237 protein-coding genes, 2 pseudogenes, 1 riboswitch and 1 other annotated feature (1 of these 241 only partly in view) are annotated in these 230686 nt (G+C 40.0%); of the genes and pseudogenes, 177 read left to right on the forward strand and 62 right to left on the reverse strand.

Translation table 11 applies throughout. The features are described 5' to 3' along the window. From ACCB35_RS10350 to ACCB35_RS10375, 6 genes are all read left to right on the forward strand, one after another. Positions 1-1078: the 3' portion of an arsenic transporter gene (locus ACCB35_RS10350; RefSeq protein WP_374056781.1), read on the forward strand. It extends 221 nt beyond the left edge of the window; the window shows 1078 of its 1299 coding nt (coding positions 222-1299); its start codon lies off the left edge, out of view; its stop codon occupies positions 1076-1078. A gap of 28 nt (positions 1079-1106) precedes the next feature. Beyond that, positions 1107-1526, forward strand: coding sequence for an arsenate reductase (thioredoxin) (gene arsC, locus ACCB35_RS10355; RefSeq protein ID WP_374056782.1), 420 nt, complete (start codon positions 1107-1109; stop codon positions 1524-1526). Between the two features lie 128 nt (positions 1527-1654). Next, the gene (arsD, locus tag ACCB35_RS10360) at positions 1655-2017 is read left to right on the forward strand and encodes an arsenite efflux transporter metallochaperone ArsD (protein ID WP_374056783.1); all 363 of its coding nucleotides are present in this window, start codon (positions 1655-1657) and stop codon (positions 2015-2017) included. A 15-nt stretch (positions 2018-2032) separates the two neighbouring features. After that, positions 2033-3805, forward strand: coding sequence for an arsenical pump-driving ATPase (gene arsA / locus ACCB35_RS10365; RefSeq protein WP_374056784.1), 1773 nt, complete (start codon positions 2033-2035; stop codon positions 3803-3805). 12 nt (positions 3806-3817) lie between these two features. Beyond that, positions 3818-4234 (forward strand): dual specificity protein phosphatase family protein, encoded by a 417-nt coding sequence (locus ACCB35_RS10370; RefSeq protein WP_374056785.1) that lies wholly within the window; start codon positions 3818-3820, stop codon positions 4232-4234. Then, positions 4231-4545, forward strand: a complete 315-nt coding sequence (locus tag ACCB35_RS10375) for an adhesin (protein ID WP_374056786.1) — start codon at positions 4231-4233, stop codon at positions 4543-4545. The genes ACCB35_RS10370 and ACCB35_RS10375 overlap by 4 nt, the downstream gene beginning before the upstream one ends. A 128-nt stretch (positions 4546-4673) precedes the next feature. On the opposite strand, the gene ACCB35_RS10380 is transcribed toward ACCB35_RS10375, so the two are convergent. Continuing rightward, positions 4674-6281, reverse strand: coding sequence for a M4 family metallopeptidase (locus tag ACCB35_RS10380; protein ID WP_374056992.1), 1608 nt, complete (start codon positions 6279-6281; stop codon positions 4674-4676). Between the two features lie 390 nt (positions 6282-6671). Further along, positions 6672-7886, reverse strand: coding sequence for a S8 family peptidase (locus ACCB35_RS10385; protein WP_374056787.1), 1215 nt, complete (start codon positions 7884-7886; stop codon positions 6672-6674). Between the two features lie 708 nt (positions 7887-8594). Between ACCB35_RS10385 and ACCB35_RS10390 the strand changes: the two genes are divergently transcribed. Beyond that, positions 8595-9986, forward strand: a complete 1392-nt coding sequence (locus ACCB35_RS10390) for a PepSY-associated TM helix domain-containing protein (RefSeq protein ID WP_374056788.1) — start codon at positions 8595-8597, stop codon at positions 9984-9986. A gap of 19 nt (positions 9987-10005) precedes the next feature. Continuing rightward, positions 10006-10482: a FixH family protein gene (locus ACCB35_RS10395; protein ID WP_374056789.1), complete on the forward strand. Its 477-nt coding sequence runs from the start codon at positions 10006-10008 to the stop codon at positions 10480-10482. A 50-nt stretch (positions 10483-10532) separates the two neighbouring features. Here ACCB35_RS10395 and ACCB35_RS10400 read toward each other — a convergent pair whose 3' ends face one another. Further along, positions 10533-11348, reverse strand: coding sequence for an STAS domain-containing protein (locus ACCB35_RS10400; RefSeq protein WP_374056790.1), 816 nt, complete (start codon positions 11346-11348; stop codon positions 10533-10535). A gap of 442 nt (positions 11349-11790) precedes the next feature. On the opposite strand from ACCB35_RS10400, the gene ACCB35_RS10405 reads away from it, so the two are divergent. Beyond that, positions 11791-12369: a GNAT family N-acetyltransferase gene (locus ACCB35_RS10405; protein WP_374056791.1), complete on the forward strand. Its 579-nt coding sequence runs from the start codon at positions 11791-11793 to the stop codon at positions 12367-12369. Positions 12370-12453: 84 nt separating this feature from the next. Here the strand turns inward: ACCB35_RS10405 and ACCB35_RS10410 are convergent, their stop codons facing one another. After that, positions 12454-14022 (reverse strand): cation acetate symporter, encoded by a 1569-nt coding sequence (locus ACCB35_RS10410; protein ID WP_044337215.1) that lies wholly within the window; start codon positions 14020-14022, stop codon positions 12454-12456. Next, positions 14019-14387, reverse strand: coding sequence for a hypothetical protein (locus ACCB35_RS10415; RefSeq protein WP_374056792.1), 369 nt, complete (start codon positions 14385-14387; stop codon positions 14019-14021). Before ACCB35_RS10415 ends, ACCB35_RS10410 begins: the two co-directional genes overlap by 4 nt. 204 nt (positions 14388-14591) lie before the next feature. Here ACCB35_RS10415 and ACCB35_RS10420 point away from each other — a divergent pair, with 204 nt between their 5' ends. Next, positions 14592-15851, forward strand: a complete 1260-nt coding sequence (locus tag ACCB35_RS10420; RefSeq protein WP_374056793.1) for a helix-turn-helix domain-containing protein — start codon at positions 14592-14594, stop codon at positions 15849-15851. Positions 15852-15980: 129 nt separating this feature from the next. Here the strand turns inward: ACCB35_RS10420 and ACCB35_RS10425 are convergent, their stop codons facing one another. Further along, a complete protein-coding gene (locus ACCB35_RS10425) occupies positions 15981-16526 on the reverse strand; it encodes a GNAT family N-acetyltransferase (protein ID WP_374056794.1) in 546 nt (181 codons plus the stop codon). A gap of 327 nt (positions 16527-16853) precedes the next feature. Between ACCB35_RS10425 and ACCB35_RS10430 the strand changes: the two genes are divergently transcribed. The 8 genes from ACCB35_RS10430 to ACCB35_RS10465 all read left to right on the forward strand — a co-directional run bounded on the left by ACCB35_RS10430 (position 16854) and on the right by ACCB35_RS10465 (position 24141). Beyond that, the gene (locus ACCB35_RS10430) at positions 16854-17120 is read left to right on the forward strand and encodes a CD3324 family protein (RefSeq protein WP_374056795.1); all 267 of its coding nucleotides are present in this window, start codon (positions 16854-16856) and stop codon (positions 17118-17120) included. Between the two features lie 182 nt (positions 17121-17302). Continuing rightward, the gene (locus ACCB35_RS10435; protein ID WP_374056796.1) at positions 17303-17941 is read left to right on the forward strand and encodes a FusB/FusC family EF-G-binding protein; all 639 of its coding nucleotides are present in this window, start codon (positions 17303-17305) and stop codon (positions 17939-17941) included. Between the two features lie 160 nt (positions 17942-18101). Beyond that, on the forward strand, positions 18102-19172 hold the full coding sequence (rlmN, locus tag ACCB35_RS10440) for a 23S rRNA (adenine(2503)-C(2))-methyltransferase RlmN (RefSeq protein ID WP_374056797.1): 1071 nt from the start codon (positions 18102-18104) through the stop codon (positions 19170-19172). A 141-nt stretch (positions 19173-19313) separates the two neighbouring features. Beyond that, positions 19314-20360, forward strand: a complete 1047-nt coding sequence (locus tag ACCB35_RS10445; protein WP_374056798.1) for an ArsR/SmtB family transcription factor — start codon at positions 19314-19316, stop codon at positions 20358-20360. 13 nt (positions 20361-20373) lie between these two features. Continuing rightward, positions 20374-21600: an MFS transporter gene (locus tag ACCB35_RS10450; protein ID WP_374056799.1), complete on the forward strand. Its 1227-nt coding sequence runs from the start codon at positions 20374-20376 to the stop codon at positions 21598-21600. Positions 21601-21757: 157 nt separating this feature from the next. Beyond that, complete coding sequence (locus tag ACCB35_RS10455) at positions 21758-23122, forward strand: NAD(FAD)-utilizing dehydrogenase (protein WP_374056800.1); 1365 nt, start codon at positions 21758-21760, stop codon at positions 23120-23122. Positions 23123-23151: 29 nt separating this feature from the next. Beyond that, positions 23152-23886 carry a hypothetical protein gene (locus ACCB35_RS10460; protein ID WP_374056801.1) on the forward strand — a complete coding sequence of 245 codons (735 nt, stop codon included), beginning with the start codon at positions 23152-23154 and terminating at the stop codon, positions 23884-23886. Between the two features lie 63 nt (positions 23887-23949). Further along, the gene (locus ACCB35_RS10465) at positions 23950-24141 is read left to right on the forward strand and encodes a hypothetical protein (protein WP_374056802.1); all 192 of its coding nucleotides are present in this window, start codon (positions 23950-23952) and stop codon (positions 24139-24141) included. Positions 24142-24273: 132 nt separating this feature from the next. On the opposite strand, the gene ACCB35_RS10470 is transcribed toward ACCB35_RS10465, so the two are convergent. Then, on the reverse strand, positions 24274-25329 hold the full coding sequence (locus ACCB35_RS10470; protein ID WP_374056803.1) for an iron-containing alcohol dehydrogenase family protein: 1056 nt from the start codon (positions 25327-25329) through the stop codon (positions 24274-24276). Positions 25330-25508: 179 nt separating this feature from the next. Between ACCB35_RS10470 and ACCB35_RS10475 the strand changes: the two genes are divergently transcribed. Genes ACCB35_RS10475 through ACCB35_RS10485 form a run of 3 tightly spaced genes read left to right on the forward strand, consistent with a single transcriptional unit; the run spans position 25509 to position 26926 of the window. Continuing rightward, on the forward strand, positions 25509-25943 hold the full coding sequence (locus ACCB35_RS10475) for a MarR family winged helix-turn-helix transcriptional regulator (protein ID WP_374056804.1): 435 nt from the start codon (positions 25509-25511) through the stop codon (positions 25941-25943). A 26-nt stretch (positions 25944-25969) separates the two neighbouring features. Next, positions 25970-26605 (forward strand): nitroreductase family protein, encoded by a 636-nt coding sequence (locus tag ACCB35_RS10480; protein ID WP_374056805.1) that lies wholly within the window; start codon positions 25970-25972, stop codon positions 26603-26605. 24 nt (positions 26606-26629) lie between these two features. Beyond that, positions 26630-26926 carry a putative quinol monooxygenase gene (locus ACCB35_RS10485; protein ID WP_374056806.1) on the forward strand — a complete coding sequence of 99 codons (297 nt, stop codon included), beginning with the start codon at positions 26630-26632 and terminating at the stop codon, positions 26924-26926. 80 nt (positions 26927-27006) lie between these two features. Here the strand turns inward: ACCB35_RS10485 and ACCB35_RS10490 are convergent, their stop codons facing one another. Continuing rightward, positions 27007-28614, reverse strand: a complete 1608-nt coding sequence (locus ACCB35_RS10490) for a ribonuclease J (RefSeq protein ID WP_374056993.1) — start codon at positions 28612-28614, stop codon at positions 27007-27009. Positions 28615-28843: 229 nt separating this feature from the next. Between ACCB35_RS10490 and ACCB35_RS10495 the strand changes: the two genes are divergently transcribed. The 7 genes from ACCB35_RS10495 (at position 28844) to ACCB35_RS10525 (ending at position 35241) form a co-directional block, all read left to right on the forward strand. Next, positions 28844-29503 (forward strand): O-methyltransferase, encoded by a 660-nt coding sequence (locus ACCB35_RS10495; protein ID WP_374056994.1) that lies wholly within the window; start codon positions 28844-28846, stop codon positions 29501-29503. A gap of 56 nt (positions 29504-29559) precedes the next feature. Continuing rightward, positions 29560-29768: a binding site (T-box leader), on the forward strand. Between the two features lie 268 nt (positions 29769-30036). Continuing rightward, positions 30037-31284: a tyrosine--tRNA ligase gene (tyrS, locus tag ACCB35_RS10500; protein WP_374056807.1), complete on the forward strand. Its 1248-nt coding sequence runs from the start codon at positions 30037-30039 to the stop codon at positions 31282-31284. A gap of 151 nt (positions 31285-31435) precedes the next feature. After that, complete coding sequence (locus ACCB35_RS10505; RefSeq protein ID WP_374056808.1) at positions 31436-31756, forward strand: ArsR/SmtB family transcription factor; 321 nt, start codon at positions 31436-31438, stop codon at positions 31754-31756. A gap of 113 nt (positions 31757-31869) precedes the next feature. Continuing rightward, positions 31870-32730: a permease gene (locus tag ACCB35_RS10510; RefSeq protein ID WP_374056809.1), complete on the forward strand. Its 861-nt coding sequence runs from the start codon at positions 31870-31872 to the stop codon at positions 32728-32730. A 345-nt stretch (positions 32731-33075) separates the two neighbouring features. Beyond that, positions 33076-34038 carry a GNAT family N-acetyltransferase gene (locus tag ACCB35_RS10515; protein ID WP_374056810.1) on the forward strand — a complete coding sequence of 321 codons (963 nt, stop codon included), beginning with the start codon at positions 33076-33078 and terminating at the stop codon, positions 34036-34038. 79 nt (positions 34039-34117) lie between these two features. Beyond that, a complete protein-coding gene (locus tag ACCB35_RS10520; protein WP_374056811.1) occupies positions 34118-35032 on the forward strand; it encodes a ferritin family protein in 915 nt (304 codons plus the stop codon). A gap of 68 nt (positions 35033-35100) precedes the next feature. Then, the gene (locus ACCB35_RS10525) at positions 35101-35241 is read left to right on the forward strand and encodes a hypothetical protein (protein WP_374056812.1); all 141 of its coding nucleotides are present in this window, start codon (positions 35101-35103) and stop codon (positions 35239-35241) included. A gap of 116 nt (positions 35242-35357) precedes the next feature. Here the strand turns inward: ACCB35_RS10525 and ACCB35_RS10530 are convergent, their stop codons facing one another. After that, positions 35358-35975 (reverse strand): acetate uptake transporter, encoded by a 618-nt coding sequence (locus ACCB35_RS10530; protein WP_374056813.1) that lies wholly within the window; start codon positions 35973-35975, stop codon positions 35358-35360. 809 nt (positions 35976-36784) lie between these two features. Here ACCB35_RS10530 and ACCB35_RS10535 point away from each other — a divergent pair. The 14 genes from ACCB35_RS10535 (at position 36785) to ACCB35_RS10600 (ending at position 52644) form a co-directional block, all read left to right on the forward strand. Beyond that, positions 36785-39949 carry an SNF2 helicase associated domain-containing protein gene (locus ACCB35_RS10535; RefSeq protein WP_374056814.1) on the forward strand — a complete coding sequence of 1055 codons (3165 nt, stop codon included), beginning with the start codon at positions 36785-36787 and terminating at the stop codon, positions 39947-39949. Between the two features lie 231 nt (positions 39950-40180). After that, complete coding sequence (locus tag ACCB35_RS10540; protein WP_374056815.1) at positions 40181-41761, forward strand: spore germination protein; 1581 nt, start codon at positions 40181-40183, stop codon at positions 41759-41761. A 21-nt stretch (positions 41762-41782) separates the two neighbouring features. Then, positions 41783-42985: a Ger(x)C family spore germination protein gene (locus tag ACCB35_RS10545; protein WP_374056816.1), complete on the forward strand. Its 1203-nt coding sequence runs from the start codon at positions 41783-41785 to the stop codon at positions 42983-42985. A gap of 5 nt (positions 42986-42990) precedes the next feature. After that, entirely contained in the window at positions 42991-43227 is a 237-nt protein-coding gene (locus ACCB35_RS10550; protein WP_044337190.1) for a hypothetical protein, read from the forward strand. A gap of 20 nt (positions 43228-43247) precedes the next feature. After that, positions 43248-44348, forward strand: coding sequence for an endospore germination permease (locus tag ACCB35_RS10555; protein WP_374056817.1), 1101 nt, complete (start codon positions 43248-43250; stop codon positions 44346-44348). 103 nt (positions 44349-44451) lie between these two features. Next, entirely contained in the window at positions 44452-45570 is a 1119-nt protein-coding gene (locus ACCB35_RS10560) for an endospore germination permease (protein WP_374056818.1), read from the forward strand. Positions 45571-45690: 120 nt separating this feature from the next. Beyond that, positions 45691-47049, forward strand: coding sequence for a magnesium transporter (gene mgtE / locus ACCB35_RS10565; protein ID WP_374056819.1), 1359 nt, complete (start codon positions 45691-45693; stop codon positions 47047-47049). A 234-nt stretch (positions 47050-47283) separates the two neighbouring features. After that, on the forward strand, positions 47284-47904 hold the full coding sequence (locus tag ACCB35_RS10570) for a TetR/AcrR family transcriptional regulator (RefSeq protein ID WP_253275461.1): 621 nt from the start codon (positions 47284-47286) through the stop codon (positions 47902-47904). Between the two features lie 20 nt (positions 47905-47924). Beyond that, on the forward strand, positions 47925-48809 hold the full coding sequence (locus tag ACCB35_RS10575) for an ABC transporter ATP-binding protein (RefSeq protein WP_374056820.1): 885 nt from the start codon (positions 47925-47927) through the stop codon (positions 48807-48809). A gap of 6 nt (positions 48810-48815) precedes the next feature. Beyond that, a complete protein-coding gene (locus ACCB35_RS10580; protein WP_374056821.1) occupies positions 48816-49607 on the forward strand; it encodes an ABC transporter permease subunit in 792 nt (263 codons plus the stop codon). A 15-nt stretch (positions 49608-49622) separates the two neighbouring features. After that, a complete protein-coding gene (locus tag ACCB35_RS10585) occupies positions 49623-50417 on the forward strand; it encodes an ABC transporter permease subunit (protein WP_374056822.1) in 795 nt (264 codons plus the stop codon). Between the two features lie 219 nt (positions 50418-50636). Beyond that, positions 50637-51299 (forward strand): type 1 glutamine amidotransferase domain-containing protein, encoded by a 663-nt coding sequence (locus ACCB35_RS10590; RefSeq protein WP_374056823.1) that lies wholly within the window; start codon positions 50637-50639, stop codon positions 51297-51299. Between the two features lie 65 nt (positions 51300-51364). Further along, the gene (locus tag ACCB35_RS10595) at positions 51365-51658 is read left to right on the forward strand and encodes a putative quinol monooxygenase (protein WP_374056824.1); all 294 of its coding nucleotides are present in this window, start codon (positions 51365-51367) and stop codon (positions 51656-51658) included. 110 nt (positions 51659-51768) lie between these two features. Beyond that, entirely contained in the window at positions 51769-52644 is an 876-nt protein-coding gene (locus ACCB35_RS10600; RefSeq protein ID WP_374056825.1) for a LysR family transcriptional regulator, read from the forward strand. 48 nt (positions 52645-52692) lie between these two features. On the opposite strand, the gene ACCB35_RS10605 is transcribed toward ACCB35_RS10600, so the two are convergent. The 3 genes from ACCB35_RS10605 to ACCB35_RS10615 form a co-directional block, all read right to left on the reverse strand. Next, positions 52693-53187 carry a DinB family protein gene (locus ACCB35_RS10605; RefSeq protein WP_374056826.1) on the reverse strand — a complete coding sequence of 165 codons (495 nt, stop codon included), beginning with the start codon at positions 53185-53187 and terminating at the stop codon, positions 52693-52695. Positions 53188-53321: 134 nt separating this feature from the next. Beyond that, positions 53322-54773: an MDR family MFS transporter gene (locus tag ACCB35_RS10610; protein WP_374056827.1), complete on the reverse strand. Its 1452-nt coding sequence runs from the start codon at positions 54771-54773 to the stop codon at positions 53322-53324. Between the two features lie 129 nt (positions 54774-54902). Beyond that, complete coding sequence (locus tag ACCB35_RS10615) at positions 54903-57962, reverse strand: efflux RND transporter permease subunit (RefSeq protein ID WP_374056828.1); 3060 nt, start codon at positions 57960-57962, stop codon at positions 54903-54905. A gap of 214 nt (positions 57963-58176) precedes the next feature. On the opposite strand from ACCB35_RS10615, the gene ACCB35_RS10620 reads away from it, so the two are divergent. Next, a complete protein-coding gene (locus tag ACCB35_RS10620; protein WP_374056829.1) occupies positions 58177-59061 on the forward strand; it encodes a TetR/AcrR family transcriptional regulator in 885 nt (294 codons plus the stop codon). 289 nt (positions 59062-59350) lie between these two features. After that, positions 59351-60553 (forward strand): M14 family zinc carboxypeptidase, encoded by a 1203-nt coding sequence (locus ACCB35_RS10625; protein WP_374056830.1) that lies wholly within the window; start codon positions 59351-59353, stop codon positions 60551-60553. A 44-nt stretch (positions 60554-60597) separates the two neighbouring features. On the opposite strand, the gene ACCB35_RS10630 is transcribed toward ACCB35_RS10625, so the two are convergent. Further along, positions 60598-61020, reverse strand: a complete 423-nt coding sequence (locus ACCB35_RS10630) for a VOC family protein (protein ID WP_374056831.1) — start codon at positions 61018-61020, stop codon at positions 60598-60600. 87 nt (positions 61021-61107) lie between these two features. Between ACCB35_RS10630 and ACCB35_RS10635 the strand changes: the two genes are divergently transcribed. The 4 genes from ACCB35_RS10635 to ACCB35_RS10650 all read left to right on the forward strand — a co-directional run bounded on the left by ACCB35_RS10635 (position 61108) and on the right by ACCB35_RS10650 (position 63806). After that, the gene (locus ACCB35_RS10635) at positions 61108-61740 is read left to right on the forward strand and encodes an RNA polymerase sigma factor (protein WP_374056832.1); all 633 of its coding nucleotides are present in this window, start codon (positions 61108-61110) and stop codon (positions 61738-61740) included. Between the two features lie 14 nt (positions 61741-61754). Further along, entirely contained in the window at positions 61755-62228 is a 474-nt protein-coding gene (locus tag ACCB35_RS10640; protein WP_374056833.1) for a GyrI-like domain-containing protein, read from the forward strand. A gap of 536 nt (positions 62229-62764) precedes the next feature. After that, a complete protein-coding gene (locus ACCB35_RS10645) occupies positions 62765-63064 on the forward strand; it encodes a VOC family protein (protein WP_374056834.1) in 300 nt (99 codons plus the stop codon). A gap of 181 nt (positions 63065-63245) precedes the next feature. Then, positions 63246-63806: a sugar O-acetyltransferase gene (locus ACCB35_RS10650; RefSeq protein ID WP_374056835.1), complete on the forward strand. Its 561-nt coding sequence runs from the start codon at positions 63246-63248 to the stop codon at positions 63804-63806. 51 nt (positions 63807-63857) lie between these two features. Here the strand turns inward: ACCB35_RS10650 and ACCB35_RS10655 are convergent, their stop codons facing one another. Continuing rightward, entirely contained in the window at positions 63858-64508 is a 651-nt protein-coding gene (locus tag ACCB35_RS10655) for a glycosyltransferase (protein ID WP_374056836.1), read from the reverse strand. Between the two features lie 761 nt (positions 64509-65269). Here ACCB35_RS10655 and ACCB35_RS10660 point away from each other — a divergent pair. Together ACCB35_RS10660 and ACCB35_RS10665 are read left to right on the forward strand one after the other, a co-directional pair. Beyond that, a complete protein-coding gene (locus ACCB35_RS10660; RefSeq protein ID WP_374056837.1) occupies positions 65270-66106 on the forward strand; it encodes an N-acetylmuramoyl-L-alanine amidase in 837 nt (278 codons plus the stop codon). 116 nt (positions 66107-66222) lie between these two features. Further along, entirely contained in the window at positions 66223-66537 is a 315-nt protein-coding gene (locus tag ACCB35_RS10665; RefSeq protein ID WP_374056838.1) for a DUF3892 domain-containing protein, read from the forward strand. A gap of 204 nt (positions 66538-66741) precedes the next feature. On the opposite strand, the gene ACCB35_RS10670 is transcribed toward ACCB35_RS10665, so the two are convergent. Continuing rightward, positions 66742-66978 (reverse strand): hypothetical protein, encoded by a 237-nt coding sequence (locus ACCB35_RS10670; protein ID WP_374056839.1) that lies wholly within the window; start codon positions 66976-66978, stop codon positions 66742-66744. Positions 66979-67184: 206 nt separating this feature from the next. Here ACCB35_RS10670 and ACCB35_RS10675 point away from each other — a divergent pair, with 206 nt between their 5' ends. The 3 genes from ACCB35_RS10675 (at position 67185) to spoIIP (ending at position 70537) form a co-directional block, all read left to right on the forward strand. Beyond that, a complete protein-coding gene (locus ACCB35_RS10675; RefSeq protein ID WP_374056840.1) occupies positions 67185-68660 on the forward strand; it encodes a flavin monoamine oxidase family protein in 1476 nt (491 codons plus the stop codon). 139 nt (positions 68661-68799) lie between these two features. Then, positions 68800-69273 (forward strand): DUF2975 domain-containing protein, encoded by a 474-nt coding sequence (locus tag ACCB35_RS10680; RefSeq protein ID WP_374056841.1) that lies wholly within the window; start codon positions 68800-68802, stop codon positions 69271-69273. Between the two features lie 97 nt (positions 69274-69370). Continuing rightward, positions 69371-70537, forward strand: coding sequence for a stage II sporulation protein P (gene spoIIP / locus ACCB35_RS10685; RefSeq protein WP_374056842.1), 1167 nt, complete (start codon positions 69371-69373; stop codon positions 70535-70537). 84 nt (positions 70538-70621) lie between these two features. On the opposite strand, the gene ACCB35_RS10690 is transcribed toward spoIIP, so the two are convergent. Next, a complete protein-coding gene (locus tag ACCB35_RS10690) occupies positions 70622-71188 on the reverse strand; it encodes a TVP38/TMEM64 family protein (RefSeq protein ID WP_374056843.1) in 567 nt (188 codons plus the stop codon). A gap of 195 nt (positions 71189-71383) precedes the next feature. Further along, positions 71384-71599 carry a Fur-regulated basic protein FbpA gene (locus ACCB35_RS10695; RefSeq protein WP_374056844.1) on the reverse strand — a complete coding sequence of 72 codons (216 nt, stop codon included), beginning with the start codon at positions 71597-71599 and terminating at the stop codon, positions 71384-71386. Positions 71600-71699: 100 nt separating this feature from the next. Further along, positions 71700-71807, reverse strand: a riboswitch (SAM riboswitch). A 288-nt stretch (positions 71808-72095) separates the two neighbouring features. Between ACCB35_RS10695 and ACCB35_RS10700 the strand changes: the two genes are divergently transcribed. Beyond that, entirely contained in the window at positions 72096-73493 is a 1398-nt protein-coding gene (locus ACCB35_RS10700) for a protoporphyrinogen oxidase (RefSeq protein ID WP_374056845.1), read from the forward strand. Between the two features lie 86 nt (positions 73494-73579). On the opposite strand, the gene ACCB35_RS10705 is transcribed toward ACCB35_RS10700, so the two are convergent. From ACCB35_RS10705 to ACCB35_RS10735, 7 genes are all read right to left on the reverse strand, one after another. Continuing rightward, on the reverse strand, positions 73580-74503 hold the full coding sequence (locus ACCB35_RS10705; RefSeq protein WP_374056846.1) for an NAD-dependent epimerase/dehydratase family protein: 924 nt from the start codon (positions 74501-74503) through the stop codon (positions 73580-73582). A gap of 48 nt (positions 74504-74551) precedes the next feature. Continuing rightward, the gene (locus tag ACCB35_RS10710) at positions 74552-75820 is read right to left on the reverse strand and encodes a glycosyltransferase family 4 protein (RefSeq protein ID WP_374056995.1); all 1269 of its coding nucleotides are present in this window, start codon (positions 75818-75820) and stop codon (positions 74552-74554) included. 29 nt (positions 75821-75849) lie between these two features. Beyond that, positions 75850-76911, reverse strand: coding sequence for a hypothetical protein (locus ACCB35_RS10715; protein WP_374056847.1), 1062 nt, complete (start codon positions 76909-76911; stop codon positions 75850-75852). A 7-nt stretch (positions 76912-76918) separates the two neighbouring features. Continuing rightward, positions 76919-78094, reverse strand: a complete 1176-nt coding sequence (locus ACCB35_RS10720) for a carbamoyl-phosphate synthase (RefSeq protein WP_374056848.1) — start codon at positions 78092-78094, stop codon at positions 76919-76921. Then, entirely contained in the window at positions 78094-79431 is a 1338-nt protein-coding gene (locus ACCB35_RS10725; protein ID WP_374056849.1) for a glycosyltransferase family 4 protein, read from the reverse strand. The genes ACCB35_RS10720 and ACCB35_RS10725 overlap by 1 nt, the downstream gene beginning before the upstream one ends. Further along, positions 79428-80084, reverse strand: coding sequence for a PIG-L deacetylase family protein (locus ACCB35_RS10730; RefSeq protein ID WP_374056850.1), 657 nt, complete (start codon positions 80082-80084; stop codon positions 79428-79430). The genes ACCB35_RS10725 and ACCB35_RS10730 overlap by 4 nt, the downstream gene beginning before the upstream one ends. Before the next feature lie 92 nt (positions 80085-80176). Continuing rightward, on the reverse strand, positions 80177-82489 hold the full coding sequence (locus tag ACCB35_RS10735) for a hypothetical protein (RefSeq protein ID WP_374056851.1): 2313 nt from the start codon (positions 82487-82489) through the stop codon (positions 80177-80179). Between the two features lie 268 nt (positions 82490-82757). Between ACCB35_RS10735 and ACCB35_RS10740 the strand changes: the two genes are divergently transcribed. The 3 genes from ACCB35_RS10740 (at position 82758) to ACCB35_RS10750 (ending at position 84598) form a co-directional block, all read left to right on the forward strand. Beyond that, positions 82758-83930, forward strand: a complete 1173-nt coding sequence (locus ACCB35_RS10740) for a hypothetical protein (protein ID WP_374056852.1) — start codon at positions 82758-82760, stop codon at positions 83928-83930. A 117-nt stretch (positions 83931-84047) separates the two neighbouring features. Then, positions 84048-84254: a hypothetical protein gene (locus ACCB35_RS10745; RefSeq protein WP_044337159.1), complete on the forward strand. Its 207-nt coding sequence runs from the start codon at positions 84048-84050 to the stop codon at positions 84252-84254. 155 nt (positions 84255-84409) lie between these two features. Beyond that, complete coding sequence (locus ACCB35_RS10750; protein ID WP_044337158.1) at positions 84410-84598, forward strand: hypothetical protein; 189 nt, start codon at positions 84410-84412, stop codon at positions 84596-84598. A 185-nt stretch (positions 84599-84783) separates the two neighbouring features. Here ACCB35_RS10750 and ACCB35_RS10755 read toward each other — a convergent pair whose 3' ends face one another. Next, positions 84784-85338: a kinase gene (locus tag ACCB35_RS10755; protein WP_374056853.1), complete on the reverse strand. Its 555-nt coding sequence runs from the start codon at positions 85336-85338 to the stop codon at positions 84784-84786. Between the two features lie 652 nt (positions 85339-85990). Between ACCB35_RS10755 and ACCB35_RS10760 the strand changes: the two genes are divergently transcribed. The 5 genes from ACCB35_RS10760 (at position 85991) to ACCB35_RS10780 (ending at position 89266) form a co-directional block, all read left to right on the forward strand. Beyond that, entirely contained in the window at positions 85991-86986 is a 996-nt protein-coding gene (locus ACCB35_RS10760; RefSeq protein WP_374056854.1) for a hypothetical protein, read from the forward strand. A 119-nt stretch (positions 86987-87105) separates the two neighbouring features. After that, positions 87106-87393 (forward strand): hypothetical protein, encoded by a 288-nt coding sequence (locus tag ACCB35_RS10765; RefSeq protein WP_374056855.1) that lies wholly within the window; start codon positions 87106-87108, stop codon positions 87391-87393. 192 nt (positions 87394-87585) lie between these two features. Beyond that, a complete protein-coding gene (locus tag ACCB35_RS10770; protein WP_374056856.1) occupies positions 87586-88485 on the forward strand; it encodes a diacylglycerol kinase family protein in 900 nt (299 codons plus the stop codon). Further along, positions 88486-88797: an iron-sulfur cluster biosynthesis family protein gene (locus tag ACCB35_RS10775; protein ID WP_374056857.1), complete on the forward strand. Its 312-nt coding sequence runs from the start codon at positions 88486-88488 to the stop codon at positions 88795-88797. It abuts the gene before it with no gap. A 94-nt stretch (positions 88798-88891) separates the two neighbouring features. Continuing rightward, on the forward strand, positions 88892-89266 hold the full coding sequence (locus tag ACCB35_RS10780; RefSeq protein WP_374056858.1) for a nucleotide excision repair endonuclease: 375 nt from the start codon (positions 88892-88894) through the stop codon (positions 89264-89266). Positions 89267-89337: 71 nt separating this feature from the next. Here ACCB35_RS10780 and ACCB35_RS10785 read toward each other — a convergent pair whose 3' ends face one another. Then, positions 89338-89772: a hypothetical protein gene (locus ACCB35_RS10785; protein WP_374056859.1), complete on the reverse strand. Its 435-nt coding sequence runs from the start codon at positions 89770-89772 to the stop codon at positions 89338-89340. Between the two features lie 351 nt (positions 89773-90123). Here ACCB35_RS10785 and ACCB35_RS10790 point away from each other — a divergent pair, with 351 nt between their 5' ends. Further along, entirely contained in the window at positions 90124-90663 is a 540-nt protein-coding gene (locus ACCB35_RS10790; protein WP_374056860.1) for a hypothetical protein, read from the forward strand. Between the two features lie 196 nt (positions 90664-90859). Here the strand turns inward: ACCB35_RS10790 and ACCB35_RS10795 are convergent, their stop codons facing one another. After that, entirely contained in the window at positions 90860-91213 is a 354-nt protein-coding gene (locus ACCB35_RS10795) for a hypothetical protein (protein ID WP_374056861.1), read from the reverse strand. A 214-nt stretch (positions 91214-91427) separates the two neighbouring features. On the opposite strand from ACCB35_RS10795, the gene ACCB35_RS10800 reads away from it, so the two are divergent. The 3 genes from ACCB35_RS10800 (at position 91428) to ACCB35_RS10810 (ending at position 95177) form a co-directional block, all read left to right on the forward strand. Then, a complete protein-coding gene (locus ACCB35_RS10800; RefSeq protein WP_374056862.1) occupies positions 91428-92162 on the forward strand; it encodes a YheC/YheD family protein in 735 nt (244 codons plus the stop codon). Positions 92163-92352: 190 nt separating this feature from the next. After that, the gene (locus tag ACCB35_RS10805; protein WP_374056863.1) at positions 92353-94593 is read left to right on the forward strand and encodes a YheC/YheD family protein; all 2241 of its coding nucleotides are present in this window, start codon (positions 92353-92355) and stop codon (positions 94591-94593) included. A 167-nt stretch (positions 94594-94760) separates the two neighbouring features. Then, on the forward strand, positions 94761-95177 hold the full coding sequence (locus tag ACCB35_RS10810) for a hypothetical protein (protein ID WP_374056864.1): 417 nt from the start codon (positions 94761-94763) through the stop codon (positions 95175-95177). A 185-nt stretch (positions 95178-95362) separates the two neighbouring features. Here the strand turns inward: ACCB35_RS10810 and ACCB35_RS10815 are convergent, their stop codons facing one another. Further along, entirely contained in the window at positions 95363-96460 is a 1098-nt protein-coding gene (locus tag ACCB35_RS10815; protein ID WP_374056865.1) for a polysaccharide pyruvyl transferase family protein, read from the reverse strand. A gap of 276 nt (positions 96461-96736) precedes the next feature. Here ACCB35_RS10815 and ACCB35_RS10820 point away from each other — a divergent pair, with 276 nt between their 5' ends. The 7 genes from ACCB35_RS10820 to ACCB35_RS10850 all read left to right on the forward strand — a co-directional run bounded on the left by ACCB35_RS10820 (position 96737) and on the right by ACCB35_RS10850 (position 103335). Next, a complete protein-coding gene (locus ACCB35_RS10820) occupies positions 96737-97492 on the forward strand; it encodes a glycosyltransferase family 2 protein (protein ID WP_374056866.1) in 756 nt (251 codons plus the stop codon). A 1-nt stretch (position 97493) separates the two neighbouring features. After that, entirely contained in the window at positions 97494-98363 is an 870-nt protein-coding gene (rfbA, locus tag ACCB35_RS10825; protein WP_374056867.1) for a glucose-1-phosphate thymidylyltransferase RfbA, read from the forward strand. A gap of 80 nt (positions 98364-98443) precedes the next feature. Then, positions 98444-99163 carry a glycosyltransferase family 2 protein gene (locus ACCB35_RS10830; RefSeq protein ID WP_374056868.1) on the forward strand — a complete coding sequence of 240 codons (720 nt, stop codon included), beginning with the start codon at positions 98444-98446 and terminating at the stop codon, positions 99161-99163. Between the two features lie 198 nt (positions 99164-99361). Continuing rightward, positions 99362-100444 (forward strand): YheC/YheD family protein, encoded by a 1083-nt coding sequence (locus ACCB35_RS10835; RefSeq protein ID WP_374056869.1) that lies wholly within the window; start codon positions 99362-99364, stop codon positions 100442-100444. A 115-nt stretch (positions 100445-100559) separates the two neighbouring features. Continuing rightward, complete coding sequence (locus tag ACCB35_RS10840; RefSeq protein ID WP_374056870.1) at positions 100560-101777, forward strand: ATP-grasp domain-containing protein; 1218 nt, start codon at positions 100560-100562, stop codon at positions 101775-101777. Between the two features lie 11 nt (positions 101778-101788). Then, positions 101789-102805, forward strand: a complete 1017-nt coding sequence (locus ACCB35_RS10845) for a YheC/YheD family protein (RefSeq protein ID WP_374056871.1) — start codon at positions 101789-101791, stop codon at positions 102803-102805. Between the two features lie 80 nt (positions 102806-102885). Continuing rightward, a complete protein-coding gene (locus ACCB35_RS10850; RefSeq protein ID WP_374056872.1) occupies positions 102886-103335 on the forward strand; it encodes a CotY/CotZ family spore coat protein in 450 nt (149 codons plus the stop codon). Positions 103336-103601: 266 nt separating this feature from the next. Here ACCB35_RS10850 and ACCB35_RS10855 read toward each other — a convergent pair whose 3' ends face one another. Further along, positions 103602-104159 (reverse strand): MEDS domain-containing protein, encoded by a 558-nt coding sequence (locus tag ACCB35_RS10855; RefSeq protein ID WP_374056873.1) that lies wholly within the window; start codon positions 104157-104159, stop codon positions 103602-103604. A 166-nt stretch (positions 104160-104325) separates the two neighbouring features. On the opposite strand from ACCB35_RS10855, the gene ACCB35_RS10860 reads away from it, so the two are divergent. Beyond that, entirely contained in the window at positions 104326-104856 is a 531-nt protein-coding gene (locus ACCB35_RS10860; protein ID WP_374056874.1) for a GNAT family N-acetyltransferase, read from the forward strand. 637 nt (positions 104857-105493) lie between these two features. Here the strand turns inward: ACCB35_RS10860 and ACCB35_RS10865 are convergent. Further along, the gene (locus ACCB35_RS10865; protein ID WP_374056875.1) at positions 105494-106372 is read right to left on the reverse strand and encodes a LysR family transcriptional regulator; all 879 of its coding nucleotides are present in this window, start codon (positions 106370-106372) and stop codon (positions 105494-105496) included. Positions 106373-106482: 110 nt separating this feature from the next. Here ACCB35_RS10865 and ACCB35_RS10870 point away from each other — a divergent pair, with 110 nt between their 5' ends. Then, positions 106483-107568 carry a citrate synthase/methylcitrate synthase gene (locus tag ACCB35_RS10870; RefSeq protein ID WP_374056876.1) on the forward strand — a complete coding sequence of 362 codons (1086 nt, stop codon included), beginning with the start codon at positions 106483-106485 and terminating at the stop codon, positions 107566-107568. A gap of 101 nt (positions 107569-107669) precedes the next feature. Further along, on the forward strand, positions 107670-108053 hold the full coding sequence (locus tag ACCB35_RS10875; protein WP_374056877.1) for a VOC family protein: 384 nt from the start codon (positions 107670-107672) through the stop codon (positions 108051-108053). A gap of 207 nt (positions 108054-108260) precedes the next feature. Here ACCB35_RS10875 and ACCB35_RS10880 read toward each other — a convergent pair whose 3' ends face one another. Further along, positions 108261-108767 carry a GNAT family N-acetyltransferase gene (locus ACCB35_RS10880; protein ID WP_374056878.1) on the reverse strand — a complete coding sequence of 169 codons (507 nt, stop codon included), beginning with the start codon at positions 108765-108767 and terminating at the stop codon, positions 108261-108263. Positions 108768-109080: 313 nt separating this feature from the next. On the opposite strand from ACCB35_RS10880, the gene ACCB35_RS10885 reads away from it, so the two are divergent. Both ACCB35_RS10885 and ACCB35_RS10890 read left to right on the forward strand, forming a co-directional pair. Continuing rightward, positions 109081-109728, forward strand: coding sequence for a pentapeptide repeat-containing protein (locus tag ACCB35_RS10885; protein ID WP_374056879.1), 648 nt, complete (start codon positions 109081-109083; stop codon positions 109726-109728). A 232-nt stretch (positions 109729-109960) separates the two neighbouring features. Further along, positions 109961-110416, forward strand: coding sequence for a GNAT family N-acetyltransferase (locus tag ACCB35_RS10890; RefSeq protein WP_374056880.1), 456 nt, complete (start codon positions 109961-109963; stop codon positions 110414-110416). A 77-nt stretch (positions 110417-110493) separates the two neighbouring features. Here the strand turns inward: ACCB35_RS10890 and ACCB35_RS10895 are convergent, their stop codons facing one another. After that, complete coding sequence (locus ACCB35_RS10895) at positions 110494-110985, reverse strand: sigma-70 family RNA polymerase sigma factor (protein ID WP_374056881.1); 492 nt, start codon at positions 110983-110985, stop codon at positions 110494-110496. A 375-nt stretch (positions 110986-111360) separates the two neighbouring features. Here ACCB35_RS10895 and ACCB35_RS10900 point away from each other — a divergent pair, with 375 nt between their 5' ends. After that, positions 111361-111660 carry a hypothetical protein gene (locus tag ACCB35_RS10900; protein ID WP_374056882.1) on the forward strand — a complete coding sequence of 100 codons (300 nt, stop codon included), beginning with the start codon at positions 111361-111363 and terminating at the stop codon, positions 111658-111660. A 74-nt stretch (positions 111661-111734) separates the two neighbouring features. Here the strand turns inward: ACCB35_RS10900 and ACCB35_RS10905 are convergent, their stop codons facing one another. Then, complete coding sequence (locus ACCB35_RS10905) at positions 111735-112790, reverse strand: serine hydrolase domain-containing protein (protein WP_374056883.1); 1056 nt, start codon at positions 112788-112790, stop codon at positions 111735-111737. Between the two features lie 177 nt (positions 112791-112967). Here ACCB35_RS10905 and ACCB35_RS10910 point away from each other — a divergent pair, with 177 nt between their 5' ends. Then, the gene (locus ACCB35_RS10910) at positions 112968-113333 is read left to right on the forward strand and encodes a VOC family protein (RefSeq protein ID WP_374056884.1); all 366 of its coding nucleotides are present in this window, start codon (positions 112968-112970) and stop codon (positions 113331-113333) included. A gap of 129 nt (positions 113334-113462) precedes the next feature. Beyond that, the gene (locus tag ACCB35_RS10915) at positions 113463-113918 is read left to right on the forward strand and encodes an NUDIX domain-containing protein (RefSeq protein WP_374056885.1); all 456 of its coding nucleotides are present in this window, start codon (positions 113463-113465) and stop codon (positions 113916-113918) included. A 37-nt stretch (positions 113919-113955) separates the two neighbouring features. Here the strand turns inward: ACCB35_RS10915 and ACCB35_RS10920 are convergent, their stop codons facing one another. Then, positions 113956-114477 (reverse strand): cysteine hydrolase family protein, encoded by a 522-nt coding sequence (locus ACCB35_RS10920; RefSeq protein WP_374056886.1) that lies wholly within the window; start codon positions 114475-114477, stop codon positions 113956-113958. 12 nt (positions 114478-114489) lie between these two features. Beyond that, entirely contained in the window at positions 114490-114672 is a 183-nt protein-coding gene (locus ACCB35_RS10925) for a DUF1272 domain-containing protein (RefSeq protein WP_374056887.1), read from the reverse strand. 304 nt (positions 114673-114976) lie between these two features. Between ACCB35_RS10925 and ACCB35_RS10930 the strand changes: the two genes are divergently transcribed. The 7 genes from ACCB35_RS10930 to ACCB35_RS10960 all read left to right on the forward strand — a co-directional run bounded on the left by ACCB35_RS10930 (position 114977) and on the right by ACCB35_RS10960 (position 121094). Continuing rightward, complete coding sequence (locus ACCB35_RS10930; protein WP_374056888.1) at positions 114977-115663, forward strand: HAD family hydrolase; 687 nt, start codon at positions 114977-114979, stop codon at positions 115661-115663. Then, positions 115660-116187 (forward strand): GrpB family protein, encoded by a 528-nt coding sequence (locus tag ACCB35_RS10935; RefSeq protein ID WP_374056889.1) that lies wholly within the window; start codon positions 115660-115662, stop codon positions 116185-116187. The genes ACCB35_RS10930 and ACCB35_RS10935 overlap by 4 nt, the downstream gene beginning before the upstream one ends. A 403-nt stretch (positions 116188-116590) precedes the next feature. After that, a complete protein-coding gene (locus ACCB35_RS10940) occupies positions 116591-116866 on the forward strand; it encodes a helix-turn-helix transcriptional regulator (protein ID WP_374056890.1) in 276 nt (91 codons plus the stop codon). Positions 116867-116904: 38 nt separating this feature from the next. After that, positions 116905-118176 (forward strand): MDR family MFS transporter, encoded by a 1272-nt coding sequence (locus tag ACCB35_RS10945; RefSeq protein WP_374056891.1) that lies wholly within the window; start codon positions 116905-116907, stop codon positions 118174-118176. A gap of 196 nt (positions 118177-118372) precedes the next feature. Beyond that, positions 118373-119053: a serine/threonine protein kinase gene (locus ACCB35_RS10950; RefSeq protein ID WP_374056892.1), complete on the forward strand. Its 681-nt coding sequence runs from the start codon at positions 118373-118375 to the stop codon at positions 119051-119053. A 108-nt stretch (positions 119054-119161) separates the two neighbouring features. Then, complete coding sequence (locus ACCB35_RS10955; RefSeq protein ID WP_374056893.1) at positions 119162-120235, forward strand: NAD(P)H-dependent flavin oxidoreductase; 1074 nt, start codon at positions 119162-119164, stop codon at positions 120233-120235. Positions 120236-120404: 169 nt separating this feature from the next. Next, positions 120405-121094, forward strand: a complete 690-nt coding sequence (locus ACCB35_RS10960) for a hypothetical protein (protein ID WP_044337113.1) — start codon at positions 120405-120407, stop codon at positions 121092-121094. Between the two features lie 34 nt (positions 121095-121128). Here the strand turns inward: ACCB35_RS10960 and ACCB35_RS10965 are convergent, their stop codons facing one another. Next, the gene (locus tag ACCB35_RS10965) at positions 121129-121608 is read right to left on the reverse strand and encodes a hypothetical protein (protein WP_044337111.1); all 480 of its coding nucleotides are present in this window, start codon (positions 121606-121608) and stop codon (positions 121129-121131) included. A 95-nt stretch (positions 121609-121703) separates the two neighbouring features. Between ACCB35_RS10965 and ACCB35_RS10970 the strand changes: the two genes are divergently transcribed. The 15 genes from ACCB35_RS10970 (at position 121704) to ACCB35_RS11040 (ending at position 136425) form a co-directional block, all read left to right on the forward strand. Further along, a complete protein-coding gene (locus tag ACCB35_RS10970; RefSeq protein WP_374056894.1) occupies positions 121704-122291 on the forward strand; it encodes a VWA domain-containing protein in 588 nt (195 codons plus the stop codon). A 277-nt stretch (positions 122292-122568) separates the two neighbouring features. Next, a complete protein-coding gene (locus ACCB35_RS10975; protein WP_374056895.1) occupies positions 122569-123744 on the forward strand; it encodes a TraB/GumN family protein in 1176 nt (391 codons plus the stop codon). A 102-nt stretch (positions 123745-123846) separates the two neighbouring features. Continuing rightward, a complete protein-coding gene (locus ACCB35_RS10980) occupies positions 123847-124041 on the forward strand; it encodes a hypothetical protein (RefSeq protein WP_374056896.1) in 195 nt (64 codons plus the stop codon). An 83-nt stretch (positions 124042-124124) separates the two neighbouring features. Next, entirely contained in the window at positions 124125-124661 is a 537-nt protein-coding gene (locus ACCB35_RS10985) for a histidine phosphatase family protein (RefSeq protein ID WP_374056996.1), read from the forward strand. 248 nt (positions 124662-124909) lie between these two features. After that, positions 124910-125047, forward strand: a complete 138-nt coding sequence (locus tag ACCB35_RS10990; protein WP_374056897.1) for a hypothetical protein — start codon at positions 124910-124912, stop codon at positions 125045-125047. A 1091-nt stretch (positions 125048-126138) separates the two neighbouring features. Then, complete coding sequence (locus ACCB35_RS10995; protein ID WP_374056898.1) at positions 126139-126963, forward strand: M55 family metallopeptidase; 825 nt, start codon at positions 126139-126141, stop codon at positions 126961-126963. A gap of 14 nt (positions 126964-126977) precedes the next feature. Further along, a complete protein-coding gene (locus ACCB35_RS11000) occupies positions 126978-127910 on the forward strand; it encodes an ABC transporter permease (RefSeq protein ID WP_044337092.1) in 933 nt (310 codons plus the stop codon). Continuing rightward, positions 127910-128863, forward strand: a complete 954-nt coding sequence (locus ACCB35_RS11005; RefSeq protein ID WP_374056899.1) for an ABC transporter permease — start codon at positions 127910-127912, stop codon at positions 128861-128863. Before ACCB35_RS11000 ends, ACCB35_RS11005 begins: the two co-directional genes overlap by 1 nt. Positions 128864-128872: 9 nt before the next feature. Continuing rightward, positions 128873-129886: an ABC transporter ATP-binding protein gene (locus ACCB35_RS11010; RefSeq protein ID WP_374056900.1), complete on the forward strand. Its 1014-nt coding sequence runs from the start codon at positions 128873-128875 to the stop codon at positions 129884-129886. Positions 129887-129928: 42 nt separating this feature from the next. Beyond that, complete coding sequence (locus tag ACCB35_RS11015; protein WP_374056901.1) at positions 129929-131554, forward strand: peptide ABC transporter substrate-binding protein; 1626 nt, start codon at positions 129929-129931, stop codon at positions 131552-131554. A 91-nt stretch (positions 131555-131645) separates the two neighbouring features. Then, entirely contained in the window at positions 131646-132584 is a 939-nt protein-coding gene (locus ACCB35_RS11020) for an LD-carboxypeptidase (protein ID WP_374056902.1), read from the forward strand. Then, the gene (locus tag ACCB35_RS11025; protein ID WP_374056903.1) at positions 132581-133660 is read left to right on the forward strand and encodes a mandelate racemase/muconate lactonizing enzyme family protein; all 1080 of its coding nucleotides are present in this window, start codon (positions 132581-132583) and stop codon (positions 133658-133660) included. Before ACCB35_RS11020 ends, ACCB35_RS11025 begins: the two co-directional genes overlap by 4 nt. A gap of 22 nt (positions 133661-133682) precedes the next feature. Further along, positions 133683-134606 (forward strand): NlpC/P60 family protein, encoded by a 924-nt coding sequence (locus ACCB35_RS11030; RefSeq protein ID WP_374056904.1) that lies wholly within the window; start codon positions 133683-133685, stop codon positions 134604-134606. Further along, complete coding sequence (locus tag ACCB35_RS11035; protein ID WP_374056905.1) at positions 134603-135607, forward strand: ABC transporter ATP-binding protein; 1005 nt, start codon at positions 134603-134605, stop codon at positions 135605-135607. Before ACCB35_RS11030 ends, ACCB35_RS11035 begins: the two co-directional genes overlap by 4 nt. Positions 135608-135624: 17 nt before the next feature. After that, positions 135625-136425 carry a serine hydrolase gene (locus ACCB35_RS11040; RefSeq protein WP_374056906.1) on the forward strand — a complete coding sequence of 267 codons (801 nt, stop codon included), beginning with the start codon at positions 135625-135627 and terminating at the stop codon, positions 136423-136425. A gap of 19 nt (positions 136426-136444) precedes the next feature. Here ACCB35_RS11040 and ACCB35_RS11045 read toward each other — a convergent pair whose 3' ends face one another. Beyond that, entirely contained in the window at positions 136445-137278 is an 834-nt protein-coding gene (locus tag ACCB35_RS11045; protein WP_374056907.1) for an STAS domain-containing protein, read from the reverse strand. A 320-nt stretch (positions 137279-137598) separates the two neighbouring features. Between ACCB35_RS11045 and ACCB35_RS11050 the strand changes: the two genes are divergently transcribed. Further along, the gene (locus tag ACCB35_RS11050; RefSeq protein ID WP_374056908.1) at positions 137599-138126 is read left to right on the forward strand and encodes a helix-turn-helix domain-containing protein; all 528 of its coding nucleotides are present in this window, start codon (positions 137599-137601) and stop codon (positions 138124-138126) included. A 157-nt stretch (positions 138127-138283) separates the two neighbouring features. On the opposite strand, the gene ACCB35_RS11055 is transcribed toward ACCB35_RS11050, so the two are convergent. Next, the gene (locus ACCB35_RS11055; protein WP_374056997.1) at positions 138284-138586 is read right to left on the reverse strand and encodes a DUF3889 domain-containing protein; all 303 of its coding nucleotides are present in this window, start codon (positions 138584-138586) and stop codon (positions 138284-138286) included. A gap of 310 nt (positions 138587-138896) precedes the next feature. On the opposite strand from ACCB35_RS11055, the gene ACCB35_RS11060 reads away from it, so the two are divergent. Further along, positions 138897-141974: a GNAT family N-acetyltransferase gene (locus tag ACCB35_RS11060; RefSeq protein WP_374056909.1), complete on the forward strand. Its 3078-nt coding sequence runs from the start codon at positions 138897-138899 to the stop codon at positions 141972-141974. Positions 141975-142120: 146 nt separating this feature from the next. Here the strand turns inward: ACCB35_RS11060 and ACCB35_RS11065 are convergent, their stop codons facing one another. The 3 genes from ACCB35_RS11065 to guaC form a co-directional block, all read right to left on the reverse strand. Beyond that, complete coding sequence (locus ACCB35_RS11065; RefSeq protein ID WP_374056910.1) at positions 142121-142309, reverse strand: twin-arginine translocase TatA/TatE family subunit; 189 nt, start codon at positions 142307-142309, stop codon at positions 142121-142123. Between the two features lie 375 nt (positions 142310-142684). Further along, complete coding sequence (locus ACCB35_RS11070; RefSeq protein WP_374056911.1) at positions 142685-143011, reverse strand: hypothetical protein; 327 nt, start codon at positions 143009-143011, stop codon at positions 142685-142687. Positions 143012-143208: 197 nt separating this feature from the next. Beyond that, complete coding sequence (gene guaC, locus ACCB35_RS11075) at positions 143209-144192, reverse strand: GMP reductase (RefSeq protein ID WP_374056912.1); 984 nt, start codon at positions 144190-144192, stop codon at positions 143209-143211. Positions 144193-144458: 266 nt separating this feature from the next. On the opposite strand from guaC, the gene ACCB35_RS11080 reads away from it, so the two are divergent. Continuing rightward, entirely contained in the window at positions 144459-145010 is a 552-nt protein-coding gene (locus ACCB35_RS11080) for a 2'-5' RNA ligase family protein (protein WP_044337061.1), read from the forward strand. Between the two features lie 161 nt (positions 145011-145171). Here ACCB35_RS11080 and ACCB35_RS11085 read toward each other — a convergent pair whose 3' ends face one another. Next, entirely contained in the window at positions 145172-146416 is a 1245-nt protein-coding gene (locus ACCB35_RS11085; protein ID WP_374056913.1) for a helix-turn-helix domain-containing protein, read from the reverse strand. A gap of 256 nt (positions 146417-146672) precedes the next feature. Here ACCB35_RS11085 and ACCB35_RS11090 point away from each other — a divergent pair, with 256 nt between their 5' ends. After that, positions 146673-150740: a S8 family serine peptidase gene (locus ACCB35_RS11090; protein WP_374056914.1), complete on the forward strand. Its 4068-nt coding sequence runs from the start codon at positions 146673-146675 to the stop codon at positions 150738-150740. A 116-nt stretch (positions 150741-150856) separates the two neighbouring features. On the opposite strand, the gene ACCB35_RS11095 is transcribed toward ACCB35_RS11090, so the two are convergent. Next, a complete protein-coding gene (locus tag ACCB35_RS11095; RefSeq protein ID WP_374056998.1) occupies positions 150857-151816 on the reverse strand; it encodes a nucleoside hydrolase in 960 nt (319 codons plus the stop codon). A gap of 172 nt (positions 151817-151988) precedes the next feature. Between ACCB35_RS11095 and ACCB35_RS11100 the strand changes: the two genes are divergently transcribed. The 10 genes from ACCB35_RS11100 to ACCB35_RS11145 all read left to right on the forward strand — a co-directional run bounded on the left by ACCB35_RS11100 (position 151989) and on the right by ACCB35_RS11145 (position 160450). Further along, a complete protein-coding gene (locus ACCB35_RS11100; protein WP_374056915.1) occupies positions 151989-152375 on the forward strand; it encodes a MerR family DNA-binding transcriptional regulator in 387 nt (128 codons plus the stop codon). Further along, positions 152372-152566: a hypothetical protein gene (locus tag ACCB35_RS11105; protein WP_374056916.1), complete on the forward strand. Its 195-nt coding sequence runs from the start codon at positions 152372-152374 to the stop codon at positions 152564-152566. The genes ACCB35_RS11100 and ACCB35_RS11105 overlap by 4 nt, the downstream gene beginning before the upstream one ends. After that, positions 152553-154235 carry an acyl-CoA dehydrogenase family protein gene (locus ACCB35_RS11110; protein WP_374056917.1) on the forward strand — a complete coding sequence of 561 codons (1683 nt, stop codon included), beginning with the start codon at positions 152553-152555 and terminating at the stop codon, positions 154233-154235. Before ACCB35_RS11105 ends, ACCB35_RS11110 begins: the two co-directional genes overlap by 14 nt. A 773-nt stretch (positions 154236-155008) precedes the next feature. After that, entirely contained in the window at positions 155009-155563 is a 555-nt protein-coding gene (locus ACCB35_RS11115) for a hypothetical protein (RefSeq protein ID WP_374053787.1), read from the forward strand. Between the two features lie 206 nt (positions 155564-155769). Then, entirely contained in the window at positions 155770-156639 is an 870-nt protein-coding gene (locus tag ACCB35_RS11120) for a cation diffusion facilitator family transporter (RefSeq protein ID WP_374056999.1), read from the forward strand. 327 nt (positions 156640-156966) lie between these two features. Next, complete coding sequence (locus tag ACCB35_RS11125) at positions 156967-157590, forward strand: ArsR family transcriptional regulator (protein ID WP_374053788.1); 624 nt, start codon at positions 156967-156969, stop codon at positions 157588-157590. Positions 157591-157690: 100 nt separating this feature from the next. Beyond that, entirely contained in the window at positions 157691-158959 is a 1269-nt protein-coding gene (locus ACCB35_RS11130) for an MFS transporter (RefSeq protein ID WP_374053789.1), read from the forward strand. A 261-nt stretch (positions 158960-159220) separates the two neighbouring features. Then, positions 159221-159685: a GNAT family N-acetyltransferase gene (locus ACCB35_RS11135; RefSeq protein WP_374053790.1), complete on the forward strand. Its 465-nt coding sequence runs from the start codon at positions 159221-159223 to the stop codon at positions 159683-159685. Positions 159686-159884: 199 nt separating this feature from the next. After that, positions 159885-160307: a GNAT family N-acetyltransferase gene (locus ACCB35_RS11140; RefSeq protein WP_374053791.1), complete on the forward strand. Its 423-nt coding sequence runs from the start codon at positions 159885-159887 to the stop codon at positions 160305-160307. An 11-nt stretch (positions 160308-160318) separates the two neighbouring features. Beyond that, on the forward strand, positions 160319-160450 hold the full coding sequence (locus ACCB35_RS11145; protein ID WP_374053792.1) for a hypothetical protein: 132 nt from the start codon (positions 160319-160321) through the stop codon (positions 160448-160450). A gap of 37 nt (positions 160451-160487) precedes the next feature. Here the strand turns inward: ACCB35_RS11145 and ACCB35_RS11150 are convergent, their stop codons facing one another. From ACCB35_RS11150 to ACCB35_RS11160, 3 genes are all read right to left on the reverse strand, one after another. After that, the gene (locus ACCB35_RS11150) at positions 160488-160880 is read right to left on the reverse strand and encodes a sporulation protein (protein ID WP_044337048.1); all 393 of its coding nucleotides are present in this window, start codon (positions 160878-160880) and stop codon (positions 160488-160490) included. Further along, the gene (locus tag ACCB35_RS11155; protein WP_374053793.1) at positions 160880-161017 is read right to left on the reverse strand and encodes an FbpB family small basic protein; all 138 of its coding nucleotides are present in this window, start codon (positions 161015-161017) and stop codon (positions 160880-160882) included. The genes ACCB35_RS11150 and ACCB35_RS11155 overlap by 1 nt, the downstream gene beginning before the upstream one ends. A 288-nt stretch (positions 161018-161305) precedes the next feature. Beyond that, entirely contained in the window at positions 161306-162025 is a 720-nt protein-coding gene (locus tag ACCB35_RS11160) for a DUF3784 domain-containing protein (RefSeq protein ID WP_374053794.1), read from the reverse strand. Between the two features lie 236 nt (positions 162026-162261). Here ACCB35_RS11160 and ACCB35_RS11165 point away from each other — a divergent pair, with 236 nt between their 5' ends. From ACCB35_RS11165 to ACCB35_RS11175, 3 genes are all read left to right on the forward strand, one after another. Then, on the forward strand, positions 162262-162693 hold the full coding sequence (locus ACCB35_RS11165; protein ID WP_374053795.1) for a DUF1801 domain-containing protein: 432 nt from the start codon (positions 162262-162264) through the stop codon (positions 162691-162693). 187 nt (positions 162694-162880) lie between these two features. Then, a complete protein-coding gene (locus ACCB35_RS11170) occupies positions 162881-163516 on the forward strand; it encodes an FMN-dependent NADH-azoreductase (protein WP_374053796.1) in 636 nt (211 codons plus the stop codon). Positions 163517-163631: 115 nt separating this feature from the next. Beyond that, a complete protein-coding gene (locus ACCB35_RS11175) occupies positions 163632-163811 on the forward strand; it encodes a hypothetical protein (RefSeq protein WP_374053797.1) in 180 nt (59 codons plus the stop codon). A 79-nt stretch (positions 163812-163890) separates the two neighbouring features. Here the strand turns inward: ACCB35_RS11175 and safA are convergent, their stop codons facing one another. Next, entirely contained in the window at positions 163891-164520 is a 630-nt protein-coding gene (safA, locus tag ACCB35_RS11180) for a SafA/ExsA family spore coat assembly protein (RefSeq protein WP_374053798.1), read from the reverse strand. A gap of 262 nt (positions 164521-164782) precedes the next feature. Here safA and ACCB35_RS11185 point away from each other — a divergent pair, with 262 nt between their 5' ends. The 4 genes from ACCB35_RS11185 to ACCB35_RS11200 all read left to right on the forward strand — a co-directional run bounded on the left by ACCB35_RS11185 (position 164783) and on the right by ACCB35_RS11200 (position 166695). Next, positions 164783-165409 carry a hypothetical protein gene (locus ACCB35_RS11185; RefSeq protein ID WP_374053799.1) on the forward strand — a complete coding sequence of 209 codons (627 nt, stop codon included), beginning with the start codon at positions 164783-164785 and terminating at the stop codon, positions 165407-165409. Positions 165410-165561: 152 nt separating this feature from the next. Then, positions 165562-165765: a hypothetical protein gene (locus tag ACCB35_RS11190; RefSeq protein ID WP_374053800.1), complete on the forward strand. Its 204-nt coding sequence runs from the start codon at positions 165562-165564 to the stop codon at positions 165763-165765. A gap of 18 nt (positions 165766-165783) precedes the next feature. Beyond that, positions 165784-165954 carry a tRNA U-34 5-methylaminomethyl-2-thiouridine biosynthesis protein gene (locus tag ACCB35_RS11195; RefSeq protein ID WP_374053801.1) on the forward strand — a complete coding sequence of 57 codons (171 nt, stop codon included), beginning with the start codon at positions 165784-165786 and terminating at the stop codon, positions 165952-165954. A gap of 15 nt (positions 165955-165969) precedes the next feature. After that, a complete protein-coding gene (locus ACCB35_RS11200; protein WP_374053802.1) occupies positions 165970-166695 on the forward strand; it encodes an HAD family hydrolase in 726 nt (241 codons plus the stop codon). Between the two features lie 39 nt (positions 166696-166734). Here ACCB35_RS11200 and ACCB35_RS11205 read toward each other — a convergent pair whose 3' ends face one another. Next, on the reverse strand, positions 166735-167205 hold the full coding sequence (locus ACCB35_RS11205) for a hypothetical protein (protein WP_374053803.1): 471 nt from the start codon (positions 167203-167205) through the stop codon (positions 166735-166737). Between the two features lie 139 nt (positions 167206-167344). Here ACCB35_RS11205 and ACCB35_RS11210 point away from each other — a divergent pair, with 139 nt between their 5' ends. After that, on the forward strand, positions 167345-168073 hold the full coding sequence (locus ACCB35_RS11210) for a nucleotidyltransferase domain-containing protein (RefSeq protein ID WP_374053804.1): 729 nt from the start codon (positions 167345-167347) through the stop codon (positions 168071-168073). 61 nt (positions 168074-168134) lie between these two features. On the opposite strand, the gene ACCB35_RS11215 is transcribed toward ACCB35_RS11210, so the two are convergent. Continuing rightward, positions 168135-168521: a sporulation protein gene (locus tag ACCB35_RS11215; RefSeq protein ID WP_374053805.1), complete on the reverse strand. Its 387-nt coding sequence runs from the start codon at positions 168519-168521 to the stop codon at positions 168135-168137. Positions 168522-168911: 390 nt separating this feature from the next. On the opposite strand from ACCB35_RS11215, the gene ACCB35_RS11220 reads away from it, so the two are divergent. The 12 genes and pseudogenes from ACCB35_RS11220 (at position 168912) to ACCB35_RS11275 (ending at position 183071) form a co-directional block, all read left to right on the forward strand. Next, complete coding sequence (locus ACCB35_RS11220) at positions 168912-171035, forward strand: peptidoglycan D,D-transpeptidase FtsI family protein (RefSeq protein WP_374057000.1); 2124 nt, start codon at positions 168912-168914, stop codon at positions 171033-171035. A gap of 239 nt (positions 171036-171274) precedes the next feature. Beyond that, complete coding sequence (locus tag ACCB35_RS11225) at positions 171275-173170, forward strand: IucA/IucC family siderophore biosynthesis protein (RefSeq protein WP_374053806.1); 1896 nt, start codon at positions 171275-171277, stop codon at positions 173168-173170. Continuing rightward, complete coding sequence (locus ACCB35_RS11230) at positions 173157-175139, forward strand: IucA/IucC family siderophore biosynthesis protein (RefSeq protein ID WP_374053807.1); 1983 nt, start codon at positions 173157-173159, stop codon at positions 175137-175139. Before ACCB35_RS11225 ends, ACCB35_RS11230 begins: the two co-directional genes overlap by 14 nt. Before the next feature lie 2 nt (positions 175140-175141). Then, entirely contained in the window at positions 175142-176353 is a 1212-nt protein-coding gene (locus ACCB35_RS11235; RefSeq protein ID WP_374053808.1) for an MFS transporter, read from the forward strand. 3 nt (positions 176354-176356) lie between these two features. After that, complete coding sequence (locus ACCB35_RS11240) at positions 176357-177556, forward strand: type III PLP-dependent enzyme (protein WP_374053809.1); 1200 nt, start codon at positions 176357-176359, stop codon at positions 177554-177556. A gap of 91 nt (positions 177557-177647) precedes the next feature. Beyond that, positions 177648-177812, forward strand: coding sequence for a hypothetical protein (locus tag ACCB35_RS11245; protein WP_374053810.1), 165 nt, complete (start codon positions 177648-177650; stop codon positions 177810-177812). 255 nt (positions 177813-178067) lie between these two features. Next, positions 178068-178635 (forward strand): annotated as a pseudogene (locus tag ACCB35_RS11250) (nucleotidyltransferase family protein). Between the two features lie 220 nt (positions 178636-178855). After that, positions 178856-179338 carry a YjdJ family protein gene (locus tag ACCB35_RS11255; RefSeq protein ID WP_374053811.1) on the forward strand — a complete coding sequence of 161 codons (483 nt, stop codon included), beginning with the start codon at positions 178856-178858 and terminating at the stop codon, positions 179336-179338. 164 nt (positions 179339-179502) lie between these two features. After that, a complete protein-coding gene (locus tag ACCB35_RS11260; protein WP_374053812.1) occupies positions 179503-179913 on the forward strand; it encodes a MerR family transcriptional regulator in 411 nt (136 codons plus the stop codon). Between the two features lie 42 nt (positions 179914-179955). Then, positions 179956-181227, forward strand: a complete 1272-nt coding sequence (locus ACCB35_RS11265) for a hemolysin family protein (RefSeq protein ID WP_374053813.1) — start codon at positions 179956-179958, stop codon at positions 181225-181227. Between the two features lie 72 nt (positions 181228-181299). Next, positions 181300-182133 (forward strand): EcsC family protein, encoded by an 834-nt coding sequence (locus tag ACCB35_RS11270; protein WP_374053814.1) that lies wholly within the window; start codon positions 181300-181302, stop codon positions 182131-182133. A 224-nt stretch (positions 182134-182357) separates the two neighbouring features. Further along, complete coding sequence (locus ACCB35_RS11275; RefSeq protein ID WP_374053815.1) at positions 182358-183071, forward strand: hypothetical protein; 714 nt, start codon at positions 182358-182360, stop codon at positions 183069-183071. 35 nt (positions 183072-183106) lie between these two features. On the opposite strand, the gene ACCB35_RS11280 is transcribed toward ACCB35_RS11275, so the two are convergent. Together ACCB35_RS11280 and ACCB35_RS11285 are read right to left on the reverse strand one after the other, a co-directional pair. Beyond that, entirely contained in the window at positions 183107-183499 is a 393-nt protein-coding gene (locus tag ACCB35_RS11280; RefSeq protein WP_044337031.1) for an SET domain-containing protein, read from the reverse strand. Between the two features lie 92 nt (positions 183500-183591). Further along, positions 183592-184905, reverse strand: coding sequence for a D-alanyl-D-alanine carboxypeptidase family protein (locus ACCB35_RS11285; RefSeq protein ID WP_374053816.1), 1314 nt, complete (start codon positions 184903-184905; stop codon positions 183592-183594). Between the two features lie 260 nt (positions 184906-185165). Here ACCB35_RS11285 and ACCB35_RS11290 point away from each other — a divergent pair, with 260 nt between their 5' ends. Continuing rightward, on the forward strand, positions 185166-186179 hold the full coding sequence (locus ACCB35_RS11290) for a S66 peptidase family protein (protein ID WP_374053817.1): 1014 nt from the start codon (positions 185166-185168) through the stop codon (positions 186177-186179). A 38-nt stretch (positions 186180-186217) separates the two neighbouring features. On the opposite strand, the gene ACCB35_RS11295 is transcribed toward ACCB35_RS11290, so the two are convergent. Then, on the reverse strand, positions 186218-186610 hold the full coding sequence (locus tag ACCB35_RS11295) for a hypothetical protein (RefSeq protein ID WP_374053818.1): 393 nt from the start codon (positions 186608-186610) through the stop codon (positions 186218-186220). Positions 186611-186745: 135 nt separating this feature from the next. Between ACCB35_RS11295 and ACCB35_RS11300 the strand changes: the two genes are divergently transcribed. The 5 genes from ACCB35_RS11300 (at position 186746) to ACCB35_RS11320 (ending at position 190305) form a co-directional block, all read left to right on the forward strand. Beyond that, positions 186746-187663 (forward strand): alpha/beta hydrolase, encoded by a 918-nt coding sequence (locus ACCB35_RS11300; protein ID WP_374053819.1) that lies wholly within the window; start codon positions 186746-186748, stop codon positions 187661-187663. Further along, positions 187660-188142 (forward strand): DNA topology modulation protein FlaR, encoded by a 483-nt coding sequence (locus tag ACCB35_RS11305; RefSeq protein ID WP_374053820.1) that lies wholly within the window; start codon positions 187660-187662, stop codon positions 188140-188142. Before ACCB35_RS11300 ends, ACCB35_RS11305 begins: the two co-directional genes overlap by 4 nt. Positions 188143-188155: 13 nt before the next feature. Continuing rightward, on the forward strand, positions 188156-188701 hold the full coding sequence (locus ACCB35_RS11310; RefSeq protein ID WP_374053821.1) for a GNAT family N-acetyltransferase: 546 nt from the start codon (positions 188156-188158) through the stop codon (positions 188699-188701). Beyond that, a complete protein-coding gene (locus tag ACCB35_RS11315; protein ID WP_374053822.1) occupies positions 188698-189714 on the forward strand; it encodes a serine hydrolase domain-containing protein in 1017 nt (338 codons plus the stop codon). Before ACCB35_RS11310 ends, ACCB35_RS11315 begins: the two co-directional genes overlap by 4 nt. A 90-nt stretch (positions 189715-189804) precedes the next feature. Continuing rightward, positions 189805-190305 (forward strand): CBO0543 family protein, encoded by a 501-nt coding sequence (locus ACCB35_RS11320; RefSeq protein WP_374053823.1) that lies wholly within the window; start codon positions 189805-189807, stop codon positions 190303-190305. Positions 190306-190345: 40 nt separating this feature from the next. Here ACCB35_RS11320 and ACCB35_RS11325 read toward each other — a convergent pair whose 3' ends face one another. Continuing rightward, positions 190346-190849, reverse strand: a complete 504-nt coding sequence (locus tag ACCB35_RS11325) for a GNAT family N-acetyltransferase (RefSeq protein ID WP_374053824.1) — start codon at positions 190847-190849, stop codon at positions 190346-190348. A 112-nt stretch (positions 190850-190961) separates the two neighbouring features. Between ACCB35_RS11325 and ACCB35_RS11330 the strand changes: the two genes are divergently transcribed. The 3 genes from ACCB35_RS11330 (at position 190962) to ACCB35_RS11340 (ending at position 193145) form a co-directional block, all read left to right on the forward strand. Next, positions 190962-191408 carry an HIT family protein gene (locus ACCB35_RS11330; RefSeq protein WP_374053825.1) on the forward strand — a complete coding sequence of 149 codons (447 nt, stop codon included), beginning with the start codon at positions 190962-190964 and terminating at the stop codon, positions 191406-191408. Then, complete coding sequence (locus tag ACCB35_RS11335) at positions 191405-192646, forward strand: aminopeptidase (RefSeq protein ID WP_374053826.1); 1242 nt, start codon at positions 191405-191407, stop codon at positions 192644-192646. The genes ACCB35_RS11330 and ACCB35_RS11335 overlap by 4 nt, the downstream gene beginning before the upstream one ends. A 103-nt stretch (positions 192647-192749) precedes the next feature. Further along, positions 192750-193145 carry a VOC family protein gene (locus ACCB35_RS11340; RefSeq protein ID WP_374053827.1) on the forward strand — a complete coding sequence of 132 codons (396 nt, stop codon included), beginning with the start codon at positions 192750-192752 and terminating at the stop codon, positions 193143-193145. 127 nt (positions 193146-193272) lie between these two features. On the opposite strand, the gene ACCB35_RS11345 is transcribed toward ACCB35_RS11340, so the two are convergent. Beyond that, the gene (locus ACCB35_RS11345) at positions 193273-194388 is read right to left on the reverse strand and encodes an NADH:flavin oxidoreductase (protein ID WP_374053828.1); all 1116 of its coding nucleotides are present in this window, start codon (positions 194386-194388) and stop codon (positions 193273-193275) included. Positions 194389-194598: 210 nt separating this feature from the next. Here ACCB35_RS11345 and ACCB35_RS11350 point away from each other — a divergent pair, with 210 nt between their 5' ends. The 7 genes from ACCB35_RS11350 (at position 194599) to ACCB35_RS11380 (ending at position 201976) form a co-directional block, all read left to right on the forward strand. Further along, positions 194599-195156, forward strand: a complete 558-nt coding sequence (locus tag ACCB35_RS11350) for a glycerol-3-phosphate responsive antiterminator (protein WP_044337019.1) — start codon at positions 194599-194601, stop codon at positions 195154-195156. Positions 195157-195499: 343 nt separating this feature from the next. After that, a complete protein-coding gene (locus ACCB35_RS11355; protein WP_374053829.1) occupies positions 195500-196330 on the forward strand; it encodes an MIP/aquaporin family protein in 831 nt (276 codons plus the stop codon). 18 nt (positions 196331-196348) lie between these two features. After that, positions 196349-197839, forward strand: a complete 1491-nt coding sequence (gene glpK, locus ACCB35_RS11360; protein WP_374053830.1) for a glycerol kinase GlpK — start codon at positions 196349-196351, stop codon at positions 197837-197839. 172 nt (positions 197840-198011) lie between these two features. Further along, on the forward strand, positions 198012-199676 hold the full coding sequence (locus tag ACCB35_RS11365) for a glycerol-3-phosphate dehydrogenase/oxidase (RefSeq protein ID WP_374053831.1): 1665 nt from the start codon (positions 198012-198014) through the stop codon (positions 199674-199676). A gap of 360 nt (positions 199677-200036) precedes the next feature. Then, a complete protein-coding gene (locus tag ACCB35_RS11370; RefSeq protein ID WP_374053832.1) occupies positions 200037-200918 on the forward strand; it encodes an SDR family oxidoreductase in 882 nt (293 codons plus the stop codon). A 132-nt stretch (positions 200919-201050) separates the two neighbouring features. After that, the gene (locus ACCB35_RS11375; RefSeq protein WP_374053833.1) at positions 201051-201476 is read left to right on the forward strand and encodes an NUDIX hydrolase; all 426 of its coding nucleotides are present in this window, start codon (positions 201051-201053) and stop codon (positions 201474-201476) included. 56 nt (positions 201477-201532) lie between these two features. Next, the gene (locus ACCB35_RS11380; protein ID WP_082051114.1) at positions 201533-201976 is read left to right on the forward strand and encodes a DUF4064 domain-containing protein; all 444 of its coding nucleotides are present in this window, start codon (positions 201533-201535) and stop codon (positions 201974-201976) included. A 316-nt stretch (positions 201977-202292) separates the two neighbouring features. Here the strand turns inward: ACCB35_RS11380 and ACCB35_RS11385 are convergent, their stop codons facing one another. Next, positions 202293-202388 carry a putative holin-like toxin gene (locus ACCB35_RS11385; protein ID WP_253275457.1) on the reverse strand — a complete coding sequence of 32 codons (96 nt, stop codon included), beginning with the start codon at positions 202386-202388 and terminating at the stop codon, positions 202293-202295. Between the two features lie 260 nt (positions 202389-202648). Here ACCB35_RS11385 and ACCB35_RS11390 point away from each other — a divergent pair, with 260 nt between their 5' ends. The 8 genes from ACCB35_RS11390 (at position 202649) to ACCB35_RS11425 (ending at position 212088) form a co-directional block, all read left to right on the forward strand. Next, positions 202649-203746 (forward strand): M24 family metallopeptidase, encoded by a 1098-nt coding sequence (locus ACCB35_RS11390; RefSeq protein ID WP_374053834.1) that lies wholly within the window; start codon positions 202649-202651, stop codon positions 203744-203746. Between the two features lie 766 nt (positions 203747-204512). Then, complete coding sequence (locus tag ACCB35_RS11395) at positions 204513-204950, forward strand: DUF6376 family protein (protein WP_374053835.1); 438 nt, start codon at positions 204513-204515, stop codon at positions 204948-204950. 249 nt (positions 204951-205199) lie between these two features. Further along, on the forward strand, positions 205200-207359 hold the full coding sequence (locus ACCB35_RS11400; RefSeq protein WP_374053836.1) for a DNA topoisomerase III: 2160 nt from the start codon (positions 205200-205202) through the stop codon (positions 207357-207359). A 305-nt stretch (positions 207360-207664) separates the two neighbouring features. Beyond that, a complete protein-coding gene (locus ACCB35_RS11405) occupies positions 207665-208318 on the forward strand; it encodes a type 1 glutamine amidotransferase domain-containing protein (RefSeq protein ID WP_374053837.1) in 654 nt (217 codons plus the stop codon). A 178-nt stretch (positions 208319-208496) separates the two neighbouring features. Beyond that, positions 208497-208877, forward strand: coding sequence for a CidA/LrgA family protein (locus ACCB35_RS11410; protein ID WP_374053838.1), 381 nt, complete (start codon positions 208497-208499; stop codon positions 208875-208877). Beyond that, the gene (locus tag ACCB35_RS11415; protein WP_374053839.1) at positions 208861-209547 is read left to right on the forward strand and encodes an LrgB family protein; all 687 of its coding nucleotides are present in this window, start codon (positions 208861-208863) and stop codon (positions 209545-209547) included. The genes ACCB35_RS11410 and ACCB35_RS11415 overlap by 17 nt, the downstream gene beginning before the upstream one ends. Before the next feature lie 222 nt (positions 209548-209769). Beyond that, the gene (gene map / locus ACCB35_RS11420; RefSeq protein ID WP_374053840.1) at positions 209770-210513 is read left to right on the forward strand and encodes a type I methionyl aminopeptidase; all 744 of its coding nucleotides are present in this window, start codon (positions 209770-209772) and stop codon (positions 210511-210513) included. A gap of 288 nt (positions 210514-210801) precedes the next feature. Continuing rightward, positions 210802-212088 carry a protoglobin domain-containing protein gene (locus ACCB35_RS11425; protein ID WP_374053841.1) on the forward strand — a complete coding sequence of 429 codons (1287 nt, stop codon included), beginning with the start codon at positions 210802-210804 and terminating at the stop codon, positions 212086-212088. Positions 212089-212126: 38 nt separating this feature from the next. Here ACCB35_RS11425 and ACCB35_RS11430 read toward each other — a convergent pair whose 3' ends face one another. Continuing rightward, positions 212127-212282 (reverse strand): hypothetical protein, encoded by a 156-nt coding sequence (locus ACCB35_RS11430; RefSeq protein ID WP_172655591.1) that lies wholly within the window; start codon positions 212280-212282, stop codon positions 212127-212129. A 416-nt stretch (positions 212283-212698) separates the two neighbouring features. Between ACCB35_RS11430 and ACCB35_RS11435 the strand changes: the two genes are divergently transcribed. Continuing rightward, positions 212699-213529, forward strand: a complete 831-nt coding sequence (locus ACCB35_RS11435; RefSeq protein WP_374053842.1) for a LysM peptidoglycan-binding domain-containing protein — start codon at positions 212699-212701, stop codon at positions 213527-213529. 323 nt (positions 213530-213852) lie between these two features. Further along, complete coding sequence (locus ACCB35_RS11440; protein WP_374053843.1) at positions 213853-214437, forward strand: 3D domain-containing protein; 585 nt, start codon at positions 213853-213855, stop codon at positions 214435-214437. 46 nt (positions 214438-214483) lie between these two features. On the opposite strand, the gene ACCB35_RS11445 is transcribed toward ACCB35_RS11440, so the two are convergent. Beyond that, positions 214484-214615: a hypothetical protein gene (locus ACCB35_RS11445; RefSeq protein ID WP_301280408.1), complete on the reverse strand. Its 132-nt coding sequence runs from the start codon at positions 214613-214615 to the stop codon at positions 214484-214486. Between the two features lie 585 nt (positions 214616-215200). Between ACCB35_RS11445 and ACCB35_RS11450 the strand changes: the two genes are divergently transcribed. The 4 genes from ACCB35_RS11450 to ACCB35_RS11465 all read left to right on the forward strand — a co-directional run bounded on the left by ACCB35_RS11450 (position 215201) and on the right by ACCB35_RS11465 (position 220306). Then, complete coding sequence (locus ACCB35_RS11450; RefSeq protein WP_374053844.1) at positions 215201-216730, forward strand: BCCT family transporter; 1530 nt, start codon at positions 215201-215203, stop codon at positions 216728-216730. 231 nt (positions 216731-216961) lie between these two features. Then, positions 216962-217084 (forward strand): YjcZ family sporulation protein, encoded by a 123-nt coding sequence (locus tag ACCB35_RS11455; protein ID WP_172655644.1) that lies wholly within the window; start codon positions 216962-216964, stop codon positions 217082-217084. A gap of 178 nt (positions 217085-217262) precedes the next feature. After that, positions 217263-217904: a lytic transglycosylase domain-containing protein gene (locus ACCB35_RS11460; protein ID WP_374053845.1), complete on the forward strand. Its 642-nt coding sequence runs from the start codon at positions 217263-217265 to the stop codon at positions 217902-217904. A 176-nt stretch (positions 217905-218080) separates the two neighbouring features. Then, complete coding sequence (locus ACCB35_RS11465; protein ID WP_374053846.1) at positions 218081-220306, forward strand: AAA domain-containing protein; 2226 nt, start codon at positions 218081-218083, stop codon at positions 220304-220306. A 63-nt stretch (positions 220307-220369) separates the two neighbouring features. On the opposite strand, the gene selD is transcribed toward ACCB35_RS11465, so the two are convergent. Then, complete coding sequence (selD, locus tag ACCB35_RS11470; RefSeq protein ID WP_374053847.1) at positions 220370-221422, reverse strand: selenide, water dikinase SelD; 1053 nt, start codon at positions 221420-221422, stop codon at positions 220370-220372. Between the two features lie 225 nt (positions 221423-221647). Between selD and ACCB35_RS11475 the strand changes: the two are divergent. Beyond that, a pseudogene (locus ACCB35_RS11475) lies at positions 221648-221833 on the forward strand (Rdx family protein); the annotation flags it as partial. Positions 221834-221891: 58 nt separating this feature from the next. Here ACCB35_RS11475 and ACCB35_RS11480 read toward each other — a convergent pair. Further along, complete coding sequence (locus ACCB35_RS11480; protein ID WP_374053848.1) at positions 221892-222284, reverse strand: Hsp20/alpha crystallin family protein; 393 nt, start codon at positions 222282-222284, stop codon at positions 221892-221894. A gap of 100 nt (positions 222285-222384) precedes the next feature. Here ACCB35_RS11480 and selA point away from each other — a divergent pair, with 100 nt between their 5' ends. Further along, a complete protein-coding gene (selA, locus tag ACCB35_RS11485) occupies positions 222385-223788 on the forward strand; it encodes an L-seryl-tRNA(Sec) selenium transferase (RefSeq protein ID WP_374053849.1) in 1404 nt (467 codons plus the stop codon). 57 nt (positions 223789-223845) lie between these two features. On the opposite strand, the gene ACCB35_RS11490 is transcribed toward selA, so the two are convergent. After that, positions 223846-223983 carry a small acid-soluble spore protein P gene (locus tag ACCB35_RS11490; protein WP_044337002.1) on the reverse strand — a complete coding sequence of 46 codons (138 nt, stop codon included), beginning with the start codon at positions 223981-223983 and terminating at the stop codon, positions 223846-223848. Positions 223984-224100: 117 nt separating this feature from the next. Between ACCB35_RS11490 and ACCB35_RS11495 the strand changes: the two genes are divergently transcribed. Beyond that, the gene (locus ACCB35_RS11495) at positions 224101-224358 is read left to right on the forward strand and encodes a hypothetical protein (protein ID WP_044337001.1); all 258 of its coding nucleotides are present in this window, start codon (positions 224101-224103) and stop codon (positions 224356-224358) included. Positions 224359-224526: 168 nt separating this feature from the next. On the opposite strand, the gene sspO is transcribed toward ACCB35_RS11495, so the two are convergent. Then, the gene (gene sspO / locus ACCB35_RS11500; RefSeq protein WP_044337000.1) at positions 224527-224676 is read right to left on the reverse strand and encodes a small acid-soluble spore protein O; all 150 of its coding nucleotides are present in this window, start codon (positions 224674-224676) and stop codon (positions 224527-224529) included. Positions 224677-225000: 324 nt separating this feature from the next. On the opposite strand from sspO, the gene acnA reads away from it, so the two are divergent. The 7 genes from acnA to ACCB35_RS11535 all read left to right on the forward strand — a co-directional run bounded on the left by acnA (position 225001) and on the right by ACCB35_RS11535 (position 230252). After that, on the forward strand, positions 225001-227712 hold the full coding sequence (gene acnA / locus ACCB35_RS11505; RefSeq protein ID WP_044336999.1) for an aconitate hydratase AcnA: 2712 nt from the start codon (positions 225001-225003) through the stop codon (positions 227710-227712). Positions 227713-227863: 151 nt separating this feature from the next. Beyond that, complete coding sequence (locus tag ACCB35_RS11510) at positions 227864-228451, forward strand: peroxiredoxin (protein WP_052504393.1); 588 nt, start codon at positions 227864-227866, stop codon at positions 228449-228451. 115 nt (positions 228452-228566) lie between these two features. Then, complete coding sequence (locus ACCB35_RS11515; RefSeq protein WP_374053850.1) at positions 228567-228734, forward strand: FbpB family small basic protein; 168 nt, start codon at positions 228567-228569, stop codon at positions 228732-228734. A 105-nt stretch (positions 228735-228839) separates the two neighbouring features. Further along, a complete protein-coding gene (locus ACCB35_RS11520) occupies positions 228840-228983 on the forward strand; it encodes an acid-soluble spore protein N (protein ID WP_044336998.1) in 144 nt (47 codons plus the stop codon). An 80-nt stretch (positions 228984-229063) separates the two neighbouring features. Continuing rightward, complete coding sequence (gene tlp / locus ACCB35_RS11525; RefSeq protein WP_044336997.1) at positions 229064-229291, forward strand: small acid-soluble spore protein Tlp; 228 nt, start codon at positions 229064-229066, stop codon at positions 229289-229291. 168 nt (positions 229292-229459) lie between these two features. Beyond that, positions 229460-229876, forward strand: a complete 417-nt coding sequence (locus ACCB35_RS11530) for a thioesterase family protein (RefSeq protein WP_299737121.1) — start codon at positions 229460-229462, stop codon at positions 229874-229876. A gap of 67 nt (positions 229877-229943) precedes the next feature. After that, the gene (locus tag ACCB35_RS11535) at positions 229944-230252 is read left to right on the forward strand and encodes a hypothetical protein (RefSeq protein ID WP_374053851.1); all 309 of its coding nucleotides are present in this window, start codon (positions 229944-229946) and stop codon (positions 230250-230252) included. Positions 230253-230285: 33 nt separating this feature from the next. On the opposite strand, the gene ACCB35_RS11540 is transcribed toward ACCB35_RS11535, so the two are convergent. Further along, complete coding sequence (locus ACCB35_RS11540; protein WP_044336994.1) at positions 230286-230576, reverse strand: HesB/YadR/YfhF family protein; 291 nt, start codon at positions 230574-230576, stop codon at positions 230286-230288. Positions 230577-230686: the final 110 nt, after the last annotated feature.

Raw genomic sequence — 230686 nt, forward strand, 5'->3', positions numbered from 1 at the left:
TGAAATTGGATTTTTTGAATGGTCTGCTCTACATATGGCGAGGGCAGCAAAAGGGAATGGCGTCAAAATGTTTGTATACGTTTCCCTATTAGGAGCGGTTGTCGCAGCATTTTTTGCGAATGATGGAGCTGCATTGATATTGACTCCGATTGTTTTGGCAATGGTGAGAAACTTGAATTTTGAAGAAAAAATGGTTTTTCCATTTATCATGGCAAGTGGATTCATTGCCGACACGACTTCATTGCCGCTTGTCGTCAGTAACCTTGTGAACATCGTGTCAGCCGATTTCTTTGATATCGGGTTTGTGGAATATGCTTCACGTATGATTATTCCAAACTTCTTCTCATTGTTTGCAAGCATCCTCGTACTGTATCTGTTCTTTAGAAAAAGCATTCCAAAGAATTATGATGCCAGCCAGCTAAAAAAACCCGTTGAAGCGATTAAAGATCAGCGTATGTTTAAGCTATCCTGGATTGTACTTGGTATCTTGCTTGTTGGTTACTTTATCAGTGAATCACTGCACATTCCTGTATCGATCATCGCAGGCATTGTGTCGATTTTCTTCTTATTAATGGCTAGGAGAAGCTCGGCTGTCAACACGAAAACGGTCATTAAGGGTGCCCCATGGGCGATTGTATTCTTCTCGATCGGAATGTACGTGGTGGTGTATGGTTTGCGTAACGTAGGACTGACGAATGTGTTAACGGATGTTATCCAAGTGGCTGCAGATCAAGGACTGTTCGTTGCTACAATTTCCATGGGGTTCATTGCAGCCATACTGTCATCGGTCATGAACAATATGCCGACCGTTATGATCGATGCGATTGCGATTATGGATACGAACACTACAGGGGTTATTCGGGAGTCCCTTATTTATTCCAATGTCATCGGTTCTGATCTTGGTCCGAAGATCACCCCGATCGGTTCACTGGCAACCCTCTTATGGTTACACGTTTTATCATTAAAGGGCGTGAAAATCTCATGGGGTCAATATTTTAAAACGGGAATTGTTTTAACCGTTCCAACGCTACTCATTACCCTTATTGGTTTATATATTTGGTTAATGTTCATATCTTAAAACTTACAACAAAAGGAGCTCGATTACTATGTCTAAAAAAACACTATACTTCTTATGTACAGGTAACTCTTGCCGCAGCCAAATGGCAGAAGGTTGGGCGAAGCATCATTTAGGAGAAGAGTGGGATGTGAAAAGTGCAGGTATTGAAGCGCATGGATTAAATCCTAACGCAGTAAAAGCAATGAAAGAAGCGGGGATTGATATTTCAAACCAAACTTCTGATATCATCGATCCTGACATTTTGAATAATGCAGATTTAGTTGTTACGCTTTGCGGTGATGCAGCTGATAAATGTCCAATGACCCCTCCACATGTCAAGCGTGAGCACTGGGGCTTTGATGACCCGGCAAAAGCCGAAGGGACGGATGAAGAGAAATGGGCATTCTTCCAACGCGTACGTGATGAAATAAGCGATCGCATCAAAACATTCGCTGACACCGGAAAGTAAAAAAATAGAGGGACGGACCTCTCGCAATATTAAAATTCCTGCACAATAGGTCCGTCCCTCTTTTATAAAGCCGAGAAAAGCTTCTCGGCTATTTTTTATATAAATATAAGAATGGGAGTGGGATTTCGATGGCAAAGGTTGAAATTTTTGATCCGGCAATGTGTTGTTCGACAGGGGTTTGTGGTCCGAGTATCGATCCTGAGCTTACTCGTGTCGCAAATGCAGTTTATTCACTTGAAAAACAAGGGTTTGATATTAGCCGATACAATTTAGCGAATGATCCAGGGGCATTTGCCGACCATGTGGTGATCAATCGTATTTTACATGATGAAGGTCCGGATGCTTTACCTGTCACGCTTGTTGATGGGAAACAAGCCGCTATTGGAAAATATCCTTCTAATGAAGAGTTTTCACAATGGTTTGAAGTACCGGCTGAAGAATTGAATGAGAAAAGAAAAGTACGACTGACATTGGATATTAATAAGAAATAAGAAAGTTGGGGTACAATGTTCACATCGTTCCAATTAGAGGCTGTCCATCATACACCATTCCTCTTTTTTACAGGTAAAGGCGGAGTGGGGAAGACGTCTACGGCGAGTGCAACAGCCATTGCCCTTGCTGATGAAGGAAAAAGGGTGCTGATCGTCAGTACAGATCCAGCTTCCAATTTACAAGATGTATTGGAAATCGAACTTACCAATCATCCTAAACAAGTTCCGGGTTTACCGACATTGTTTGCTTGTAACCTTGACCCGGAAGAAGCGGCCGCTTCATACCGTGAAAAAGTCATTGGACCATATAGAGGGAAGCTCCCAGAATCTGTAGTAAGTAATATGGAGGAGCAACTGTCTGGTGCTTGTACAGTTGAAATTGCCGCTTTTGATGAGTTTACAAGCTTGCTTTCGGACCCTGTCATAGTGGATCAGTTCGATCATATTGTGTTTGATACGGCACCGACAGGACATACACTCCGTTTACTGCAACTTCCAACAGCTTGGACGGGATTCTTGGAGGAGAGTACACATGGAGCTTCTTGCTTAGGACCTCTTTCAGGACTTGGAGACAAGAAGGATTTGTATTCTTCAACAGTTAACGTTTTATCCGATAAGGAAAAAACTGCCCTTGTACTTGTTGCACGGCCGGATTCTTCAACGTTAATGGAAGCCAACCGGGCATCAACAGAACTCGAGGACATTGGAATGAAAAATCAAATGTTAATTGTAAATGGATTGATGGGCAAGCATCAATGGGATGATCCGGTTGCCTCGGCCTTTTACAGCCGTCAGCAAGAAGCACTACGTTCAATGCCGACTGCTCTTAAGGAAATTCAAACTTATTCGCTACCTTATGTAGCGTATTCCTTAACGGGAACGAAATCCTTGAGGCAATTACTTTCTCATTTAGAGGTTAACCCGAATGCCAAAAATGTTGTTGACGATGAATCAATTGAAATTCCCGGATTAAGAGAAGTGATAGATGATTTCTCCCAAAACAACACCCGTGTCATTTTCACGATGGGAAAAGGGGGAGTGGGGAAAACCACCATTGCTTCTGCCATTGCTGTTGGATTGGTTGAAAGGGGACATAAGGTACATTTAACCACAACAGATCCCGCAGCCCACTTAACTCATATGTTTCAAGAAGAACCAGGGAAGAACGACTTAAGGATCAGCCAGATCGACCCGAAGGAGACGGTTGAGTCCTATAAAAAATCTGTTCTATCAAGAGCTGCAGAGGGTCTCGATGAAGAAGGAATGGCGTATCTGGAGGAAGATTTAAACTCCCCTTGTACCGAAGAGATCGCCATCTTCCAATCTTTTGCAGAAATAGTAGGGAAAGCGGATGAAGAAATAGTCGTGATCGATACTGCTCCCACTGGCCATACCCTGCTTTTACTTGATGCAACTGAATCTTATACGAAAGAAGTGTCGCGTTCAAAAGGAGAGGTGGAAGACCATGTGAAAAATTTACTGCCTCGTCTTCGTAATCCAAACGAAACGAGCGTAGTGATAGTGACATTACCTGAAGCTACCCCTGTTTTCGAAGCGAAACGACTTCAGGAAGATTTGCAACGAGCGGAGATTCACCCAAAATGGTGGGTCATCAATCAAAGCTTATCTGTAACGAACACAACAGATCCCGTGTTAAGAGGCAGATCTGTCTCAGAGAGGGAATGGATACAAAAAGTGCATAACGGCTATGCAAACAAGACCGCTCTCATTCCGTGGATGAGTGAAGAAAAGATAGGCTACAAAAAACTGATGGACTACTCTAAGTAAAGGTGGATAACAATGAATTACAATGAATTAGTAAAAGATCGGATTTATATCGGGGGTTTCGATGATGCAGACTCAGTTCGTGATAAGGTGGATGTAATCGTCGACTTACGAGCGGAAGCACCAGGAGTGGAATTTGATGAAGTGTCCCGCAAACATCGCCCGATTGTAGAGAATGCCGATCAACAGGAAGCGTCTGTAAGACGCGCAATCGATGAGGTGGTAACAGCCTATCAAAATGGCAAAAACGTCTACTTCCACTGTAACGGAGGAAGTAACCGAACAGGTACGGTAGCAGCAGGAACACTCCTGTCCCTGGGAGAAGCCTCCACACTCGAAGAAGCCGAAACAAAAGCCAAAAGCGTCCGACCCAAGATCAATATAAAACCAGAACTGAAAAATGTATTAAAAGAGCTATATTCAAAGAATTGAGGGACGGACCTCAGAAGAAATGGGGATTGAATACAATGAATATTACGAATGAAGCTAAAGAAGTACTGTTGAATGCAATGGCAGAGAACAATTCGGAAGGTATCAGGTTTTTCCTTAATCAAGGTGGATGCTGTGGGCCACAAATTGGAGTTTCTTTAGATTCAGCCCAAGCAACAGATAAAGTGGAAGAAATTAATGGAGTTTCGGTTGCCTTTGATACGAATGTGATTTCTATGACTGATGACATCACCTTAGATGTCCAAGATGGGGGATTAGTATTAGTGGGTGTGCCGGATAGCGGATGCTGTTAAGGTATCCTGAATAGAAGAAGTCTGTTTTGGGTACTTATTGTACTTAGAAACAGGCTTTTTTTTATGAAGAATGAAGAAATTTCAATGAAGAAACCAGCAGAGAAATCCCTGCCGGTCTCGCAAACTCTTTAATTTATTCCAACTGCATCAAATGATAGTTTTACAGCATTGACTTCCGCTGAAGTGCTGCCATACAAATCGGTTGCAGACTGTACAGCTGCAGCTCTTGCCTGACTGAAGGATGAGGAAGCTGTCAGATACACTGTATTCATACGGTAATAAATATCCCCAAGCTTTTCACGGCCTATTCCGGGAACGGTTATTCCATAATGATTACCACCTTCACTTAATAGGTAAGCCTGCTTGTTGATGATTCCACTGTTTGTATGAACACCGCCATTATCTCCTGTACCGGTATAACGTTTAGAGTAGTGGTCAGGGTCACCGTATTTAGCAGGGTTGCTCATGGAGCGGAGGGCATCACCGGATGTGCCAGGTGTATAAATATCTTCTCCGATTTCGAAATCTGGATTCGCTCCATTCTCATACTCTACCAATGTTCCAAAAATATCTGAAATCGCTTCGTTCAATGCTCCTGATTCATTTTGATAAACAAGGTCAGAAGTGAAATCTGTCACCGCGTGAGTCAATTCATGAGCGACAACATCAATTCCTCCAGAAAGTGGGGCAAACGTGGTACCATCTCCGTCACCATACACCATCTGGGATCCGTTCCAGAAGGCGTTATTATACCCGCTGCTGTAGTGAACTGAAGACACCAGGCGTGCGCCTTGATTATCATAAGAATTACGATTGTAGTTATCCTTGTAGAAGTCATACGTGACACCTGCGAAATGATGAGCATCAACTGCTGGGGCATCATATGCAGCATTCAGTACATTATCGCTGTCCGACCACAAGGTGCCGGGTAAGAAGAATTGTGGGAAGAAGGTACGATTGTTCATGTTGTATGTATACACACCATTTCCACGTGTATTATCCTGCAAATAGTACTTTCCACTTGAAAGGGTTGTGTTCAACGGTTTAGAGTCACCTAATACACCTTTACCGGTTCCTACTTGATTCGTTCCTGTGACTTCATGCATGTCATTGTATTTATTTAATATCTTTCCTGTTTTAGCATCTATAAAATAGTTCCAGTTACCAGGAGACGGTTCTAAATAATTCAGGTTTACAAAATATGCAAAGGAAGTAGAATCACCATCTGTGTAGATGACCAATTCCGGTTTAGCCTCTTTTTCTAACTTAGGATCAATTCCAAGATCTTTCTTAGCGATCGTTAAGGCTTTTTTCGCGTTCACTTTCTTTTTTGATGAGGTGATTTTTTGATCCAAGTCAGCTACGACAGTACCGGAAAAAGCTTGAAGTGTTCCATCTTCCTTTACAACTGCTGACTGTGTGGAACCCCAAACAGGTACCCCATGGTAGGTTTGCTGAATGCGAACGACTCTATTTCCAAGTTCATCATTTTCAACAGACAACACCTTGAACTGCTCGTCCGATTTCTCATCAGAAAGCTTGAATTTAGCCTTGTTTTTCTCTAAAAAGGAAAGAACGATAGTCTCTGCCTTTTTTCCGGATGGAGCAGATAATAGTCCCGAAACAAATTCCGGTGTTCCTTCTTTTTTATTCATTTGAAAGAGAGCATTGTCCGATGGTGCAGCTAAACTCCCAGTTGCCATCATTCCAGACAGTAGACCGACGGATAACCCCATGCTAATGATTTTATTCTTTCTCAAACAGATTCCTCCTCTTTTTTCTAAAAATTCTGTCAAAAATAGATTATCATAGGTAAGAAGAAGACGGTATTGAGAAAATGCAGGACTTTTTGAGGGTATAGAGTAGACAAATAATGGTCCTATTCAGGAAAATTTTCATATAAACGGACTTTTTTATTGGATAAAAACTTTTATTTAAATTAGGGTGATTTTTAATTTTCAACTAAGCGGCAAAAGGTGAGGGTGCCTGGCCAGCCAGGTGAGTACATATCTAGTACACTATCAGTACTTGAAGCATTTGAACTTTTTCTATTATGTTGGAAAAGAAGCTTCAATAAAGTGGAACCCCCCCTCAACCAAATGGGTTAAGGGGGGGTTCACTACATATTAGTATCTTACAGCATCGTAAGAGTTTATTCTTCCATGCTGGAAGTAAGAACCTGTACCGCTGATAGGATCAGCCGTTTGTTCAATTGCTTGACGGATTTGAACATTGTTTCGTCCTTGCCCTGCAAGTAATCCAGCTAAACCTGCTACGTGAGGGGAAGCCATCGATGTACCTGACATGTATGAGTATCCATTGTTAGGCATGGTAGAAGCGATGTCAACTCCAGGCGCTGTTACATCCACCCATGTCCCATAGTTTGAGAAAGAAGCTTTACGGTCTCTGGAATCAACTGCTCCTACGGCAATTGCGTTTGGATAAGAAGCTGGCTCGAACGTTGTTGATACTCCGTCATTTCCAGCAGCGGCAATGACGACAGACCCTTTGTTCCACGCATAATCAACTGCACTTTTTAAAGTTGTTGTATTACAGTCACAACCCAGGGAAAGGTTCAGAACTTCAGCGCCTTGATCTGCAGCGTATCGAATACCTGCCGCGATATCATCAAGTGATCCACTTCCGTTGGCATCTAATACACGAACGGCAAGTATCTTTGTATTTGGAGCCATACCGGCAATCCCGGTTCCGTTATTCGTTTCAGCAGCAGCCGTACCCGCTACATGTGTACCATGTCCGTTTAAATCCATTGGATAATAATCATTGTCGACGAAATCATAACCACGAATCGTCTTACCATCTAAGTCAGGGTGGTTGTAATCTACACCTGTATCAAGAACGGCAATTTCCTGTCCGCTGCTCCCGCGTGCAAGATCCCATGCACTAGGTGTGTACGTGTTTTGGGGTCCATATTGATAGCCTTGGTAGTAATAATCATTAGGGGTCCAGGTTGCTGAGAAGGTATAGTTAGGTTCAGCGTATTCCACATTCGGGTTTTTGCTTAATGCTTTTACAGTTGCTTCAACATTTCCTACTTTTAATACCTCGAATGGCTTTTTCGTAGAATCTTTTTCTTTTACCGCAGCTGCATTCGCCTTTTTGAGGGTATTTCCTTTTTCTGACTCGGTCACGCCATCTTTGAATTTAACAATGACCTCACCTTTTACATAACTGCCTTTTTCAAAGCTTTTATTGACAGTTGTCTTTTGAGAGGCTTTCTCTAGAGGGTTTTGATCTTGAGCAAAGGCACTTCCTCCGAAGCTTGGGACTAGAGCAAGTGATGCAGCTAATGATAGAGCAGCAATTTTTTTAAACTTCATTATAGCATTCCTCCGTTTTTCTTTTTTTGAATGGCGTGGTTCAACGACAAATGGATTGAGCATCAAAGCGCTTGCTTATGAAATACCTCCTTTAATCAATTTCACAAGAATAAGAGAATGTGTGAAAGAAAACTATGTATGATTCTTGCTAACTAGGATTCTAGCAAACCCTTCAAAAAAAGAGAATAGGGCGAGAACTCAGCATTTGTAAATATAAGGGAAATGAATCAAACCAAATTAAAAAAACACCTGGAATCAAGAAAACTTTCCTTCAAACTCCCTCAAAATCAAAAATGACCATAGGAAAACAGTCACGTATTTTCCCAACATCAATTTTAAATTTTTGAGGGACGGACCTCCTTTTCTGATGAAGATAGTAGGTGAACCACCATAATAATAATGTTATCATTAGCATATTTTTTAGGAAGGGTGGGTGAAGGTCCGTCCCTCATTCGATCCTTTCATGGAAACCTCAATGACCAACCATGACATACAGAAAAGATCCCAGTGGATGTGTTTTCCAATGGGATCTTTTCTATTGCTTTAAGCAAAAATATAACGGTTTCATTTTTATTTCACAACTCCATAGTACATTTAATACTGGCTAAAAAGTCAGTTCACACTAGATGGAAAATTAAAGTTGATTGATCTGAAGTTATTTTTATTACGTTATCCCTTTTACAAGGAAATCACTAAAGGAGATTAAAGATGGAAGCCGAAAAGAAATTAGAATCTGCCCCAAAGCAATCAAAGAAACAAGAAAGAGCTGTGCTATACCAAACTGTATGGAGATGGCATTTCTATGCAGGAATCATTTTTGCCCCGTTTTTAGTTATTTTAGCATTAAGTGGGGCCGTGTATTTATTTAAGCCACAAATTGAATCCATAATGTATAATGATGTCTATTTTGTAAAGGAAAAAGGCTCTTCCATAATCAGTCCTTCTGCACAAATGGCAAAGGTCAGGGAGGAAGCACCTGACCAGATCGTCACATCAATGAAGGTGTATGATGATCCCTCTCGAACAACGGAATTCAGTGTAATGAATAATGGAGAGATGTTTTCAGTGTATGTCAATCCCTATACAGGAAATGTTGCGGGATCAATAAAAAATGATGTGAAATTTACAGAAATCTTTAAAAAGCTACATAGTGAATTGATTGTTGGAGGCACGGTAGCCAATCGATTAGTAGAGCTTGCTGCGTGTTGGGCTGTCATTTTACTAATAACGGGTCTATATATATGGTGGCCTAGAAACAAAGCCTCGATTTGGGGTACCATCTTACCAAGGTTCAGACAAAAAGGCAGGACGTTTTGGAGAGATATGCATGCAGTGCCAGCGTTTTGGTTATCAGTATCCATTTTGATCCTAATCCTGACAGGCCTGCCGTGGTCGGGTGTGATGGGGGAGCAAATCAATCGACTCGCGACTTCCACCAATACTGGATATCCGGCATTTGCTACCAGCTTTGGAGAAAAGCCTCAATCAGTGGTAAAAGCGAAAGATTTGGCAGAAGATGTACCTTGGGCATCGGAAAACATGTCAGTACCATCTTCTACTACAGATGGATATGTTCCATTATCAATAGAAGATGCTACATATATCGCGAGGAATGAAAAGATAAAAAAACCGTATACGATTTCTATGCCTCAAGGGGATAAGGTTGTATACACCATCGCTACTTCTCACTCAAAACCCGGGGATAACGCGACTCTCCACGTGGATCAATACTCAGGTTCCATCTTAAGCGATGTACGCTTCAGTGATTATGGCATTATGGCAAAAGCCATCACAATGGGGATTGCCTTGCATGAAGGCCGCTTATTTGGACTCACTAATCAAATCATCGGTCTCATCATTTGTATTGGCTTGATTGGAATGGTAGTAAGCTCACTCATCCTTTGGAGAAAACGCAAACCGGAAGGTAAATCGGGAGCGCCGACTAAGCCTAAAGATAAAAAAATGACAAGAGCCGTCCTTATCATCATGCTTGTGATGGGTGTCATCATGCCACTCGTTGGAATATCCATCATAATTGTGTTTTTACTGGACCGTTTAGTTTTTCCACATATTAAACCATTAAAGACCTGGCTAAATTAAAGTATAAAGGAGTAATAATATGAACAAACTCATAACAGCTTTAGGAATCGGGTTATCAATGGCAGTGTTAGCAGCATGTACTGCCAGTTCTTCTGCAAGTGAATCAGAGATAGCTCAGCTAGTGGAAGTGAACATCTCTCTTCCAGAAAAAATTTCACCTAATGAGGAAAGTAACATAAAGGTTAAAGTGACCCAAGCCGGTGAAAGTGTAGAAGATGCTGAAAATATACAGTTTGAAGTGTGGAAAATGAACGACAAAGCGGAAAGTGAATTGATTGAGGCAACCCATGAAAAAGATGGTGTATATAGTATTAGAAAAACATTCAAAGAAACCGGCGTTTATTATGTACAAACCCATGTAACGGCACGTGATATGCATGTGATGCCCAAGAAACAATTCATTGTTGGACAAGTATCTAAAGAAGAGATGGAGAAAATGAAACAGATGGAAGAAGATAGTCAACAAGAAGGAGAGGGTGGGGGACAACATCATTGATATGAAAGGACTTCAGTGAATGAAGTCCTTTCTTTCATGCATGATCATTTTTAATGAGCTTCTACCGCTTTATTTAATGATTGATAGATTTTCATACTTGAAATATTTATACCCATCTGTACAAATTCAATACTCATTTCTGGACGCATCCCTGATAAAATCGGCTCAATCCCAAGTAATTTAAGACTATCAATCAACTTCATGATACCTTGTTGAAACAAAGGATTCACTTCATACACACCGGATAAATCGATGATAAGTTTATGGATGGAAAGCTTTTTGCACTCAAGAAGGACATGCTCTGCCATCATTTCTCCACGTACTTCATCCACTTGACCAATGAGAGGCAATACAGCCAAGTCGGAGAATATTGGGACGACAGGGGTGGATAAGGATAAATACTTCTCTTCAGATATTTTCAGCTGTTCTTCTGCATACTCACTATATGCTTCACAGAAAGCAGAAATCATTGTGGTGAATGTGCGATCGATATCATGTGTGATTTGCAGTAAGGTTTCTTTAGACATTGCTGCTTCATTTTGCAAAACGATATCTTCTAAAATAACTTTTTTATATAAAGAGGATTTACTTATGGACATCTGCAAAGGGACGCCTTGGCCTGAAGCAAGTCTTCCTACTTCTTTTCCCCACTGACTTGATTTGTCCAAGTTATTTTCTCCCCTTAACAAGCCTTCACCTATAAGTTCGATAAGCTGCTCAAAATAGGGGAGGCTTTCAGTTCTTTTTTCTTCCACGTAAAGTGTTGGATAAGAAGCTATAAGATTTGAGAAAATGGTATTGGCGAGATCCTGTTTTCTCTCAATCAATTGATCCCCAATAGATGTAGTAATTGTGTGGTGAGTCATTTTTCTCCTCCAGATGTATGATTTTCCTTTATTATAAAGTATTATTAATTTTTAGTATAGGCTGGAAAGACTAGAGTAATAGTATACCAGGTATATTGACAAGATGATGTCATTACCTTATAATTTCATTAATTTAAAATTTTTCCAATCAGACGATGAAGAGAAGAACATAATGAAGAAATTGATGTACAGAGAGCTCTACTAGCTGAAAAAGGGCCATCATGATCATTATGGTAAAAGACTTGGAGTTATGTATGAAGCTATTTCTGCAGGAATACATCGGCGTCTCCCGTTATAGAGATAGGATATTCGTTTTATCCGAAAAGGTTGGTATGGTGACATGCCAATAAACTGAGGTGGTACCGCGAAAGATATACTCTCGTCCTCAAGAAGTATTTCTTGAGAATGAGAGTTTTTTATTTTGATAAAAGGAGTGTTTTGTATGAATCCTGTATTACTTGAAGTTCGACCAGTGTTAGAAACGGAAAGATTAGAACTACGAATGCCTCAGCCAGGTGATGGCAGGGCAGTGAATGCAGCCATTAAAGCTTCTCTATCTGAATTAAAACCGTGGTTAGGATTTGCACAAAATGACCCTTCAGTAGAAGATACGGAAACAAACACCCGTGAAGCTCACGCGAAATTTCTAACAAGGGAAAGTCTGAGGTATCTCATCTTCCGAAAAGATACAATGGAGTTTGTCGGTTCAACAGGCTTTCATAACATCGATTGGAGTGTACCTAAATTCGAAATCGGTTATTGGATTGATACAAGAATGAGTGGATATGGTTACATGGTGGAAGCAGTTGGGAAATTGACCGATTTTGCTTTAAGCGAATTAAAAGGAAAAAGAGTAGAGATCAGGTGTGAATCCACAAATGCGAGGAGCAGGGCGGTTCCTGAAAGGCTTGGGTATATGCTGGAGGGGATTCTGCGAAATGAGGATCTTTCGGTTGATGGGGAAAGGTTAACGGATACCTGCGTCTATGGGAAAATCAAAATGGATGAGGTAGGGTCCTGATTAGGACCCTACCTCATTATTATTAAACGTAAAGATACATTACCTCAACAAACCTCTGCTGTAGTCGTTTTATCGACTACTTTTTTAAGCTGCCTCCGACTCTTTCGAATGGACCTTTCTCATGAATTCGTTTACATCTCCAGGCACTCTGCGATCGATCTTTGAAACGATATACACAGAAAGGAATCCAACCGGCACCGTTATTAATCCGGGTACATTAAATTGTAGGAATTCAGGTAAGGTAGTTTTAAAGAAAATCATGTACATAGAAGCAATTAGACCAATAACCAGACCAGCAATTGCGCCTTTTTCCGTCATTCCCCTCCACCAAATACCCAAGATGAAGATTGGTGTAAATGTACTCGCTGCAACAGTAAATGCCAGTGCCACCAGATGGCCGATGGAAGCTTCCTTTACCATAAGACCAAGAGCACCGTAGAGTATACCAAGAATGATAATCGAAACCTTTCCGGCTAAAACGCGTTCTTTCTCTGTAATGTTTTTCCGGAAGAAAGTCGCATATAAATCGTGAGCCAATGCACCGGAGCTTGCAATGAATAAACCAGAAAGGTTTGAAAAGACGGCAGCAAATGCGCCCGCAATAACAAGACCAAGCAGCCACTCACCGCCAAGGGCCTGGGCAGTGGAAGGAACAACCATATTGTTTCCGCCCGCTAAAAGATCTTTCATGACACCTGGATCTGTGTCTCCGCTTAAAAAAATCGAGCGTCCGACCACTCCAAGATATACGGCAAAGAAAAAGAATACACTCGCAATACCTATTGCCATAAGAGCGGACTTACGAGCTGCTTTAGCACTAGGGTTTGTGTAGAAACGAAGTAAGATATGCGGAAGTCCGATCGTACCGAGTGAAAGTCCGATTGTCATTGATATGGTTTGCCAGAATGATGGGAAGTAATTGCCGGTACCTGTCCAAGCAGCACCATCAAAAGGTATATCCTTTCCATCAGTAGTAAATCCAGAGGTTCCTGAAATAACCCCTTTAAATTCATTAATCGAAGCCAGGATTTCCTGATAATGGAGTCCACCATAGATAGCAGCACCAACCATAAGAAGAAAGGCACCAAGACGAATCCATAGTTCTAGTGCCTGGTTAAGTGTAGTACCCTTCATACCACCGATACCAACGTAAAAAATCATGACAGAACAAGTGAAAATGATTCCAAATTCATAGCTTGTCCCAAAAAACATGCTTAAGATTTGCGCAGCACCAAGTAACTGAGGGGCTGCATAGAAGCCCGAAATGGCTAAAACCACAGCAACAGCTGCGAGGCGTGCACGTTTGCTGTGAAAACGATACGCTAAAAAGTCTGCCACTGTATAGGCGCCGAATCGACGAAGTGGACCTGCTACGAAAATAGCCAAAAGAGTCAAACCGATAGAAAAGCAAAATGCATAATAAGCACCATCATACCCCAGCTGATAGGTTAAACCGGCAATACCAAGAAATGTGGCTGCGCTTAAATAGTCTCCACCTATAGCTGAACCGTTAGTAAACCAGCCAAAGCTTCTACCACCAACAAAATAATCAGAAGCGGTGGCATTTCTCTTTGATAAGTAGGTTATATAAACAATCGTCCCCATTAAGAAGAGCGTTAAAAGGAACTTTGGTTCTAGTAAAACACCCATCAATTGATTCTCCTTTCCTCAGAAGATGTATTGGAGTGGCTGGAAATGTGGCGATCATTCTTTAAACGCCTCTCGTAAAGAGTTGTATGTACATAGGCAATGATGAAAGCCATCGCCATGGCGACGATACTTGTGAAAAACCAGCTATACGTCATACCTCCCCACATACGTGAGAACATAAAACCTTCTGCATACCAATTCAATATCGGGATTGATAAGATAAAAACATAATAAAATAGCGTAAGTTTAATTCCAGTACTGAATTCACCCTTCATGATTTTTCTTGTTTCCGGATCGAGTGGCTCAAGTTCGCTGACATCTATAGTGTCTGCAGCCACATAATCATATTCTGAATATTCTCCAGCCATTAAAGAACCCTCCTTCAAAGTTTCTGCTTTTGATTATTGATCACTATCCTCCTTTACCAATAAGATAATATAAAATTGATTTTACGATATTAGAAGAATATATACCTTACAATAAATTATCAGAAATATACAAATATTTAATATAATCTAATTTTTATTCTATAATTGAGATAAAAATAGGACATGTATATCTTAGAAAGGCGGATGGAAGCTAAAGTGTATGCAATGAAGCTAGTCGTAAAAGATCAACTGGAATATGAAAAGCTGGAGGACTGGATTACCGAAGGATTTATGGGAAACATTGCACTGGTGGAGGAGGAAGTAAAACCAGCTCATATACATATAGCAATTTTCGAAGTAACCACATGGCTTGATTGGGTAAAGATACACCGATTTCATAAACGTAATAAAGAATGCAAAATCATTCCTTTGCTGGAACCATCATTATTATATACTTCACCCCTTGCAATTGAATTGAAATTAAGTAGTTTACTAGTCAAGGCTGTAAAAAAACACAAATTTATGCGAATGTTAAAACAAGTTATAAGGAGTATTTCAAGTGAGGCTTATGTATTGGCCAGTGACGATGAATTATTCAGGGGGCTTCATCAGGAACCAAAGAAAGGGAACCATCACACGTCACCTTTTCAAGAAGCATTTTTACGAAGATTACTTTCCGGTGAGATAAAATCTGAAGAGGAATTGATTGAGTCCCGATCTCTTTTTCCAATTGATGGGCTGCCAAATGTGATATGTTTTATACAGGGGTTTACCAGATGCCCATCCTGGATAGAAGGGCAGGATGGGCAAGCATCTACAATTATTCAAGAACATTTAAGAAAGGGTTTTCAGTTAGAGGGGGTATCTTTCCTATCATATCGCAAACACTTACTAATGCTCATTCGGATTCCTTCTAACTACGGATCCTTAAAACACTGGAAAGAAGGGGAAGCCAGTATACTTGATGCAATTGAGGAATTAGAAAGGGAGTATGGGATCCATATTTACATTGGTGTAGGGTCCATCTATCGAGAACCACTTCTCCTTCATCATTCATATCGGGAAGCATATAAAGCCCGTCGTACGTCACCATATGAGAGGCTATCCCTTCGTTATTATGAAGAAATCACAAAGGACCAGCAGATTCAAAAATGTACGGACTATATAGCTCACTGTTGTACAGATAACCTTTCCATAAAACAAGTAGCTGAACAGATTAATTTTAGTGTTCCGTATTTCAGCAGGATTTTCAAACAAGAAACAGGGCGCAATTTTGTTGAATACGTCACTTTTGTTCGTCTTCAGCGTGCTGTTTGGCTTTTGCGTCATACCAACCATACAATTGAGTACATTGCTGAAGAGCTTGGTTTCAATACGCCCAATTATTTTAGTGGTACTTTTAAAAAATATGTAGGACTTTCTCCAAGAGAATACAGAGGGACAAAAGAAATTATTTTTATTTAATACGGCAGTGGTTGACGTCCATTCATATAAAGCATGAATATTGCCGGGACGATAGTCTTACCCTAAGATATTTGTGAAGATAATAGAAGGGCGATTCTCATTGAGAGTCGCCCTTGGAAAGATGGCCCCTTAAGACTTAGCCCAATCTCGCCTTAATAAACTATACGTTACAAGATCCTCATAATGATCATATAACCATTGTCCATCTCTAGAGATTCCTTCTTTCGTAAATCCTAATCGTTCAGGGATGCCGATGCTTTTCTTATTGTTGATGGCACATTGAATTTCTACCCTGTTGAGATCCATTTCAATAAATAGATAGTTCAAGAGAGAAGTAACGGCACGTGTAATGATCCCTTTTCCTTGTGCTTCTTCCGAAAGGAGATATCCAATACTGGTGCTCTTGCTTTTCCAATCAATATAATGCAACCCGATCATGCCGACTAACTTTCCTTGATAGCGTATCCCGGCATCGAATCCGTTGTTATCCGCGTAATTCCGAATCCAAAGGGGAATAATGTGTTCTAAGTCCTGAGGGGACCGGCGTTTATCGACCCAAAGGAGCCACTGACGAAGGTGATCCCGGTTTGAATCGATCAGTTCGTATAACTCCTCTTTGTGGTGCTGTTGAAATAGCTCGATCGAGATTTCTTGATCTACAGTAAATGAAAACATGGGATCCTCTCCTTTTGGATATTTAGAAGATTATACCATATGATGCTTCTTTATAGGGAGGAGTTAAAGTAAGGCTGTTTATCCTAATGTGATTCAACAGTATTTGTTTTATAATAGAAGAAAATGAAGTACAGCTTAAAGGAGGTGGTGACATGGTAATGAGAACAATCTTACCAGAGTCCCAAGCGTCTCATGCAAAGCCTACTATTAGAAAGGCGATACTTTGCATGGGATGGACGTTGACTGATCGCCCTTAAAGTTCATTTCTAGTAAGTCGGCTTTGCACCTTATTTACTTTATTAATCAGAAAATAAGGGGCTGACTGAATTGAAATATGTGAAAGCGGAGAGTGTTTTACCACCATCGCTTCTTGTTGAAATCCAGAAATATATTCAGGGGGAAACCCTCTATATACCTAAACCTAAGATGAAACACCAGAAATGGGGAAGCCGTTCTGGTAGTAGAAAAGAAATTGATGAACGAAATGTTGAAATCAAAGAGGCTTTCTTGAAGGGGAAGACGATTCAAGAATTATCCGAACATTATTATCTTTCAATAGAAACAATTAAGAAAATAGTGTATAGAAAGCGCTGATGGATTATGTCAGTGCTTTTTATTATGTATAGATTGATTCTGAACCAAACTCTACCTATCATTATATCGAGTACCGGTATATAGTATGAATGAGGTTGCACGGAATTCCTGTGCTCCTTGACTCGTCTTGAACAGACCATTTAAGATGAGAATAATGACAAATGTTTCTAGGAGCGATTAACATGGAACCATTTATTCGAAATGATCAATATAATTTCATTATGTATCAGACTCAGGTGCTGATCAATGGGTATTCAACTGTGAATGATCTTGGTGTACTTCAAGCGTTGAAGGGACTTGTAAAAGATAAGGTGACAAATGTGTTCGATGAACTGTCTCAAGCTCAACAGAATATACTAGAACCTATTGTGAATATCCGGGATTCTGATCAGGCGGAGGATTATTTAATTGGATTAAAACCTTATGTCATTCCATTTCCATCTGTAACTGATGCCTCATTGAAAAAGTTATTCCCGAAAGTGAAAAAGCTAAAGACTCCTGATTGGGAAAACATCGATTTCAGGGATCTGTCCTATTTGGGCTGGAATGATTACGGGCAGGAGCGAAAATATATCGTCGCTGAGCATGAGGGTAAATTGAAAGGATTCAAGGGTACCTTTAAAAGCAGGAGCAAAAAAGGAATGTGCACGATTTGCAATACCTTTGGAAGCATCGGGTTTTACATGTCTGAATCAAAAACGTCTTCTCAAGGAACCTTTGTGAAGAAAGGGAATTACATCTGCCAGGATAGTGATGAGTGTAACGAAAAGCTCAAAAACAAAGAGAAATTGGTTGATTTCATTCAAAGAATCAATCATTAGAAGGATGCGCTGGGTAGAGTCTCGGCGTATTTTCATTGTATTTATACTATATTACGGAATTCCAATTCTTCTCAACACTTATAAATCCCTTGAAACATTGCCATACTTTAAGTAGTATAGATAAGTAGAAAATTGTAGAGTTTCGAAATGAGGGTTTTAAATGGAGAAGAAATCCATATACGGATTAACATTAGATCAACTGACAGCATGGCTGGTCGAACACGGTCAAAAGAAGTTCCGTGCGGCTCAGGTATGGGATTGGTTATATAAAAAGAGAGTGACGAACTTTTCGGATATGAAGAATCTAAACGCCGAGTGTGTACAATTGCTGGACGATCACTTCTATCTTCATACACTCACTCAAGAGGTTAAACAGGAATCCAAGGACGGCACAATTAAATTCCTGTTCAAGCTTGAAGATGGTAACTTAATTGAAACAGTTTTAATGCGATTCAATTATGGACTAAGTGTGTGTGTGACGACCCAGGTCGGGTGCAACATCGGTTGTACATTCTGTGCAAGTGGACTGCTGAAGAAGAACCGCGATCTTTCAAGCGGAGAAATCGTAGAACAGATCATGAACGTCCAACATCATTTGGATGAAGCAGGAAATGGAGAACGTGTCAGTCATATCGTCGTAATGGGGATAGGTGAACCATTCGATAACTATGATAACATGATGGACTTCTTCCGAGTGGTTAATGACCAAAAAGGTCTTTCTATCGGAGCTCGTCACATTACCGTTTCCACAAGTGGCCTGGCAGATAAGATTTACAAATTTGCCGACGAAAATATTCAAATTAACCTTGCTGTTTCCTTGCATGCACCAAACAATGAATTACGTACCAAGATCATGAAAATCAACCGTGCGTATCCTTTAGAGAAATTAATGCCAGCCATTGATTACTATTTAGAAAAGACCAATCGACGCATCACCTTTGAGTATATTCTATTGAGTGATGTAAATGACCATAAAGAAGAAGCTATACAGCTAGCCAAATTGTTAAAGAACAAGCGTCATCTTTCTTATGTGAACTTGATTCCTTATAATCCAGTTGACGAGCATAACCAATATCAAAGAAGTACGAAAGAAGCGATTGTTGAATTCTACGGTACATTACTTGAACATGGAATCAACTGTGGAGTCCGTGTGGAACAAGGGACGGACATCGATGCAGCTTGCGGTCAATTGAGAAGTAAGCAAATCAAGAAGGATAAGGTTAAATCTTAATACTTTTTATGGAGCACATAGATTCCTAAGTGGAATTTATGTGCTTTTTTCGTTTATTATATTCGAAATTTATTGAATTAAAGATTCTATAAGTGTAGAATTGTCTGTAAGCTACAAATTTTGGAAATGAGGTGTTTCTATATGGATGTGCTCCATTTGACCAGTCGGAAAAGAGAGACGTATGAGATTAGGATTGAGGCTTCCCTTCTTTGGGAATGCGCTTTGGGGATTGCTGCAGTGACAAATAAAAAGCTTATTGATACGTTAGAAAAACCAAAAGAATCTTGGGACAGGTTAAAGAAATCTTTATCTGAACCATTGATAGAGGATTTGAAATTTGTTGGAAAGAATAACACGTGGAAATCCTTACTCCTTTTGTTGCATCAAAAAGAGTTTCAAGGTTTATCTGAATTCGTCATGTTTCTCGATGAGTTGGACGATGAAAAACTAAGATTTATCTGCATCCCTTACATAGGAGTGAAATTTCAAAAACTTCGAACGCTTGCTTCAAAAGGAGAAGAGTCATCACGAAACAGATTGAAAACGCAGACAGAGGCTAACCCGTTTTTTCCGGATTATATTGATTTCATCTGTACCACAAATGTTCATGACCTTAGGAACCATCTGAAGAGCGTCATGACCGGGTGGTATAAAGAAGTGATAATTCCTCAAAAAGAGAAACTATCTCAAATACTGGGAAGGGATAAACAGTCCAAGGAAAAGATGAGTGGAAATCTAAAGTCCGAGGCGTTAGTAGAATGGGCAACGGGCGGTATCACTTACTTGCCCGAGCCGAGCGTACATACAGTTCTGCTTGTCCCCCAAATGATTTACCGCCCTTGGAACGTTGAAGGCGATATTGAAGGGGTCAAGGTGTTTTATTACCCTGTAGCAAATGAAAGCATCTATCCGGATGATAAGGATATGCCAAGCAATTTTCTGGTCCAGAAGCATAAAGCCCTTGGTGATGAAGCGCGCCTCCGAATGGTGAAATTTCTGAAGGGCTCAGAGCGTACACTCCAGGAAATCACGAATGAGCTGAACATGGGGAAGTCCACGGTCCATCACCATTTGAAAATTCTCAGGTCTGCAAGACTCGTCGAAACAGAGGACGGTAAGTATCGCTTGAAAGAAAATGCTGTTCAAACTTTATCGAATGAATTGATGCAATATTTAACTGATTATTAAAGGAGAATCAGATATGGGAGAACGTGCGGTCAGACTCAATCAAGTGGATGATTTCCCGCCTTTAAAGAGAAACTATCCCGTTTTCAGATTTATGGGTGGGAATCTGATTTCATTTTTCGGGGATCAGATTTATTTAATCGCGATTCCACTTATGGTATTAACGATCACTGGATCACCTGTGAGTATGGGGATTGTGGCAGCGCTAGAACGGCTGCCGATTCTATTTCAGCCCTTCGCAGGCATCATGTCGGATACATATAAACGGAAGCATCTGCTCTTGCTATGTGATTTAGGGCGATGCATCCTTGTTGGGATGACCGGTGTTCTATTTATCATGGAGGTACTGGAGATGTGGATGGTATATCCCGTTGTGTTTGGTATCGGATTATTAAGCCAAATCTATAATACATCTCAATTTGCTTCAGTACCAAGCCTGGTGAGAAGCGAAGACCTTCAGGCTGTCAATTCATTGAATTCAGGGATATTCAATTTAGCGGTTTTTTTGGCACCCGGTTTAGGAGGGTTGATCATTTCCTTTTTTAATCCGGGATATGCCCTTTTGGTAAACAGCATCAGCTTCTTTGTTTCTTTTCTTGCCATTGCGAGTCTTCGCATGAAAGTGAAGGAGGGAGTTTCCTTAAAGTATTCCATTTGGGAGGAGATGCGGGAAGGATTTGAATTTGTTGCTAAGACCAAGCCGATCCTTTACACCAATCTGGCCATGGTATCTTCTGTGTTCGGGACTACTTTGTTCCTTACCTTACTGGTCTTTCATCTAAAAGATTCCGTTCAATTAAATACTGTCATGATTGGATGGTTACTCTCAATGGGGGGAGTCGGTGCCATTGCAGGTGCGGTAGCCTCATCCCTCTTTCGGAAGCGGTTTTCGTATCGTGGGATCCTATTTACCTCATCAGTCGTCGGAGGGCTTTCCATCTTGTGTTTCGGTTTGCTGGACTCTTATTTCGGCCTAATGATCATGAATGCAGTCGGAACCTTCTGTGCTTCGATGATGAGCCCTTGTATCATCACGATCCGGCAAACATTGACCCCCGATCACTTATTGGGAAGAGTCCAGGCCACAAGCCGACTAATGACATGGATATTCATGCCCCTTGCAGCATTCCTTGCAGGAATACTGGCTGAAGCAATAGGTACAGACCTGACCATCGTTCTAGCTGGAGCCATCTCAACACTTGCTTCCATACCATACCTTCATCATAGTTTAAAAGAAAAATAGAGGGAGGGACCTTCCTCAATTTTGTTTTATGATAGGATGGAAATGGAACTCATTTTTAGTGAACGGTAATAGAAAGAGGAATGAAGAAAGATCAATTTTTATCGTTTCGAAATAAAGTGGTTCAACCACAATTACGACTAAGAAAGGAGATTGGAGAATGCAATCGAATCATCACGACATCACCATCATCGGGGCAGGGGTGAGCAGTGTGTTTCTCGCTTACACCTTGATGAAGCACAATGAACATATCTCCATTCACATGATTGATCTTGGCAAGGAACTCAGAGAACGTACATGCAGTTTAGATGAAGTGGGAGTCTGTACATGTGAAGGAATGTGCAGTAAATACATTGGATTTGCAGGTCTTGGGAAATCAGAAGGGAAATTTAATTATACGAATGATTTCGGAGGAGAGCTTGGAAGGAAAATTGGAGAACAAACCACATTTGATTTGATGCAGGAAGTCGACGATATTCTCTGTGAGTTTGGCGGTGACATCATTCCTACCTATAGTACGAAAAATGAGAAACTTTCATTAAGGGCCCAGATGGCAGACATGAAGGTACTTTCAACGGAGGTGCGTCATTTAGGAACACGCTTAGCGAATGAAATTTTTCAAAAGATGTATGAAGTGATGAAAAACCGTATCATGTTCAGTTTCGAAACTCATGTTGAAAGAATATTTAAGAATGAAGATGGCTTTCGCTTGAAATCCAATATCGGTGATTTTACGACGGGAAAATTAATCATCGGTACAGGAATGAGCGGCAGCACATGGCTAAAAGAGCAAGCTGGATCACTTGGATTACTTCCAGGTAAGACACGATTGGATATGGGGATTCGTGTGGAAATGAAAGGTGATCAGCTTGAATCGATATTAGGAGATACTTTTGAAACGAAGCTGAAAATTGAGAGGGACTCATTCAGAGCGACAACCTATTGTATGAATCCACGAGGGAGAATCATACGGAAACACCAGCATGGATTGGTGATGCCAGACGGACAAAATGCTCGAGAAAAAGATACACCAAGTGCGAATCTGAACTTCAGCTTATTCGTTCCACGCTATTTTCAATCCCATGATGAAGCAATGGAATTTGCAGTGAACATCATAGGAGGGATTAATCAAGAACGAGAGCGGATAGTCGTTCAGAGATTGGAAGATTTCAAGTTACATAGGAATACAGAAACGTTGGAGGAGAATCTGGTAGGTCCGTCCCTCAATGGGGAATGTGGCAATGTTCGGGAAGAGGTTCCAGAATTGTATGTGATGGCGCTCGAGGAGTTTTTAGCTTCTGTGGAAGAGCTCATCGGGGAGACTATACACCCTGATACACTTTTGTACGGTTTGGATGCAAAGTTTTATGAACCTACATTACCTACGGATGAAAACTTTGAAACAGATGTGTCAAATCTGTACCTGGTCGGTGACTGCTCTGGAGAAACCCATTCCTTATCACAAGCAGCGGCCAGTGGCATTTATTTGGGGAAACATCTGGGAAAAATAGGATTTACCAGTTAATGGTAAACACAGAAAGGGAGAACTCGGCAATGAATGAACAAGAAAAGTCATTCCTCGAAAAAGTGAAAATCATTCAAGGTGACAATTATGCGACCATCGAGGATACGAATGAATTGACCCCTTCAGAACTGAAAGAACTCGTCAACTATCTGGATCAGACACCGCCCTATCATTCCCTGTCTAACTTGAAGATTCTTGTGAATCATACATTCTCCAGGGAAGTGGATCAGTATTTAGAGGGAAAAAGATATGACCTGGTTGATGAATTTTTGACAGTGTATAAAAAGCTTGAGAAATCGGAAGTCGAACACTCTTTTACTTTGAAAAATTTACATATGATTTCAAAAAATGAGTTTATCCATATTTGGCTGGAATCGATGAAATCTTCCCTTAATCCCCCTTCATTCTTATCAATGGGTGAACATATGAAAGCTGTGAAAACCGAGTTGGGTGCACATTATAAGGATTCCTGTATTGCAGTTTACGAAGGGGATAAGGGGATTGGTGTGATGATGCCCCATATTGAACCGGGAACGAAAGATGAGGGAAGATTGTTTTATTTCGGATTGATTCCTGTTGAAAGAGGCAAGGGGAAAAGCAAACTTCTTCATAAATTGGCTCTCAGTCTCCTGGAATCAGAGTTTCATGCAACATATTATATAGGGGGTACGAGTATTCATAATACCCCAATGATTCGAACGTTCCAAGCTAATGGATGTGAAGTGATGGATAGGAATAGGGTGTTTAATAAGAAATCCCTTTAGTACTTGAAACATCAGTGTTATACTTGAAGAATTGTTCGCAAAGTAAAGGGGAGCTACAACCTTATGAAATATATGAAATCACAAATGAAACAGCTGATCAGGGACAATAAAGAGCTGCAAAACCGCTTGAAAGAGTTAATGGATGAGATGAATTTAGAGCGCACATTTGCTCTTAAAGCATTGTATCATTCAGAGGTGGCAGAAGGCGGGAAATATCAGGCTGCTTATCAAGCATTAGACCAGCCAAAGGGCTAAGTCTGTTTTCTATGAAATTCCTGATGGTAAACTCATTCATGTGACATGAACGAGTTAGCGTTTCTGAAATAATGGTGCACCTAGACGGCCAGGTAACAGAGGACATTCCCTCATTACCTGGTCTTTTCACATTCACTCAGCAAAAATCTCCTGTAACAAAGGGTCATCATCTAAAATCTCCAAAGCTCTTTGTCGATAACTGGAATCATGTAAATAGGTATAACGATTAGGCTTAATCGATGTGCTCATTAAAATAGCTTCTTTGTATTCTGCCTTTATTAATCCGATTGTTTTAACATAATCAAAAAAACCAGTACGTGAAAAAACTTTTTCGATACGTTCTATTCTATGCTCTTGAACTTTTGCCATGATATAAGTGGCGATGCCTACTTGAACCCCATGCATTTGCGGTGTTTTGGAAATGACTTCAAGACTGTGAGAGATTAAATGCTCCGATCCACTGATGGGAGCACTGTTTCCGCTTATGACAGTCGAAATCCCTCCCATCGTCAAGGAACTGACTAATTCTTTAAGAAGGATTTCATTTTTTAATTCATGCATCGGTGTCCGGATAAAGCTGTTAACAGCTTTCTTACTAAGCATATAGGCGAAGGCATTTACATACCCAACCCCGTTTTTTTCTTCAAACTCCCAATCATATAGTGCTGTCAGATTCGACATGAGATCGCCAATCCCTGCCAGGATAAAGCGATCCGGTGCGTGCTTGATGATATCTAAATCGACGATGATTCCATATGGAACCCTGGCAGGGACAGTCGTCTTCTTACCATCAACCATTAAAGAGCAGTTACTGCTTGCGAACCCGTCGTTTGAAGGGGCAGTTGGAATCGATATGAACGGACTTCTTCTGGAAAAAGCAACATATTTACCGTAATCGATAACTTTTCCACCTCCTACTGCGATAACGACATCAAAGCGGCTCCAAGAAAATGCAGAGGAAAGCAATTCATGGATATCCATTGTGTCATCCAGCTTTACGCACTCAATCGAGAGATGGGACAAAGCGTTTTCGATTTTGCTTTTTAAAGTGGTATTTGAGAATTCATCAAATAAAACGATAGCGTTGGAGAACGGATGCCTTTTTAAAATAACGTCTAACCGTGACAACACGTCAGAGCCAATTTCTAAAATAGATGGAATCGGAATGTTTGTAACCGTATTTGTCATGGGTGTATTCTCCTTTCGTTTTTCAATCACTTTACACTTTCCACATTTGTCAGATGGATTCCTTTAAAATCATTAGGGTTTTCTCCCAAGACCCAAATATTTGACTTGTAAACCCACATGTATTATATTAATTGACAGGTCAATGATTGACCCATCAATTAATAAAAAGGAGGATGCTTTTGTCCAACCCGTGCCGTGAAGAAGAGAAGATAATCGTTCAACTGAATGATATATATAAGCAAATGAGTCCTAAGTTTGAGCGCTGTACCGGAATCAGTCAGTCTCGTTTGGATCTTTTGCACAAGTTATTTGAAGTGGAAGAAATCAGTCAAACGGCTCTACAAAGAGAAGTGAATATTGATAGTGCAGCCGTGACGAGACACTTAAAGCAACTTGAAGGAAAAGGGATGGTCTCCCGCCGTAAGAACCCTGATGATAACAGGTTTACATTTGTCCGGTTGACAGAGGAAGGCCGTCAGAAAATAGAAGCTTATCGTGAAGAGAAAGAGATCTTTATTTCTAAAGTCTTTAAAAGCTTTACAAAAGAAGAACGTTCGGTTTTATCCGAAATGCTTAATCGTATTCAGGATAATGTACAGGACATTGAATACTAGATTTTACTCATAAAGGAGAATGCACCATGAATCAAACAAAAATCAATGACTTTAACGAAATCATCACAGGCCGTCGTTCCATTCGTAATTATGACCCGTCTGTGAAAATCAGTAAAGAAGAAATGACAGAGATTCTAACCGAAGCCACTCTTGCACCATCATCTGTAAACTTGCAGCCATGGCGTTTTGTTGTCATCGATAGTCCAGAAGGGAAAGAAAAACTTGCACCTCTTGCGAAATTCAATCAGACGCAAGTCAAAACTTCTTCTGCAGTGATTGCGGTATTTGTAGATATGAACAGCCTTGATTATGCGGATGAGATTTACAATAAAGCAGTAGAAGAAGGATACATGCCTGCAGAAGTAAGAGACAGACAGCTACCATCCATTAAAGGATTACTACAAATGATGACAACTGAACAATTCAGGGAAATGAACCTCATCGATGCAGGTTTAGTATCCATGCAACTCATGCTTGCTGCACGGGCCCACGGATATGACACAAATCCTATCGGTGGATATGAGAAGGACCAAATTGCTGAAGCATATGGTATGGACAAAGACCGTTACTATCCAGTCATGCTGATTTCAATCGGAAAAGCGGCAGATGCAGGCTACAAATCTGTTCGCCTGCCAGTAGAGTCCATCACAGAATGGAAATAAAAATAAGAAAAGAGGAGAAAGTATATGATTATTATTCATGCGGAATTTCAAATTAATCCAACCAAAGAACAAGCATTTTTAGAAGAGATTCGCCCACTTGTAGCAGCATCGAGAGCAGAAGAGGGAAATATCTCATATGACTTAATGAAAGATACTGAAAGAGAAAGTGTCTATACTATGGTAGAAGTGTGGAGGGATACTGCTGCCGTTGAGATTCACAATGCGAGTGAGCATTTCACTTCATTTGTGGGGAGTGCGCCTGAGTATTTAGCGGCTCCTTTAGATGTGACGATTTATGAAGGAAACAAGGTAGAGAAATAACGGATTGAAAAGTACCTGACCTTTGGTTGGGTGCTTTTTTATTGGAAATTGCCAGGCACATAAGCACCCGGCATTTCCGACTACACCTCAATAATGATTGGCAAAATCATAGGTTTTCTCTTCAAATGCTTGAATAGGTATTGCCCTACGTCTTTTTTGATCGCCTGTTTCATTTCTTTCCAGTCCCGAATATTTTCTGCAGATAATTCATCTACTACTTTTTTAACGAGATGGTTTACGTCTTTTAAGAGGTCTTCTGAGTTTCGTACAAATACGAATCCCCGTGAAATGGTATCAGGTCCAGAAATAATCGTGTGATCGGACTTACTAAGCGTAATGACGATGATAAGCATTCCATCTTCAGAAAGTTGTTTTCGATCCCGTAAAACAATTGATCCGATATCTCCGACGCTCAATCCATCTACAAAGGTATCCCCTGCAGGAATGGTCCGCGTTTGCCGGGCAACGGAATTTTCAATATCGACGACTTCCCCATTTTTTATAATAAAAGTATTTCCAGCTTCTACTCCTACCGATTCAGCCAGGATCCGATGATGATGCAGCATTCGGTATTCACCATGTATAGGAATAAAATATCTCGGCTTCATTAACGTAAGCATGAGTTTTAAGTCTTCTTGATATCCGTGTCCTGACACGTGCATGCCTGTAGTGCTTCCACTTCCGTAAATTACGTGGGCACCAAGTTGAAATAAATTATCCAGAATACGTGATACGTCTTTTTCGTTCCCTGGAATAGGCGATGCGGCAAGTATGACCGTATCACCCGGATAAACGTAGACGTCACGGAAACTTCCAGTGGATAGGCGACCCAGTGCAGCCATAGGCTCCCCTTGACTTCCCGTACATAAAATCGCTACCTTTTCGGGAGGTAATGCATCAATTTCACGGGCATCAATCAGCATCCCATCAGGCACGGTTAAATATCCCCGTTCTATGGCGACTGAAACAACATTGATCATGCTTCTTCCTAATAATGCCAGTTTCCTATTTGTCTTAATGGAAGCATCGACCACCTGCTGGACCCGGTTGACATTGGAAGCGAAGGTTGAGACAAAGATCTTTCCAGTGGCTTTCAGGAACGCTTCATCCATATGATTCCCCACCATTTGTTCAGAAGGGGTCAAGCCGCTCCGCTCCGCATTCGTGCTTTCAGAAAGTAAGACCAATACCCCTTCATCCCCAATCCTGGCCATTTTATGAATGTCTGAGTATTGATGATTGGCAGGGGTTAAGTCGAATTTAAAGTCTCCAGTATGTACGACATTTCCTTCCGGCGTATGAAAAACGATACCTAAACAATCCGGAATGCTGTGACTGACCTTGAAGAACGAAACATCGATTGTTCCAAAATTCAGGTTGGAATTTGAGTCGATGGTTACAAGTTTTGTATCTCTTATTAGCCTGTGCTCTTCTAATTTTAGTTCAATCAGTCCCAGGGTGAAATGTGTAGCGTAAATAGGCATGTTCATTTTTTTCAGAATATAAGGAATGCCACCTATGTGATCCTCATGACCATGAGTGACGATCAATCCTCGTATCTTATCTTTGTTTTTTTCCAGATAAGTAACATCAGGAATAATCAAGTCTATGCCCAAGAGACTTTCATCAGGAAACTTGCCTCCACAATCAACGATGACAATATCATCACCGTGTTGTATGACATACATATTTTTTCCGATTTCATTGATTCCGCCTAGTGCAAAAATGGATAATGCCTGATCATTGGTTTGCAAGAATGAACCCTCCAAGACAAATTGTTTTGGTTATTATGCCCGAATGGGTAGGTTTCATATAAGATTTTATTTAGAGAGATTATAGAATAGCGTAAAGTAATCATTTCTATGGTAAATTATGCTATTATTATTTATGATTGATACTCACTAAGGAGCGATAATGATGACATCAACAAATACTTGGACAGAAGTTGATCAATATTTCACGAGTAAACTTCAAGTATCAGATCCACTTATGGACTCTGTACTAAAAGCAAATAGTGAAGCAGAACTGCCTGCAATCGATGTGTCTCCGAATCAAGGGAAGTTTCTATCTATAGTTGCACAGCTTAAAGGAGCGAAACGCATATTGGAAATCGGGACTCTTGGAGGCTATAGTACGATCTGGCTTGCGCGTGCACTGCCCGAGGACGGACATCTTATAACATTGGAATATAGCGAAAAGCATGCAAAAGTCGCCGCAAAAAACATTCAAAATGCCGGAATGGATCATATGGTGGAAATTAAGGTAGGTGCTGCCTTGGATACGTTGCCGACTATTGAGGGTAAGTTTGACTTTATTTTCATCGATGCAGACAAACGAAACAATGGCAATTATTTAAAATGGGCACTGGAGCTTTCACAACCCGGAGCTGTCATTATTACAGATAATGTGGTGCGCGGTGGAAAAGTAATCAATGAAAACACCCAAGATGAAAGCGTTCAGGGTGTTCGCCAATTTGTTGATATGTTATCTAAAGAGCCCCGAATTGATTCTACTGTTGTCCAAACCGTCGGGACTAAAGGATACGACGGATTTATGATGGGGATTGTGAAAGGTTGAAAATTCATATTGTATTTTATGGCATTCTTTTGTAAAATAAATGAAAATTCATAATCGTACATGTCATGATAGGAATGAGTAGTGACTTATCTCCCTGGTAAAGAGAACTGATGGCTGGTGGGAATCAGTACAAAGATAAGCGCGAATTACCTCCTTAAACATTCTCTGTGAACCCTTAGTAGCAAAGAACGGCCGGTCCGTTATCCGAATGAAGTGGAAGAGAAATCTTCAATGAGGGTGGTACCGCGTTAACCACGTCCCTTTTTTAGGGGCGTGGTTTTTTGGTGTGATTTATTGTTGAGGAGAGTGGATAACGGTGAAATCTGAAATATAACGGCGAAATGTTTATTTTAACGGCGAATTTCGTGATATAACGTTTAGAAATAACAAATTCGACTTCTGCCATCAAAATATATCAGAAGGATGATCGATTTATCAAAGGAATTAGGAGTATATCAGCGAAATAAAAATGATCACGATCAAACTGACAAATATTCAAACAAAACAAACATATCAATCAAGGAGGAATGTTCATGCAACACAAATGGGAATCACTTTCACTAGATCAGCAGGAAGAAGTAGAAAAGCAGTTAGCCTTATACAAAAATGGAGTTCATGAAATCATACCAGATGCAGAATTAAGGCAAAAACTCGTCAAGTCAATTGCGACAGGAGAACCATTGAAAGTCAAGCTTGGCCTAGACCCAACCGCTCCCGATGTTCACCTGGGGCATACGGTTGTCTTGAACAAATTGAGGCAGTTCCAAGAAAACGGTCATATCATTCAGCTCATCATCGGGGATTTCACTGGTAAAATCGGTGATCCAACCGGCAAGTCTGTTGCTAGGAAGCAGCTGACTGATGAAGAGGTGAAGAGAAATGCCCAAACTTACTTTGAGCAATTTGGGAAAGTCCTCGACAAAGAGAAGGTGGAGCTTCATTACAATTCCAAATGGTTGTCATCATTGAATCTTGAAGATGTGATTCATTTATCATCGAAGATCACGGTTGCCCGATTAATTGAAAGAAACGATTTTTCGAATCGATTGTCAATAGGGAAGCCAGTCTCGCTTCATGAGTTTTTCTACCCGTTGATGCAAGGATACGATTCCGTCGCATTAGAAAGTGATGTGGAGCTTGGCGGGACGGATCAACAATTTAATGTGTTGATGGGAAGACATCTTCAGGAGCATTACAACCAGGAGAAACAAGTGGTCATTTTACTTCCTTTACTTGAAGGACTTGACGGCGTAGATAAAATGTCAAAATCAAAACATAATTACATTGGGATTGATGAAGATCCTAACCAAATGTTTGGGAAGACGATGTCGATTCCGGATGAATTGATCATCAAATATTTCAACCTGATAACGGACTTATCGTTAGATGAAAAATCGAAAATAGAGAAGGAATTAATCGAAGGAACATTCCACCCTAGAGATGCCAAAATACATTTAGGGAAAACCATCGTGTCCATGTACCACGGAGAAGAAGCAGCCGCACAAGCTGAGAACAATTTTAAGGAAGTATTCCAAAAAGGAGCACTTCCTGATGACATTCCAGAGATAGAGTGGACGGGTGATAGTAGAGTGTCAATTATCGACTTACTTGTTGAGTTAAATATGCAAGCTTCAAAGAGTGAAGCGCGACGGATGATTCAAAATGGAGGTATTAGAATCAATTCAGAAAAGGTTGTAGATATGCAATTAGAAGTAGCGGTTAAAGATGGGATGATTGTGCAGGTAGGGAAGAGGAAGTACAAAAAGCTGAGAATAATGTAACTCCGTATGAAAGTCGTCTAATCAACAAGAATAGATGGCTTTCGTTTTTTTGAATAAATCAAATATTTTTGATTTAATAGTTGACTTGATGGAAGATCTTGCATATAGTAAGATTATATCAAATAAATTTGATTTAAGAGGAGCAGATAGCATGAATAAACAAATTCCATTAAAAGATATATCACTGGATTCAACCTTCAGTAAATATGAAAAAAAATTCAAGGCACTAGCAGATCAAAAAAGGTTATTTATCCTGCACCAAATTACTGAAATGGGAGAAGTGTGTGTATGTGACTTATCGGATAAATTAGACTTACCCCAATCTAAACTTTCCTACCATCTGAAGATTTTAATGGACGCTGAGTTGATCCGGAAAGAAACGCGGGGCACATGGAGTTACTATACATTAAATCACACTGAATTGAATCACTTGTTATCAGAACAACTTTGCTGCTTGTTTAGGCGTGAATAAAGTGATTAATTTGCATGGTGACATCTTATGATTTATTAATCAAAAAAAATTGATATATAATTTCCGACAATTAATCAAAAAAAATTGATTAAACAAAAATGGAGGGAGTCAAAATGACTATATTGAAAGATTTTATCACCATTGCCCTTGAGTTAACGGCGCTGTTTGTTGGAATATCCTTTGTGATTCATTTACTTCAAGGATTTATTCCTTATAAAAGGATGGAGGAGCTGATGGATCGAAGCCATCCTCTGTTGAGTGCTCTGATTGCTGTTGCTTTCGCATTCGTCACACCATTTTGCTCATGTTCAACCATTCCTATTGTCGTAAATCTATTGCGAAACAAAGTTCGTTTTCCCATTGTGATGATTTTCCTTTTTGCCTCACCTGTACTGGATTTAACTATTTTGTCCTTGATGACCTATTTACTGGGATGGAAAGTAGCCATTGCATATACATTTTTAACCACTTCTTTTTCTATTATTATCGGATTTGCGCTGAATGCATTTGGTTTTGAAAGACAATTAAAAAATGTTATGGTAGAAAATTTCTCAGCACCTGAGAATGGTATTGACTTTAAGAAAGCGATAAGAGAAACACTTACACTTATGAGAAATGTCTATCCATTTCTTATTATCGGGGCAGGGATTGGTTCGGTTATTCATGGTTCTGTTCCAGAAGAATGGATTACAACCTATTTAGGAGGAGAGAATTGGTGGCTGGTTCCGATAGCTGCGATTATCGGAATTCCATTATATATTCGACTATCTACAATGATTCCGATCTCTCATATTCTTATTGCTAAAGGAATGGCCTTGGGACCAGTAATGGCTTTGATGATTGCATCAGCAGGAGCTAGCCTTCCGGAGATGACATTACTCCATAGCATTTTTAAGAAGAAGCTTGTGATAGCTTTTATTGGCTCTGTACTTATCATGTCTACTATGTCGGGTTTCTTATTTTACTTTATATAAGGAGGTGGGCAAATGAAATGGTTAAAAGGTTTGATTGGACAGAAGGAACAGAAGGATTGCTGTAAAGTGAAGCTGATAGAAGTAAAAGATAAAAATGATAAGAAAGAATGTTGTCAAAATGAAAAATGAAGCCCTCGTTTTCTAATGCAGGGCTTTTTTTTGTGCTTAAGTAATATTCAATTTGAGACAATCCTATATAATTAAGTTATAATTTTCCATATAATGAAATCTGATAAAATGAATTGGTGGTAGAAAATGTTGGTTGAACAAAAGTAAAAAGATTAGTATATCAGTGAAGGTCTGTTGCCTTTTGAGCCATTGATAATAAATAAAGAGGAGAAAAAAATGAATGCAATCACAATAGAAAAAGCAAGAATACAAGATGCAGAAATCCTTACAGATATAAAGAGGAAAGTGTTTGATGCTGAAAAAGAAAGATGGCTTTCATTTTCAGAGAATGACGTCGATTACAATATCCAGCCGCCGGGCTACGACTCCGTGGAGATGGGAAAATATATGATCCATGAATTGAATTATTTTAAAATCCTTTATCACGAGGAGCTCGTTGGTGGTGTAATTGTCACGTTAGAGGGAAAGCGACATGCAAGAATCGACCGTATCTTTGTTGATCCAGATTACCAAGGGAAAGGAATTGGGTCAGCTGCCTTAAAATTTATAGAAGAGATGTTTTCACAGGTGAAATCGTGGGAGCTTGAGACATCCAGCAGGCAGTTGAATAATCATGCCTTTTACGAGAAGATGGGGTACAAGAAAGTCTTTGAATCAGAAGTTGAATTCTGCTATGAGAAAAGGTTACAGCTTGATGCAACAGAAGAGGGTGAGACGAGGGATATTCACATCCAAGGTAATACCTTGAGCCAAGTTGACCTTTCTCGGTTGCAAGTGGAACATAGCAACGTGACGGAGACGGATTTCTATGGTATTGACGGGAGTCACTCCACATTTAGCAACAGTAAATTAATAGGGGTTCAATTTAGTAATTGCAATCTAAGCGAATCCCGCTTTCAAAATATTAATCTCAAAAAAGCCCTGATTGCTGATTTGAATCTTTCACATAGTGAATTCGCCCATGTGACTTTGGATGGCGTGTATCTTCATGACACGACTCTTGGAGAAGAGAATGAACCTGTGAGATTTGAGCGTTGCGACCTTAAAGGAAGCCAGTTTAAAGCTTGCAATCTAAATGATGTCAGGTTGATAGATTGTGAGACGGAGGGAATGAGGATCAATAATATTTTGGTAAAGGATCTATTGGATGCGTATGAAGTAGTACATAAGATGAAGTAAAGAATAATTCTCCAGACACCCACATTAGATGTAAGTCATAAGATACTTAATGACAGAAATAAGAGAGGTGTCTTTCCATATGAATCCTTATGATTTTTATCGTCAATACAAACCCTTTTATTTAGATAGTTACTCACGGGTTCAGGAGAATGATTCACTGATAAAAGACATACAAAAGGCAATAAACGGAGAGTATAGTGCGATCGCGTGTTATGAAACACTTGCTAAATTGGCACCAACTGTAGAAGAGAAAGATCGAATTAGAGAAATCCGAAATGATGAAATGCGCCATTTAAAAGCTTTCGATGATATCTATACGAATATAACAGGAGTCTCTCACACTCCTCAATTGCAAGAAGGTTGTCCTGCTTCATACAAAAGAGGTCTTGAGTCTGCCATAAATGACGAGCAAGAAACGGTTGATTTTTATTTAGAGATTGCCGATGGAGCAAAAGATACCTATATAAAGGAAGCATTCCGTCGAGCTGCTGCAGATGAACAAAATCATGCCGTTTGGTTTTTGTTTTTCTTTATGAAGAACCAAGGAAGTTGGAGACGGGAGAGGCAAATGAATTACGGCGCAAAAGGAGCACTTGATGCAACTTCACTCACTGTTCCTCAAATGCTCGTTTACGCCATGCAGGATGAATACCTGGCTCAGGCAAGATACGATCGAATCATACAGAATTTCGGTAATGTTCGAACCTTCATAAGAATTAAAGAGGCCGAGCTGCGACATATTTCAGCTTTGCAAACCCTTTTCCAACGATATGGTATGCCATTGCCTGAAGATAATTCTCAAGCTTATACTTCAACTCCGGATTCGATTAAGAGTGCATACGCAGCAGGGGTACAGGGTGAAATTGATAATATAGCCATGTATAATAAATTTCTGACTTACAATCTTCCTCAAGATGTAAGAGTTGTTTTTACACAATTGAGAAATGCATCACAGAATCATTTAACTGCTTTCGAGAGAGGGTTAGCTAGATGACGAGACCACCTGTTTGGGTTGTTTTGGGGGGCATTGGTTTCAGAGGTTGCTGATGGGTAAAGTGTCGTGTGATGGCACCGCGAAAAATCATTAAATTACGAAAAATCGGTCTTACCTATCACCGTATTTATCAATGGTTAAAAGAAAGTGAATACGATCCTTATAGAGGACCGAACGTTGAATACTTCGATGCTCTTCCCATTAAATAAGAAAGATACCCCAGTGACCGGGATTTGAAGGACCCTCATTTTGATATCTTGATTCCCGTGTTGAAAAAATAATGAAAAAAGAGATAGATGAGCATTTCATCTATCTCTTTCTTCATTTACTTGAATATCCCGAATGGCTTTCCTACTGGAAGTGTTTCTTTCCCAAAGTGGGTGTTCAACACACTCGCAGCAGAGCCGTAGAAGCTGAATAATGCAATGAACAATTCAGAAATGGCCGCTAATTTATGCATGGATTCAGGTGCAATCCCAAGTGTAGACAGTGAAAGCCCTATAAATAAGAAATCAATAAGGACAAAAATAATGAATAAGACCTTATGTGTTTCCATGGCGCCAACGGTCATGAAAATACTGAAAATCAGGTATCCGATATACGCAATACCCAATTGGTGTGGATCAACTGCAGCAGCCGCTGCTTCTCCAAACACACCGAATGAAATTAACCAGGATGTTCCAACTCCGAGCCAAAATAAACCGAATGCTCCAAATGCAGTGGATCCGAAAGTATTATTATGTTTTGCATCTCCAAAGCTTGCGATCAACTGTGCAATTCCACCAAGGAAAATCGCCCATGGTAATACAAATGAAACTCCATCTGTCCATCCAAGTTTCGCTGAAGAAGCGACAAGGGTAACCATAGCTAATCCAAAAAGTCCAAGAGCAGATGGATCGGCAGTTACTAATTGAACTCGTTGAGTGTTCTGTGTTTGATTCATGATGATACCTCCTATTAAACATACTTGACTAATTTACATAAAAAAGTCTCCGTATGCAATAGAAAATATTATGTAAGCATAACTTTCATAAAAAAAGTTGGTTTTTTAGGTGTAGTTTCGTTCTAACAATGGGTTTCGCTGATATATTTTGGTTTTCGCCGATAAAATCAAGAATTCGCTGATATATTTTGGATTTCGCTGATATATTTAAAATTTCGCTGATAAAATTTTTCTCATCCGCTAATCCAGCTCTTAAAGCCTCTCAAAAGAGTCGGTTTCACCAAGAGTTACGACTCAACCAAAGAAAATTCATCAAAAACCTTCTCAAAAGTTAAGAAACTCCCGGATTATCATGAAAAAGATAATCCGGGAGTTCTGCCTTCCTATCGTACATTCAATTCACAACAAAAAAACGCATGAATTGAGTCTATCCTACATACATATCAAAAGGGGACAAATATTTTACACAGCGATCCTCAAAAAAGGGGGTGAGGGTGGTGGAGAACTACTTTATTTTCATGCTGATATTTCAAGCAGGAAGTTTCATCATTTCGTTGTTGAATCATATTGAAAAGTAGGTGGCTCCGAAAAGATTATTCCGGACTATGACTGGCCTCATAGTTCGGTTTTTTTCATTTTGGATCGCTTCCCTTATAGTCTATGTAGATAACCTCGTGAATATACGTTTCTAGTAATATAGTAATCGGTGTCGTTCGGTTTCTAAATTTGCCTAATGTTGTTATCATAAGATTATTGAAGAAGTCCAATCAGGGAACATATATAAACATTTCCAGGAAGGAACCAGACACTTGAAGGCAATTCATCAAAAACTTATAAAAGATCGATGCGGTACCGTTTCTTTCAAAAGAGGAGAGGGATATTACCGTTCCAATAAAGTGAAGATGGGCGAATTCCGTTCGAATTATTGTGAAGCGACCGTTAAGGGAGAGGAAGATTTCCACGTAACCGTATCAGGGAGAAGGAATGGAGAAATCCACGCAACGTGCAGCTGCCCCAAACTGGCATCGTTTGATAAAGATTGTCAACATATTGCAGCCGTCCTGCTCGCGATTCATAATGAGCAGCGTCGGGGAGATGCACAAGTAAGGGAAGTTACAGAAGAATTTTTCACCCTGTTTCAGGATGAACCCATACGATCCACCGGTCAGCAGAGGCATTTTGAAAACAGATCAGTCCTGCAATGTGAAATATTGATTAAGCCTGTAACCCTAAAAACAGGTGAAGCTATTATAGGGATTGAATTAACGATACACTCTATCAAGGTTCAACAGGTTAGAGAGTTTCTACAAACCATCAAAGAAGGAGTTCCCTTCCATCTTTCAGACTCATTCCTTTTCAATCAACAAGTTCATTGCTTTGAAATCGAAACCGATGCTGTGATTCAACAGCTTATTAAAGTGGTCCAGGGAGAGGCAATATACTCATTAACAGATGTGAACAAAAGTGAACAATTACTCATACCACCCTCATCATGGGAGAGGCTCTTACCATTACTTATAAAGGCATCAGGAGTTAAAGTAGAGCAAGGCCACCACACAGTAGAGGGGATTAAGTTAATGAGTGTCCCTCTTCCATTGAACTTCCAATTTGAGCAAAGTGAGAACGGCAGTTACCGATTACACATTACCGGGTTAAAAGACATCATTGTCCTAGATGAATATCAGGCCGCGTTTCATGAAGGAACCCTGACCCAACTGGACATCAGGGACTGCAGGCGCCTTTCTGAATTAAAGCGCCTCCTCACTAATTCCGGTACAGATTGGATACCCATCCCTCAGCCCCAGATTGGCGTCTTTTTAGAAAAAGTAGCGATAGGTTTAAAGAAATTGGGGAAAGTCACAATCCCGGACGGAATTTCCAGAAGGTTGGAAAGGGTGCCGCTTGTTGCAAAGTTGTATCTGGACAGGGTAAAGAATCGCTTGCTGGCGGGTCTTGAATTTCATTACGAACATGTGGTCATTCACCCACTGGAAAATCGCGAACCACCCTCGGGTTCCTTACTGATTAGAGAGGTGGAAAAAGAAGATACCATCCTTGAATTAATGGAAGAGTTCTCTTTTGGAAAAACAGAAGGGGGTTACTTTTTACAAAATGAAGATTTAGAATATGAGTTTTTAACCTACGGTGTGGAGAAGATTCAGGGGCTTGTCCAAATCTATGCGACTACGGCAGTGAGAAGCCGTGTCTCTAAAGGGAATAATGGTCCAAAAATCCGGGTCAAGGTGATGAAAGAACGAATGAACTGGCTGGAATTCAAGTTTGAGATGGATGGGATTCCTGACCGGCAGATCATGGAGATCCTTGAGGCATTAGAAGAAAAACGGAAATATTACCGGATGCGAAACGGGTCTCTTCTGTCGTTGGAATCCAAAGAGTTTCAGGACATCCAGCGCTTCCTCCATACGTCACAAGCGGAAAAAAATGATTTAATCAAGGGGCTTGAGCTGCCATTGCATCAAAGTATTCAATTACTGGATTCAGTTGAGGTGACCCACACGTTCAAATTAGGGGAATCATATAAAGAGTTCCTACAACATATCATGAACCCCGGTAGTATGGAGTTTTCCGTTCCACCAAGCTTGAACACACTGTTGAAGGATTATCAAAAAAACGGTTATCAATGGATGAAAACCCTGGCCTTTTATGGTTTGGGGGGGATTTTAGCCGACGATATGGGGTTAGGGAAAACTGTCCAAAGCATTACTTTTATCGTTTCGGAGTTAGAAGAAATTAGGACCCAGAAGCTTCCGGTTCTGATTGTTTGTCCTTCGTCCCTCATGTATAACTGGCAAAGTGAAATTACAAAGTTTGCTCCAGAATTAGAGGCAGTAATAATGGATGGAAATAAAACAGAACGAATGAAGAAGCAGAACGCATTAAAAGACGTAGATGTGATTATCATTTCCTATCCGTTACTTCGAAGTGACATCAAGTGGTACGAGCATCAGAAATTTCACACAGTCTTTTATGATGAGGCTCAGGCGTTTAAAAATCCAATAACGCAAACAGCAAGAAGTGTAAAGAAGATTGAAGCCAATCACCGTTTCGCATTAACCGGCACCCCTGTTGAGAACTCGCTCGAAGAGCTGTGGTCAATTTTTCACGTAGTATTTCCGGGATTATTTGGAGGGCTTAAGGATTACAGTCGTCTTACAAAAAAAGACATTGCCAAAAGAATTCGGCCGTTTGTCCTGCGCAGGATGAAGGAAAATGTGTTATCAGAACTTCCGGTAAAACAGGAGATCATGGAATCAGCGGAACTGTTGCCATCTCAAAAGGAATTGTACGCTGCTTATTTAGCCAAGCTTCGTCACGATACGCTTAAGCATCTGGATAAAAATACGTTGAGGAAAAACAGAATCAAAATTCTGGCTGGTATCACCAGGCTTAGACAAATATGCTGTCATCCAGGTTTATTTGTAGAGGGCTACCAGGGAACATCGGCTAAATTTATTCAGCTCATGGAGATTTTGGAAGAATCAAGACATGCAGGCAGAAGGGTGTTGATTTTTTCACAGTTTACTAAAATGCTTGATTTCATCGGTAGAGAGCTTTCAGCGAAAGGACGGACCTTCTTTTACCTTAATGGAGCAACGCCTTCTGAAGAACGGGTTGGCATGTGCAACAGATTCAACGAAGGCGAGCGCGACCTGTTTCTTATTTCATTGAAAGCTGGAGGTACGGGACTTAACTTAACAAGTGCTGACACAGTCATCCTCTATGATACATGGTGGAATCCTGCTGTTGAAGAGCAGGCAGCGGACAGAGCCCATCGCATGGGACAAAAAAATGAAGTGCAGGTCATCAAGCTCATCGCACGCGGAACCATTGAAGAAAAGATGAATGAGCTGCAAGAAAAGAAGAGACACCTCATTCAAGAGGTGATTGACCCTGAAGATAAAATCGTTTCTTCCATGACGGAAGATGAGCTTAGAGAAATATTATCGTTTTAGTCAATTTAAAGGTGAAGCTTCTATATAAATGAAGCTTCACCTTTTATTTATTCCTCTTGGATCTCACAAAGAAGGCTCACATTGAACGAATAAATATTTAATAAATAAGCAAGATAAATGGGAAAGAATAGAAAGTTTTATCTCATAAAGTTTTTCAAGGTGCTTGTGATCAATTAGTTGGAATGAATGTGACAAATAATAAAAATTTGTACATAAAGTCAGGTGTAATTCATGCAAAGCCGTTTTAAAAAAGATAAGACAGATTCGACCTCCACAACTCATGATGAAAACAAGGATTCCTCAAAAGTGGACCAACTACATCCAAACTTAGAAGAAAATCTAAAGTCCATCTCAAAAGCAATTGGTAATAGTGATGATGTAGTCATAAGGAAAATTAAAATAGGAAAAGAAAGAAGTATTAATGCAGGAATCATTTATACGGATGGAATTGTTGATACAAAATCAATCAATGATTTTATCTTAGAATCTCTCATGATCGATTTTAATTATGAAAAAAATGGTCATTCCGGGATGGAATTATTGGATTGTTTGAGAGACTCTGTTGTTGCTGTTGGAAATATTCAAGATATAAATGACTTTGACTCATTATATTCCGCTCTCTTTTCTGGGCACGTCATCGTATTAATGAATGAATTTACGAGAGGACTCACTATTGATTTAAGCGGAGGAAAAGACAGGGAGATATCAGAAGCTACTCAGGAAACGGTCGTTAGAGGTCCAAGGGAAGCGTTTACCGAGTCGTTACGGACGAATACAGCTTTGATAAGACGAAAAATCAATGATCCAAATCTTTGGATAGAGTCGAAGAAGATCGGGAAAGTCACTAAAACGCAGGTATCTGTTATGTATATTAAAGGGATCGTCAATGACAAAGTACTGGAAGAGGTAAGGGAGCGTCTTGATCGAATAGAGATTGATGGGATTTTAGAAAGTGGTTATATTGAGGAGCTCATTGAAGATAAGACATTTTCTCCATTCCCTACAATATATAACACAGAACGCCCCGACGTAGTTGCTGCTTGCCTATTGGAAGGGCGTGTAGCCATCCTGGTAAATGGTACTCCCTTTGTTTTAGTGGTCCCTTCATTATTCACCCAGTTTTTCCAGGCTGCTGAAGACTATTATCAAAGGTGGGATTTTAGTACCCTCATACGTTTTCTTCGTTTAATCAGCTTTTTTATTGCTTTATTAGCTCCGTCAATTTTTATTGCCGTTACTACGTTTCATCATGAAATGATCCCTACCCCACTCCTTATCAGTCTGGCATCTCAGCGTGAAGGTGTTCCATTTCCTGCTTTTGTCGAAGCACTAATAATGGAGGTGACGTTTGAAATATTAAGGGAAGGCGGCATAAGGATGCCGAGAGCAATCGGGCAAGCCGTCTCAATTGTTGGCACATTAGTCATTGGAACAGCAGCCGTAGAAGCGGGAATTGTGTCTGCTGCTATGGTCATTGTAGTATCTATTACAGCTATCGCAAGTTTCGTGGTCCCGTCTAACAATATGGGTATTTCAATTAGGATGATCCGTTTTATATTTATGGGGCTGGCTGCATCATTTGGTATTTTCGGTATTACCGCTGCTTTTATTGCAATGATACTCCATTTATGCAGTTTACGCTCGTTCGGCATTCCTTATATGAGTCCGTTCGGACCGTTCAATGTTGAAGATCAGAAAGATTCCCTGTTTAGGTTCCCTCACTGGGGATTGGTTTCACGACCACATTTAATGAACAAGCAAAATGTGAATCGTGAAGATAGTCCATCTCCAACCCCGCCAGATAATCAATAATAGATAGATGGAGGTTGTTAGATGATTAGGAATACAATAACTCTCCTTTACATTTGTTTCTTGATTCTTTTTACTACAGGTTGTTGGAACCGTGTTGAGTTAAATGAACTCGCCATTAGTGTCGGCCAGGGCATCGATAAAGAGGATGATCAATACAAAGTATCTACCCAAATCGTTATTCCGAGTGAGGTTGCTTTAAAAGCAGGTGGTAGTTCTGGTATACCCGTCACCCTTTTCACAGGAACTGAAGAAACCGTATTTGAAGCAATGAGGGAAATAACGACCGTCAGTCCGAGGAAAATTTATCATTCTCATCTACGAATTCTTGTCATCGGGGAAGAGTTGGCCAAAGAAGGAATAGGGAAAGTGTTGGATTTTTACGCAAGGGATCATGAATATCGGACAGATTTCTTTATCGTCATTGCCAAAGAAACGACTGCCGAGAATATATTATCTATGTTAACTACAATTGAGAAAATACCTGCAAACAATATGCTGTCTTCCCTGGAGACCTCAGAGAAGACATGGGCACCAACAACCTCGGTTACCTTACATGAACTTATCCGGAGCTTGGTGACAGAAGGAAAGAGTCCTGTACTGACAGGTATTGAGATTAAAGGTGATCCTTCTATTGGGGATAACGTTCAGAACATTGAACAGATTGACCCTGCATCCTATTTGAAATATTCAGGAATAGCGGTATTCAAGAAAGATCGTATGTTAGGGTGGTTAAATCAGGAGCAGAGCAGAGGGTATAACGTCTTAGTGGATAACGTGAAGAATACCGTCTCAAATGTTCAGTGTCCAAGTGAAGGTGAATTTAATTTAGAAGTTATTAAGTCAAAAACGAAAGTGAAAGGGAAGGTAGAAAATGGAACACCCAAAATTGACGTTTCTATCGAGGCAGAAGGAAATATAGGGGAAGTGAAATGTGACATTGACTTAACGAAACCAAAAACCATCTATGAGTTAGAGAAGCAAGCAGAAGAAAGTTTTGTCCAACTTACTCAAGAAACAATCAAAACCGTTCAGGAGGATTACGGAGTCGATATTTTCGGATTCGGGGATGTCATCCACCGGGAAGACCCTGAATCATGGAAGAAGTTAAAAAAGAATTGGAATGAAAAACACTTCTCTGATCTAAAAGTGAATGTGAAGGCGAATATAAAAATTCGCCGTTTAGGTAAGATAGGAAATTCATTTTTACCTGAAATGAAGGAGTGACCATAATGTGGGTAACCCTTGGACTTATTATTATAGCTATCCTCATATTCGTGGCTGAAGTACCTTCCCTATTAAGAAATAAAGATAAAAGAGAGCTATGGGTATTCTCCATTCTATTCGTTATAGGAGTAGGATTAAGCATAGCGAGAGGCTTGAAAGCCAGTATACCAAATCCAATGGATGTACTGATCATTGTATATAAACCTCTCAGTGATTTGCTCATGTCGTTGTTAAAATCATAGTAGACGAGGTGTGAATCGTTTTGAATAACATAAGAATAGATCTTCCTCAATTTACTATACTTGTTACCCTCATTACCATTGGGGATTCTATTCTGGTATTGCCGGCCATACCAGCCTCTTTAGCCAAACAGGATGCCTGGTTATCCGGTATTCTCGGGTTATTGATTGGTTTATTTGTCGTCTATTTACTTGGAACGGTTGGGAAATTATATCCTCATCTAACATTAGTGGAATACAACGAAAAAATCCTTGGGAAGTGGCCTGGAATTGTTATTTCAATTCTCTTTCTATTTTACCCCCTGTTATCTATTGCTGCACATATAAGGGAGATCGGGGATTTTACCACAACACATATCATGACTAATACACCTGTAGTAATGGTTCACTTGTTATTTGTAGTCATTATCATCATGGGGGCACGGCTGGGTATCGAAGTGATTGCGAGATCAGGAGAAATTTTTTTCTTTATTTTTACCATTCTTTTTTTTGTATTTGTAATAGCCCTTATTCCCTTAATCGAATGGAAGAATGTTGAGCCCATACTAGAGGGGGGGATAAAACCTGTCATCAACGGAGCCATTACAGTGGTGGCCTTTCCTTATATGGAATTGGTTGTATTTTTAATGATACTCCCTTATGTAAAGCACCAACAAAAAATCAGAAAAAGCTTTCTTATAGGCTCTTTATGCGGTGGGCTTGTACTGGTCATAATCATTGCTTTGACGATTCTAGTATTAGGCTACGACTTAACACAAAGATCATTTTATCCTACATTTGCCTTAGCTAAGTCAATCAAGATCGGTGACTTTTTGGAAAGGATAGAAGTGATATTAGCTGTGATGTGGATTTTAACCACTTATTATAAAATAACCTTCTATTTTTATATTTTGAACTTAGCATTAGCCCAAATTGTCAGAATAAAGGAACCCAGGATACTCATTTATCCCATGGGTCTGATAGTCACAGTACTCTCTCTCGTCATCTCTCCAAATGCAGCCTATTTTAATGATGCGATTTCAAAATACTGGCCGTTTTATGACAGCACATTTGGTTTATTGCTTCCTTTGTTTCTCCTGATTGTTGCATTCCTGCGAAAAAAAACTGTAAAGGAAGGCTATTAATAAGAATTCCAGCATTAATGATAAGGCTGCTGATCAAACCATCCGCACGAATATTTATCAATAAGTTTTTTTGGTTCTGATTTTTCACAGAGTTGGAAGGGAGGTGCGTCGTATCACAACATACAAAATAAATTCAACCCAGTTGTTCGTATTGATTTTCTTGTTTGAATTAGGGAGTTCAATCATCGTCGGACTAGGATTTGATGCAAATCAGGATGCATGGTTGGTGATTCTATTGGCCATGGTAGGTGGAATCGTTCTTTTCCTTTTGTATGGGTACCTTTTTAAACAGTATCCCAATCTTCCATTAACAGAATATGCGGAAAAGGTGGCAGGGAAAGCCCTTGGAAAAGTCATTGCTTTTATGTATATTCTTTATTTTTTCTATATTGCAGGAAGGGTATTGCGGGATTTTGGTGACCTTCTCATCACAACCACGCTTAGCCAAACACCATTAGTGGTTGTCAATTTACTAATGGTGCTTTTGGTGGTTTACGCTTACTACTTAGGGATCGAAGTCATTGCGAGATCAGGCAATATATTTTTTATTATTTTAACGATCCTTGCTTCATTGTTCTTTATCTTTGTATTTATCGACCGCCTCCCGCAAATTGAACACCTTCAGCCTGTACTCGAAAAGGGATGGAAACCTGTTCTGAAAACAGCCTTTCCCTTAACCTTAACTTTTCCTTTTGGAGAACTTATTGTGTTTACGATGATCTTCCCATTCATGAATAGACAGGAAAAGGTATTGAAGACAGGGCTTTTTGCGGTAATATTCAGTGGTATCGTACTAATCGTAACCATGAGCGTTATCTTAAGTATACTTGGACCCTCTATAGGGAAAAGCACAGAATTTCCACTCATGGAAGCGATAGAGAAAGTCAATATCGCCGAAATCATTCAACGCTTAGATCCGATCGCACTGGGGATTTTCATAATAGGTGTCTACTTTAAAATCACCCTTTTCTTTTTTGCAGGTATGTACGGGTTTGAGAGATTGTTTCGAATCAAGAAGAAAAAGTTCTATCTATTGCTAACTGGTACAGCTCTTCTTTCAAGCTCGGTTTTTATGGCTGAAGGGTTTACACAGCATCTACAAATAGGTCTGAAAATTGTTCCGTTATACGTACATATGCCATTTCAAGTGTACATTCCTTTATTGCTATTTCTTATAATCGTAGTGAAAAAATTATTCAAACAAAGGAATCATTCTTTGTAATGCTACTAATAGCAATATAGAAAAATACTATAGACAGTGCAAATATAAGTTTTTTCATGTACAAAAACATTAAGGACTGCATGTGAAATAATAATGGACTCTATAGTAAGGAGTGAGCATATGACGTTGGCTATGACTGAAAACGAAATAACACTGGCCATTATTCAAAGTCTTAAAGACGGTAAAAAAACTGTGTTTCTTGAAATAATTGAAGAATTGCAGCCTTATGACATAGCTCAGCAATACATAAATGTGCCATCTAAACACCAAAACAAATTCCTATTATTCTTACCGTTGGAGCAATTAACTGAATTCATTCAGGAAATTGATAAAGAAAATCAGTTAGTGGTGTTGCAAAAGCTGGGGATTGAAAAGTCAACCAAAGTCCTGGACTTAATGGAAAACGATAATCTGGCCACATTATTAACAGATTTAAAACCTGAGAAGATTGAAGAACTCTTGTCAGAAATGAATCAAGAGGAATCTCAAGTCGTTATGAATTTAATGAATTACCCACCAGAAACGGCCGGTAGAATGATGAACAACCGCTATGTATGGATACCGAAGAATTATACAGTCCGTGAGGCGGTTGATAAACTGAAGGATTTTGCCGAGTTGGCTGAATATCTAAACTACCTTTATGTGATCGATGAGGAAAAGAAACTAATTGGCGTTATTTCCTACAAGGATTTGTTACTCGGGGAACTGCAGGATAAAATTGAAACGATTATGTACAGCAGAGTGGTAAAAGTAGATGTGTATACTGATCAGGAAGAAGTAGCTAAATTGATTAGTAGGTATGATTTCATTACAATTCCGGTTGTTGAGGAAAATGGGAAATTGGCTGGTGTCATTACCGTTGACGACATTATCGATGTCGTCATTCGAGAAGCAAATGAAGACATTGAAAAGTTGTCAGCTTCAGGAAAAGCGATTGACTTCAATACAAAACCATTTATAGCCGCCTATCGTCGATTGCCGTGGTTGATTTTGTTGTTATTTATTGGACTGGTATCAGGAAGTATCATTAATATGTTTTCAGCAACACTAGAGCAAGTCGTGGCACTCGCTTTCTTTATGCCCATGATTGCCGGTATGACGGGTAACACCGGAACTCAATCACTTGCTGTAGTCGTAAGGGGTCTGGTTTCAAACGACTTGGACTTTCCACAAGTAATGAAACTGATTTTTCGTGAGTTGTCGGTTGGCATCATCATTGGAGTGACATGTGCAGTGATGATTGCCATCATTGCATTTGTATGGCAAGGAAATTTCATATTAGGGCTAGTAGTAGGGAGCTCATTACTCATCACTCTGATTATTGGCACATTGGCAGGGACAATTATTCCACTCATCCTATACAAGCTTAATGTTGACCCTGCCGTTGCTTCTGGTCCTTTAATCACTACCATCAATGATATCTTGTCTCTTATGATCTATTTTGGGATTGCTTCCATGTTTATAACGAGGTTAATGTGATCCTCCAATTAGTTTTAAATCCATCAAGAATCAGCTCGAGACGATTACAAAATGCTCAGAAATCATGAGCCTTTTTCTATTTGAGGAGATTCATTACCCAAATTCTTCAAATATCCGTTTTGGGTTGTGCCACTATTATACAAAAATAACATTGACCACACTGGTCAAAAAAGCTATAATGAAATTGACCAATGTGGTCAAATGCCTGTCCCCTTAAAGGAGGATGAGAAAATATTGTTTAAAACATTGAACATAGATCCTGAGAAAGAAGAAAGGATCATTAATGCAGCAACTCAAGTTTTTGCAAAGAATGGTTACCAAAATGCCTCAACGAACGCAATAGTGAAGGAAGCAAAGATTTCAAAGGGAATCTTATTTCATTATTTTAATAGCAAAAAGGATTTGTATGTTTCACTGTATGAACATCTATCCGACTTATTCACTGAGAAGATTTACGAACGTATTGACTGGAACGAGCGCGATATTTTCGTTACGATTCGTGCAGTAACGTTAATAAAGTTCGAGCTTTTTACCGTTTATCCCCATCTTATAAATTTTCTTACTAGTGCATTTCTCGAAGAAGCACCGGAAGTGAAAGATGATATCGAGCAGATTAAAGCCAAGATGGTGGAGAACAGCTTTGCAAAATTATTCTCCAATTTGGATACATCGAAATTCAAGGAAGGGGTCAATGTAAAAAAAGCGATTCAAATCATCTATTGGACCTTTGAAGGGATTGCCAATCAACAACAGCAAAAAGCAAAGACACTTTCCGTAGAAGACATCAATCAAGAAGACGTGCTGGCTGAAATTGATTCCTATATTGAATTATTGAAGGCATCATTCTATAAATAGGAAAAGGGAGGATGAGATCCATGAATGTGATTGAAATCAAAGAATTAACGAAAACGTATGGAAAGTCGAGGGGGATTACGGACGTCAGTTTCCAAGTGAAAGAAGGGGAAATCTTTGGCTTTATCGGGCCTAACGGGGCAGGGAAATCAACGACGATCCGAACCCTCCTTTCGCTGATTCATCCGACGAGCGGCAGTGCGGAAATATTCGGAAAGGATTGTATTGAGTTCGCTCCAGAAATTGCGAAAGAAGTAGGATACCTACCATCTGAAGTGTTCTATTACGACAATATGAAGGTGATGGATCTTCTTAAGTATTCTGCCAGCTTCTACAAGAAAGACTGCATGAAAAGGATTAAAGAATTAGCCGAAGTGCTGAACTTGGATTTAACGAAGAAGATTGACGACCTCTCTCTTGGAAACAAAAAGAAAGTGGGAATCATTCAAGGGTTGCTGCATGAACCGAAGCTCATTATCCTGGATGAACCAACATCGGGACTTGATCCGTTAATGCAGCAAAAATTCTTCGAATTGCTTCAAGCTGAAAATAAGAAGGGAGCGACCATTCTATTTTCTTCTCATATATTGAGTGAAGTTCAGCGATTATGCGATCGAGTAGCGATCATTAAAGAAGGAAAAATCGTTCAAGTCGAAAAAATCAGTACGTTAAAAGAGAACAATCATAAAAAATTCAAACTCGAAATGAAAAGAGATATAGATCAATCCTACTTCGAGATGGAAGGTGTGAGCAATCTCGAAGTGAATCAAAATCATGTCAGCTTCCTGTTCAGAGGGGATATTAACTCGGTGATGAAGAAGATTGCCGATATCCAAATTGCGAATCTTTGGATCGAGGAGCCGGATTTAGAGGAAATCTTTATGCACTACTATGAAAAGGAGGCTTGATCCTCTATGAATATTTTTTTATATGAATTAAAGGCTTATCGAAAGTCAACGTTTATCTGGACAGGTGCACTCGTTGTGTTAGTGATCCTGTTTATGTCGATGTTTCCTTCTATATCGAAAGAAATTGATGAATTCAAGAAGCTCCTGGAAGGATTCCCAGAGGGAGTGAGAAAAGCGTTAGGTATTCAGGTGGACAGTATCGGCTCTCTAAATGGTTATTATTCGTATGTATTTTTGTACATCACTCTATGCGGTGCGATTCAAGCCATGAATCTTGGGATTTCAATCAGCTCGAAGGAAATACGTGAAAAGACAGCTGATTTTTTATTGACCAAACCGGTTACCCGTACGAAGATTTTATCTTCTAAAATTCTCGCAGCTTTAACATCTCTGCTTTTTACAAATATCGTGTATGTGATTGCAGCAATCATTGTGGCGAACGTGGTAAAAGTGGGGAATTTTAGTCTGCATGTTTTCTTGCTGATTTCTCTAACACTATTATTCACCCAATTGATTATGTTTTCCATTGGAATCATCATTAGCGTTGTATTTCCGAAGGTGAAATCGGTAATCACCATATCACTCGGTGTCGTATTTGCCTTTTTTCTAACTGGTATGGTTGCAACTGCTGAGGAGGCAACTCGTTATTTTTCTCCATTTAAGTACTTTGACTATAGCTACATTATGATCCATGAGGGATATGAATGGTCATTCCTGATCTTAGGGATGTTCTTGATCGTACTCTCACTTATCGGAAGCTTTGTTATTTACAACAAAAAAGATATCCATACCGTATAAGAGGAGGGGAACAAGATGAACGTATATATAAGAGAAATGAAGGCTCACCGTAAATCCCTCATCATCTGGTGTATAGGGATGGTAGCCTTGATCGGTTCGGGAATGGGGAAGTTTGCAGGATTCTCTTCTTCAGGTCAATCAATGAATGAGCTAATGGCTGAAATGCCTAAATCACTCCAAGCATTTCTAGGCGTAGGCAGTCTCGATATGTCTACGGCCAGTGGGTTTTATGGAGTGCTCTTTCTGTATGTGTTGTTGCTATCAACTATCCATGCAGCAATGATTGGTGCAACAATCATTTCAAAGGAAGAAAGGGATAAAACAGTAGAGTTTCTATTCGTAAAACCCATGCCCAGGAAGAAAATAATAGGGATTAAATTGTTGGCTGCTCTCACGCAAGTTGGAATTCTTTCGATCATCACTTGGTCTGCCTCTTTACTAATAGTAGGAAACTATAGCCAAGGAGAGTCCATCATCAGGGATATCGGAATCACCATGATTGGAATGTTTATTTTACAGATACTATTTCTAGTAATTGGAACAGCGATTGCAGCTTTGACTAAAAGGCCTGGAAAAGCCGCTACATTGGCGACAGGTGTTTTATTAGCAACCTTTATTCTTTCTTTTGCCATCGACCTGAGTGAAAAAATAGAAGACTTGAAATACCTCACTCCATTCAAATACTTTGAAGCGAAGACTGTGATGGATGGTGGTTTGGAAATGATATTTGTTTGGATTTCAGTTGTTTTGATCGGTGTTCTGGCGGTATCTACTTTTGTGTTTTATAATAAGCGGGATTTGAATGTGTAGGAAAATGCTCATCCTTATTTAAAAGGATGGGTTTTTCTATTTAGTCTGAAAAGGACGTAGCGGCAACGTCACAGGAAAGCCTCCAAGTGTAAAAGCTCTTTGAATACAACTATAAATATATTTATACTAATAACCAAATTAACTAATTTGTATTATACATCAGACCCCATTACAATTAAATTCGTAAGTTGAACAAATACAAATTTGGAGGAATGAATAATGAGTAAAAATATATTAATGGTCGTTACAACGGCTGACAAGATGAATGAGGATCACAAAACGGGACTTTGGTTATCGGAATTTGGTGAAGCATATGTAGAATTTGCTCGTTTAGGTTATTCCATTACAGTCGCAAGTCCACTGGGTGGACAAGCACCGGTTGATTCCCGCAGCTTAGAGGGTGAAACCCCACAAGACATTTTAGACACAGCGAGGCATCTGGAAAACACAGTGAAGCTTGATGATATCAAAGATCATTCTCAATTCGATGCGATTTTCTTACCAGGTGGACATGGAACAATGTTTGATCTGCCGGATAATTTAAAACTTCAAGAAATTATTCGGGAATTATATGAAGGTGATAAAGTGGTAGCGGCTGTATGTCATGGACCGGCTGGACTTGTGGGAGTGAGATTATCAGATGGAACGCCATTAATAGCAGGAAAAGCAGTTACAGCTTTTACAGATGAAGAGGAAAGAGAGACGACATTAGATCGCTTTATGCCTTTCCTATTGGAAACACGCATGCGCGAGCTTGGAGCATACTTTGTTGCTGCTGCAAATTGGACGGATCATCTGCAAGTGGACGGAAACTTAATCACTGGCCAAAACCCACAATCGACAGTGAGTGTAGCGAAAGAAGTTGTAAAGAAATTAAGCTAATAGGTTTGGGTTCATTCATTTCACAATAATTCGTAAGCAGAATAATGATTGGCAGGAGGGCTGATATGTCACCAATTACGATTACCGCGATCCTGACGGCAAAGCCTGGTAGGGAAGAGCAACTTTATCAAGAATTAATCCAAGTGATAACACCTTCTCGCCGGGAAAAGGGATGCATCGAATATTCGCTGCATCAATCATTAGGAAATAAAGGGACCTTTGTTTTTTATGAAACATGGGGGAGTGAAGAAGCACTCGCATCTCATACTGATTCTGAGCATTACAATCGTTATCGACAAAACACAGAAACGCTGGTTGAGAAACGAGAAGTGTGTCGGCTGCAGAAAGTAGATTTATAAAATGAGCACCGTCCTTTCTTGGGCGGTGCTTTGAAATATATTCTGGTATAGATATACTGAAAAAAGAATTTGGTGAGGATAAATAAATTTTATCGAAGGGAAAGGTCCATATGATCGATTTTGAATGGTATCGCAGTTTTATTAGTATTTATAAGCATCGATCCGTATCTGCTGCAGCGAAAGCACGTATTTTGACTCAGCCAGCGATGAGCCAGCATCTATCGGCATTGGAGTCTGAAGTGGGTGAACCACTATTTATCCGTGCACCTCGTAAAATGATTCCCACACATAAGGGGAAAGAATTATATACGAAAATTGTGCCTCTCATTGAGAGCCTAGAAAGCGCGACCATTGAGATCAGACACGCTTCTTCTAAAACGTCCCTTGCACCCATCGTTCGGTTTGGTTCCCCTGCTGAATACTTCACGAAAGCAGCCATCCCTCAGTTGAAGGAAGCGGACATTCGCTTTGTCGTTCAATTTGGTACCAGCGGATTATTATTGGAGAAGCTCGAGAAAGATGAACTCGACATTATCATTACAACTCAAAAGCTGAATACATCTTCGATTGAGTATATCAAGTTAGTAGAAGAGGAATTTGTTGTTGTCACACCGCCCGCGTATACTTCAAGTGCATTAGAAATTTCAGATATTGAAGGGTGGCTAGTGGAACAAAAGTGGTTAAGCTATGGAGTCGAGCTGCCGATTGTCAGAAGATATTGGAGAGAACATTTCGGTAAGAGACCTGAAGTGCCACCGATTCACATTGTACCGGATCTTAGAACGATTCTAGAAGCGATCGAAAACGGTATGGGAGTGAGCATTCTTCCAACATATTTAATAAAAGATAGCCTGGAGGCAAAGAGGTCAAAGGTAATGTTCCCTGATCTTTCAGTTAATAATACGATTTATGCTGCATATAAGATCGAGCATCGGAGTAATCCGGTAATAGAAGGTATAGTCAAGAGATTAAAAGGAGGAGGGTAATGAAAAAGGATCTTTTTCACTTTGGAAAAGATCCTTTTTCGAGTAGAATTATAATTTTGCCTTTATTTCTTCAATCTGCTCCAAATGCCTTTTCTCGTGATACCCAATAAATGGTACCCACTCATCTAAACGGATAAGTCCGAAAATAGGATGAGGATATGCTTTTTTTTGTAGAGCTTCTTTATTTGTTGTATCTAGAAATGTTAGAAGATCTTTTCGTGACGCTTCAAGCTTCTCCTTCATTTCTTGAAGTGTAAGACTTTCATCAGTAGGAACCACAAACGGAGGAGCATCTACTTTCGTTGATCGGTCTACGGTATAGTGGATCGGCTTTGAAGATACTTCCTGATCTTCACCTTTAGCTAACGTTGATTGAATCGCTTTCGTCAACGATCTTTCCATTAGGTACAGGTGATCGAGCACTTGCATGATTGTCCATCGATCTTCTTCAATTCTTTTGTTTAAATCATCATTGGTTAAATCGCTGACTTTATTCATTAGGTCAGCACGGATGTCCTCAATTAGTTTGATCTCTTTATCCATATAAGTTCCTCCTCATGGGTGGTTTCAAGATCTATTTTACTCTTGAGGAAGATGGACGTACAGTAATACAACTTTTGAAAAATAGCTCAGAAATCTGAGCTTTTCAGGTAACAACGTAATTGGTATACGTAATGTTAACTATCTCTTCCAGCCTTTTCCCCTTCTTCATCAAAATCAGGAGCAACAGCTTTCCGGATAAATAAAGAAATAAGGAAAGCGACAGAAGCCAAGGCAAGAGCAAACCAATAAGCGTGGTGTACACCATAGGTCATGGCATTGTTTAAGAGTCCTTCTGTTAACTCACCCGAGCGCTCTTCAATATACCCAGCCTGACTTTGAGTCATGATACTGACAAAGATCGAAACACCAAGAGCTCCCGCGACTGGCTGCAGTGTGTTTGCAATGGCGGTTCCATGAGGATATAGATGCTTTGGTAGTTCATTTAAACCATTCGTTTGTGCAGGCATCATGATGGCTGAAATGGATAGCATCAGAACCATATAGAAAAGAACGAATAACCAGATCGGTGTAGAAGGATTAATTGTGCTAAAGAAAATCATTACCCCTACTAAGGTTAAGGTTCCTGGAATGATCAGTTTTCTAGGGCCGTATTTATCAAATAACGATCCCATTGTTGGAGACATCAGACCATTTAAGAGGGCTCCGGGAAGTAATAATAATCCGGCTGCTTTTGCAGAATATCCGAGTGGACCTTGTAAGTACATGGGCATGACGATTTCAGATGCAAACATAGCCATGATGACAATGACAAAGATCGATACTCCTCTCGTATAGCTTTTATATCGGAAAACACGAACATCGAGAAGAGGTTCATCAAGCTTTAACTGACGTAAGACGAATAATATCAAGCTTATAACCGCAATTGAAATAATCACGATAATTTTCAGGGACGTAAAGCCGGCAGTTTCTTCCCCCGCCGAACTAAACCCGTAAACAATTCCTCCAATACCAATTGAAGAAAGGATTATGGACAAGATATCTACACTGGGACGAGTGATCTCGCCGACATTCTGTAGATATTTTAGAGCGAATAAAATAGAGAACACGGCGAAGGGAATGACCGTAATGAATAACCATCTCCACCCCAACAAGTCGACGATCACACCAGAAAGAGTCGGTCCGATCGCTGGTGCAAACATTATGACCAGTCCGAACGTACCCATGATTTTACCACGGACTTCCGGTCGATAAATTAATAACAAGGCATTCATGATGACAGGAATGAGTAAACCGGTCCCAACCGCCTGAATCATCCGCCCGGCCAGTAACATAGGGAAATTCATGGCACATGCGGCAATCACCGTGCCGAGAAGAAACACACTCATCACACCGATAAACATTTGACGAGTCGTAAACCATTGAATAAGCAGTGCGGAGATAGGCATCAGCACACCCATGACGAGCATGAAACCTGTTGCTAACCATTGAACCGTGGGAGCATCAACGTTAAATACTGCCATTAATTCAGTTAGGGCGATATTTAACAACGTTTCATTTAATATGGCAAAAAAAGCACCGATCATAAAAGTTATGAGGATCGCTTTTGTATTGATTTTTGATGACATGTTGTTCCTCCATTAAGGTTAAAATAAAATACTTTTCAATAATGCTTGATTTTGAATGATTTCTCAAGAGAATTGTTCCGTTTACCAAGGAAAAGAGGGGTGTCACATGGACACCCCTCTAAATCATTCTTATGCTTCGCGCTTTCTCCTTCTAAAACGGTGGAAGACAAGATACATCATCGGAACTATGACCAGAGTTAATACAGCCGAGAACAGGATACCTGAAATAATGGTAACAGCAAGTGGTGTGAAAAGGGCATCTCCGCTGACTGCAACAGGAATAAGTGCCACAATCGACGTTAGTGCTGTCAGTAGAATTGGACGAATTCGGGTCCGTCCTGATTCCACGACAGCTTCTTTCACGCCCATACCATTTTTCAATCCTTGTTCAATAAACTCAATTAACACGACAGAATTCCTCACAACAATCCCGGTTAATGACACCATTCCCATGACACCCAGGAAGCTAATCGGGGTTTGAGTAACGAATAACCCGAGAATCGCACCTGCAATGGCAAGATAAACCGCGACAAGAACTAAGAATGGAAGTGATAATGAATTAAATTGAAGTGCAATCACTAGATACACAAGGAAAATGACGATTGTAAATAGGACTGTAATTTCCGCAAAGAAGTCATTCTGAGCTTCATTCTCTCCACCTAATGTAATCGAATAATTGTTGTCGTCAAGGTTTTCTCGTATATCTTTCACGATATCCTGGACATTTTCTTTATAGTTCTCTTCATTCTCAGGGAAAGCACGAATTGTAATTGCACGCTCTCCGTCTTTATGAGGAATGAGTTGAAGTTCTTCTTTTTTCTCAGGAGTCACCAGCTCATCAAGTGAGATCAGTTTCGGTGGTCCAGCGGGATTGGCTGTTTCAGCGGGAACCTCTAGTGAAGACAGGTCGACTTCTTCAGCATTTCCTTCCAAAACCAGTGTCATATCACGTTTCGTGACACCATTATCAAAGGCTTTCATAGGAATGCCTTCTGTAGCCAGTCTCAGTTGTTGGCTGATCTGATTGATTGTAATACCATTTTCCTCAAGAAGCTGACGGTTTGGAACATATTCAATCGTTGGCTCCATTTCTCCAACATTATCAACGACTAGATCCGTTTCCAGTTTTTCAATTTCAGATGAAATCGTATCACGAAGTTGAATTAATTGATCCATCTCAGGACCAGATACTGTCACTGTAACAGGGGCCCCTGCCGGAGGTCCTTGCTGAATGGTTTCCATGAAAATCTTGGCATCAGGATATTCTTCCCTCAGTTTATCGGTCCACTCGTCAATCAGGCCTTGGGCCGTTTGGTTTTCACGATCGACTCTAGCGACCAATTGACCTGTGTTTTGTCCGGAATTCGAAAGAGAACTGTTAAATAAGTTAGGTAATCCTGTACCTGCAAACGCTGATGTTTCATATACACCTTCGTCTGTTTTTAACAGTTGTTCCATGTCTTCTAACGTGCTCGCTGTTTCTTCAATCGTTGTACCGATTGGTAACGTTACATCAATCGTTACTTCTTCACGGTCAGCTGACGGGAAGAATTCAAATGGTGTAAGGGCAATCAGGCCGAATATGGCGGTTGTGAAGACCAGGCCGATGGCAGATACCACGAAAGGTCTTCTTGAGAACTTTTTCAATACATTGTCAGCATAAAAATCAGCGAGCTTATTCAATGGCTTTCCTAGTATACCAGGAGCATCAGATACTTTTTTCTTTGTTTTACTGTATAGCAGGTATCTCATGATCGGAACAAAGATCAATGCAACAACTGTTGATGCGATGATAGTCGTAATCAGAACAGTTGGCAATGCTCTAATGAACGCTCCGTTTCCACCTGATAAGAAAATAAGCGGCAGGAAGGTGAATACAATGGCGAGAGAAGAGGTCACGATCGATACCCATATCTCTTTTACACCGTTAACCGCACCCATCATGGCCCCGTCACCGAGCTTATATCTCCGTTGAATATTGTCATTCACAACAATAGAGTCATCCACTAGGATACCGAGTGCTATAATGGCACCGATGACGGAGATCTGGTTAAGGTCCACACCGGAAAATGGCAGTGGAATCAACCCCATCAACACTGAAATCGGAACCGCTAACGCTACTACGAATGCTCCAGAAACGGTAAGTCCCAATGCCGTTGTCAAAATAACCGCTACAACGGAAATCGCAAGGGACATGAATAATCCATCAAAAATGTCTGTTACAATTGATGCTTGAGAGTAATACGGTTCAAGATTCACTTCAGAAGGGAGAGACTTTGCCAGTTCATCCACTTTGTCGCTTACTTTCTCATCTACTGAAGGGATATCTTCCCCTGCCTGAACAAATGCTGTAAAGGAGAGGGAAGGCTTTCCTTCAAACGTGACGATATCTTTTACTTCTTTAGGCGCAACTTTAATGTTGGCGATATCTTGTAGATAGACCGATTCTCCTTGAGGGTTCTTGCCAACAAAAAGTTCGTTCATTTCGTCAAGAGTCGAGTAATGATCAACAGTTAATTGAACGACTTCGTCATCCACTTCTTGCTTTCCAAGTGGAGTAGGATAGTATTCATCATTAATCGCACTCATAACACTGGAAGGATTGAGTCGGGACGCTTTTAGTTCATCCTGTTTTAATTCGATCACAATTTCTTCTTCGGGTAATCCTTTTACTGTTACACTGGAGACACCAGTGATTTCCTTTACTTCTTCCTGCCAACGGTTCAATTCTTCACGGAGAGCGAGAAGCGATTCTTCATTATCACTTGTAAGGTGATACGAAACAATCGGCATTTTTACCGTGGATTCGTTAATTTCAGGGTCGAATACCTCGTCAGGAAAAGAGGTGGAAGCATCTGAAACCGCTTGACGTACATCTCCAAACACTTCTTTTTTGTTTTCTCCATCTTCAACCTCTACAATAATAGTAGAGAAACCGGCTGAAGAGGAGGAACTGATTTCTTTAATTCCATCAATGGACTGCAGAGAAGATTCGATGGGATTTGTTACTGTCCTCTCAACTGAGTCAACGGTTGCACCAGGATAAACGGTGCTGACCGTTCCAATGTTCACGCTTGTTTCAGGTATTTCTCGCTGTGGTAATTGTAGAAAAGTGAAAATACCGATAATCACAAATAATAAGACAAAAACCAGTGTGATTTTGGAACGGTTTAATATAGCCTTTAACATAGATGTTTTCCTCCTTTGAAAATATTTGACTCATGGGTCAAATGATTTTTTATTAATTTGATTATTCACTGTTAAAACAGTGGTTTGTTTGGTTGACTCACTAGTCATTTTACCTATATTTTTTCTGTAGTCAAGAAATAATGCTCTTCTATTTTTTGGGGAGTATGGTTAAAATGATAGAATGAATTTTTCTTTGGATATAGAGGTGTGAAAAATGGATAAACGTAAATCAATACTTGAATCAGCCGTAGAGCTTTTTGCAGAAAACGGATACAATCAAACGTCCATGCAGCAAATCGCTGATAGTGTCGGTATTTCAAAGGGCTCCCTATACTCATTTTTTCAATCAAAAGAAGATTTAATCATATCGATTTATGAACATTATCAACAACTTGTCTTCGAACGCGCTTTCGTCGTCGGACTGGATGGGAATTTACCACCCTTTGAGCGATTCGCAAAACAATTTCAAGTGCAATTTGAAGGGATACTTGAATATAAGTCGTATATGAAAATGCACATGCGGGGAGAGTCCGCGAAGAACAGTGAGAAATTGGCAGCGATGGAACACCGTATGAGGGGACGGTTATTTAGTTGGCTCGAGCATAATCTATTAGAAGTATTTGGTGAAAAGATCTGGCCGTACAAATGGGACCTCATGTGGATGACCCAATCCATCTATTCATCGTATATGATGCTTTTGATTTCTACTGAAGATGCCCTGGACCCTTCAATTCTCGGGAAACATTTAGTGCGACAGATTTCTCTCCTTGCTGGAGACTTTCTTGAAGGAAAGAGCAAGCCATTGTTGGATGATGAGATAATGAAATCATTTTCCGTTAGCATGGACCGGGAAGGAGCCTTCATTTCATTTGAAGAGAGGGAGAACGCTTGGAAGAGTTTGTATGAAAAGATAAATGGGTTGAGTGAAAACCGTGTAAAGTATTACATGAACATTGCCAATCGGATCTCAGAAGAATGCCGCCAATCAAATCAAGATGAGTTGATTATAAGAGGATTATTCAGATTGATGACCGATGAAGAGGATTTAAAAAAAGAAGCTTTAGAGTTAGAGATGCAACTCCTTCCCGAAAGTGAATAGGGAAGGAGTCTTTTTGTTTGACATTGTCTTTGAAAGTAGTGTGTCCAGAAGTGAGGGAAGGGGGCCAGTATTTTTATATACCCTGTTTCATCGTTAAAAATGAGCACACCTTGATAGATAAATAGACTTATAATCAAGTTGTTATTTTCTGAATATTCTACACCTTTAGACATATATGTCCATATTCCTTCTCCTTAATATTTCCTGTTTTACGTAATATTGAAGGTGATCCTAATGTAAAAACAGAAACTGTTTAGGGTACCGAAACAATTTGGGAGGGAATATATTTATGAAAAAGAAAAAAGTAGTCTCAGGTTTAGCGGCTATTCTTCTTTGTACCAGCATGGTATCAACAAGCTTAGCGTCCAGTTCACCAAATGGAAATTTAACAAATGATCGGGCAAATTTACCAATCTCCGGTTTTACTGATCATGCAGAATTAACGAAGACTTTACAGAAAATTGCACAGACAAGCCAAGGAAGAGTAGCGCTGGATGTGGCAGGTCGTTCACATAATGGATTAGAGATATATAAAGCAAGGGTGGGAACCGGAGACCGCGTAGTGATGATTCAAAGTGAAATCCACGGGAATGAAAAAACAGGAACGGAAGCTCTTCTGAATATACTTCAGTACCTCGGGTCGAGTAATTCACCAGAGGCACAGAACATTCGGGAAGAAATTACACTAGTCGTTCTCCCTATGATGAATCCTGACGCAAGTGAATTGAATCGACGTGCGAATGATATGACATGGAGTGAGGTAGTGGAAAAGTTTCCATCATTAGCAGAAACTACGCCCTCCTGGAATTATTACACTAGGACTCTTCAAGATGTTGATTATAGTGAACGCCCTGGATTTGACGTAAACCGTGACTTTAATCCGGATTTGAATTATACCGCTCAACCTGCTGATTTTCCCGGGAGCTCAGATCAACCTGGTTGGTATATTACACCTGAATCCCAGACAGTTAGAGATGTTTATAAGAGCTTGAGAGAGGAATTTGGGAATGTAGATACATTTATTGACTTGCATCATCAAGGTCAATATTACGTGGAGGGGACGGATGATATTGTAACAATGTCCCTATCCGGACAGTTTGTTCCAGATCCAAGTTCACCTGAAGGAAGTGATTATGCTGAGTACGCTGATAACTATCGATATGATTATTCAAGGCAGTTAAATGTTGCAGCGTATAATGCCTTACAATCCATTGGTAATTCACCGTTTAATAACATTACCCTGTATCAGCAAGACCTAGATCTTCCTGGGACAGCCCTTGGCTCATTCGCCCTAAATGGAAGCGGTACTGTGCTGTTCGAAGTCAGAGGGCAAACATGGACTCTGGGACAAAAGAAAAAAGGTCAATTAGTGAAAGCAGTTGAGACGGGATTAAATGCAATTATCAGCGGTGTGGCTAATGACAGCATAGATGACCTCAATCCAGAAGAGTATGAAGATATTCCAGAAACGGCATATAGACCTGGTTTATAATTAAAAGAAGCTGACTCCAATCATGGGAGTCAGCTTCTTACCTTCTATTTATTCTGGGATTTTCTTACCTGGTCGCGGTGGAAAGGAGAATCTTCAACTTCATCCACTACGCTAAATGGATTATTATCCAGATCGAAGAATTCAAACCCTTTCATTCCTCCAAAGTCTTCAATTTCAGAAGTAACAATTCCGGCGTTCTTTAGCTCTTTATGAACCTCTTCAATGTCCTCTACCAAAAAATTAAAGTACACATTTTTCCTTTTCCCACTGATGACAAATTCAGTAGGCTGAGGGGAGTCCACTTGGACCAATCCTAATTGTGTGTCACTGTTAGGGAAATAAAATCCTGCACCCCCATCCCAAGTATCGATCTTTCTCACACCTAAATGCTTTTCGTACCATTTCATGGATTTCTCCATGTCAGTCACCGGAATAAATACACTACCCACTTTAAACAAAACATTCACTCCTTCTATTTGGAATTCATTGGTATAACGATTATACTAGAATAAAAGTTACATATGTTTATAAATTTTTTTGAAAGGACTTAAATTGTGATTTTCGAAGACTTGGAAACTACGATTCTAAAACTTTATAAGTATTGTGTTAAGCTCTCTGGTTCTACTCCAGAGGCAGAAGACCTTGTTCAGGAGACTCTTTTGAGAGCATACAAATTGAAGAAATCAGAACCCGGACGGGACGTATCCATGTCCTTTCTTTATACCATCGCCAAAAACCTTTTTATTGATGGAAAAAGAAAGGGTTACGGGCTTGTTTTATTCAATCAGGAGTATCATTTTCAATCAAAAGATTTTCTCGAATATGACGCTCTGTTGGAATGTCTATTTACAGCTTTACCTCTTAAGCAAGCTATGCTTCTCACATTGAAAGACGTTTTTGGCTTCTCATCTAAAGAAATTGCCTCAATGCTCCGGATCAGCGATACATCCGTGAAAACCGCTCTTCACCGAGCCAGGAATAGAATAGTGAAGGGTGTACCTTATGAAAATTCAGATAAAAAGATCCTTCGTGAAATAACAAACTCCATCAAAGAATCAAATCCCTTACGATTATTTCAGTATTATCGCCTACTAGAAACCAAGTATTATAATGTATCGAGAAACGCAGTGAATACCCTTTGCCATATGGTTGATCCAGATGGAAATGTGTTAGAAATCATCAATTAAGGAGGTATAATGATATGAGTTCGCGTAACATAAAAGTGAAAAAAATTGGTGGATTGAACTTAGTAGGCTTTCGCGTCGTATGTCCTGGTGACCAGTACATCATAGAGATTCCAAAAGCTGCTGCTAAATTGAGAGAAAGGGTCGATGAGATTCAACATAGTGTAGATAAGCAAGTTCAACTCGGTGCGTTTGTAGCAGAGGATGCCACTGCCGATCTGGATGGATACTGGGTAGGGGTGGAAGTGGAAAAGATTGAAGCTATCCCCCTTGGCATGGTGTCATTAACGATTCCTTCCCAAACCTATGTAAGTACCTTTTATCAAGGGACAAATCATGGAATAAGAGATGCATATCGTGACATGCATGAATGGACTGAGTTAAACGGATATGCAAGACGAAGAGATTTATGGCACATAGAGAGATTTTATCGATTTGATAGTGGTGAACAGGTAGAAGTAGAGTTGTTGGATACAGTTGAATTAAAGTGATTGGATGGCTTACTCTGATAGTGGAGTCGGTTTTTTTGATTGTATGTGAGTGGGAAAGGGGATTTTGTTTGGAGTGATGATAATAATTTTGGAACGCAATAATAACTTCTCTGACAGGTCGGAAGGGATGCAGGGACGGGGGTAGTGGAGGTGAATATCCCTTTTCGTTTCGCTGATAAAATTGAAATATCGCTGATAAAATGAAAAATTCGCTGATATCTAAATTCTCACACCAGTGAACTGTAAAGAGTATACCTTGAAAAGATAAAAACGATGCTAAAACCAAACAATTAGACCTTTATAGATTAAAAACAAGCTACTATTTCTCAAAAAAACTCATCAAAAAACATTAATTTCATAAAAAATCTTTGAAAATGTCGTTTACGAGCGATTTCCGCTATACTTCCCAATCAGAAATGCGACTCTCACCCCAATTCTGTCTTTCCAATGCCACCATCCACCATTCACTATCCCACTCCTCACCTAAAACAACCCACAAACCCTTCTCAAAATGAATCGAAATTCTACATAACTGTATGGCAATCAATAATGTTAACCGGGACGATCATCCATTTTCATATGTCGTGTCTTTATTTGTATTGTGTAATTCTGAAGAAGAAATCGATTGTGTGTATGATAAATTATCTGTAGGCGGGAGTGTGCTCATGTCCTTGGAGGAATCTGAGTTCGGTGAGAAATCTGTCTGGGTTGAGGACAGGTTTGGTGTGTCACGGCAGTTGAATTTATCGAAGAGAGGCATGATGGTTGGATTGCTAATATTCTTTTTTTGGATTAACATGAGATGGTCAAATTCATGTTTAGCGAATTGTTTATGAAATTGATTCGCCGTTAGAATACTAGATTAACTGCACCTGCACGGAGTCATCAAAATACAAGTTAGGCGATTCAGGAAATAGGAAGAATCCGATGAATATGAAAACATTCATTTAAAACCCAATAGAACACAGGTAAACTAGGAAAATAATCATCTTACAACAAATCGAAGGAGGAAGATGTATGAAAACGGAAAAACAAAAAATGCTCGATGGGGAACTTTACGAACCATGGGATCCTCAATTAATGGAAGAGAGAAAACAAGCACGATATTTAACGCGCATGCTTAATCAAACGACAGAAGAAGATGACGGGGAAAGAGTGGCCGCAATAAAAAAGTTGTTCGGATCTACAGGAGAAAGCGTTTATTTAGAACCTGACTTCAGATGCGATTATGGATATAACATTCACGTCGGCAATCATTTCTTTGCTAATTTCAACTGTGTGATTTTAGATGTTTGTGAAGTCCGCTTCGGCAAAAACTGTATGCTCGCTCCAGGTGTACATATTTACACAGCTACTCATCCAGTGAATCCGATTGAACGAAACAAAGGACCGGAGTTTGGGAAGCCTGTCAAAATAGGTGACAACTGCTGGATCGGTGGTGGAGCAATCATTAATCCCGGAGTGAACATAGGTGATAACGTGGTCATTGCTTCTGGTGCTGTTGTGACAAAGGATGTCCCATCAAATGTTATAGTGGGTGGAAACCCTGCCCGTATCATCAAGGAGATTGACTTGTAAGTGAGGGGATAGAGCGTATTTCCATGGAAGAGTAAAGCAGCTGGGATCAATCTATCCCAGCTGCCTTGAAAACTTCTCCGGAAACTGCTTTACAATTCCACCTGATAGGGCATCGGACAGGTGAAGAATATGTGCTTTCCCTTTATCAAAGCTTGTAATATTTCCTTCCCAGTCTTTTTTGATTCGTGCGACGGCTTCATCCGTGACGAATTGCAAATGTGTGTATAAGAGATCTTTTAGAGCATTTTCCGACCAGTAAGGATTTGCTTTTGCCAAGAATTCTGCAATGTCATCTGCATTTCGATACCATTCTTTGTTTAATTTCTCCACCTCTGCTTGCTTTCCATTTTTAGCAGCATCAACAATTTTTCCTGCCAATACAATATGCTCCGTTAGCAAGTCAGCCAGCCGATTACCAGCCTCTTCTCCATAATATGGTTTAATTGCATTACCGATGTCTTTCTGATTTTGAAGTAATCTTCCAAGAACCACTTCTTGATCCTTTAATCCATCGACGGCACTAATAATATAATTCCTGGTATAAATCACATGATCGTTCCACAAAATTCTCATGTCTTCTTTTGCTTTCATGCTGGCTTCACTCACGCATTCAGCCTGCTTTGCTTCAACTGAAGCACCAAACCCAGGTAAGTACGAAAATGTCATCACCGCAACCATCACAAGAAATCCAATCTTTTTCATAAATACTCCTCCATTCATTAGCATTCGCCTCTTTATTATTTACTACTTTTCCCCAATCACTCATGAAATGTAAATTTAAATATAAGGGGACGGTCCTGAAATCCTCACACGTACGAGAAGTGAATATACACTGAGTGAACAGGTGCGATGTAATTGTAAAGAAGGAGGTAACTCGTATACTGTCAAACGCATCATGCACAATCCTATCGGAAATTGATAATAAAAAAGGCTGTCCAATTTTCATCAAAACCCGTTGCTTGTCCTCACCAAACAGCCACTTTCGACATAAAGTGTTGTATGGAGGTGATGCTTTGGCAAGAAAATTACTAGCATATCTTTTTATCAGGCCCTCGGTTACTCATGCCAAGTTTGACTTGGGATCTCCTTCCCTCTCAAATATGCACGTTGCACAGTTCGGGGTTACTCTTCGACCCCTCGTTAAGCAAGAGAACAATGATTATAAGATCAACAGTTCATACTGAAAAATATGAAGCGAACACCAGTATGAAACTCCGCCGGTCGGTTAAAGCAGTGATGATGAATAAAGTGAATAAGAACGTGTTTACAGAAATACAATAGAGATAGAAAAAACAAGCCCCATAAGAAAGTCACCTCCATTTGATATAAATAAAAAAGAGTTCCCAGTTGCAGAACGGGGGACTCTTTTTTCACAATGGATTGATATTATATCTTGGAAATCCAATCAGGCTAGTCCTTTTGTGAATATAGTGCTATATATGTAATTTTTAGGAGGTATTAAAGTGAAAACGCTTATGATTGATCCTGGACATGGGGGATTGGATCCTGGTGCAACTTATAGGGGACATGAGGAGAAAGTCTTCAATCTATTGACAGCTCGCCTTGTCCAAAACTATTTAATGGAAAATTATAACGTGAATATCATTATGACTAGAACCACAGACAAAACGCTTTCTTTATCAGAACGTTCTACTTTTGCTAATCTTTCAAAACCTGATTTCTTCCTATCTATTCATCATAATGCTGGTGGTGGAAGCGGTTTTGAAAGTTATATTTATAATGGCAGTATACCATCTCAAACATTTATTTATCAGAATATCATTCATGATGCAGTAATGACTGCAATCAAGCCTTTCAATGTGGTGGACAGAGGGAAAAAGAGAGACAATTTTCATGTGTTGAGGGAAACGAGCATGCCATCTCTATTGGTGGAGATTCTGTTTGTAGACAATACAAAGGATATCGCTTTATTGAACAATGTTGAATTTAGAAATACCGTTGCTGTGGCCCTTGCACGTGGTATCGCAAGGGCACTGGAATTACCGCCAAAATCGGATAAAGAGTCTCTTTTTAAGGTGATCGCTGGTTCATTTACTGAAAGAAAAAATGCAGAAAGCAGAGTGATCGAGCTTAAAAGAAATTCCATTGAATCAATTATCGACACGCTAAGGGGTTCTGGTACTACCTACTATCGTGTACAGACAGGTGCTTTTTCAAACAGGGAAAATGCTGAAAGCCAAGTTGCTAAATTGAAAACATTGGGAATCGATTCATTTATAAGTGTTGAGGATGTAAGGACAAATTCAATCCTGACTCAACAAGAAGACGCGGAACAGTAAGTATCCGAATAAAGTAAGGCATCAATGTTCGTATGGTGCTTAATAATATATTGGAAAATATTAATAAAAGCTGATACTCCCGCTAATAATAAATATACGTTCGGGAGGTGAATCTTATGGTCAAGAAGAGTTTTGAACAAATTTATGAGGAATACAAACAGCAAGGGAAATTCCAGGCAAAGGTAGAAATGGCTCAGGAGCTTGCAACAGGGGCAGAAAAGATTGTAGCCGTTCGCCGAAATGCAGACGATGATCTCATCGCTTTTAAAACAGACAGCGGAAGGGAGCTTGATTATATCACTGCTCTAGAAGACGCCAAGGCAGGTAAACTTGCTCATGTGGATGTGATTCATAGGTATGGAAGAGATGTTCTTCGCAGTGAGCCTGACGGCCTGAAAGAGAATAATCTTAGTGAGCTTCCTTCTTTCTAAAAAGTATCAAGTCGAGCATAAACTGGAATCGGTATTATGCTCAATTCTATTATTAAAAAAATGCTTTTCAATTCAACGTATGTGACCAAATGCTCTTTCCACATTCAACTTTCTTCTTTCAATATTGGATGATCTATCATTCGTTCCCGGTCACAAAAAGGAGTGCCATTACGCATATCGTAATGGCACTCCTTTTTATTAAAATTATTTTGATGGTTCGAGAAGAATAATACTTTCTATGGTAGTCGCCAAAAGGCTTATGTCTGTATACTTTTCAACTTTCATTGAATCCAAATATGTGATTTGAAAGCATTCCGTGTCCAGCTGGTAGGTAACGGTCATAACAGGTGAGTGATCATGATTTGAAATCGTATGAACAATCTCACTATCCTTGAATTCTTTAAGAGTCTTGAGCATGGTTACGATATTTTCTAGTGACATATTAACATGTCTCCCTTCTACTTGCTCGAGGGATTGACTAAATACAGTCTCGTAGACCCAATGAAACTTAAGTATATCACATAAACCTATAAATAGAAACGTTTGTTCTGAAAATGACTGGAAATGAGCGCTTTGTCACAGAGATCATACGTATACCTCCTTTTTTGACGTCATATGATGTATGAAAAAGGGAGGTGTGTGATGGGATGGTAAATCAACTTTCAAGAGATGACCCCTCCGAATTGAACTATCCAGACGATATGCTGGCCATTATTCGGAATGGATTAAATCCGTCTAAGTCTAAAAAAGTGATAATCATTGGAGCAGGAATGAGTGGTTTAGTCGCAGCTTCTTTACTGAAAAAAGCCGGTCATGACGTGACGATACTAGAAGGAAATAAACGTATTGGGGGCAGGGTATATACTGTTCGCAAGCCATTCACCCCGGGTAACTATATGGACCTGGGCGCCATGAGGATTCCCGATAATCACAAGTTAGTGTTCGAATATATCCGGAAATTCAACCTGCCCTATCAAGAATTCATCAATAGTTCCCCGAGAGATTTACTATTAGTTAACAACATCCTAACAACAAGGCAGCATTACGAAAAAAACCCAGACATTCTACAGTATCCGTTACCTGAAGGAGAAAGGGGAAAAACCGCTTCAGAATTATTCCTTGAAGCAACCAGTCCCTTTATCGAATTATATAGAAACAGTGATCATGATGAACAGCAAAAATTAATCAAACAATATTCTAGCTATTCTATGGGACAATTTTTAGCAAATAACCCATATGGTAAATCATTATCTTTTAATGCAATCCGAAAAATCAATGTAATCCTCGGTATAGAAGGATTCCCTGAATTCTCGTTTGTCGACATTCTAAAAGACATCATTTTTCCTATATTCAGGAAACAAACTAAATTTTATCAAATAACAGGAGGTAACGATCACTTACCTTACGGATTTGTACAAGAGCTTGGATCACACATTCTACTGAATCAAAAAGTCACCCATATTATTCAATCCAATAGCGGAGTGAAAGTACAAACAGTGAACCCCGAAAATGGATTGGTTGGGGAATACAATGCAGATTATGTCATCGTGACCATTCCATTCACTGTCTTCCAGTTTATCGATGTCATACCTTATAATTCGATATCCTTTAAAAAGTGGCAGGCGATTCGTGAAGTAACGAATGTTCCATCTGTGAAAATAGGAATCGAGTTTCGTCGTCGCTTCTGGGAAGAATTGAATTACAGAAACATCGTGTCTGATCTCCCCACACGCTTTACGTATATGCCCAGCCACGATATAGGCAGCAACAAGCCAGGGGTCATGTTAGCCAGCTATAGCTGGGGGCAGAATGCACTCTTATGGAACAGCAAATCAAAAGATGTCATCATCAATGAGGTTTTAGAAGACCTCTCTAAAATATATGGTAAACAGGTGTATAGAGAAATGCTCAATTATGTAGTCTACAACTGGAGTAAAAATCCTTTCTCCGCAGGATGTTTTACCCTTTATACTCCTGGACAGGCAAGTGATATCGGGGATTATATCAAGAAACCTGAAGGCAGAATTCATTTTGCCGGTGAGCACACGTCCTCCTTTCATGGTTGGATTGAAGGGGCGATTGAGTCGGGGGTGAGGGTAGCCAATGAGGTGAATAGCAGATAAGGTTTTAAACGCATGAGTATACTCATGCGTTTGTTTGTTTAGGAATTATATTATCTAGAATAATTAATCAATAATATTTTATTGGAATACAATAAATCTCATTATATAATTTAGAAAAACATGGTATCAGAGGTGTGTTATGAAACGAGCAACGACAATTTTCTTAAAAGGGGCCGTAATGGCAATAGGAGCGATTGTATTCATCCTTTGCGTTGTCTGGTTGCCTACCATGGCAAAGCATTCGGCTGATCTTTTTCCCGAATTCGCTTATTTGAAATGGCCAATTCTAATAGGGGTATACTTAACGGCGGTTCCATTTAATTTAGCGCTGTACCAAGCATTTATGCTTTTAACGTGTATTGAAGAGAACTCTTTTTCAGCGAAAGCAATAGTGGCTCTTCACCGAATAAAACTGTATGCCTCATTGATTACTGCCATTTATGTGGCAGGTATAGTATTTCTACTAATCCAAAATGCTCTTCATCCGGGTATTGCTATGGTTGGGATCATTATCAGCTTTGCGTCTGTCACCATTTCCATTTTCGCAGCAGTCCTTCAAGAATTACTGCGAAATGCACTTAGACTAATAGATGAAAACGATTTTTCGGTATGAGGTGAAATAGGAAATCCGACCGAATTCCCGAAAAACCTTCTACTCTATCAACCCCCTGCATAAAGTTAACTATTAAATACTTTATATAGGGGTACTGATGATGTCGTATAAGTCTCGAAACAACAATAGCTTAGTCCCACTAGTATTCGTCTCTATGAAGGCAATCATTCGGGTAGTATTGATCGGTATTGTCCTCATGTACTTGACCGTATGGTTGATCTCATCAACTGCCATTAAATTGAGGGTGGATAGTTTACTGTATTCATCAATGTCGGAACTAGTACCGAAGGAAACGTTTCTTATGTTGTTGTCACAGGAAATGACAGGATTGCGGGTTACGAATGAGGCAGCATTAAACAATGATTTTGATTGGTTGGAAAGTGTCACCAATGTTTCACTCCTTGATCCGCGAAGTTTATTTGGACGGGAAATCCCAGGAATCGAAAATTATCATACTCACATAGCCGTTGCGGGGAAGGGGACTGACATTACGAACCTCCCAAATGAATCACCGGCTCCAACAGAAGATCAGTTGAAGGATCAGGAAATCGATCAGAGCCAAATTGATCAGGCAAACAACAATTCAGGAGACGGAGTTCAAGAGATTGATGAAAAATCCGTCTACATCTATCATTCACACAGCTGGGAAGCGTTCAGCCCGCTAATTAAAAATAACGATTCGAAAGATCCAGCGAGTACCAACGAGAAGGTTAACGTCATTGCTGTAGGGTCCAAATTAAAGCAAGAGCTTGAAGCTAGGGGGATTGGGGCAGTTCAGGATAAGACAGATGTAAACAAAGCACTTAAAGACAAGTCATGGACATATTTTGAATCCTATCAGTTATCAAGAGGACTAGTACAGGAAGCCATCGCCCAAAACGATGACTTAACGTACTTGATCGATATCCATAGGGATTCTCAGCCACGGAGCATCACTACCAAAACCATTAACGGCAAAAACTATGCCCGCTTATTTTTCATAGTGGGAAAAGAAAACAAAAACTTCGAAAAGAATCTGAAAATCGCGAAAGAGTTGAATGCTAAGTTAGAAGAAAAGTATCCCGGCATCAGCCGCGGAGTCTTTATCAAAACAAGAGCAGAAGGCAATGGGGTGTATAACCAGGATCTAACAGAGCGAGCCATGCTTCTTGAGTTTGGTGGAGTGGAAAATAATTTAGTAGAACTGTATAACTCAACAGAAGCATTTGCGGAGATCTTTGCAGAATATTACAAAAAGGATGCCGTCGAGGTGAATGGACAATAAGTAATCAAGAAAAAAGACGTTGGCCGTGTGGTAGACGTCTTTTTTCCTATCCTTGAATAGAGTGGATTCTTGGAATGGCCAAAATCATAATCTTTTCATTCTCCAACGATATCCCAAATAAATCATCCCGATCACCACTGAACCCGCCAACAAAATAACCGTGCCCTTATCCGCATCCAACACATTCACCACCACGAATGCCTCAATTAACAACGAAGGAATCTTTCCCACAGAACTGATCACGGAAAAGGCCACAATTGAAATAGAGCTAAAGGCAGCCGCAACGGTTACCACACTTGAAGGCACAAATGGAACCATACGAAAGAAGAATAGAAGAAATATCCATTCCGTACCAGACGCTTCTTTTAATTTAAAAAAATATTTGTTTGACAGAATCTGATCAATACGGGCAAACTTAATTCCTTTTCGATATAAATAAAAACTAACAATGGCTCCTAATGATTCACCAAGTATGGAAACCCCGATTCCAGGCAACAACCCGAATACGGAAATGTTAAAGGCCGTCAAGAAGACACTCGGCAGAAAACCAAGAATACTGATGACAACATTTATGAAAATACTGATAAAAAAGAGAGACCAACTATCGAGGCCGGTGAATTCGTTCACAAAATGCTGCAGATTGAGGGTCATAGGGTGTATTCCTTCATATGAGAGTGGATTATCATGGAAATATATGTAGTTACATCTAAAACAATCCCATGTCATTTTAGAAAAAGTCTGGACACTTGTCAATGAAACATGAGGAAGAACTGCAAATACCATGATCATGACCATTTGAATGAAACTCAGGAAGCCCCAAACCACTTCCACGGATTGGGGCTCTTGTCAGCTTGTTAACTTTGCACAGTTTTTCCATTGAATCGAGCCTATATCGCTGTGCGGATGGCTTTCATTCTGAATGTATTTAAATTCGTCCTCTAGTTCCTGAAGGGTCAACTCGAATAGCTGTTTGTTTCCTTTTTTGAAAATGTTATGGGCTATCAATTTGTTAATTAATTCATTTCGTCGATTATGAATTGCATCCTGTAGGGTTTTCCCCATTGTGATCACTCCTCTTATAATGTAAACGAGTTGAGGAAGGGTCATTAAAAAAAGCCCGCTTCCCAGTAGATAAGAAGAAGGCTTAATGCAACAAAACTTCAACTCATCTTCCAAGCAAATTGCTTGTGGAATTAGCACAGTGTTCTATGGTATAGAATCTGTTGCTGAGGCATCATCGGGCCATTCCCTCTGCCTCTCTGGATAAGTGTATATAGTCGTAATGAATTACATTCATTATATAGTTGAGTATTCATAGTTGTCAACTTGGTATTAATATAAAATGTGCATAATTAAAGGTAGAATAGGATGTTGAGAGTAAGGTGAAGGAAGAATTGAATGATGAAAAAAACGGTCCAGCCTTGCAGATTATGCTCCTAATTCAGCCTACACCCCTTTATTCACGATACCTTTTCTCAATTCAGACACAGATTTTTTTTCTAATCAACAAAAAACATGATAACCTGTATACATAAACGCAATTATTGGAGTGAATCGTATGAAGACAGTCGTTGTCGTAGGTGGAGGAATTACAGGATTAACAGTGCTGTACCATCTTCAAAAAATGTCCAAAGAACGAGAAATAGATATCAAGTTAATACTCATCGAGCGTGATCACCAGCTTGGCGGCAAGATCAGAAGTGTAAGAGAAGCGGAATTCATTATGGAAGCAGGAGCGGATTCCATTGTGGCCCGTAATGAAGGGGTTCTCCCTTTAGTTGATGAACTGCACCTTAGAGATGAACTTGTCTATAATGAAACAGGCATATCCTACATATATACCAATGGCGAATTGCATAGGATTCCGCATGACACGATTTTTGGAATTCCCATGACCGTTGAGTCTCTTCACAAGAGTACCTTGGTGTCGGATGAAGGTAAGAATGCAGCACTTAAAGACCTTGAAACTAAAAATACACAATTTACAAAAGAAAGTTCAATCGGTGAATTTCTAGAAGCATTCCTGGGTAAGGAATTGGTAGAGAATCAGGTGGCGCCGGTATTGTCAGGGGTCTATTCTGGGAATTTGCATAAACTCACCATGGCTTCGACCCTCCCATACTTACTTGATTATAAAAATGAATACGGAAGTATTATCAAAGGTTTATCTAAAAACAAACAAAAATTCCAAGGGACCTCCAGTAAAAAATTCATCTCGTTTAAAAATGGGTTATCAACCATCATCGAACGTTTAGAAGAAAAATGCTCCAGTACGACAATATTAAAGGGAGTAGAAACAACTAAGCTCCAAAAAACAGGAGACAAATATGTGCTGACTCTTGGTGGTCAAGGTAGCATTCAAGCGGATTATGTGGTATTCGCAACACCTCATGATGTAACCCAAAAGATTCTGACCCATGAAAAACTTGAACCTGATTTTAATAAACTGAAAAACTCTTCACTCATTTCGATCTACCTCGGGTTTAATATTCCAGATGAGGAACTTCCTGCTGATGGCACTGGTTTCATCGTCTCAAAAGGCAGCGAATTAAAATGTGATGCATGCACATGGACGAGCCGGAAGTGGAAGCATACGTCCAGTAACCAAAACCTTTTATTGAGACTTTTTTACAAAAGCACAAACCCTCACTATAAAGAGTTGAAAGAATTTAGTGAGGCAGAACTTGTGAGCACGGCACTCGATGATATCAGGAAAAGTATCGGGATAAACGGAGATCCGATTTCTGTAGAAGTGACGAATTGGAAAGACCTAATGCCAAACTATCATCTTGAACACAGTCGGTCTGTTCAATCGTTAGATGAAACTCTCGCAACCGAACTACCACGTGTCAAGCTGGCCGGAGCATCGTATTTTGGAGTGGGCATAGGTGCGTGTATTAAAAATGGAAAGGAAACAGCTGAATGGATTGTAGATAGGTTGGGGAAGAATGTTTGATTTAGAAATTCAACATTTTCATTTTTGAGAGTAAGATAACTAAAGAAGGAAAAGAGCCTGAGCTTATCCAGGTTCTTTTCCTTTACTTATTTAACATTATAATTGTTTTTGAAATAATCCACTGTTTTCTCTAATCCAGAGATCAGATTATAATTTGGTTCCCACTTTAGATTGTCTAGCGCTTTTGCATTTGATAGGTGACTGTTTAGAATATCTCCTTCACGTTTCGGTTTGTAGTCAGGAGTCAGGGAAGAGTGAAGTTGGTTCGATAGTAGTGTGCAGAGAAGGTTGACGGATGTTTGGGTGCTGGTGCCGATATTGATGATTTGGTTGTCTGCATTTGTGATGGCAAGAAGATTTGCCCGTGCTACGTCATCTACGAAAACAAAGTCGCGTGTCTGGTTACCATCTCCAAAAATGACAGGTGCTTCGTTGCGTAATAATTGTTCAATAAAAATGCTTATTACTCCGCCTTCCCCATCCGAGCGTTGCCTGGGTCCGTAAACATTTGCGTAACGCAGTATGGTGTATGGAAGATCATTGAGCCTATTAAATAGCTTGATATAGGTTTCAGATACTAATTTTGAGGTGCCGTAAAAGGAAATTGGGCTAGTAGGACTATCTTCATGAATAACCTCACTTGTATAACCATATACTGCACTTGAAGAGGAGAAGATGAACTTTTTTACACCGTATTTGGTGCAGTACTCCAACAACTTTACGGTACCTAATACATTGACAGCCGCATCTTCTGCAGGACTTTCCAGTGATTTGGCTACGCTGACTTGGGCTGCGAGGTGCATGACGACGTCAGGTTGTTCTTTCTTGAAAAGCCTTTCAATTTTATCGGATAATAGGCTTTTTCGATATATTTTGACTCCACGTGGCACGTTTTCTTCCCTGCCATTAGAGAAGTTGTCTAAAACAATCGGGGTATGACCTTCAGCGAGCAGTAAATCTACGAGTTGTGAGCCGATGAATCCGGCACCGCCTGTGACTAAAACCTTCATATATGATCCTGGATCAGTTTATTCTCCCTCAAGATGAGTCTCCTTTCTTCATAAATATGTTTGATAGATCTGTTCAATTTTTCTCGTCATTACTTGGCTGGTTAAGTGTTTACGAGCATAGGATTCAGCAGCGTCAGCAAAACGTTCGCGTTCTTCCTTATTCGTAATGAAACGCTTTATTGCATGTGCAAGTTGTTCAATGTTACCAGGTTCACAAAGGATGCCCGTTTCTTCATGCTGAACCATTTCCGGGATTCCGCCACATGTTGTGGAGATGACCGCTTGCCGGGAAAACATCGCTTCCATGACAGATAGCGGAAAGTTATCATTTACAGTTGCTAACACATAGATGTCTGACATTGAAAGAATAGAGGGTATATCATGACGTTTTCCAAAAAAGATTACGTTATTTAGCTTAAGTTCTTTCGCTTGTTCCATCAGTTTTTCTTTCATGACACCATCCCCGACAATCCATACTTCTACATTAGTCAGGTGTTCACGAAGCTTGGACAATGCTTCTAAGAGAATTCCATGACCTTTACGAGGGGACAGTCGGGAGACACACGTCAGGATAATGTTTTCATGATTTTTATGAGGAACTGGTTTAAAATCTATGCCCGTATGAACGGTGGTCATCCTGTCATCTTTTGCACCGAAATCCATTAAGTTAGGTCGAAAGGAATCTGCGATCATTACAATTTCAGTACTTGCCTTTATACCTACTTTCTCAAGTTCAGTAAAATAAGCTTCTTCGATGGATCCTTTCTGAATTTTGTCGAATTTCAAACGGCTTTTCGTAAAGAACCCGTGGGGCGTAAAGAGTAAAGGTTTTTGGTACGTTTGGTTCAAATGACCGAGAATGAAAATAGCAAATAGGTCTTGAGCGTGAATGATGTCATATTGCTGGAGATTTTTTTCTTTGAGAAACAGTTCGAATACATGGAGGTAGCTAAGGTTTTTAATGATTTTTTCATTGACGATTCCGTAGCGGTTGAGCATAAAGTAACGGGCTTCAGAGGCAGCTTGTGGAATCCATTCATCAAGCTGTTCTGAAGTCATGTGGTTAGGCGCTAGTACATCTACACTATGACCGATGTCTTCAAATCCTTTTTTAATAGAGGTAATGTAGTGAGACAATCCACCTGTATGAGGGTATTGAAAAAATGTGACGTATAAGATTTTCATTGGTTTTGAATCGTCACCTCTTGTTTTCTGACCGAATGGTTGGAGGGTGAGAGACTCCTCATAGTCTCTTGCCACTCCATAATACTGATCCATTATGGCCAGAAGAGAGGGGTGAATGTTGAGTGAGGGCATACGACTCAAATTTTCTCATCCTTTCGTTTCTATTTATAGATACCCAGTTCACTTCCCCAAGTTGATATTTTTTCTAAATGGTAGGGGAGAAGCTCGCCGCCTCGGTTGTCGAAGATACGTCTAAGCTGAGTGTGTAATCCTTTTTCCAGAGTTCGCTGAAGATACGCCATTTTGTACAAATGAATAGGTTTGGTTTTAAATTCAATTCCATATTTCTTCATTTCATTCGTATACACGTCAACCGCATGGGTACGAATCTCTTCTCCATTGCTCTGCCAATCCTTCCTGAAGGCCAGTAAAATTTCTACCAGTACAATCATGTCAAACCATGTTGGGGAGAATTTGGCTGATTCCCAATCGATGAATTGAATCGCCCAAGGTTCATTTTTACTTACATCTTTTGAACAGATATTCTGCATATGAAGATCTCCATGAGTAATGGAAAAACCGCTGGCCATTAATTCAGGGAAGAAGTCAGGTCCATTGCTGTACAAATTCTTCAATGGTTTGTAATAAGGTTTAATGATGTCTTTCAATTGCTTATCCTTCTTGGCATCGTCTAAAAATGTGAGGGTATTAGAGATGAATTTTTCCCGGTCTTTTTTCATTTTTATCGAGCTGTAGATGGGAAACCAAGACTGAAAAATGTTTTTTTCTTTCGTGAATTTCCCTTCGTACGTGTGGGCATGAAGTTTGGCAAGGGTTGGGATAATGTAATCAAAGTGCTTAGGTGTGAAGGTAAGCTGTCCCCGGATTTGATGAACAAACTCCATGAATACCCAGGTGTCACTTCCTTGTTTCTCCATCAAGTAGATTTCAGGAAGAAACTCTTTTAAGAATGGGTAGGCTTGGCTGTATACATTGATTTCGACTTCATTTTTGTATTTGGTAGAATGGTAGATTTTAAAGATGATAGGGAAGATGTCTGTTTTTTTCTGTAGTTGAAGCTTATAAATGCTGCTCCTTTTTGTTGATTTAAGGTTTTGGATTGATGCAGCTTGTATGGACACTTTATATCCAAGCGAAGTTGAGAGTTTTTCTTCTATGCCATGTTTTTGAAACATGGCATAGACTTCTTGTGGTGTGTACAATCTAAAGTCACTCCTTTCGTTTTCTTTTCCACGCATTCCACAGGTGAGACGCGGTACTCCTGATAAATGGCATAGGGTCATCAAATGCAAAAAGGGCGAATACCTTTTTCCCTCTGAATCCATTAAAGAAGTCTTTCATGCTCATTTCACCATTCTTTCGTTTTTCAAGAAAGGTGAGGAAGTAACGTACAATGTAAATCCATTGAACCCCGTCGATTTGCTGCAATTGAGGAGTAGGGTGTTGGTCTGTAAGGTACAGAAAATACTGATGGGCAAAATCGACGCCGGAATGACCAGTTAAACTATGGGTCAGCCAGAACCTGGGATTGATTTCAATGAGCTTATATTTTCCATCCCGGGGATCTTTTTTATATTCGATCATGCTAACTCCTTTTAAACCTAATTCTTTCAATAGTGGAACACCCACTTCAACCAGATCAGGAATTCGTTTGCTCACAATATGTGCTCCAGTTCCAAATTGTGCAGGGAACTGATGGTTTTTTTGAAGAGTGAAAAGAGCTTGTAATTCCATATCATCATCAAAAAATGTAGCCACTTTATAGAAACATTGGTTGTCTCCGGGGATGATTTCTTGAATGATAAGCTCTCCAAACTTCCGATAGATAGGAAAGACTGTCTTTAATTGAACGGCGTCCTGGATATGAATGGCCTTTTTATTCACATGTTTTCTGAATTCGTGTCCGAACACAGGTTTTAAAATACAAGGGAATTCTAATTGAGTGATGGCTTCATCAAGCTGCTCTTCGTTGTCTACAAAAAAGGTCTTTGCTGTTGGGATGTTATATTGCAATGCTAATTCATAGGTTTTTTTCTTATCTAATAAATCCATAATTAGAGAGTGGTCTGGATATAGAAACAAGTAGTACTGAGATAGGACGTTTCTGTATTTAGAGATAAAGACGACATAATCATCTGCACCTGCGTATAGGACGGGTCTCTCATCAAGGTTCACCGCTACTCCTTTTAAAAAAGAGAGCAGCTCCTCTTCTTGATGTAAGGGGCTTGGACATACCCCACAAGTGGCAAGTCTTGATTTTCCTTTGGAATAGGGACCTTCTGTATCAAATGCATATACTTCTATTCCTTTTCGAGCAAGAGCATGAATGATACCAACTCCATTTGCGCTTAAGTCAAGGACGACAGCTGGGTGTGATGACATCATTATTCTCCTCCCGAAGCTAACAGATCTTGATAAATCTCTTCAATTCTGTCAACCATGGCTTCGCGAGTGAGGTGGCTCTTGGCATATTGATACGCATTGTTACCCAGTTTCGTTCGCAATGCCTCGTTTCCTATTAAGTTTTTAAGTTGACTGGCTAACTGATTTACATTACCTGGCTCTACAATGATTCCGGTTTCATTATGGTGAATGATTTCTGTAATACCACCACAATTGGTTGTAAGTATCGCTGCACCACTATGCATAGCTTCAATGATGGAAATCGGTAAGTTGTCATTGATGGTTGGCAGAACAAAAATATCCGTTTTGCTTAATATAGAAGGGACGTCATCCCGTTTGCCTAAGAAGTGTACGTTGGATAGTCTCAAGGATTGCACTTGAGCCTCCAGGGATTCACGCATTTCTCCATCTCCAACAATTAGCACTTCAACCCCATTAATTACTCCATTTATTCGAGCAAGAGCATTTAATAAATCTGAATGTCCTTTTCTTGGTCCAAGTCTTGCTATACATGAAATCACAATTTTCCCTCTTGTATTACTCCGTGTTATGGATTTAAAATCGATCCCCGTGTTGACGGTTGTCAGATTTGCAGACTTTGCACCCAGTAAGCTCAATGGATCCCGGAAAGAGTCACTTAAGATGACCATATGAGTTGCATACTCAATGGCTTTTCTCTCAATTTCTTTGTAATAAACCTCTTCCTCAGAACCTCTTTCAATTCGGTTGAACTTGACCCGGCTAAAAGTGAACATGCCATGAGGGGTGAAAAGGAGTGGTTTACCTAAGTCTTCATTAAATCTACCCAATATATTGGCTGTGAATAAATCCTGAGCATGAAGAATATCGTATTTTTCCAACTTGACAGTTTGCATCATCTGCTCATAAATGTAGAGGAGACGGCAGCTTTGAATAATTTTCCCTGTGTACGTTCCATACCGTTCCTTAAAAAAATTCTTTAATTCAGGAACAACCACCTCACGAATTTTCTCTGCTTTGATTTGAGAAAAATGGTTTGGAGCAATGATATCCACTTTATGTCCCAAAGCCCGCAGGCCTTCTCGCAGAGTAGTGATGTAGTTGGAAAGACCACCTGTGTGGGGATAGTCCCAAAATGTCGCTATCAGAATGGATAGTTTCTTTCCGCCACCTTTACCTTTCAGTTTTTTTATCTTTGTTTTGGACTTGCGCTCTTTCTTTTTTCTTTTTGAATCCTTACCTGTATCCCTAGTTTTTCCCGTTAATGGTTTTGCCTTTACTCCATAATGTTTATCGAGTGCAGAAACAACGTAAGGATAGGGAAAATATAGTTCCTTCATTTCCAGACCCTCCTAATGACTTCAAATGCTTCGGCATACGGTACCCCAACCGTCATGCCGCGGACGCTTGCTAAATGTTTGACTCCCTCATAGGAACGCGGATGTGGAAATTCTCTCATTTCGACATCATAATGTTTTAAGGAAGCTATTTTCTGATCAATCACTGTTGAAATGTTCACATAATAATTCGGTTTGAATTGCTTGTCATTTGTCTGGGTATTCCATTCACTTGAGGAAACCGTTTCAAATGTTATCAGTTCAATCGGCTGTGTATTTGGCACCGGACGAACTGCTGTTAATACAGCTTGAAACGTGATTTGGTGATCACGATTCACATCGCCATAATGATGGGTAAAAATCTTGCTAGGTTTATAGATATCTATTAATTTTTCAATTTCTTTTGTAAATAGATGAAGAGCCATCATTTCCAATTCCAGATTTGGATGCTCCAAAAATATAACTTCTTTTATCCCGATTTCTTTGTTTGCTTTCCGGGCAAGCTGCTGAATATGATGAGCTTCTTCTTTTCTTCCGTTTGCTGTAATGATCGAGACGACTCTATTTCCTTGATCCACTAGCCTTTTTAGCGTTCCTGCCGTGCCAAGTAATTCATCATCAGGATGTGCTGCTATGACCAATACAGTTTCTTTCATTCCCTTCACCCCATTCTAATCTCTATTACATTACTATATGTATCCTTCTATATTGTCGAAACAGACACTAGCACAGGGCTAATGTCTGTTTCTTATTTTTTCCTGGCCGTTTGACCAATGCTGATTCCACCGCTGATTATTTGTAAACGTACAAACCCGTCACCATCAATCCATATGAAGAAATCAGGTCCGGCTGTCAAAAATGTTCCTTGCTGAGCAAGTAATTTACTTCCCGCATATACATTGATTTTGTCACCGAGTGTGAAATATTTATTCAAGATCGTTGTATGCGAGTAGTCGTCTTTATCCATGTCATGAGGAGTAGAAGAGACTCGTTTACCAGTCTTTTTATTAGTAGTCTGGTAGAATGGTTCTTTTTTCGTTTGATTAGATGAGATATTGGCGCTTGTGGTATCAAATTCGGGCTCTTTGGTCGTTTTTTCATCGCCTTTTACGGTGGTTTTTGACTTATGACTGTATTTGACTTGGTTTTCAACATTTCTGGTGCGAGAGCTTAGAATCTCGAAATTGGTATCTTTGGGACTCCCGGTAATGATGGTTTTTTCATTAATGATTTTATTAGGCTTGACGTCAGAGCGCTTTAGGTGGTATTTCACTTCTTTAGCTGTTGGCTTAGAGTGTAAAATTTCATATTGAGCTTCAGTAGTAGGTGTGGTAGATATTTTTTCATTCGCTATTCCCTTAGGGGAGTGCTCAGTACATTTGACTTCCTTTTTGACTTCTTTGGCCGGTGGGTTTGAACTTAGGATGTCGAAATTGACTTCAGCAATATTTTTCTTATCTTCATTAACGATCTTATTAGGACGGGAGTCAGTGCGATTCAGTTGGTATTTCACTTCTTTGGCCGGCTGGTTCGAACTTAGGATATCGAAATGAAATTCTGCAGTCTTTTTCTTATCTTCATTAACGATCTTTTTAGGCCGGAAGTCAGTGCGATTTAGATGGTATTTCACTTCTTTGGCCGGCTGGTTCGAGCTTAGGATGTCGAAATTGAATTCTACAACCTTTTTCTTATCTTCATTAACGATTTTTTTGGGTCTTACATCAGTGCGATTCAGATGGTATTTCACTTCTTTGGCCGGCTGGTTCGAGCTTAGGATGTCGAAATTGAATTCTGCAACCTTTTTCTTATCTTCATTAATGATCTTTTTGGGTCGGAAGTTAGTGCGATTCAGTTGATATTTCACTTTTTTGGCCGGCGGATTAGAAATTAGGATATCGAAATTGAATTCTTCAGCCTTTTTCTTATCTTCATTAATGATCTTTTTAGGCCGGAAGTCAGTGCGTTTTAGATGGTATCTCACTTCTTTGGCCGGCGGGTTCGAGTTTAGGATGTGGAAATTGAATTCTGCAGTCTTTTTATCATCTTCATTAACAATCTTTTTGGGACTGACATCAGTGCGATTTAGATGGTAATTCACTTCTTTTGCTGGCGGATTCGTGCCTAGGATATCAAATTCAGTAGAAGATTTTGATTTTGTATTTTTTTGCAGGATTTTTCCAGATGGAATATCTCCTTTTGCTGCGTAGAGGTCTGATGTTTCGTGCGAATTCTTCGGTTGTATTACGTCGGTACCATTCTCCATCGAGAAGTGTCTAGGAATGTCTTTAGCCACTATATCATTCTCTAAAATGGAATGGAGATCCACTTCTTTTTTATCTTCCAATTTTTCATCATCAAGAACTGAATTTAGTTTCTCTTCTTTTTCAATCAAATTAGAGTCACATTTATTATTTTCAATGAATGAACCAGCAGTATAAGTTTGTTTAGGTACATCTGATTTTAAAGAGGAGGTAGGACGCTTAGTTTTCAGTTCATGATCCTTATGATTGTGTGTCTTTTCCTCATGAGATATCTTACCGTTAACCGATTGATCATAGTGACCCTTTGTATAGGATTTTTGTTCTATTTGATAAATATCTTTTCTCGATGGCTTATCCTGATAAAGCTTCTTTTGGATAAAATCATCTTTACTTTTACCTTTGTCAGCTCGGGAATTGGGTGAGTGATTTTTATGAACATGTCGTACTGGTGGCGCATTAGCTTGATATTTTGATTGGTGGAGACTGTTGTTGTGATCTATATAATTGATTCTTTCGAATGATTGAACCTCACGTGATAGTAACCGAGGGCATTTCCCACGTCTTTTACGGCGATGAGGCTTAGATATTCGAGAGATAATCAGGCTGGGTTGATCTTCATTTTGAAGAGTGATGTCGAAGGTAGGCCGCTCAGTTGTTTGTTGATGAGTAGTTTTTACGTTTAAGCTGCTCATCATACTTTGTATGATTTGAGAAACATGAGTTTGATCAATATAAACAGCACTTTGCATTTGATCTGCATAATAAGTTACATGTTCTTTTTCGTGTTTTTGATAGCTCACAAAGATGGATTGATTGTGACAAGGGATCAGAAAGTCATCGTAATAAATGGAGGAAAAGATCCTTGGAAGAATATGTTCATTTATAAAAAGATAACAATTGGGCATGTGCTTCACTCCACGTCTCTGTATCTATTTATAACCTATTCAAAAGCCCGGTTAGAGTGAGCGGAATTTGGGATAATACCACAAAAATAGGCTATACATTCCTTTTTCACATACATATATTGATTATGAATTGTAGACAAAATGTAAAGGAGTGGGAACACATATGGTAAATGAGTTTGATGATCTCTCCAGACGATATCACGACCATTATGACGATGAAGAGAATTGTGAAGGAGATCCGGATGAGCAAGATGAGTTGTGCACAGGAGATCCAGATGAGCAAGAGAATTTGTGCATAGGAGATCCTCATGAAACAGATGAGGACTGTGAAGGAGATCCACATGATCAAGACGAATGTTCAGATGATCATGAAAAACCTTGTTCACATGATCATTGTTCAGATCCTGATTTTGACCGCCTACCGTGTAAATCCGTCGAGGGGGTCTTGAATTCAATGTTCCATCTAGGAGATCATCTTGAAGTTTTCTTTGAGGATGAAATGATTGGCTCCGGAGGAACATTTGTGGCAGCTTTCGATAATATCCTCATCTGGATGGATCATAAAGCTAATGTCAATTTCACAGATTTATGCGGTCAGATCAGTGTAAGGAAAATTGGCTCCAAGCGGAAGAAAAACCAGAAACAAAATGATAAAAAACATAAAGATGATAACAAGAACGATAAGAAGCAAAAAGATAAGAAAGAAAAAAAAGAAAAGAAACAAAAGAAAGAAAAAGGTTCACCGAAAACGCATGTAAATAAAGAACAATCTGCCGTTAATGAAGAAGTGCTGAATTTCGTAAAGCTTGAAAAAGAAGAACATGAGACTGAGGAAAGGTCCCAGTTGAATCTCAGTCTTCTACAAGAACACCGGGAAAATGAAATAAACGAAGATGATACTAGCTCAGTAGAAAATTTCCATGCTTCTGATGAAGAATCATTACACCATTCATCTGTTGAAAAGGAAGAGGAAATCAATTTGAATGCAGAAGATGACTCTGATAGTTCAAAATCGGAAGAGGAGTACACTCTGCAATTGGACACAGATGGAGATCATTCTGAGGTTACAGATGCAGATCCCGTCATTGAAAAGTGGACTTTCGAAAATGATACTGATTCAGATGAGGGCACCACCGAAGAAGAAGACAGCGAGATCTCAGAGGAGAACCAGGATCTTTCACTGGTAGATGATGAAGGTGATTCGTCAGGTGAAGACGAGTTGGTTGAAATGTCTGAAAATCAAGATGAGGGTTTACCGATTGGTGAGGAAGTCCCTTTAAAAGATGACTCAGAACCTTCACCTATCAACTCAATGTCAGAAGAAAATAAAGAATAATTAGTTAGTCTAGTAAATGGCTAAAAACGAAATTTTTTTTTGGAATCTAGTTATCTGCCTTTACGCATTTAGCGATTCAGCATAAAAATAGAGTAAATACCGAAAGGGGGAAACATAATGTCTCATTTGTTTAAAGATGGTAGTATGGCAGATTTTCTTAATAAAATTTTATCTCTAGGTGATAAAATTGAGGTCCTGTCTGGTGACGAAGAAATCGAAGAGGGTTCATATGTATACGCAAGCGATAACTTCGTTGTATGGGCTGACGATGACGGCCATATGAACACTTCTAATTTAAATAATGTAACTGTTCGTAAAGTTTAGTGACATTATTTAGAAACACAAAAAATGACTGGATGATCTCCAGTCATTTTTTTTTTGAAAAAGTAAAAATGATAGGTAATAGCCCTATCAAATTCCTTATTTTTTAATATAAATATATAGACTGATGAATCACAAGATAGAAAGGAGGAGGAAATATGGGATTTTCCGATAAACTTAATAAAGTACTCAAGCTTGGTGATAAAATCGAGGTTTTGTCCGGAGCAGAAAAAATTGACTGCGACGGAACATTCATTAAAGCAGAAGATCATTATTTAGTATGGTCTAACGGTAACGGTGACGTTTTATTCACTCACTTGGATAGAGTAACGGTGAAAAAAGTATAATCATTTGAAAAATAAATCGGTTCTGGGGGTAGTACTTTTTTGGGAAAGTACTATCCCCATTTTTTTGGATTTTTTAGGTGCTTGTCCTAAACACTTTCTTTGAAAACGTCCTATCCAATTTTAATTAATGGAAAGAACGTTTTCATCTTTATGATATTCTACTGAGACCTTCATCATGTATGGAACTACTTATGTTTCTTCCAAGCATCATGGAGCTCTGGATTTAAATTCTTGACATGTTCAAGGAACTCGCCTGTTAAACCAAATTTCTTCATCCCTTTAAACAGTTTGGTTGGAACAGGAGAGTCAGATGTAAAAGCCCGCTTGTGATCAATTACTTTGAATTCACCTTCTTCATTCATCAACATATGGCGAACCTCTGTATCCCATCTCGTAAAGCCCAATCTCTTAAACTCTTCCAGAACGAATAAAATCTTTTTAGTCATGTCTTCATCAATGTGACCTTCTCGTTTCATGTGACGGGCAAGGGATATTCCTTCAACAAACTCCATGACAATATAATTATCACCGAATTCATAAAGACGAGGCATAATGGACGAAGTCTGCCCTATTTGCATCGCTTCAAGTTCACGCTGATGTGTTTCTTCTTTAAAGAAGTACTTTACAACTTTGTCATCTGCTACCTTGTAAATTTCTCCATCTTTCCCGTCACCAATCATTTCAAAGGCTGCCAGGTCTTTCTTTGTAATTTTTAAATTTCCGTTAAATAGTTTTTCCACCGGTAATCACCCCTTTACTTGGTAGACATTTATGTTTTTTATATTGTATGGAAATGGATCCCCTTTTGTAACCGAGCCAAATGCTGAAATTTCGTAAAGGAGAAAAGAGTTTAGTAAGAAGCGGTAAGTGAGATAAAAGACTCCTAGAACCCACCCACGACAGATAATGAGCTCTTTAAAGAGATTGGTGAAAAAGGCCGAAAAGCTACTTTAGCTAATCGTCTCCATTTAAAGATTGTAACTATTTCATTCATCGCGCTTATATACCGATTTCCATAACACTTCAACTCCCAACTGAAAAGTACCTCTTATCCTTCATCGCAACTTACTAATATATTATAGTATTGCTTAAATAGTATAGGGCTATCGTTGATTTATGGAACCACAGGATGTTTGTCTACACATACTATCAATAATTCTCATAGACTATAGTAATTCTGTTTAGTTATTCATCATTTGATTAATAGGAATATATTGATATATGAAAAGAAGGTGAGTAAATTGGCATCTAAAAGGGAAGAAAAGCGTAATAAATCCAAGAGGAAAAGCGATCAAAATGAGAGGGATAAAGACTGTAAGAAAAAAAGCGATAAACGGGGAAAGAAAGCAGCTCAAGGAGATTTAGAGACTCAAGCAGTACCGATTATACAAGGTGAAAAGGGTCCTCAAGGAGAACAAGGTCCTCGTGGAGAGGAGGGACTTCAGGGTGTACAAGGGCTTCAAGGAGAGCAGGGACCTCAAGGAGAACAAGGGCTTCGTGGAGAGCAGGGACCTCCAGGGGAACAAGGGCTTCGTGGAGAGCAGGGACCTCAAGGAGAACAAGGGCTTCGTGGTGAGCAAGGGCTTCAAGGAGAGCAAGGTCCTCCAGGAGAACCAGGACCTCAGGGTGAACAAGGTCTTCAAGGAGAGCAGGGACCTCAAGGGGAACAAGGGCTTCGTGGAGAGCAAGGGCTTCGTGGAGAGCAGGGACCTCCAGGGGAACAAGGGCTTCAAGGAGAGCAGGGTCCTCAAGGAGAACAAGGTCCTCGTGGAGAGCAGGGCCCTCAAGGGGAGCAAGGGCTTCGTGGAGAACAAGGGCTTCAAGGTGAGCAGGGACCACAAGGAGAACAAGGTCCTCAAGGACAACCAGGACCTCAGGGTGTACAAGGGCTTCAAGGAGAGCAGGGACCTCCAGGGGAACAAGGACTTCGTGGTGAGCAGGGACCTCCAGGGGAACAAGGGCTTCAAGGAGAGCAGGGTCCTCAAGGAGAACAAGGGCCTAGTGGAGAGCAGGGTCCTAAAGGGGAGCAAGGGCTTCGTGGAGAACAAGGGCTTCAAGGAGAGCAGGGACCTCAAGGAGAACAAGGGCTTCGTGGAGAGCAGGGACCTCAAGGAGAGCAGGGACCTCAAGGAGAACAAGGACTTCGTGGAGAGCAGGGACCTCAAGGAGAGCAGGGACCTCAAGGAGAACAAGGACTTCGTGGAGAGCAGGGACCTCAAGGAGAGCAGGGACCTCAAGGAGAACAAGGACTTCGTGGAGAGCAGGGTCCTCAAGGAGAACAAGGGCTTCCAGGAGAACCGGGACCACAGGGTGTACAAGGTCTTCAAGGAGAATGCACTTGCAGTCGAAAGTACTGTACTGTATATAGAACTGGTGGAGATCTCGTAATACCTGACCAACCTGTTTTTTTTAATCATACTGGGATTAGTTCTGCAGGAGACTTTATTCATACCGGCACTTCTATAATAGTAGTAAACGAGGGAGACTATATAATAAACTATAATGTCGTGTTTACTGGTGGAAAGATTGGGTTTAGTAGAGGAGGAGCATACGCATTATTCTTAAACGGCTCAATAGTAACCTCCAGCAGGTATGGTAACCAGATGGGGATTTTCACAAGTGCTCCTGTTACCCTGGATTCGATTTTTCAAGTCAAGGGAGAAACAATTGTTTCTATACCAGCAGGTGGAATAGTAGAACTTAGAAACATTGGTCATACAGCGGATAATCTCATTAGTAATGTCGATAATACTCCTATTAATAGTGCAGGATTGACTATTTTAAAACTTAATTAATATGAGGTTTTAAGATTAAGAGACATCTAAGACGCTAACCGGAAATCATATTCGGTTAGCGTCTCTTTTTCATGAAGTTAATTCTCTATTTCTTTTTGGTGAGTATTTTCAATGATTTTATTCAGACATAAGGTTCCACTCCTATAAATCAGGGTAAAGATACGGTATACATATTAAAAGGAGGAAATCGGTGTGAAACAAGCCATGCTAATCGTCAACCCCTCTTCAGGGAAGGAAAAAGGTCAGGAATATAGTGATCATGCTCTTGAGACCATAAACGAAATGGGATATGAAACGGAAGTGCGCATGACAGAAGGCGAAGGGGATGCCATGGATTTCGCCAGGGAAGCCTGTGAACGAAAGTTTGATTTTGTCGCAGCCATGGGTGGTGATGGAACAATTAATGAAGCCATTAACGGAATAGCTGAGCAGGAACACCGTCCCCTATTTGGTCTGATCCCGCTTGGAACTGTAAACGATTTCGCACGAGCTTTAAATATTCCAATGGACCCTGAAGATGCCATCGACATATTTAAGCAAAATCATGTACAGAAGACCGATGTCGGAAAAATCAATGACCGATACTTCATCAATATTGTCGCAGTCGGCGCGTTGGCAGAAGCATCGTTCTCCACACCAGTCGAACAGAAGTCGAAGCTCGGTCCTCTTGCATATATAATAGAGGGAATGAAGAAAATGAAGGAGAAGCAGCCGTTCGAGCTCAAGGTCCATTCCGACCATGACTGGGAAGGGGATGCGCTGCTCATGCTTGTTGCCCTGACAAACTCTGTCGGGGGGATGGAAACCATTGCACCCGAGGCTAAAGTGAATGACGGTAAGCTCCATGTCTTTATCATCAAAGACATTGCACTGCCTCATTTTCTGATGCTACTGCCAAAGATTCTTTCAGGAGAACTGGCAGAAAGCGAACACGTCCATTATATGAAAGTCACGAAGCTTACAGCGTCATCCACCTATGAGATGATTGCCAATATCGATGGGGACGAGGGAGATAAGCTGCCAATCACAATAGAAAACCTAAAGCAGCATCTAGACATACTTGTTCCATTTACAGATGAGGAGGAATGTTAAATGAAATTAGAAATAACGCAAACTGCTATAGAAAAACTAAAGGAAATCCCTGATGGCAAAATCATTCAGCTATCACTTGACCGTGGAAGCTGCGATATAGTAAATAATGTTTACGAAATAAAGGTGATAGATAATAGAGAGACTGATCCATCTGAGAAAATCATCCAAACTGATCATTTGGAATTCATCGTTGACGATGACTTCGAAGATGCTTATGAACACGAACTCACGATTGATTTTAAAGATAACTTCTTCGTGTTTAAAAATAAGAATCAGACGTTTAATAATAGGATCGGGCTCCGCTACGCATAAAGAAGGGGGAGAAGAATAATGGTACCTTGTATAGTAATTCTATCCTTTATGTGTTACCATTACTTCTTACAGTAAACAAAGGACGTGACCATTCATGATAAACATTCAGATCCCACAAGCGGATATTTCCATAACGGAACGTAAGCAACCAAGAGACTCAGAAGAACCAAAGATCAAGAGCATCCAGGGCTTCATCGATCTTCACGAAATCCCAAGAGATAAAGGCGGCATCATCTTATTTTATAACATTAACGACGAACTTCTCTTCGTTGGTAAAGCACGAAAACTAAGACAAAGAGTCAAGAAGCATCTTGAAGATACTGTATCACCACTACGTAACCACAGAGATGAAATCTACCGTATCGATGTGGCCATTGTAGAAGACGCTATGGATCGTGACATATACGAAACGTATATCATCAATAAGCTACAAGCAAAATATAATGTAGATAAAGTATTCTACAAATAAACTACAGAAGGTGCCGGGGTCGGATTATGGACACTGGCACCTTTATTGTCTATCTCTATCAAATTTCAAATCTAAAATGCATACTCCGGATTCCACCTCACCAACAACTCTTCCAATACACCAAAATACGTCGTATCTGTCAGGTCCGTCACGCCATAAGACACCGCGCAGTCATTATCAGACCAAGTGATGTTGATCGCCACTATGACAGAAGTTCTCTTCACTCCTGCAATCTCAATATCTACCTGCTGATTCAGCTCAAATGACGTTTTAAAGCTAAGCTCTACTCGTTGAATCGAGGGTGGGGAAGGTGCATCCTCAATATTTACATACTTCTTATGCCGGTCGACAATGTCATAGGTAATGAATGATTTCCCTGGCCTGATCCAGTAGATAATTTGAGTCACTTGTCCTGCTTTTAACGATGTTCCTTTAAAAGCCTCGTGAAATAGATCTTCATATTCAATGACTTCATTCAATTTAATGGGATTGATGGTTCCGTTCACTGATGTACCTCCTCAGTATTGGTCTATAAAAGGTTATAGTTATACTTATTGAAGGAGGATATTTAGTAGAACATATTGTTGTGGAAGTAAATAGTGAAGAAGTAAAAATCATTTCTTTATCAATCAAGAACCTGTTATTTGGTTGTTAATTTATATGTCACAAAATAATCATTTCACATTGTGCGAATTGAATCAGTAGACAACTTCTTCAAGCATATACATCTATAGTAAAGAATCCATTACCCAGATTAATCGGAGGGGGCAGTGTGACGATCTTATCCATCGTGAACTATAGCCTTGAAGGAGGATCCTATGTCTAAACATGAAACGATAATCGTCTTGAACCGACTCATGAAGTTTATTGAAAGCCTCCCCTCTAATCATTACGATACGTTTATCAACGGAGGAGGGAAAATTCAGTTCGTGGAAACAAAGCCGAAAAGTCAGCTGCAATTTGAAAAGCTCAGGGATAAGATCCAAAAAGAAGTGGAGAAGGAAGAAGATGTTGAGTCACTTCTAAAGAAATATTCAAAAAAAGATCTCCACTCATTTTGTGAATATATCAATATCACAACAGGGAATCGAGACACCAAAGAAATCCTCTACAAGAAAATCTCCTGTTTCTTTTCCATGAAGCATAGAAGAGTTCATGAAATAGATCCATTAGAAAGGGTAGCTTTCATACTCCGAGAGTTTGAAAATGTAAAAGAGGCCAAAGACTATTTATGTGGTGAAGAGACAGTAAAGAAAAAAACGGATTTAATGAAACTTGCTAAGTATTTGGAGGTCTACGTTACGCAAAGGCAGACAAAGCAGGCGATAGTTGGTCGGATAGTTGAATCGGTTGTGGGTTCGAAGGAGAGGAGAAAGGCAATTAGGGAAAGAGTATGAATGAGGGTGGTACTACAATACTCTATTATCTTTCTAGAGGATATTAACAATATTAGTGCTTTAAATATTTCTGAAAGAAGAGTTTCTTTATAAATTTTTAATGAATGGAAAAAAGAATAATGTAATCACCATATGGGAGAACTATAACTAAAAAAGTACCCCCAGAGATATGGGGGTACTTTCCTATTTTACCTTTCTAACAAATCGGGCTGCCGAGTTCATTAAAGCCTTCAAATAAATCTTTTAGTTCTTCCACTTCTCCTGGGTCAGTAGGGTCAATGCCTTGTACTAAAGCGATAACTTCGTCAACAGTGTACGGGTAATTAATATTTGGATTAGCAGCATTGAGAAGGGCGGCTACAGATTGACGACCTAATGCATCCAGTCCTCCTCCCCCTTCATTTAGTGCTTCGAATAAGGTTCTGTTTAGAACAAAGAAATCAACACCGAAAACAGTATCATAATCCTGGTCTGGCGTAAAATCTACCCAAAGGTCTACATTATCTTCGTTCCCCCAAAACCCAGGTGAACATCCTTGAAATAATCCCATATTTCATTCCTCCTTATTTTTGATTCCTTATATATATATTAAACATTCAAAATTGTGGACTAGTTGTATGACTTAAATTCATTCCCATTTTCTTATGTTCAATGAGAAATCAAGATGATTTCGTTAGCTTTGGGATAAGCGTACAAGAAAAATAAAGTAGAAAACATACACTACAGAGTAGAGGTAAACAGCAGTATAAAGGAGTCCATTTATTATGAAAGTTTCTACGGGAAAGTACACAAAATATACCATCATGAAGAAAGAACAAGCCCTAGCTCCATATTTACCTAAAACCGAGATGTTGACTTACCGGTCTTTTTCGGATTTACTAGATGAGTTTGGGACTGTTATTGTCAAGCCTACCGCTGGGTTACGTGGAATTGGAGTTATTCAAATCACTTCCATTGAGGGTCACAAATTTGAAATTCATTCTAAATCAACAAAAACAGAAATTGTTGGGAAAGTTCAGGCATTCAACTATCTGAAAGAGAATCATTTGAGCACGAAGAAAAAATACATTGTTCAACAAAGAATTCCATTGGCTTTGATTAAGGAGTGTCTATTTGATATTCGCGTAATGATTCAGCGAAAAAGGAATTCGTCCCAATGGAAGGTAACTGGGATATTGGTAAAAGTGGCAGCTAAGGGATTTGTTGCGACGAATTATGCAAAGGGTGTGATGACCTTGGCAGAAGCGATTGAACAATCTACGCTTACGAACAAAGACACAGATAAGGTGTTGAGTGAACTCAAGGAAGTAGCCCTCAATACTGCCCTAGCCTTACAGGACCCTTACCCAACTAGACGAAGAATAGGTCTTGATATCGGGATCACAAACGATGGACAACTCTTTGTGATCGAAGCGAACCTCACTCCCACGATTTCTATGTTCAATCTTTTAAAGGATAAGTCGATGCTCGAGGAAATCAGGAAATACAGAAGAGGATAGAGCCTTTACACAGTATGGGATTGCGCTATTATGATTGAATGCGTCTCATATTAGCACGATCCATTTATTCCTGTAATGAACTTTAATTACATCATTTATATTGATTAAAAGGCCTGTGCCTATACGTTTACGAAAAGAATGCATATATTTATGAAAAAGGCCCCGTGAATTATGCTTTGGAGGTGAGTTAATGGATGAACAACCGATTGGAATATTGTTATCTACAAAACAATGGAATAATATTATTCGACACCATAAAGAAGAGTCTTATTGCCTTCACTATGTGCAAAAGGCAGAAGAGTTAGGGAATAAGGTCGTGTTCTTTACCCTTGATCACCTGTCATTGCGGAATGATCAAATAAAAAGCTTTGAATACAGAAATGGGCAACTAATAGAAAAAGGGACATTAAAGATCCCTCAAGTGATTTATAATCCAACAAAATACAATAAAAAGAAAAGTATTAAAAAGCTAAGAGAACTTATCCAAACGAAGAAGATTAAAATGATCAATGAACATCATGTGATTAGACAAAAGCGCCTTCTGAAGATCATTGAATCAAATCCGTCTTTAAAAGGGATATCCAATAGAGAAGAGGTCGTGGGCACCCCTCCCTTTATCATAAAAATCGTTTGTCAAAAAGGGAAGGACCTTAACTGGAGAACTCCCTTTCATTATGTAAAGGATATGGATGGTGATCTTTATACACTGGAAGAACTCCATTCCATTACTGGATCATTTTCGTTATCCTCCATTAAGGAGCAAGTTAAGGATATCAGCCACTCTATCTTAGACCTGATTCAGTATTATTATCCAGGCATTTATGAACTTGGACTTCAATTCAGGATGAATAAGAAAGGGCAGCTGAAAATTGATTCTACCGATACCATTCACTCCATTATGAAAGATCTTCAGTTTTGGAGACCGGAGCTATGGAAGGAGATTTTACAATATCCTTTGGAATTAGCCCACTTATACCAGCATCATTCAGAATTAATAAATCCCCATGCCATAATAGAAAAAGATAGTACCATAAAGCAATTTTCAAAAGAAAAGGGTAAGGGCAATGAAGTCATTTGGGTTAAATTTACAGAAGTGGATGAAGTGTCTCATGTGATCAAACTCCCCCTCGATTTATATCAGACAGATTTCGGAGGGCTGTCAGTTTTAAAGTTCGGCGTTAATGAAGAAACGTTCAAATTTATCCCTTATGATGATGTCACTAAGATTCAAGAGAATGCCTATAACAATCCCATTGAGCTATTCATATCCAGCAATCTGATCAGGAAAATGCACATACCACTAGACATGGTGTACCAAATGTCAGCAAGGCAGAATGGTGTGCATATCGGACCGCTTATAGGATTTTTATTGGGAAATAAGAATCAAAGCTATCATTTAAATTATATGGAGAAGTTTAAGGACCGTCTCGGGATGTATGAAAGATTTGGGGGAACCGTGATCGCGTTTTCTTCCCGTTCCATCAATTGGGAGGAGAATGTTGCATACGGCATGGTATACGATCCCAGTGAAGAAGTGTGGAGGTATGGATCTACATCTATACCCTCAGTCATTTACAGGCGGAACTTTCATCAAGACAAACACACCATAGAAAAATTAAAAATCCTCACCAACAACCAACTCTTTAATTCACATCACTTCACAAAGTCCGACTTAACTCAAATGCAAGATGAACCCCAATTAAAAAGACATCTTCCATCTACTTATCTCCTTCAAGACCTGGAAGAAATGATTCGTTTTGTAAAGGAAAAGAATAAAATCATTTTGAAACCTGTCAGCTTATCGCGAGGACGTGGAATATTTATTCTTGAATATAAATCCGAAGTATTCCATCTTCACGAATCCAGCAATAAGCTAAAGCTGTGTCATAGTATTACATCACCACAAGACCTTTACGACAAGCTCTTTGAACTGAATGTTTTCAGTTATCCCTATTTGTATCAAACCTATATTGATTTACTGAAAATAGAAGGGCGGCCCTTTGATGTTCGGGTTGTCATGCAGAAAATCGAAGAGGATAAATGGAAATGCTCAGGGATAGAGTGTCGTGTAGCCGGCATAAATGAAGAATTGACCAATATAGCACGTGGAGGTAAAGCGCTGCATCTAAAAGAAGCCCTTGATCACTCAAATGCTCCTCTATCATATTCATATGCTCACAAGGCAATCGTGGATTTATGTCAACGCTTTTGTGCACTTATGGACCAGAAGGGCGAACATTATGCCGAATTCGGTTTAGATATTGCATTGGACTATAGGAGTTACCCTTGGATATTAGAGGCGAATATCTTTCCGAGCTTTAAAGGTTTCAAGAAGATGGAATATGATACGTATCTTGCCATCCGTTATCAACCGCTATTTTATGCGGTTCATCTTCAGGGATTTCAAGTTGTTCAACCAAAGAAGATATAATTGTATAAACAGGAATGAGTATCCCTATTGACACTGGGTCTTGTTAATCTAAGAAGACTATTCCCATCTATAAAGAAATTGTATCTTTATTCCTAAGTAGTTTGTCCATTCATTTTTGATTTCCAGTCATATAATAATGTAATTCAATTGAAAGGAGGTTTTATGTGATGGGATTAAATTTTCTATGCGATTGTCACGCTTCTGCAGAAGGGGAGGGTTGTTTCTCTATCTGTAATTTTCCATTCAATTTTTTAGTGGATTATTCGTTCAATATCGATATCTGTCGTGAATACTTACCTGACAACAGTACAGTAAATGCAACGTTTTCTGTATCAGGTTGCGAGGAAACATTCATTGCCGCTTTCACTTCCACTGATATCGGAATGCCCCTGTGCACAGTGGATGAGGACGGTGATCAGACGATGACAGTTATGGTAGAAGGAATTGTAACGATTGACGAAGAGACGTTTCCTGTTTCGTTTGAATTAACGTTAAGTGAAAAGGTCCAACAAGTATCCATGCCTATAGAGTTACCATCTATTGGGGTTATTCCTGTTCTGAATGCAACTGTCGTATTCGGTTAGTCGTGGATAGAATATGTAGGAAAATTAATAGATGAAGAAACTTATACTATCATTTATTGATGGGTCTCAAACTTCTCAGGATATAAAAAGGAGAACTTGTGGAAAACAAGTTCTATTTTTTTATCTTATTAAACTTCTTCTATTTGAATATCAAAAAAGAAGCCCTAAAAGCTTCTTTTAGTGAGTTATTTAAAAAAATCGAACACCTTCTCTAAGTCCTTTTCTACCTGTAATTGGTACGCTGGTAAATTTTGTAGTAGTGAGCCTTCATGGTTTTCAATACTGGAGACCTTCGAGAGGATCTGTTCGCTAAAATGAGTTTCGTCCGTAGAAACGACCAGGTGGTCCAATCCTATTGAATTGGCAAAGTCAAAAGTTTTAAAACGGTATCCTAAAGCGACAAATGGAATACCGGCTGTAGCGGAAAGAACGTTTGCATGTAATTTGAAGTTGATTGTAAATTTGGCGTCCTTAATCAAATTTAGTATCCCGTTTTGTTCTAGTAAGTCTGTAATCATATGGACATGCTGTTTATCCTCTATCTTATTATAAAGACTTTTGCATGGTGCGAGATCGCTGACCCAGATAGGATAAATATACACATCATATCCCCTTTCAACCAATTTCTTCGTAACATCTACCATTTCCTGCTCCAGTTTTGCCTCATTTCTCCCGTAAAGTCTTTGATGAGCGGTTCCCCAATTAATCACTACCTTCTTTGAATCCTTATTTTCAGGAAGGTCTTGAAGCATATGAACCAGTAACCCAGGGTCCCCCGTCACTTTAACTTTATCCAGATTGTATCGCCTTGACTGAAAGAATTGATACGTATAATGTCCCCGGATCCCAATGAATTGAGCATGTTGAAAGATGGCTTGAAGCTTAATCCTGAAGTAAGGGTCTTTAAAAATCTTGAATTCATTTTTCCAATTGATTTCTTCTTCGGTCTGCAATCCAAGTTTTATGAGTTCCCTTTTTTCCAGCCAATCGATTCCGCTCCCCCAAATGAATATTCGAATATTCTTATGCCATTTTACGGCTTTATAAAGAATATTGACATAGTCCGGTATTAATAGGGAGCCGCCGCCTAAAACGATACTGTCAAAGTAATGGAGATAGGGTTTATTCCGTTTAAGCCGTCTGAGTACCTTCCGTGTGGAGGGGATTAATTTGTATTTTGTGGTGTCTGCTTTTTTCCTGAACTTTTCTCTGAATAAATCATACATTAATTCGTCACCGATATTTTTGTGACCAAGCCAGCCTAAATATAAAATTTTCTCCATTCAATCACCTTCCTTAATTAATAGTAGCTAAACACTAGCAAAATAATAAATCTTTATAGTATATGGATAAGCTTTGATACGGTTTGTACATTCATGGAATTTAAACCCTATTTAGAAGAAAGTTGCATTGAATCTACTCATTTTCATATAAAAGACCATTTATATTTGACAAGCCTGTTGTAAACAACCACACAATTCGGTACAAGTTGAATAGTCTGTAAGTAGTGATGTCAGGAAAGATCATTAACGCTTCGAAGAAAAAAGGAGGAAATTCATGTGGAAGAAAAAAAGGAGATGAATGAAAATCATGGTATTTCCATTGTTGCTTGTACAAATAAACAGTGGTTTATGGATAACATCTTTACAAATTATGAGCGCCAGCTGTTACGGGAAAAAGAACTCATCATCATACTAAATAGCGATTCATTGAAATTAGAAGAGTGGAAAGAAAGAGCATCCCATTATGAAAACGTCCAAGTGTATCAGCTTCCGGAAAAGAACTCATTGGGAAGCTGTCTGAACTACGGTACCCATAAGGCGAAATATAAATATGTGGCAAAATGGGACGATGATGATCATTATGGTAGTTACTTTTTAGCGGAAGCATTAAAAGCCTTCGAGGAAACAAATGCGGATATTGTTGGAAAGTGGTCAGGATATATATATTTTTCCAACACAAGGGAATTAAGACTCCGACACTTTGGCTTCGAATATAAATGGGTGAAAAAAGTATTGGGCGGAACTATAGTCGCAAAGAAGTCAGTTATTCACCATGTGCCTTTTCAAAATCGTTCATTGGGCGAGGACACGTCATTTCTAAAAAGTGCCAGGGCGAAAGGTTATCGGATCTACTCTACCAGTAGAAATAACTATTGCTATATCAGAAGAGATTCGAGCAAGCATACATGGCAGCCAAGAATCAGGTATTTATTTAGGACTTCTAAAAGGGTCTGCTTCACAGAAAACTATAGAGAGATAGTGGATATCGAGAGGAGATACAAGCATTTTCCGGACAAGAAAGGAGAGGGGTAGCATGAAAGGAATTATTATGGCAGGTGGAAGAGGGACGAGATTGAGCCCGTTGACGAAGTCTATTTCAAAAGCGTTACTCCCCATATACGATAAACCGATGATTTACTATCCCCTTTCCACTCTGATGCTGGCAGGTGTGAGGGAGATTCTAATCATTACGACACCTTATGATCAAGATAGATTTATGAAGATGCTTGGAGATGGATCCCACTTAGGACTGCACATTCAATACAAAGTCGAGAAGGAGCCAAAGGGAATTGCCAATGCTTTTCTTATCGGAGAAGAGTTCATCGGAAATGACCATGTCATGTTGATCCTTGGGGATAATATATTCTATGGAGAATGCCTTAGCAATCGATTAGAAAATGCCTTTCAATTTAAAAGCGGTGCAACGCTGTTTTGCTTTCAGGTAGACGAGCCTCAAAGATACGGTATTGTAGAGCTTGATCAGAATAATAAAGCGATAACCATCGAAGAAAAGCCCGCTGTCCCTAAATCGAACTATGCACTGACAGGGTTATATGTCTATGATCAGCGAGCCGTTGAAGTCGCAAAAAAAATACAGCCCTCGGTCAGAGGTGAACTAGAAATCACGGATATAAATAACGTGTATTTGGGGATGGGGGAGGTCAATGTGGAAATTCTGCAGGAGAGCTTCGCGTGGTTTGATGCCGGTACTCATCCCTCTATATTGGAAGCAGCCCAATTCATTGAAACCATAGAAAGGAATCTTGGGAGGAAAATAGGCTGTATTGAAGAAATCGCCTTTCGGGAGGGATTTATCTCCAAGGAGCAGTTCATACAGCTGGCAAATGAAAACGGGAAGAGTGAGTATGGCAGATATCTTAAAAATCTTGTCACCAGATTATAAAACTTAATCCCTCCTAACGTGAATCATAGAGTAGAACAATAAATAAGATAAAAGGAAGAGTTCAATAAGGAGTGAGAAACGTGAGCGAAGAGCATGAAATAGCGATTTCTGAAGGGATCTCTATCATTGCAGCGACTAATCGAGACGATTGTATGGAAAACCTATTTGCCAATTATGAGAACCAGCAGTGGGGAAAAAAGGAGCTTATCATCCTATTAAACAAGGACTCTATGGATTTGGGGCATTGGTTGAAGAAAGCCTCAGAGTACCCTGAAGTATCCGTATTTCAGCTACCTGAAGAGATGACCTTGGGAAAATGCTTGAATATCGGTGTGACAAAAGCAAAATACCCTTATATAGCGAAAATGGATGACGATGATTATTACGGTCCCCTTTATTTATCGGAAGCCATGGCTACTATGAAGAAGTTTAATGCTGGGGTCGTCGGAAAGAGAACATGCTTTATGTATATGATTGATCAGAAGGAGTTAAGGCTGCGTTTTCCAGGCCGTGAAATGAAAAGGGTCCATGTTCCCCAGGGGGCTACTATCTTTACGACCAAAAGGCTTCTGAAACTCATCCCATTTGGAAATAAAAACGTAGGGGAATGCTTACATTTTCTTAAAAGATGTAAAGCGGCTGGCTACAAAATATGCTCCTCCAGCCGATATCATTATGCCATCATGAGGAAGGAAACCCATTCCCATACATGGCGCCCATCAAGACGATATCTATATAGAACCTCACGTAAAATCGCCATAACACATGATTATAAGAAGTTTGTGGATAAACACAAGTAAAATACATCACCTGCCCATACCATGCGTGAATTATTTGAATATAGTTGTGATAAAAAGCCTCTTATATTTCTGCATTACACCCACCTTCTTCCTTCTGATTTTCATTGAACCTGTGGCTTCGTTTGTTTTTGATAGACCCTCGATTCTTTTCTAACATGAAGGCAAGTGATAATAAAACCTGATGGGAGGGGAAGACCCTTGAAAAAATATATAGGTATTATGGTGGGGACAGTTGTATTCAATGGGATAAAAAAAGGAAAAACCTATTATGAGAATCTATCTTTTTATGAGGAAGCAGGGGAACATTATAATCTGATTCCTTGTTATTTTCGATTCCAGGACATTGAGCCAGGTGTAGATACAATCATGGCATATGTGTTAAGTGAGGAAGGAACATATATTCTAACTCCAATTCCAAAACCCCCGATTATCCATAACCGAACATTTACAGGAAAAGTTTCAGCAAAAAAGAAAATGAGGAAATTAAAAGAAGAGGGAATTGTCTTCTTTAATGAGAAAAATCGTTATAAGAAAATAAGGATCAATAACATCCTCAGGAGGAATAAGAAGTTGGTTCCCCATATACCTGAAACGGTTAAAGCCAGTAAGGAAAATCTTCAGATGATGATGGATAAATACGATGAACTCATCATCAAACCGAATAGCGGCTCGCTGGGCATCGGAATAGCCAAATTGTCGAGGCTTTCTGATCAAGAATGGGAATTCTCATATCGACGACAGAAGGAAATGGTAAAGGAGCGGTTTTCGATTACATGGCCGTTCTTTCTGTTAAAGCTAATTGCAAATCCCCGTACAATCATCCAAAAGCGAATCCCCCTTGCGAAAAGTAAGGGAGGAGTGTTCGACCTGAGGGTATCGGTACAAAAAAATGATTCAGGTGAATGGCAGATGACAGGTGTTGTGGGGAAGGTAGCAAAAAAAGATTGGTACTTAACGAATGTAGCCCGTGGAGGATCGTGTTACTCCTTACCTGAATTACTCCAGGATTTGCCTCATCTTAAGGAAGATCAAGTATTTGAAGATATAAAACGATTATCACTGAATGTCGCTTTGCAACTGGAAAAAGAGCTTCCAAAGATGGCAGATTTGGGCCTCGATATCGGCTTGACCAATGAAGGGTTTCCAATGTTCATTGAATGCAACGGAAGAGATTTAAGAGTGACCTTCAGAAACGCCGACATGCAGGAAGAATGGAAGAAGACTCATGCCACGCCGATAGGGTATGCTTCTTTTCTTTACGAAAAACGAGGTTCATCATGATGGAACCGACTCATTAGGGTCGGTTTTTTTGTGGGAAGATTCAATGCTGACAAACTATAGGAATACATTAAAATAAATGGACTCTTGATACTGAAATAGAAATGGGCGGGACAGCATGAACACTATCGTTTTTATAGGAAGTCATAAGTCAGGTACCAGTAGAGAAGCCTTAAAAGTATCCAAAGAGATGGGATATGTGACGGTTTTAATAACGGATCGATCTAACCTCATAAGCCAAAAGGATGAGTTCCCTGAGGTGGATGAAATGTTATACATGGAAAACCTCTTGAATAAGGGCGAACTTTTAAATATTTTACATTCGTTACAACAACTTGGCCATCACCTCTCTGCATGCTTAAGCTTTATTGATCCCTTTGTTTCATATGCAAGCAGGATTTCCACTGAATTAGGGTTATTTCCTGCGTCTGTAGAAGCCCTATCCATTATGGAAAACAAAGCAAATGTCCGTAAGCACCTTCACCATCTCCCCAGTTCTCTGTCTTATTCTATGCTTGCCATGAACGAATCAATGTCTGATTTCAATCTAGGTCAGAGAGATGTATGGCCTCTCATAATAAAACCTTCTAAATCAAATGGGTCGAAAAATATCATGCTGGCAAAGACGCTGAGAGAACTTTCGGAGGGGATAAACCTCTTAAGGAGGAAGCATCCAGATATGAATCTAATGATAGAAGAATTTGTAAATGGTCCCCAATACTTGATGGAAGTGTTGGTATACAAGCAGGAAGTAAATATTATTGCCGTAGTGGAACAAGAGGTCGGATCAAATTTCATTATCACAGGATATGCCTATCCAGCTAAACTGGACCCTCAAGAGTTTCAGTCCCTTCATAATAGCATCCTTGAAATCGTAGAATGTATAGGGCTCGAAAATGGATCTTGTCATTTGGAAATGAGAAAAGCAAAAGGGGGATGGAAGCTTATTGAAATGAACCCACGAATGTCCGGAGCTGCAATGAATCGGTTGATTAAGGAAGGAACAGGCATCAATCTGGTCAGGGAAATCATTAAGGTAAATCTCGGGCTGCCTCCCAAAACCTCACCTGCATTCACAAAACCCGTCTACGCGAAGTATGTGACGGTGAATTCCGCTGGAAGACTTTTGAAGGTGACAGGAAGGAATCGTGCATCATCACATGATGGTGTGAAATACGTATACGTGAAACCGAAAAAAGGGAGCGTATTGGTTCCCCCAAAATCAATGGGGAATCGATATGCTTGTGTTATAGCTGCTGCTGATTCCATTAAAGCTGCAAAGGAAATCGCCATAAAGGCAGCCAAGGAATTGAGGTTTTTTCTAGAGCCATTATAGGGGGAGATAAAATGGTGCTCGTAGGAATGCTTCATTACCGCAAGCGTCCACATGATGTAAAAAAGGCCTATGCATACGCAGCAGTTGCAAAGATGGAAGGGATTTCGTTCTTTTATTTTTCTTATCAACAAGTGGATTTTGATGAGAAGGTGATACAGGGTTGGATATATGAAGATGGGCAATGGATCCAAAAGAAAATGGGATTTCCTGATGTCGTCATCAATAGCAGCAGTCCGAAAACAAAAAGGCAATCGTCAATCCTTAAACGTCTCAAAAATATGACCATACTGACCAGTCATTCTGTAGGGAATAAAATGACAGTATATCAAAAGGTGATGAAGGGAGAGAAGTTCAAATCTTATCTGATACCCTCTTTAAAGCTGAAAGGCGTACAAGAAGTCCATGACTTATTTCGTGATCATTCAAAACTTGTCATCAAGCCTTTTTCAGGAAATCATGGGAGAGATGTCATTTTTTTAGAAAAAGATTCAGATCATTTCCTGTTGATGGAAGGTATTCATACTCAAAAATATCAACGTGAAGAATTCAATAATTGGATTCAACAGTTAATTAAAGACAGGAAATTTTTAATTCAGCCCTTTGTATCATGTCTAACACAAGCCGGATTAACGTACGACTTCAGAATCCATGTGCAGAAGAATGGGCAAGGTCAGTGGGAAACCAACCTGATTTATCCAAGAATCAGTGGAAACGGAAAAAAAATCAGCAATATCAGCGGTGGCGGGTATCGAGGTGAATGGATTCCATTTTTGAAGGAGGAGTTTGGAGATGAGGCAGAAAGATTAAAAAGAAGCCTTGAAACCTTTGCGGCAGCATTTCCTCCTCACTTCGAAACGCTTTATCCCTATTCATTCGATGAATTGGGGATTGACGTAGGAATTGGTCAAAATTTAAGGCTATGGATTTTTGAAGTGAATTGGAGACCCGGCTCCAGGCATCGTGAGTTTGAAGTGGCCAAAAGGATGCTGCCATATTGTCTGTACTTGAAAAATGGGTCCGGTAAGTAGTTCCATTCTGTGATCCTCAATGCACCAATCATGCCTTGTATTTATAAACTATAGGTAAAGGACAGATTGGAGTGAGGGACTTGGAAAAAGAAAGTGGGATGCCGAATGCTAAATGTATATGCACTGCCCTTAATGAATTGAAAAAGTTGCAGGATTATATAAATCATTCCGAGACTCCTTATTTCGGAAAATTACTTTCAATTTTAGTCGGGGTTGATACGATTCCTTTTACATTATTCAAGAAAGACGGACCGCTGATCATAACCGGATGTGAAAAAGAAAAGGCAGAGGAGTGTTTTACAACAAGCTATTTCCGACTTGAAAAATTGGATGAGGATACGTGCTGTGCCACCGTTTCGCTCCTACGACCATTGGATATTTACGGTGAGGACGTAGAGTCCATGTGTGAGGTCATGAAACTAATTAAAACATCGACATGTGTTGAGATTGACCTTGACTGTATTTGTGCGATTCAATGTGTTGACTTGGCCTTATTAAAACGCATCATCATTGTTGAGCCGAAGTGGTAATAAGCCGGAACATTAATAATATTACACTTTCATAATAATAGTGGAGAATATTTAGGGAGATGATGTTAAAATAAGGAGGGTTGATTACATATCAGGAATTATACATGGTAAGGTTTGATGTGAAGGTTATTCATAATACGAAAACAAAGAAGATATTTTTATGCCAGCCGGTCAATATTCACAAAAGAAGTATTTTAGCAGAGAAGCGTCTGGGTAAAACCCAAAAAAGAGACCCGCCAGAAAAACGAATCTCTTTTTATACGATTTTATTTTAAATAAACTTTGGAAAAGCCAATGGAATCATCAGTCATTACATACATATGCACCTGTTCGAGAGTGTTTATCAAAGCATCTGATAAAACGTTTTTTGAATAGGCACAGACAGAAAGTAAACCTTCTTGTAAGACGTAATCATCTGCAATGGACTCAAATTTTTTGAGTACTTCAGCATCTGGTTCAGTAGAGGTCCACTCGACATTAGCCCAGGTTCTGATGGAAGTATTAAGGATTTTGATAGTGGCAATATCTTTTTTGAAATGATTAAGAATATTCTGAGTATTAAAGTCACCATTTAAAAAATAGTAATCAAAGTTATCAACTAAATAAATGGAGGATCGCTGTTCAACACTAAATATTCTGTTTATTCTATTTTTGACCTTGTTGATGTTTCTCATGCTCTCGATGATCAGCATATGTTGATTATTCTCCAATCCAGAGCGAATAAATAACATCAGGTTGTTAAGGTAGGCTTCTTCTGCCTGAAATTGATAAAAGACATGGCCTTTTTCTAACGTTACTAATTTAACTTCATTTAACGCTTCCATAACCTCACCTCTCATCCATTGGAAACCAGATTTTCAATGGCCGGAATTCCTAAGCCTTCAGAAATTTGATTAATTTAAGCATAACATACCAATTTAACAATCCATACAAATTAATTAGTTGAATGTTTGAAAGATGATAATAATTACTGAAAGGAACCTTCATCCTATGGATATTTATTTTACAAAGCTAATCCAACCTGATACATCAATATTAGAATCATTAAACAAATGGGAAAACAACCCGGAATTAATTCCGTTAACCCGCCCAAATAAAAATCAGGAAGCATTGGACCAACGGGGGAATTTGACATTACTGGATTTAAAACAACGTTTAGAACATCATCATATATACCTTATCCACCTTAATAACCGGTTGATAGGAGAAATGAATTACATGGTCGACCCTGAGCATCTTTATAAAAAGGAAAAAGGAACTGCCTGGATCGGTATAACGATTGGTGAATCTGAAGGGCGTGGAAAAGGAATTGGTAAAGAGGCAATAAACTACTTAGAACATCAGGTTAGAAAGGAAGGACTTAAACGAATAGAATTGGGAGTATTTGAGTTCAATACTAATGCTCGAAAGCTTTATCAAAAACTTGGCTATCAGGAAATAGGCCGGATTGCAGACTTTACTTATTGGAACAGTAAAAAGTGGTCTGATATTCGGATGGAAAAGTATTTAATAGAAGATTGAAATAATGTAAATCGAGTAAAAAGAAGGCAAGGATGAAAAATTCGGTGCAGATGAAAATTAGTAAGAGGCTGGGACAAAAGTGTTTTAGTCTAAGTGAAACCCGAACCAATCCGCTTCTTAGAGGCAGATTGGTTCGGGTTTATTATTTATTTTGGTCCATTTGATTTTAGCAGGATCCAGCGGTTGATTGGAGTGCAAGACGGAGACTCCTGCGGGAAAAGTAGCTTATGTGAGACTTGTCCAGCTATAGGGCTTAGAGGCAAATGTCATAAGTCTGATCGTCCCTGAAGGCAAAGAACACCTTCAAGGCCGCTCCGCCTTATGCCAACCGCCTCTGAGCGAAGCCCTTCCGCTTTTCTACCCGCAGGCTTGCCGAGGATGCTCACGGGCTACCCGCGGAAAGCGTAGTCTTGCACGGAAATCATTAGCGATATTAAGAACCTACACTTCTATTGTTCGTATTTATTTGGTGATTTTTTAGTTTTGTCCCAGCCTCTTACTTTATTTGCTTTTAGAAGATGAATGAGCAAAAGCGTAAAGCAGTACATGAATGCCGGATTATGCGATTGGTTATGTCATGAATATATCCGGTGTAGTATTTTTCTAGTAAATAATTGATTGCTGATCCCTGCTGTGTTTATACACTGAAACGTGATAAAAAACTCAAAAATTCCTTCTGTTTTTTATGAGCATATTTTGTAATGGCGAACGTTTTAGCTTCGGGCAATGGAAAAGCAGTCGTTTCAACTTCTAAAAGCCATCCTTCAAGCAGCTCCCTTCTCACGGTTGAAGAAGGGAGGTACGATACGCCAAGGCCCTCTGCAATAAATCGTTTGGTAATATGAGTTTGAGAAACTTTCATCATCCTGGTTTTCGGATAGAACAATTTAATGGTGCTGCATAAATCATCCCAGTATGCAGGGTGATTATGTGTTAATAAGTAATTGGAGGCTAATAACTCCTCTTCGTCTAAAGGGAAAGCCGACTCAAAATCTCTTCCGTCATGGGGGGCTACCAGAATAACTTTGTCAGTAAATAGTAATGTATGATCAAGCTCTTGACTAAAACAAGGAAGACATGAGAGACCAATATCAACTTTTTCCGCAAGAACAGCTTTCTCAATATCTACCGATTCAATAATTTCAACAGAAATCTCGACTTGAGGATGGCTTTCTATATACTGTTTTAAAACAAAAGGTAATACGTTGTCAGCAATCAATGGAGATATAGCGATCCTTAGTTTTGTTGTATACCCCTGATTAAAAGTCTGAAGCTCAGTGATACCTTCTTCATAAACGGAAATGATTCTACGGGCATGCTTTAAATAGTACCTTCCTGCTTCTGTTAGCTTTATTTTCCTTCCGTCTCTTTCAAACAATAAAACTCCGAGTTCCTTTTCTAATTGTTTAATATGTACAGTAACGGATGGCTGCGATATGTATAATCTTTCAGCGGTCTTCCTGAAATTATTGCATTCAGCTGCCGTAATAAATGTCTTCAACAAATTTAGTTCCATTTTCTCCACCCTTATTAATAGTATTAATCAAAACATTTAAATATATTTAATTTTCTTAATTATAAAATCATTATACAATAATTGTAATAAAGGAAAAGGAGATGATCGAAATGTTTACTGAAGGGTTAAAGGGAATCGTGGCAGCACAAACGACAATCAGTCATATTGACGGCAGAATGGGGTTGCTTATCTACAGGGGATATGACATTAGTGATCTAACCAACTTGTCATTTGAACAGGTCGCATTCTTATTATGGTATGGTCACTTACCAACAAAGGAGGAAAAGAATGATATAAAAAGGAAATTGGTGATTAATAGATCCTTATCACGAACCATGAAAGAGGTTATTAAGACGCTTCCCATGGATATGGATATGATGAGTGTATTAAGAACGGCTATTTCTTCTGAAGGAGTACCTGCTTACAAATGGACACCAACCATTGATCAAGCTATAAGATTAACAGCCGTTATTCCAACCATCATTGCTTATCGACAATCTTTAGTAGAAGAAAAACCATTTACTGAACCGAATGATAATCTTAATCACGTAGAAAATTATTTATCCATGTTAACTGGCAGCAAGCCCTCTAAAGCAGTCGTCGATGCATTGGAGACATACATGATCCTTACACTTGAACATGGTATGAATGCTTCTGCCTTCTCAGCAAGAGTCACATCTTCAACTGAATCTGACATGGTATCTGCCATTACTGCGGCGATCGGGACAATGAAAGGACCCCTTCACGGAGGGGCACCATCAGGCGTTATCGAACTGCTTAATGAGATAGGCACAGCGGAAAATGCGGATAATGTCATTAGAAAGAAAGTCCTTAATGGAGAGAAACTGATGGGGTTCGGACATCGTGTGTATAAGACACATGATCCAAGATCAATTGCTTTAAGAAATAAACTAGTAGAATCAAAGGGGGAAGATGGCTCTCTGGACCTTGCATTACATGTGGAGCATACAGCTATTGACGTGTTGAATGAATTGAAGCCCGGGAGAGCTATCTACACGAATGTAGAGTTCTATGCAGCAGCCATAATGAAGTCAATCGCTCTTAAACCTGAACTTTTTACACCAACCTTTACATCAGGTCGTATCGTCGGGTGGACGGCTCATGTTCTGGAACAAGCTGAAAACAATACAATATACCGGCCACAATCTGAATACATTGGTAGACTGTACACATAAACCTTTACAACCTACATTACATGTAATGTAGGTTAATCATTTGTAAACGTTTCCTTTATTTAGTGATATAATTGAAGCATACTTTAAAAGGAGGGATTGTAATGATCAGCAAAGTCGGTCAAATTATGTTATACGTGAGTAACCAGGATGAAGCCGTGAATTTTTGGATTGAAAAAGTAGGTTTTACTGTCATAGCTGAAGAAGATAATGGTCAAGGGATGAGGTGGATTGAAATTGCTCCCACTAAAGATGCGGAAACAAGTATCGTTCTCCACGATAAGGAATTTATCGCTGAAATGGAGCCTGAATTAAATCTTGGCACCCCTTCCTTAATGATGTTCTCAAACAACCTGGATGAATTACATAATAGCTTATCAAATAAAAATATAACAGTCGGACAAATAGTAGAAATGCCCTCTGGAAGAGTGTTTAACTTTGCAGACCATGAAGGTAATTACTTTGCGGTTATGGAGAAAAGCAACTAAAGTTTGATGAAACTAAATAAATTTTGATGCATCTCCACGCTTATCCCAAAAGAGCTATGAATCTGTGATTCTCAGCTCTTTTTATTAATCAATATCATACAAGTAATCAACAGTCCTTCTGGCTCGATCATTATACACAAGTTCTTAACCCGTATATGGATCTCTTTGATTCACTAACTACCTCAAGACATTCTTTAATTTTAATTTTTAGATGTCTAAACCATATTTTTTCAGTTCTTCTGTATCATTTGGAAGAGTCACATAACCTTCAAAGTGCATACCCAGTTTTTCTAACAATCTAGAAGATGAATCATTGTCCTTTGTCGTGATCGCAGCCAGTTTTTTTATACCTAGTTTCTTGGCAATTTCCAAAGTACCCGTCGCGGCTTCAAAGGCATATCCCTTTGATTGATAGGATGAGAGAAATGCAAAACCGATATCCACATCTTCAAGACCTTCCCGTTTAATTAACCCACACAGGCCAATCGGAGCCTGCTCTTCCTTGTGTTCCGTCAAAAAAAGCCCGAACCCTTCCCGCTCATACATTGCTCTCGGACCATTCATTATATAATCCACGGCATCATCTAATGTACGAATACCCTTGTCACCTATGTACTGCAGCCATCCAGGTTCATTTAGTAATTTCATAACGAATTCAGCATCACTGAATTCTACCCACCTTAGGATGAGTCTTTTTGTTTCTATTACTTTCATATGGTGCACCTCTTTTATAATCTTTAATTTCTATTTTAACTTGAATGATGAAAAGAATCTAATGCCACTACAAAGGTGACATTTGAGAAAAAATCGAATTTCATGGGCAATGGCTCGATAATGAACAAACAAAAGGTGAGTTGATTGTAAGAGAAATGTAAAAGCTGAAACTCAGTACTTCTATTAATAGAAGTACTGCACTTGCCTTTCATATATTTTGCGAGACACACTCAAATTAAAATTCCAAGACTACCATTCAATTTTCTACATGCTATAGTTTCCTTATAACGAATGAGATGGTTGAGGTGTAATCATGATGAAAAATTTTAAAATAGAATCTCCCAAAATCCCTACTCGATTAGAATCAGCTAATTTTCAAGCTGTATATTATGAAGAAGATCCATTTCTATCTAATTGCAGGATAGAAACTGCAAGACTTGATCAAGAAGATATCGAGCAGCTGGTTTTATCTAAAATTGTCTTCAAAAATGTTTCTTTCATCGGTTCGTCTTTTCCAAGAGTGGATATGACAGATGTGGTGTTTGAGAACTGTGATTTATCAAATGCAAACTTCAGTGAGGGGATCATTCATCGAGTGACGTTCAAAGAATGCAAGTTAATGGGGGTGAATTTTTCTAGTGCCAATCTGGTGAATGTCACTTTTGATGAGTGCCTTGCGAATATGATTGATTTTGTCGAAGCGCGATTAAAACAGGTGCAATTCAGTCAAAGCTCCTTGCAGCATGCAAATTATGCAGACTGTAAGCTTCTGAAAGTGAAGTTTAATCTATGTGATCTGAATGAGATTGAATTTACTCAAACAATACTAAATGGAATTGATATAAGTACTTGTACATATACAAAAATCAATGTTTCACCTGAAAACTTGTTTGGTTGTGAGGTGTCACCTGTGCAGGCAATTGGGTTTGCAAGTTTGTTGGGGTTGAAGGTGAGAGAATGAAAAAATCCACTCGCACCCTTAAAATTTTATTCTTATCAGAGGTGACATGAAATATTTAATGGAAAATATAACTTATTTAATATAATGGTATAATTCAATAATCTAAAATTGCTGAGAAAATTTTTGGTTTTGAGGAAGGGTACATTATGGCCATTATACAAAGCCGGATTTTTAGATGGAAAGAACATGGGTATGCCACATAGTTAACAGGCTCATTGGAAGGGGAAAATGAATGAATACAAACAGTGTTAAAATAGTAGAGTTAGACGCAGAAAATTGGTACGATTGCTGTCAGTTAGAATTATCAGAAAATCAGCAGGCATTTATCGAGTCAAATGCCATATCGATTGCACAATCGAAATTCGAGCCTACCTTAAAACCATTTGCCATTTATTTTAATGATAAAGTGGTGGGGTTTTTAATGTACAACTCAGTTCCAGAAGAACTCGATGCTTACTGGGTATACCGAATCATGGTGGATAAAAACTATCAGGGTATGGGAATCGGTAGGGCTGCAACTGAACTGATGATGGAAGATATGACCAAAACCCTTAAAGCAACTAAGATTGTTGTGGGCTATCATCCTGATAATGAAGGTGCCCATCATTTATATGCCAGTCTGGGTTTTGTTGACCAAGGAGATAGATTTGGCAGGGAAATGGCTGTTGTGAAAGATGTGAAATTCTAAATAAATCATCAAGGAAAGGCCAAGTCTGGAAACATGGCCTTTCTTTAATACTCGTAAAAGGTTCATTCACATAATCTCTAGTGTTCTTCTATATCCAACATTCCCTGAATCTTCTCCTTCGCTCCCTTTCGCCACTTCTTTACAGCGGAAATGGATACATTCTCTGCATCGGCAATCTCACTAACCCTCAACATGTGCACACATGTATATATCACCCATTTTCTCTGATTTTCAGTTAAACCATTGCAGTAGGAGAGCAGTAATTCATTCCCCAGCTGATCATTCGCTTGCTCATCCTCGATAATCTCAAAAAAGTCCGCCTCTTTAAAAATATTTTTCTCTTCATTCCTGAATTCACTGGTTAATTGAGATAACAATCTTCCGCGTACAAATGAATAAGCATAAGCAGGGAAGGCACCCTTTTCAGGATCGAAGTTTTCATATGCCTCCCAAAGAGCAATGAGTCCGGTTTGATAGTATTCAGGCTTATTTTTGTATATATTCAAAGAATGAATCAGTTTGTGAATCATTAAATCATATTTTGCATGAAGCTCCTCAAATGCTTCCAATACCGTTTCCTTCTGATCGACGCGCCACTCTATGAATTCCTAGGTAAGTTAACCTTACAAAGGAAAAGGGTGACGGACAAAAGAGAAAAGCAGCCGTTTAACCAGCGTGAACTTACAAAAACTGGTGGAATAAAAACTATTTTCACCTTAGTTAACATCTTATTTACGCCAAGTTAGTTATGGAAATATAGATTCATACGGTTTTACAACAAGTGAAGGAAGATGCTGATAACTATAAATTGGAATAAAAAAGGATGAGGCATTATAGATGTAAATATTTGTACAACTGTCGTTATCAAGGATGATTTTTCACGTTTACCCAATACACCCCTTAGGCAATACTAGAATCAATAAAACCACTTTAGGAGGGATACAATGCCACGTAAAAGTGCTTCCTCAACTGAGAAAACGGAAGAACAGGTACAGGAAAAAGAAAATGTTGATAAACTTGAACAGATGCTTGCAGCTGTATTAAACTATTTATCCGATGACGAGATTGAGGAAATTGACATTGAATACCTCCTGACAAATACGGAGGATCTTCGTGACTGGTGGGAACAGTACCAGGAGAAAAATAAAAAACAAATTGAGGACGAGATAAAAAAGTCTCTAAACAAGTTGACTATTGAAGAATTAGAAAATATCCGAAAGCAAATCCGGGAGAAAAATAGCTGAGTCATCTAGATTTAGCCCACAAAAAAACGCTCAAAAACTTCTGAGCGTTTTTCTTTGATTACTTGGAAATATATTTATTTATTACACTCAAAAACGTCTCGATACAACTGACCTGCAATCGAAACAACTCCAACAGGCATCTGATTTACGATCACGGTCAAAAATACCTTATTATCAGGATAGTAGAGTGTCACTGATTCGTATCCATGAATTCCACCCTGATGACCAAGGGCTTGTACCCCATTTGCAAATGTATATTGATGCAATCCGAGTCCATAGGATTGCATCGCATCATCGGTTTCGTGAAAATGTAGCATCTCTTTCATGGATTCCTCTGATAAAAGCGTGCCATTGATAAGAGCCTTCATAAACGTTTGAATTTCAAAAGGGTTAGAAACAAGAGCTCCTGCAGTCCAGGTGATGGATGTATTGAGCTTGTTTATTTCTGTCACTTCATCAGAAAGCTCTGTCATATCTGGAGTTGCTTTAGAATGACCACTTGCAAATGGAGGTCTTAGTTCATTCGTTAAAGGGAAATACGTCCTTTTCAATTGAAGAGGTTGGATGACCCACTGATCAATTATGTCTTCAATTGACTTTCCCGACAATTTTTCCACAATCATACCCAGCAAAATATATCCAGTATTGGAGTACTTATATTCAGTACCGGGTTCAGATTCGAGGTCATAGTTGGTAATCAGTCTAACGAGACTTTGAGGTGGAAAGATATCCAAAAGACTGGAAACTGCATGTTGGATACATGTAGTTCCTGCGACATCCAACCAAATATAGTCCTTCAGACCACTTCTATGTTGAAGCAAATGACGGACGGTTATTCGACTGCCATGGGTGAGGATACCTGGTAAGATAGATTCAACCGTTTGTTCAAGTGAAAGTTGTCTTTGTTCCTGTAGTTTCAATATAAGAGTGCTGATTAACATTTTTGTAATGCTTCCCACACGCTGGTGATCATCATGTTCTAACTGTAAAGATGAATCGGATTGTCGAACTCCAACTGCTTTCAAATAGTCCTCACCAGTTGAATCAGTCAGACAAACTGACATTCCAGGAAGCTGGTGTTTCTCACGTAATGATTCAACCGTATTTTCAAAAATATTGCGATCTATCAAATAAACCATCCTTTCGAGGAGTATTTTAACAAATGAATTTCAGGTTTTATTTTAATGTACTAAGGACCGGAAGCGGATAGCTTTTCCCCGTGAACAAAAATCAAAGACTCAGGCAGGATTTGTGCTGTGATATATTGAAGTTTATTCTAGTATATAAAAGTAATGGAGGGAATCACTATGATAAAAAGCCCTATAAAAAACAAAGTGAAAGTGGTATTTATTCCTGTAAGTAATATAGAAAAGTCTAAAGAATGGTACTCTAAAATGCTCGGAATTGATGAGGGAGATGAACATTTCGAGCATCTGTTTGTTGCTGAAATGGACGGGGCAGGTATGATCCTGGACACCATGCCCATGTGGAGAGACGAAACTGGTAATCTTCCAAGGCTGAATTTCCCAGCCATTCAATTTGCTACAGACGATATCCATGAATCGTATCAATTCATGAAAGACAATGGTGTGGAATTGGTTACGGCTATAGAAAATAATCAGTACTTTGTGTTTAAAGATCCTGATGGGAATTTGCTGATGGTTTGTAAGTAGGAAGGGGTTCACTATGTCGGATGTTCATGGTTTTATCTCCCGACAAGAATACTATCACTATATTCGATCGTTTATTAGCGATGTTATATTCTTATGAGAAACAATGAAAAATAGAAGGGAAAATAGTCCATGCCTATCAGAAATTCAGCAAAAGCGATCATCATGAAAGGTGACAAAATCCTCCTGACCAAAAACAAAGACGAAAATGAATTCTTTTACCTTTTTCCGGGGGGTGGACAGGAAAAAGGTGAGACCCTTCATGAAGCTTTAAAGAGAGAATGTATCGAGGAGATTGGAAGTGATGTGGAGATAGGGGAACTTCTACATATTCGGGAGTATATAGGCAAGAACCATGAATATGCTTCATTTGATTATGATATACATCAAATGGAATTTTATTTTAAGTGTACCTTAATAGATGCAGAAGATAAGGATTCGATTCCAACCAACCCAGATAGCCACCAAGTAGGTGTAGAATGGATTGATATTAATGAACTGGTTCAGTATAGATTTTACCCTAAAAGAATCATTGACTATATTATTAACAATCAAATTACATTGGTATATCTTGGAGATATCAACTAAAGAATCAAGCTCAGAGAACCAAACTCTGAGCGAGGATTTACTCATTTATAAAATCATCAGTCGTTATTGTATCCGCAAACCAACGCAGCACCTCATTATGGTGAGAGATAATTTGTGTTGCGGAAATTTCTTTTTTATCAAAAGTAGAATGGGCATCTGTTAATAGCGTTATCTTGATGTCCAGACTAAATCCCCTTCTACAGGTTGTGTCTATGCAGGCTTCGGTTTGAATGCCGGTCAGGACCAAGTGGTCAATGTTTAATTCCCTTAACTTTTGTTGAAGGTTCGTTCTGTAGAAGCTATCAGGGGTACCTTTATGTACAATGATATCTCCATCTGCAGGGGAAATATCTTCATGAAAATTCCAGCCCATAGTCCCCTTCTCCAAAGGACTATCTTTGGGACCACTATGCTGCACATAGATGATTGGAATATTATTGTTTTTTGCAAATCCCAACGCACTTTTAATCCTTTTTAATAGGGCGTTACCTTTATAGACGGGAGGATTCACCGTAAACATCCCATTTTGGACATCAATGATAAGTAGTGCCGTTTTCACTATGACCCCTCCTTAATGTTCAATACCTGCAGGTGGCTTTGGTCTTCTCACCAGCTCCCCGCTGCAATTCGGACAGAACGCGTCATATTTAGCTGTACATTCTTCACAAAAGGTACATTCATGCACACAAATGTACGCGTAATCCGTCAAGGTATTGTGGCAAGCCTGACAATTCGTCTTCATTTCTAATCCCATGAGTATCTCCCTTTCTATCTATCTCTTTCCATTATATTCTAACATACGTTAATATAATGAATGTAAGGATTAGTCTTTTTAAAGTGGGGCATAAAATATGACTTCTACATATTTAACATTGGGTAATACAAAATAGTTTATAAATACGAATCTGAATTTGAGTCAGCAGATTGATGCTGGATTGATCCAGAATATATAGATTACGTTGCGATCCCCCTTCTCTGGATGAAATCTGCTGACCCTTTGAGGAAATATATTCTATAAGAAATATGAAAAGAATGATAGAAATGGAGGATATCCCATCATGATCCAAGCGGCCATCTTCGACCTGGACGGAACCCTGTTGAACAGAGACGCCTCTGTAAATGAATTCATCACCAACCAGTATGAAAGACTGGATAAATGGCTAAGACATATCCAAAAAGAATCGTACATAACCAGATTCATTGAATTAGACCAGCGCGGCTACGTCTGGAAAGATGAAGTGTACAAGCAGCTTATCGAAGAATTCACTATTCCTGAAATAACCTGGGAAGAACTCCTTCAGGATTACATCAGTGAATTCAAGCACAGCTGTGTACCTTTTCCACAGTTACACAGAATGTTGGATGAATTAAGATCGAAAAATATAAAACTAGGCATGATCACAAATGGCTTTGGCCAGTTTCAAATGGACAACATTTTAGCTCTTGAAATAAAAGATTATTTTGATGAAATTCTTGTTTCTGAATGGGAAGGCTTAAAAAAGCCAGATCCTGAAATCTTCAAGCGGGCATTGCTAAGGTTGAATTTAGAGCCTCATGAATGCATCTTTATCGGGGATCATCCTGAGTATGATGTGTATGGTGCTCAACAAGTGGGGATGAAAGGTATTTGGAAGAAAGACCCTCACTTGAATCATGCGGAACAAGCAGATTGGGTGATTGAGGATTTGATGGAGTTGCCGAAATATATTGATGATCTAAATAACAATAGAAGGTTGGAGGAATGACCATTAATAAACCAATCGTCCAATTATCCCCATACAACCCAAAATGGAAAATCCGATACATAGAAGAAGAAGCGAAAATCATTGATGCGATAGGTCCGTCACTCATAGGGATAGAACATATAGGAAGTACTTCTGTGGAAGGGCTTGATGCCAAGCCGATTATCGATATCATGGTTGGAGTCGATGACCTTGATGTCATCTCTTCTTTTATTGAACCGTTGGGGAAAGTGGATTATGAATATGTACATAAGCCTGAGTTGATTGATCGTAGATTTTTCCGGAAAGGGGAATGGGGAAGAGGTACCTGCCATCTGCATATTTGTGAGATTGAAGGCAGTGAGTGGACCGATAAGATTCTATTTCGCGATTATTTAAGAACCTATCCTGAAGCTGCCGGGGAATATTCGACATTAAAAAAAGGGTTGGCTTATGTCCATCAATCTGATCGACCCAGGTATACTCAGGAGAAAGAGCCATTTATCAGAGAGATTCTCAGACGTGCGACCAATGATGAGCGAATGTAGTTTGTATAATCTATTGGTATTGTATAGTCCGCAAAAAAGAACACCGTGTTATGAAAAAAATTGAAGATTCATTAACCTTCCAATTCCCGCCTGATACAAAGTATCTAGGGGAATTCCGTATTTATATAATTAAATTCAAAAAAGAGATGGGAAATACTTAAAGTCGACCTCTAGGTATTTTCCCATCTTTTTTAAAATTAAAAGTATATATTCTACTCTGAAGTTCAATCATACTCACCTCATCCAAAAGTCGTACCTGACTTTCAACCAATCTAACCATGAAGAGTTTCCGATATTACCGTATATTGTAAATAAGAAAAGTATACGATTTCCCTTGAAAATATGTAGAAATTTCATTATATTTAGTAAATGTAATTTTACCAAATGTTGGAGGAGTCGCCTTATGAAGGACATGAAAAAACTATGTAACTCTATAAATAATTGTTTTGTAAGAGATGACTCTCATACTGACAGACTACATATGGGCGAAATCGTTCACATTCTTCGTGTGAAGTCCCAATTAACTCAAGAGGAATTAGCTCATAAGGCAAACGTGAGTGCTCAAACAATTAAGAGGCTTGAAGGAGGAAAGAGAAAAGTAAGTGACATCACTTGTCGATCTATATTTGAAGCACTTGGAGTAAATATTACTTTATTAACGGAGCTTTTAGAGAAATGACGTAACTTGAGGTTTAGATGACAGAGAGAAGGAACGATATGAGATTTAGAGATTTTCATAAAAATATTAAAATACGTATCATCGAAACGTTTATGAGTCGATTCATCGGGAGCATGATTTTTCCGTTTATGTCTATTTACTTAGCGGTTCATTTTGGAGCGAAGGTGGCTGGGCTTCTGCTTCTGATCAACGTGTTTGTTGGAATTGGAATCAATTTTATTGGAGGGTACTTTGCTGATCAATTTGGTCGGAAGAAGATCATGTTACTCGCAGAGACACTTAGGTTTCTGGCTTTTCTCACCATGATGGTTTGTAATTCTCCATGGTTTGAATCTGCACCGATCACCTTTGCCATGATGACGGTTAACAGTATATGCTGGGGACTTGCTGGACCAGCTAATCAGGCCATGATGATTGATGTAAGTACACCACCTCAACGAAAGTTGATGTATTCGATTACGTATTGGGCAAATAACCTGTCCATCGCAATCGGAGGAATCATCGGTGCCTTCTTATTTAAAGATTACCTATTCGAGCTGTTCCTAGCTCTCAGTGCGGCATCTGTCGTAACCGCTTCATTGGTTGCATTCTTCATTAGTGAAAGCTATGCACCAGTGAATACGAAGCTGACCCCTTCCCAGCACGTTAAGCAATTACTATCAAACTACGGGAAAGTAATGCACGACAAGCTATTTGTCCTCTTTACGATCGCAGGTGTTCTTATTCTATCAATGGAGTTTCAACTAACCAATTATATCGGAATTCGATTAAGCGAAGAAATGCCCTCTCAACAATTCCTTTTATGGCAAATTGACGGAGTGCAGACGATGGGGATTCTCAGAAGTGAAAATACGATTCTAGTCGTGATTCTCATGCTATTTGTAACAAGGATCAAGCACTCGTTACAAGATAAAACTGTGCTTGTTTGGAGCTGCTTCCTTTTCACAGTAGGGTATGCCACTCTTGCATACTCCAATAACTTATTTATGCTTTTCTTGATGATGGCGATTCTCACGATTGGTGAAGTATTCCGGGTGCCTGTGGAGCAATCTTATATGGCGTCCATCCCGCCTGACGATGCCCGTAGTTCTTATATGGCCTTCAATGGATTGAAGTTTAACTTATCCATGTTGATTGCTTCTGTGACGGTCACGCTTGGTTCCATACTGCCATCAACCATTATGGCGGGAATCATCCTTTCAATCGGGCTTGTCGGGACACTCATATTAAAGATCATTACACCTGAGTTGGATAGACGAAAAGAAGTTGTGGAGTTTAAACAGCAGGCTGATACTGTGAAAGTAGGTTAATTCAATGCATGGAGGCGTGATTTTGGTCTCCCACTTACGGTATCTGAAAATTTTTTGCAATTACATTACTGTCTAAAATTTCTAGCAAATTATGAAGGTGCAAAATTGAAATAGGGGCTTGATAGGTGCTATATTATTCTGAATAAGGTATGAATTCCAATCATACCTTATTCAGAGTTCAGCGAAGGGAGAACATATGGATATTAAATGGAAAGCAGCTCTACCATCTCTATCTCAAGTTACCGTGTCTTCCAATCTCAATAATGAACCTGTCACAATCCACGGTGGCGATGATAGTCTAAGATGCATCGGTGTCGGGACGGATGCAGCGGTCTTTCAATCTACCTATGCTCCTGATTATGCGTTTAAACTGTACGCGGAGGATAAAAAGTCGAAAATTAAAATTGAAGAAAAAGTGTATAAGACAATTGGTGATTCCCCATTTTTTTCAACCTGCTATACAGCTCAAGATAGATTTCTCGTTCTGAGTTACGAAGAGGGTCCAACATTTTTCGATTGCCTGCTCCAAGGAATCCATATTCCAGAACAAGCCGTTAAAGACGTGGAGAATGCCAGGGAATATGTTCGTGGTCAAGGATTGAATCCCCGTGATATTCATTTAAAGAATATTCTGCTTCAAAATGGAAGAGCGAAAATTATAGATGTGTCAGAGTACGTGCTTCCCGGTAATGATTTCAGGTGGGAGCATTTAAAGAAAGCATATGAGGATCATTACCACCTTATTGACGGAAAAGCCGTTCCATTTTGGTTACTTGAAACGATTAGAAAATGGTATAACTCATGGAACAAACATTTTACCTCGTATGAGGAATTCATGAAAATTGTGTTAAAGTTTACTTCATTTAAAAAAGATTAAAAAAAGCGCTCAGAGCATTGAGCGCTTTTTCTTTGTACATGAAGGATAAATTTGACATAATTTATTTATACTTCGATTTTAAGTATATCCGGAAAAGGAGGGGAAATCATGTGGAATCAAAACAGGGTTTCTAAAATACTGGGCACAAATTATCCCATCATCCAAGCAGGAATGGCTGGAGGAGTCACTACTGCAAATCTGGTATCGGCGGTCTCAAACTCTGGAGGACTGGGAACCTTGGGGGCGGGATATATGTCTACTGCTGATATGAAACTAGCAATCAAAGAAATAAAAGATCAAACGAATCAGCCTTTTGGGGTGAACCTTTTCATACCTGAAACTCCAGTAGTAAATGATGAACAGATAACCAACGCCCAAAAATTATTGGAGCCTTATAAAAAAGAATTACATCTAACAGATAACTCCTCATTTTCAGAGGTTCAAATCGATTTTGAAAATCAGCTGGAAGTCATCCTCAATGAAAAAGTACCTGTTTGCAGCTTTACATTCGGCGCCCCTTCTAAAGAGCTTGTGTCAGAGCTAAAGAAGGTAGGAACCATCGTGATCGGCACCGCGACGACTGTTGAAGAGGCCATGATCAATGAGGAGAAGGGTGTAGACATCGTTGTCGCGCAAGGGAGTGAATCTGGTGGGCACCGGGGCACATTTCTAGGTTTATTTGAACATTCAATGATTGGAACCTTTTCGCTCGTCCCACAAGTGGTGGATGCGGTATGCATACCAGTGATTGCTGCAGGGGGGGTTATGGACGAAAGGGGCGTTATTGCAGCACTTGCTTTAGGGGCAAAAGGAGTCCAAATGGGAACTGCTTTTCTTACATGTAAAGAGAGTGGGGCTGGGGCTTCTCATAAAAGGGCTGTATTAGAATCATCAGAAACTCACACGGTCATCACAACTGCCTTTAGCGGGAAGCCTGCTCGAGGGATCGAAAACAGATTTACAAGGGAAATGCAGGAATACAAGAATCAATTACCACCGTACCCTATACAAAATGCGTTAACGAAAGAACTGAGAAAACAAGCTGGTAGACAGGGAGTCCCAGAATTGATGTCCTTGTGGTCTGGACAAAGCCCGAGGCTCAGCAGGGACATATCTGCTAAAGAACTGCTTGAATCCATCGTAAGTCGAGTGGGAAAAACGCTAGGGGAGTTAAATGAGTAACTATGTCAAACCTTCGCTTCATAGTCCCAATCTCATAAATCCCATTTTCCAAATATTAAACCTTGTAATCATTTCTAGCATAGGTATAATTTTGATATAAGGAAAGCGTTTTTATCTTAAATTTTCTAAATAGTTAAAATGTATAAGGCTCGTTTTTTAGGAGGTTCAAATGAGAGAAATATTACCGGGATCTGTACTGTCTCATATCCAGTACGGTTATCAAAAAGTTCCTAAGAAAGTTAAAAGTCAATGTCCAAGCTGTTCTAAGACAAGTGAATTTTTACTGAAGGCCAATTTTTATCAAGTGAACAAAACAGGGTTGTTTGCAGATGCAAATTGTTCAGAATGTAAGAAACCTGCTCTATTCGTCATTATGCTTAATGATGACTCGGTCAATAGAAGAGAGGAAGCGGGCCTTTATATTTACGATCCGCTGGCAACGAACGGACCGTTGGATCAGATTCAAGGAAATAAACGCATACCCCAAGATCTCGTCCGGTCATTTCGTTCCGCATTGAACGTCAGCCAGTCTAAGGATAACTCTGCCACCGCAGTTATGTCGAAGCGTGTGCTCGAGAGTGTTCTAAAGAATTTTAACGGTGACAAAGTAAACGGGCAATCCTTATCGGAACAATTCGACCAGTTGCCAAAGAATGTCGATCTCACAAAACCTATCCAGGCACTGAGCCACCTTGTTCATCCAAACTCGCCCTTTTATGAAATGCTTGAATTGGAGAGGGAAATCGACGATGAAACAGCCGGCTTATTGATGGAATTATTAGAAGGCCTCATTGAATACTTATTTGTTCTTCCGGAAAAAATCGAAACATTACAAGAAAAAATCGAAAAGAAATATTAGTAGAAGTAGAGTGCCATTCTAGCACTCTACTTTTTTATAGTACGTTTAACCTAAGGGAATATAGTGCCTGATTCACATCGTCTATATCATAGATTTTCTTATCTATACAAAACTGGATCACAAGGTCAAATCGATCACTATCTGAAAGGGAGAAACCCGCTGCACTCAGTAAATCATCAGTTTCTTCCCGGGTCAGTTCAAGAGAAAGACATAAGGCTACTACTGTTCGTTTACCCGGTTTATAATCAGGAACCGATCTGATTTTAGAAAAGTGCTTCCTGTCCATTCTTGCTTTTTTATAGATGGAAGTATCTGTTTGACCCTTGGCATCTATAAATTGAAACAACAGTTGTGAAAAAGGAGCGGATTGATGCATCTCAATAAATTCCTCAAGCTCACTGGAGTAAACCTTATCACTTAAAAAGGGTTCTTCTTTATGTATATCATATATCCGTATTTCTCTATTTGTTTCCACGAAATCATGAAGTTCCTGCAAAATCTTTTCATTAAGCATCCGTTCACCTCCAAAATGTCGCTTACGAGGCGACCCATTTGTTACTATTCGTGTTTATGATTATATCAGAAACAATGAAGAGAGGATGGAACAAAATGAATACTGACTTAACTGAAATTATTTTCCTGTTAGACAGAAGCGGATCAATGAGTGGCATTGAAAGTGATACGATTGGAGGTTTTAACTCTTTTATTGAAAAGCAGAGTCAACTACCGGGTGAAACCCTCGTTACTACCGTTCTTTTTGATGATAAGGTTGAGCCATTATGGAGTGGAATAGAGGCTAATAATGTAAAGCTCACACAAGAGGAGTATTATGTAAGGGGCTGCACTGCTCTGATGGATGCTGTGGGAAAAACGATTCTCGAAGTAGGTCATCGCTTATCCAATCTTGAAGAAGTTGAACGACCAGGTAAAGTCATTTTCGTCATTACAACTGATGGTATGGAAAATGCGAGCGTCGAGTTTTCGGCCAGTAAAGTGAAGGACCTCATCAATCATCAGCAGGAGCGATACAATTGGGAGTTCATTTTTCTCGGAGCGAATATCGATGCTAAGGAAGAAGGCATGAATATTGGGATTGACATTGAGAATTCCTATCAATTTGAAGCTTCTGCTAAAGGTGTTGAAAAAATGTATGATATTGTGAGTGATGCTGTAAGGGGGAAGAGGAGTGGGTATTGATTGATATAGGGGATCTCATCTATTAGGGTGAGGTCTTTTTTTGAGTAGTAAATAATGAACGTTCTTAATAATGAATTCGCCGTTAAGTCGGAGTAGTACCCAACAATACTTCAAAAGTTTCAACCTCAACCTATTCAAAACACATAAATACGACCTTGACAACCAATATCTTTCTTGATTTTGAACAGAATTTATTTAAATTTTGACAAAACTAGTTTATCATTATGAGGAAGATTCAATTTATACGCAAGTCAACGGAATTAAAGGAAGGTACCCTATGTCGACAGAAAACGAGAAGAATATTACAAGAATACATATGGATGGGAAGGAATATATTCTCATCGGTACGGCTCACGTATCGCGTCTGAGCGCAGAACAGGTAAAAGAAGTAATTGAGTCAGAGCAGCCCGACACGGTTTGTGTTGAACTGGATGAACCGAGGTATCAGTCAATCGTTGAGGGAGATAAATGGAAAGACACAGACATCTTTCAGGTCATTAAAGACAAAAAAGCAACTTTGCTTCTTATGAACCTTGCAATCGGATCATTCCAGAGAAGGATGGCCAAGCAATTCGGGATCAAGCCGGGTCAGGAAATGATTCAGGGAATTGAATCAGCGAGAGAAACGGGTGCCGAACTCGTCTTAGCTGACCGAAACATTCAAATCACATTTTCCCGTATATGGAATGCAGTAGGATTCAGTGGCAAGGCTAAACTTATGACCCAAATCATATATAGCATCTTCAGCAACGATACCATTACAGAAGAAGAACTCGAGAGAATCAAATCTCAAGATATGCTGGATTCGATGCTAAATGAATTTACCCAGGTGTTTCCAAAATTGAAAACGCCATTAATTGATGAGCGTGATCAATACCTCGCTCAGAAAATTAAAGATGCGCCGGGAGAGAGAGTTGTTGCGGTTTTAGGGGCAGCTCATGTTCCTGGTATCACAAAGGAAATCTATAAAGAACATGATTTAGACAAACTGAACGAAAGACCTGCTAAATCAAAATGGCCAAAGATTATCGGCTGGGCTATTCCCATCACGATTCTTGCTGTGATTGCTTATACCTTCATTTCCAACCCGGATGCAGGGATCCAGCAGGGAATCAGTTGGATACTGTGGAACGGTGGTTTTTCTGCACTTGGTGTAGCCATTGGATTAGGACATCCATTGGCGATATTAACAGCTTTCGTTGCAGCACCAATCACTTCATTAAATCCACTCCTTGCAGCCGGATGGTTTGCTGGATTCGTACAAGCATATTTCCGCAGACCGAATGTCGGTGACTTTGACTCACTATCTGAAGACGTTTTAAGTGTCAGAGGGTTCTGGAGAAACAAAGTTACCCGCATCTTACTAATTGTCGTACTGGCTAACCTCGGAAGCACACTGGGTACCGTCATCGGTGGTGCAGATGTTGTTCGATTGTTTCTCGAAAATTTATAGTTAAGGAAAATAAGTTATCCTGCGGGGTAGCTTATTTTTTGTGGGGAAAATTGGATTATTATGTTAATATTATATAAATATTTCATTTTATGGAGGTGTTTTATGAACAATTTTATATCCAGATTTGCCCATTGGATACTTCTCCTATTTGTAGGTTTAAGTTTTATCATGGGATTCTCACTCTTTACAATTTCCATTCAAGGGCTCATTGCAGGCGTGTTCGGGATTGTTGGACTCATCGGAGTTGCATTTGTTGTGTTTCAAATAGAGAAACAAAAGAGAGGAAAAGCTAAATAATTATCTTTCTGGATATAGATACATAGATGACTAGCGCTCAATATTACGCATTAAATAACGCCACTATGGAAAGGATCAGACATATGATTTACGTCATCAGACACGGTCAAACCACACTAAACAAAGAGGGCAGACTACAGGGAAGAAAGGGTCTGCCCTTAAATGAAGAAGGTATAAGACAAGCTGAAAACCTTAACCACATTCTTTCTCAGATCACTTTCGATTACGTCTTTTCCTCACCTCAAGAAAGAGCGATACAAACTGCTGAAATTAGCACGGGGATGAAAGCAATTGTTGATTCAAGATTGGATGTATTTGATCTGGGAGAAGCAGATGGACTGCAAAAATGTGAAGTGAAAATGGCCGGGCTCCTCCCTGATCCACATATCTATAATGGTGTTGAACAAACGGATCAATACATGAAGAGAGTTTTTTCATTTATGGAGGAACTTAAGGCGAATCATGGAGAAAGTGAAAGGAATATCCTGATCTCTGGGCATCGTTGTACCACTGGGTGTATTGGGGCTTTTTTTAAAGGAGTTCCTGAGGACCGCAATATTCTGAAGCTCTCATCCAATAATGGAGAGTATAAACAGTATGAATTCGCTGAGGAGCAATAGGTCGGATAAACAGCAGTAACCCCCATTGATTAAAAACACATTAACTTGCCATGAGCATTTCAAACCGTATCAAAGTCAACGAAAAAATTTAAAAATTATTACAGCTCAGGATACGTTTTTAAAAAAGTTCTTTGGGTAAATAGTAAGTAGCCTTTACCCGCAACCTTGTGAGGAGAGAATAATAGGAGCTGTGACGATCGTTGCTCAATATACATGACAAATATTCAATTGTTTTGTATCAAACACATATGGCAAAAAACCAAGCTTCTCGTAAATCTCAGAAAATTACAATCCAAATGCTTTCTCAGTATACAGGTTTCTCTGAGGAAATCATTCTCGAAGCACTTGAGTTTGGAACATTAGCACCTGATTTTTCTTATAGATAATCACCAACGTGTAAAGGTCTAAGAAAATTATTTTCTCCTCCAGGGTTGACCATTAGTAAATTTGTAAAATAATTGAATCATTTTAGTTACATAATTAATTTTTAAAGAATATATTGAAAAAACAAGCCTATATTTATTATAATAACAGAAAGGATTTATAGAGGAGGATCTAATGGACACCCACAGGAGTAAAAGAATATCAAAGTTATACAGAAAGTTAATTACTTCTGACGCAACGCAAGCTTTCCTTATTTATAAAGGCCTAGATGAGACAACGAAAGCAGAATTACTGGATTTAGTGGCAGAGATGGGCTCTCAGCACTCAGAAAAACTTTTGAATAAAATAAGCTAATATACATGAACCGTGCAAAAGACCTGGAGAGATTTTTTCTCCAGGTCTTTTTCTTTTTTCTTTTGGGAAGGCGAAATAGGAGTGAGAATGAATAAAAGATGATACGTTTAGTAGCGAAATAGTAAATTTATCAACCGAATTTCTTTTTTATCAGCGAACTCCAAAATAAATCAGCGGAAATTTCGTTTTATCAGCGAAACTCAGAATATACCAGCGGAAATTTCATTTTATCAGCGAAACTCAGAATATATCAGCGAAAATTTCATTATATCAGCGAACTCCAAAATATATCAGCGAAACGTAATCAAAACCTCTCCATCATCAACCAACCATAGGATTACAATGTATCCACATACCAAACTTAAAAATCATGTCATAAAACGACTAAAGACATTCGAAACATATTAATATAATGAACCTAGGTCATTTATCCTCCATTGAACTCTCAAATACAATGATATTTGATATGTACTAAAACAAAACTGTGCGGTGTGATTTCGATTATGAAATTCATCGCACCTTTAGTTTCTCTTCGAGTTTATACATTCTAAATACCTATTTTTTGTTATAAATGGTGAAAAACTCATGTGGTATGAAAAGAAACATAGTCCTATTCACCTTATTTTATGAAAATAGGAATAAATTCCTTTTTATTCAAAAAATGTTGTAATTAGGCGAATTAATAATTATAATATTAAGAAAATTTAATAAATATTTCCTAGGAAAGGGGGGACACAATATGAATTTATACATGTCGGTGGATATGGAAGGGATTACAGGCTTAGTTGATCATTCACACGTCGATTCGAGCAAGCATAATTATGAGCGCGGGAGAATCATTATGACGGATGAAGCCAATGCTGTGGTTTCTGCTGCCTTTGAGACAGGCTGCGCCGAAGTACTGGTTAATGATAGCCATTCACAAATGAACAATCTGTTAATTGAAAAGCTGCACCCTGAAACAAAGTTGATATCTGGGGGAGTGAAACCATATTCTATGGTTCAAGGACTGGATGAAACGTTTGATGGGGCTTTTTTTGTGGGCTATCACGCACGGGCTTCGACGAAGGGGGTGATGTCCCATTCGATGATCTTCGGCGTGCGCAACATGTATATCAATGATATTGCCGTGGGTGAGCTCGGCTTTAATGCGTATGTTGCAGGGTTTTACGGGGTTCCGGTGTTAATGGTTGCCGGGGATGACCAGGCGGCACTTGAGGCAGAAGCATTGATCCCTAATGTTACGACAGCCGTCGTGAAGGAAACAATTTCCCGCTCTGTGGCGAAAAGCCTTACTCCTCTGAAGTCAGCTCAATTATTAAAGGAGAAAACCGAAGAAGCGATACATAATAAAGAAAATGTAAAAGCTCTCACTCCACCTGACCATCCGACTTTGCGAATCGAATTTGCGAATTACGGTCAAGCGGAGTGGGCAAGCCTCATGCCAGGGACAGAATTAGAAGCGGGCACAACGACTGTACGATTTGAGGCGAAAGATATCCTTGAAGCCTATAGAGCCATGCTTGTAATGACTGAACTGGCGATGCGAACAACATTCTGTTAGAAAGTGTGAGATCAATGGGTACATATCTGTTAAAACGGCTACTGGCCATGGTGATTACATTATGGCTTATTGTGACATTAACATTTTTCTTAATGCATGCCATACCAGGGTCACCTTTTAATGAAGAGCGAAACACAAGTGAGATCGTACAGCAGAATTTAGAAGCTCATTATCATTTGAATGAGCCGTTGATGGTTCAATATTTTCTCTATTTAAAGTCTCTGGTTTCATTGGACTTAGGTCCATCTATTACACAGCCATCTCAGACCGTTAATGATTTATTAGGCAGGGGATTTCCGATTTCCTTTGAATTAGGGATGATTACTCTCGTGATTGCTGTTCTTTCCGGGATCATCCTGGGAATACTGGCTGCCCTTAGACATAACGGAATGATAGATTATATGGCTATGACGTTTGCCGTACTGGGGATTTCCATTCCAAACTTTGTAATGGCCACGTTACTTATTCAGCAAGTGGCAGTAAACTGGGGAATCCTTCCTGTAGCCACATGGACGAGCTGGCGGCACATGGTTCTTCCGACCTTGGCATTAGCGACAGGGCCAATGGCGATCATAGCACGTCTGACTCGTTCAAGTATGTTGGAAGTGTTAACCCAGGATTATATTCGAACAGCCCGGGCCAAAGGGTTGTCACCAATCAAGATTGTGTTTAAGCACGCCCTGCGCAATGCCTTACTGCCGGTTGTAACCGTACTGGGTACTCTAGCAGCAGGAATCCTAACAGGAACATTCGTTATTGAGCAAATCTTTGCTATTCCCGGAATGGGAAAGTATTTCGTGGAGAGCATCAATCAGCGTGATTATCCTGTCATTATGGGAACGACTGTATTTTACAGTGCATTTCTCATACTCATGCTGTTTCTAGTTGATTTAGCTTATGGTTTCCTTGATCCACGTATTAAGTTACACAAGAAGGAGGCGAAATAATGGGGGTTCCAAAACACCAAGAGACAAATGTGACTCCAGATGTGCTCGATGAATGGTTCACACCCAAGCAGAGGAATAAAGTTGATGCAGAAGCGGTGGTCAGACCGAGTCTATCTTATTGGCAGGATGCGTGGAAGCGTCTTGTGAAAAATAAGCTGGCGATGCTTGGCTTTGTATTTTTAATAGGTTTGATCGTGATGGCTGTCATTGGACCCATTATTTCTCCCCATGATGTGACGAAACAAACGCTCTCGAACCAAAACCTGCCGCCTTCCGGTGATCACTGGTTTGGTACCGACGATATGGGACGAGATGTATTTACCCGTACGTGGTACGGGGCACGCATCTCATTGTTTGTAGGATTTATGGCAGCACTGATTGATTTTGTTATCGGGATCGTCTATGGAGGCATTGCCGGCTATAAAGGTGGAAAAACAGACAACGTGATGATGCGAATTGTTGAAATTCTCTACGGTTTGCCATACTTGTTAGTCGTTATTTTATTAATGGTCGTAATGGGTCCCGGGCTACTCACGATTATCGTTGCTTTAACCGTAACGGGCTGGATTGGGATGGCCAGGATTGTAAGGGGCCAGGTGCTCCAAATCAAAAACTATGAATTCATTCTGGCTTCTAAGACGTTTGGAACAAAGACGGCCCGTATCATTCGTAAGAATCTACTGCCTAATACGATGGGGCCGATTATCGTTCAGATGACACTGACCGTACCAAGCGCTATTTTTGCTGAAGCATTCCTAAGCTTCCTTGGATTGGGAATTCAAGCACCCTTTGCGAGTTGGGGAGTCATGGCCAATGACGGCTTATCTACGATTCTATCAGGCTATTGGTGGCGTTTATTCTTCCCGGCTTTATTTATTTCACTGACTATGTTCTCATTCAACGTTTTGGGTGACGGACTCCAAGATGCACTTGATCCGAAGCTAAGGAGGTAATGAATCATCATGAATCAAGTATTATCTGTACAGGATCTCCATGTACATTTCTCGACATATGGAGGAGAAGTTAAAGCGGTTCGGGGAGTGAGCTTTGATTTAAACAAAGGGGAAACGCTTGCCATTGTGGGCGAATCAGGATGCGGTAAGAGCGTAACGTCTCAAAGCATTATGAGATTGATTCCGGATCCTCCGGGAAAGGTGACGAACGGAAGGATTCTTTTCAAGGGAAGAGACCTTTTGAAACTGACCGAGCCACAAATGAGAAAGATCCGGGGAGCTGACATTTCCATGATTTTTCAGGATCCCATGACGGCTCTAAACCCAACCCTGACAATCGGGGAACAAATTATAGAAGGAATTCTGCAGCATAACGATGTATCCAAGAAACAAGCCAGACAAAGAGCGATTGAGATGCTGACGCTTGTTAGTATTCCAAACCCGGAAGAACGATTAAAGCAATATCCCCATCAATTTAGTGGGGGAATGCGACAGCGTATTGTTATTGCGATGTCACTCGTATGTGAGCCAGACGTGTTAATCGCAGATGAGCCAACAACAGCCCTCGATGTAACCATTCAGGCGCAGATTTTGGAATTATTCAAAGAGATCCAGCAGAAAACCGGGGTCTCGATCATTTTGATCACCCATGATTTGGGTGTTGTAGCTCAAGTTGCTGATCGGATCGCCGTCATGTATGCCGGGAAAATTGTAGAGGAAGGAAACAGAAGAGAAATCTTCTATCACCCTCAGCATCCGTATACACAAGGTTTGCTGAAATCAGTTCCAAGGCTTGATCTTGATGGGGAAGATCTGATTCCGATACCCGGTTCACCGCCAGATTTATTTTCACCACCCATCGGATGTCCTTTCGTTCCCCGGTGTGAAAAGGCGATGGAAGTGTGCGACCGTGTGTATCCAGCGAAAACACAGCTATCAAACGATCACCATGTCGACTGCTGGCTTCAGGATAAACGTGCCAAAAAAGCGATGCTTTCATCGATTAGCTTAACTTTCCGTTAAGTTAATTGTTTGATAGATAAAAAGAATAAGAGGGGGAAGAACATGAAGAAGCTATTATCAGTTTTTTTAGTGGGTATGCTCTTGTTTGTGTTGGCAGCTTGTACAGCCACGAAGGATGCAGGCAGTGAGTCAAGCAGTGGAGACAGTAAGAAAGAAAATGCAGGAAAGGTTCTTCACTTGAATAATGGTGCTGAACCAACGTCTTTTGATCCTCCAATTGGATTCGACTCCTACTCCTGGACAGCATTAAACAATTTAATGGAGGGGATGACGCGCTTAAACGCCAATCATGAACCCGAAGCAGCCATGGCAGAAAAATGGGACGTGTCCGAAGATGGAAAAGTATACACGTTTCACATTCGTGATAATGCCAAATGGTCCAATGGTGATGATGTTACCGCTGGAGACTTTGTATTTGCTTGGAAACGTCTGTTGAATCCCGAAACAGGATCACCGGCTGCTTTCTTAGGTTATTTCATTGAAGGTGGAGAAGCCTTCAATACAGGTACAGGGTCTGCTGATGAAGTGAAGGTAGAAGCGAAGGACGAGAAAACATTCGAGGTCACTTTAACAAGTCCACAAGCCTATTTCTTAAGCGTCATTGCGAATCCGGCATTCTTCCCGATCAATGAGAAGGTTGCTACCGAAAACCCTGAGTGGTTTGCAGAAGCGGATACATTCGTTGCAAATGGGCCGTTTAAATTAACTGAGTGGGAGCATGACAGCCATTTTGTCATGGAAAAGAATGATCAATACTGGGATAAAGATTCAGTGAAATTGGACAAGGTTCACTGGGCAATGGTTAACGATACAAATACAGATTATCAATTATTCAAAACAGGTGAGCTGGATACAGCAGACGTACCGGCTGATTTAAGTAAGCAGTTATTCGAAGAAGGGAAAGTCAATGTAGAAGATCAAGCAGGAACCTACTTCTACCGTTTCAATTTAGAAAAAGAGCCTTTCCAAAATCAAAACATCCGCAAAGCATTCGCCATGGCAGTTGATCAACAGCAAATGGTCGACTTTGTGACAAAGAACAAAGAAAAAGCAGCATATGGCTTCGTATCGAAAGGGTTCAAGGATCCTTCAGGAAAAGACTTCCGTGAAGCTAACGGAGATTTAGTGAAAACAGATGTTGAAGAAGCAAAAGCCCTTCTGGAAAAAGGAATGAAAGAGGAAGGTTACGATAAGTTACCAGAGGTAACCTTAACGTACAGTACAAGTGATACACATCAAAAAATCGCTGAAGCCCTTCAACAAATGTTCAAGGAGAACCTAGAGGTAGACGTGAAATTAGCCAATATGGAATGGAACGTATTCCAGGACGAGCAAAAAGCATTGAAGTTCCAATTATCACGAAGCTCATTCCTGGCAGACTATGCAGACCCGATCAATTTCTTGGAAAACTTCCAAACAGGCCACTCTATGAACCGAACAGGTTGGAGTAATGAAAAGTTTGACAGCTTAATCAAAGAAGCCATGAATGAAGCAGATGAAGCGAAGCGCTTCGAATTAATGTATGAAGCAGAGAAAATCTTAATGGACGAAATGCCGATCATTCCAATCCACTTCTACAACCACGTGTACTTACAGAATGAAGATGTATCCGGCATTGTTCGTCATCCAGTTGGATACATGGAATTAAAATGGGCAGATAAGAAATAATTGCTATAACCAAAAGTGAGTGGAGAAGACGCAAGGCTACTAGAAGCCTTGTGTTTGCTCCCTCTTTTTCTACGAAAGGGGTAAAGAACGCATGGTGATAAAACCGTCAAAACTGGGAGCAGGGGATACAGTAGGAGTCATTGCTCCAGCAAGCCCTCCTAAACCTGGACCATTAAAAAAAGCCATATCATTTCTTGAAGAATTAGGTTTGGACATAAAGCTTGGGAGATCTGTCCATAAGAAATATGGTTACCTGGCAGGTTATGATGAAGAACGGATAGAAGACATACATATGATGTTTAAAGACCATGAGGTGAAAGCCATCTTTTGTACTTGCGGCGGTTTCGGGACAGGACGGATCGCATCCCGATTGGATTACACCTTGATAAGGGAAAATCCTAAAATCTTTTGGGGATATAGTGATATCACCTTTTTACATACAGCCATTCATCAACAAACAGGAATCGTGACATTCCATGGCCCTATGTTAAGTTCTGATATTGGTCTTTCTGATGTACATAACTTAACAAAGAAGTCTTTTGAACAGCTTTTTCAATCGAAAGACATCGTATACACAAGTAAACTATCCCCATTGGAAACAGTTGTAGAAGGCATGGCAAGCGGCCCTGTAATCGGTGGGAACCTCACCTTATTGGTAAGCACATTAGGTACTCCTTTTGAAGTGGATACAAAAGGTAAGATCCTATTTATCGAGGATATTGATGAAGAACCCTATAAAGTGGACAGAATGATGAATCAGCTAAAAATGGCGGGGAAATTCCATGACGCATGTGGAATCATCATCGGGGACTTCAAAAACTGTGTGCCGGAAAAACGCGATCAATCCCTGACTCTCGATGAGGTGCTCAAGGAACATATCTCAAATGCAGGTAAGCCCGTACTAAAAGGGTTTAAGATCGGACATTCCTCTCCAAGTATCGCCATCCCTGTTGGGAGCATAGGAAGAATGAACACACATGACCAAACATTCATAGTCGAAACTGGTATAAGCGAGGATAATGATAAATGAAGATCCATCAAATGGAAACATTCCGAACGGCTGTCCCATTGCATACTCCTTTCAAAACTGCTTTACGAACCGTTGAAGTGGCAGAATCCATCGTAGTGAAAATAACCTGTGATGATGGGACTGTTGGATGGGGAGAAGCACCGCCAACTGTCGTGATTACAGGGGACAGCTTACCGAGCATTGAGTCGGCTATAAGACAAGTGATCAAGCCTGCCCTCATAGGCAAGGATCTCTTAAATTATGAACAGATTTTTCAGCGATTACATTCATTACTTGTCCGTAACTCAAGCGCAAAGGCTGCTGTTGATATGGCCCTATATGATTGCCTATCTCAGCACTGCAATCTTCCACTCTATCAATTTCTTGGCGGGTACCGTCATGAACTGGAAACGGATTATACAGTGAGTGTAAATAGCCCAAGGGAGATGGGTGAGGATGCAGAAGCATATGTGAAGCAGGGATTCAACGTACTGAAGGTAAAAGTGGGAAAAGATGAAATAGAGACTGATATTAAAAGAATTCATGAAATCCGTCAACGAATCGGATACGATATCAAAATTCGACTGGATGCCAATCAAGGCTGGGAATCGAAAGCTGCTATCAAAGCGATTCGTAAAATGGAAGACCTTGATCTTAATATTGAATTAGTCGAACAGCCTGTACCTGCTCATGACATTGAAGGGCTGAAGAGAGTCACTGATGGAGTGGATACACTGATTATGGCAGATGAGAGTGTTTTTACACCATATCAAGCATTTGAGGTGTTAAAAACCCGCAGTGCAGACCTGATCAATATCAAACTCATGAAAGCCGGCGGCATTTATTACGCTCAGAAAATTAACGATCTGGCGGAGATTTGTGGTGTCGAATGTATGGTAGGGAGCATGATTGAAACACGCCTTGGTATTACGGCCGCAGCTCATTTTGCAGCAAGCAAGAAAAACGTGACCCGATTTGATTTCGACGCCCCTCTTATGTTGGCAAAAGATATTGTAAAGGGAGGCATAGAATATAACGGTCGAGTGATCACGATGCCCACCCAACCCGGGTTAGGGATAGAGGGAGTACTATTTTAAGTGAATGCGAGGGGGAATTAATATGACGACAAAAGCGCTAATAGCAGTACCCGTATCAACCGTATGGACATCCAAGGATTCAGCCCGTGATTTGGATTCACCTGCCGTTTCCAATCCCGTTCGAATCAACGAATGGTTAGATTCCTTAACACATGCAACCCGGTTGGCTCTGTGCGATGAAAACCGTATACAATCTCAAGCATTATTCGGCCAAGAAGTATTGGTGATGGAAGAGAGTAATGGTTGGTCCCATGTGATCATTCCAGAACAAGCCTCATCGAAAGACAGTAGAGGATACCCTGGTTGGGTTCCAAGTGTTCAACTTTCACAAGGGGAACTACCTCAAACGGATACATATGCCATCGTCAAAAGCAAATTTACGGATTTAATCAATGAAAAAAACGAGATCGAGTTGGAACTGAGTTTTCAAACGATTTTACCCGTTGTAAAAGAGCATGATCACGTTATTGAAGTGGCCACCCCGATAGGTACACGCTTCGTAAAGCAGAAAGATGTATTTATCTCATCCGCGAAGGGTAACGATCAAAAGGGGAGCGGCCAAGACATCGTCACTTCAGGAGAAGCCTTTCTTCATCTTCCTTATTTATGGGGTGGGATGACGAGCTATGGGTTTGATTGCTCAGGGTTCAGCTATACCATGTGCAAGGCAAATGGTTATCTGATTCCCCGTGATGCAAATGACCAGGCAAAAGAGGGAATAGAAGTAGAACTGGATCAATTAGAGCCTGGTGATCTCTTATTTTTTGCATATGAAGAAGGTAAGGGGAACATTCATCACGTTGGGATCTATCATGGTGACGGACAAATGATCCACTCTCCCAATACTGGGAAAACCATTGAAATTCTCTCACTGAAAGGTACCTACTACGAGAAAGAATTATGTATCGCAAGACGCTACTGGGAGGAAAAGGAGGAATCATCATGACGAATCACAAACTACTCGAAGTAAAGGAATTGAAAAAATACTTTCAGCTTGAGAAAGGGAAAACCTTGAAGGCAGTAGATCGTATTTCATTTGATATTTATAAAGGTGAGACATTTGGATTAGTAGGGGAATCGGGTTGTGGGAAGTCGACCACAGGCCGTACCATTATCGGTTTGTATGACAGGACAGAAGGAGAAGTCCTGTATGACGGGAAGAACGTTCACACACTCTCTGAAAAAGAAAAGCTATCCTTTTATCGAAACATGCAGATGATTTTCCAGGATCCGTACGCTTCTCTTAATCCACGTTCAACGGTCCGTGAAATTATTGCAGAACCGATGGAAGCCCACAATTTATACCGGGATAAAAAAGAACAGATGGAACGTATTTATCAACTGCTGGAAGACGTCGGATTGAATAGGGATCATGCTAATCGCTATCCCCACGAATTCAGTGGTGGACAGCGTCAGCGTATTGGCATAGCTCGGGCGCTGGCCCTTAACCCAGACTTCATTATCGCCGATGAACCGATTTCTGCTCTGGATGTTTCCGTACAAGCTCAGATTGTAAATCTACTGAAAAAACTTCAAAAAGAAAAGGGTTTGACATTTTTATTCATTGCTCATGATTTATCAATGGTAAAGCATATTAGTAACCGCATCGGAGTGATGTACCTGGGACATATGGTTGAGTTAACCGAGAGTAAGGAGCTTTATAAGAAGCCTCTTCACCCCTATACCCAAGCCTTACTTTCGGCGATCCCCATTCCTGATCCCGATGTAGAGGATGAGCGTGAACGAATGATTATTCAAGGGGAAATCCCCAGTCCGATCAATCCACCAAGTGGCTGTGTATTCAGGACCCGTTGCCCTGCAGCCATGGAAGCATGTGCCACCCATAAGCCTAAATGGCAGGAAATAGAGGAAAAGCACTTTGTGGCTTGTCACCTTTACGACAAGGAAGTCGCAAGGGATCATGACGAAGTAGCAGTCACTAAGTAAAGGGATGAAGGAGATAAATGAAGACATTACTTGAACATAAAATACGGGAAGTAATGGATCTTTGTAATGGGAGGGTCAGTGTTGCCATTGACCTTCCATCACAATCCATCCAAATCAATGGGGACAGATCTTATTCTGCTGCCAGCTTAATCAAGATTCCCATTTTACTAGAAGGCTTCCGTCAATCAGAGGAAGGGAAGATTTCCCTTAGTGAAAAGGTTACCGTTCCCAGAGAAGGAAGAGTGGGGGGCGCCGGAGTACTCGCGGCACTTTCAGAGAACCTATCACTGACAATAGAAGACCTCCTCACTCTTATGATCATCGTTTCAGATAACACGGCCTCAAATCTTCTTATAGACCGACTTGGTTCAAATGCAATACAAGAACTTTGCAACTCTTTAAAATTAAAGCAAACCAAACTTCGTAGGAAGCTTATGGATTTTAAAGCAATGGAGCAGGGCTTGAATAACGATACTTCGGCACTAGATATCATCTCTTGCTTAAAGGTACTGGATAACAGTCCGGAATTCAGTCAAACCAGCCGCGAAAAAATGGTACATATCTTACATAAGCAGCAATTTGATAATAAGCTCCCTTCAAGGATGGATCGAGAAGTTGTATTTGTGGCAAATAAAACAGGAGAACTACCGGGGATCGAGCATGATTGCGCCATCTTAAAGCTCGGAAATAAAACTGCCTACATAGCTGTTTTAATCGATGAGCTTGGAGAAAACGAATCAGGGAAGGATACCATTGCTCAGATCGGGAAGTTGATTTTCGATTTTTTGATCAATGAAGACAATCAGAAGAGCAGATGAACCACAAAAGTAAAGCACCCTAAAACCTCAGGGTGCTTTTGCTTTTTTGTAAATGGATTAGGGCTGTATGAAGACTTGCGAAAGTCGGGATATGGTTGATGACAATGCCAAGATTGACCATGGTTTGAGCTATTTCTGGTCTGATACCAGTCAAAACTGCTTGAATCCCGGCTAATTTAAGCGCGGCCACCACTTTAAATAACTGATCTGCCACCATCGTATCGACAACGGAAACTCCGGACAAATCAATAATGAGATACTGTAAACCCAATGCCGATCCTTTAGTGAGTGCCCTTTCCATTAAATCCTTCGCTCGTGTGGAATCAATGTCTCCGATGAGGGGAAGAATGGCAATCGAATTGGTCACCTTGACGATGGGAATGGAAAGCTCTGAGCTGATCGCATCCGAGAGGGGGTGAGAATAGGCAATTGTAATTCGGAAAATGGCCCGGTCCACACCTGAGTGAAAGCGAGAAAGTAAATCGTAAAACGTCTCAATCGACAACTCTTTCTCGATCGCCTCTGCTTTTATCACTTCCCCGATTGCACTCCGAAAGCAGTGAAGATCACTTATCGCTACTTCCAGAGACACGTCCAACTGCTTGAAGAGCGTCACGGAGGAACATGCCCACTTTTCTATGGTTCCTTGTGGTGTATCAGTATCAGCCTGTCGCAATGAGTGAGCCAGCACCTCGATGGAATCCCCCCTCCATTTCCTAAGTGACACATTCACGATATTCGAATAGGAGGAGTCTTTGTTTGCTCTCTCCTGAATCAGTCCCGACTTTGATTCGATGATACGTTTAATGAAATCAAGGTATTTGTTTTCGTCCTGAACGGCCTTTATCGACATATAATAACCTCCTACTATTAATCAACTTTGCGGGTTGTCTAATTATGTAAATATATTTGGAAAAAAGAATAGAGGAAACGTTGGATACTATGTTATGATTTTCAGTAAAGAGTACTAGAGCAATAATACTGATTGGGGAAGTAAAGGTGTCTCATTAAGAGGTCACTGCCTGAAAAGGAATAGGGAGTTTATTATCGATATATTCCTACAATTCTATTATACCGAATATAATCACTTGAAAAAGTGTCTGTTTAGACACTTTCTCAAGTGAAGTATACATTTGTTTTCTGCCATTAAGGTTCAGAAGGGGGGATTGAGGGTTGAATAAAAGGACTTGGCTTACTAAGTTAAGAAAAAGGAAAAAGATGACCCAGCAGGAAGTGGCTGCAAAAGCCTTTATTGAAAGATCCTATTATGCCCAAATTGAAAATGGAATCCGCAAACCGAGTCCTGAGGTAACGATCAAGCTTGGAGAAGTGCTTGACTTTCACGCATCCAGTTTTAATCTGGAGGAAAATCCCTTCTCCATCGCCTTACAGAATGCGCCTGTCATCCTTGCTCATTGTGATACCCAATTACGATATACCTGGATTTTCAATACTCCTGATCTCATTCCGGAAGACCATATTGGTAAAACGGACATAGAGTTGGGTGACAATGACGGAAACCGTGCACTAATGAAGCTAAAGAAAGATGTATTGGATGAAAAGACCCCCATTAGTCGAGTGATTTCGATTCCATTATTATCTGGGAAAATCTCCTATAATGTTTATGCACATCCCTTACTAAATGAGGATGGATTCATTATTGGAGTTGCCACGGCTTCAACCGAAATACATAGTATATGAGCTAAGGATGATGAGCTTGAATATCATTGCCCCATCTATTCACATATAATCCATTTTAATTCCCTATCTTTTGTATTCCATGCAATGCGTATGCAGAAAGTGAAAGGCATAAAAAGAGATCGAAGGGTTACTCAGTTCTTCGATCTCTTTTTTGGAATTATCGATCCGTTTCCCTAAACTTAATATCAACCAGTTTCTCACTATCTGTTTCAAACTCAATATCAACAAATACACCGAATTCTTTCCCGCCTCGTCTTAACCAAAGCTTGAACTTTTCAGTTGAAATTTTTGTTCCATTTTCTTTTCCAATATGAAGATAATCAACGATATCCGCGTCAGGATATCGTTCTTTCGTCTTTCTCACAGCAAGACTTCCCCATTTTGCATAGGAAGGAATCTCATGTTGCGCATGAAGAATCTGAATACCGTCATCGATTGCCAAGTTCCCAACAAACATCATACAGAGAAGAGCTGAAACAAGTCGAATCATTTTCAATGCCATTACCCTCTTTTTATTTTGTAGGGTTATCTTGTGTTGCTAAAATTATTCCCCTTTTCCAATTTCCTTACAATTAAAGATGTTAATGAATTTCTTTCTTAGTTAGAATATTCTTTACTTACTCATCATAAAATCTTAAACTGTGGGTGAGGAAGAAAATCTTTCCAACTAAACGAAGGGAGGCGATGGCGATGATTATAATCGTCGGTGCAGTGCAAAAAATCAATGAGGATGAGATTATATATATTAAAACCTAGCTTGGGAGGACATTATGAAGACAACGCTTGAGCAAGTGAAGATCGTAGAATATCATGAAGGCTTAGCAAAAGGGATAGCGAAAATGTGGAATGAAAGCCGTGAGAATTGGGGTGGGGATTCCGTTGTCACCTCTGAACAAGATGTGAAAGATAAAGAAACTAACTCTACAAATCTCCATCTATTTATAGCCATGGTGGGAGATGAGGTGGCAGGTTACTGTGGATTATCTGAATATCGCGAGGACGAGGGTGCCCTTTACATCCCCCTTCTGAATGTGCACCCAAAGTATCAGGGCTTGAAGATCGGTAAACAACTCGTATTGAAAGCAGTAGAAAAAACTGTTGAGTTAAAATGGCCAAGACTTGATTTATTTACGTGGGCGGGTAATACCAAAGCCGTACCACTATATAAAAAATGCGGTTTCTTCTGGGAAGAGCGAGATGACACTGTCCATCTGATGAATTTCATCCCGATGGTGCTCCAAATCAACTGCCTGAAGCCGTTCTTTGAAAAGTATGATTGGTACACAACGAGTCAGCGCCTGATTGAAATCAAACCAGATGGCCTGAAAGATAAAGAACACACGTATTATGAATATAGATGGGAAGCGGGTGATGAGTTCGTTCGGATTCAATTTGAACGAACCGGGCGAGGCATTCGTTTAATCGAAACACAGGATCTTTTAGTAGAAATGAAGCTTCCTGACTTCAAGATACTCGAGAAAAAAGAACAATACGTAACCTATCATGTAGAAAACCGCAAAGAAAAACCAGTTGAAATCTCCCTAAGAGGGTTATCATCCTCTTATGTAAAGCATGAATTCCATGAGAGCGCTTTAGTGAAAAAGAATTGGATGGGGGAATTCCCTTTAATGGTCACTATGCCAACCAGTGAACCAAGTCCTTGGAAAAAGCACCCGACTGTTGGAGTAACGGTTGAAGTTGACGGTCAATCAGTTCCTTTATCAATAGGACTGTTTCCTAAACAAGCAGGGAAGCTTCATCTAAGAGCGATAAAAAAGAATTGGAAACCCCATAGTAAAGGGATGCTCTATCTTGACTTAGAAAGCCAATTAGAAGAAGAAACTACCTGGACAATCAAACTGCCTGTAAATAAGGTTGTAGAGTGGGAAACCTCAAGTGTGATGGCAAAGATCGAAGGGAAAAAGAGAGTTTCGATACCAATTCCGATCCAGCTTTTGAAAAATGGCTTTTTGTCAGAAGAAATAAAAGTAGAGGTTGAACAGAAAAACGGGGACGTGACTGTTTTTGCCACTCAACTGTCATTGGCTCTACCAGGGTTTGGGGCAAAATTCGGGGGAGAAACAGACGAGCATTGGTCAGGGTTTAATGGCCCACATTATGTTGAGATTGAAAAACGAAACCATATCGTTAAAATCGGGTCTATGAGTTCAACCCAGGATCCGATTACTTTCTTCACACCAAAATTCGGAAAACCATACAGTGAGGAGTTTTCAAAGAAAGAAGCATCTTCTGTGGAGTATATTGAGCTTCCTGAAGCATTAGTGATCAAAACGACATTACGTTCCGATGCCTTTTATTCTATGCTTCTGAATACGTATTTTACTATTTACGGTGACGGCTTAGTGGAAATCAAGCATGAAGTGGTGAATACTGGAGAAGAAGACAGGAAGCATCTTTCCCTTATTCAGCCTGTTTTTATAAACTTTGAAGGAATGGCTATCCCACAAAGGGATGGAGTCTTAATGGGGAACGAGCCACTGGTTCCTTTTATGGAGTATATTAATGAAAAGGATATGGCTGAACGTTGGATTTTCACACGTTCTTCGATTGGTGATACTATCGGACTTGCATGGCCAGAAGAAGCTCTTGCAAGAAAAGATGATTGGCGAATGGCTCTTGAATATGAAATCGACCTGATACAACCCCAAGAAGAAAGGTGTTTAGGTCCCATCCAGGTCGGGATCAATTCAACCAACCACTGGTCTAAGTGGCGGGAATTGGTGGCGGGTCATGAAAGGGAATTGAAAGAGCTGCCCCTATATGCTTTAGAGAAAAAAGTTGGAGATATTGTTTCTTCCGTTGGTGAAACGGAAGATCATTCTTTCCGTTCCATGCTGACTCCTTATATTCATGGTACATTAACCGTTCAAACAGAAAACGAAACATTAGTGAAAGAAGTGGATAAAGCTGAGTCGGTAACCCGTTTAAACCTTGAACTTGCACATTCATCACCAGGTGTAAAATGGATAGCTGGGGAATTCGATTCCCAAAGTCATTTCGGAAAAATAGAAGCTTTGCAACTTGTTAAGGGTAAGAGGGAGGTAAAAGTCGATGGGAACGAAGATGGCTGGTCTGTAGATAATGGCGTCATTTCGTTTAAAGCGTCATCTGCTTATTACCCTGGTATCTATTCCTTATCGATTGACGGTAAGGAAACGTTGGATCATCAATACCCAAACCCGGGTCCACGGGCTTGGTGGAATCCGTGGGGTGGAGGTATCAGATACTCTTTCCAAGCTGTTAGTTCCTATTCAATGTTGAAAGAGGATACTGCAATTGGATCTGTAACCAAGTTGGATCAACACGGCCATCAATGGGCAGGTATTTGTTTAACGACAGAATTTCAGGAGCATGAAAAGATGAAGGGGATTGTTCTTCGTCAGTATGCGTTAACACTCCCAGAGGTGCCTGTCCTGGCTGTATATGCAGAGATTCAGCAGAATTCTGGACGGACGTTTACTGAAGAGTTGCTGGATCTAGAGGCATTCTTCATGCCAGGAGAAACATTGACGTCCAGTTTCGTTAAACTTCCAACACAAGGTATTGTCCATAAGTACTGTGCAGGCGTTGAGGAATTCGTATTGAGGGATACACCATTTATTACTGTTGGCTCAGATGATCACCCAGAATCTGTTACATTTGTTCACCCAAGCACCAGAAAACGGTCAGAAGCTTATTTGAACCAAGATGTGCTCCTGATTGCATCAACAAACAAGTGGTCTGCAGCAACGGGCGAAACCACCGTAATAGAACCGAGCATCCTTTTCTACGGAGAAACACAGTCTCTACAAGCCATCAAACCGCTGCAACACATCAAATTCACTTAATAACAGTGCGAACCTACAATTTCGTAGGTTCGCTTTTTTAGGGATGAGTAGTAGGGATGAGGGACGGACCTTGAAAAGATAAAAGACGCCGATGAATGTGGATTCTGGTCATTTAAAGGTCCGTCCCTAAATACTCTAACTACTAACTATTTATCTTGAGTAATACTCTTCTCACCATGATTTTTGTCCTCATCTTCCATCAATCCACTTACCGCCTGTTTAAATTCTCTCAAAGATGCACCGGCAGCTTTTCCGAGCTCTGGAAGTTTGCTTGGTCCAAAGAACAGGAGTGCAACGAATAAAATTATCGCAATTTCACCGAAGCCCAGGTTCATTTTCATTTCCTCACTTTTTATAGAAGTATTTTTTGAAAGGCAAGTTTACTTTTACTTTAAGTCGAATATTTCAACAATTTCTTTCCACTTAATCATCATATCCCAAGAGAAATTAGGGACGGATGAAATGATGCTATTTCCACTCAATTCTCCAGATACAATTATCGTTCCAACAAAGCTAAGTAGGAAAAGAGAACAGAATAAATAACAAGCAATGGATTCATTACGATATTCATAATTTCTCATATGAATGCACCTCAATTTAATTTAATTTTCAAGGACCAGTGTTTATAATTAATGGGCACTACAAAGAAACTCTTAACTGCTAAGAGAAAAAAGGGTTTACGATCACATGTACTTTTAGAATGGAATGAATCAGAGGTAATTTGAATGGGACATGACTACTTCAAGAAAGCCCATTGAGTCTGGAAAAATCTCAGTGCTTAATAGACATCCGGCTAAAGGGATTAGTTTGAAGTGTAATGTTGAAAGAATGGAAGTTTTATTAGAAGTCATACCATCTTGTTTTTGAATGAGGGAAGGGACCACGTCGATAATCATGTCTGCATCGGTTAATAATACATGGTCAGAAATAGTAGCCACATTATCAAAATTCAAGAAAATCGGGCTTTGATTCTGTTGTTGAACGGGAACTGTCCCAAACACCATGCTCAATACCATCAATAAAAGCAATCTCATCATAGTCACTTCACCTCCCAAGATAATATTAAAGCTAATTATAGCTTAATTTCCACTGGTGTCTATAAAAAGTTAAGAGGGACGGACCTCCGATTGACAAAAACTTCGATAATTCGGACAGTAAAGAGGTATAGAGGTCCGTCCCTAATAAAAAGAGCCGGATACGAGTGTACCCGGCTAAAAGTTATGATAATAGGGGATTAATATACTTTGTCTCCGTTGAAGATTGAGTTTTTCACTACTACATAATCCACTGTACGGATGGCTTCTAGCTTCGTACCGCCAGCATAGGAGATAGAGGATTGAAGGTCTTGTTCCATTTCGGTCAGAGTGTGTTCCAGTGACCCTTTATGTTCTACAAACATCTTTTTACCTTCAACATTTTTCTTTTCGCCTTTTTGGAACTCTGAAGCTGATCCAAAGTATTCTTTGAATAGCTTGCCGTCTTTTTCAATTGTATCTCCCGGGGACTCTTCATGGCCAGCAAATAGTGACCCGATCATCACCATTGACGCTCCGAAACGAATTGATTTTGCGATATCACCGTGAGTACGGATACCACCATCAGCAATGATTGGTTTTGTAGCGGCTTTTGCGCACCAGCGTAGAGCAGCCAGCTGCCAGCCACCTGTGCCAAAGCCGGTTTTGATTTTCGTGATACATACTTTCCCTGGTCCGATTCCCACTTTTGTAGCATCAGCACCAGCATGCTCCAATTCTCTTACAGCTTCTGGAGTACCAACGTTCCCGGCAATCACAAAGCTCTCGGGTACGTGTTTTTTTATATGTTGAATCATGCTGATTACGGCATTGGAATGACCATGGGCAATATCGATTGTAATAAATTCCGGTGTCAGCTTCTCTTCTGCTAACTGCTCTACAAATGCATACTCTTCATCCTTAACACCTACAGAAATAGAAGAGATCAAACCGCGTGATTTCATATCTTTAATAAATGAAATTCGTTTTTCAGGCTCGAAGCGATGCATGATATAAAAATAATTATTTTCAGCTAAGTATACAGCGATTTTTTCATCAATAATGGTTTGCATATTGGCAGGAACTACCGGCAATTTGAACTTATGTCCACCCAGTGTCACACTTGTATCACATTCAGAGCGGCTATTAACCACGCATTTTGCAGGAATTAATTGAATATCTTCGTAATCAAATACATTTTCCATTATTACACCCCTAAACACGAATATTAAAGTTTGGTTGTTTTATAAATGTTCGTCCATAAGGTAATTTACATCATTTTCTTATCAATGTCAAAGATTTTTATCATTTTAAGTGAAAAGGCTTTGGATTTTGGCACAGGTGTTGATTGATCAAGTATTTAAGCGTTTGCAAATAAGAGTTTATGAACCCACTGAAAGAGAGACTATGTTACAGTATAAGGAAGAAGGGCTTATGAAAAAATCCGTATATTAGGAGAGGTGGTTAAGCTATGTACTGGGTAATCGCTCTATTCGACGGAAAGACTGAGGAGTTGATACAAGAAATTTGGAAGGAACTAACCGTTAAAAATATTTCTTACTATGAGGAAGAAATCAACGATGCACGGCCCCACATTACGATAGGGAGTTATAAAGAATTAGATAAAGAAACATACATAAAAGCATTAGATGAGTATTATGAGCATAAAAAACCGATCGATATCACCTTCAACACCGTGGGTTCATTTCTAAACTTCGGAACTCTATTTTTTTCCCCGACCATCACAAGAGAACTACTGAACTTTCATACGGATCATCATGAATTCTTTCATGAATTCAATGAAACCGCTAATCCACTCTATCTTCCTGACAAATGGATCCCACACTGTACTTTAGCCAATAAGCTTTCGCCGGAAAAGTTATCTCAGGGCTTTAAGCATTGTTTAGAAAGAGGAGACTCCATTGAAGCAAAGATCTGCGGTATTGCTTTAATTGAATTAGTCGACGATTCCAAGGATTGTATAGATGCTCCAATCGTCTACTCAAAATCACTATTGGAATAAACTGCAATCCAGGAGCCTAGAGTTGATCTTAAGAAATTAGTAAATCAAGATAAGCGTAGAATGGTTGCTTTAGAATATGCTCATTCCTTGAATCAAAAAACAAGAAAATAAATAACTAAAAACGCAAAGGAGGGACTATCTCCATTGCGTTTTTTATAGGGTTATACGAATTGGTTATTCTTTCGGAACTTCTCCATCAGGCCCTTGGCATAGAAGTTTGCTTTCCCCATATCTCCCTTTTCCATATAATAATCAAACAGTAATACGCCGTAATGTTCCATAGGGAGGACGTAGCCCATTTCCTGAAAGTGGGGATAGGCTTTTTCTTCCAAATACTCATAATACCCTTTTTTGTCTTCATTAACATTCAATTTGTGTAAAGTAAAGAAGTGATAGAACGTATTGTTATTACCTTTTCGGGCCAGAGATAAACCTTCTTCTATGTATTGCAGTAACTCATCTTTCGAGGTCCGTCCCTCTTTGGCAAGGGCATTTACGTATCCTTCAAGTGAGCCAAGGTAGTTGGGGTCTTGGGGTTTGCGGGTGTTGACGGATTTTTTGTAGTATTCGCCTGCTGACTTGAAATCGCCTTTTCTGAGCTGGTGATATGCGTAGTTATGATGAAGCAGGGCCCTCTGGTGTTCGAGTTGGTAGTCTTCAGCCATGTCGATTAATCGTTGATATTCATTGATTTCCACGTTGGAATCATCGGATTGTTCAAGTTGAAGTAGCATCAGCATCTCTGACTCGATCATCCGGGAGAAACTGCGCTTCTCTACAAAGAATTGCAATGCCTTATTTGCATAAAAGTAGGCTAGTACATTTGAATGAATGGAATGATAGGCAACCGCTAAATCGTAAAAGCATTCTCGGTTGGAATAGTCATCCAGGCGAATTTCCTTAAGCACTGAAATAGCTTTGAAGAAATCATGGTTTACCCTCATTTGATAAATGCCTTTTATATGCAGTAACATATTATGCTCATATGGACTAAGTCCTGACCACATCTCCATTTCTTCAATGAGACGTTTGGCAGGTTGATTTTCCCCAGAAAATAAATGATATCGAGCGAGAATCAAGGTATACGTCCGATAGAAATCCTGGATTTGCAATAAAGGAATTCCATCCAGTCGTGTCTTTATGGAATCTGCTTTAGTTTGCAACTTTTTAATGATCGATTCGTGCCATTCTTTCAGAAGGGAATCGATACTTTGATAATTCTCTAATTCCTTCTCCATATCAATACCTAATCGTTCACTTAATAATTGGATTGTTTCCATTGAGACCTCAGTAAGTCCTCGTTCTATTTTACTGATATGGGTAGTAGAGCAAATCCCTTCTCCCAAATCCTTCTGTTTGACCTGTTGATGTTCGCGATAGAACTTGATAATTTTACCTTCAAGCATGATCTCATCCCCTTTTGCTATCTTTCCAATTCCCCCAATATTATCATAACCCCAATTATTAATTATGTATTTACCACTTTTTCTTTAAAATAACCTCAATAAATAGATCTTAATAACTATTAATTGTGATTACGATTGGTTATAAAGACTCATTAGAAACCCCAATAGCTTCTAATCTGAAAGAATACTAAAATGGAATTGTAATACTATTTCGAATACTACTAAAATCAGCTGAGAAAAGAAAGAGGTAGGAATAATGAATGCAAACTCAATTGCTAAACGCTCTGCAGTGATTGCCCTTTCCACTGGATTACTTTTATCCCCGGTCAACACCCTCTCCACACCTAACGTAAATGCAACGGAAGGGAAAACAGAAGACATGTTATCTTCCTTAACAGAAGAACAAAGGCGTGCTTTGAATCAACTGCAATTAAATAACTTAGAAGGTCTTCAAGGATTCAATGAAACTGAACTGACTTCTGAAGAAGAGATTTCAGTCATCGTTGAATTCCGTTCAAAACCTGTTAATGTAGCTGTATTAGAAGCCGCAATTAAAGGAAAGAACTTAAAGAAAGAAGATGCTAAAGCAAAAGTAGATCAAGAGCACATAGTGTTTAAAGAAGACGTAGAAAAACACTTATCAAGCACAAATAAACGAGAAAAAAAGCCAATACCCAAAATCACACAAACCTATAAAACGGCTTATAATGGAGTTGCTATAAAACTACCAGCCAATCAGGTAGAACAGCTCCTTCACTCAACATCCGTCAAAGCCGTATATAAAAACCAAACGTTTACAATAGATCCGGTTAAAGAAGTCCTGCCGGCAGATGTTGATCGAAACACCACCACATCTGTGGAAAGCATCAACTATTTAAATGTAGACAAACTGCACAAAGAAGGAATCACAGGTGAGGGGATAAAAGTTGGTGTTCTTGATACAGGAGTGGACTATAATCACCCTGATTTGAAGGACGTATATAAAGGTGGATATGACTTTGTCGATAATGATAGCGATCCAATGGAAGCAACCTATGAAGATTGGAAAAATTCCAATCAACCTGAAACTAGTCAAGTAGGTACTCCTTATTACACTTCACACGGTACACATGTATCAGGAACCATTGTAGGTCAAAATAAGAACGATAGTGAAGTATCTGTAGAAGGAGTTGCTCCCGATGCTGATTTATACGCTTATCGTGTACTAGGTCCATATGGTAGTGGGTCGTCAGAAGGAGTCATCGCTGGAATTGATAAGTCAGTAGAAGATGGCATGGATGTAATTAATCTATCTCTCGGAGCAGGCGTAAACGATCCATATTACCCGACCAGTACGGCGTTAAATTATGCAGTTCTAAATGGTGTAACCGCTGTAGTATCAGCAGGGAATTCAGGATCCAATGATTTCACGCTTGGATCACCTGGTACAGCGGCACTGGCATTGACCGTTGGGGCAAGTGATGTACCGGTTTCTCAAACCACTTTTACAGGAGAACTATCAAATGGTTGGTCCACGGAAATCATCAGCATGGCAAGAGGATTTGCTCACCAATTTGCCAGTTTAGAAGATAAGTCCCTTGAAATAGTCGATATAGGATTGGGTAATATACAAGACTATCAAAATAAAGATGTCGAAGGAAAGATAGCTTTTGTTCAACGGGGAGATTTTGCATTAATTGACAAAGTGAAGTTTGCCAAAGAAAATGGGGCAGATGCGGTCATCATGTACAACAATGTGGAAGGTCACGTTGGTTATAATCTAGGTGAATCTACTCACTATATTCCAGCTTTCTCCATGACCAAGAAAGCCGGGGAAGAGCTGAAGGAAGTAGTCTTGAATGGAGCAAACACTTTCACATTTAGAAACTTTGAAGAATCCTTCTCAGAAGGGGACAAGTTAGCTGATTTTAGTTCAAGAGGTCCTGTGAATAAAAACTATGATATGAAACCGGAAATCGTAGCACCCGGAGTAAGTGTTCTCTCCACCTTCCCTTCCTATATGGTGAATCCAGAGAATCCTGAAGACTATAAATATGCTTATGCAAGATTGAATGGAACTTCAATGGCGTCTCCTTTTGCCGCTGGTGTGGCTGCGTTACTTCTGGGAGAGAACCCTGACCTTGAACCGTCAGATATCAAAACAATCCTTATGAATTCCGCTGATCCATTAAACGAAGATTACAGCGTGTTTGAAGTCGGGGCGGGTAGAATTGATCCTTATCAAGCACTTCACAGTCAAACGAAGATCCAGGTAAATGATGAAACGTTGCTTCCAAACGGAGAAGGCTTGATCACAATCAAGGAAAAAACCGGCGGCTTAAGCTTTGATAACCAGATCGTATCAGAAGGTTCTCACGTTCGGGTAAAAAAGACACTCGAATTTATAAACAGCAGTAGCCACAAAAAAACATACAACGTAGAGATTGTAGAAAATGTTCAAGAAGGGACCAATAGTCTGAAGGAAAACGGAGTACAGGTGAATGTTGACAAATCAATTAAGGTCAATGCCGGGAAATCATTGAAATCAAATGTGTTCCTTACTATGCCGAAGACAGCAAAAAAAGGCATTTATGAAGGATACCTGATCATTACCAACAGCAAAGATTCTAGTGAAAGCTACAGGGTTCCTTTCAGCGTGAAGAAATCAGAGGAAGGATTCAACTCTCTGGATCTACTCACACCAGCAATCACGCCATCACATTACAATCATGGTTTTGATGGATACAGAACGACGACGGCAATGGTGTTATTCAATTTAAGCTCGCCAGTCGACACGATGGATGTCATCCTTCAAGATGGGAAATCTGGAGAGGACCTGGGCTTAGTGGGATCACTTGATATGAACGGAGCTGAAGAAAACCGTGATTATTTCTTACAATCCTTTACCGGTGAATACTATAAGTTTACGGGTAATAAAAAGGATCCAGTAGCATCTGAAACGAGTATTGCCCAACCAGGTTATTACAAACTGAAATTCATTTCAACCTTACCTAGCGGAAAACAGAAAACCATTTTGCATGATTTGTTCATTGATATTGAAGCTCCCGAAGTAAAAAGTACACTCGACAGTGAGTCTCCTTTCATTGAATACAAACCTGGACAAAAGACAGTGCCATTCGAAATGGAAGTGAAGGATTCGAACGTCGAAGCCATGCAAGATGCAGGGTTAAATATTGATCAATCGTCCAACTTTGCGGTCTATACCTACGGATTCCCTTTACCAAACGGGCCTTTCTATATGGACGAGAATGGAAAATGGGTGGAAGAAGTAGAGATGAATGAATACGCCAAATCCCTTTCATTCAATCTTATCGGTTATGACAAAGCTGGAAACCAGGCGAAATGGAAGGAATACTTCTTTGTGAAAGAAGGGACCCCTGTTTCGTATGCCAAACACGATGTAGAAATTGCAAGATCAGGGGATATCTTAAACGCTTCACTCGTATTGGATAATCTTAACGGAGTGAAAGAAGCAACCTGGTCATTTGATAATCCAGGAATACAACATGTATACCTTGTTGAAGCTGCATTGACAGATGAAGTTAGTGATTATGCATCCATTGAAGTCGAAGGAAATCAAGTAAGAGTGAAATTCGACGAAAATAAAGCATTTGACCGGACAGAAGTGGTGGATGTAAAAGTAAAAGTACAAGACGAACTATTCTATCCGATTGGATACATCAAACCTACAGCTAAGATCATCAATGCAAACGATGAAGAGCAGACCTTGCTCAGTGCCGGAAATCGTTACAATTTAAAACCTATATTTAACCGCGTTCAAGGAAACTTGGCACCAGAAGGGTATCTTGCTGAGGGTGGAGGTTTTACTGAAAATAGAGATTGGGAGAAAGTAGGGGCATCAATTAAGGTGACAAATCCTTCTGGATATAATCTTGATGCTTCCACCTTGCTTAATGGGACTTCTCGTTTTGAAATTGAGCCACTGCCGTTAAGTAAAGATGACTATACATTTGAAGTAAGTGTTCCTGGACATTTTATGACAAAACATGAGGAAACATTTGGCTTCGAATACAAAGGGACCTTATACGGAGAATCAGAAACTATCCGCATAAGCTTAGTAGGAGGAGATGTAAACCAAGACCATGTAATCGACATCCATGATGCCATTGCGATTCAGGAGGCATCGGGGACCGATAACCGTGCGGCTGATATCAATTTCGACACAGTAGTGAATGAAAAAGACTTGAGCTTTGTTGAGAAGAACTATTTGCTGCAAAACGAAGATGCAACAAATCCACCAGCACCTGTTGATTCTTGGAATGGAAAGACATTGGAATCCATAAAAAAAGAATTAGGGCTATAATCCATTTACCTCATTGTAAGTTGGTAGGGGGTGGACGAAATGAAGAAGTTATCATATGCACTGCCTGAAGTAAACACCTGATAAATGCTAAAAGGAATGACCTCTTTCTGAAGAGATCATTCCTTTTTTCTCTCAAATGATTCTCCGGTCATCACATTCATAAATCGTTCGAAAAACATTTCATACTCGAACGAAAAGGCAATCCGATGCTTTTTTGCTGTTTCTTCAAACTGAATATACGGTCTGATATCTGCAATGCTTTGGCCACGGTGGATACCGGAGCTGGAAGTCACTACATGTACGGGTAGATTTCGAAACGTGAACATGTCATCATTGACTGCTGACATAAGGGTGATCGCATCATGTACCGGACTTCCTTTAATCAATGGATTTCGCTTCTTATAAAATTCAAAGTAATAGTCCAATAGGGGCTTAACAAGCTTCGATCGACCTTTATACTCAATGTAATCAACCATTTCAGGAGTTACGATTGCATGGTCAGTCACATTTAGAGGGATGATGGTGAGATTATTGGCATATGTCAAGACAATCTTCACTGCAATCGGATCAGAATGAAAGTTTGCTTCAGATACCGCCGTTACATTTCCAGGTACCCAGAATGCTCCACCCATAATAAAAATCTTCTTTACTTTATTCAAAAGTGTTTGATATAAGATAAACATATTTGCAAGGGAGGTCAGCCTCCCTATATTTACAATGATCAGTTCATCCCCATATTTCTCAATCAATCTAATAATCTCAAAGAAATTTTCAATATTTCCTTCATACAGACCAGGTTTAATTGGTCCAAGTCCATACTCTCCGTGTATTTCAGGATAAAATTTAGGCTGCTCAGCTGTCATCGGGACCTCTGCCCCACCAATAATCGGAATCCTGTCTTTAGGATTCAACAGATTCATGAGGTAGTGGACACTTGCAACAGCACGGGATCTTGGGACATTTCCATAATCAGCAACCACCCCGACCAGTTCAATCTCTTCACTCAGATAAGAGTAGATCAGGGCGATGGTATCATCGATTCCTATATCCGCAAATAACAACACCTTCTGCATGATTCACTCACCACCTCATTTATATTTATTACTAGTATATGGAAAACAGTGTTCTGATTATGTGTGAGGGTACTCCTTCCAAAGAACCAAAAACTCTTTAATACAGGTTGAACTTTACGTTGACGTCAATGGTAAACTTGAAGTATCGAAATTTTCTAATAAAGAGATGATTACTATGACATACACGATTACTCAGCTGGCAAAGGATTTTAACGTAACGACACGCACGATAAGGTATTATGAGGAGCTAAATCTCCTGCAACCGGCAAGGAGCGAGTCAGGAAGGAGAATCTATTCAAAGAGAGATGTCGCTAAAATGAAATTGATTTTCAGGGGAAAACGGTTCGGCTTCACCTTGGAAGAAATCAAAGAAATGGTCCTATTATTTCATCAGGACCGAATTGGAAGGAAGCAATTAGAGCGTACGATTGAATATGGAACCAAACGAATCGAGGAGATGACCAGCTTTATTGAAGAGCTCGAAGCCATGAGAACCGAAATGGAAGAACTAAGGGATGCGTTTATCAAAAAGTTAAATGAGTCAGGGGAGACATCTGAATGAGTATTTCACGTTTATTGTCACGAAATGCCCGTAAATATCCAGCACATCAAGCCATAGTTACAGAACGAACAGTGCTGGCCAACCAAGGACTAAATGAAGCAGTCAATCAATTCACCTCAAGTTTACATCATCCCTGTATCGGTCTTAGAGATAACACGAAGGAATTTGTGGTAAATCATGAGAAGGATTGAAAATTTTTATCGGGAGGATCCTCATTTCAAGGAACTTATGAAGCAATACCTAGACAAAGACTTTTTTGTCTGGGTTGATCAAGAACTGGATGTGTTCGGCGGGTTATGTGCGGGGGAAATTGATGATCGAGCCGTACACACCGACCGTGAAGGGCAGCCAAGACTGATCAAATACAACCGATTAGGAGAAGAAATCTCTGAAATCTGGGTGAATGAAGGATATAAAAAAACGGTGCAGCAAACCTATAATAAGGGAATAGTAGGTTATATCCATAAGGACATTCCTGAACTCGGCCATAAAGGGAATTATGTATATTCCTTTGCCCAAGGCTATCTATTATCCCAAACAGAGCCTGGTTTCTATTGTCCTGTAACTCTTTCCATGGCTTCTGCCCTGCTACTTCAAAAATACGCATCCGATCAGGTGAAAACGAGATTCCTGCCTCATGTCATTTCAACAGGAGAAGTGGAGTTATACGAGGGGGCTACATTTTTAACTGAACGTCAAGGTGGTTCCGATGTTGGTGCCAATGATACAAAAGCCGTCAAAAATGGTGATACTTATAAGCTTTTTGGTGAAAAATATTTTGCATCCAACTCTGGAATGTGCGGAGTGACCATGGTGCTCGCACGTATCGATGGTTCTTTTGATGGGACGAAAGGACTCAGCCTGTTTGCAGTGCCCTGGAGGAAAGATGATGGTTCACTGAATGGCATTCAAATTAGAAGATTGAAAGATAAACTCGGTGTCCGGGCGGTCCCTTCTGCAGAAGTGGAATTCGACGGAGCTGAAGCCCATCTTGTAGGAGAACCGAATCGAGGCATATATTATATGATGGAGGCATTGAATCTTTCCCGTGTATGCAATGCCATCGCCTCGATCGGAATCATGAGAAGAGCCTATCTAGAAGCAAGAAATTATGCATTTTATCGTGAAGCATTCGGGCAGAAATTGACCCAATATCCGATGATCAAAGAAACATTAACTCGTCTTGCAGCCAAGCAAGAGGTAGAAACAAGTGCAGTATTTCATCTCGTTCATTTATTTGATCGTGTAATCTCGGATGAAACCCCGACGACAGAAGATGAAAACGTACTAAACAGATTACTTATTGCGATTCTGAAAAAGGAATCAGCGGAACAAGCGATTCATTTCTCCCACGAAGCCATTGAAATGCACGGGGGGAATGGCTACATCGAGGATTTCGTTCTCCCACGCTTACTTCGGGACGCACAGGTATTGACGGTGTGGGAAGGAACAGCGAATATTTTAGGACTTGAAGTACTAAGATTAATCAATAAGCACCGGGCTCATGAGTACTTTTTGGTTAAAATAAAAGAAGAGTTATCCAATTTGCCTGAAGAGCTTCTATTGTTTAGCTCCCCAGTTACAGAGGGTATCGCAAAACTAGAACGATTATTGGAAAAAGTAGCAGGGGCGGACGTCGATACGCAAACGTATCATTCAAAACGAATCGCTGAATTAATGGCCAATATATTCGAAAGTGTCATCGCACTTAAGGATGCCCATACAATGGGTGGAGATAGGAAGCGAATGATCGCTGAAGTGTTTATCGAGCATACATGGAAACAAACCGAATGGATTGATGAAGAAATGAAATCAATTAAGTATTTTGATGACATTGTAGGTGTGAATGTAAGAGTGTGAAAAGAATAAGCCCCTAAGCTCGGTTGGAGTTTAGGGGCTAATATTATTTTTCGCAACAGCAAGGACAATCACATTCTTTTTTCGTTTTACATTTACAGCGTTCACATGAACATTCTTTTTTCACCAAGAAAAGCACCCCCAACTATGTCTTTTGTTAATAATCATCGTAACCAAAAGTTTAATTTTAATACATACAGGTTGGTGTTTAAGATCCTAATTCGAGGATATATCATGCTAATTCAGACGAATATTGGGGTGAATTTAGAATAACTGAATGATTTTTGTGTAAAATATGTCATCTCTTCATGTAAATCCAAGCATAGCTTGCTTAAATCGAAAGTAAAGTTTTGATTTGTATATATTTGTCATTAGATTGACTGGAAAATCAGATGGATATCGGCGATATTTACGTTTTATCGGCGATATTTTGATTTTAACGGAGAAATCGATACATTTATCGGCGAAATTTCTATTTTAACGGCGAAACGGTCTCCATGTCATAATTGGACTGTTCATACTTTTTTAGAACATCTGTTAATCACGATTTCTTGTTAAATATGAATATATTTGTGATTTCTGATATGGATTGAATAACGCGGAAAAGGAAACATCGACTAAAGAGAATACAATAATATTATTATGGTAACTAAATTCCCCGACAACATTTGAGTTATTTACAAATAATACAAAATGATATCCATTTGTTTACATATAAAACGAAATAAGGTAATATATGTAATTGCAGGTTCTCAAAAAAAGGGGAGGAAATGATGATGAAAAAATTATTGGTACCATTTTTCTTGTTATCTATGAGTTTATTTATTGCCGCATGCAACAGTGAAGGCAGTACCGAAGAAAAAGAAACCGAAACGAACACTGAAGCTACAGAGGAAGAAGCAAAATCAGATGAGATGGAAATGAAAAGCGCTCTATTAGACTATCAAATGGAGATTATTAACACAGTAAATGCGAATGATTCGGCCATTTATGCATTTGAAGCAGCAAAAGCAAAGGAAGAAGAAAAACCATCCGATGAAGAAATTGCAAAACTGAAAACGGATGCAGAAGCAGCTGCTACAACTGTAGCAGAAGACGTTCATGCTCTTGAAGTTCCTGCCGCACTTGATTCTAAAAAAGAGGAAATCCAAGGAGCGTTAGATGATCTTGCAAAATCGTACGAAACCAGAGCTGCCAATCTTTCAGATGAGGCGAACGCCGAATACACAGAATCTGATGAACAATTCGCTGCATTTGAAGAAAAAATGGCCGCCGTTTATGAAGAAGCTGGCCTGACAAAGCCTAGTTTTTCAGCGGATATTGTAGATTAACAACGAAAGATTCATAGACAGCAACAATTCCAATATCAATAGGACAGCACCAGCTGTCCTATTTTTTATGAAGTCATAAAAGTTTACTTAACAAAACATTTTTAACCTCTTCATAATAAGATAGCTGAACTAAAGAAGGTTGCTATAGACCCACATGAATGCGGATTGATATGATAAACACAATTAAAGTGTGGAGGATTAAACCAGTGGATCAAGAAAAGTATAAACAGTTAAAATTAGGTGAACGCGGAGCTATCATCAGTATCCTTGCATACATCGTTTTATCAATACTAAAATTTATCATTGGCACCACAGCCAATTCAGAAGCATTACAGGCAGACGGCTTGAATAATGCGACAGACATTGTGGCTTCTGTTGCTGTACTTATTGGACTGAAATATTCCAGAAAGCCTGCAGACCAGGATCATCCCTATGGTCACTGGAAAGCAGAAAGTGTTGCATCTCTAATTGCCTCATTCATCATGATGATTGTAGGGCTGCAAGTACTATATAATGCCATACAGTCTGTATTTGACGGAAATAGCCAATCACCAGATCTTCTTTCAGCATGGACAGGGGTGGGGGCAGCTATCGTCATGTACCTGGTATATCGCTATAACAAAAGATTGGCTGAAAAAATAAACAGTCAATCCCTTATGGCTGCTGCAAAGGATAATCTTTCAGATGCATGGGTAAGTATCGGAACAGTAGTCGGAATTCTTGGAGCCCAATTTTATCTTCCTTGGTTAGACCCTCTGACGGCCGTTTTTGTAGGTCTCTTAATATGTAAAACAGCATGGGATATTTTCCGGGAAGCTTCACACTATTTAACAGACGGGTTTGACGAACAGTTGATTCAAGCATACGAAGAGACCATTGAAACCATCCCTGGTGTCAAAGGGGTTAAGGATATACGTGGGAGAAACTACGGGAACAACACTGTCGTGGATGTGGTTATTTTAGTAAGGTCAACACTTGATATTAAGCAGGCACATGATATTTCAAGCGTTGTAGAGAAAGAATTGATGAAGAAGCATGAAGTGTACGATGTGCATGTACATGTGGAGCCGAATTAATGGTTAGGAGGTTTCACAGATTCTTTTCTAAAGGCTGCAATTATAAACTACTGAATAAGTTATTTAGCATCAAACAGGACCCTTCTTGGGTCTTTTTTTTAACACGTAAAAGCAAAGAATAAGATTCACCCCGATGAAAATCAGCATAATAAACCACAACCAGTTAAGTCTGTCCGGCATAAAATACATTTTCCAATTAGGACAAGTTTCAAAAAAAATTGAAATTTAAGTAAAATACCTATTGCATAAAATAACCAGTTGATGTTAAAGTCTATTCACACGGTAAAAATAATTTTACCGTGTGAATAAACATGACAGGTGATACAAATGAAATCAATGTTCATCATTAAAGAATATGATCAACTCAAAGCACTCAGCGATCCATTTCGAGTCAAACTGATGATTCGATTAGTGGAAAAACCCTATACCGGTCAACAGTTATCTGAAATATTTGATCTCTCAAGAGCCCGCATTCATTATCATTTGAAAGAATTAGAGAAACTCGGTTTGATCGAAATTGTTAAAACGGAAGAAAAGAATGGCATCGTCCAAAAATTTTATCAATCTGTTGCCAGTGGTTTTTATCCGGATTCAAGCATGCTTCCGCATAAAGAAGAAATCACCGAGACGAAGAGGCATATGATGTATGGAATGCTTGACAGGACAATGGCGAGATTATTATCAGCACCAGCAGAAGCCTTTGAGCAGGCAGGTCCCGAAGATCCGTCTGAATGGAATATTCTGGCTACTTCCTTAGAATTAAAAGTGACAGAAGAACAATTTAAGTCGTTTATTGATGGATATTTAAAGCTAATAAAGGAATATCAAAACAAAGCAAAAGATAATAAATCCAATCCAGAAGCAAACTATTATTATCTTACAGCTTATGGTTTCCAAGTTGATGAATCTGAGTTTGAAAAGAGAGTAATGAAAGAAGAAAAAGACCGTTAATGGTTTTTTTTAGACTAACGGTAAAATTTATTTTACTGATCAGGAATATTTTTTTGTATAAACGGTTAAAAAAAATTTACAGTCTGAAGGAGAGAGTTAGATGAAAGAATTATTAATGAAAAACCGTAATTTTGCCTCATTGTTCTTTGGGAGATTGGTGACGAATATGGGGGATAGCATCTATTATGTGGCTGCCATGTGGCTCGTGTATGAGCTGGGAGGAAGTGTCTTTTATACAGGCTTAGCCGGCTTCCTTACCTTATTGCCCGGAACATTACAATTTCTCGTGGGTCCCCTGGTTGATAAATGGCCAATTCAGAAAATGCTGGTCAGAACCCAAATCATTCAAGCAATCCTGGTTATGTTAATACCATTGGCACATTTTATGGAGTTTTTAACTGTCTCGTTCATACTAATCATCATGCCGATCATTTCTGCTCTAAACCAATTCACCTACCCTGGTCAGGCAGCCATCCTTCCGAGAATCGTCAGAAAAGATCAACTTGTAAAAAGTAATTCCCTGTTCTCCTTTGCTTTTCAAGGAGTGGATCTTGCCTTCAATGCCCTTGCCGGAATCCTCATCACATTAGTTGGCGCCATTACCCTCTATATGATCGACGTTGTCACATTTATTGCAGCAGCCATTTTGTTCAGTCTTCTCAATATGAAATCCGAAACGAAATCAAAAGAAAAACAATCTATTGGATCAGCCTTTGAAGAATACAAAAATGATCTATTTGAAGGTTTTTCCATCGTATTCAAATCCCACCTAGCCAAATTTTTATTGGGGTCAATCGTGGCAAACTTTGCCATCGGCTCCATCTATGCCATTTTGCCGGCATTTGCCGATGTCAGAGGTGGTTCAGAATTATATGGTCTATATTTAGCTGCCATTTCAGGAGGTGCATTGATCGGAGCCATCGGAGCATCCTGGTTTGAGCGCTATCCGCTGGGCAAGCTTACGATTGTCTTGTTCTTCCTGGGTGGAACTACTTGGATGATTTCAGGCTTCATTGGTATGAATGGCTTAAGCATTTTATTATTCGGCTTATCTTGGATTCCAATCGGGGCCACCAATGTCATCATGGGTGCCGCTCTTCAATCAATCGTTCCACAGCATTTGCTCGGCAGAATTTTCTCTGTGACAGCCTCCCTGGGAGCTATGGCCATGCCGTTCGGATCACTTATCGGCGGCTATCTTGCTGAAATATTCGACAGTACGTCTGTATATATCGGGAGTGCAGGTGGGATTCTATTTATTTCCCTCGTATGGATCTTAAACAAAACCTTACGTTCCCTTCCACACACCTCAGAGCTTAATCCAGAGGAAATAGGTTTGGCAGATGAAAGTGTAACAGCTTCATCTTAATAAAAGCAACATCCTCTTCCCGTACGAATTCCTATGGGGAGGGATGTTGCTTTATGGTGAAAAATTTAACTATCAGGTGAAAGCAATGGTTGATAATGGTAAAATAGAAGAATAGAATATGCAATGGTCATTCCATGTTCAAAATTGCTCATTAAATCTTTTCTGAAACCACTCATCTACCGCCTTGGGACCGTCCTGAGACTGTAGTGAGGGAAATCAGGAAACGCTGGAAATAGTTTATTAAGAGGAGGCACTCATTCAATGATTCTATTACAACCAATGAAAGACCATGAATATACTTTTTGGCTTCAAGATTCTATTAAAGAATACGCGGCAGAAAAGACGAAAGCCGGTAACTTCCAAAAGGATACTTCATTAGAGCAGGCGGAAAACGAATTCAATCAACTACTGCCGGATGGACTGGAGTCAAAGGGTCATTATATATTTACTTTAATTGATGGTGAAGACCAGGAAGACGTAGGCACATTATGGATTAATGTAAAGGAGGACGGTAAAGAAGCATTCATTTATGATATCAAGATTCATGAAAGCAAAAGAGGGCGGGGCTATGGAAAGGAAGCATTGAAGTCCCTGGACTCATTTGCGAGGGAAAAAGATATATCGAAAATAGCGCTGCATGTTTTTGGTCATAATAAAGTGGCTCTTTCCTTGTACCAGAATACAGGGTTCGAAGTGACCAATGTCTTGATGTCAAAGACTCTTTAAGTTCGAACAAAGGACACCCAGGTGTCTTTTTCTATTTAAAGGAGCCAATGCAACTTGACTGCATCAAGTGAAACATACAGGTATAATGACAGTTATTTTTCAATAGGAAATGCCGGAATACTAATCATAGGAATGGTTGTACTAATGCTGATCATCGTATTCATTTCCTTTTTATTAATGAAAAGAAAGTAGGAGCGTCATGAGAAACGTGGGATATGCGCATATAGACGATTTGGCTTCTCTTATACAAATTGATAGTCAAGTGATCGGAAACGAAAGCAGACATAAGCAAATCCAGGAGGCAATACTGGAAAAGAGATGTTTAGTTGTTAAAGAGGGGGAGGCTGCTGCCGGGTTTCTTCTATTTAACACCCACTTTTTCGATAATACTTTCGTCTCTCTCATCATTGTTTCACCGGGGGAAAGAAGGAAGGGTAATGCCTCCTTACTATTGAAACATGTTGAAGAAATTTCGTCGACAAATAAAATTTTCTCGTCTACTAACCGATCAAACAGACAAATGCAAAAAACATTTCAAGTAAACGGTTATTCACAAAGTGGAATGATTGAAAATCTGGACCCTGGGGATCCGGAGATTGTTTATTATAAACAAAAGAAATAGGAGGTCATCAAGTGCTTATCATTTTAGTCATATTTCTATTAATCTTTTCATATGATTTCACGAAATTCAGAAGGCAAAATCAAACCATGATTGAGCAGAATGAAAGAATGATTGAACTTCTCGAGGAAATGAAAGAGAAATAATACATACTGGAAGGAGGCTCAACATAAGGAGCCTTCTTCACTGTTCAATTGTGATATAATCTTCATCCAAACTTTCCACACCCTGATCGAATGTCAGTTTTGTCTTGAAGAGGTAGCGGATCCCGTTTTCCTCAGAGTAGGGGAGAGTTTCTGGAATTCGATACGTAAAGGAGAGTTTGTTACACTCCTCAGCTTGAATAATATCTGATTTTAAAACAGTCGTAGAATCAATGATTTTTTCTTCTTTTCCGTTTTTATCAAGCATTACCAAATCGCATTCGACCCGCCTCAGCTTTTGTTCGATGATTCCGCCTTCCAGAAAGAAGTATCCATGCAGGAGTTCTCCTTGCTTAAAAGAGGTTTTCGGTAAAACGAGATCGATTTTTGCAGAGCCTATACCCAGCAACGACATATATTTACGTAGTATCATTATGCATTCTCCTTTTCTGTAGAGGTATGTTTTAGATCGATTTTTTCTTCGATTTTTTTCATCTCATTTTTATCATTCAGAATTTCCGTTTTATTTTGTTCAATTAATAGGGATAGGTTATTTTTCAATTTTTTCATTGTCCATTACTTCCTTTCATAGTGAAGTGATAAAGAAAAAGACCTTTACCGAAATGGGTAAAGGTCTCTTTTAGACATATATAGTCCTTCACCAACTGGTAAAGGTCTCGCTAACAACATGGTTGTCAATAAAGCCGAGAGTTATACACTCTGTAATGACGACTTTATTGTTACAGCTACTCCCCTTTAGGAGAATATTAAATTATGAAACTATCATAATCGATGGGTGGAGGGTTGTCAATGAATTTGGTTGCCGGGGTGAAGTGGCGAGATTTAATGTCCCGATACCTAGTCAATGTTTTTACTCAATTCATCGTACCACTCCTTGGTTTCCCCAGGGTTTCCACCATTCAAAAAGAGATGTTGATCATTCACCCGGATATAAACATAAGGAGCTTCCTTGTGTAAAAACAACAAACTTTTTCCGTAACCTTTCACTTTGAATTCTCCTTTAGCCATGGTGGAAAGACCGAATCCGTTGATTTTCCAGGTGACTTCGGGCATATCTTCCATTAACTCAACCGTGTCAACATCTTCAAGCTTCCACACTTCTCCATACAAACCGGTGACCTCAAATGACTCATCTTTAACGATCAATTCGTATTTTTCATACCCGAGATAAGTGAGAACACTCACAAACCCTACAATAAATATAAACAAAGTAGAACTAATCCAGTAACTTCTTTTTCTTTTGCTTGAAACCTCATATTTGGATAGGTATATAAAACCACCCATTAAAAAGACAATCATAAAGCCAAATTGAACTTCAGTTACAAATGGAAAAGAGGTGAAAGCAAGGGGTAGAAGGATAAGCATTCCGAAAGCTGTATAAATCAATAAAGACCCCGTATTTTGGGGATAACCATTTTTAATCAACTCTGCTTGTTCTGTCTTAGTTCGCGTCACAAACCCCGAAATCAGCCCATAATTTTTTTTAACACGGATCGCCCATCCTAATAATGAAAAGAGCACTATAACAATAAGTTGAATCCCAATGAGGATTGCCATGCACGTCATCCTCTCTTTATAAAGATAGTATATTTACGGTTTTTATATTGGAATGGTTTCAATTATTTGGTATTTTCCAAGCGATAAAATGAAATAACATCCGTTGAAAATCCTTTTCCGTTAACCTGTTCTTAACAAGAGAAATTCCTAACTTAACGCTGTATAGAGGAATCGAGCTGGAAAATGAAGAACTATGTGGGTAGAATAAAATGTGAGGATCAGAAAGGGGCAGTCGAATGTATGAATTAAAAACAAAGCAAAATGATAACAGTGTGATTGAATTTATTGAAGCCGTAGAAAATCCTAAGAAGCGAGAGGATGCCTATAAACTGCTGGATATTTTCACAGAGACGACGGGGTTTGAAGCGAAAATGTGGGGACCAAGCATTATCGGTTTCGGTTCTTATCATTATACATATAAAAGCGGACACGAAGGGGATGCTCCGTTAGTTGGGTTTTCACCAAGAAAAGCGAAAATAAGTCTTTATTTCGCCCCTGGGGATCCAGAGCGGGAAAAGATATTAAATTCATTTGGTAAACATACAACAGGTAAAGCTTGCGTCTACATAAACAAACTAACAGACATCGACCAATCTGTTTTGAAACAATTGATTAACCAATCAGTGAGCTTTCTACAAAGGACGTACCCAAATCCATATATAGGATAATTAGGAGGAATTAGTCTAAATACCATGACTAATTCCTTATTTTTTTTACGTTGAAGCTTTATAGTTGATATTAAAGATAATATCCTATAATATTAATCTCGAATTAAAAATATTTCAGTTCGAGGTAATCAAGTTGGTTTCATTGAACTGGATGAAGAAATTCACAATCAGAAAGGGACGATTCAACATGACAAAGGTTTTATACATTACAGCACATCCGCATGATGATACACAATCCTATAGCATGGCAGTAGGAAAAGCATTTATTGACACTTATAAAGAAGCAAATCCAACGCATGAAATTGTCAACGTGGATTTATACAAAGAAAACATTCCACAAATTGACGCTGACGTATTCAGCGGCTGGGGAAAATTACAATCCGGGCAAGGATTTGAAGAGCTTTCACAAGAAGAGCAAGCAAAAGTAGGCAGACTTGGTGAATTATCAGATCAATTTGTTGAAGCTGATAAATATATCTTTGTCACTCCATTCTGGAACTTCTCCTTCCCTCCAGTAATGAAGGCATATATTGACTCTGTATCTGTTGCAGGGAAAGCATTCAAATATACAGAACAGGGACCTGTTGGACTTCTGACCGATAAAAAAGCCCTTCATATTCAAGCTCGCGGAGGTATTTACTCTGAAGGCCCAGCTGCAGCAATGGAAATGGGGCATCGCTATCTTGACGTGATGATGCAGTTCTACGGAGTTCCTTCTTTTGAAGGCTTATTCGTCGAAGGTCATGCAGCAATGCCTGACAAAGCTGAAGAAATCAAAGCAAATGCGATTGCAAGAGCAAAGGATTTAGCACAAACATTCTAATAGTAAGAAAGAGTCGACTGAGGTTGGCTCTTTTTTATTTTTTCTATAAATGAAACTATATTCACTTTAAATTCGTATAAGAACAGATAGAAGGAACAATAGAGGAGGAAAAAGATTGAAAGAGCAATTTTTTATCGATATTGAGGTTGTTGATTCATTATCAGAAACATTACATAATCTTATTGATACTAAAAGAGCTGAAACGGGATCCCACAATGTTTTCATCCAAAATGTTATTCCATTAGGGGACAACCGTTTCACAGTTATTTTAGATGTTGTGCAGGAAATCTATTAGTAGCAGAAAGAACTCTATCGTTGTTCAAAATCTGTAAAAAAGAGAGAGGCCCTCCATTACTATCGAGGACCTCCTTGCTTTATCTCTTTATAAACATTTGCGTCCAATAATGACCGTACGATCCACCCTTCACATAACCCACTCCGATTTCTGTATATGTCGGAGAAAGGATATTTTTTCTGTGTCCTTCGCTGTTCATCCATGCTTCGACTACTTCAGCAGGTGTTCTTTGACCAGCGGCAATGTTTTCTCCTGCTGCTTGATAGGAAATTCCGAAATCCTTCATCATTTGGAAAGGAGATCCGTATGTCGGGGATGTGTGGCTGAAATAGTTCTTCGCAATCATGTCTTCTGACTTATAACGTGCCACACGTGATAATTCCCAATTTTCCTTCAGTGGTGGTAAACCGACTTGTGATCGTTCCTGGTTTACTAGCTTCACCACCTCGTATGTATAGCTTTCAGCGGTACGATTTGCTCCTGGAATAATGAGGCTTTGTCCTGGATAAATCATATTTGGGTTGCTGATATTCGGGTTTGCCGAGATTAACTCAGATACACCCACTTGATGTTTTACGGCAATCTTCCACATTGTGTCTCCATAGCTTACAGTGTAAGTTCCTGCTGCAGAAACCTTGGAGGATTGACCAAAACCAATGACAAAAGTGACAGATAACAATAAGATAGATAAAAGTTTTAAAGTTTTCATAGTTCTATTGAAATATAATTCTGTTAATTTTAAAACAGGTAGTTGTTACCACCATTCGATAAACCCCAATAAATAAGCAAATAGTAAATTTTACTAGAATTTAAAGACGGTGACTATTTAAGTATCATAATATAAAATACCAAATAATGGTCTTTCTTATATACTGGAAAAAAATGAAACCTTTTCCTATATATAATCGTAAATCAAGAAAGGAAAGATATTAACTCTTCCTACGTTCTTCTCAAAGGGGGGCTTCAATAAGTTGATCAATTTATTCTTCATCGTTATCTTCATCCTTGGGATCGTGTATCTCATTCGGTTTCGATTAAACCTAAAATATGCCTCAGAAAAAACAGGCAATGCCCTATACCCAACCAGTCAAAAAGATTTGAACAGTATTGTGATTCCAGGCGAATTCCAGGTGATGCAGCCTTTAACGAAGAAAACAAAATCTTATCAGTGGGTGAAATGGGGGACGGTAGGTTTCATTGGCCTGTTAACTGTTTTAATAGCCGTTGTGTACTGGACTGATTTGCTTCATCAATCAATTATTAGTATCGTCCATCTCTTTTTCATCCTGATCAGCTCCATTAAACACCGCGGGAATTTTTATTTGTTATCTGAAGGGCTGATACTGAATGGCTATTACGTACCATGGCACAGGGTGAAAGGATATGAAATAGAAAAGATTATTAAGTGGCACGAACTTTACGGCCTCGATGACAAAATCAATTATGGCTACAAATTAGAGGTGAAGGTGAAAAATAAATGGTTCCAGCCTCAATTTGTAGTGATTAGAGATCAGGTTCAATTGGATCGCATTCTAGCATTATTAGAAAAGCATGGAGTAGAGGACATAAGAGATGCTATCCCACACTCCGGTATCTAAGAATGTATAAGGGTAATCGTAATCAGGATTGGCCCTGACATTTTTCTACCCAATCCTTCGTTTTTTCCATTCTTAGGCAAGCCAAATGTCTCAATTCTTACCCGTGACCGAATTGAAGGGCAAACAAAATTTGGAATTAAGGAGCTGACAAGATGAGCTGGTTAAATTGGAATGATTTATTAGCACCTTCCAACCCGTATGCTGCAGTGTTCTTTGGAATAATCATCACCCTCGTGGTTGCGTTTAGTATTTGGTATGAAACAAAACAAAAGCGAATATTGTTCATTGCAATCGTAACAGGTGGTTTGACTACCGTTCTTGGGGTGGGATTGCTTACAATGATTGGATTCTATTAAAAAGGACGGTGGATACGCATGAAGTCACTTTTATTGGTAATTGTCGGTGCACTTCTGGGATGGGGGATCACAGGGTTCTTCACTAACGGATTTGAAAGGGATTATCTTTTCATCCTAATCATTGGCTTGGTTATCGGGTACAGCATTGGTCGGAGAAAAGAAAAAGAAGAATTTACTGAATCAATGTAAGGGAAGCGTACTAGTATGGAACATCTAGATGTTGAAAAATATGATTTATTTTTATTTGACCTCGATGATACTTTGTTTGATCACTCAGAGGCTTATAAAAATGGATTAGTAGATACAATTCATCAATTTCATTCCTTACTGGAGATCGGTCATTCTGAATTCATCCAAACCTTTACAAAGCATAATCACCTCTTATGGCCGAGGTTTTCATCCAACGAGTTAAATTTTCATGAATTCTCATTAATAAGAATTAAGAACACTCTAAAGGAATTGAACGTTTTAGCGGAGAAGGATATCTCTCTTAAATTCGTGAAAACATTTCAATCGTCTTACCTTGAGCGTATCAGCCCTTATCAGAAGTTGAATGAATTCTTGTTCGAATTAAGTAGAAGGGTGGGGTTGGGAATTGTCACAAATGGAACCGTGCTTAATGCCTTTGAGAAGGTGGACCGTCTTGGTTTAGGAAGTATATTTCCAGACACTTCTGTTATTGTTTCTGAAAAATTTGGATTACCGAAGCCAAATTTAGAAATTTTCCAACACGCACTGAATGTTTTTGGGAGTACTGCTGATAAAACTCTCTTTATAGGAGACAATTATTTCACAGACATCTTAGGGGCAAAATCACTAGGCTTGGATACTGTTTGGATAAACAGGTATGAGTATGAGTGTCCACAAAAAGAAAAACCTGACTACATATTAAGAAATGTGTACGATTTAAAAAACGCCATAGAACTATAAGGGGTCGAATAAGCATGCTCATTCGACCCCTCGTTATCTTCATGAAGTTTCAAGCTTCTCTTGAAATTTCACCATCTCATCCTTTGTTTCCTGTACCAGTCCTTTTAAGGCTTCCCTGTCTGGGTCATCTTTTTTGGCTTCTGCAATTAAAGGATAAAGGCTTTCTTCTATATTCTTATAATCCTCAGGATACTGTTCCTCGACCATCTTTTCGATTTCATCCCATTTTTCTTCTACCATCATTCCTTGTTCTTTCACCTTTTTTGCATCACTTGAAGCAGCCGTAATAGTCATATTTAAGTCCTCGATGGCTTTAAGAGTAACATTAACACCTGACATTAGGTCTTCATCTGCAGTTTGTTCTGAAGTACCAACCCCAAATGTGGTCTCGGATTTAGGTTCATTTGCATCTTTCATTTTATCTGCCCCTTGATCGTCGTCAGACGCACCACAACCGGCAAACAAAAGACTACTTACTAAGATGACTGATATCACATTTATTTTCTTCACTAGATATTCCTCCTTTTGACCTCATTATTCCCAAAGAAGGAGTGGAGAAAACAAGGTAATTTGGATTGGATTTCCTCTTTCTCAAAAAAAATCAAGTATACTATACTCATAACCACTTTATCGGAAGGAGTCATTGTTAATGAATGTAAGAAAACCAGAGGAAAGACAGCCAGCGAATAAAGCAGCCTCCAATTTTGTACTGGAAAACTTTCCAACCTGTCAAGCAGCACTTCTTGGAGGCAGCGTTGTAAGGGGGGAAGAGACAAGCACATCCGATTTAGATATTGTCATCATTGACGAAACTATTCCCTCAGAATTTCGGGAATCAACTATCTCACATGGATGGCCGATCGAAGTCTTCGTCCATAACCTAAAATCCATCCGGGACTATTTCCAATCAGACTGTCAACGAGCCCGCCCATCCCTGCCAAGAATGGTCTCAGAAGGAATTTCCATCGTCGATCATCCCATCATCCTCACCCTGAAAGAAGAGGCAAATAAACTTTTGAGGGACGGACCTCCCAAATGGACTGATCAAACGATCCATATGAAGAGATATTTCATTACAGATGCATTGGATGATTTTATTGGCTCAACACGTAGAGGGGAAGATATTTTTATAGCGGGAGCTTTGGGGGAATCACTCCATGAATTTGTACTCAGGACAAACGGCCGCTGGATTGGTGCATCAAAATGGATTGTTCGATCCCTAAAGGAATATGATCAAGACTTTGCTGAAGAATATGTAGAGGCTTTTGAACGGTTTTATCGTATCGGGAATAAACAAGCAATTGTTAGATTAGTAGACTCCGTACTAGAACCACACGGTGGGAGACTATTTGATGGGTTTACATTAGGTAAGGATTAAGGATAAGTACTAAACTTAAAAGCCCTTCTATAATTAAGAAGGGCTTAAGTCTATACTATTGTTATACTAAAATTTGAAACTCATCATGGTCGACGCTGTTTACTCCATCATCAAAGACAAGTCGGGTGACGAACTTATAAGAGACTGTGTCGCTGCTTGGAGGAAATGAGTCGGAAAGCCTGCACGAAAAGTGAATGGTGCGTTGTTCGTTTGCTTTCATCGTTGATGAGCTTAATATGGTATTCTGATGAAGGACAGATGAGCGATCACGATTCTGATCATACTGCAAAAGGTCTGTTTCGATTCTTTTCAACTTCTGCTCAACACGACCGCCAGTTAGTTCATATTCCCCTTTGATCACGTCTCCCGGGCGAAACTCTTTCTTATTTAATACCAAATCGATCTTTGTTGCGCCAATCCCGAACCTGCACATCAATTTATTGAACATAACCGTCATTCAACCTCTCATTCATCTAGTTACCAATTCTACGCAATAAGGAGAGCTTTGGTTTCACTTTTCTCATCTTTTCTACGACTATATTCTAAAAGAAAAGAAGCCCTTTTGTCTATAAGGCTTCTTCGACATATTTCGCGAATTTTTGTAAGTATTTTTGTATTTTAACAGTATCAATTCCCAAACACTTTTCCCAAGGTAATGAAACATACCCCAGATAAGTATTTTAATTGGAATTTGTTCCATAAAGAGGTAGAAATATAGGTAGGATTTCTATAAAATAGGACTAGAACATTATCATATTTTGGTAAAATACCAGCTTGAGAAGGGGTCATTCAATTGAAGGAAAAGAAGAAAAAGAAAAAAACCCATGTGCCATTGAGAATGAATCTACTGTTTATTTCGGTCTTTTTTCTATTTTCACTTCTGATTCTTCGTCTTGGGATTGTGCAAATCGTGCAGGGGAACCATTATGAAGCAGAAGTAGCGAGAACAGAAAATGTGAAATCCCATAATGGTACACCACCTAGGGGTAAAGTCTATGACCGGTATCGGAATGTGATCGTGGACAATGTACCTTTAAACGCAATCACTTATACCAGAACACAAACGACAAAGCCCGAGGATATGCTGAAAGTAGCAAGAAGACTCGCAGATTTGATCGAAATGAATCCAGACAAGATCACAGATCGGGATCGGCAGGATTTCTGGCTTCTGAGTCATCCTGATAAAGCAGAAAAACTCGTTTCAGAGGATGAGTTAAAGAAACTGGAAGATGATGAAGATCTTACAAAAGATGATGTGAATAAAAAGGTATATGAATTGCAGCTGGAAAGGATCACGGAAAAGGACATCAAATCTTTTACTAAACAAGAAGAGGAAATCCTGGCCATATTCCGCGAATTCAATACCGGCTATGCCCTTACGCCTCAAATCATCAAAAACAAGGATGTTTCCATGGAGGAAATGGCGAGAGTCAGTGAACGCCTGTCAGAATTGCCAGGAGTGAACGTTACCACTGACTGGGAAAGAAAATATGTGAATGACAGCACGTTGAGAACGATTCTAGGAAGAGTATCCACCTCACAACAGGGGCTCCCAAGTGAACTTGTCAATGAATTCAAAGCTCAAGGATATGCACTTAACGACCGTGTTGGAACTAGTTATTTCGAATCACAGTATGAAAACGTCCTAAAAGGTCAGAAGGAAGAAATCGAATACATCACGAAAAATGGAAGTGTCCTTGATACACAACTCGTCAGCGAAGGTCACAGTGGTAAGGATGTCGTATTAACCATCGACCTCCAGCTTCAAAAAGAAATTGAAAAAATCGTTGAAGAAGAGCTGAGTAAACAAGCATCCCAATATTGGGAATCCCCATTCCTGGATCGGGCTTTTGTTGTCATGATGGATCCACACACAGGTGAAATCCTTTCCATGGTCGGAAAGAAATATGGCAAAAACGCTGATGGAAAGACGGAGATGCAGGATTATGCTTTGGGTACATTTACTTCTGAGTATGGAGTGGGCTCTGCTGTTAAGGGTGCTACTGTGTTGACGGGGTATATGACTGGAGCTTTGAATGTAGGGGATGTGCTTTATGATGAACCGATTAAGATAAAAGATACCAAAGTCAAGAAATCTTGGTTTAGTGGTTCAAGATATTTGAGTGATATCGGTGCTCTCGAAATTTCATCCAACGTATACATGTTTAAAACAGCTTTCAAAATTGCAGATGCCACTTATCGTCGTGAACAACCATTGAATATTAATCCAGAAGCATTTGATATTATGAGAAGTTATTACAGCCAGTTTGGGTTGGGAGTCAAAACGGGAATTGATCTACCTGGAGAGGTAGAGGGGCTAAAAGGGAACGAAACTGAACCAGGTAAACTTATGGACTTTTCGATTGGGCAGTACGATTTATACACCCCGATGCAGCTCGTTCAATACGCTTCAACCATTGCAAATGGCGGCTACCGGATGCAGCCGCATATCATGAAGGAAATTCGTGAACCCAGCCAGGAAAGAGGGAAAGTAGGGCCTCTTTTATATGAACACCAATCTAAAGTTTTAAACAGGATTGATGCAACGGAAAGAGAGATACAACAGGTCCAGCGAGGCTTCTATCAAGTTACTCATGGTGCAAATGGAACAGCAAATAATTTCAGATCAGCTCCTTACGACGCAGCTGCAAAATCCGGCACGGCAGAAGCTTTCTATTATAGCCCTGAAGAAAAAAGACAATATGAAACATTCAACACCACTCTAATCGGCTATGCCCCATACGACAACCCGGAAGTAGCCTTTTCTGTCGTGTTACCATATTCGCATCAGAACAAAGATCCATACGTAAATAAAACCATCGCCAAGCGGGCAATGGACAAATACTTCGAGCTGAAGAAGCAATACGAAAAGGACGGTTACTTTGACTCATCGACAGAAGAAGAGGTCCGGAATGCTGACCAGCTAGAAGAAACGGAAGAGCAAGAAACAGAAGCTGAATAAACAGAAACGCAATCCTTTGTAATGAGGGTTGCGTTTTTATTTTAATTAAAAATCTTCCTACGTTCTAAACCTCCACCAACCAGCATAACTTGAAGGGCGATTACGAAGTCAATACTCATAAGACAATTTCGAGAGAAGGGACTATTTCCTTATTTCCGTATTTTAAATTGACAATGAGAATCATTTTCATTTAAACTTTGTAATTGAAAACGATTCTCACTAAAAAAGGAGGAGCACAGATGACCATTCTGTCCTCACATCAGCCATTTCAAATAATGCAGACCGATATGCGAAAAATCATCCAAGAAAAGTTACCAATATCTCAAAAACGCATTCTTCATAAACTTGTTCAAGCGATCGTTCGAGAAGAGGTACTTGACTACACTTGGGGAAAATCAACAAATGACGGCAAATCATTATACATAAAACCCTCACACAACATAATAATCAAGGTCCCCATACAGCATACCTATTCACTTGGACAAATGGATATTGAAGATCCCATTATTATAGAAAAAGAAAATACAGTCCATCCAATCGATACTCCTGCTCAGTTTATAGAGGAATTGATCGGGACACGGTCCTCTGAATCCGGTAATCTGAATCAGCTTAAAATCGAACTGGAAAACAGTGTCATAAATGATGCTTTAGCTTTAACCGCTGCGAAGTTGAGACAGGGTGGGAACATATCAGAGAGCACCCTTGACTATTTACAAAAAGAACAATCTTCTAACGCATCATTCAGTCCATTGGTTTTTTTAGAACAATGGGTCATCGAAGGTCATACTCTCCACCCTTGTTCAAAGACAAGGCTTGGTTTATCGGAAAATGAAGTGATGGTGTACGCTCCAGAATGGGGAAGTAAGGTAGATATCATTCCCCTCGCAATTCATAAGAGCATATCGTCATTCTCGAAAATAACCGGTGGATCGTCCATGACAGACGTGTTACTGAAGGATCATCGATACCTGGAAGAAGCATTCAAGGAGAACATAACCCGACTTCACCTGGAACCTGAGGAATACGACATCATTCCCGTTCATCCATGGCAATACGAACACACCGTTAAAAAACATTACAGAACAGAATTGAAACAGAAATTGCTGATCCCGATCGACACAACGATTCCCTATCAGCCATTGATCTCCTTCCGATCATTAGCGCCAAATAATCGAATGCAACACCATATAAAAACAGCCCTCAACGTTCAAATGACGAGTGCGAAAAGAATCGTTTCGCCCACATCCGTCTGGAACGGTCCTGTTATTTCAGACCTGTTGAATACTATCTCCAAACATGACTTAGAGATAAATAATAGTATTAACTTTCTATCTGAAAGTAGTGGTGGGCATTACCAATCCAATCGAAAGGAAGCGTCGCTAAATTTAGAAAAGAACTTGTCTGCTCTAATCAGGGAAAATCCAGAAAAGAACCTTACGAACGAGGAAATTGCTGTTCCAGGAGCAGCGCTCATCAACACATCTCCGGTAACTGGGAAGGTGTTGATTGTGGAACTTATCGAAGAATGGTCAATGAGGAAAGGAATTTCTAAAGAAAGTGCTGCTGCTGATTTTATTCAAGAATACGCAAGCACTCTGATTCCCGGTCTCATTAACTTGATCGTTAAGTATGGAATCAGTCTGGAAGCACATCTTCAAAATGCACTCATTATTTTCGAAAATGGGCTTCCGAGCAAACTATCGATACGAGACAACGGGGGGATTCGCATTTTAGAAGAGCGTTCAAGTGCGTTTATTAAAAAAGGGAAAATCAGCAACGAAACGAATTTACTCACATCTGAACCATTAGATTTATATAAAATGTTTTCACATGCTGTCATTCATAATCATTTGGGAGAAATCATCGTGAGAATAGCAAGAGAACTAAAGGTTTCTGAAGCTCTTCAGTGGCGACAGGTTTCTGATGTAATTCAATTCACCTTGGATGATTTAAAAACCCGAATGCTTCACAAGGAACATGCAGATCATTTTGAACAGGAACTATTTAGTACAAGAACGTATTTAAAGTCATTGATAAAAATGAGATTATCCGACGCCATCACAGAAAATATGTATGTTTCGGCTCCTAATCCATTAATTCAAGGAGGAAAGGAGAATATCATTGAATCTTTATAAAAATCATCCATTAGCTGAAAGGCGGTTTCTAGACGAAGAAACTCAATGCCTGAAATACCTGAAAGAAAATCAACCTCATTTGGTAGCCCACTATATAGAGCATCTGGATAAAGGACGACAAACGATCCTTAACAAGCTTGCATCCTCTTTATTAAGGGAAGACGTGAACTCACTTTACTCTGATTCTGTTCAATTGAAGAAAATAGGTTCGGTTTATGTAACAAGCCTTTTGAAAGTGTATAAAAAGTGGGAGCCGTTTTTGCATCAGCTTCAAACCGTTGAGTTAAAGGAGGATCTTTCTTATAGAATGAAGTCTTTTGAAGACTATATGATTCTGTTCCCTATTAAGGATGAGCTCGCCTTTCGAAGAGTCACTCTAGAAGGAGAAGTACTATGGATTTCAAAAGAGTCCCATGGGAAAGTAATGACGGCCAGTGAGCTGATTTCTCTTTTAGATCTTTCAGATGAGGGGTTTAAACTTATCCAAGAACTTGATAATGGAACGGCTAATCAATCCCTCGGATATGCCAAGCATGCCCACTGGATAGAGAGCCTGAAGAAAGAAATGGGTGAGAACCGTTGTCCGTCTTCCCTGGAGTATGTTAAAAGGAAGAAGCAGGATGAACCCCTATGGAGCCAGCTTTCATTCTTTGAGCAGCTTAGTTTAGAAGGGCATCATTTACATCCAGGTTCAAAAACCAAAACGGGCATGTCCCCTGAGGATGTAGCCACCTATTCACCTGAATTTCATCAAACATTTAAGATTTGCTTTGTAGCGGTTAAAAAAGAATGGGTTGAAATGACTGAAGCCGAGCCGAATACAATAGAAGAAACGTTTTCAGAGATTATGCCATCCTACCATGATTTTATGACGAAAAATAAACTCAATCTAGATAATTATAAGCTTCTGCCTATTCACGAATGGCAGTATAAACATGCTTTATATCCACTTTATCAATCAGAAATTAATAGGGGGATTATCATCCCGATTGAAACTCTATCTATCGTATGTGAGGCTTCTTCATCATTTCGCACAGTTCTGCCTCAGAATAACAACAGTCGGTTTGTTAAACTGGCCGTCAATAGTCAGATGACTTCCACTGTAAGATCGATCTCAAGTCAGACTGCCTTAAACAGTACCATTTTTACGGAAATGGTGAGGGATATTTTAAAGGAAGAAACAGAGTTAACTCCTTTTCTTCCACTTAACGAAATAGCCGGGTACTCATTTAAATCAGAAAGGGATGATCAAAGGAGAAATCTGACTGTCGTCATAAGAGAAAATCGGGAAGAGGATCTGGATGAACAGGAAGTAATGATCACTGGCAGCAGTTTATACGCCATCTCACCTTTTTCCAATCGCACCATTCTTGCTGAACTGCTGGATGAATATTGCGAGCATCAGAAAATATCTAAAGAAAGAGGAGCACAGTCATTTTTTAAAGACTATTTATCTGTGACTATTCCAGGTTTCCTCACATTCTTGACAAAATATGGAGTTGCGTTGGAAGGACATTTGCAGAATAGTCTCCCAGTTTTCAAAAACGGTAAACCTGTGCGCTTTTACTTCCGGGATTGGGGAGGAGCAAGGATCTTCAAAAAGAGATTAGTTGCTCAAAATCTTTTCCCAGACTTTCATCCAGGCAGTATCACGATGACAGACAATATAGAAGAAATGTACTCAAAAGCCCACTACACGATTTTCCAAAGTCATTTTGGGGAGGTCATCCGTCTTCTTGTAGAAGCTTCAGGTGTCTATGAAGGTGAGTTCTGGGCATTGGTAAAAATGACTTGTGAAGATACATTTACTTCACTTTCCTTGACGGTTCCCGGGAATGTTGAAGAAGACCAAGCATTTTTTTATCAGAATGAAGTAAAGCATAAAGCGTTAACAAGGATGAGAATGAGCCCCTCAGAAGGATATCTATACAGTCAAGTTACCAATCCGTTAGGAAGAGAAGAGAGCTGAAAGTGAATTCTTTTCCTGTTCAGCAGCATATCGCATTAAAATCACGACCTTTCCGCCGCTTCTTGTATGGGAGCTTCTTTGTACGGTCCACAGATTGGATGGATCTAACCATTCTCAACTGGATCGTGTATGAGTGGACTCATTCAGCAGTGGCGTTGGGAATTGTGAATGCATGCAGACTGCTGCCGGTTTTCCTTTTTTCCGTATCTGCAGGTGTGGCAGCAGACAAATATAATCGACGAAACGCACTTCTCATCCTGTATAGTGGAATCTTTCTATCTACCATTTCCATTGCGGTTATAATTGGACTGCAAGCATCGTTTTACTTACTACTTTTCGCCATAACGATTCGATCCATTTTTATGAGTTACGAAGTGCCGATTCGTAATGCCATGTTATCAGATATCGTTCCTATTGAAATGCTGGGAAGTGCCATAACCCTACAAACGACGTGTATTAACGTAGCAAGAATGCTCGGTCCGGCGTTTGCAGGTGTACTCCTTGGGCATTTCACAGCTGGGGATGTGATGATCGGAGTCTCGTTCGGGACTCTCCTGGTCATTTTATCATTGATGACCATTTCCACCCCTCAACGGCTGAAAGGAGTGACAGAAACGAAAGGGAAGAAATCATTGACTGAAACCTTTCATTACATAAAAGGAGAACCCGGGATATCCGGAATCATGTTAGTTGCTGTAGCTCCGATGATTTTTGGATTTCCCTATACGACAATGCTTCCCATTATTTCGAAAGAGCTGATGGGTCTCGGTCCGGCGGGATTTGGATTGTTACTTTCCATTTCTTCTGCAGGTGCGATCGCCGCTACCGGGATCCTGACATTCCGACAGCCGAGGATGGGGGGACGTTGGCTGATTTTGTCCTCGCTTGCCTTCGGAACAACCTTAATCTTATTTACCGTGATGAGTCGTTATTATTATATAGCTCTGGGCTTTATGTTCTTAGTGGGATTCGCAAGTCAATATTACAGAACATTAAGCAGAGTCCTCATCCAGGTGAAGGTGGCAGATGAGTTTCGGGGCAGGGTATTGAGCATTGCCCTTATGGACAGGGGCTACATTCCCCTCGGGGCCATCCTGATCGGGTTTATCGCCAGTTCATTTGATGCTTACACGGCCGGCCTTTCAATGGGAATCGGAACCGTCCTGTTTACCATCATCGTTGTCCGCAGTAATCGAAGTTTATGGAAGGAGTAATCTATGATTTCTAATAACGTCAGCGCATATCTCCCGTTACTTCTTAACAATAGAAGAGAAGATCCCATATGTGCCTATATCTATGACATTAATAAATTAAAAAAACATGTTCATTATCTGAAGGAGTCATTGCCTTCTTACTGTTCCTTATTTTATGCGGTCAAAGCAAATCCCGACATGAAGATCATCCATGCTTTAGAAGAGTATATTGATGGATTCGACACAGCTTCAGAAGGGGAACTCAACAAGATCCTGAATCTCACTGATAAGCCCATTATCTTTGGAGCACCGGCAAAAAAAGACAGGGAACTGGAGTATCTCTCCAAGGGAAACCTTCACGCTATGAATATAGAAAGTGAACGGGACTTGCATCGATTGAACCGCTTAGGATCCGTTACAGGGGAGAAGCTCCCTGTCCTCATTCGTGTGAACAGTACCTATCAGGTGGCCAGGAGCTCTCATAAAATGACTGGGGTTCCGACTCAATTCGGAATAGAAGAAAAAAGGATTCCTACTCTATTAAATGATCTGTCAGACTATCCTTACCTCGAAGTAAAAGGCTTTCACTTTCATGCGATGAGTAATAATCTCGATGCCCTTGATCACCTGGAATTCATACATTCCTGCCGGGAAAAGATAGTGGAGTGGAAGGCTGTCTTTTCATTACCTTCTGCCACTATATTGAACGCAGGTGGAGGCATCGGTATAAACTATGAACATCCAGAAGAGCCATTTGATTGGGAAACCTTCACGAATGGTTTGCAGCAAATGAAAGCTTTATTTACTCATGAGGGAATCCAGCTGATATTGGAACTTGGCCGGTATATGGTAGCTGATTGCGGATTCTATGTGGCAGAAGTGATGGACATTAAGAGAAATCATGGTGAGCATTTTGCACTGATAAGGGGAGGTACTCATCATTTACGGCTGCCTGCAGCTTGGAAAATGAGTCACCCCCATACGATTTATCCAGTGGACGAATGGTACGACGAGCCACTGCCGAGACCAGAGTTAAGGGAAGAATTCGTTACAGTCGCAGGAGAATTATGCACCCCCAATGACTTGCTTATCCGGAAGAGTTATATAGAAAGGTTAAAAGCAGGAGACTTAGTGGTTTTCTCTAAGGCAGGAGCGTATGGCTGGACCATCTCTCATCACGATTTCTTGTCGCACCCACAACCTGAATTTCATTACTTGGAATAGCGCCTGATTTTTGAAAAAGATGAAACTTACTCCTGCTTTCATCCGTATATATAGAAAGGGATTTTTCAAGGGTAGGAGTGAAGTGAAGCGTATGCTATGGTGGATTATTGGCATTGCCGTTGTATTCGGTATAATAAGTGGTCTTCTAAGACGTAAATTTTCACAAAATACATTTGAAGCAGGAAATCATAACGAAAGACAACTGCAGGAAGAAGAACGAGTGAAAGCGAGCAGTTGGTTTACCGGGGGTCAATGATACGATAAGAAATGTCAGGAAAACTTCCTGGCATTTTTATTTTGACATCCATTACCCACTGGTTGAATGAACTGAATAGCAAATCCAAATGAATCCTTTTGAGCCTGCTTTTCATGGTAAAATAAGTTAAAACCGTTCAAGTCATACCCGAGAATTCATTCAGGGGAAATTCTTCAATGGTCTACAAAGGAAGGGGGGAAGACCGTGATCAAATCTGAACAGGACATTTTGGATTTAGTTAAAAATGATTCATGGATGATTGGCATCTTAGAAACCGTTCAAACCCTTCATCTGCCCGACTGGTGGATCTGTGCAGGATTTGTAAGGACGAAAGTGTGGGATACACTGCATGGGTATTCAAAGAAAACAGCCTTGCCGGATATTGATGTAGTATATTTTGATGCTTCGAATACAGAGGAGCAATTCGAAAAGTATTTGGAATCCAAATTGAAGGAAAAAGCTCCTGCCGAACCGTGGTCTGTGAAAAACCAGGCCAGGATGCATATCAAAAATGGAGAAGCACCCTATAGCTCCACGATTGATGCTGTATCTCGATTCCCTGAAACTGCTACTTCCATTGCATTGACGATGAACGAGAATCGAGAATAATGACCTTATTTTAGCAGCACCCTGGGGGATACAAGATTTACTTTCCCTCCAAATAAAGCCGACACCACCTTTTACAGGTAAAGAGGCATTGGCCTCCATTTTTAAAAAAAGGGTGCTGGAAAAGGATTGGAATACGAAGTGGCCGAAAGTGAAGGTTTATGGTACTAATGGAGAATTCCTGGAGGGTGAAACAAGATTGAATTTACTTCCTTGAAAGGCGATTTGAAGAAGAAAATTTTTACTATCCATTTTCTATTTCGCTATTTTAAGTTTATCAGTTAGAGTGACCTTTTGAGTACTTTTCATAGCTTAGGATCTTGCAAGCGTTCACTTTGATCATTCTGTTACATAAGAGGGAACCCATAATATTAAACGTTTTTTATCATCAATCAGACATATTTTGAGGTCCGTCCCTCAAAGGAAAGGAGAAAGTTATGTCGATTAGGTATTGGTCACAAATAGGCATCGGGTTGGTTATCTTTGGATTTGCGTCTTTGGTCTCTTGGTATGAAGGGAGTGCTTTGTTGGATAACTCTGGGGAATGGAGGTATTCAGCTCCGTTCAGTGACATGATTCATGGCAGTGTTCAAAGTTCGAATGATATAGTAGCACTTGATTTCTTTGTATATGCTGCCAAGTTTTCACCAGTTTATCCCGGGTTGATGTTTATCAGTGCCAGTTATCTTTTAGTTCTGATTGCATTTCGGTTATTTAAACAATCAAGTTTCCGGATTTCCATTGCTCTCCTTGGCGTGATTGACCTTGTGTTAAGTTTCCTCATCTCCTCATCACCTACTGCGGGAGCGAATATTTTATTTTGGTTATTACTATTAGTCGGACTATTAATGACAGTAGGAGCGGGTGTCCTTCACTTATTCCCCTTCTTACGGATGAAAAGCCATTTCGATTCTAAATAGAGGGACGGACCTCGATTTGACGACAAGCTTCATGGGAAACCTTGAATTAGCATCTTTAATACGAAAACAAACTATTTTTTGAGGTCCGTCCCTAAACCGTAACGTTTAACTGTACGGTTTAGGAGAAATAAAGTATACTACTCTAGAGGTGATAACTTGGGAAGTTGTATCGAATAGGCGAGCTATCGAAGCTAAGTGAAGTGTCCAAGCGGACGATTGATTATTATACGAAAATGGGTTTATTAAAATGCAACCGGTCGAACAATAATTACCGGTATTATCATGAAGAAGCATTAGCAGACTTGAAGCTGATCGAACAGTGTCAGCACATGAATATGACGTTGAATGAAATTAAAGACCGAATGATTCTTTTGAAATCCAAGCATGTCGATCATTCAGTACTTGAAAAGCAAGTGAATCATATACGAAATGAAATGAAGCATCTGCATAACGAATTGCATGAGGTCCTGCAGGCTATGGATACATTAGGGGATGAGGACCGAAAACGCATGTTAAAGCAGGTTTCCCCACAGGCTTCGGCACTATTTCAAGCATTAATGGTTTTTTCTGGTTAAACCAGCATAATAGATAAACAACTACAGGAGAGTGACTTTTTTTTGGACGATATACCACTGAATTCATTAGTATTATTAGGAGCATTAATCCTTTTATCTGCCTTTTTCTCATCGGCGGAAACGGCTTACTCCAGTGTAAACAAGATCAGGCTTATGAATTTCGTAAGTGAAGGAAGAAGAGGAAGCATCAAGGCTCATTATATTGCGGAGAATTTTGATAAAGCCCTGTCTACGATATTAGTCGGGAATAACATTGTAAACATCGCCGCAGCAAGTATCTCAGCAAAGCTTGCCACAGATATATTCGGAGGTAACACTGGTCTTGTCATCAGTACGTTTGTCATGACACTGTTAATTCTGATTTTCGGGGAGATCCTGCCGAAATCATTGGCAAAAGAAAACGCTGAAACCTATTCCCTGACCATATCCGGCGTGCTGTTCTTCTTAATCAAAATCCTTACACCGATCAACTACTTTTTTATCAAATTAAAAGAGTTGGTATCGAAGTTCTTCTCGAAAAATCACGAGATGCCATCTGTCACAGAGGAAGAGTTAAAAGTGATGCTTGATATTAGTGAAGAAGAAGGAGTCATTGATAAAGAAGAAAGGGAGTTGATTCACCGCTCCATGGACTTTGATGATATCCTTGCTACCGAGGTCCTTACGCCCCGGATCGATGTCATGGCCGTTGAGGTGAACCAACCGATTGAAGAAATCAAAGAAATGTTTTTTGAAGAACGTTTTTCACGGATTCCGGTTTATGAAGATCATATCGATAACATCATAGGAATTCTTTCAGAGAAAGAATTCTTCACTCACTTGATCAAGTTCGGTGAAGTGAACATCCGGGAATTGATTCGTGAACCGATGTTTGTATTTGAATCAGCCAAAATTTCCTCCCTGCTTACCAAGCTTCAAAAGAACAATGTGCATATGGCCATTGTAGTGGATGAGTTTGGCGGCACGACGGGAATCATCACCCTCGAAGATATTTTGGAAGAAATCGTAGGGGAGATATGGGATGAGCAGGATGAGAAAACCCATTCCATGAGAAAAATCAGTGAAAAAGAATATCGATTCGATTCACAATATCAATTAGATGAATTCACAGAGCTGCTTGATGTACCTGAGCCCGAAAGTTCCTACCATACGATTGGGGGATGGGTGGTTGAAAGCTTCGAAGATCTTCCATCAGAGGGTGACAGCTTCGACTATGAAAACTTGAAAGTGAGCGTAGAAGAGGTGGATAACCGCCGGGTACGTACGATTAAAGTGGAAATACTTGAAGGGAAAACAGAGGATATTGTTCAATAAGGTGGAAATAACAGGCTTTTCATTGCCTGTTATTTTTTTGGTTTATCATTGATATAAGGAGGCTGCTGTAATATGAACGAATCAGAAACAAGGGAAGCCCTTTTGCGTGAACTGGAAGTCGTTGATAAATGGTCTGAGGATCAAAAAGGGTTATGGTTTTGGGAGAAGCTCGGCCGTATTCCATTTATGATCCTTGACCGGATCACTCCTCAAACGGTGCATAACAAGATCGGACAAGCGCTGGATGAAATAGGGAGCTATATACAAAAGGGAGGAAGTTACCTTACAAGTGAGAGAGAAGTCGTTAGGCGATTTGTTAAGAGAACAGATAATCCTCACTTATCGGTAATGGATATTTCCAAGCTCCCCCTTTCATATATGGATGAAGTAAGCGAAGGGATTGTAGGCATGAGAAAAAAGGTTGCCATGACCCAGGGGGCGACTACCGGAATCGGCGGCTTCCTGACTCTAAGCATTGATATACCTTTCATTCTCGGTATCTCACTTAAGACTCTTCAGGAGATCGCAATAAGTTACGGGTACGACCCAAATGATCAACAGGAGCGTATTTTCATTATAAAGTGTTTACAATTCGTTTCTTCAGATATAGTAGGGAAACAAGCAATCCTTCACGAACTATCGGACTTTAACAAAAAGGATACGGAGAAAAGAGAACAAACCCTTTCCCAGCTTCAAGGCTGGAGGGAAGTGATGATCAGCTTCCGTGATAACTTCGGATGGAAAAAACTATTCCAAATGATTCCCATCGCAGGAATCCTGTTCGGCTCCTTCATCAACAAATCCATGATCTCAGACATCGGCGAAACCGGCCGTATGCTCTACCGTAAAAGACGGATCCTTGAGAAGCTTGAGAAGCTTGAAGAGGGACGGACATCTGAATTATAACTTTTCTGTAGAAAAGGCTTAATATTAACCTTTTTAAATAATGAATGTAGATCAGAGGTCCGTCCCTCTGATCGTTTTTTAATGTCATTCTTTTGGAAAAAATTATGATAAGATAAAAGAAAAGCTTGGGGATGCTTTTAGATGATGATGAATATTAATGGTAATACGATAGATGAAGTGACTTTGAGAAATTGGTGGAGTAGGCTGATTGCTGAGGTGTTTCAATGAAAAATAAAAAGTGGTTATATTATCTTATATTGACTTTCCTTGTGATCCTTAGTTGGTATTTCTATCAGAGGATGACTGACCGTACTTACGAGGGGATGACTATCATCCCCGAAGAACATGATGACATCCCTTTATATGAAGGCTTGGAACCAACAATGAGCAATTATAAAATGAAAGGCGATCATTGGATGGGTATCTATGATTTTTATCTCGAGGAACTTCCAAAATTGGGTTGGGAGGTAAGTGAATTAGATTCAGCAATTGACGAACATGCTCCTGAAAATGATTGGGGCGGTTTTTATTCTAGTTGGAGAAAAGTAGGTTTTGATGGAGAATTATCTATCTCATCCCATTTCAATCAAGGGGAAGGCTACACGGAGGTCATTTTTGACAAACATCCTTTTTTTTATTCCTCTGTCTGGATGGAGGCGACTCCAAAAAGTGCATGCGTTTATGTTGATACTGGTAATGAATCCTGCCGGACGATCAACGATAAGGAAACCATACAGTCTTTAGTTGATTTTATCAACGATGGCATTGATTGGGATGATCAATCAACCGAACCCCGTTCAAGTAAGAAAACCTATCTGTTTGATGATTTAAAAGTTGAAGTCCTTTACGAAGGAGACAAGGAAATCTATATAAAATCAGATAAAGGGATAAAGGTAGTGAAACCAGAATCTGAGTTCCTGAAAATCATTAGTCAGTAAAATAAAAGGGACCTCCAAGTGGAAGTCCCTTTTAATTATTCATCTTCGTTTTTATCTTTATTAAACCAAAGCGGTTCATCATTATCCACTTCGCCATTATAATTAATGAGCAATTCTTCGCCAGCTTGAATGTCTTTGTAGGCATAAAAGTCGAAGGTATGGTTATCGAAATTTATTTCGTAAATTGTATTTGGTGTATATGAATGGTTAAACAACATTCCATATCCTAATAGAAGTGCTGTGTGATTAATTCCGTATTCAAATACATAATCCGCCAGGAATGTTTTCTCTATATGTTCATGTTCCTCATTGGGATAGGGGATGACTGGTGCTTCATGAACCAGCTCTCCTTTGGCTATATCTCTTTTTGCAAAAACGCCGCGATTAAGATCACCGTCACTAAGAGATGATATTTTCACTTCGATCATTATGCCACCTTCTTTCTATATCCTCTAACTTAGTAAGCTTGACACGAACTGGATAGAAAAGCAACATCAAATCTATAATGTAGCCAGCTCAATCAAAACAAATTCCCAAAAAAACCTTGAATGCTTCGTGCACTTCGTACTAGCCAACTGGCCTTCTCGACGGACTCAGCGGCATATATATCAACTTTATAGGAAGGTTGTTTTTTATCAATGATATACTCGTTCTTTTCAGGGGTTTCAATCAACATTTCACCAATTTTTTCACCCTTTTGAATGGGAGCTTGAAGAGTACCATCGTCGTTAAGCTTATCTTCATCTAATTTGACTGAAGCTTTCACTTTATCTTTCTCTTCTTTTGTAACACGGATAGATAGAGGCTTGTCTATTCTAATGGTTACCGTTTGTTCCTTACCGTCTGGAACGTCTAACGTGTGTTCCTTTTTCTTATCAATATCATTTAAAGTATATTTAACCGTCTCAAACTGATTAAATCCATAATCAAGAAGTTCTGTCGTTTGAATGAAGCGCTCGGCACTGCTGGGCTGACCATATTCATCCTTTGCATCTAAAATGACTGAAATATATCGTACCCCATCACGTTCTGCAGTCCCGGTAAAAGTGGAACCTGCAAAGGGTGTCGTACCTGTCTTTAATCCATCTGCACCTTTATAAAAATAGGTTTTATCTTTTAAAAGGCCGTTTGTATTCTTCATGAGGAGTTCTTCATTTGTCCCCGGTCTGAAAACTTTGGAAGAGAGTTTCGATGTCTCTAATACTTCTGGAAAATCGTGAATGAGGTAATACGCCAGAGTGGCCATATCTTCAGCCGATACCATGTTTTCATCATTTACATCCGTTCCCTTCGGAAACATGCCGAGCATATCATAGTTACTCAGCCCGGAAGAATTAACAAATTGATAATGTTCAAATCCGAGTTCCTTCGCCTTTGCATTCATCCTCTTTACAAATTCTCCCTCGGAACCTGCTACGACTTCGGAAAGTGCAATCGCTGCACCATTTCCTGATTTGATCACCATGGCATCATACAATTCCCTTACCGTATACTCTTCGTCCGCTCTTAAGGGGACATTGCTCAAGCCTGGTGCATTCGCTAATTGATGGACTTTGTCACTTACTTTATACGTTTGATCCCATTTGATCTTTCCTTCTTGAATGGCTTCTAACACAAGGTATTCTGTCATCATCTTCGTCATGCTGGCAATACCGAGCAGCTGATCTTCATGTTCCTTATAAACAATCTTACCCGTATCTGCTTCCACTAAAATCGCAGCATCTGCATTTATATCTAATTTTGTCTTCCCATGCGCCGTTTGCTGAAAAGGCGTCATGGCCATAAAGGATATCATCAAAACCGACAGGCTTTGCTTCATTGCATTCTTCTTCAAACCAATACCTCCAAAACCTAGTTTACACAACCAAATTATTTTACCACACAAACCACATAAGCGCCCCCAAACCCCAAAACCTTTTCAAATCGTTCATATTATTGTCAAAATGAGGGACGGACCTTTCTTTAGGCAGAATCTTCATTTTATAGGGAGAAGTGGTCGGGTGAGGTCCGTCCCTCTTTCAGAACTGGAAAATAATTCTTGCTCTTAACCTTCCATTCTGGTAAAATCATCTAAACTGTTTGGAGGGAAAGACTATGATTACCTACCCACTACTATTAAAAGGCGCAACTATAGGGGTGACCGCTCCTTCATCAGGAGTTCCTCAAGAACTACATGATTTGTTAAAGCAATCGATCTCGAAAATGGAAAGTAAAGGCTACTCCGTAAAATGCGGAGAGACTGTATGGACGCAGCATAAAGCAAAATCTTCCCCAGCCCAAAAGAGAGCCACTGAATTGAACCAAATGTTGCAGGACAATAAAGTCGACCTCATCATCCCGCCATGGGGCGGCGAACTACTCATAGAAATCCTGGATCTCATTGATTATGAAAATATCAAAAAGAAATGGCTGCTTGGTTATTCCGACACGAGTGTGCTTTTACTGGCACTAACATTAAAAACTGGAATCGCCACTGCGCATGGAACCAATCTCGTTGATCTGAGAGGGGAGTACTCCGATCCGACAACGGCACAATGGGAAACCGTGCTCTCAACGAAAGAAGGATCATCTGTTACTCAATACTCATCACAGCACTATCAAAAAGAATGGAATCACGAGCACCCCTCTCCAACAGTCTTTCACTTATCTGAGCAAACCATTTGGAGAACTGCAGGAAATCAAGATGTAAAGGTCAATGGCCGTCTACTCGGAGGCTGCATAGATGTCATCAGGCACTTGATCGGAACGCCTTATGGAAACATAGCAGATTTTAGAGAGAAGCATATAAAGAATGAAACCATCCTCTGGTATTTTGAAAACTGTGAACTAAATACCGCAGATCTGCGCCGGACACTTGTACAGATGAAATTAGCCGGCTGGTTCGACCATTCTTCTGGAATTCTGTTTGGAAGAAGTCCTAGCAACACTCCTATTGGTGATTATATGATTGAAGATGTCTACCAAGAGTTATCAGACGAGCTGGAGATTCCAATCGTGCATGATATTGACTGCGGACATCAGCCTCCTCAAATTACTTTTATCAATGGAGCATATGGGGAGGTAGAAGTATCCGGTGGAAAAGGAAAAGTCATTCAAACATTCAAATAATCAAAAAAAAACGTCCCATACCAGGACGTTTTTTCTGCCTACTTATTCAAACCATTATATCGCTTTTCATTCATCACCCACATGATGTATCCCCATAGCCATCCACCTGCCACACAACACACGATTAAAAGGGGAAGATAGTCTCTGATTATTCCATACAGAATCACTGAAAATACCAATCCAGTAATCAACGACCCATATACAAATGAAAAGAACCATTTCCCTTTATTTCGAATGGTTTCCCACCGCCTCCAGTAGTCGCCACCCGGCTCCCTGCTGTTGATAAAGAAAACGCAGGCATTCATAAAAAAGATAAGGCTGATGGCCAAATACATGTAGGATTTCGGATCTAACCAAAACACTAGAAAGTTAATCAGAGAAGTGAAGGAGAACATGATATATATAAGTTTATTTTGTTTTATTTTTTCCATTTCAGCGCCCCCAATCTTTTGTATTATATCAAATCATTTCCGACATGGACCAACATATTCCAACAAAATAAAGGAAAATCCCTCCATCCTCTAGAAGTCTTTGAGGAACAGAATTCAGCTAAGGAGTTTATTTTAATGAAAGCAAATGTAATGACCATTCGAAAAAAAGAAATCCATGTCGAAACCCATGGTTCTAAGGAAAATCCAGCCTTACTATACTTGCACGGGGGCCCTGGGGAAAGTTGCTACGATTTCTCGTTTCATCAAAGTGATAGATTAGGGAAACATTTCTTTCTTGTTTCAATCGACCAAAGAGGTGTTTGCCGCTCAGAAGCCATTCGAGAAAATGAAGAGTTTGGTTTTCAGGATCTGGTAGAAGATTGTGAAGCACTCAGAAAGGAATTAGGAATCGACAAATGGTCTTTACTAGGTCACTCCTTTGGAGGGTTCCTTGCTCTTGCATACGTCTCCCAGTATCCTGAATCCATCGAGAAAGTCATTTTTGAATGTCCTACCTTCGATTTTACCTTGACATCTAAGGGACTGCTTAAGAAAACCGCTCAATTATTCGGAAAATACAATCAGTTCGAGTTGCAAGAGAAGGCTAAGAAATTGGCCGAGGAAGATCTTTCCCCAAGGGACTTTACAGAAATTTATATGAAGCTTAGTGACGAACTTGGAGAACACCGCATGCAAATCTATACACATAATTTTGATAACCCAACTGACTATAATGCTACTTACACAAACGAAGAATGGGACACTTTATATGACCGTTCAGATTATCACTATCATCTTCTCCGTGAAGAGGGCGTCATTTTCACTAGTTTGTTGGATAGAATCAAACTACTGGAAACACCCATGCTTCTTCTGACTGGAGAATATGATCCCGTCACATGTGAAAAACATGTAGAAACATTTCAGAGAGATGCAGCAAACGGTAGTATCGTTCATTTTAAACAAAGTGGTCATACACCCCATTACGAGGAAGCCGACCGCTTTAAACAGGTTATCTTGGATTATCTATTAGTCAAAGACCGGCAATTCTCATGAACACAGCTAAAAGAATTCACATCATAGGCTCCGTCGCAAGCGGAAAATCCACACTCGCTCGCCGGCTTTCAAAGGAAAGAGGGATTCCCTATTATGAACTCGATAACGTGATATGGAGAAGACACCCCAATGGAGATATAAGAAATACTGAAGAACAACGAAGGGATATACTTACCTCAATACTAAAACGAGAATCATGGATCATCGAAGGCGTACATTATCAAAAATGGATGTTCAAATGCCTTGAAGAGGCAGAGCTTATCATCTTTCTTGATACACCAAAAAGGAAGCGGAATTTTCGGATACTCAAACGCTACATAGAAGAGAAATATGGATTCAAAAAAGGGAACTACAAGCAAACCTTAACGATGCTTAGAAAAATGTATGGGTGGAATCGGCACTACGAAACGAAAGAAAAGCCAATCGTCATGCGAAACCTCGAACCATATCAAAATAAAGTCATCATTCAAAAAGGATAAAGGGGCAATCAACATGTTTACCTATAAACTAAACGACGAATTAGAATTAAGACTTCTGGATGTACAGGATGCTGAACGAATCCATGAACTGACTGATCAGTCCAGATCCTATCTGCGTGAGTGGCTCCCATGGGTGGATTACTCAAAAACGGTTGATGATTCAAAGGAATTCATTAAAGGTACACGTTTGGGCTTCGCAAATGATAAGAGTTTGACTACCGGCATAATCTATCAAAGTGAAATAGTAGGAGTAGCAGGATTCAACGTACTTGACTGGTCAAACAGAGTGGCGTTCATCGGCTATTGGCTGGGTGAAGGCTACCAGGGAAAAGGAATTATGACGACAGTTGCAAAGGGGCTTACGAAATACGCATTTGAATACTTAAAAATGAATAAGGTCGAAATTACCGCTGCGGAATTCAACCATCGCAGTCGAGCGATTCCCGAGCGTCTTGGATTCAAGGAAGAAGGGAAGCTGAGGCAAAGAGAATGGATTTATGATCATTATGTGGATCATATTGTATACGGTATGCTCGCAGACGAGTGGAAGAAGTCTTGAAAGGGACCGTACAAGGACCACTAAAGGAATTGATTTCCTGGGTTGAAGACATTAAATATAAAAACGGGAGCTCCGCTGCAGCCCTTTATATCATAAAAGATAATCAGGTTCTGTTGGAGCATTATAGCGGCAGGCACTTCCACGGAAAAGATGCTTCGAATATCACAGAACAGTCTCAATTTAATGTAGCCTCTGCCCGTAAAAGTTATTTAGGTCTTGCGGTTGCCTACGCTTTACATGATAAATATATCTCGAGCCTAGATGATCCCATCACTCATTATTTTCCTGAGTTTGATAAAGATCTGTATAATGGCACAACGGTCCGTCACCTTGTAACTCATTCCCACGGACTGGATATCGACGAAAATGGATACATCTTTCGGAAATTCGAGCCCGGCACCAAATGGGAATACTGTAATGTGGGTGTGGACATTGTGACCAAATTAATTCACCGGCTGTATGGAAAAGGGTTCCCTCAGCTTTTAAACGAGAGGGTTTTTACTCCTTTGGGGTTTAGTGAAACGGGATGGAGAACGGAACCAGATGAAAACCTTGTGCCTATCATCGACCGCATTGATAAACCTGCACTACCTGGACTGGGTACTTCTTTAGATGGAACGGAGAAGAATTTATTTGTATCACCTAAGGAATTTGCTCTCTGGGGACAGCTTCACGTTCAGAAAGGCAAGATGAATGGAAGACAAATCGTTCCCTCTAAAGTGATTGAGACTGCCACCTCCATTCAAAATGTTTCGTATTCTGATTCCTCATTACCTGAGAACGGTCTGTTTTGGTACGTTCAAGACATTACACGAAAAAAAAGTGAACTCGGTGAGAGGGTACCTGCAGGATCTTATCAAATAGTAGGTGTTACCGGTCCAACGATTCTCATTATTCCAGCTTATAACGTGGTGGTGGCAAAAATGTATAACAAGCGATACAACTACGGAGGAGACCATTACCTTTATTATTTGCGGGAGTTCAGTAACAAAGTGGCAGATCTGTTCTCCTGAAGAATGATACACTTCAATAGACAAGAATGAATTACCAGATATTTGGTAACACTAACATCTATATTATGAGTCGGGCTATGGGGGGATCCCATGTTTCATATTGTAGTCATTGTGGTGATAATTCTCAGTTCCTTGAAGTGGGGATCCTGGAATAGATGGAGAGAATTTCTTCCCACCATCTATTACTTTGGTTTTTTCAATATGTTTTATCAGTATATCAGTTACACTATGAAGGCAGTTTGGGAACTAGATGGGTTTTTCATCAATATGTTTGTGACGGATTCTCTTTACACGATGATCGCTTATCCTTGCCTTGTGGTTCTATTTTTAAGCCACTACCCAGAAGAAATCAGGATGAAAATCCTCTATTATTTTAAATACATAGGTGTCGCCATTTTGATTGAATGGGCAGCCTGGACCATGGATTCCATTGAATATTTTGAAGGATGGAACCTTTGGTGGACGCTACTGTTTTATTTTATTATGTTTCCCATGCTGCGCCTTCACTACAGAAATCCTTTTCGGGCACTGGTGCTATCAGTCTTTGTCGTTGCTTTCTTACTTATTAGCTTTGATTATCATGTATTATGAAAAAACGGTGAATCCTCATCTCGGGACTCACCGTTTTTCATTATAAGAATAACACCATTAATTCTTCATCGAAATATTCATCGTTATATTTCAATGCCCGCTTTTCCGTTCCGTATGGCTTGAATCCACAAGATTGATAGAGACCCTTCGCTGTTTCATTGGTTGTTACAACTGTAATCATGACTTGTTCAATGCCATCCTCCTCTTTTGCTTGTGTGATGGCGGTTTGAATCAACCTTCTTGCGAATCCCTCCCCGCGATGGGCAGGGGCCACATACATGGCAAAAATAGAAGCTTTATGCTTCATTTTTAAAGTTCCTTCACGTACGAGGGTCACCGCTCCGACCAGTTTCCCGTCAACAAAGCAACCAAACGTGTAGCTGCCCTTTTGTACAAGTCGCCCGGCTGTCACTTCAATTGGATTGGGACGGGCGATGGCTTCTTCATAGCTGCCACCGAAGCTCGAAGGACTTTGTTGCAGCATTTCCAAACGAAGCTGCCAATAAGCTTCGGCATGGTTTTCATTGAGTAATTGAATATCCATTATTTTCTGACCTTCTTTCTGTTACATGATATGATGAGAGAAGCATGTATTTCAGCTATTCAAACAGATTTCGACATTAATTGTGGAAATCCTTTAAATTGGAGGTATATGAATGGAAGAGTGTCTAGGCTGCCGACTTGCAAATAAAAAGGAGAGAGTATTTATCATTTACGAAGATGATCATGTGTCCTGCTTTTTGGACAATGTCCCGCATCACCCAGGACATACCCTAATCCTCCCCAAAATACATAAAGTGGAAGTAACGGAATTGGATGAGGTTGAGAGCCTCTCCATTATGAAGGCTTCTCAACTAGTTGCAGAAACCATACAAGCACTATATGAACCCAACGGCATTACTATCTGTCAGAATGGAGGCATCTACAACGAGTTAACTCATTATCATATGCATGTTATTCCGCGGAATGAGGAAGCAGATCGATTTGGCGAACTGTTTTATGGAATGGCTCAGGTTGAACGACACGGTGAAGCTCTGGAAGAAACTCAAAAAAAGATGATGGCCTACATTAATAGAATACAAGAATTGGAGATAACCAAATGACCATACATAAAGATTTCGACAAAAAAATAAAACAATACGCAGAGCTTGCCATTAAAGTGGGAGTAAATGTTCAAAATGATCAGCCACTTTGGATCTCTGCTCCCCTCGGAACTGAAAATTTTGTGCGCATCGTCGTAAAGGAAGCCTATCTTGCCGGGGCCAGAAATGTACATGTTCAATGGTATGACGAGGAGATTATGCGAACACATTATGAACTGGCCCCGGATGATACCTTTTATGAATATCCGAGCTGGCTGTCTGCTGCTCATGAGTGGGTTGTGGACCATAAAGGAGCTTTCCTGCAGATAGAAGCAAATGACCCGGACCTGCTGAAAGGAATCGACCCAGACCGGATCCTTAATTTTGAAAAAGCAAGTGGAGACGCCCTTGACCGTTTCTATGAAGCCATCGAAAAAGATCAAATCAGCTGGTCGATCGTAGCCATCCCTTCGCAGAAATGGGCCGATAAAGTCTTTCCTGGCTTGCCTGAGAAAGAGAGAATCGCAAGCCTCTGGGACCACATATTCACATCCGTCCGCATCGATCATGAAGATCCCGTCCTCGCTTGGCAAACCCATATCCAAACCCTGACCGACAAGGCAAGCGAACTTAATGACTTAAAGCTTGAAAGCCTGCACTACCAATCGGCTGGGACGGACCTGACCATAGAACTCCATGAAGATCACCTGTGGCTGACGGGGGCGAGCAAAACACCACAAGGAACACATTTCATTGCCAATATGCCGACAGAAGAAGTCTATACTGTTCCTGTGAAAACCGGAGTCAATGGCACAGTTATAAGCACCAAGCCACTTGCCTACAATGGCAACGTCATTGAAGACTTCACCCTTACTTTTAATGATGGGGAAATTACGAATGTAACGGCAAGAAAAGGAGAGGAAATACTGAAAAAATTGATTTTGACGGATGAAGGGGCAGCCTACCTAGGTGAGGTGGCACTTGTTCCACATCAGTCACCTATCTCTGATTCTGGCGTTCTATTCTTTAACACCTTATTTGATGAAAATGCATCCAATCATCTAGCGATCGGTTCCTCTTATCCAACGTGCATAAAGGATGGAGACATTTTATCAGATGAAGAACGGGAAGCTAAGGGACTTAATGAAAGTGTGGTTCATGAAGATTTCATGATTGGTTCTGCCCAGATGAATATAGATGGAGTGTGCCGTGATGGAAGGAAAATCGCTATTTTCCGTAATGGGAACTGGGCTATATAAATGAAAGGAGCCAGCTAGAGTCTAGTTGATTGCTTTGGCTTCTTCTTTAAGCCACTAACCCCACGACACATTTAATGTAATTTAATAGTAAAGGAGACAAACCATGATTTATGAAATGACCGTGCAAGTCCGAGTAACAGATATGCAAGAAGGGCAACGATGGTATGAAACTTTATTAAATCGGACTCCTGATTTCATCCCCCACGACGGATTCGCTGAATGGGAACTCATTCCCGGCTGTTGGCTCCAAGTAGCAGAAGGTACTCCAACGCCAAATTCAGGTCCCATCCGTCTAGGAGTTGAAGATATTGGCAGAGAAAAGGAAAGACTGTCATCCCTTTTAGGTACCAAGCGCTTTGATATTCATGAAAGAGAAGAAGTCCCGGTAAAATGGGCAACATTTCAGGATCCATGGGGGAATGGAATCGGTATGTTCGAATATCACAGTAAATCTGAAATGCAAGCACGTATTCAGTCCCTTTTTGGAAAAAAGAAATAAGGTCCCTCATTTGATCAAAAAGAAGACATCTGATTGCAGATTCTATTGGTGTATAAGTGTTAGCTTACTTCCGACTTAAAAAGAAGAACCCTTAATGTCAGTAAAGGGTTCTTCTTTTACATAAAACTTATTCAACAATGTTCATCTCAAGCTCATGTTTTTTCACATATGCTTGAGGAAGCAAGATTCTTTCAAAGTCAAACTTCTCAAGGTCCAAGCCTTTTTCAACCTTATTCGGAAGATCCGGGTTCGCAAGGGCACTTGTACCTAAGCTGATAAACTCAGCCTGCTCTTTTTGCAGAAGTACTTCTGCTTTAGAGGGATCACCGAGTTGACCATTGGCTATTACCGGTAATTGACTAAAAGAAGAGGCAGCCTCGGCGAGAGTCATGCTACCTTCCCCGAAGGAGGGTTCAGAACCATCTCCATCTGTCGTATGAATGTAATCTAATTCCGTTTTCCCTAATGACGTAAAGATGGTCTCTGCAGCGGCTTGACCTTCTGGCCATTTATAATTTTGATCTGCCACTTTCCCTTGAGAAATACGAATCCCTACCACAAAGTCATCCCCAACAGCACTCCGGACATCGTGGATGATTTCGGTTAGTAGACGAAGTCGATTTTCAAGCGAGCCACCGTATTCATCTTGGCGTTTATTTAAATAATCCGTCAAGAACTGGTCCAGTAAATAACCATTGGCACCATGAATTTCTACACCTTCAAAGCCTGCTTCTTTGGCATTTACAGCACTTTCTACGAAGGACTTTTTGACAGCTTCAATATCGTCCATCGTCATTTCTTCCGGAACAGGGAAAGGGCCGGACCCTCCGTAGAATCCAAGCTGATCACCTTTTGGTGCAATGGCAGATGGTGCTTTAGTATTGTCTTTATAGGCATTCCCTTGACTTTGTCCTCCTGCGTGCATAAGCTGAGCAATCATCAAGGATCCGTGACTGTGAACCGTTTGAACAATTTTCCTCCATGCTTCTATTTGCTCTTTATTTACAATGCCCGGCTGGTTGAAGTATCCCTGACTGTATTGTTTATCTGTATATATTCCTTCTGAAATGATAACGCCGAAACCGCCTTTTGCGAAGCGTTCATAATACCTTTCCATCGTTTCATTTGCCACGCCATTTTCACCTGCGCTCACCCGGGTCATGGGTGCAACTATATAACGATTCTTAGTTAAGCCGGCGCCGAGGTTTCCTTTTGAAAACAGTAGAGTATATGGTGAACTCATTTTGAACACTCCTTTAAAGTATTTAAAGATGATTATATCTTTCATCTTTAACGGAATCTAACTTTACGCCTGATGGATATGCCGGTCCCACGAAATGTTATATTGTGGTAAAATCAATACAATATGGGTGATATATAACATAGAGCATCATTTATGATATAATTTCTCCTTGTGAAAACATATATGCTACATCTATAAGGGGGTAATGTGATGAGTTTTGAAGGTCAAAAGATAATGCCTGCCATCCGCTCTATGAAGGACTTTGATAAAATGCTTGAAACCTCTTTTCAATATGGTGTGTTTCTCGACCTCCATGTCGGGATGCTGAAGAGCGTCTTCGACTATGCGCGAAACCAGAATCGAAAGATGTTTTTACATTTGGATTTAATTCACGGGTTATCAAGTGATGAGTATGCTGCAGAATATGTCTGTCAGGAAATCAAACCCTATGGCATTATATCCACTAAAGGAAATGTGATAAAAAAAGCAAGGCAAAAAGGTGTTTTTGCCACTCAACGAATGTTCGTGATTGATTCAAGTGCCATGAATCGGAGCATTGAACTTATACATAAGACAGATCCCGACTTTATTGAAGTGTTGCCAGGTGTGGTTCCTAAAATAATAAAAGAAATAGGTGAAAAGACGGGCAAGCCCATTTTTGCAGGCGGACTGATTGACACAGTGGAGGAAGTGGAAGCAGCAATTGAGGCAGGCGCAACGGCGATCACGACTTCTGATCGGGTACTCTGGAAACATTTTGACAGATGAAAATTCACAAAAATTCATTGACACCGCTTTCATTGTGAAGTAATATTGTTCACAAGTTAATACGTTGTGAAAGAGATGAAGAGACTCACGTGAATTGCCTGCTATTGATGGGCATATTCCGTGAGTTTTTTTATTTTTTTCAACAGGCTCTATCAATAAAGAGGCTTGAATAACAAGATTATCACAGACAGATATGGGGTAAACGAGCTAAAAAGCCTCATAAAACCTCGAGGAGCGGCTGTGCCACAAGTTCTTTCTTTAGGACAGACGTTTCACACATACTGGTTAACGTCCAGCTGCAGGTTAAAACAGTGCAATATCTAATTGAAATGAGGGATGATGTATGAATGCATTTTTAGGAGAAGTGGTAGGTACAGCTTTACTCATTATTTTCGGTGCTGGGGTTTGTGCCAATGTGAACCTCAAAAAGTCATATGCTTATAACTCTGGTTGGATCGTCATAGCATTTGGATGGGGCTTGGGTGTTGCCATGAGCGTATACGCCGTCGGGAAGTTCAGCGGGGCTCATTTAAATCCGGCTGTCACATTGGGACTAGCGTTCAATGGGGATTTCCCATGGAGCAGTGTACCTGAATACATTCTGGCTCAAGTGATCGGGGCGATCATCGGGGCAACAGTTACTTATTTACACTTTTTACCCCATTGGCATGCAACAAAGGACCCGGGCGTGAAATTAGGAGTTTTTGCTACCGGACCGGCCATTCCGCATTATTTTTCAAACTTATTGAGTGAAATCATTGGAACTTTTGTTTTGGTAGTAGGATTATTATCTATAGGGGCGAATACCTTTACAGACGGATTGAATCCATTTATCGTCGGATTCCTAATTATCGCAATCGGGATCTCACTCGGTGGTACGACTGGCTACGCCATTAACCCTGCTCGTGATTTAGGACCACGGATCGCTCACTTCCTGCTCCCGATTCCAGGAAAGGGACCATCCAACTGGGGATATTCGTGGATTCCGGTAGTCGGTCCGGTATTAGGTGGATCGTTTGGAGGCGTATTTTATAAAGCGGTATTCATTGGACAAGTCACGACAAGCTTCTGGGTGGTTTTCATTATCACACTTACCGTTCTTGGACTTGCCTATGTGAGTGACAGGAAGAACAGTTTGGCCAAAAAAGTAAGTCAATTATCAACTGAAAATTAATCTTTGGAGGGGTTATCAATGGAAAAGTTTATTTTATCTTTGGATCAAGGGACAACAAGCTCAAGAGCCATCCTTTTTAATAAACAAGGGGAAATCGTTCATACTGCCCAAAAAGAGTTTACTCAGCATTTTCCCAAACCGGGCTGGGTAGAGCACAGTGCAAATGAAATTTGGGGATCCGTTCTGGCCGTCATTGCAAGCGTTTTATCGGAATCAAGTGTGAAACCTGAACAAATAGAAGGTATCGGAATCACAAATCAACGTGAAACGACCGTTGTGTGGGATAAGGAGACCGGAGACCCGGTTTACAATGCGATCGTCTGGCAATCCCGTCAAACTGCCGGAATCTGTGATGATTTAAAATCACAAGGATTAAACGAGACCTTCCGTGAAAAAACCGGATTACTGATCGATGCTTATTTTTCCGGAACGAAGGTGAAATGGATCATGGACAACGTCGATGGAGTTAAGGAAAGGGCGGAAGAAGGAAAGCTTCTGTTTGGAACAATCGATACCTGGTTGATTTGGAAAATGTCAGGTGGAACCGCTCACGTAACGGACTACTCCAACGCCTCACGCACACTTATGTATAATATTTATGACCTGAAGTGGGATGAAGAGCTCTTGGACATACTTGGTGTACCTGAAAGTATGCTCCCAGAGGTCCGTCCCTCATCGGAAGTGTATGCAAAAACGGTCCCATATCATTTCTTTGGGAGGGAGATCCCGATTGCAGGTGCAGCAGGGGATCAGCAGGCCGCATTGTTCGGACAGGCCTGTTATGAGAAAGGCATGGCTAAGAATACGTACGGCACAGGCTGCTTTATGCTGATGAATACGGGTGAAAAAGCGGTGAAGTCTGATAATGGACTATTAACGACACTTGCCTGGGGAATCGATGGAAAGGTGGAATATGCTCTTGAAGGGAGCATTTTCGTTGCCGGATCTGCTATTCAGTGGCTTCGCGATGGACTCCGTATGCTGAAAGATGCAAAGGACAGCCAGGAATATGCAGAAAAAGTGGAGTCAACTGATGGAGTATACGTTGTCCCTGCATTTGTAGGATTGGGAACTCCTTATTGGGATAGTGACGTTCGCGGTGCTGTATTTGGGTTAACCAGAGGCACCTCGAAGGAACACTTTGTAAGAGCCACCCTGGAGTCACTTGCCTATCAGACGAAAGATGTCTTGACTGCCATGGAAGCGGATTCCGGAATTTCCCTTAAAAAGCTGAGAGTCGATGGAGGGGCAGTAAAGAATGATTTCTTGATGCAATTCCAAAGCGACATGTTATCCGTACCGGTTGAACGCCCGGTTGTCAATGAAACCACCGCTCTTGGCGCTGCCTATTTAGCGGGCCTTGCCGTTGGATTCTGGAAGAACCGTGAAGAAATCTTCAAGCAGTGGAATAAAGATAAACAATTCGAACCGGCTATGGCCCCTGAGACACAGGAAGAACTATACAATGGTTGGAAAAAAGCTGTAAAAGCAACTATGGCTTTTAAATAAAAGATATCTATGGTATAATGAGATCAAGTTAATAAAACGGTTAGAGACCAAGAGAGACCAAACTTGCATTATGGCACACTACGTCCATGATGTTTGTTTCGGTCTCTTTTTTTATGGTTAAACAATAGAGTGAGAGTTTAAATCATTTCTTAAATCCTAGGAGGAACCAACTATGACATTTTCAAGTACTGCCCGACAAGAAGTGAAACATACATTGTCATCGAAACAATTCGATCTGATTGTAATCGGAGGGGGAATTACCGGTGCAGGCATCGCCCTCGATGCATCCAAGCGGGGAATGAAGGTTGCTCTGGTGGAGATGCAGGATTTTGCGGCGGGTACGTCCAGCCGTTCAACAAAATTGGTCCACGGAGGCTTACGTTATTTAAAACAATTTGAAGTGAAAATGGTTGCAGAAGTAGGGAAAGAACGGGAAATCGTTTACGAAAACGGACCTCATGTCACAACTCCCGAATGGATGCTATTACCCCTTCATAAAGGAGGGACATTCGGTAAATTCAGCACCTCGATCGGTCTGAAGGTATATGACTATCTCGCTGGTGTTAAGCGAAGTGAAAGAAGATCCATGCTATCGGTATCGGAAACGTTAACGAAAGAGCCCCTCGTCAAAAAGGATGGTTTGAAAGGCGGAGGTTACTATGTAGAATACCGTACCGACGATGCACGTTTAACCATTGAAGTCATGAAGGAAGCAGTTGCTCATGGGGCAACGGCCTTAAACTATATGAAATCCCAGCGCTTCCTCTATGACAACAAGAAAGTAGTTGGAATAGAAGCAGAAGACCTGGTGACAGGGGAAACGATGGAAATTCGCGGATCAAAAATTGTCAATGCCGCCGGTCCTTGGGTCGACGATGTCCGGGGTAAGGATTACAGCACCAATAACAAGCAACTTCGGTTGACGAAGGGAGTCCATCTTGTCATCGATCAAAGCAAATTCCCCCTTCGACAGGCCGTTTATTTCGATACACCTGATGGACGGATGGTATTCGCTATTCCACGCGATGGGAAAGCGTATGTAGGGACTACGGACACCTTCTTTGACTCTGAGAAAGCATCCCCTCATATGACGTCAGAAGACAGGGATTATATTTTGAATGCGATTCATTTCATGTTTCCCGATGTATCAGTAGGGAAGGATGATGTAGAATCGAGTTGGGCAGGCGTGCGTCCGCTGATATTTGAAAAAGGAAAGGACCCTTCTGAAATTTCGCGTAAAGATGAGGTGTGGGAAGCTGAAAGCGGTCTGATCACCATTGCAGGAGGTAAGTTGACAGGTTACCGCAAGATGGGTGAACACGTCGTTGACCTTGTTTCAACACGATTAAAAGAAGAAAACAAGCAAAAGTTCCCATCTTCCTCCACGAAACATATGCCGATTTCCGGCGGCCATGTAGGGGGATCGAAGAATTTTCAATCCTTTATTGATCAAAAGGCAAGAGAAGCCATTCAATATGGATTGACGGAAGAAGAGGGCCGGAAACTTGCGGGAATGTATGGATCTAATGTGGATCAGCTATTCAAGCTTGCACATGCTTATAGTGGAACCGTGGGTGATAGGTCCGTCCCTCCTTACTTGTATGCACAACTGATTTATGCGATTCAGGAAGAGATGGCCGCAACCCCTGTTGATTTCTTCATTCGACGAACAGGAGCTTTATTCTTCGATCGTGAATGGGTGGAGAAATGGAAGGAACCTGTCATTGATGTGATGGCAAAACTCCTGAATTGGAATATAGAGCAGAAAAAACAATATACTCTTGATTTGCATAATGAGTTGAAGAATGCAGTTGTACCAGTCGATCTTCAGTCATAAGCAAGAAAAAAGGCAGAATTTCATTTCTGCCTTTTTTGTATTTTGCTCTTCTTTTTGCTTCATCCGCCCGAATTAAAGTTCATTAAATATGCTTACAATTATATAAATATATGAATAGTTGATGAAATTGACAGTAGATGACTGTTCATTTCCCGAGAGAACTGTTCATCCCTTCTTAGTGTCGTTGAATATCATATGGGATTGCTGTAGATTAAGAATAGAAATTGACACGACTTCCTCGTCAAAAGGGTGGCTTCAATGGGATGAAGCCACCCTTTTTTTGCATTTTTTCAACAAAAAACTAAATGGATAAGTATATTATTGCTATACTGATAGAAAAAAAATAGGGAGGAAGCTGGAATGGATAATAAAATAGCTGTAGTGACGGGGGCTAATAGCGGGTTTGGTTTTCTCTCAACGCTGGAGCTGGCACAACTTGGATATAAAGTAATCGCCACCATGAGAGACATTCATAAAGGAAATGCATTGCTTCAACGGGCCGAGGAACTAAATGTGGGAGATTTAGTTGAGCTTCATCCATTGGATGTAACGTCGGAAGCATCCATTAATGAATTCTCTATCTATCTTAATGATTTGGGCAAGGTGCACATTCTCCTGAATAATGCAGGGTTTGCCGGTGCAGGATTTGCAGAAGAAGTGACAATCGATGAGTTCCGTGAACAATTCGAAACGAATGTTTTTGGTGTCATGAGAATGACTCAAATTGTCCTCCCTTTTATGAGAAAGCAAGAAGAAGGTAAAATCATCAATACGAGCAGCATTAGCGGCAGATTCGGCTTTCCTGGGCTCAGTCCTTATGTTTCTTCAAAGCACGCGTTAGAGGGATACACAGAAAGTCTGAGGTTGGAACTTAAGCCCCTTGGAATATCCGTACACCTGATCGAACCCGGTTCTTATCGTACGAATATCTGGACAACAGGAAAGAAAGTCACTCCACTCTCGATGCAAAAACACTCTCCTTACTTTGGTTATATGGAGGCCATCAACTCGGAAATTCAAGCAGGTGCAGATACACTAGGAGATCCCAGGGAGGTTGCAACGATCGTAGGTGAAATAGCTCTAAACAAGAAAAAAGCCTTTAGAATTCCCATAGGAAAAGGAGTGCGATTAACCCTACTGATCAAAACCATCCTGCCATGGAGCATCATGGAAAACATCATCTTAAAAAAACTCGGAATGAAAAATACTAAAAAGGACGGACCTTATAGCAAGGCAGAATAATGTCTGAATTTAAAGAATATTATTCTTTTGAAGGAGAATTTTGTCAAAAGAGAGAATATGCTTAAGGAGATCCATAAACTTATGGAATCACTGAATAAGTTTGAGTCCTTCCACACGAAATGAGGTGATTGATTGAATGAATGGATTGGTGCATCTGCTCTTTGCATCCATGAAGGCCGTTTATTGATGGTGTTACAGGGGAAAGAGAAAGAAGAGAAGAGATGGTCGGTTCCTTCTGGGGGATTGGAAGCGGGCGAATCCTTTCAGGAATGTTGTAAACGTGAAGTTTGGGAAGAAACAGGCTATGATGTTGAAGTGGGAAAACATTTGTATACAAAGTGGGGGAATGAAGGGAGTACCTCTACACGAATTCATTACTACGAAGTCCAGCTCCTTGGAGGAGAGGCAACCTTACAGGACCCTGATCAATTAATACATAAAATCGAATGGTTTTCACTTCAAGAGTTAAAGGACCTGCCCCTGGGATTTCCAGAGGATCATTCCATCCTGGAAGCCTACATGAATAAGAAGCTAAACACACTATCTCCAAGGGGATAGTATCGTTTAAGCTCAATATATTATATAGTATTTATTTATAAAGGAGAGAGAGTAGAATGGTGAAACGAACAGGAGAAGTAGTGATGGGAGTCATCGGAATTATCTTATCCGCATTATTTTCCATCATTGGAATCGTACTTAATATGGGAATGAGTAATCCTGAGGTCATGTCCCAAATCGAAGAAGGTATGGCAAGTGATCCAAACCTGCAAAACGAAGAAATGACAGCAGGAGATATATCTACCATTATTGAAACGGCTGAATCAATGGGATCTTACCTGGTGATTTTGGGAATCATTGCATCTATTCTTGGCATCATTGCTGTAGTGTCCATTGTAAAAAATAAGAAGCCAAAATTATCTGGAATCATGTTTATCATCGCTGCGCTTGTCATCGGACTCGGCACGATTGGATTTGGTTTCGTTCCTGGACTTCTATTCCTTATTGCAGGAATCATGGCGTTTGTTCGCAAACCTAAAAAGTCGGACCCTGTATATTAAAAAATAAAGCTTAGAGAATCTTTCTCTAAGCTTTATTTTTTATTCATATTTAGCTTCCTCAACAAATAAAGTAGGAAATGATTAAGTATTTTACGTCAGGGGAAAAAAGTTTTTTCCTCCTAAGATCTGCTTGTACTCCACTTGCTTTCCGACGGGATTTATACTATCTTAAAAGTAGAGCATAATGAAAAAACAAGAGACACTGGCGGCAACCAATGTCTCTTGCTACACAGCAAACTGCAAGGAAAGCAGTGGCCCAATAGAGAAAGGAACATAACTCTACCCTTCAAAGTTTAGGCGCTTCATGAGGGTGGGGTTATTTCTTTTTGTCATTCGAAATAACTACGGCAATGATGGAGACAATTAAAGAGCCAAAGGTAATCATTAGCGTTAACGCCTCATACGTTGTCACTATAAGCACCACCTCCTTCTATAAGGAAGTGGCCACTCCCACCCTACATTCACTGTATGTTTCAAATTATAACACAAACACCATTCGTACTTTATAGGCAAGAGGTAGGAAAAGCTTCACCCTATCAAAAAAACATCCCCCCCCTAAAAAAACCATCCCATATTATACGTATAGTTCAAACTTTCTTCGAAATATGTTAGCATAGATATGCTCATATTAAACGATTACATAACATCACGATACTCTAGGAGGAATACACGATGAAACAGCGTATAGAAATGTTAAAAAACTGGTTGAAGGAAGAGAAGATCGACGCAGCATTTATTAATTCAACTGAAAATGTATTCTACTTAACGAATTTCCACACAGATCCACATGAGCGCTTAATGGGGCTATTTGTATTTCCGGATGCAGAGCCATTTGTCGTGGTTCCTGGAATGGAAGCACGTCAAGTGAAGGATGCCGGCTGGAACAATGAAGTGATTGGCTACTCTGATCATGAAAATCCATGGGAATTCATTCAGTCAGCCATTCAAAAGAGAAGTATAAATGGAGGCAAGGTTGCTTTCGAAAATGAAGTAGTTACCTATGGGCGAAGTCAAGCATTCTTAAACATCTTTGATTCACCCAATGTAGTGAATGTTGAAGACAAATTAAACGAGATGCGCGTAGTGAAGGATGAAAAAGAAATTGAAATCATGCGCCGAGCGGCAAAAATGGCGGACTTCGGGGTAGAAGTAGGTGTAAATGCCCTCCAAGAAGGCATAACAGAAATGGAAGTTCTTGCGAAGATTGAATATGAATTAAAGAAAAAAGGCATACGTGAAATGTCGTTTTCTACGATGGTCCTATTTGGTGAAAAGGCTGGAGATCCACACGGTAATCCGGGAAACCGCAAACTGAAAGCCGGGGACTTCGTATTGTTTGATCTCGGAGTTGTCCTTGAAGGCTACACTTCAGATATTACACGTACATTCGCATATAAATCGGTTTCAGAGAAACAAAAAGAGATCTACAACACGGTTTTAAAAGCAGAACTGGCGTCACTAGATGCAAGTAAGCCAGGCAACCGCATTGGTGATCTTGATCAAATCGCCCGGGATATCATTTCAGAAGCAGGGTATGGAGACTATTTCCCACACCGAATCGGTCACGGTCTTGGGATCAACGTACATGAATTCCCATCAATGAGTCATTTAAATGATGGGATATTAAAAGAAGGAATGACCTATACAATAGAGCCTGGTATATACGTACCCGAAATTGGCGGAGTAAGAATTGAAGACGATGTACTTATAACGAAGGACGGGTATGAAACTTTGACCAACTTCCCAAAAGAACTCCAAATTATTGAATAAGTCGAAAAAAGAAGGCTGACAAATGAGTGTCGGCCTTCTTTTTAATACGCTCTTTTCGCAAAGATTGTTGCTTTTCAACCTAAGCACTGTTAAGGCTCTGTCAATTAGTGAGTGCTGGATGGTGAGGGGAACTGCTCCGCTTGCAGCTAGCGTTCGGCCGATCCTCCTCAGCTTAGCCGAAGGGGGTCTCGGCACGCCGTACTTCCGCAGGAGTCTGCGCAGTTCCCCTCACCATCTTTTACAGGTTTTTTGTGACAGAGCTCAACGTGTGCTAGAAAACAAAGTTACTTAAAAGATACTTCCTTGAAACAATCAATCTCTCCTTAACTTAAATGAGATTGTTTGCTAGAAAGCTTCTTTTAATTGTTTTCGATTAAGGATACATCCTCAGAAAGTTGATTGGAGCGGAAGGATGTTCGACTCCTGCGGGAATAGCTGGACAGTACGAAAAGCGGAGGGGCTTAGCTCAGGGGCGACAAGCATAAGACGAGTCTGCCGGAAAGGCGCACTTTGCCTTTTTGGCAGACTTGGCTTATGACCTCGAGCCCCTAAGCCCCGTAGCTGGACAAGTGAGACCCCGGAGGCGCAGCCGAGGAGGCTCACCGCCAGCCCCGCGGAAAGCGAGCATCCTGGAGCGGAAATCAACTAGTACACTCTTCTCTACAATAGCAACAAACTTTACGAAAAGAGCCTTTTAATAAAATGAAACTTTTACAGAAGTCGTTCGTATGTATAAGGGGAGTAAGCTACAGGAGGATGAATTACATTGAAGAAAATATTGATCATTTTCAGCTTTTTTATGCTGGCAGGCTGTGGGATTCTCGAAGAAGCTAACAACAGTTTAACCTATGTGGAGGAAATGACCGATTACCTCAATGAAGCAGAACAATTTGCCAATGACTTCCCTGGATTAGTGGAAAATGCTGCAGCAGACCCCTCCACCATCCCTACACTTGAAGCAAGATTAAAAGACATGAAAACAGAAATACAAGAAATCAACGATCTCACTCCGCCTCAAGTGGCAGATAACATTCACCAAAAAGTGGAAGAATATAACGGTCAAGCATTAGAAGGGATTGATCGGGCCCTGGTCGAGATAGATAGGGGAGAAGTACAGATTTCAGAACTGAAAAACCTTGAAATCGTGAATACATTTAATCAACTTCAAGATATTAAAGGAAACTTAGAAAGTTTAGGCCAATAACATAAAGGTGTTACAGATGAGATTCCTTATTTGTAGCACTTTTTTACATTGAAATATCATATCGGACGATTGCAATCACTCTTGTAACAATACTGAGTTGTCCAGAGCAGATACGAACGACCTCTTTGTATGAAAATGATGTAATATATGACCGATAAAATACAACTGTGATTTCCTTGGATTAATAGAACAAGAGTTCTAAAAAACATGCTATAATAAAGGAATCATAGACATGGACAGGAGAATATTATGAAAGTCGTTATTGCCGAAAAACCCGACCAAGGAGCAACCCTTGCAAAGCCTTTTCCTCATCGAAAGCGGCAAGGATACATTGAAATACATTCAAACGATGTGTTCCCCAATGGTGCATATATTACCTGGGCTGTAGGACATCTCTTCCAGCTTCAAGCCCCTGAAAAATACGAAAGTAAATGGAAGAAGTGGACTTTAGAAGACCTTCCCATCATACCTCTCCGATTTCAATATGAGCTTCAACGGGCAAAAGCAAAACAATTCTCAGTCATCAAGGAGCTTCTTAAGAAAAATGAAGTCACGGAAATCATCCATGCAGGTGATGCGGGACGTGAAGGGGAACTGATCATCCGAAATATCGTTTCCATGTCCCGAGTGAAGAAACCGATGAAGAGGTTATGGATTTCATCCTTAACAGAGAAAGCGATCCTTCAAGGGTTTACTAGTTTAAGAGAAGAGACGGAAATGCGCCCCCTCTATTATGAAGCCTATTCCCGTGCGTGTGCCGATTGGCTTGTGGGAATGAACGCATCAAGAGCATATAGCATCCTATTAAAACAACAAGGCATGTCTGATGTTTTTTCTGCAGGAAGGGTTCAAACCCCGACACTCGCTCTGATTGTGAGAAGAGATGAGGAGATAGATCGTTTTAAGAGCGAACCTTTTTGGGAAGTGAAGGCAAGCTTTCAAATCGGTGACCACACGTACGAGGGCATCTGGCAAAAGGAGGGGGAGTCCCGGATTCAATCTCGGGAGCTGGCAGAAAAAATCGCTTCTTTTTGCAAAAATAAGCCTGCAAGCGTAGATGAAATGAAAACAGAACGAAAAGAGTTTGCGCCTCCATTGCTTTTCAATCTTTCTTCACTTCAGGCAACGGTAAACAAAATGTTTAAGTTTTCCCCTAAGAAAACACTGGATGTTCTGCAAAAGCTTTACCAAAAGGGCATAGTATCGTATCCAAGATCAGATTCACAATATGTAACGAAAGGCGAAGCAGAAACCTTTCCGGAAATATTATCTAAGCTTAAGGAATTCAGTCCGTACACTAACTGGATCCCAACTCCACAAGCTAGCTTACTTAACAACAAGCGTTTTGTAAATGAAGCGAAGGTTTCCGATCACTACGCCATCATCCCGACTGAACAGGTGACTGATCCTCAATCCCTATCCAGTGATGAGAAGAAGATATATGATGTAGTGGTTAAACGCTTTATCGCCGCACATCACGATAAAGCTGTGATTAATTATACAACCATCACTACCGTTGTGGACGAACGGGCTGAGTTCGTTTCCAAAGGAAAGCAAATTCTTCAAGAGGGCTGGAGGCAGGTTCTGATGCAGAACGAGAAGGAGGATGAACCGCTGCTTCCACCCGTAAAGGAAAAAGACAAAGGTGTCGTAAATGCTATTCATACGAAGGAAGGAAAAACTCAGCCTCCTAAGCGGTACACTGAAGGACAGCTGATAACATTAATGAAAACAGCGGGAAAATATATGGAGAATGACGAGCTTGAAAAGGTGTTAAAGCAAACAGAAGGTCTTGGAACAGAAGCGACCCGTGCAGGGATTATCACCATGCTTAAAGATCGACAGTATATTGATATTCAAAAGAACATCGTCTATCCCACTGACAAGGCAAAGGTTTTAATTCGAGCCATTGGAGAAAACGTGTTAGCCTCAGCTGAAATGACAGCCAAATGGGAGCAGCGATTACAAGAAATAGGAAAAGGCCTGGCGTCTGCGCCCGAATTCATGGAACAAGTGAAGAAATTAAGCGATCGGCTTGTTCAAAATGCCCTTGAAGATTCTAAAATGTGGAATTTCAAGGACCTGGATACAGCTTCCATCCAGCGAGCAAAAGGGCGGAAAGGAAAAAGTGCAGCAAAAACCAGCATGGGCACGTGTTTAAAATGCGGTGGAAAGGTCATAGATAAAGGAAAGTTCTATGGATGTTCCAATTATCAAAAGACGAAATGCAGCTTTACAATTTCTAAAACCATACTCTCGAAGCGAATCACACAAACGATTGTAAAAAAGGTGTTGGCCGATGGGAAATCCGATCGAATCGACGGCTTCAAAAAAGGCGAAAAGGAATTTTCAGCTTATCTTAGCTGGGATCCCAACGAAAAGAAAATTCAGTTCCAATTTGATATCTGACCACTTATTAAAAGGTCGCTCATGGAGTAAACTATTTTTATCGTCTCCGATTCACTCAACACCCGGATTCAACCCACATGAATTAGCCGGTACCCACCCTAATGAGATTACCAGCATCAAAACGACCCCCTCCAAGGGAGTCGTTTTTTTATGTCTGGTTTTGAAACTTCTGCTAATGCTAACTGCAATGCATACGAAATGAGCTTTTATTTACACACAATAATTATTAGACTGAAGTTTAATTTCATGAGAAGTGGATAAAACAAAAGGGTAGGGAATCAGCTATTAAAAATGGAGGGTATACATTGAAAAAAATATTAATGGTCTTAACAAATGAAAGCAAAATTGATGATGAACACGAAACAGGTCTTTGGTTATCTGAGTTCGCAGAACCATATGAAGAATTCAAGAATCAAGGATTCGGAGTAGATGTGGCCAGTTTAAAAGGAGGGCGCATTCCATTAGATCCTAATAGCCTGGATGATGAACAGGTGGAGAAGTGGAAGGGTGTCACGAAGGAACTTGACCAAACGATGGTTCTTTCCCAACTAAATGTAAATGAATATGCCGGTATCTTCTTACCAGGAGGACATGGTACGATGTTTGATCTGCCTGAGAGTCCAGACCTTCAACAGGCACTGGCTCATTTTGCTGAAAACAACAAAGCGATTGGTGCCGTGTGCCATGGTCCAGCAGGTTTTGTTGGAACGAAATTATCAAATGGTAAATGGTTAGTTGAAGGAAAAAGCCTAACTGGATTCACGAATGAAGAAGAACAACAAACGGGTCTCGATTCATTGATGCCTTTCTTATTAGAAACAAAATTAAGAGAGCAAGGTGCTCAATTCGAAAAATCAGAGGCTTGGAGCGACCATGTTATGACGGATGGTAAATTCGTGACAGGCCAAAATCCACAATCCAGTCAATCAACAGCGGAAGCGTTCGTTAAAGTATTATAAGAGCGTATATGCTGAATGAAAACTGATATGGAGCTTTTTTTAACGAGCAAGCCATAATATATTTTCTAAAGAGCATGGGGATGAAAAGAGCCCATGCTCTTTTCTCTTCCCCTATATTCTCTTTTCACCAACCATTTGTGTTAAAATCGTGAGAAGAATATGAGGAGAGGAGAAGCTCATGCAGGTTACCAGAGTCATCATTCAAATTGCCATTCTATGTTTATTTTTTGAAATTGGAAAGTGGTGTACAGATTTCTTTCACTTACCGATTCCCGGCAGTATTATCGGGATGCTGTTTTTGTTCTTATTATTATTAACGGGCGTGGTGAAGGAACGATTATTATTGGACGGTTCAGGTTTTTTTCTTAGACACTTCTCCTTCTTTTTTCTTCCACTATCTGCTAGCGCCATGGTACTGGGGCCATATTTTATTGAGTTTGGATGGAAACTGGTTGTAATTATTGTCGTTAGTGGAATGATTGGTTTCATTGCTACATCATTATCAGCAGAGAGTTTAATAAGATGGAAGGAGAAACGAAAACATGATCCATCTCATTAGTTCTCTACTGGCAATGGGAATAACGGTATTTTATTTTATCATCGGTGTAAAGATTCACCGTCTTTGGCCAAGCCCCTTAACGATTCCTATATTTATCAGTACGATTGCTCTTATTGTCACATTATGGATCGTGGATATCCCGTATGAACAGTATGCAGATTTCACTTCTTTAATAACGTACTTACTTGGTCCGGCTACTGTTGCCCTGGCGTTTCCCCTATATCAGCACCGAAAGTTATTAGTACAGCACATACAGCCTATACTTTTGGGGATTATCACAGGTAGTGGAATGTCTATCCTCCTTTCTTATTATTTCAGTATGTGGCTTGGGATTCCTTCTCAATGGAATCGCTCCTTGCTTATAAAAACCATTACAACCCCAGTAGCCGTTGATATTGGAAAGGTTATTGGGGCGAATATTGACGTCATTCCCACAGTGGTCATCGTGACGGGGATGTTCGGGGCTATGATCATCCCAATAATAATAAAATGGCTGGGGGTGAAGCATCCAATTGCAAAGGGGCTTCCATTCGGCGTGATTTCCCATGGGGTGGGAACGGCACAAGCCATTAAAGAGGGCGAAAAGGAAGGCGCAGTAAGTGGTGCCGCCATGGCATTAACCGCCACAATCATGTCCTTCGTCATCCCTATTCTTTTCCTTTTTGTTTGATAGAGTGAGGAGAGGGAGCGAATATCACTATAATCAAGTATCACACTAATTGTACAGAGCACTTCCATTGAGACTATTGCAACAGTGTTTAGGAAAGAAGCCTTTACAAAAATTGAAGAAATCCCGTGAAGTCTATCCTTACAGCAGCTTTCCCTTTAAAAACAGAGAGTGTTTCGGTATAGTAAGGGAAGGTGAAATATCAAAAAAGAGAAGGAAGATATTATGATTGTCAAAACTGATGAAGATTTAAAAGCGTTAAAAGAAATCGGCCGCATTGTGGCGATGATCCGTGATGAATTACGATCCCAGACAAAACCTGGAGTAACCACTAAAGAGCTTGATGAGATAGCTGGAAGACTGTTTGAACAAAACGGGGCAATTTCAGGCCCTAAAGGAGAATATGATTTTCCTGGTTTCACATGTATTAGTGTGAATGAAGAAGTCGCTCACGGGATTCCCGGAGATCGAGTGATTAACGAGGGTGACCTTATCAATATAGACGTATCTGGTTCTAAAAATGGGTATTATGCCGATACAGGAATTTCATTTGTTGTCGGAGAGGGAGACCCAAAGCTTACGGATTTATGTGAAGCTGCATTAAAAGCATTCCAAGCGGGACTCCAAAAAGCAAGAGCCGGCTCTAAACAAAACGGAATCGGTAAAGCTGTTAATAATGAAGCAAGAAAAAATGGCTATACAGTGATTATGAACTTAACTGGTCATGGCGTTGGCCGCTCTCTGCATGAGAAGCCTGATCATATCTTAAATTATTTCGATCCATGGGATAATGCCCTTCTAAAAGAAGGAATGGTGATCGCTTTTGAACCCTTTATCTCCACAAAAGCACAAAATGTAATCGAAAAAGGCGACGGCTGGACCTACATCACACCCGACCACAGCCTGGTCGCCCAAATCGAACACACTATCATCATAACCAAAAACGAGCCAATCATTCTAACACAGTAAAGCAGTGAGGGACGGACCTTGATTCCTGGGATCAAAGGTCCGTCCCTCTTTTTGTATATGTTTTGTACAACAAATGAAGTAAAGGAACAGATCAGGTTTAGCTTGATTTGTGCCGGTTAACTTGTTTTGTCTCCGTACACAGCAAATAGATTCACCCTTGGTTGAATTATTGAAATTTTGCAAACAAAAAGATTGTCTTAGGAAAAAAGTTGGGGTAAAGTAGATATATTATACAAAATTTATACATATCGCTCAAAAAATACCAATATCTATCGGAGGCAATCCCTTATGGCTGTTTTATTTTCGAGAAAACCTAAGATTGAACCTGTAATCGTTCCTTCATCCAACATCATTAATCTACAAGATAAGAAACTGAATGAAAGACTACACTATATGCAATTCCAGGAACACCATTTAAGCGAGTTAAAAGAAGTTCTCCCTGTATATGAGCAATTATCCGATTCCTTACTTGAAACGGTATTAGACCACCTATATAAGCATCCCAGTTTAGTTGAGATCGCTGTAAATCACTCCAGTCGAGAGCGATTAAAGACCGTATTCCATGATTATTTCCGTTCACTATTCTCTGGTGAGTTGAATGAAGAGTATTTCTCAATGAGGGAACGAATGGGGAAAACCCATAATCGGAATGGTGTTACCATCGATTGGTTCATTTCTACTTACACCACCATTCAGCATTTATTAATCCCAAAGATTGTAGAGCTTTACCAAAACGAACCATCTAAACTCGCTTCCGTTCTAGTAGCGATTGATCATGGCATACATTTAGACGCTAGCATCGTATCTGAATACTATATTCAAAGCAGGATGGATGAGCTGGAAAAACTTCACCAAGAAAACCAGGCCCTTCAAGTAGAAATGCTCAACATGAACACTGAGCTCGGTTCTTCATTAAGTCAAACGGAACAAAGCCTAAACGAGACCGCCACGAAAGCGGAACGTATTCGGGCTGAATCTGAAAACACAGAGAAAAGCAGCAAAAACCTCCTTCAGCTTTCCAATATGAACAAAGACCAAACAGATAATATGATCGATAGCTTTGGCATCATTACAGAGCAAATTAAAACGCTGTTAAATGAAATCAAGGGTGTTAAAACGATAGCAGAACAGATTACGCCGCTTTCAAATTCGATTCAGCAAATAGCTGAGCAAACGAATCTCCTTGCCTTAAATGCCTCTATAGAAGCAGCACGAGCAGGTAATGAAGGCAGGGGATTCGCAGTAGTGGCATCAGAGGTCCGAAAGCTTGCAGAAGATTCAAAGAAACTGAGCACTTCCATTCATCAGCTTGTAAATGAAAGTAACAAGCAAATCGGCGTAGTCTCCAACCGCGTTCGAGACATCACTGATTTAACGGAAAATTCACGAAGAGAGATCGGAAATGTTCAAAGCGGTATTATGACTGTCCAAATGGAGATGGAAAACTATATGGGCATGTTCAAACGAAATCAGTCTGAATTAAATTATATCGTTGAAGCAATCAGGCAGATTAATCATACGACTGACGAATTGGTTCGGTTTGCTTCCACGATCATTCATAAAATGAATAAATAAAAAAAGGGAAACCGAATTGAAGTCGGTTTCCTTTTTTATTAAACGATTTTCGTCTTACCGCACTCTTGACACTTTCGATAAAACTTTCCATCTAATACGCGAGATTTGAAAATATTGTTGCCACATTCACAGCGACCACTGTGCTCATCGGGATCATCTTTATAAAGTACGATATTTTCTTCCTGATTTTCCATCCTTGTCATCCTCCAGATTAATCGTTACTTCTAATAGTATAGAGGCAATCTTCTACCTTGTTAAGATTAAATCTTATTTCATCCAAAAAACTGAATCTTCTTCATTAAATATAGTATTTGAAATTTATAGCTAACAAAAAAAGATAAAATGATCTCTATTTTCAACTTCAAATCGAATAGAACCCTTTGCTATTTAATCCATAAATACCCTTTATAACTATAATTTTCTTTAATAATTACCATAGTATTCCTATACATGATAGTTTATACAGGAAATCGCTTTCTATTACAGTCGTGAAATATTCTTGACGCACGATATTAAAGTTCCTGTTATTGAATTGAGATTTTACTATGTTAGTATTTTCCCTGTTAGCAAAAATAAATAAACCGCTAGCTACATAAGGAGGAATTTTTCTATGAAACTAAAAAAATCGATTATTTCTGTGGCTGCATTTACTACACTTGCAGTGTCTGGTGGAGCTAGCGCTTCAGCACAAGACATAGAAGTAAAAAAAGGCGACACACTTTGGGGACTTGCAAAAGAATACGGAACATCCGTTGATCAACTCATGACATGGAATAACTTAAATTCACACATTATCTATCCTGATCAGGAACTTCAGGTATCTTCCAAAGAGTACTATACAGTTAAGAAGGGTGACACACTTTGGGGAATATCATCCCATTACGGGGTTTCCGTTGACAGCTTAATAGGCTGGAATGCACTTGAAAGTGATCTTATTGTCCCTGGACAAGAATTAGTCATCAATCTAGACGATAAAAAAGCACCTTCAGCTACTGCAAATACTTCTGAGCAAGCAGCAGCGCCTGCTCCAGAAGAAACAGCAGAAGTAGCTCCAGAAGCTGAAGCGCCAGAAGCAGAACCAGCAGAGGCACAACCTGCTGAAGAAGAACCTGCAGCAGAAGAACCAGCTTCTCAAGAAGAAGCTGTAAAGGAAATCACAGTAGAAGCGACTGCATACACAGCGAGTTGTGAAGGTTGCTCAGGTACGACAGCCACTGGTGTGAACCTTTTAGAAAATCCAGATGCTAAAGTAATTGCAGTAGATCCAAATGTCATTCCACTAGGATCTAAAGTATATGTTGAAGGCTACGGCTATGCCACTGCAGAAGATACTGGTGGAGCGATTAAAGGTAATCGAATTGATGTATTCATCCCATCAAAAGACCAAGCGGTTGACTGGGGCAGAAAATCAGTTAACGTAAAAATTCTTGAAACGAAATAATAGATTAAAAACCACTGAGAAATCATTCTCAGTGGTTTTTTTGAGTTAATCTGTCACACAAGGTGATCATTGTGTAAACTTCCAAAAACTACTTCAACACAATTTTTCTCACGAATCTTCTACGCTTTTCATCAAACATTTTCCCTAAAATGAAAGAATTAGAAGCATTTCCAGCTTAATTGCCAGAAAACAATAAATATTACACGCTTGTCATCTAATTGTTATCGGTTTATAAACAGTTTGTTATGTGCCTGAGGTAAGTCTATGTTACTATTTCAACTGTTGGTTTCATAGACCGAACACAAAAGGAGGAATTCTGCAAGATGACAAAAGTATTATTTTCCATTTTTTCCTTCACAGTTTTTCTAACAATCGGACTTACATCTGCCTCTGCAGATTCAGACGATACTGATACTGCAATGAATGATTATCATAATATAGAACAAGGCGATATTCTCTGGGAGATTGCAAATCGATATCATGTTTCGATAGATGAAGTTGGGACACGCCAACAACTTTTAGAAGAAGGTATTACTGTGAATAACGAATCAGAAGAAGATCAAGAGGTTAAATCAGCAGATACAAAGTCTTCTGAGGATTCCGAGGACAATGTTGTGAAAGAGGTTAACGTGACGGCTACGGCGTACACAGCGTATTGCGAAGGCTGTATTGGTATCACAAAGACAGGCGTAGACTTAATCGAAAACCCTGATGCCAGAGTCATTGCCGTCGACCCAAGTGTCATTCCATTGGGATCTAAGGTGTATGTAGAAGGATACGGTTATGCCCGTGCCGAAGATACAGGAGGAGCCATAAAAGGAAACCGCATCGACATTTATATGGAAAAAGAAAAAGATGCCCTTAAATATGGTGTACAGGATGTCAAAGTGAAAATTATTGAAGAGTAACGAATAATCAGGACGCCGACTCGGGCGTCCTTTTTGTATCAAAAAACTATTTACCATTAACATTAGAACCTTTTCTAGCAGAAGGAGCTACGGATTTGATCTCAATTTCCTCACCCATTTGTTGTTGAGCTAATTTTTCAGCTGTTTCATGTTGCGATTTGTTTGGTTTATTTTTCATGACTCGACCTCCTTCCATCCATTCTTTTAATAATATTCACCGATAGAAGAAAATTACTACAAGAACTTCATACGGAATTCCCAGTTAAAACTTCAAGTGTATTAGAAGAAACCTTTCATAATATCCATCAATGCCCTATTCTTCTACTAAATTTATATGCTGATGGTCAACACATATTTGCTTTACTGGATTAATAAAGCGTATTCATTTCCAGTCTCCCAAGCTTAAAAATTTCTATATGGACTTTCAATTTTAAAACGATTTTAAAAAAAGAAGAGGAATGAAAACGCTTAAATGACAAACACTATAAAAAAAATTAGTGGTTATCACTTGCAAAGTTAAACTTTTTTCTGATAGGGTAACAAATGTTGGTTTTATGAGAGTGTCGTGAGGGAATAGGTAATAAGTAATTATTCCCCCCACAATCCTCAGAATGCACATATTCCCATCTGCATTAACTGAGACTCTTTCATGATGAAGTTTATTGCCGCTGGTGTACATACTATGATGAACACCCATAATCCGGCTGTCGTTACCTTCATGCAGTAAAGAGCAAAAAACATTGAGAATGGAAAGGAGAATTTTATGAAGAGGATATCAAATGTTTTCTGGATTACCGTTGCATTAGTTGCGGCTTCTGTTGCTTATGGAGTAATCGCTCCTAAATCCTTTGAAACCGTAACAGCCAATATGCAATCTTTTATCACCTCAACATTCGGTTGGTATTATCTTATTTTAGTAACAGTGATTGTTATTTTCTGCGTATTCTTGATCTTTAGTCCTATTGGAACGATAAGATTAGGAAAGCCAGACGAGAAACCTGAGTACACGAAAGGAACATGGTTCGCCATGTTGTTTAGTGCAGGGATGGGAATCGGTTTAGTATTCTGGGGGGCAGCAGAGCCGCTGTCACACTATTTGACGCCTCCACTTGCTGAAGGTGGAACGAATCAGGCGATCAAGGAATCAATGCGTTATACCTTCTTCCACTGGGGGATACATGCGTGGGCAATATATGCAATTGTCGCTTTGGCACTTGCTTATTATAAATTCCGTAAAGATGAGCCCGGCTTAATTTCTGCTACGTTGAGACCGATCTTTGGAGATAAAGTGAACGGTCCACTGGGAACGGTCATCGATGTACTGGCTGTATTCGCCACTGTTGTCGGTGTTGCCACAACGCTTGGGTTTGGTGCAGCTCAAATTAACGGAGGACTTTCATATCTCCTGGGAGTTCCAAATAATTTCACCGTTCAATTCATTATCATTGCGGTAGTCACCGTGTTATTTATGATCTCGGCATGGTCTGGATTGAGTAAGGGAATTAAATATCTATCTAATACGAATATGGTACTGGCAATTGGACTGTTTGTGTTAATGTTCTTTATCGGACCTACATTGCTCATCCTGAATATGTTCACTGATACAATCGGTGCTTATATTCAAAACATCGCTGCCATGAGTTTCCGGATTGCCCCATTAAACGAAGAGCATCGCGGGTGGATCAATGGCTGGACGATTTTCTATTGGGCATGGTGGATTTCCTGGTCTCCATTTGTCGGGATCTTCATCGCACGTGTATCACGGGGCAGAACCATTCGTGAATTCTTAATCGGTGTACTACTGCTGCCTGCTTTAGTCAGTTTCATTTGGTTCGCTACTTTTGGTACCTCTGCCATCGAAATTCAACAAGCAGGAACAGATATATCAGGACTAAATACAGAAGAGGTGTTGTTTGCTGTATTTAACGGTTTTGAATGGTCAACGATTCTATCGGTCATTGCCATCACATTAATCGGAACCTTCTTTATTACGTCTGCTGACTCAGCTACTTTCGTTCTGGGGATGCAAACAACCTATGGATCATTAACTCCTCCGAACTATGTGAAGTTAACTTGGGGACTTGCACAGTCTACTGTTGCATTAATCCTGCTCTATAGTGGAGGATTGCAGGCATTACAAAATGCATTGATTGTCGCAGCACTGCCATTCTCGGTCATTATGGCCCTGATGATGCTGTCTCTTTATAAATCACTGAATCAAGAGAAAAAAGAGCTGGGATTATACATCAAACCTAAGCCAAGAAAGACCAAAGAACCCAAAGAGCATATGTAAAATCTAAGAGAGCCTGGAGTTTTCCAGGCTCTCTTTTTTCTATATCGAGCACTACTTATCTAGACATTTTACTCATTTTCCACTTCTCCACAATAAGCAAAACCCACTGTTCATAGGCAATCTGCTCCAGATGCATTTCATGGTCAAAAAGTGAATGAAGATTTTAATTAACCTACAATTTGTCCACTACATACATTAATATCGTAGTAAGATAACTGGAGGTGACTGATGATGTATGGATATGGATACCCTGGATATGGATATGGCTGCGGTGGTGGCTACGCTGGTGGCTTTGCGTTAATCGTAGTATTATTCATCCTATTAATTATCGTTGGAGCAGCGTTTGTTTGTTAACAATAAATAATGGTTAGGTGACCCCGGCCTAAGTCGATGATTTCTCTACCTACATCCGGTGAAGAAAGAACTGACTTCAGGGGTCATCTTTTTTATTTATACATAATGGATTGTCATGGATTGGATCTCATATTAAAATACAAGAGGAATCAATATTCTTGTAAAGGATCGAACCTCAATGACTAAAAAAGTGACAAAGAAAAAGCGTCCAAGTAAGAAAAAACGATCCTCGCCATTTACGATCGTCCTCATCCCCATTATCGTCTTAGTTATCTATTATGCTGTTTATAATGGAGAGGTCTCTTATAACCTGTCTTCCATTGGTAAAGAAGAGGTCCCATCCGAATATATTCCCATCTATAAAGCAGCCCAAGAGGAATATGGGGTACCCTGGTACTTACTGGCTGCCCATCACCGGGTCGAAACGAAATTCTCAACCATGAAGACCCTCGTCTCTCCAGCAGGTGCAGAGGGACACATGCAGTTTATGCCGTGTACCTTTGTGGGCTGGTCCCATCCAACTTGCTCAGGTCTGGGAAAAGGAAACATCCCTTCAGATCAAAAAACAGACCCTGCCGTCATTGAAAAGTACGGCGGATATGGGGTTGATGCTAACGGGGATGGAATAGCCGATCCTTTTCAAATTGAGGATGCAGTTTTCAGTGCTGCCAACTATTTAGCGCGGAATGGAGCAGCCGACGGAAAAATCGAACAAGCCGTATTTGCCTACAATCATAGCGACCAATATGTGGAAGATGTTCTGTACTACGCAGACCGATTTGTAGAAAAGGAAGAAGAGGAGTCAGGCAAGGCCATGTGATTTCTTAATAGTTTGGGGAAGAACCGGAATCTTATCTCGGTTCTTTTTTTTGATTTTTTATTATAAGCCCCTCCATAGCCAATGAAAATTTCCCAATATGTCCTTAATCGTATACACCCACTTAATAAATTGATATGATAAGGTTCGTGATTTTACGTATAACAAAGGTGATTTAATTGAAAACAATAGAAATGATAGAAGAATGGAAAACCGCTCTTGATATGGAAATTCTACAACTAAAAAAAAGAGAAACATCTGGTGTTATGATAGAAGAAGGCAGATGTATCCGAAAAGAAGAGAATGCTTATATTTATTGGTTCACCCTTGGTTATGCTGCCTCCTTACCTGAAGGAGGGGGCGTGGTTTATAAAAGGAAGCAATCAAGCATCCCAGGGGTGGTGATTAGTTCAGAGGATCGGGAGTGCATAATTGAGCTCGATCAGTTCATTGGAGACACCATCTCAAATGGTCAACTATTGCACGAACCATGGGAAATATTAGAGAAGCTGATCGATCGATTGGACGAAGCAAAAGAGCGTCATGGAAAAACACAGCGTATTCAACATGTGATAAATCCATTGAGGGAAACAAGGCATCCGTATACTCCGTTTAAAAACCCTCTTCATGAAGCATATGTGCGCAGTAAGTATAATCCAGTTACGTATCTATGGGGACCACCTGGAACAGGAAAAACCTATACGCTTGCCAGAGTGGCTGCTTATCATTATTCAGAAGGAAAAAAAGTGCTGCTTCTTTCCCATAGTAATGCTGCGGTTGATGTCTTAATAGAAGAAATGCATCACTTCCTCAGCAGTCATGATCGGTGGAAAGCAGGCGAAGTCATCCGCTATGGTACCAACAGGAAAGCGTATAGTGAAGAAGTTACAGATTTAAGTGTGCTTCAAATATTAGAACGACTTGACCCCAGCCTGGCAGAGGAAAAAGGAAAGGTCGAAACCTACAGGAGAAGGTTAAAAAATAAACTGGCTAAAACGTATTCAAGTTACGACTCAGAACGGTTGTCTCAGCTAGAGGTTCATTATCAAAAAATCAAAGAAAAGTTTAAACGAAGAGAAGGTGAACTTGTCACAGACGCAAGGGTCATCGGTACGACCCTATCTAAAGCTGCGATTGATGGTATTCTTTATGAGGAAGAATTTGACCTTGTCATTGTGGATGAGGCAAGTATGGCCTATATACCTCAGGTAGCATTTGCTGCATCCCTGGGAAAGAAAATCATAATTTGCGGGGATTTCAAACAGCTCCCACCAATTTCCACGTCCTTTCATCCGATGGTAAAGAAGTGGCTGAAAGAAGACATCTTTCATTCTGCGCAGGTTGCACATGCCGTTGACAGGGACCTGGATCACCCGCAGTTATTATTACTTCCAGAACAGCGGAGGATGCATCCCAGTATTTCGGCGTTCACCAATCACTATATCTACCATTCTAAGGTAGGCGATCACCATTCTGTACAATTGAAGAGAGCCGGAATTACGAATAAAAAGCCTTTTCCTTCACATGGAGCGGTATTATTTTCACTGAAAGAAGGGACTGAATGGGCAGAGGCTCAAAAAGGCTCACGTTGGAATGTCCTATCTAGCTTAGTGACGATCCAACTTACTCTGCAAGCAATCGAGGATGGAATTCAATCTATCGGGATTGTAACTCCCTACCGTATTCAAGCGAAATGGTATAATCTTTTACTAAATGAATTGGTAAAGAGCACACATCCTCAGACAGATTTATATGCCGCTACAGTTCATGGTTTTCAGGGATCGGAAAATGACATGATCATATTTGACATCGTGGATGGGGTTTCCCATGGAAATCCTGGGGCGTTACTTACCCGGAGCGGAAGCGATAGACTGCTCAATGTTGCAATTACACGAGCGAGGGGGAAGTTTGTCCTTATTGGAAACGATCAATTTATCCAGGAAAATACTCCTTCATCCAAACCGGTTCATCAATTCATCCGACATCTACAACAGAAGGGGCATAAGGAAACAAGTTCAACACTCGCTCCTCTTTCAACCAAAAAAATGAAGTGGATTGATAAGGATGATCACCGTAAACTTGTGAAGGATATTCAGGCGGCTAAAGAAACAATCCTGGTGAACGTGGGGCATCCAAGAGATATCCCGTCAGATATAATGAACGTATTAAAAACTGTATCAAAGGAGAAAAACGTCATCCTCCTATGTAAAGACGGCAGCTCCTTACAATCGGGAATGTGGTTCAACACTGAAAACTCTACAACGGGCATCCCATTCATTGTGCTGGATAAGAAGGTCATCTGGTTCAATTCTTTCTCAAAAGAAAAAAACCGATTCCCTTATCATGTTAGAATATTATCAAGGAAAATGATCGGTCAATTCCTCAAAATGATTGAAGAGAAATAAGCGGTGGTCCTTTTGATAGCTAGTAGCAGAAATCTACTTCTTTCAAAAGGAGCCACCGTTTTCTTATTTTTCAACCAGGATACTCCAGTCCTGTTTCGCTCGCACCCTGCCAATCATACTTGCTGATACAGAGTGAAGCCGTAAATCCTCTATATACTTTTCTCCTTGATCCTCAGGTAGACTTACTAATAATCCTCCTGAAGTTATCGCATCGCATAAGATCCATTGATCTTCTTGCTCGAGACCCGGATCATAGGAAACTTTTCCTTCAAGCCACTTATGGTTAGCTTTGGATCCACCAGGAATGACTCCATGAGCTGCTAATTCTTTCGTCCCTTCTAGCAGGGGAATGGATGAGTATGAGAACTGGATGGACACATTACTTCCTTTAGCCATTTCAAAGGCGTGTCCCAATAAACCAAAACCTGTTACATCTGTCACTGCATTCGGATGGTAAGCATGTAAAACTTCTGAAGCTAATTTATTTAATGTACTCATGACCTCGATCACATCTTTTTCTTGATCAACTGTCACCACTTCCCGTTTGATGCCTGTCGTTAAAATGCCAACACCTAATGGTTTTGTTAGAACAATAACGTCTCCTTCTTTGGCACCACTATTTGTCCAATACTTTTTCGGGTGAACGATTCCCGTCACACTTAAACCAAATTTAGGCTCTTGATCGTCGATAGAATGGCCACCGACCGTCACAGCACCAGCTTCGATCACTTTACATTGTGCTCCGGACAAGATTTCAGCAAGTATTTCACTTCCAAGCTTTTTAATAGGAAAGCCGACAATATTTAAGGCGGTTTTTGGCGTTCCACCCATTGCATAAACATCGCTTAGTGCGTTAGCAGCTGCAATTTGACCAAACTGGTATGGATCATCCACAATCGGGGTGAAATAATCCACGGTTTGTACCATAGCAAGTTCATCTGTAAGTTGATAGATACCACCATCGTCAGATGATTCCCTTCCTACTAATAATGCTTTGGTAAATGGTTGAGGGGGTATCTGACGCAAAACTTGCGTCAAGTCACTAGGACTAATTTTACAGCCTCAGCCGGCTTTTGAAGAAAGTTCTGTCAAACGAATAATTTCTTCCCTGCTCATTCACTTCACCCCTTTATGTATGAATATTCTAATTGTACAGGATAAAAATACAATTGGGCAAAGGAGAAGTGAAGATCAATTGGAAATGAGGGGGGAAATAAGATGATATACAGTTGAAATTTCTCTATAATATAGGGGAATCCTACAGACACAAAAAGGAGGAAGATCATGATGAAAAAAGTTTCGATTACAATCGAATTTTGCATGATGTGAAACTATGCACCTAAAGCCGCGAGTTTCGCGGAACAACTGTTTACCCATTTCCGTTCAGACATTCAAGAACTAAAGTTAATACCGTCCTCTGGTGGCGCCTTTGAAATTACTGTAGGGGATAAAAAGATTTATTCCAAACTGGATACAGGCGTTTTTCCGGATTTCAACCGTATCATCTCTTCGATCGATTCCTTATAAACATGGAGAAAGGTCTGAGTGTTTATCTCAGACCTTTCCATCTATTTAGAGAATATGATTATTCATGAGATAACCCTTGGACTCGAATAAAGAAGGATGAGGGGGTGGGGCATTCTTTTTTGGGAACATTGATTTCGATTGTATGATGCTCAATTGAATAGGTGATCGCCCTTTGTTTTAAGCAAAATGGAAATCGTATAGTGCGATTTCTCACCTTGATTTCATCTTTCATCAATATCGATACTAGCAATTGAGTATCATTTTTCTTAATGATCAATTCCTCTGGACAAATATTTTCTGTCTCAATCTCTACAATGAATGCTTCCGTCGTATCCAGAAATTCTACTTTAAACTCTTGTTCATCCAATTGAACCGTAGCAGGATCCAACAACCAATCCTTCATATTCTCCTCCCAGTTCTCTAAATAGAAACCCTCCTTTTCCTTACTCATTTACACCTGACCCCCAACTTCTTCTTTTACACATTGTATTCGTTCTAATTTAATTGGTGAGGGTGTTATAATCAGTATAAAGAATGAAGGAGGGTTAATAATGAAACAACTTGTCAGACACATCCCACCCATCCACGAACTCCAACAAGCCAATCAATTCCATACTCTCCTCAACAAGCATCAACTCACCAAGGAAAGAGGGACGGACCTATTAAAAAGAGTGGTAACAAGCTGCCGCAGGGCCCTGTTGAATGAACAATGGCAAGGACCACATCCATTGACAAACGATTTTATCGAAGAGATTTTTACACAGGCAGATGCCTTGATGCGGAAAACCTTTTCCCTTTCTCTTCTCAAGGTCATCAATGCAACAGGAACAATCCTACATACAAATTTAGGTCGGGCCCGATTGGGAAAGCTCGCCATCGAACATGTTAAAGAGACTGCGGGCCACTACAGTAACTTGGAATATGACATTGAAGGGGCAAAAAGGGGGTCAAGGCACACACATGCTGAGAAATTCATATGTGAACTGACCGGTGCGGAAGCAGCCATGGTTGTGAATAACAATGCAGCGGCTGTATACCTGATTCTTTCTGCGCTCGCCAAACGTAAAGAAGTGATTGTTTCCAGAGGGGAGCTCGTGGAAATTGGCGGATCATTTCGAATTTCTTCCATCATGGAAGAAAGCGGGGCCCTGCTCTCTGAAGTGGGAACGACGAACAAAACGCACTTAAGGGATTATGAAGAGGCATTGTGTGAAGAGACTGCCATGATCATGAAGGTTCATCAAAGTAATTTTGTGATAAAAGGATTTACACAATCCGTTTCCACCAATGAACTTGTTCAGTTATCCCAACGACTTCCACACATTCTTTATTATGAAGATTTAGGGAGTGGAGCTCTTTATGACTTCAGACAATTGGGGATCGGGAATGAACCTGTAGTAAAGACTATCATTGAAATGGGGGCGGACCTCGTATCCTTTAGTGGAGATAAATTGTTGGGCGGACCCCAGGCAGGTATCATTGCGGGGAAAAAACAATGGATCGATCAGCTTAAAAAGCATCAGCTCGCTCGTGTACTGCGCATAGATAAAATGACATTGGCAGCTTTAGAAATGACTCTCTTGCATTATATAAAAGGGGAAGCCCAGGATAAAAATCCGACCATTGAAGCCATCACCAGGAAAAAGGAAGTTATCCTCAAGCAATCCCACCATTTAATAGAAACTGTAAATTCGATGAATACAGATTTCACTTTCGACATAATCGCAGGGAAAAGCCAAATAGGTGGAGGTACGATGCCTGACGTTGAATTAGATACTTATTTAGTTTCCGTAACTCATAACAATCTGTCTGCTCAAGATCTTCATGATAAACTCAGAAAAGGGAACCCTTCCATCTTAACAAGAATTCAAGAAGGGACCGTTCTCTTTGATCTGCGGACTGTCTCTTCCATTGAACAAAACGATATTATCAGTGCATTAAAGAAACTGCATTAGACGATTAAAGGGAGTGTGGATTGTGTTATCACAGTTCCGCACTCCCTTATTTATTGCTTACATATCGTGATGGCTATGTTGTTTTTGTCGAGTGTGATTACGATTCTTCACTTTATGTGATCCACTTAAAGGCTCCGGCTGTCCTGACTGCTTCGGAGCGTTCTTACGCATGTCTTTACCATCATTTTTATTCATAAAGCATCCCTCCTGTTCTTAGAATGCTATGTTGGAAAACAGTTTATTCATGGGTATAAATTCAAACTGTTTTGACCATACTAAAAAAGCTAATTTCAGAATAAGGAGAGATTATCCATGCCTTACCATAAAAACAAGCAACAGGCCTTTCAGGCTGCTGAACAAAGTGTTACTGAAATTCAGAATACAATCAATGAACTAGTATTGGATGGAGCCAGTTATGGTTCACAACTGGCTCACTTGAAGAATGAAGTAAACGAAGCATACCAACAAATCGAGAATGCACTTGAAGTGGCATCAGAGACACAAAGAGCACAGCTTCAACAATTCAAATCAGACTTGTCTTCGATCGTCGATGAAGTAAATGGGCAATAGAGAAATAATATAGAATAAACCCGCTCTGCCAAATAATTGCAGGGCGGGTTTTATTTAGTCATAAACAGGGTAGGGGAGAAGAGAGGAAGGCATGTACATATAAGCAGGTGATGAAACTGATTGGTTCACGCTTTTTAGCCCAGGTCGTTTCATCACCTTACAAATGAATCACTGATTCGTTTTGCGTTTTTTATTAAACTGACGCTGAGCTTCAGTCAATGGTTCATTTGAATACTCTTCATTGTAACCGGCACCATTTCCTTGTGCTTTTGCCGCATTCATGCCGTTAATTACATGGTTAGCTTTACGTTTGGCCATTGCAGAACACCTCCATAAGGATAGAATGCCACCATCATCTACCCATTATTAGAGGGAAAGGCTAACAGATTTGTTTTTTCAAAATAATATTTTCTGGCAGCTGACACGTTTTGACATGGGGAAAAATGTTGTTATACCAATATTTTTCTAGAAACCCAAAGGAGTTTATTATTTTAGATAAGAAAAACTTATCAAAAACAATAACTTTATTGTTATTTACTTATGTAATCGCTTGTATTAAGATGTAAATGTGAGAAAAGTTCGTTAGTTTAGAACGAAAACTTTTCGACTTATTGTGTGATGTAGTTTAGAGGGGGAATCGAAATGGCAAAGAACGATGTATTTAATGCACGATCTTCTTTCGAACTAGAAGGAAAACGTTATCATTATTATCGTTTAAAAGCGCTTGAAGAAGCAGGAGTAACAAAAATTAATCGCTTACCTTACAGTGTAAAGGTATTGCTCGAGTCTGTACTTCGTCAATTTGACGGACGCGTGATTAACAAAGACCACGTTGAAAATTTAGCAAACTGGGGCTCAACTGAAGTGAAAGATGCGGAAGTTCCATTCAAGCCTTCCCGTGTCATCCTTCAAGATTTCACTGGTGTACCAGCAGTAGTTGACTTAGCGTCTTTACGTAAAGCAATGGCTGATATTGGTGGAGATCCACAAAAGATCAATCCTGAAATACCAGTTGATCTTGTAATTGATCACTCCGTTCAAGTAGATAAATATGGTACAGCTGATTCATTAAAAACAAATATGGACCTTGAATTTGAACGTAATGCTGAGCGCTACCAATTCTTAAGCTGGGCTCAAAAAGCATTTGAAAACTATCGTGCCGTGCCACCAGCAACGGGAATCGTTCACCAGGTTAACTTAGAATACCTGGCGAATGTTGTCCACGCTGTTGAAACAACAGAAGGTGACTTCGAAACATATCCAGATACATTGGTTGGTACTGATTCACATACCACCATGATCAACGGTATCGGTGTACTTGGCTGGGGTGTTGGTGGAATTGAAGCGGAAGCAGGTATGCTTGGTCAGCCGTCCTATTTCCCAATCCCTGAAGTAATCGGTGTGAAATTCACTGGCGAACTTCCAAATGGTGCAACAGCTACTGACTTAGCTCTTAAAGTAACTCAAGTTCTACGTCAAAAGGGTGTTGTAGGGAAATTCGTTGAGTACTTCGGACCAGGAGTAGCCACGCTTCCACTTGCAGACCGTGCAACGATTGCCAACATGGCACCTGAATACGGCGCAACATGTGGTTTCTTCCCAGTTGACTCTGAATCATTGGATTACCTTCGTTTAACTGGTCGCGACGAAACTCATATCAAGATGGTTGAAGAATACTTAAAGAAAAATGAAATGTTCTTCACTCCTGAAAAAGAAGAGCCTACTTACACAGATGTAGTGGAAATCGATCTTTCAGTGGTAGAAGCAAATCTTTCGGGACCAAAACGTCCACAGGATTTAATTCCACTTTCTGACATGAAAGAAATGTTCCACAAATCCATTACAGCTAAAGAAGGCGTACAAGGATTTGGACTTGATAAGTCTGAAATCAATAAAACAGCAAAGTATACAACGGCAGATGGTCAAGATGTTTCCATGCCTACTGGTGCAATCGGGATCGCAGCCATTACATCTTGTACAAATACATCTAACCCATACGTAATGCTGGGAGCAGGTCTAGTGGCGAAGAAAGCAGTAGAGCTTGGAATGAATGTTCCAGACTACGTGAAAACATCACTTGCACCTGGTTCAAAAGTTGTTACAGGATACCTTAGAGACTCAGGATTACTTTCATACCTTGAAGATATCGGTTTCAACCTTGTAGGTTACGGTTGTACAACATGTATCGGTAACTCTGGTCCGTTACGTCCTGAAATTGAAAAAGCAGTATCAGATGCTGATCTATTGTTAACTTCAGTACTATCAGGAAACCGTAACTTTGAAGGACGAATCCATCCATTAGTAAAAGCAAACTATCTGGCTTCACCACCATTGGTTGTGGCATACGCGTTAGCTGGTACAGTGGACATCGATCTTCAAAAGGATTCACTTGGTAAAGACAAAGATGGTAATGATGTGTTCTTCAGAGACATCTGGCCTTCTCAAGATGAAGTGAAAGACGTAGTGAAGCAAACCGTTACACCTGAATTATTCCGTAGAGAATATGAGCATGTATTCTCTGAGAATGAGCGTTGGAACGAAATCCAAACAAGCAATGAACCGCTATACAGCTTTGATGAAACATCGACTTACATTCAAAACCCTTCATTCTTCACTGGTTTAGCTCCAACTCCTGAAGATATCCAAGGTTTGAATGGACTTCGTGTTGTAGGGAAATTCGGTGACTCTGTAACGACAGACCACATCTCTCCTGCAGGTGCTATCGGCAAAGACACTCCAGCAGGGAAATACCTGCGGGCGAACAATGTTGAGCCTCGTGATTTTAACTCTTACGGTTCTCGTCGTGGAAACCATGAAGTAATGATGCGCGGTACGTTTGCAAATATTCGTATCCGTAACCAAATTGCTCCTGGTACAGAAGGTGGATTCACAACATACTGGCCTGAAGATGAAGTGATGCCTATGTATGATGCATGCATGAAGTATCAACAAGACGGTACTGGATTGGTTGTTCTGGCAGGAAAAGATTATGGAATGGGATCTTCTCGTGACTGGGCAGCGAAAGGTACAAATCTTCTTGGGATTAAAACGGTTATCGCAGAAAGCTATGAGCGTATTCACCGTTCAAACCTTGTGATGATGGGTGTGCTTCCACTTCAATTCAAGAAGGGCGACAGCGCTGAATCTCTAGGATTAACGGGCAGAGAAACGATTTCTGTCAATGTTACAAACGATGTTAAACCTCGTGATATCTTAACAGTTACAGCTGTAGCTGAAGATGGTACTAAAACAGAGTTCGAAGTATTAGCCCGTTTTGATTCCGATGTAGAAGTTGACTACTACCGCCATGGTGGAATTCTACAAATGGTTCTACGTAATAAATTACAGTCATAATGTAACCTTTAAGCCCCGGGTCTTCCCGGGGCTTTTTTATTTTCCCAATGCAACTGACTAGCTTAAAGCTCATACTAAATTCGATGACTAATTAGAGACAAGCCAACATAAGATGATAGTAATATCATTTCTATGAGAGGAGCACACTCCTTTGAAATCCATTTTCGGCATTTTGCTAGTAGCATTATTAGTCTTCACGTTTTATATTGAGAATAAGTCAGAGCCTACTTACTTTTCAGAAAACACGTTCCCGCAAGCTGAGGCATATGATCAGTTAATTGACATAGAAGAAGGGGAAGTGTCAGAAACTACTCCAGTAGAGAACTATCCTGGACCAAATGTGGGGGATAAAGCCATCGACTTTAAATTGGATAGCTTATCCGGGGAATCAATCACATTATCTGAATTAAAGGGTAAGAAAGTAATCCTTAACTTCTGGGCTACATGGTGTCCACCATGTAAAGAAGAAATGCCGGTCATGCAGGAGTTCTATACGAAATACGGAAAGAACGTTGAAGTACTGGCAATCAATATCGATCCCCAATACAACGTAAAAGAATACCAAAAAGCAATGGGTCTCACTTTCCCGATCCTATTAGACAAAGACGACAAAATCAACAACGCCTACGACATCCTGACCGTCCCAACCACATTCGTTATCAACGAACAAGGGACCATCACCCACAAACAAATCGGCGCCATCACCACCCTTGAAGACTTCTCTGCGCTAATCAAGTGAAGGACGGACCTCTGTAAGACTTTAAAAAGGCAATTCTTGAACCAAACTCAATTATCTATTGTGACCTTTGTTTAAAATATCTGACATTTGGATATACTACTTATAACAAATCACAATGGAGAGTGAGGCGATTGGATTGCGCAGACCAAGGAAGAAATCATTTGCAGATCTTGTAAAAGAAAATAAAAAGCAGCTCCTTCTAGATCAAGATGCCATGGATGCCATTGAAGAACGAATCGATGCCAGACTGGAAATAAAGCGCCCTATAGGCAAAGCCGAGTAAGGAATTACGAGGCTTATTTTTTTTGCCCTAGAAAATAATACTGCCAATTATTACGTCTTTTCTTCCTTCCCATTTTGGTAATCATACTAGTAAGGAGGGGAAGTTATGAGTAATTCAAAGGGAAGTCCGAATCATTTTGCACCAAACCATATAGGAACTCAATCAAGAGCTGCAGGCGGCAACAAAGGGAAACAAATGCAAGATAAATCGGGTAAGCATGCACAAGTCATCCAGACAAAGGGTGAATAAGCACTTACCTTCAGACCCAAAATGAAAAGGGATTGGGCGTAAGGTCCGTCCCTCAATACGAACAGCAGGAGGAATGCAGGATGGCATGGGATAAACCGAATCCGGATGATCGCAGTGATAATGTAGAAAAGCTTCAAGGCATGGTTCAGCATACGATTGAAAATATGGAGAAGGCTGAGGAGTCGATGGCTTTCACCGATAGTGAAGAGCAGCTTCAGTCTATTAAAGATAAGAATGAACGTCGCCGGGAAAGCCTGCAAGCTTTCCGAAACGAAATTAAAGACGAAGCTCATCAAACTGAGCAATAGTACCTGCAACCCGAACGGAAAAGGCTCAAATGAGACCTGTCTGTTCGGGTTCTTTCATTCATAAGAAAGACACCAGGCGCCATTCACTCCCGAACCAATCTGTTCAATGCTGTCTCCATCTATGTTAAAATGAGGTAGGATACTGATTAGATGAAGAGGGTGTAAAGGATGCAAATTGCTGAAAAAACCATCGAGGTAAGATACGCAGAAACAGATCAAATGGGAGTTGTGTATCACGCCAATTATCTTGTATGGATGGAATTAGGAAGAACGCAACTTATCGAAGATCTGGGCTTTAAGTATGCTGATATCGAAAAAGAAGGGATTCTTTCACCTGTTATCGACCTGAATGTCAGCTATAAATCACCGGTTCGTTACGGGGAAAAAGCGTTTATCAAAACGTGGGTTGAGGAATATGATGGGCTTCGCATTACATATGCTTACGAAATTTATAACGGTCAAAACCAGCTGGCCATCACGGGACAATCGAAACATGTTTGCGTCAAGCAGGAAAACTTCCGTCCAATATCGATTCGAAAGATGTTCCCTCATTGGCACGAAGCATACGAAAAGGCTAAGAAGTGATTTCTACATAGAGGAGTTGATCCTTTTAAAATCCCATACTGAAGCATGATAGAAAGGAAGATCTTCCATGGCATTCGGGTTAACAAAACATGAATTACATGCATGGAAGCAGCGTGTAAAGCGTGGAGAGATTGCATTTCTCACTCATTACTGGCTTGATGACCGGTTTCCCCATGCACGCTCTGTAACGAAAGTCGGCTGTTGTGACATCGATACATTAATTGGGTGGGGTAAGAAATATGGTTTAAAAAAAGAATGGATCCACCAGAGGGAAGACGGTTTTCCTCATTACGATCTTTTAGGAGATATTCAATATGACATTCTCCTTACAGAGGGACTGCACGACCATATTGCACGTTTTCTGAACCGGACATAAAAAGGCTGGCATATGCCAGCCTTCCATACTTCCTTATTTTTTGTACTCATATGAAGGTTCTTCTAGCTTATCGTCGTACTCAACGTACAAATCATGACCATCAAAAAACCATAAATCTCTTTCTTCAATAAAAAATTCCCGATTCTCGACTTCGACCCGTTCGCCGATATCCACCGGTTCTTCTTTATTCACTCCTAATGAAAAACTATCATGCAGAGGACTGGAACCTCCATAGCGCACATAAAAACGGACTTGATCGCCTACCTCTACAAGCATTTCGTCTTTAAACCATGTAAGAGCTTCTTTTGAAATATGTATCTTCATCGATGAGACTCCTTTCTCTACAGGTATTCTCCCAGAGGGTTCATGTAACTTTACAAAAAAGGGTTCATTTCATATTATATACATATAGAAGACGGAACTTCTACTATTAC

Origin of the sequence: Rossellomorea sp. FM04394 (assembly GCF_041889765.1) — a bacterium.
Taxonomy (GTDB): Bacteria; Bacillota; Bacilli; order Bacillales; family Bacillaceae_B; genus Rossellomorea; species Rossellomorea aquimaris_B.

What these genes read in the sequence shown, in the direction of transcription:
- arsC (WP_374056782.1), top strand. Translation starts at nt 1,107, where the DNA reads ATGTCTAAAAAAACACTATACTTCTTATGTACAGGTAACTCTTGCCGC.
- arsD (WP_374056783.1), top strand. Translation starts at nt 1,655, where the DNA reads ATGGCAAAGGTTGAAATTTTTGATCCGGCAATGTGTTGTTCGACAGGG.
- arsA (WP_374056784.1), top strand. Translation starts at nt 2,033, where the DNA reads ATGTTCACATCGTTCCAATTAGAGGCTGTCCATCATACACCATTCCTC.
- ACCB35_RS10370 (WP_374056785.1), top strand. Translation starts at nt 3,818, where the DNA reads ATGAATTACAATGAATTAGTAAAAGATCGGATTTATATCGGGGGTTTC.
- ACCB35_RS10380 (WP_374056992.1), bottom strand. Translation starts at nt 6,281, where the DNA reads ATGGGGTTATCCGTCGGTCTACTGTCTGGAATGATGGCAACTGGGAGT.
- ACCB35_RS10385 (WP_374056787.1), bottom strand. Translation starts at nt 7,886, where the DNA reads ATGAAGTTTAAAAAAATTGCTGCTCTATCATTAGCTGCATCACTTGCT.
- ACCB35_RS10390 (WP_374056788.1), top strand. Translation starts at nt 8,595, where the DNA reads ATGGAAGCCGAAAAGAAATTAGAATCTGCCCCAAAGCAATCAAAGAAA.
- ACCB35_RS10395 (WP_374056789.1), top strand. Translation starts at nt 10,006, where the DNA reads ATGAACAAACTCATAACAGCTTTAGGAATCGGGTTATCAATGGCAGTG.
- ACCB35_RS10400 (WP_374056790.1), bottom strand. Translation starts at nt 11,348, where the DNA reads ATGACTCACCACACAATTACTACATCTATTGGGGATCAATTGATTGAG.
- ACCB35_RS10405 (WP_374056791.1), top strand. Translation starts at nt 11,791, where the DNA reads ATGAATCCTGTATTACTTGAAGTTCGACCAGTGTTAGAAACGGAAAGA.
- ACCB35_RS10415 (WP_374056792.1), bottom strand. Translation starts at nt 14,387, where the DNA reads ATGGCTGGAGAATATTCAGAATATGATTATGTGGCTGCAGACACTATA.
- ACCB35_RS10420 (WP_374056793.1), top strand. Translation starts at nt 14,592, where the DNA reads ATGGAAGCTAAAGTGTATGCAATGAAGCTAGTCGTAAAAGATCAACTG.
- ACCB35_RS10425 (WP_374056794.1), bottom strand. Translation starts at nt 16,526, where the DNA reads ATGTTTTCATTTACTGTAGATCAAGAAATCTCGATCGAGCTATTTCAA.
- ACCB35_RS10435 (WP_374056796.1), top strand. Translation starts at nt 17,303, where the DNA reads ATGGAACCATTTATTCGAAATGATCAATATAATTTCATTATGTATCAG.
- rlmN (WP_374056797.1), top strand. Translation starts at nt 18,102, where the DNA reads ATGGAGAAGAAATCCATATACGGATTAACATTAGATCAACTGACAGCA.
- ACCB35_RS10445 (WP_374056798.1), top strand. Translation starts at nt 19,314, where the DNA reads ATGGATGTGCTCCATTTGACCAGTCGGAAAAGAGAGACGTATGAGATT.
- ACCB35_RS10450 (WP_374056799.1), top strand. Translation starts at nt 20,374, where the DNA reads ATGGGAGAACGTGCGGTCAGACTCAATCAAGTGGATGATTTCCCGCCT.
- ACCB35_RS10455 (WP_374056800.1), top strand. Translation starts at nt 21,758, where the DNA reads ATGCAATCGAATCATCACGACATCACCATCATCGGGGCAGGGGTGAGC.
- ACCB35_RS10460 (WP_374056801.1), top strand. Translation starts at nt 23,152, where the DNA reads ATGAATGAACAAGAAAAGTCATTCCTCGAAAAAGTGAAAATCATTCAA.
- ACCB35_RS10465 (WP_374056802.1), top strand. Translation starts at nt 23,950, where the DNA reads ATGAAATATATGAAATCACAAATGAAACAGCTGATCAGGGACAATAAA.
- ACCB35_RS10470 (WP_374056803.1), bottom strand. Translation starts at nt 25,329, where the DNA reads ATGACAAATACGGTTACAAACATTCCGATTCCATCTATTTTAGAAATT.
- ACCB35_RS10480 (WP_374056805.1), top strand. Translation starts at nt 25,970, where the DNA reads ATGAATCAAACAAAAATCAATGACTTTAACGAAATCATCACAGGCCGT.
- ACCB35_RS10485 (WP_374056806.1), top strand. Translation starts at nt 26,630, where the DNA reads ATGATTATTATTCATGCGGAATTTCAAATTAATCCAACCAAAGAACAA.
- ACCB35_RS10490 (WP_374056993.1), bottom strand. Translation starts at nt 28,614, where the DNA reads ATGTATGTCATACAACACGGTGATGATATTGTCATCGTTGATTGTGGA.
- ACCB35_RS10495 (WP_374056994.1), top strand. Translation starts at nt 28,844, where the DNA reads ATGACATCAACAAATACTTGGACAGAAGTTGATCAATATTTCACGAGT.
- tyrS (WP_374056807.1), top strand. Translation starts at nt 30,037, where the DNA reads ATGCAACACAAATGGGAATCACTTTCACTAGATCAGCAGGAAGAAGTA.
- ACCB35_RS10505 (WP_374056808.1), top strand. Translation starts at nt 31,436, where the DNA reads ATGAATAAACAAATTCCATTAAAAGATATATCACTGGATTCAACCTTC.
- ACCB35_RS10510 (WP_374056809.1), top strand. Translation starts at nt 31,870, where the DNA reads ATGACTATATTGAAAGATTTTATCACCATTGCCCTTGAGTTAACGGCG.
- ACCB35_RS10515 (WP_374056810.1), top strand. Translation starts at nt 33,076, where the DNA reads ATGAATGCAATCACAATAGAAAAAGCAAGAATACAAGATGCAGAAATC.
- ACCB35_RS10520 (WP_374056811.1), top strand. Translation starts at nt 34,118, where the DNA reads ATGAATCCTTATGATTTTTATCGTCAATACAAACCCTTTTATTTAGAT.
- ACCB35_RS10530 (WP_374056813.1), bottom strand. Translation starts at nt 35,975, where the DNA reads ATGAATCAAACACAGAACACTCAACGAGTTCAATTAGTAACTGCCGAT.
- ACCB35_RS10540 (WP_374056815.1), top strand. Translation starts at nt 40,181, where the DNA reads ATGCAAAGCCGTTTTAAAAAAGATAAGACAGATTCGACCTCCACAACT.
- ACCB35_RS10545 (WP_374056816.1), top strand. Translation starts at nt 41,783, where the DNA reads ATGATTAGGAATACAATAACTCTCCTTTACATTTGTTTCTTGATTCTT.
- ACCB35_RS10550 (WP_044337190.1), top strand. Translation starts at nt 42,991, where the DNA reads ATGTGGGTAACCCTTGGACTTATTATTATAGCTATCCTCATATTCGTG.
- mgtE (WP_374056819.1), top strand. Translation starts at nt 45,691, where the DNA reads ATGACGTTGGCTATGACTGAAAACGAAATAACACTGGCCATTATTCAA.
- ACCB35_RS10575 (WP_374056820.1), top strand. Translation starts at nt 47,925, where the DNA reads ATGAATGTGATTGAAATCAAAGAATTAACGAAAACGTATGGAAAGTCG.
- ACCB35_RS10580 (WP_374056821.1), top strand. Translation starts at nt 48,816, where the DNA reads ATGAATATTTTTTTATATGAATTAAAGGCTTATCGAAAGTCAACGTTT.
- ACCB35_RS10585 (WP_374056822.1), top strand. Translation starts at nt 49,623, where the DNA reads ATGAACGTATATATAAGAGAAATGAAGGCTCACCGTAAATCCCTCATC.
- ACCB35_RS10590 (WP_374056823.1), top strand. Translation starts at nt 50,637, where the DNA reads ATGAGTAAAAATATATTAATGGTCGTTACAACGGCTGACAAGATGAAT.
- ACCB35_RS10595 (WP_374056824.1), top strand. Translation starts at nt 51,365, where the DNA reads ATGTCACCAATTACGATTACCGCGATCCTGACGGCAAAGCCTGGTAGG.
- ACCB35_RS10600 (WP_374056825.1), top strand. Translation starts at nt 51,769, where the DNA reads ATGATCGATTTTGAATGGTATCGCAGTTTTATTAGTATTTATAAGCAT.
- ACCB35_RS10605 (WP_374056826.1), bottom strand. Translation starts at nt 53,187, where the DNA reads ATGGATAAAGAGATCAAACTAATTGAGGACATCCGTGCTGACCTAATG.
- ACCB35_RS10610 (WP_374056827.1), bottom strand. Translation starts at nt 54,773, where the DNA reads ATGTCATCAAAAATCAATACAAAAGCGATCCTCATAACTTTTATGATC.
- ACCB35_RS10615 (WP_374056828.1), bottom strand. Translation starts at nt 57,962, where the DNA reads ATGTTAAAGGCTATATTAAACCGTTCCAAAATCACACTGGTTTTTGTC.
- ACCB35_RS10620 (WP_374056829.1), top strand. Translation starts at nt 58,177, where the DNA reads ATGGATAAACGTAAATCAATACTTGAATCAGCCGTAGAGCTTTTTGCA.
- ACCB35_RS10625 (WP_374056830.1), top strand. Translation starts at nt 59,351, where the DNA reads ATGAAAAAGAAAAAAGTAGTCTCAGGTTTAGCGGCTATTCTTCTTTGT.
- ACCB35_RS10640 (WP_374056833.1), top strand. Translation starts at nt 61,755, where the DNA reads ATGAGTTCGCGTAACATAAAAGTGAAAAAAATTGGTGGATTGAACTTA.
- ACCB35_RS10645 (WP_374056834.1), top strand. Translation starts at nt 62,765, where the DNA reads ATGGCAATCAATAATGTTAACCGGGACGATCATCCATTTTCATATGTC.
- ACCB35_RS10650 (WP_374056835.1), top strand. Translation starts at nt 63,246, where the DNA reads ATGAAAACGGAAAAACAAAAAATGCTCGATGGGGAACTTTACGAACCA.
- ACCB35_RS10655 (WP_374056836.1), bottom strand. Translation starts at nt 64,508, where the DNA reads ATGAAAAAGATTGGATTTCTTGTGATGGTTGCGGTGATGACATTTTCG.
- ACCB35_RS10665 (WP_374056838.1), top strand. Translation starts at nt 66,223, where the DNA reads ATGGTCAAGAAGAGTTTTGAACAAATTTATGAGGAATACAAACAGCAA.
- ACCB35_RS10670 (WP_374056839.1), bottom strand. Translation starts at nt 66,978, where the DNA reads ATGTCACTAGAAAATATCGTAACCATGCTCAAGACTCTTAAAGAATTC.
- ACCB35_RS10675 (WP_374056840.1), top strand. Translation starts at nt 67,185, where the DNA reads ATGGTAAATCAACTTTCAAGAGATGACCCCTCCGAATTGAACTATCCA.
- ACCB35_RS10680 (WP_374056841.1), top strand. Translation starts at nt 68,800, where the DNA reads ATGAAACGAGCAACGACAATTTTCTTAAAAGGGGCCGTAATGGCAATA.
- spoIIP (WP_374056842.1), top strand. Translation starts at nt 69,371, where the DNA reads ATGATGTCGTATAAGTCTCGAAACAACAATAGCTTAGTCCCACTAGTA.
- ACCB35_RS10690 (WP_374056843.1), bottom strand. Translation starts at nt 71,188, where the DNA reads ATGACCCTCAATCTGCAGCATTTTGTGAACGAATTCACCGGCCTCGAT.
- ACCB35_RS10695 (WP_374056844.1), bottom strand. Translation starts at nt 71,599, where the DNA reads ATGGGGAAAACCCTACAGGATGCAATTCATAATCGACGAAATGAATTA.
- ACCB35_RS10700 (WP_374056845.1), top strand. Translation starts at nt 72,096, where the DNA reads ATGAAGACAGTCGTTGTCGTAGGTGGAGGAATTACAGGATTAACAGTG.
- ACCB35_RS10705 (WP_374056846.1), bottom strand. Translation starts at nt 74,503, where the DNA reads ATGAAGGTTTTAGTCACAGGCGGTGCCGGATTCATCGGCTCACAACTC.
- ACCB35_RS10710 (WP_374056995.1), bottom strand. Translation starts at nt 75,820, where the DNA reads ATGCCCTCACTCAACATTCACCCCTCTCTTCTGGCCATAATGGATCAG.
- ACCB35_RS10720 (WP_374056848.1), bottom strand. Translation starts at nt 78,094, where the DNA reads ATGATGTCATCACACCCAGCTGTCGTCCTTGACTTAAGCGCAAATGGA.
- ACCB35_RS10725 (WP_374056849.1), bottom strand. Translation starts at nt 79,431, where the DNA reads ATGAAGGAACTATATTTTCCCTATCCTTACGTTGTTTCTGCACTCGAT.
- ACCB35_RS10730 (WP_374056850.1), bottom strand. Translation starts at nt 80,084, where the DNA reads ATGAAAGAAACTGTATTGGTCATAGCAGCACATCCTGATGATGAATTA.
- ACCB35_RS10740 (WP_374056852.1), top strand. Translation starts at nt 82,758, where the DNA reads ATGGTAAATGAGTTTGATGATCTCTCCAGACGATATCACGACCATTAT.
- ACCB35_RS10745 (WP_044337159.1), top strand. Translation starts at nt 84,048, where the DNA reads ATGTCTCATTTGTTTAAAGATGGTAGTATGGCAGATTTTCTTAATAAA.
- ACCB35_RS10750 (WP_044337158.1), top strand. Translation starts at nt 84,410, where the DNA reads ATGGGATTTTCCGATAAACTTAATAAAGTACTCAAGCTTGGTGATAAA.
- ACCB35_RS10775 (WP_374056857.1), top strand. Translation starts at nt 88,486, where the DNA reads ATGAAATTAGAAATAACGCAAACTGCTATAGAAAAACTAAAGGAAATC.
- ACCB35_RS10780 (WP_374056858.1), top strand. Translation starts at nt 88,892, where the DNA reads ATGATAAACATTCAGATCCCACAAGCGGATATTTCCATAACGGAACGT.
- ACCB35_RS10790 (WP_374056860.1), top strand. Translation starts at nt 90,124, where the DNA reads ATGAAGTTTATTGAAAGCCTCCCCTCTAATCATTACGATACGTTTATC.
- ACCB35_RS10795 (WP_374056861.1), bottom strand. Translation starts at nt 91,213, where the DNA reads ATGGGATTATTTCAAGGATGTTCACCTGGGTTTTGGGGGAACGAAGAT.
- ACCB35_RS10800 (WP_374056862.1), top strand. Translation starts at nt 91,428, where the DNA reads ATGAAAGTTTCTACGGGAAAGTACACAAAATATACCATCATGAAGAAA.
- ACCB35_RS10805 (WP_374056863.1), top strand. Translation starts at nt 92,353, where the DNA reads ATGGATGAACAACCGATTGGAATATTGTTATCTACAAAACAATGGAAT.
- ACCB35_RS10810 (WP_374056864.1), top strand. Translation starts at nt 94,761, where the DNA reads ATGGGATTAAATTTTCTATGCGATTGTCACGCTTCTGCAGAAGGGGAG.
- ACCB35_RS10815 (WP_374056865.1), bottom strand. Translation starts at nt 96,460, where the DNA reads ATGGAGAAAATTTTATATTTAGGCTGGCTTGGTCACAAAAATATCGGT.
- rfbA (WP_374056867.1), top strand. Translation starts at nt 97,494, where the DNA reads ATGAAAGGAATTATTATGGCAGGTGGAAGAGGGACGAGATTGAGCCCG.
- ACCB35_RS10840 (WP_374056870.1), top strand. Translation starts at nt 100,560, where the DNA reads ATGAACACTATCGTTTTTATAGGAAGTCATAAGTCAGGTACCAGTAGA.
- ACCB35_RS10845 (WP_374056871.1), top strand. Translation starts at nt 101,789, where the DNA reads ATGGTGCTCGTAGGAATGCTTCATTACCGCAAGCGTCCACATGATGTA.
- ACCB35_RS10855 (WP_374056873.1), bottom strand. Translation starts at nt 104,159, where the DNA reads ATGGAAGCGTTAAATGAAGTTAAATTAGTAACGTTAGAAAAAGGCCAT.
- ACCB35_RS10860 (WP_374056874.1), top strand. Translation starts at nt 104,326, where the DNA reads ATGGATATTTATTTTACAAAGCTAATCCAACCTGATACATCAATATTA.
- ACCB35_RS10865 (WP_374056875.1), bottom strand. Translation starts at nt 106,372, where the DNA reads ATGGAACTAAATTTGTTGAAGACATTTATTACGGCAGCTGAATGCAAT.
- ACCB35_RS10870 (WP_374056876.1), top strand. Translation starts at nt 106,483, where the DNA reads ATGTTTACTGAAGGGTTAAAGGGAATCGTGGCAGCACAAACGACAATC.
- ACCB35_RS10875 (WP_374056877.1), top strand. Translation starts at nt 107,670, where the DNA reads ATGATCAGCAAAGTCGGTCAAATTATGTTATACGTGAGTAACCAGGAT.
- ACCB35_RS10880 (WP_374056878.1), bottom strand. Translation starts at nt 108,767, where the DNA reads ATGAAAGTAATAGAAACAAAAAGACTCATCCTAAGGTGGGTAGAATTC.
- ACCB35_RS10885 (WP_374056879.1), top strand. Translation starts at nt 109,081, where the DNA reads ATGATGAAAAATTTTAAAATAGAATCTCCCAAAATCCCTACTCGATTA.
- ACCB35_RS10890 (WP_374056880.1), top strand. Translation starts at nt 109,961, where the DNA reads ATGAATACAAACAGTGTTAAAATAGTAGAGTTAGACGCAGAAAATTGG.
- ACCB35_RS10900 (WP_374056882.1), top strand. Translation starts at nt 111,361, where the DNA reads ATGCCACGTAAAAGTGCTTCCTCAACTGAGAAAACGGAAGAACAGGTA.
- ACCB35_RS10910 (WP_374056884.1), top strand. Translation starts at nt 112,968, where the DNA reads ATGATAAAAAGCCCTATAAAAAACAAAGTGAAAGTGGTATTTATTCCT.
- ACCB35_RS10915 (WP_374056885.1), top strand. Translation starts at nt 113,463, where the DNA reads ATGCCTATCAGAAATTCAGCAAAAGCGATCATCATGAAAGGTGACAAA.
- ACCB35_RS10925 (WP_374056887.1), bottom strand. Translation starts at nt 114,672, where the DNA reads ATGGGATTAGAAATGAAGACGAATTGTCAGGCTTGCCACAATACCTTG.
- ACCB35_RS10930 (WP_374056888.1), top strand. Translation starts at nt 114,977, where the DNA reads ATGATCCAAGCGGCCATCTTCGACCTGGACGGAACCCTGTTGAACAGA.
- ACCB35_RS10935 (WP_374056889.1), top strand. Translation starts at nt 115,660, where the DNA reads ATGACCATTAATAAACCAATCGTCCAATTATCCCCATACAACCCAAAA.
- ACCB35_RS10940 (WP_374056890.1), top strand. Translation starts at nt 116,591, where the DNA reads ATGAAGGACATGAAAAAACTATGTAACTCTATAAATAATTGTTTTGTA.
- ACCB35_RS10945 (WP_374056891.1), top strand. Translation starts at nt 116,905, where the DNA reads ATGAGATTTAGAGATTTTCATAAAAATATTAAAATACGTATCATCGAA.
- ACCB35_RS10950 (WP_374056892.1), top strand. Translation starts at nt 118,373, where the DNA reads ATGGATATTAAATGGAAAGCAGCTCTACCATCTCTATCTCAAGTTACC.
- ACCB35_RS10955 (WP_374056893.1), top strand. Translation starts at nt 119,162, where the DNA reads ATGTGGAATCAAAACAGGGTTTCTAAAATACTGGGCACAAATTATCCC.
- ACCB35_RS10960 (WP_044337113.1), top strand. Translation starts at nt 120,405, where the DNA reads ATGAGAGAAATATTACCGGGATCTGTACTGTCTCATATCCAGTACGGT.
- ACCB35_RS10965 (WP_044337111.1), bottom strand. Translation starts at nt 121,608, where the DNA reads ATGCTTAATGAAAAGATTTTGCAGGAACTTCATGATTTCGTGGAAACA.
- ACCB35_RS10970 (WP_374056894.1), top strand. Translation starts at nt 121,704, where the DNA reads ATGAATACTGACTTAACTGAAATTATTTTCCTGTTAGACAGAAGCGGA.
- ACCB35_RS10975 (WP_374056895.1), top strand. Translation starts at nt 122,569, where the DNA reads ATGTCGACAGAAAACGAGAAGAATATTACAAGAATACATATGGATGGG.
- ACCB35_RS10980 (WP_374056896.1), top strand. Translation starts at nt 123,847, where the DNA reads ATGAACAATTTTATATCCAGATTTGCCCATTGGATACTTCTCCTATTT.
- ACCB35_RS10985 (WP_374056996.1), top strand. Translation starts at nt 124,125, where the DNA reads ATGATTTACGTCATCAGACACGGTCAAACCACACTAAACAAAGAGGGC.
- ACCB35_RS10990 (WP_374056897.1), top strand. Translation starts at nt 124,910, where the DNA reads ATGGCAAAAAACCAAGCTTCTCGTAAATCTCAGAAAATTACAATCCAA.
- ACCB35_RS10995 (WP_374056898.1), top strand. Translation starts at nt 126,139, where the DNA reads ATGAATTTATACATGTCGGTGGATATGGAAGGGATTACAGGCTTAGTT.
- ACCB35_RS11000 (WP_044337092.1), top strand. Translation starts at nt 126,978, where the DNA reads ATGGGTACATATCTGTTAAAACGGCTACTGGCCATGGTGATTACATTA.
- ACCB35_RS11005 (WP_374056899.1), top strand. Translation starts at nt 127,910, where the DNA reads ATGGGGGTTCCAAAACACCAAGAGACAAATGTGACTCCAGATGTGCTC.
- ACCB35_RS11010 (WP_374056900.1), top strand. Translation starts at nt 128,873, where the DNA reads ATGAATCAAGTATTATCTGTACAGGATCTCCATGTACATTTCTCGACA.
- ACCB35_RS11015 (WP_374056901.1), top strand. Translation starts at nt 129,929, where the DNA reads ATGAAGAAGCTATTATCAGTTTTTTTAGTGGGTATGCTCTTGTTTGTG.
- ACCB35_RS11020 (WP_374056902.1), top strand. Translation starts at nt 131,646, where the DNA reads ATGGTGATAAAACCGTCAAAACTGGGAGCAGGGGATACAGTAGGAGTC.
- ACCB35_RS11025 (WP_374056903.1), top strand. Translation starts at nt 132,581, where the DNA reads ATGAAGATCCATCAAATGGAAACATTCCGAACGGCTGTCCCATTGCAT.
- ACCB35_RS11030 (WP_374056904.1), top strand. Translation starts at nt 133,683, where the DNA reads ATGACGACAAAAGCGCTAATAGCAGTACCCGTATCAACCGTATGGACA.
- ACCB35_RS11035 (WP_374056905.1), top strand. Translation starts at nt 134,603, where the DNA reads ATGACGAATCACAAACTACTCGAAGTAAAGGAATTGAAAAAATACTTT.
- ACCB35_RS11040 (WP_374056906.1), top strand. Translation starts at nt 135,625, where the DNA reads ATGAAGACATTACTTGAACATAAAATACGGGAAGTAATGGATCTTTGT.
- ACCB35_RS11045 (WP_374056907.1), bottom strand. Translation starts at nt 137,278, where the DNA reads ATGTCGATAAAGGCCGTTCAGGACGAAAACAAATACCTTGATTTCATT.
- ACCB35_RS11055 (WP_374056997.1), bottom strand. Translation starts at nt 138,586, where the DNA reads ATGATGTTTGTTGGGAACTTGGCAATCGATGACGGTATTCAGATTCTT.
- ACCB35_RS11060 (WP_374056909.1), top strand. Translation starts at nt 138,897, where the DNA reads ATGAAGACAACGCTTGAGCAAGTGAAGATCGTAGAATATCATGAAGGC.
- ACCB35_RS11065 (WP_374056910.1), bottom strand. Translation starts at nt 142,309, where the DNA reads ATGAACCTGGGCTTCGGTGAAATTGCGATAATTTTATTCGTTGCACTC.
- ACCB35_RS11070 (WP_374056911.1), bottom strand. Translation starts at nt 143,011, where the DNA reads ATGATGAGATTGCTTTTATTGATGGTATTGAGCATGGTGTTTGGGACA.
- guaC (WP_374056912.1), bottom strand. Translation starts at nt 144,192, where the DNA reads ATGGAAAATGTATTTGATTACGAAGATATTCAATTAATTCCTGCAAAA.
- ACCB35_RS11080 (WP_044337061.1), top strand. Translation starts at nt 144,459, where the DNA reads ATGTACTGGGTAATCGCTCTATTCGACGGAAAGACTGAGGAGTTGATA.
- ACCB35_RS11085 (WP_374056913.1), bottom strand. Translation starts at nt 146,416, where the DNA reads ATGCTTGAAGGTAAAATTATCAAGTTCTATCGCGAACATCAACAGGTC.
- ACCB35_RS11090 (WP_374056914.1), top strand. Translation starts at nt 146,673, where the DNA reads ATGAATGCAAACTCAATTGCTAAACGCTCTGCAGTGATTGCCCTTTCC.
- ACCB35_RS11100 (WP_374056915.1), top strand. Translation starts at nt 151,989, where the DNA reads ATGACATACACGATTACTCAGCTGGCAAAGGATTTTAACGTAACGACA.
- ACCB35_RS11105 (WP_374056916.1), top strand. Translation starts at nt 152,372, where the DNA reads ATGAGTATTTCACGTTTATTGTCACGAAATGCCCGTAAATATCCAGCA.
- ACCB35_RS11110 (WP_374056917.1), top strand. Translation starts at nt 152,553, where the DNA reads ATGAGAAGGATTGAAAATTTTTATCGGGAGGATCCTCATTTCAAGGAA.
- ACCB35_RS11115 (WP_374053787.1), top strand. Translation starts at nt 155,009, where the DNA reads ATGAAAAAATTATTGGTACCATTTTTCTTGTTATCTATGAGTTTATTT.
- ACCB35_RS11125 (WP_374053788.1), top strand. Translation starts at nt 156,967, where the DNA reads ATGAAATCAATGTTCATCATTAAAGAATATGATCAACTCAAAGCACTC.
- ACCB35_RS11130 (WP_374053789.1), top strand. Translation starts at nt 157,691, where the DNA reads ATGAAAGAATTATTAATGAAAAACCGTAATTTTGCCTCATTGTTCTTT.
- ACCB35_RS11135 (WP_374053790.1), top strand. Translation starts at nt 159,221, where the DNA reads ATGATTCTATTACAACCAATGAAAGACCATGAATATACTTTTTGGCTT.
- ACCB35_RS11140 (WP_374053791.1), top strand. Translation starts at nt 159,885, where the DNA reads ATGAGAAACGTGGGATATGCGCATATAGACGATTTGGCTTCTCTTATA.
- ACCB35_RS11150 (WP_044337048.1), bottom strand. Translation starts at nt 160,880, where the DNA reads ATGATACTACGTAAATATATGTCGTTGCTGGGTATAGGCTCTGCAAAA.
- ACCB35_RS11155 (WP_374053793.1), bottom strand. Translation starts at nt 161,017, where the DNA reads ATGAAAAAATTGAAAAATAACCTATCCCTATTAATTGAACAAAATAAA.
- ACCB35_RS11160 (WP_374053794.1), bottom strand. Translation starts at nt 162,025, where the DNA reads ATGGCAATCCTCATTGGGATTCAACTTATTGTTATAGTGCTCTTTTCA.
- ACCB35_RS11165 (WP_374053795.1), top strand. Translation starts at nt 162,262, where the DNA reads ATGTATGAATTAAAAACAAAGCAAAATGATAACAGTGTGATTGAATTT.
- ACCB35_RS11170 (WP_374053796.1), top strand. Translation starts at nt 162,881, where the DNA reads ATGACAAAGGTTTTATACATTACAGCACATCCGCATGATGATACACAA.
- safA (WP_374053798.1), bottom strand. Translation starts at nt 164,520, where the DNA reads ATGAAAACTTTAAAACTTTTATCTATCTTATTGTTATCTGTCACTTTT.
- ACCB35_RS11190 (WP_374053800.1), top strand. Translation starts at nt 165,562, where the DNA reads ATGAGCTGGTTAAATTGGAATGATTTATTAGCACCTTCCAACCCGTAT.
- ACCB35_RS11195 (WP_374053801.1), top strand. Translation starts at nt 165,784, where the DNA reads ATGAAGTCACTTTTATTGGTAATTGTCGGTGCACTTCTGGGATGGGGG.
- ACCB35_RS11200 (WP_374053802.1), top strand. Translation starts at nt 165,970, where the DNA reads ATGGAACATCTAGATGTTGAAAAATATGATTTATTTTTATTTGACCTC.
- ACCB35_RS11210 (WP_374053804.1), top strand. Translation starts at nt 167,345, where the DNA reads ATGAATGTAAGAAAACCAGAGGAAAGACAGCCAGCGAATAAAGCAGCC.
- ACCB35_RS11215 (WP_374053805.1), bottom strand. Translation starts at nt 168,521, where the DNA reads ATGTTCAATAAATTGATGTGCAGGTTCGGGATTGGCGCAACAAAGATC.
- ACCB35_RS11220 (WP_374057000.1), top strand. Translation starts at nt 168,912, where the DNA reads ATGAATCTACTGTTTATTTCGGTCTTTTTTCTATTTTCACTTCTGATT.
- ACCB35_RS11225 (WP_374053806.1), top strand. Translation starts at nt 171,275, where the DNA reads ATGACCATTCTGTCCTCACATCAGCCATTTCAAATAATGCAGACCGAT.
- ACCB35_RS11240 (WP_374053809.1), top strand. Translation starts at nt 176,357, where the DNA reads ATGATTTCTAATAACGTCAGCGCATATCTCCCGTTACTTCTTAACAAT.
- ACCB35_RS11245 (WP_374053810.1), top strand. Translation starts at nt 177,648, where the DNA reads ATGCTATGGTGGATTATTGGCATTGCCGTTGTATTCGGTATAATAAGT.
- ACCB35_RS11255 (WP_374053811.1), top strand. Translation starts at nt 178,856, where the DNA reads ATGTCGATTAGGTATTGGTCACAAATAGGCATCGGGTTGGTTATCTTT.
- ACCB35_RS11270 (WP_374053814.1), top strand. Translation starts at nt 181,300, where the DNA reads ATGAACGAATCAGAAACAAGGGAAGCCCTTTTGCGTGAACTGGAAGTC.
- ACCB35_RS11275 (WP_374053815.1), top strand. Translation starts at nt 182,358, where the DNA reads ATGAAAAATAAAAAGTGGTTATATTATCTTATATTGACTTTCCTTGTG.
- ACCB35_RS11280 (WP_044337031.1), bottom strand. Translation starts at nt 183,499, where the DNA reads ATGATCGAAGTGAAAATATCATCTCTTAGTGACGGTGATCTTAATCGC.
- ACCB35_RS11290 (WP_374053817.1), top strand. Translation starts at nt 185,166, where the DNA reads ATGATTACCTACCCACTACTATTAAAAGGCGCAACTATAGGGGTGACC.
- ACCB35_RS11295 (WP_374053818.1), bottom strand. Translation starts at nt 186,610, where the DNA reads ATGGAAAAAATAAAACAAAATAAACTTATATATATCATGTTCTCCTTC.
- ACCB35_RS11300 (WP_374053819.1), top strand. Translation starts at nt 186,746, where the DNA reads ATGAAAGCAAATGTAATGACCATTCGAAAAAAAGAAATCCATGTCGAA.
- ACCB35_RS11305 (WP_374053820.1), top strand. Translation starts at nt 187,660, where the DNA reads ATGAACACAGCTAAAAGAATTCACATCATAGGCTCCGTCGCAAGCGGA.
- ACCB35_RS11310 (WP_374053821.1), top strand. Translation starts at nt 188,156, where the DNA reads ATGTTTACCTATAAACTAAACGACGAATTAGAATTAAGACTTCTGGAT.
- ACCB35_RS11320 (WP_374053823.1), top strand. Translation starts at nt 189,805, where the DNA reads ATGTTTCATATTGTAGTCATTGTGGTGATAATTCTCAGTTCCTTGAAG.
- ACCB35_RS11325 (WP_374053824.1), bottom strand. Translation starts at nt 190,849, where the DNA reads ATGGATATTCAATTACTCAATGAAAACCATGCCGAAGCTTATTGGCAG.
- ACCB35_RS11330 (WP_374053825.1), top strand. Translation starts at nt 190,962, where the DNA reads ATGGAAGAGTGTCTAGGCTGCCGACTTGCAAATAAAAAGGAGAGAGTA.
- ACCB35_RS11335 (WP_374053826.1), top strand. Translation starts at nt 191,405, where the DNA reads ATGACCATACATAAAGATTTCGACAAAAAAATAAAACAATACGCAGAG.
- ACCB35_RS11340 (WP_374053827.1), top strand. Translation starts at nt 192,750, where the DNA reads ATGATTTATGAAATGACCGTGCAAGTCCGAGTAACAGATATGCAAGAA.
- ACCB35_RS11345 (WP_374053828.1), bottom strand. Translation starts at nt 194,388, where the DNA reads ATGAGTTCACCATATACTCTACTGTTTTCAAAAGGAAACCTCGGCGCC.
- ACCB35_RS11350 (WP_044337019.1), top strand. Translation starts at nt 194,599, where the DNA reads ATGAGTTTTGAAGGTCAAAAGATAATGCCTGCCATCCGCTCTATGAAG.
- ACCB35_RS11355 (WP_374053829.1), top strand. Translation starts at nt 195,500, where the DNA reads ATGAATGCATTTTTAGGAGAAGTGGTAGGTACAGCTTTACTCATTATT.
- glpK (WP_374053830.1), top strand. Translation starts at nt 196,349, where the DNA reads ATGGAAAAGTTTATTTTATCTTTGGATCAAGGGACAACAAGCTCAAGA.
- ACCB35_RS11365 (WP_374053831.1), top strand. Translation starts at nt 198,012, where the DNA reads ATGACATTTTCAAGTACTGCCCGACAAGAAGTGAAACATACATTGTCA.
- ACCB35_RS11370 (WP_374053832.1), top strand. Translation starts at nt 200,037, where the DNA reads ATGGATAATAAAATAGCTGTAGTGACGGGGGCTAATAGCGGGTTTGGT.
- ACCB35_RS11380 (WP_082051114.1), top strand. Translation starts at nt 201,533, where the DNA reads ATGGTGAAACGAACAGGAGAAGTAGTGATGGGAGTCATCGGAATTATC.
- ACCB35_RS11390 (WP_374053834.1), top strand. Translation starts at nt 202,649, where the DNA reads ATGAAACAGCGTATAGAAATGTTAAAAAACTGGTTGAAGGAAGAGAAG.
- ACCB35_RS11400 (WP_374053836.1), top strand. Translation starts at nt 205,200, where the DNA reads ATGAAAGTCGTTATTGCCGAAAAACCCGACCAAGGAGCAACCCTTGCA.
- ACCB35_RS11410 (WP_374053838.1), top strand. Translation starts at nt 208,497, where the DNA reads ATGCAGGTTACCAGAGTCATCATTCAAATTGCCATTCTATGTTTATTT.
- ACCB35_RS11415 (WP_374053839.1), top strand. Translation starts at nt 208,861, where the DNA reads ATGATCCATCTCATTAGTTCTCTACTGGCAATGGGAATAACGGTATTT.
- map (WP_374053840.1), top strand. Translation starts at nt 209,770, where the DNA reads ATGATTGTCAAAACTGATGAAGATTTAAAAGCGTTAAAAGAAATCGGC.
- ACCB35_RS11425 (WP_374053841.1), top strand. Translation starts at nt 210,802, where the DNA reads ATGGCTGTTTTATTTTCGAGAAAACCTAAGATTGAACCTGTAATCGTT.
- ACCB35_RS11430 (WP_172655591.1), bottom strand. Translation starts at nt 212,282, where the DNA reads ATGGAAAATCAGGAAGAAAATATCGTACTTTATAAAGATGATCCCGAT.
- ACCB35_RS11435 (WP_374053842.1), top strand. Translation starts at nt 212,699, where the DNA reads ATGAAACTAAAAAAATCGATTATTTCTGTGGCTGCATTTACTACACTT.
- ACCB35_RS11440 (WP_374053843.1), top strand. Translation starts at nt 213,853, where the DNA reads ATGACAAAAGTATTATTTTCCATTTTTTCCTTCACAGTTTTTCTAACA.
- ACCB35_RS11445 (WP_301280408.1), bottom strand. Translation starts at nt 214,615, where the DNA reads ATGAAAAATAAACCAAACAAATCGCAACATGAAACAGCTGAAAAATTA.
- ACCB35_RS11450 (WP_374053844.1), top strand. Translation starts at nt 215,201, where the DNA reads ATGAAGAGGATATCAAATGTTTTCTGGATTACCGTTGCATTAGTTGCG.
- ACCB35_RS11455 (WP_172655644.1), top strand. Translation starts at nt 216,962, where the DNA reads ATGTATGGATATGGATACCCTGGATATGGATATGGCTGCGGTGGTGGC.
- ACCB35_RS11460 (WP_374053845.1), top strand. Translation starts at nt 217,263, where the DNA reads ATGACTAAAAAAGTGACAAAGAAAAAGCGTCCAAGTAAGAAAAAACGA.
- ACCB35_RS11480 (WP_374053848.1), bottom strand. Translation starts at nt 222,284, where the DNA reads ATGAGTAAGGAAAAGGAGGGTTTCTATTTAGAGAACTGGGAGGAGAAT.
- selA (WP_374053849.1), top strand. Translation starts at nt 222,385, where the DNA reads ATGAAACAACTTGTCAGACACATCCCACCCATCCACGAACTCCAACAA.
- ACCB35_RS11490 (WP_044337002.1), bottom strand. Translation starts at nt 223,983, where the DNA reads ATGAATAAAAATGATGGTAAAGACATGCGTAAGAACGCTCCGAAGCAG.
- ACCB35_RS11495 (WP_044337001.1), top strand. Translation starts at nt 224,101, where the DNA reads ATGCCTTACCATAAAAACAAGCAACAGGCCTTTCAGGCTGCTGAACAA.
- sspO (WP_044337000.1), bottom strand. Translation starts at nt 224,676, where the DNA reads ATGGCCAAACGTAAAGCTAACCATGTAATTAACGGCATGAATGCGGCA.
- acnA (WP_044336999.1), top strand. Translation starts at nt 225,001, where the DNA reads ATGGCAAAGAACGATGTATTTAATGCACGATCTTCTTTCGAACTAGAA.
- ACCB35_RS11515 (WP_374053850.1), top strand. Translation starts at nt 228,567, where the DNA reads ATGGAGAGTGAGGCGATTGGATTGCGCAGACCAAGGAAGAAATCATTT.
- ACCB35_RS11520 (WP_044336998.1), top strand. Translation starts at nt 228,840, where the DNA reads ATGAGTAATTCAAAGGGAAGTCCGAATCATTTTGCACCAAACCATATA.
- tlp (WP_044336997.1), top strand. Translation starts at nt 229,064, where the DNA reads ATGGCATGGGATAAACCGAATCCGGATGATCGCAGTGATAATGTAGAA.
- ACCB35_RS11530 (WP_299737121.1), top strand. Translation starts at nt 229,460, where the DNA reads ATGCAAATTGCTGAAAAAACCATCGAGGTAAGATACGCAGAAACAGAT.
- ACCB35_RS11535 (WP_374053851.1), top strand. Translation starts at nt 229,944, where the DNA reads ATGGCATTCGGGTTAACAAAACATGAATTACATGCATGGAAGCAGCGT.
- ACCB35_RS11540 (WP_044336994.1), bottom strand. Translation starts at nt 230,576, where the DNA reads ATGAAGATACATATTTCAAAAGAAGCTCTTACATGGTTTAAAGACGAA.